This is a genomic window from Bradyrhizobium sp. 956_D2_N1_4 (assembly GCF_052076025.1).
Taxonomy (GTDB): domain Bacteria; phylum Pseudomonadota; class Alphaproteobacteria; order Rhizobiales; family Xanthobacteraceae; genus Bradyrhizobium; species Bradyrhizobium barranii.
In genome coordinates this window covers 5845311-6070424 of sequence record NZ_CP197237.1, presented here as the reverse complement: position 1 = coordinate 6070424, position 225114 = coordinate 5845311, and the positions used below count along the sequence as shown (strand labels likewise).

The 225114-nt window shown below is 64.5% G+C and carries 213 protein-coding genes, 1 pseudogene and 1 riboswitch (2 of these 215 running past the window's edge); of the genes and pseudogenes, 102 read left to right on the top strand and 112 right to left on the bottom strand.

Features of this window, described 5'->3' with window-relative positions:
- The 3 genes in view from AB7535_RS28705 to AB7535_RS28695 are tightly spaced (at most 6 nt apart) and all read right to left on the bottom strand, a layout consistent with a single transcriptional unit that may run on beyond the window.
- Positions 1-66: the 5' end (the start) of a carbohydrate ABC transporter permease gene (locus AB7535_RS28705; RefSeq protein WP_081369148.1), read on the bottom strand. Its footprint begins 762 nt before the window's first position; the window shows 66 of its 828 coding nt (coding positions 1-66); it begins with the start codon at positions 64-66; the stop codon falls past the left edge of the window.
- On the bottom strand, positions 63-911 hold the full coding sequence (locus tag AB7535_RS28700) for a carbohydrate ABC transporter permease (protein WP_085405270.1): 849 nt from the start codon (positions 909-911) through the stop codon (positions 63-65). The genes AB7535_RS28705 and AB7535_RS28700 overlap by 4 nt, the downstream gene beginning before the upstream one ends.
- 6 nt (positions 912-917) lie before the next feature.
- Positions 918-2258, bottom strand: coding sequence for an ABC transporter substrate-binding protein (locus tag AB7535_RS28695; protein WP_063981357.1), 1341 nt, complete (start codon positions 2256-2258; stop codon positions 918-920).
- Between the two features lie 77 nt (positions 2259-2335).
- Here AB7535_RS28695 and AB7535_RS28690 point away from each other — a divergent pair, with 77 nt between their 5' ends.
- Positions 2336-3391 (top strand): LacI family DNA-binding transcriptional regulator, encoded by a 1056-nt coding sequence (locus AB7535_RS28690; protein ID WP_354097168.1) that lies wholly within the window; start codon positions 2336-2338, stop codon positions 3389-3391.
- 36 nt (positions 3392-3427) lie between these two features.
- Complete coding sequence (locus tag AB7535_RS28685) at positions 3428-5578, top strand: ADP-ribosylglycohydrolase family protein (RefSeq protein WP_231143314.1); 2151 nt, start codon at positions 3428-3430, stop codon at positions 5576-5578.
- Positions 5579-5584: 6 nt separating this feature from the next.
- Here the strand turns inward: AB7535_RS28685 and AB7535_RS28680 are convergent, their stop codons facing one another.
- The 3 genes from AB7535_RS28680 to AB7535_RS28670 are packed head-to-tail and all read right to left on the bottom strand — an operon-like array spanning position 5585 to position 9354.
- Complete coding sequence (locus AB7535_RS28680; RefSeq protein ID WP_085405267.1) at positions 5585-6379, bottom strand: IclR family transcriptional regulator; 795 nt, start codon at positions 6377-6379, stop codon at positions 5585-5587.
- Between the two features lie 19 nt (positions 6380-6398).
- Complete coding sequence (locus AB7535_RS28675) at positions 6399-8132, bottom strand: FAD-dependent oxidoreductase (RefSeq protein WP_231143313.1); 1734 nt, start codon at positions 8130-8132, stop codon at positions 6399-6401.
- Between the two features lie 7 nt (positions 8133-8139).
- The gene (locus AB7535_RS28670) at positions 8140-9354 is read right to left on the bottom strand and encodes an ABC transporter substrate-binding protein (protein ID WP_231143312.1); all 1215 of its coding nucleotides are present in this window, start codon (positions 9352-9354) and stop codon (positions 8140-8142) included.
- 371 nt (positions 9355-9725) lie between these two features.
- Between AB7535_RS28670 and AB7535_RS28665 the strand changes: the two genes are divergently transcribed.
- Positions 9726-11027 carry an MFS transporter gene (locus tag AB7535_RS28665; RefSeq protein ID WP_166102576.1) on the top strand — a complete coding sequence of 434 codons (1302 nt, stop codon included), beginning with the start codon at positions 9726-9728 and terminating at the stop codon, positions 11025-11027.
- A 6-nt stretch (positions 11028-11033) separates the two neighbouring features.
- Here the strand turns inward: AB7535_RS28665 and AB7535_RS28660 are convergent, their stop codons facing one another.
- Together AB7535_RS28660 and AB7535_RS28655 are read right to left on the bottom strand one after the other, a co-directional pair.
- Complete coding sequence (locus AB7535_RS28660; RefSeq protein ID WP_231143311.1) at positions 11034-12572, bottom strand: hypothetical protein; 1539 nt, start codon at positions 12570-12572, stop codon at positions 11034-11036.
- On the bottom strand, positions 12569-13537 hold the full coding sequence (locus AB7535_RS28655) for a LysR family transcriptional regulator (protein WP_166102573.1): 969 nt from the start codon (positions 13535-13537) through the stop codon (positions 12569-12571). Before AB7535_RS28655 ends, AB7535_RS28660 begins: the two co-directional genes overlap by 4 nt.
- 125 nt (positions 13538-13662) lie before the next feature.
- Between AB7535_RS28655 and AB7535_RS28650 the strand changes: the two genes are divergently transcribed.
- The 10 genes from AB7535_RS28650 to AB7535_RS28605 all read left to right on the top strand — a co-directional run bounded on the left by AB7535_RS28650 (position 13663) and on the right by AB7535_RS28605 (position 23901).
- Positions 13663-14991, top strand: a complete 1329-nt coding sequence (locus AB7535_RS28650; protein WP_231143310.1) for a cation:dicarboxylate symporter family transporter — start codon at positions 13663-13665, stop codon at positions 14989-14991.
- 18 nt (positions 14992-15009) lie between these two features.
- Positions 15010-16044 carry a PdxA family dehydrogenase gene (locus tag AB7535_RS28645; RefSeq protein ID WP_063981367.1) on the top strand — a complete coding sequence of 345 codons (1035 nt, stop codon included), beginning with the start codon at positions 15010-15012 and terminating at the stop codon, positions 16042-16044.
- Entirely contained in the window at positions 16034-17488 is a 1455-nt protein-coding gene (locus AB7535_RS28640; protein ID WP_231143309.1) for an MmgE/PrpD family protein, read from the top strand. Before AB7535_RS28645 ends, AB7535_RS28640 begins: the two co-directional genes overlap by 11 nt.
- A 17-nt stretch (positions 17489-17505) precedes the next feature.
- On the top strand, positions 17506-18942 hold the full coding sequence (locus tag AB7535_RS28635) for an MmgE/PrpD family protein (RefSeq protein ID WP_231143308.1): 1437 nt from the start codon (positions 17506-17508) through the stop codon (positions 18940-18942).
- A gap of 40 nt (positions 18943-18982) precedes the next feature.
- A complete protein-coding gene (locus tag AB7535_RS28630) occupies positions 18983-19954 on the top strand; it encodes a Bug family tripartite tricarboxylate transporter substrate binding protein (protein ID WP_231143307.1) in 972 nt (323 codons plus the stop codon).
- 17 nt (positions 19955-19971) lie between these two features.
- Positions 19972-20760: an SDR family NAD(P)-dependent oxidoreductase gene (locus tag AB7535_RS28625; protein ID WP_231143306.1), complete on the top strand. Its 789-nt coding sequence runs from the start codon at positions 19972-19974 to the stop codon at positions 20758-20760.
- On the top strand, positions 20760-21578 hold the full coding sequence (locus tag AB7535_RS28620; protein ID WP_439037391.1) for an alpha/beta fold hydrolase: 819 nt from the start codon (positions 20760-20762) through the stop codon (positions 21576-21578). The genes AB7535_RS28625 and AB7535_RS28620 overlap by 1 nt, the downstream gene beginning before the upstream one ends.
- Positions 21579-21666: 88 nt before the next feature.
- Positions 21667-22458 (top strand): fumarylacetoacetate hydrolase family protein, encoded by a 792-nt coding sequence (locus AB7535_RS28615; RefSeq protein ID WP_231143305.1) that lies wholly within the window; start codon positions 21667-21669, stop codon positions 22456-22458.
- Positions 22459-22540: 82 nt separating this feature from the next.
- Complete coding sequence (locus AB7535_RS28610; protein ID WP_231143304.1) at positions 22541-23332, top strand: transporter substrate-binding domain-containing protein; 792 nt, start codon at positions 22541-22543, stop codon at positions 23330-23332.
- Positions 23333-23484: 152 nt separating this feature from the next.
- On the top strand, positions 23485-23901 hold the full coding sequence (locus AB7535_RS28605) for a hypothetical protein (protein ID WP_084794986.1): 417 nt from the start codon (positions 23485-23487) through the stop codon (positions 23899-23901).
- A 10-nt stretch (positions 23902-23911) separates the two neighbouring features.
- On the opposite strand, the gene AB7535_RS28600 is transcribed toward AB7535_RS28605, so the two are convergent.
- From AB7535_RS28600 to AB7535_RS28585, 4 genes are read right to left on the bottom strand one after another with little or no spacing between them, the layout of a single operon-like run.
- Complete coding sequence (locus tag AB7535_RS28600) at positions 23912-24655, bottom strand: IclR family transcriptional regulator (RefSeq protein ID WP_231143303.1); 744 nt, start codon at positions 24653-24655, stop codon at positions 23912-23914.
- 17 nt (positions 24656-24672) lie between these two features.
- Entirely contained in the window at positions 24673-25524 is an 852-nt protein-coding gene (locus AB7535_RS28595) for an HpcH/HpaI aldolase/citrate lyase family protein (protein ID WP_231143302.1), read from the bottom strand.
- Positions 25524-25976, bottom strand: a complete 453-nt coding sequence (locus AB7535_RS28590; protein ID WP_008134771.1) for a MaoC family dehydratase — start codon at positions 25974-25976, stop codon at positions 25524-25526. The genes AB7535_RS28595 and AB7535_RS28590 overlap by 1 nt, the downstream gene beginning before the upstream one ends.
- Positions 25977-26021: 45 nt before the next feature.
- A complete protein-coding gene (locus tag AB7535_RS28585) occupies positions 26022-27224 on the bottom strand; it encodes a CaiB/BaiF CoA transferase family protein (RefSeq protein ID WP_231143301.1) in 1203 nt (400 codons plus the stop codon).
- A gap of 225 nt (positions 27225-27449) precedes the next feature.
- Between AB7535_RS28585 and AB7535_RS28580 the strand changes: the two genes are divergently transcribed.
- From AB7535_RS28580 to AB7535_RS28560, 5 genes are read left to right on the top strand one after another with little or no spacing between them, the layout of a single operon-like run.
- Positions 27450-28484, top strand: a complete 1035-nt coding sequence (locus AB7535_RS28580) for a TRAP transporter substrate-binding protein (protein WP_231143300.1) — start codon at positions 27450-27452, stop codon at positions 28482-28484.
- Between the two features lie 40 nt (positions 28485-28524).
- Entirely contained in the window at positions 28525-29079 is a 555-nt protein-coding gene (locus AB7535_RS28575; protein WP_231143299.1) for a TRAP transporter small permease, read from the top strand.
- 12 nt (positions 29080-29091) lie between these two features.
- A complete protein-coding gene (locus tag AB7535_RS28570; RefSeq protein WP_038941832.1) occupies positions 29092-30381 on the top strand; it encodes a TRAP transporter large permease in 1290 nt (429 codons plus the stop codon).
- A gap of 36 nt (positions 30382-30417) precedes the next feature.
- Complete coding sequence (locus AB7535_RS28565) at positions 30418-31584, top strand: acyl-CoA dehydrogenase family protein (protein WP_071910096.1); 1167 nt, start codon at positions 30418-30420, stop codon at positions 31582-31584.
- A gap of 31 nt (positions 31585-31615) precedes the next feature.
- Complete coding sequence (locus AB7535_RS28560) at positions 31616-32848, top strand: acetyl-CoA hydrolase/transferase family protein (protein ID WP_231143298.1); 1233 nt, start codon at positions 31616-31618, stop codon at positions 32846-32848.
- A 23-nt stretch (positions 32849-32871) separates the two neighbouring features.
- Here the strand turns inward: AB7535_RS28560 and AB7535_RS28555 are convergent, their stop codons facing one another.
- The 5 genes from AB7535_RS28555 to AB7535_RS28535 all read right to left on the bottom strand — a co-directional run bounded on the left by AB7535_RS28555 (position 32872) and on the right by AB7535_RS28535 (position 36097).
- Positions 32872-34443: an AMP-binding protein gene (locus AB7535_RS28555; RefSeq protein ID WP_231143297.1), complete on the bottom strand. Its 1572-nt coding sequence runs from the start codon at positions 34441-34443 to the stop codon at positions 32872-32874.
- Between the two features lie 33 nt (positions 34444-34476).
- The gene (gene upp / locus AB7535_RS28550; protein ID WP_085405247.1) at positions 34477-35112 is read right to left on the bottom strand and encodes a uracil phosphoribosyltransferase; all 636 of its coding nucleotides are present in this window, start codon (positions 35110-35112) and stop codon (positions 34477-34479) included.
- 158 nt (positions 35113-35270) lie between these two features.
- Positions 35271-35399 (bottom strand): hypothetical protein, encoded by a 129-nt coding sequence (locus AB7535_RS28545; RefSeq protein ID WP_256478590.1) that lies wholly within the window; start codon positions 35397-35399, stop codon positions 35271-35273.
- A gap of 90 nt (positions 35400-35489) precedes the next feature.
- Complete coding sequence (locus tag AB7535_RS28540) at positions 35490-35888, bottom strand: hypothetical protein (protein WP_166102521.1); 399 nt, start codon at positions 35886-35888, stop codon at positions 35490-35492.
- A gap of 17 nt (positions 35889-35905) precedes the next feature.
- Positions 35906-36097 (bottom strand): hypothetical protein, encoded by a 192-nt coding sequence (locus AB7535_RS28535; protein WP_231143296.1) that lies wholly within the window; start codon positions 36095-36097, stop codon positions 35906-35908.
- A gap of 201 nt (positions 36098-36298) precedes the next feature.
- On the opposite strand from AB7535_RS28535, the gene AB7535_RS28530 reads away from it, so the two are divergent.
- A complete protein-coding gene (locus tag AB7535_RS28530; RefSeq protein ID WP_231143295.1) occupies positions 36299-36592 on the top strand; it encodes a hypothetical protein in 294 nt (97 codons plus the stop codon).
- Between the two features lie 36 nt (positions 36593-36628).
- Here the strand turns inward: AB7535_RS28530 and dapA are convergent, their stop codons facing one another.
- From dapA to AB7535_RS28510, 4 genes are all read right to left on the bottom strand, one after another.
- Complete coding sequence (gene dapA, locus AB7535_RS28525) at positions 36629-37546, bottom strand: 4-hydroxy-tetrahydrodipicolinate synthase (RefSeq protein WP_231143294.1); 918 nt, start codon at positions 37544-37546, stop codon at positions 36629-36631.
- Between the two features lie 18 nt (positions 37547-37564).
- Positions 37565-37819 carry a hypothetical protein gene (locus tag AB7535_RS28520; protein WP_063981387.1) on the bottom strand — a complete coding sequence of 85 codons (255 nt, stop codon included), beginning with the start codon at positions 37817-37819 and terminating at the stop codon, positions 37565-37567.
- Positions 37820-37952: 133 nt separating this feature from the next.
- Entirely contained in the window at positions 37953-38231 is a 279-nt protein-coding gene (locus AB7535_RS28515) for a hypothetical protein (protein ID WP_081369150.1), read from the bottom strand.
- A 20-nt stretch (positions 38232-38251) separates the two neighbouring features.
- Positions 38252-38719 carry a hypothetical protein gene (locus tag AB7535_RS28510; protein ID WP_231143293.1) on the bottom strand — a complete coding sequence of 156 codons (468 nt, stop codon included), beginning with the start codon at positions 38717-38719 and terminating at the stop codon, positions 38252-38254.
- A gap of 380 nt (positions 38720-39099) precedes the next feature.
- Here AB7535_RS28510 and AB7535_RS28505 point away from each other — a divergent pair, with 380 nt between their 5' ends.
- From AB7535_RS28505 to AB7535_RS28475, 7 genes are all read left to right on the top strand, one after another.
- The gene (locus AB7535_RS28505; protein ID WP_231143292.1) at positions 39100-39324 is read left to right on the top strand and encodes a hypothetical protein; all 225 of its coding nucleotides are present in this window, start codon (positions 39100-39102) and stop codon (positions 39322-39324) included.
- Between the two features lie 11 nt (positions 39325-39335).
- On the top strand, positions 39336-39425 hold the full coding sequence (locus AB7535_RS28500; protein ID WP_041953522.1) for a K(+)-transporting ATPase subunit F: 90 nt from the start codon (positions 39336-39338) through the stop codon (positions 39423-39425).
- A gap of 112 nt (positions 39426-39537) precedes the next feature.
- Complete coding sequence (gene kdpA / locus AB7535_RS28495; RefSeq protein WP_063981390.1) at positions 39538-41241, top strand: potassium-transporting ATPase subunit KdpA; 1704 nt, start codon at positions 39538-39540, stop codon at positions 41239-41241.
- Between the two features lie 18 nt (positions 41242-41259).
- Positions 41260-43374: a potassium-transporting ATPase subunit KdpB gene (kdpB, locus tag AB7535_RS28490; RefSeq protein WP_231143291.1), complete on the top strand. Its 2115-nt coding sequence runs from the start codon at positions 41260-41262 to the stop codon at positions 43372-43374.
- Between the two features lie 57 nt (positions 43375-43431).
- Positions 43432-44037: a K(+)-transporting ATPase subunit C gene (locus AB7535_RS28485; RefSeq protein ID WP_231143290.1), complete on the top strand. Its 606-nt coding sequence runs from the start codon at positions 43432-43434 to the stop codon at positions 44035-44037.
- A gap of 40 nt (positions 44038-44077) precedes the next feature.
- Positions 44078-46801, top strand: coding sequence for a sensor histidine kinase (locus tag AB7535_RS28480; protein ID WP_085405238.1), 2724 nt, complete (start codon positions 44078-44080; stop codon positions 46799-46801).
- Positions 46798-47487, top strand: a complete 690-nt coding sequence (locus AB7535_RS28475) for a response regulator (protein WP_028147071.1) — start codon at positions 46798-46800, stop codon at positions 47485-47487. Before AB7535_RS28480 ends, AB7535_RS28475 begins: the two co-directional genes overlap by 4 nt.
- 224 nt (positions 47488-47711) lie before the next feature.
- Here the strand turns inward: AB7535_RS28475 and ku are convergent, their stop codons facing one another.
- On the bottom strand, positions 47712-48596 hold the full coding sequence (ku, locus tag AB7535_RS28470; RefSeq protein ID WP_231143289.1) for a non-homologous end joining protein Ku: 885 nt from the start codon (positions 48594-48596) through the stop codon (positions 47712-47714).
- Between the two features lie 117 nt (positions 48597-48713).
- Between ku and ligD the strand changes: the two genes are divergently transcribed.
- Positions 48714-51383 carry a DNA ligase D gene (gene ligD / locus AB7535_RS28465; protein WP_354097177.1) on the top strand — a complete coding sequence of 890 codons (2670 nt, stop codon included), beginning with the start codon at positions 48714-48716 and terminating at the stop codon, positions 51381-51383.
- 106 nt (positions 51384-51489) lie between these two features.
- Here ligD and AB7535_RS28460 read toward each other — a convergent pair whose 3' ends face one another.
- On the bottom strand, positions 51490-51654 hold the full coding sequence (locus AB7535_RS28460; RefSeq protein ID WP_007595743.1) for a DUF3309 family protein: 165 nt from the start codon (positions 51652-51654) through the stop codon (positions 51490-51492).
- 182 nt (positions 51655-51836) lie between these two features.
- On the opposite strand from AB7535_RS28460, the gene AB7535_RS28455 reads away from it, so the two are divergent.
- Entirely contained in the window at positions 51837-52154 is a 318-nt protein-coding gene (locus AB7535_RS28455; protein ID WP_085405235.1) for a polyhydroxyalkanoic acid system family protein, read from the top strand.
- A 3-nt stretch (positions 52155-52157) separates the two neighbouring features.
- Here the strand turns inward: AB7535_RS28455 and treY are convergent, their stop codons facing one another.
- From treY to AB7535_RS28425, 6 genes are read right to left on the bottom strand one after another with little or no spacing between them, the layout of a single operon-like run.
- Positions 52158-54944 carry a malto-oligosyltrehalose synthase gene (treY, locus tag AB7535_RS28450; RefSeq protein ID WP_231143286.1) on the bottom strand — a complete coding sequence of 929 codons (2787 nt, stop codon included), beginning with the start codon at positions 54942-54944 and terminating at the stop codon, positions 52158-52160.
- 1 nt (position 54945) lies between these two features.
- Complete coding sequence (gene treZ / locus AB7535_RS28445) at positions 54946-56700, bottom strand: malto-oligosyltrehalose trehalohydrolase (protein ID WP_231143285.1); 1755 nt, start codon at positions 56698-56700, stop codon at positions 54946-54948.
- Positions 56697-58775: a glycogen debranching protein GlgX gene (gene glgX, locus AB7535_RS28440; RefSeq protein ID WP_231143283.1), complete on the bottom strand. Its 2079-nt coding sequence runs from the start codon at positions 58773-58775 to the stop codon at positions 56697-56699. The genes treZ and glgX overlap by 4 nt, the downstream gene beginning before the upstream one ends.
- Before the next feature lie 3 nt (positions 58776-58778).
- Positions 58779-60926: a 1,4-alpha-glucan branching protein GlgB gene (glgB, locus tag AB7535_RS28435; RefSeq protein ID WP_231143282.1), complete on the bottom strand. Its 2148-nt coding sequence runs from the start codon at positions 60924-60926 to the stop codon at positions 58779-58781.
- On the bottom strand, positions 60919-64209 hold the full coding sequence (treS, locus tag AB7535_RS28430; RefSeq protein ID WP_231143281.1) for a maltose alpha-D-glucosyltransferase: 3291 nt from the start codon (positions 64207-64209) through the stop codon (positions 60919-60921). Before treS ends, glgB begins: the two co-directional genes overlap by 8 nt.
- Before the next feature lie 10 nt (positions 64210-64219).
- Positions 64220-66166, bottom strand: a complete 1947-nt coding sequence (locus tag AB7535_RS28425; RefSeq protein ID WP_231143280.1) for a maltotransferase domain-containing protein — start codon at positions 66164-66166, stop codon at positions 64220-64222.
- 204 nt (positions 66167-66370) lie between these two features.
- On the opposite strand from AB7535_RS28425, the gene malQ reads away from it, so the two are divergent.
- Both malQ and AB7535_RS28415 read left to right on the top strand, forming a co-directional pair.
- A complete protein-coding gene (gene malQ / locus AB7535_RS28420; protein ID WP_231143279.1) occupies positions 66371-68332 on the top strand; it encodes a 4-alpha-glucanotransferase in 1962 nt (653 codons plus the stop codon).
- Positions 68333-68362: 30 nt separating this feature from the next.
- A complete protein-coding gene (locus tag AB7535_RS28415) occupies positions 68363-70165 on the top strand; it encodes a glycoside hydrolase family 15 protein (RefSeq protein WP_231143278.1) in 1803 nt (600 codons plus the stop codon).
- A gap of 4 nt (positions 70166-70169) precedes the next feature.
- Here the strand turns inward: AB7535_RS28415 and AB7535_RS28410 are convergent, their stop codons facing one another.
- From AB7535_RS28410 to AB7535_RS28385, 6 genes are read right to left on the bottom strand one after another with little or no spacing between them, the layout of a single operon-like run.
- Positions 70170-70982, bottom strand: a complete 813-nt coding sequence (locus AB7535_RS28410; RefSeq protein WP_231143277.1) for an HAD family hydrolase — start codon at positions 70980-70982, stop codon at positions 70170-70172.
- A gap of 25 nt (positions 70983-71007) precedes the next feature.
- Entirely contained in the window at positions 71008-71538 is a 531-nt protein-coding gene (locus AB7535_RS28405; protein WP_014492792.1) for a gluconokinase, read from the bottom strand.
- Entirely contained in the window at positions 71525-72274 is a 750-nt protein-coding gene (gene pgl / locus AB7535_RS28400; protein WP_085405225.1) for a 6-phosphogluconolactonase, read from the bottom strand. The genes AB7535_RS28405 and pgl overlap by 14 nt, the downstream gene beginning before the upstream one ends.
- Entirely contained in the window at positions 72274-73785 is a 1512-nt protein-coding gene (gene zwf, locus AB7535_RS28395) for a glucose-6-phosphate dehydrogenase (RefSeq protein WP_085405224.1), read from the bottom strand. Before zwf ends, pgl begins: the two co-directional genes overlap by 1 nt.
- 40 nt (positions 73786-73825) lie before the next feature.
- Positions 73826-74824, bottom strand: a complete 999-nt coding sequence (gene gnd, locus AB7535_RS28390; protein ID WP_231143276.1) for a phosphogluconate dehydrogenase (NAD(+)-dependent, decarboxylating) — start codon at positions 74822-74824, stop codon at positions 73826-73828.
- A 12-nt stretch (positions 74825-74836) separates the two neighbouring features.
- On the bottom strand, positions 74837-77686 hold the full coding sequence (locus AB7535_RS28385) for a bifunctional transaldolase/phosoglucose isomerase (RefSeq protein WP_231143275.1): 2850 nt from the start codon (positions 77684-77686) through the stop codon (positions 74837-74839).
- A gap of 303 nt (positions 77687-77989) precedes the next feature.
- Here AB7535_RS28385 and AB7535_RS28380 point away from each other — a divergent pair, with 303 nt between their 5' ends.
- From AB7535_RS28380 to AB7535_RS28365, 4 genes are all read left to right on the top strand, one after another.
- A complete protein-coding gene (locus AB7535_RS28380; RefSeq protein WP_166343992.1) occupies positions 77990-78652 on the top strand; it encodes an STM3941 family protein in 663 nt (220 codons plus the stop codon).
- 299 nt (positions 78653-78951) lie between these two features.
- Positions 78952-80895 (top strand): PrkA family serine protein kinase, encoded by a 1944-nt coding sequence (locus AB7535_RS28375; RefSeq protein WP_063981411.1) that lies wholly within the window; start codon positions 78952-78954, stop codon positions 80893-80895.
- Between the two features lie 22 nt (positions 80896-80917).
- The gene (locus AB7535_RS28370) at positions 80918-82201 is read left to right on the top strand and encodes a YeaH/YhbH family protein (protein ID WP_425364256.1); all 1284 of its coding nucleotides are present in this window, start codon (positions 80918-80920) and stop codon (positions 82199-82201) included.
- A complete protein-coding gene (locus tag AB7535_RS28365) occupies positions 82198-83733 on the top strand; it encodes a SpoVR family protein (RefSeq protein ID WP_231143274.1) in 1536 nt (511 codons plus the stop codon). The genes AB7535_RS28370 and AB7535_RS28365 overlap by 4 nt, the downstream gene beginning before the upstream one ends.
- A gap of 230 nt (positions 83734-83963) precedes the next feature.
- On the opposite strand, the gene AB7535_RS28360 is transcribed toward AB7535_RS28365, so the two are convergent.
- From AB7535_RS28360 to AB7535_RS28340, 5 genes are all read right to left on the bottom strand, one after another.
- Complete coding sequence (locus tag AB7535_RS28360; RefSeq protein WP_231143273.1) at positions 83964-84404, bottom strand: DUF1801 domain-containing protein; 441 nt, start codon at positions 84402-84404, stop codon at positions 83964-83966.
- Positions 84405-84406: 2 nt separating this feature from the next.
- Positions 84407-84625, bottom strand: a complete 219-nt coding sequence (locus AB7535_RS28355) for a hypothetical protein (protein WP_028156239.1) — start codon at positions 84623-84625, stop codon at positions 84407-84409.
- A 44-nt stretch (positions 84626-84669) separates the two neighbouring features.
- Positions 84670-85101, bottom strand: a complete 432-nt coding sequence (locus AB7535_RS28350) for an SRPBCC family protein (protein WP_231143272.1) — start codon at positions 85099-85101, stop codon at positions 84670-84672.
- Positions 85098-85421: an ArsR/SmtB family transcription factor gene (locus AB7535_RS28345; protein WP_028147048.1), complete on the bottom strand. Its 324-nt coding sequence runs from the start codon at positions 85419-85421 to the stop codon at positions 85098-85100. Before AB7535_RS28345 ends, AB7535_RS28350 begins: the two co-directional genes overlap by 4 nt.
- Positions 85422-85507: 86 nt before the next feature.
- Positions 85508-85942 (bottom strand): DsrE family protein, encoded by a 435-nt coding sequence (locus AB7535_RS28340; protein WP_354102340.1) that lies wholly within the window; start codon positions 85940-85942, stop codon positions 85508-85510.
- A gap of 226 nt (positions 85943-86168) precedes the next feature.
- Between AB7535_RS28340 and AB7535_RS28335 the strand changes: the two genes are divergently transcribed.
- From AB7535_RS28335 to AB7535_RS28325, 3 genes are all read left to right on the top strand, one after another.
- Complete coding sequence (locus tag AB7535_RS28335; protein ID WP_071910161.1) at positions 86169-86753, top strand: STM3941 family protein; 585 nt, start codon at positions 86169-86171, stop codon at positions 86751-86753.
- 262 nt (positions 86754-87015) lie between these two features.
- Positions 87016-88632 carry an SUMF1/EgtB/PvdO family nonheme iron enzyme gene (locus tag AB7535_RS28330; protein WP_231143271.1) on the top strand — a complete coding sequence of 539 codons (1617 nt, stop codon included), beginning with the start codon at positions 87016-87018 and terminating at the stop codon, positions 88630-88632.
- Between the two features lie 17 nt (positions 88633-88649).
- Complete coding sequence (locus AB7535_RS28325) at positions 88650-89096, top strand: DUF4399 domain-containing protein (protein WP_231143270.1); 447 nt, start codon at positions 88650-88652, stop codon at positions 89094-89096.
- Here AB7535_RS28325 and AB7535_RS28320 read toward each other — a convergent pair whose 3' ends face one another.
- The 10 genes from AB7535_RS28320 to pqqA all read right to left on the bottom strand — a co-directional run bounded on the left by AB7535_RS28320 (position 89097) and on the right by pqqA (position 99222).
- The gene (locus AB7535_RS28320) at positions 89097-90152 is read right to left on the bottom strand and encodes a 2-oxoacid:ferredoxin oxidoreductase subunit beta (protein ID WP_231143269.1); all 1056 of its coding nucleotides are present in this window, start codon (positions 90150-90152) and stop codon (positions 89097-89099) included.
- Positions 90149-91996: a 2-oxoacid:acceptor oxidoreductase subunit alpha gene (locus AB7535_RS28315; RefSeq protein WP_071910167.1), complete on the bottom strand. Its 1848-nt coding sequence runs from the start codon at positions 91994-91996 to the stop codon at positions 90149-90151. Before AB7535_RS28315 ends, AB7535_RS28320 begins: the two co-directional genes overlap by 4 nt.
- Positions 91966-93765, bottom strand: coding sequence for an FAD-dependent oxidoreductase (locus AB7535_RS28310; protein ID WP_085405212.1), 1800 nt, complete (start codon positions 93763-93765; stop codon positions 91966-91968). Before AB7535_RS28310 ends, AB7535_RS28315 begins: the two co-directional genes overlap by 31 nt.
- 235 nt (positions 93766-94000) lie before the next feature.
- Positions 94001-94678, bottom strand: coding sequence for a DUF4286 family protein (locus AB7535_RS28305; protein WP_231143268.1), 678 nt, complete (start codon positions 94676-94678; stop codon positions 94001-94003).
- 143 nt (positions 94679-94821) lie between these two features.
- A complete protein-coding gene (gene pip / locus AB7535_RS28300; RefSeq protein WP_231143267.1) occupies positions 94822-95808 on the bottom strand; it encodes a prolyl aminopeptidase in 987 nt (328 codons plus the stop codon).
- Positions 95798-96991 carry a pyrroloquinoline quinone biosynthesis protein PqqE gene (pqqE, locus tag AB7535_RS28295; RefSeq protein ID WP_231143266.1) on the bottom strand — a complete coding sequence of 398 codons (1194 nt, stop codon included), beginning with the start codon at positions 96989-96991 and terminating at the stop codon, positions 95798-95800. Before pqqE ends, pip begins: the two co-directional genes overlap by 11 nt.
- Positions 96988-97299 (bottom strand): pyrroloquinoline quinone biosynthesis peptide chaperone PqqD, encoded by a 312-nt coding sequence (gene pqqD / locus AB7535_RS28290; RefSeq protein ID WP_231143265.1) that lies wholly within the window; start codon positions 97297-97299, stop codon positions 96988-96990. The genes pqqE and pqqD overlap by 4 nt, the downstream gene beginning before the upstream one ends.
- Positions 97300-97311: 12 nt before the next feature.
- A complete protein-coding gene (pqqC, locus tag AB7535_RS28285) occupies positions 97312-98067 on the bottom strand; it encodes a pyrroloquinoline-quinone synthase PqqC (protein WP_425364316.1) in 756 nt (251 codons plus the stop codon).
- 20 nt (positions 98068-98087) lie between these two features.
- A complete protein-coding gene (gene pqqB / locus AB7535_RS28280) occupies positions 98088-99017 on the bottom strand; it encodes a pyrroloquinoline quinone biosynthesis protein PqqB (RefSeq protein ID WP_354102317.1) in 930 nt (309 codons plus the stop codon).
- Positions 99018-99141: 124 nt separating this feature from the next.
- A complete protein-coding gene (gene pqqA / locus AB7535_RS28275; RefSeq protein WP_007595659.1) occupies positions 99142-99222 on the bottom strand; it encodes a pyrroloquinoline quinone precursor peptide PqqA in 81 nt (26 codons plus the stop codon).
- Positions 99223-99470: 248 nt separating this feature from the next.
- Between pqqA and AB7535_RS28270 the strand changes: the two genes are divergently transcribed.
- The 5 genes from AB7535_RS28270 (at position 99471) to tarD (ending at position 103381) form a co-directional block, all read left to right on the top strand.
- Positions 99471-99728, top strand: a complete 258-nt coding sequence (locus AB7535_RS28270) for a DUF6894 family protein (protein ID WP_063981427.1) — start codon at positions 99471-99473, stop codon at positions 99726-99728.
- A gap of 211 nt (positions 99729-99939) precedes the next feature.
- Positions 99940-101340 (top strand): amidase family protein, encoded by a 1401-nt coding sequence (locus tag AB7535_RS28265; RefSeq protein ID WP_231143262.1) that lies wholly within the window; start codon positions 99940-99942, stop codon positions 101338-101340.
- Positions 101341-101342: 2 nt separating this feature from the next.
- Positions 101343-101819 carry a glutathione peroxidase gene (locus tag AB7535_RS28260; RefSeq protein WP_085405205.1) on the top strand — a complete coding sequence of 159 codons (477 nt, stop codon included), beginning with the start codon at positions 101343-101345 and terminating at the stop codon, positions 101817-101819.
- On the top strand, positions 101816-102073 hold the full coding sequence (locus AB7535_RS28255; protein WP_015684132.1) for a DUF3297 family protein: 258 nt from the start codon (positions 101816-101818) through the stop codon (positions 102071-102073). Before AB7535_RS28260 ends, AB7535_RS28255 begins: the two co-directional genes overlap by 4 nt.
- 138 nt (positions 102074-102211) lie before the next feature.
- On the top strand, positions 102212-103381 hold the full coding sequence (tarD, locus tag AB7535_RS28250; protein ID WP_071910182.1) for a D(-)-tartrate dehydratase: 1170 nt from the start codon (positions 102212-102214) through the stop codon (positions 103379-103381).
- A gap of 123 nt (positions 103382-103504) precedes the next feature.
- On the opposite strand, the gene AB7535_RS28245 is transcribed toward tarD, so the two are convergent.
- The 4 genes from AB7535_RS28245 to AB7535_RS28230 all read right to left on the bottom strand — a co-directional run bounded on the left by AB7535_RS28245 (position 103505) and on the right by AB7535_RS28230 (position 109150).
- Positions 103505-104650, bottom strand: a complete 1146-nt coding sequence (locus AB7535_RS28245) for a DUF418 domain-containing protein (RefSeq protein ID WP_231143261.1) — start codon at positions 104648-104650, stop codon at positions 103505-103507.
- Between the two features lie 189 nt (positions 104651-104839).
- Positions 104840-106288, bottom strand: a complete 1449-nt coding sequence (locus AB7535_RS28240; RefSeq protein WP_231143260.1) for an MmgE/PrpD family protein — start codon at positions 106286-106288, stop codon at positions 104840-104842.
- A 218-nt stretch (positions 106289-106506) separates the two neighbouring features.
- Positions 106507-107859 (bottom strand): malonyl-CoA decarboxylase, encoded by a 1353-nt coding sequence (locus AB7535_RS28235; RefSeq protein WP_231143259.1) that lies wholly within the window; start codon positions 107857-107859, stop codon positions 106507-106509.
- Between the two features lie 493 nt (positions 107860-108352).
- Positions 108353-109150: an AraC family transcriptional regulator gene (locus AB7535_RS28230; RefSeq protein ID WP_231143258.1), complete on the bottom strand. Its 798-nt coding sequence runs from the start codon at positions 109148-109150 to the stop codon at positions 108353-108355.
- Positions 109151-109210: 60 nt separating this feature from the next.
- Here AB7535_RS28230 and AB7535_RS28225 point away from each other — a divergent pair, with 60 nt between their 5' ends.
- Positions 109211-110383, top strand: coding sequence for an MFS transporter (locus AB7535_RS28225; RefSeq protein ID WP_085405199.1), 1173 nt, complete (start codon positions 109211-109213; stop codon positions 110381-110383).
- 280 nt (positions 110384-110663) lie between these two features.
- On the opposite strand, the gene AB7535_RS28220 is transcribed toward AB7535_RS28225, so the two are convergent.
- Complete coding sequence (locus AB7535_RS28220) at positions 110664-113822, bottom strand: efflux RND transporter permease subunit (RefSeq protein ID WP_231143257.1); 3159 nt, start codon at positions 113820-113822, stop codon at positions 110664-110666.
- 13 nt (positions 113823-113835) lie between these two features.
- Positions 113836-115029 carry an efflux RND transporter periplasmic adaptor subunit gene (locus AB7535_RS28215; protein WP_231143256.1) on the bottom strand — a complete coding sequence of 398 codons (1194 nt, stop codon included), beginning with the start codon at positions 115027-115029 and terminating at the stop codon, positions 113836-113838.
- A 240-nt stretch (positions 115030-115269) separates the two neighbouring features.
- Here AB7535_RS28215 and AB7535_RS28210 point away from each other — a divergent pair, with 240 nt between their 5' ends.
- Entirely contained in the window at positions 115270-116061 is a 792-nt protein-coding gene (locus AB7535_RS28210; protein ID WP_231143255.1) for an ABC transporter substrate-binding protein, read from the top strand.
- A 13-nt stretch (positions 116062-116074) separates the two neighbouring features.
- Entirely contained in the window at positions 116075-116593 is a 519-nt protein-coding gene (locus tag AB7535_RS28205) for a GNAT family N-acetyltransferase (protein ID WP_354102319.1), read from the top strand.
- Positions 116594-116631: 38 nt separating this feature from the next.
- On the opposite strand, the gene AB7535_RS28200 is transcribed toward AB7535_RS28205, so the two are convergent.
- On the bottom strand, positions 116632-117807 hold the full coding sequence (locus tag AB7535_RS28200) for a YncE family protein (RefSeq protein ID WP_439037390.1): 1176 nt from the start codon (positions 117805-117807) through the stop codon (positions 116632-116634).
- A gap of 269 nt (positions 117808-118076) precedes the next feature.
- On the opposite strand from AB7535_RS28200, the gene AB7535_RS28195 reads away from it, so the two are divergent.
- Together AB7535_RS28195 and AB7535_RS28190 are read left to right on the top strand one after the other, a co-directional pair.
- Complete coding sequence (locus AB7535_RS28195) at positions 118077-119816, top strand: phospholipase C (RefSeq protein WP_166102303.1); 1740 nt, start codon at positions 118077-118079, stop codon at positions 119814-119816.
- A gap of 16 nt (positions 119817-119832) precedes the next feature.
- A complete protein-coding gene (locus tag AB7535_RS28190) occupies positions 119833-121176 on the top strand; it encodes a cytochrome-c peroxidase (RefSeq protein ID WP_231143252.1) in 1344 nt (447 codons plus the stop codon).
- A gap of 113 nt (positions 121177-121289) precedes the next feature.
- Here the strand turns inward: AB7535_RS28190 and AB7535_RS28185 are convergent, their stop codons facing one another.
- From AB7535_RS28185 to AB7535_RS28170, 4 genes are all read right to left on the bottom strand, one after another.
- Entirely contained in the window at positions 121290-122072 is a 783-nt protein-coding gene (locus tag AB7535_RS28185) for a hypothetical protein (RefSeq protein WP_063981441.1), read from the bottom strand.
- A gap of 319 nt (positions 122073-122391) precedes the next feature.
- Positions 122392-123465, bottom strand: coding sequence for a hypothetical protein (locus tag AB7535_RS28180; RefSeq protein WP_231143251.1), 1074 nt, complete (start codon positions 123463-123465; stop codon positions 122392-122394).
- A gap of 102 nt (positions 123466-123567) precedes the next feature.
- Positions 123568-125076 carry a flavin-containing monooxygenase gene (locus AB7535_RS28175; protein WP_436855803.1) on the bottom strand — a complete coding sequence of 503 codons (1509 nt, stop codon included), beginning with the start codon at positions 125074-125076 and terminating at the stop codon, positions 123568-123570.
- 89 nt (positions 125077-125165) lie between these two features.
- Positions 125166-125615 carry a cupin domain-containing protein gene (locus AB7535_RS28170; RefSeq protein WP_063981444.1) on the bottom strand — a complete coding sequence of 150 codons (450 nt, stop codon included), beginning with the start codon at positions 125613-125615 and terminating at the stop codon, positions 125166-125168.
- Positions 125616-125801: 186 nt separating this feature from the next.
- Between AB7535_RS28170 and AB7535_RS28165 the strand changes: the two genes are divergently transcribed.
- Complete coding sequence (locus AB7535_RS28165) at positions 125802-126827, top strand: AraC family transcriptional regulator (protein WP_231143249.1); 1026 nt, start codon at positions 125802-125804, stop codon at positions 126825-126827.
- Positions 126828-126838: 11 nt separating this feature from the next.
- On the opposite strand, the gene AB7535_RS28160 is transcribed toward AB7535_RS28165, so the two are convergent.
- Positions 126839-128695, bottom strand: a complete 1857-nt coding sequence (locus AB7535_RS28160; RefSeq protein ID WP_231143248.1) for an ATP-binding protein — start codon at positions 128693-128695, stop codon at positions 126839-126841.
- A gap of 135 nt (positions 128696-128830) precedes the next feature.
- Positions 128831-129463 carry a cupin domain-containing protein gene (locus AB7535_RS28155; protein WP_231143247.1) on the bottom strand — a complete coding sequence of 211 codons (633 nt, stop codon included), beginning with the start codon at positions 129461-129463 and terminating at the stop codon, positions 128831-128833.
- 202 nt (positions 129464-129665) lie between these two features.
- Here AB7535_RS28155 and AB7535_RS28150 point away from each other — a divergent pair, with 202 nt between their 5' ends.
- The 10 genes from AB7535_RS28150 (at position 129666) to AB7535_RS28105 (ending at position 143566) form a co-directional block, all read left to right on the top strand.
- Complete coding sequence (locus AB7535_RS28150; RefSeq protein WP_231143246.1) at positions 129666-131357, top strand: peptide ABC transporter substrate-binding protein; 1692 nt, start codon at positions 129666-129668, stop codon at positions 131355-131357.
- 27 nt (positions 131358-131384) lie between these two features.
- Positions 131385-132335: an ABC transporter permease gene (locus AB7535_RS28145; RefSeq protein WP_166102277.1), complete on the top strand. Its 951-nt coding sequence runs from the start codon at positions 131385-131387 to the stop codon at positions 132333-132335.
- Positions 132336-132337: 2 nt separating this feature from the next.
- The gene (locus AB7535_RS28140) at positions 132338-133213 is read left to right on the top strand and encodes an ABC transporter permease (protein WP_231143245.1); all 876 of its coding nucleotides are present in this window, start codon (positions 132338-132340) and stop codon (positions 133211-133213) included.
- 55 nt (positions 133214-133268) lie between these two features.
- Entirely contained in the window at positions 133269-134597 is a 1329-nt protein-coding gene (locus tag AB7535_RS28135; RefSeq protein WP_439037389.1) for an NAD(P)/FAD-dependent oxidoreductase, read from the top strand.
- Positions 134598-134610: 13 nt separating this feature from the next.
- On the top strand, positions 134611-135537 hold the full coding sequence (locus AB7535_RS28130; protein WP_354102321.1) for a 2-hydroxyacid dehydrogenase: 927 nt from the start codon (positions 134611-134613) through the stop codon (positions 135535-135537).
- Positions 135538-135546: 9 nt separating this feature from the next.
- Positions 135547-137415, top strand: a complete 1869-nt coding sequence (locus tag AB7535_RS28125) for an ABC transporter ATP-binding protein (RefSeq protein ID WP_094184520.1) — start codon at positions 135547-135549, stop codon at positions 137413-137415.
- Between the two features lie 272 nt (positions 137416-137687).
- Positions 137688-138611, top strand: coding sequence for a helix-turn-helix domain-containing protein (locus AB7535_RS28120; protein WP_085405181.1), 924 nt, complete (start codon positions 137688-137690; stop codon positions 138609-138611).
- Between the two features lie 160 nt (positions 138612-138771).
- Positions 138772-139209 (top strand): hypothetical protein, encoded by a 438-nt coding sequence (locus AB7535_RS28115; protein ID WP_244623163.1) that lies wholly within the window; start codon positions 138772-138774, stop codon positions 139207-139209.
- A gap of 197 nt (positions 139210-139406) precedes the next feature.
- Entirely contained in the window at positions 139407-139922 is a 516-nt protein-coding gene (locus tag AB7535_RS28110) for a hypothetical protein (RefSeq protein WP_063981455.1), read from the top strand.
- Between the two features lie 314 nt (positions 139923-140236).
- A complete protein-coding gene (locus tag AB7535_RS28105; RefSeq protein ID WP_085405180.1) occupies positions 140237-143566 on the top strand; it encodes an adenylate/guanylate cyclase domain-containing protein in 3330 nt (1109 codons plus the stop codon).
- A 42-nt stretch (positions 143567-143608) separates the two neighbouring features.
- Here AB7535_RS28105 and AB7535_RS28100 read toward each other — a convergent pair whose 3' ends face one another.
- On the bottom strand, positions 143609-144832 hold the full coding sequence (locus AB7535_RS28100) for a polyhydroxyalkanoate depolymerase (protein ID WP_094184518.1): 1224 nt from the start codon (positions 144830-144832) through the stop codon (positions 143609-143611).
- Positions 144833-145001: 169 nt separating this feature from the next.
- On the opposite strand from AB7535_RS28100, the gene AB7535_RS28095 reads away from it, so the two are divergent.
- Positions 145002-145658 (top strand): glutathione S-transferase family protein, encoded by a 657-nt coding sequence (locus AB7535_RS28095; protein ID WP_085405179.1) that lies wholly within the window; start codon positions 145002-145004, stop codon positions 145656-145658.
- 280 nt (positions 145659-145938) lie between these two features.
- On the opposite strand, the gene AB7535_RS28090 is transcribed toward AB7535_RS28095, so the two are convergent.
- Positions 145939-146163 (bottom strand): hypothetical protein, encoded by a 225-nt coding sequence (locus AB7535_RS28090; RefSeq protein ID WP_041953164.1) that lies wholly within the window; start codon positions 146161-146163, stop codon positions 145939-145941.
- Positions 146164-146348: 185 nt separating this feature from the next.
- On the opposite strand from AB7535_RS28090, the gene AB7535_RS28085 reads away from it, so the two are divergent.
- Entirely contained in the window at positions 146349-146705 is a 357-nt protein-coding gene (locus AB7535_RS28085) for a hypothetical protein (protein WP_085405178.1), read from the top strand.
- A gap of 9 nt (positions 146706-146714) precedes the next feature.
- On the opposite strand, the gene AB7535_RS28080 is transcribed toward AB7535_RS28085, so the two are convergent.
- A complete protein-coding gene (locus AB7535_RS28080) occupies positions 146715-147818 on the bottom strand; it encodes a mandelate racemase/muconate lactonizing enzyme family protein (RefSeq protein WP_085405177.1) in 1104 nt (367 codons plus the stop codon).
- 170 nt (positions 147819-147988) lie between these two features.
- On the opposite strand from AB7535_RS28080, the gene AB7535_RS28075 reads away from it, so the two are divergent.
- The 5 genes from AB7535_RS28075 (at position 147989) to AB7535_RS28055 (ending at position 155497) form a co-directional block, all read left to right on the top strand.
- Positions 147989-148834 (top strand): AraC family transcriptional regulator, encoded by an 846-nt coding sequence (locus tag AB7535_RS28075; RefSeq protein ID WP_085405176.1) that lies wholly within the window; start codon positions 147989-147991, stop codon positions 148832-148834.
- Positions 148835-149074: 240 nt separating this feature from the next.
- Entirely contained in the window at positions 149075-150001 is a 927-nt protein-coding gene (locus AB7535_RS28070) for an SMP-30/gluconolactonase/LRE family protein (protein WP_085405175.1), read from the top strand.
- 157 nt (positions 150002-150158) lie between these two features.
- Positions 150159-150752 (top strand): GNAT family N-acetyltransferase, encoded by a 594-nt coding sequence (locus AB7535_RS28065; protein ID WP_028147003.1) that lies wholly within the window; start codon positions 150159-150161, stop codon positions 150750-150752.
- Positions 150753-150766: 14 nt separating this feature from the next.
- Positions 150767-152413 (top strand): GMC family oxidoreductase, encoded by a 1647-nt coding sequence (locus tag AB7535_RS28060; protein WP_085405174.1) that lies wholly within the window; start codon positions 150767-150769, stop codon positions 152411-152413.
- A gap of 993 nt (positions 152414-153406) precedes the next feature.
- Positions 153407-155497, top strand: a complete 2091-nt coding sequence (locus AB7535_RS28055) for a hypothetical protein (protein WP_135214820.1) — start codon at positions 153407-153409, stop codon at positions 155495-155497.
- Positions 155498-155563: 66 nt separating this feature from the next.
- Here the strand turns inward: AB7535_RS28055 and AB7535_RS28050 are convergent, their stop codons facing one another.
- Together AB7535_RS28050 and AB7535_RS28045 are read right to left on the bottom strand one after the other, a co-directional pair.
- Positions 155564-156406: an AAA family ATPase gene (locus AB7535_RS28050; protein WP_085405171.1), complete on the bottom strand. Its 843-nt coding sequence runs from the start codon at positions 156404-156406 to the stop codon at positions 155564-155566.
- A gap of 92 nt (positions 156407-156498) precedes the next feature.
- A complete protein-coding gene (locus AB7535_RS28045; RefSeq protein WP_028152331.1) occupies positions 156499-156744 on the bottom strand; it encodes a GlsB/YeaQ/YmgE family stress response membrane protein in 246 nt (81 codons plus the stop codon).
- A gap of 123 nt (positions 156745-156867) precedes the next feature.
- Between AB7535_RS28045 and AB7535_RS28040 the strand changes: the two genes are divergently transcribed.
- From AB7535_RS28040 to sseA, 3 genes are all read left to right on the top strand, one after another.
- On the top strand, positions 156868-158043 hold the full coding sequence (locus AB7535_RS28040; protein ID WP_028156289.1) for a vWA domain-containing protein: 1176 nt from the start codon (positions 156868-156870) through the stop codon (positions 158041-158043).
- A gap of 56 nt (positions 158044-158099) precedes the next feature.
- Positions 158100-158513 (top strand): rhodanese-like domain-containing protein, encoded by a 414-nt coding sequence (locus tag AB7535_RS28035; RefSeq protein WP_085405170.1) that lies wholly within the window; start codon positions 158100-158102, stop codon positions 158511-158513.
- A 186-nt stretch (positions 158514-158699) separates the two neighbouring features.
- Positions 158700-159554, top strand: coding sequence for a 3-mercaptopyruvate sulfurtransferase (gene sseA, locus AB7535_RS28030; protein WP_085405169.1), 855 nt, complete (start codon positions 158700-158702; stop codon positions 159552-159554).
- Positions 159555-159556: 2 nt separating this feature from the next.
- Here the strand turns inward: sseA and AB7535_RS28025 are convergent, their stop codons facing one another.
- Positions 159557-160327, bottom strand: a complete 771-nt coding sequence (locus AB7535_RS28025) for a hypothetical protein (RefSeq protein ID WP_085405168.1) — start codon at positions 160325-160327, stop codon at positions 159557-159559.
- A gap of 362 nt (positions 160328-160689) precedes the next feature.
- On the opposite strand from AB7535_RS28025, the gene AB7535_RS28020 reads away from it, so the two are divergent.
- Positions 160690-161886 carry a L,D-transpeptidase family protein gene (locus tag AB7535_RS28020; RefSeq protein ID WP_071917197.1) on the top strand — a complete coding sequence of 399 codons (1197 nt, stop codon included), beginning with the start codon at positions 160690-160692 and terminating at the stop codon, positions 161884-161886.
- Between the two features lie 57 nt (positions 161887-161943).
- Here AB7535_RS28020 and AB7535_RS28015 read toward each other — a convergent pair whose 3' ends face one another.
- Positions 161944-162906: a D-2-hydroxyacid dehydrogenase family protein gene (locus AB7535_RS28015; protein ID WP_085405167.1), complete on the bottom strand. Its 963-nt coding sequence runs from the start codon at positions 162904-162906 to the stop codon at positions 161944-161946.
- Positions 162907-163051: 145 nt separating this feature from the next.
- Positions 163052-163267 (bottom strand): hypothetical protein, encoded by a 216-nt coding sequence (locus tag AB7535_RS28010; RefSeq protein WP_085405166.1) that lies wholly within the window; start codon positions 163265-163267, stop codon positions 163052-163054.
- A 236-nt stretch (positions 163268-163503) separates the two neighbouring features.
- On the opposite strand from AB7535_RS28010, the gene ettA reads away from it, so the two are divergent.
- Positions 163504-165153 (top strand): energy-dependent translational throttle protein EttA, encoded by a 1650-nt coding sequence (gene ettA / locus AB7535_RS28005; RefSeq protein ID WP_085405165.1) that lies wholly within the window; start codon positions 163504-163506, stop codon positions 165151-165153.
- Positions 165154-165160: 7 nt separating this feature from the next.
- Complete coding sequence (locus AB7535_RS28000; RefSeq protein WP_085405164.1) at positions 165161-166387, top strand: lytic murein transglycosylase; 1227 nt, start codon at positions 165161-165163, stop codon at positions 166385-166387.
- Between the two features lie 99 nt (positions 166388-166486).
- Here AB7535_RS28000 and AB7535_RS27995 read toward each other — a convergent pair whose 3' ends face one another.
- Positions 166487-166768, bottom strand: a complete 282-nt coding sequence (locus AB7535_RS27995; protein WP_071910256.1) for a hypothetical protein — start codon at positions 166766-166768, stop codon at positions 166487-166489.
- A 211-nt stretch (positions 166769-166979) separates the two neighbouring features.
- Complete coding sequence (locus tag AB7535_RS27990; RefSeq protein WP_063981473.1) at positions 166980-167306, bottom strand: hypothetical protein; 327 nt, start codon at positions 167304-167306, stop codon at positions 166980-166982.
- Between the two features lie 134 nt (positions 167307-167440).
- Here AB7535_RS27990 and AB7535_RS27985 point away from each other — a divergent pair, with 134 nt between their 5' ends.
- From AB7535_RS27985 to bfr, 3 genes are all read left to right on the top strand, one after another.
- Entirely contained in the window at positions 167441-167737 is a 297-nt protein-coding gene (locus AB7535_RS27985) for a hypothetical protein (protein ID WP_085405318.1), read from the top strand.
- Positions 167738-167898: 161 nt separating this feature from the next.
- A complete protein-coding gene (locus tag AB7535_RS27980) occupies positions 167899-168171 on the top strand; it encodes a (2Fe-2S)-binding protein (RefSeq protein WP_063981474.1) in 273 nt (90 codons plus the stop codon).
- Positions 168172-168302: 131 nt separating this feature from the next.
- Positions 168303-168791, top strand: a complete 489-nt coding sequence (bfr, locus tag AB7535_RS27975) for a bacterioferritin (protein WP_014492874.1) — start codon at positions 168303-168305, stop codon at positions 168789-168791.
- A gap of 172 nt (positions 168792-168963) precedes the next feature.
- On the opposite strand, the gene AB7535_RS27970 is transcribed toward bfr, so the two are convergent.
- Positions 168964-169566 carry a pyridoxamine 5'-phosphate oxidase family protein gene (locus tag AB7535_RS27970; protein ID WP_028156299.1) on the bottom strand — a complete coding sequence of 201 codons (603 nt, stop codon included), beginning with the start codon at positions 169564-169566 and terminating at the stop codon, positions 168964-168966.
- 170 nt (positions 169567-169736) lie between these two features.
- Here AB7535_RS27970 and AB7535_RS27965 point away from each other — a divergent pair, with 170 nt between their 5' ends.
- Positions 169737-171161 carry a S8 family peptidase gene (locus AB7535_RS27965; protein ID WP_439037388.1) on the top strand — a complete coding sequence of 475 codons (1425 nt, stop codon included), beginning with the start codon at positions 169737-169739 and terminating at the stop codon, positions 171159-171161.
- Between the two features lie 45 nt (positions 171162-171206).
- The gene (locus AB7535_RS27960; protein WP_085405162.1) at positions 171207-171449 is read left to right on the top strand and encodes a hypothetical protein; all 243 of its coding nucleotides are present in this window, start codon (positions 171207-171209) and stop codon (positions 171447-171449) included.
- 5 nt (positions 171450-171454) lie between these two features.
- Here the strand turns inward: AB7535_RS27960 and AB7535_RS27955 are convergent, their stop codons facing one another.
- The 3 genes from AB7535_RS27955 to AB7535_RS27945 all read right to left on the bottom strand — a co-directional run bounded on the left by AB7535_RS27955 (position 171455) and on the right by AB7535_RS27945 (position 173427).
- A complete protein-coding gene (locus AB7535_RS27955) occupies positions 171455-171808 on the bottom strand; it encodes a hypothetical protein (protein ID WP_028152315.1) in 354 nt (117 codons plus the stop codon).
- A 197-nt stretch (positions 171809-172005) separates the two neighbouring features.
- Positions 172006-172347 carry an MmcQ/YjbR family DNA-binding protein gene (locus tag AB7535_RS27950; protein WP_085405161.1) on the bottom strand — a complete coding sequence of 114 codons (342 nt, stop codon included), beginning with the start codon at positions 172345-172347 and terminating at the stop codon, positions 172006-172008.
- A gap of 18 nt (positions 172348-172365) precedes the next feature.
- The gene (locus AB7535_RS27945; RefSeq protein ID WP_085405160.1) at positions 172366-173427 is read right to left on the bottom strand and encodes an alpha/beta fold hydrolase; all 1062 of its coding nucleotides are present in this window, start codon (positions 173425-173427) and stop codon (positions 172366-172368) included.
- A gap of 242 nt (positions 173428-173669) precedes the next feature.
- On the opposite strand from AB7535_RS27945, the gene AB7535_RS27940 reads away from it, so the two are divergent.
- Positions 173670-173936, top strand: a complete 267-nt coding sequence (locus AB7535_RS27940) for a DUF2277 domain-containing protein (RefSeq protein WP_085405159.1) — start codon at positions 173670-173672, stop codon at positions 173934-173936.
- Positions 173937-174031: 95 nt separating this feature from the next.
- Positions 174032-174271, top strand: a complete 240-nt coding sequence (locus tag AB7535_RS27935) for a hypothetical protein (RefSeq protein ID WP_028152311.1) — start codon at positions 174032-174034, stop codon at positions 174269-174271.
- On the opposite strand, the gene AB7535_RS27930 is transcribed toward AB7535_RS27935, so the two are convergent.
- The 3 genes from AB7535_RS27930 to AB7535_RS27920 all read right to left on the bottom strand — a co-directional run bounded on the left by AB7535_RS27930 (position 174268) and on the right by AB7535_RS27920 (position 176100).
- Positions 174268-174771 carry a collagen-like triple helix repeat-containing protein gene (locus tag AB7535_RS27930; RefSeq protein ID WP_085405158.1) on the bottom strand — a complete coding sequence of 168 codons (504 nt, stop codon included), beginning with the start codon at positions 174769-174771 and terminating at the stop codon, positions 174268-174270. The genes AB7535_RS27935 and AB7535_RS27930 overlap by 4 nt on opposite strands.
- 108 nt (positions 174772-174879) lie before the next feature.
- Complete coding sequence (locus AB7535_RS27925; protein WP_071910270.1) at positions 174880-175128, bottom strand: helix-turn-helix domain-containing protein; 249 nt, start codon at positions 175126-175128, stop codon at positions 174880-174882.
- A 204-nt stretch (positions 175129-175332) separates the two neighbouring features.
- The gene (locus AB7535_RS27920) at positions 175333-176100 is read right to left on the bottom strand and encodes an SDR family NAD(P)-dependent oxidoreductase (RefSeq protein WP_085405157.1); all 768 of its coding nucleotides are present in this window, start codon (positions 176098-176100) and stop codon (positions 175333-175335) included.
- Positions 176101-176211: 111 nt separating this feature from the next.
- Between AB7535_RS27920 and AB7535_RS27915 the strand changes: the two genes are divergently transcribed.
- Positions 176212-176697 (top strand): molecular chaperone DnaJ, encoded by a 486-nt coding sequence (locus AB7535_RS27915; RefSeq protein ID WP_085405156.1) that lies wholly within the window; start codon positions 176212-176214, stop codon positions 176695-176697.
- A 106-nt stretch (positions 176698-176803) separates the two neighbouring features.
- Here the strand turns inward: AB7535_RS27915 and AB7535_RS27910 are convergent, their stop codons facing one another.
- The 3 genes from AB7535_RS27910 to AB7535_RS27900 form a co-directional block, all read right to left on the bottom strand.
- Entirely contained in the window at positions 176804-177055 is a 252-nt protein-coding gene (locus AB7535_RS27910) for a hypothetical protein (protein WP_085405155.1), read from the bottom strand.
- A gap of 239 nt (positions 177056-177294) precedes the next feature.
- Positions 177295-177555 carry a hypothetical protein gene (locus AB7535_RS27905; RefSeq protein WP_085405154.1) on the bottom strand — a complete coding sequence of 87 codons (261 nt, stop codon included), beginning with the start codon at positions 177553-177555 and terminating at the stop codon, positions 177295-177297.
- Between the two features lie 197 nt (positions 177556-177752).
- Positions 177753-178136, bottom strand: coding sequence for a RidA family protein (locus tag AB7535_RS27900; RefSeq protein ID WP_085405153.1), 384 nt, complete (start codon positions 178134-178136; stop codon positions 177753-177755).
- A 529-nt stretch (positions 178137-178665) separates the two neighbouring features.
- Between AB7535_RS27900 and AB7535_RS27895 the strand changes: the two genes are divergently transcribed.
- Positions 178666-179100: a hypothetical protein gene (locus AB7535_RS27895; RefSeq protein ID WP_085405152.1), complete on the top strand. Its 435-nt coding sequence runs from the start codon at positions 178666-178668 to the stop codon at positions 179098-179100.
- A gap of 110 nt (positions 179101-179210) precedes the next feature.
- Here the strand turns inward: AB7535_RS27895 and AB7535_RS27890 are convergent, their stop codons facing one another.
- The 3 genes from AB7535_RS27890 to AB7535_RS27880 all read right to left on the bottom strand — a co-directional run bounded on the left by AB7535_RS27890 (position 179211) and on the right by AB7535_RS27880 (position 181143).
- A complete protein-coding gene (locus tag AB7535_RS27890) occupies positions 179211-179903 on the bottom strand; it encodes a glutathione S-transferase family protein (RefSeq protein ID WP_085405151.1) in 693 nt (230 codons plus the stop codon).
- A gap of 11 nt (positions 179904-179914) precedes the next feature.
- A complete protein-coding gene (locus AB7535_RS27885) occupies positions 179915-180307 on the bottom strand; it encodes a hypothetical protein (protein ID WP_085405150.1) in 393 nt (130 codons plus the stop codon).
- Positions 180308-180492: 185 nt separating this feature from the next.
- The gene (locus tag AB7535_RS27880; protein ID WP_085405149.1) at positions 180493-181143 is read right to left on the bottom strand and encodes a glutathione S-transferase family protein; all 651 of its coding nucleotides are present in this window, start codon (positions 181141-181143) and stop codon (positions 180493-180495) included.
- 166 nt (positions 181144-181309) lie between these two features.
- On the opposite strand from AB7535_RS27880, the gene AB7535_RS27875 reads away from it, so the two are divergent.
- Both AB7535_RS27875 and AB7535_RS27870 read left to right on the top strand, forming a co-directional pair.
- Positions 181310-181747 carry a VOC family protein gene (locus tag AB7535_RS27875; protein WP_085405148.1) on the top strand — a complete coding sequence of 146 codons (438 nt, stop codon included), beginning with the start codon at positions 181310-181312 and terminating at the stop codon, positions 181745-181747.
- A 182-nt stretch (positions 181748-181929) separates the two neighbouring features.
- The gene (locus AB7535_RS27870) at positions 181930-182658 is read left to right on the top strand and encodes an SDR family oxidoreductase (protein ID WP_085405317.1); all 729 of its coding nucleotides are present in this window, start codon (positions 181930-181932) and stop codon (positions 182656-182658) included.
- A gap of 116 nt (positions 182659-182774) precedes the next feature.
- Here the strand turns inward: AB7535_RS27870 and AB7535_RS27865 are convergent, their stop codons facing one another.
- Positions 182775-183344 (bottom strand): mismatch-specific DNA-glycosylase, encoded by a 570-nt coding sequence (locus tag AB7535_RS27865; protein WP_094184514.1) that lies wholly within the window; start codon positions 183342-183344, stop codon positions 182775-182777.
- 82 nt (positions 183345-183426) lie between these two features.
- Between AB7535_RS27865 and AB7535_RS27860 the strand changes: the two genes are divergently transcribed.
- Together AB7535_RS27860 and AB7535_RS27855 are read left to right on the top strand one after the other, a co-directional pair.
- Complete coding sequence (locus AB7535_RS27860) at positions 183427-183645, top strand: HTH-like domain-containing protein (protein WP_085405147.1); 219 nt, start codon at positions 183427-183429, stop codon at positions 183643-183645.
- A 132-nt stretch (positions 183646-183777) separates the two neighbouring features.
- On the top strand, positions 183778-184269 hold the full coding sequence (locus tag AB7535_RS27855; RefSeq protein ID WP_135214818.1) for a hypothetical protein: 492 nt from the start codon (positions 183778-183780) through the stop codon (positions 184267-184269).
- Between the two features lie 138 nt (positions 184270-184407).
- Here the strand turns inward: AB7535_RS27855 and thiC are convergent, their stop codons facing one another.
- The 6 genes from thiC to AB7535_RS27825 form a co-directional block, all read right to left on the bottom strand.
- Positions 184408-186306, bottom strand: a complete 1899-nt coding sequence (gene thiC / locus AB7535_RS27850; RefSeq protein WP_085405145.1) for a phosphomethylpyrimidine synthase ThiC — start codon at positions 186304-186306, stop codon at positions 184408-184410.
- A gap of 24 nt (positions 186307-186330) precedes the next feature.
- Complete coding sequence (locus AB7535_RS27845; RefSeq protein WP_085405144.1) at positions 186331-186939, bottom strand: thiamine phosphate synthase; 609 nt, start codon at positions 186937-186939, stop codon at positions 186331-186333.
- Positions 186926-187708, bottom strand: coding sequence for a thiazole synthase (locus tag AB7535_RS27840; RefSeq protein WP_085405143.1), 783 nt, complete (start codon positions 187706-187708; stop codon positions 186926-186928). Before AB7535_RS27840 ends, AB7535_RS27845 begins: the two co-directional genes overlap by 14 nt.
- A 172-nt stretch (positions 187709-187880) precedes the next feature.
- Positions 187881-188078, bottom strand: coding sequence for a sulfur carrier protein ThiS (thiS, locus tag AB7535_RS27835; RefSeq protein ID WP_028153774.1), 198 nt, complete (start codon positions 188076-188078; stop codon positions 187881-187883).
- A complete protein-coding gene (locus AB7535_RS27830; RefSeq protein ID WP_085405142.1) occupies positions 188069-189079 on the bottom strand; it encodes an FAD-dependent oxidoreductase in 1011 nt (336 codons plus the stop codon). The genes thiS and AB7535_RS27830 overlap by 10 nt, the downstream gene beginning before the upstream one ends.
- Positions 189067-189195: riboswitch (TPP riboswitch) on the bottom strand. (Overlaps the previous gene by 13 nt.)
- A 156-nt stretch (positions 189196-189351) precedes the next feature.
- Complete coding sequence (locus tag AB7535_RS27825; RefSeq protein ID WP_085405141.1) at positions 189352-189888, bottom strand: lytic transglycosylase domain-containing protein; 537 nt, start codon at positions 189886-189888, stop codon at positions 189352-189354.
- A gap of 224 nt (positions 189889-190112) precedes the next feature.
- On the opposite strand from AB7535_RS27825, the gene AB7535_RS27820 reads away from it, so the two are divergent.
- Complete coding sequence (locus AB7535_RS27820; RefSeq protein ID WP_028153771.1) at positions 190113-190313, top strand: hypothetical protein; 201 nt, start codon at positions 190113-190115, stop codon at positions 190311-190313.
- Between the two features lie 8 nt (positions 190314-190321).
- Here the strand turns inward: AB7535_RS27820 and AB7535_RS27815 are convergent, their stop codons facing one another.
- On the bottom strand, positions 190322-191650 hold the full coding sequence (locus AB7535_RS27815) for an ATP-binding protein (RefSeq protein ID WP_085405140.1): 1329 nt from the start codon (positions 191648-191650) through the stop codon (positions 190322-190324).
- Between the two features lie 13 nt (positions 191651-191663).
- Positions 191664-192428, bottom strand: a complete 765-nt coding sequence (locus tag AB7535_RS27810) for a response regulator (RefSeq protein ID WP_085405139.1) — start codon at positions 192426-192428, stop codon at positions 191664-191666.
- A 180-nt stretch (positions 192429-192608) separates the two neighbouring features.
- On the opposite strand from AB7535_RS27810, the gene AB7535_RS27805 reads away from it, so the two are divergent.
- The gene (locus AB7535_RS27805) at positions 192609-193187 is read left to right on the top strand and encodes a hypothetical protein (RefSeq protein ID WP_085405138.1); all 579 of its coding nucleotides are present in this window, start codon (positions 192609-192611) and stop codon (positions 193185-193187) included.
- Between the two features lie 237 nt (positions 193188-193424).
- A complete protein-coding gene (locus AB7535_RS27800) occupies positions 193425-193961 on the top strand; it encodes a PRC-barrel domain-containing protein (protein ID WP_135214816.1) in 537 nt (178 codons plus the stop codon).
- 108 nt (positions 193962-194069) lie between these two features.
- Here the strand turns inward: AB7535_RS27800 and AB7535_RS27795 are convergent, their stop codons facing one another.
- Positions 194070-195281 (bottom strand): ABC transporter substrate-binding protein, encoded by a 1212-nt coding sequence (locus tag AB7535_RS27795; protein WP_085405136.1) that lies wholly within the window; start codon positions 195279-195281, stop codon positions 194070-194072.
- Positions 195282-195786: 505 nt separating this feature from the next.
- On the opposite strand from AB7535_RS27795, the gene AB7535_RS27790 reads away from it, so the two are divergent.
- On the top strand, positions 195787-196929 hold the full coding sequence (locus tag AB7535_RS27790; RefSeq protein WP_354077944.1) for a hypothetical protein: 1143 nt from the start codon (positions 195787-195789) through the stop codon (positions 196927-196929).
- A 281-nt stretch (positions 196930-197210) separates the two neighbouring features.
- Here AB7535_RS27790 and AB7535_RS27785 read toward each other — a convergent pair whose 3' ends face one another.
- The 7 genes from AB7535_RS27785 to AB7535_RS27755 all read right to left on the bottom strand — a co-directional run bounded on the left by AB7535_RS27785 (position 197211) and on the right by AB7535_RS27755 (position 205309).
- Positions 197211-198041: an ABC transporter permease gene (locus AB7535_RS27785; RefSeq protein WP_085405134.1), complete on the bottom strand. Its 831-nt coding sequence runs from the start codon at positions 198039-198041 to the stop codon at positions 197211-197213.
- Complete coding sequence (locus AB7535_RS27780) at positions 198038-199300, bottom strand: ABC transporter permease (RefSeq protein ID WP_085405133.1); 1263 nt, start codon at positions 199298-199300, stop codon at positions 198038-198040. The genes AB7535_RS27785 and AB7535_RS27780 overlap by 4 nt, the downstream gene beginning before the upstream one ends.
- Positions 199301-199346: 46 nt before the next feature.
- The gene (locus AB7535_RS27775) at positions 199347-200405 is read right to left on the bottom strand and encodes an ABC transporter substrate-binding protein (protein WP_071910318.1); all 1059 of its coding nucleotides are present in this window, start codon (positions 200403-200405) and stop codon (positions 199347-199349) included.
- A gap of 56 nt (positions 200406-200461) precedes the next feature.
- Positions 200462-201586 carry an ABC transporter ATP-binding protein gene (locus tag AB7535_RS27770; protein ID WP_085405132.1) on the bottom strand — a complete coding sequence of 375 codons (1125 nt, stop codon included), beginning with the start codon at positions 201584-201586 and terminating at the stop codon, positions 200462-200464.
- Positions 201587-201715: 129 nt separating this feature from the next.
- Positions 201716-203284: a DUF4403 family protein gene (locus AB7535_RS27765; protein WP_085405131.1), complete on the bottom strand. Its 1569-nt coding sequence runs from the start codon at positions 203282-203284 to the stop codon at positions 201716-201718.
- Between the two features lie 137 nt (positions 203285-203421).
- Positions 203422-204060, bottom strand: coding sequence for a Vgb family protein (locus AB7535_RS27760; protein WP_085405315.1), 639 nt, complete (start codon positions 204058-204060; stop codon positions 203422-203424).
- Between the two features lie 28 nt (positions 204061-204088).
- A complete protein-coding gene (locus AB7535_RS27755; protein ID WP_085405130.1) occupies positions 204089-205309 on the bottom strand; it encodes a helix-turn-helix domain-containing protein in 1221 nt (406 codons plus the stop codon).
- A 150-nt stretch (positions 205310-205459) separates the two neighbouring features.
- Between AB7535_RS27755 and AB7535_RS27750 the strand changes: the two genes are divergently transcribed.
- Together AB7535_RS27750 and AB7535_RS27745 are read left to right on the top strand one after the other, a co-directional pair.
- On the top strand, positions 205460-206254 hold the full coding sequence (locus AB7535_RS27750) for a DUF899 domain-containing protein (RefSeq protein WP_085405129.1): 795 nt from the start codon (positions 205460-205462) through the stop codon (positions 206252-206254).
- Complete coding sequence (locus AB7535_RS27745) at positions 206247-206543, top strand: hypothetical protein (RefSeq protein ID WP_085405128.1); 297 nt, start codon at positions 206247-206249, stop codon at positions 206541-206543. Before AB7535_RS27750 ends, AB7535_RS27745 begins: the two co-directional genes overlap by 8 nt.
- Here AB7535_RS27745 and AB7535_RS27740 read toward each other — a convergent pair.
- Together AB7535_RS27740 and AB7535_RS27735 are read right to left on the bottom strand one after the other, a co-directional pair.
- Positions 206537-207034 carry a GNAT family N-acetyltransferase gene (locus AB7535_RS27740; protein ID WP_085405127.1) on the bottom strand — a complete coding sequence of 166 codons (498 nt, stop codon included), beginning with the start codon at positions 207032-207034 and terminating at the stop codon, positions 206537-206539. The two genes, AB7535_RS27745 and AB7535_RS27740, sit on opposite strands and share 7 nt — an antisense overlap.
- A 2-nt stretch (positions 207035-207036) precedes the next feature.
- Entirely contained in the window at positions 207037-207516 is a 480-nt protein-coding gene (locus tag AB7535_RS27735) for an Lrp/AsnC family transcriptional regulator (RefSeq protein WP_085405314.1), read from the bottom strand.
- Positions 207517-207648: 132 nt separating this feature from the next.
- On the opposite strand from AB7535_RS27735, the pseudogene AB7535_RS27730 reads away from it, so the two are divergent.
- Positions 207649-208044 (top strand): annotated as a pseudogene (locus AB7535_RS27730) (nuclear transport factor 2 family protein).
- 13 nt (positions 208045-208057) lie between these two features.
- Here AB7535_RS27730 and AB7535_RS27725 read toward each other — a convergent pair.
- Positions 208058-208477 carry a c-type cytochrome gene (locus AB7535_RS27725; RefSeq protein ID WP_085405126.1) on the bottom strand — a complete coding sequence of 140 codons (420 nt, stop codon included), beginning with the start codon at positions 208475-208477 and terminating at the stop codon, positions 208058-208060.
- A gap of 110 nt (positions 208478-208587) precedes the next feature.
- Positions 208588-209295: a L,D-transpeptidase gene (locus tag AB7535_RS27720; protein ID WP_439037387.1), complete on the bottom strand. Its 708-nt coding sequence runs from the start codon at positions 209293-209295 to the stop codon at positions 208588-208590.
- 275 nt (positions 209296-209570) lie between these two features.
- On the opposite strand from AB7535_RS27720, the gene AB7535_RS27715 reads away from it, so the two are divergent.
- From AB7535_RS27715 to AB7535_RS27705, 3 genes are all read left to right on the top strand, one after another.
- Complete coding sequence (locus AB7535_RS27715; RefSeq protein ID WP_085405124.1) at positions 209571-210623, top strand: glycosyltransferase family 4 protein; 1053 nt, start codon at positions 209571-209573, stop codon at positions 210621-210623.
- Between the two features lie 35 nt (positions 210624-210658).
- Entirely contained in the window at positions 210659-211348 is a 690-nt protein-coding gene (locus tag AB7535_RS27710) for a class I SAM-dependent methyltransferase (protein ID WP_063981512.1), read from the top strand.
- Positions 211349-211501: 153 nt separating this feature from the next.
- Positions 211502-212161: a hypothetical protein gene (locus AB7535_RS27705; protein WP_085405123.1), complete on the top strand. Its 660-nt coding sequence runs from the start codon at positions 211502-211504 to the stop codon at positions 212159-212161.
- 376 nt (positions 212162-212537) lie between these two features.
- Here AB7535_RS27705 and AB7535_RS27700 read toward each other — a convergent pair whose 3' ends face one another.
- On the bottom strand, positions 212538-214202 hold the full coding sequence (locus AB7535_RS27700; RefSeq protein ID WP_085405122.1) for an aminotransferase class III-fold pyridoxal phosphate-dependent enzyme: 1665 nt from the start codon (positions 214200-214202) through the stop codon (positions 212538-212540).
- 35 nt (positions 214203-214237) lie between these two features.
- Between AB7535_RS27700 and asd the strand changes: the two genes are divergently transcribed.
- Positions 214238-215101 carry an archaetidylserine decarboxylase gene (asd, locus tag AB7535_RS27695; protein ID WP_028153179.1) on the top strand — a complete coding sequence of 288 codons (864 nt, stop codon included), beginning with the start codon at positions 214238-214240 and terminating at the stop codon, positions 215099-215101.
- 67 nt (positions 215102-215168) lie between these two features.
- Positions 215169-215732 carry an NUDIX hydrolase gene (locus AB7535_RS27690; protein ID WP_085405121.1) on the top strand — a complete coding sequence of 188 codons (564 nt, stop codon included), beginning with the start codon at positions 215169-215171 and terminating at the stop codon, positions 215730-215732.
- Between the two features lie 301 nt (positions 215733-216033).
- On the opposite strand, the gene AB7535_RS27685 is transcribed toward AB7535_RS27690, so the two are convergent.
- Positions 216034-217497, bottom strand: coding sequence for a FecR domain-containing protein (locus tag AB7535_RS27685; RefSeq protein WP_167767975.1), 1464 nt, complete (start codon positions 217495-217497; stop codon positions 216034-216036).
- A gap of 314 nt (positions 217498-217811) precedes the next feature.
- Complete coding sequence (locus AB7535_RS27680; RefSeq protein ID WP_085399258.1) at positions 217812-218588, bottom strand: DUF2147 domain-containing protein; 777 nt, start codon at positions 218586-218588, stop codon at positions 217812-217814.
- A gap of 190 nt (positions 218589-218778) precedes the next feature.
- Between AB7535_RS27680 and AB7535_RS27675 the strand changes: the two genes are divergently transcribed.
- The 4 genes from AB7535_RS27675 (at position 218779) to AB7535_RS27660 (ending at position 222257) form a co-directional block, all read left to right on the top strand.
- The gene (locus AB7535_RS27675) at positions 218779-219639 is read left to right on the top strand and encodes a DUF2147 domain-containing protein (RefSeq protein WP_085399259.1); all 861 of its coding nucleotides are present in this window, start codon (positions 218779-218781) and stop codon (positions 219637-219639) included.
- Between the two features lie 149 nt (positions 219640-219788).
- A complete protein-coding gene (locus tag AB7535_RS27670; RefSeq protein WP_085399260.1) occupies positions 219789-220121 on the top strand; it encodes a hypothetical protein in 333 nt (110 codons plus the stop codon).
- Positions 220122-220462: 341 nt separating this feature from the next.
- Complete coding sequence (locus AB7535_RS27665; RefSeq protein WP_135214108.1) at positions 220463-221668, top strand: extensin-like domain-containing protein; 1206 nt, start codon at positions 220463-220465, stop codon at positions 221666-221668.
- A 1-nt stretch (position 221669) separates the two neighbouring features.
- Positions 221670-222257, top strand: a complete 588-nt coding sequence (locus tag AB7535_RS27660) for a histidine phosphatase family protein (protein WP_085399262.1) — start codon at positions 221670-221672, stop codon at positions 222255-222257.
- Between the two features lie 18 nt (positions 222258-222275).
- Here the strand turns inward: AB7535_RS27660 and AB7535_RS27655 are convergent, their stop codons facing one another.
- A complete protein-coding gene (locus AB7535_RS27655) occupies positions 222276-222617 on the bottom strand; it encodes a DUF6665 family protein (RefSeq protein ID WP_085399263.1) in 342 nt (113 codons plus the stop codon).
- Between the two features lie 54 nt (positions 222618-222671).
- Positions 222672-223307 (bottom strand): TetR/AcrR family transcriptional regulator, encoded by a 636-nt coding sequence (locus AB7535_RS27650; protein WP_085399264.1) that lies wholly within the window; start codon positions 223305-223307, stop codon positions 222672-222674.
- Positions 223308-223507: 200 nt separating this feature from the next.
- Here AB7535_RS27650 and AB7535_RS27645 point away from each other — a divergent pair, with 200 nt between their 5' ends.
- Together AB7535_RS27645 and AB7535_RS27640 are read left to right on the top strand one after the other, a co-directional pair.
- On the top strand, positions 223508-224818 hold the full coding sequence (locus AB7535_RS27645) for an HlyD family secretion protein (protein WP_085399265.1): 1311 nt from the start codon (positions 223508-223510) through the stop codon (positions 224816-224818).
- Between the two features lie 29 nt (positions 224819-224847).
- Positions 224848-225114, top strand: partial view of a DHA2 family efflux MFS transporter permease subunit gene (locus tag AB7535_RS27640; RefSeq protein WP_085399266.1) — the beginning only. 1317 nt of this gene lie beyond the right edge of the window; the window shows 267 of its 1584 coding nt (coding positions 1-267); it begins with the start codon at positions 224848-224850; its stop codon lies off the right edge, out of view.

Here is a 225114-nt window from a genome sequence, read left to right as displayed (position 1 = left end):
CGAGCTGAACGATGCGATGCCGATCAGCCCGAGGCTGAATGTCCTGCTCCAGCGATCCCCGATCATGTCGATTGCGCGTCGTCGGTGATCTGGAGCCAGAGATAGACGGCGGTGGCACACAGGCCGAACAGGCTCATGACGCAGGCGGCGGCTGCAGCCTGGCCGACGTCGCCTTCGAAGAAGGCGTGGCGGTAGGCAAATGTCGCGAGCACCTCGCTGCCATAGGCGGGGCCGCCGCGGGTGACGATGAAGATGAATTCGAAGACCTGGAACGACCAGATCACGGTCAGAATCAGCATCAAGGTCAGGGTCGGGCGGATGCCCGGGATCAGAACGTAGCGGAACAAAGCAAAGAAGCCGGCTCCGTCGAGCCGCGCGGCTTCGATCTGGTCGATGCTGATCTGCCGCATCGCCGACAGGAACACGACCGCGAGAAAGCCCCACCAGTGCCAGATGTCGACCGCGGCGACAGCATAGAGCGAGCGGTCGGGATCGGCGAGGGGATCGGAGATCGAAAAGCCGTGCTCGTTCAACCAGGCGACGACGCCGGTCGCGGGGCTGAAGATCATGCCCTGAAAGATGCGGCCCGTGACTGCGACGGCGATGATGCGCGGCAGGAAGATGATGGACTGGACCACGATGCGCGCCTTCGGCGCCATCAGCAGCGCCGCTGCCATCACGAGCGCGAGGCAGACCGGCACGGTCAGGAAGATCGCCGTCCAGATGAAGTTATTTGTCAGCGCCGACCAGAACACGGGATCGGCGAACATGTTCTGGAAGTTGGCCAGTCCCGCCCACGCCGGCTTTCCGACACCGTCCCACATGAAGAACGCCGCCGTGAATGTCAGCACGGCGGGAACCAGGATGATGCAGACGTTAATCAGGAGCGCTGGAAGCGCGAAGAGCCACATCGTGCGTCAGGCCGTCCGCGGCGGCAGCGGCGGCACCTTGCCTTCCTTTGCTTCCTGGCTGAAGAGCGTCTGCATCCGCGTGAGGTAAGCGTCCGGCGTGATCTTGTTGAGCCAGACCTGCTCGATGCCTTCGATCAGATAGGAGTTGGTGGCGCCGGGCCAGAACGTCCAGGTGGTGAAGCCGTACTGCCCCTTGCTGAACGCTTCGTGCAGATTCGCGATCGTCTTCTCGAATAGGGGATAGCCGATGCCCTGGAGCATGTCCGGCGGCAGGTCCTTCACCGGGAGTGCCCATTTGCCGGGCCAGTCGCGGTTCATGGTCTCGTAGAACTTGCGCGTCAGCATGAACTCGAACACTGCGGCTGCGCCTTCCGCATTCTGCGAGTTCTTGGCGATCGACAGCGTCGCGCCGCAGGCGAGATGTACCAGTGATCCCGTGAAGGCCGAGCCGAGGGTCGGCGTCGGCATGACGTCCATCACGGTATCGGGCTTCGACATGCCGTAGGATTTGGTGCCGAACGACCAGGTGCCGCTGAACGCCATCGCCGCCTTGGCGTTGACGACCTGGAGGAAGCTCTGCTCGATGGTCAGCGAGAAATAGTTCTTGCCGAAATAGCCCTTGTTGTACCACGCCTTTGACAGTTCGACCGCCTCGACGAACGGCGGCGCGGTCCAGGGCAGTTCGCCGGCAAGTGCCTTGCGCACGTTGTCGGGGCCAGCGACGTTGTTGAAGAACACCGTCATCAGCCACTCGTTCACGCCCTTCCAGTCGGCATTGCCGGCGCCGAAGGGGATGATGCCTTTGGCGAGCGCTGCGTCTGCGATCGCCTCCATCTCCTGCCGGTTGGTCGGCTGCTTCCAGCCGTTCTGCTTGAACAGCTCCTTGTTATAGAACAGGTGCATCGACTCGTAGTCGCGCGGCAGCGCGTAGAGCTTGCCGCCGTAGACGCTGGTGTTGAGCAGCGGCGCCAGGAAGCGATCCTTCCACTTGTACTTCTCGGCGAAATCGTCGAGCGGCAGCACCTGGCCGGCATTCGCGATCGCGGTGAGATAGGCGGGACCCGCTGTCTGCACGATGTCCGGGCCGTTACCGGCGACGAGTGCGACCTTCAGGAGGTTGTTGACGGCGGCGCCCTTCACCTCGAGCTGGAGCAGATATTTGTCCTGCGAGGCGTTGAACGCCTCGACCAAATCGTTGCGCAGCGCGGCCTGGCCGTCCGAATTCGCCTGGCCGAACCAGAACGTCACGACCTTGCGCCCGTCCTCGGCGCGAACGTCGCGCGGCAAGCTAACGGCAAGCGCGGCAGCGGGGATGGCGGCAACAAGCTGGCGTCGGGTCATGGTCATGGCGATGAACCTCGGTTTCCTCAGGTCATTGGCGGTGATTGTTGATTTTCCTTTAGTAATACGTATAACTAAGCCAAATGGCGACGTCAACAACGAGGACGAAGCGGGGGAAGGGGCGCGACAAGCAGGCGCCAGCCCGCCCCACGCAGAAGGATATCGCGCTCGCGGCCGGTGTTTCGCAGGCCGCGGTGTCGCTTGTCCTGAACAAGACGGAGACGCCGTCCGTTCCGCCTGCGACGCGCACGCGCATTCTTCAGGTCGCACAGGAGCTGGGTTACCAGCCGAACCATCCGGCGCGGATGCTGCGCAGCGCGCGGACCATGACGTTTGCCTGTGTCATTCCAGATATCACCAATCCGTTTTATCCAGGCCTCGTCCGGGGATTGCAGACGGTCGCGGCGCCGGCTGGCTATGACGTCCTGATCTTCGACACCGACGGGCGGCCGGAAGGCGAGGCGCGCGCCATCGACTGGCTCCTCCAGGGGCGCGCCGACGGCGTCGTCGCAACGTTCTTTCATCTGCGGGCGCCCCAGCTCGCCGTGCTCGCGCGTAAGGGCATCCCGCTGGTGCGGCTGGAGAGCCAGCACAAGCCGGACGGACCGCTCGCGATCGACAGCGTCTATATCGACAATGCCGAAGCGGCCGCGGAAATGACGCGGCTTCTGATCGCGCGCGGGCACCGGCGCATCGCGATGATCCAGGCCGAGTTCGGCCCGAGCCAGCGGCGCGCGCAGGGTTACGGCGCGGTGATGCGGGAAGCGGGACTTGCGCCAGATTTCATTACCGATAGCGCTTATTCCGAGGAATCCGGCGCGCGTGCGATGAAGCGGCTGCTCGAAAGAAAGGGCGATCGCCCGACCGCCGTGTTCGGCGCGAGCGACGTGCTGGCGCTCGGTGCGATGGAGGCGGCGCGTGCAGCCGGGCTCTCGATCCCCAGCGACATTGCAATCGCCGGCTTCGACGATATCCCGGTCGCAAAGCTGCTCGGGCTCACCACGGTGCGGCAACCGGAGTTCGATCTCGGCGCGCTTGCGGCAGAGACGCTGGTCAAGCGGTTGCAACCGGGCGGGCTCGCGGCGCCGGGCCGGAGCCATGAATTGAAATTCGAGATCATGAAGCGCTCGTCGGTCTGACCCGCGAGCCAAGCAATTGGATATGGGAGTGAACTCGTGACAGCTATTCCTCATGATTACGCGGAGCGGGTCTATGCCGGCGTGCTTGGCAAGCTCATCGGTGTCTACCTCGGCCGGCCCTTCGAGGGCTGGACCTATGAGCGCATCATGAAGGAGCTCGGGCCGATCAACTACTATGTCAACGAGCGTCGTGACGTCGCGTTGCGATCCCATCATCTCGTCGTTACCGACGACGACGTCTCTGGCACTTTTGCGTTTCCCCGCGCGCTTGCCGACAATGGCTATCCGAAGCGTCTCACCTCGAAGCAGATCGGGCAAGCCTGGCTGAACTACATCGTCGAGGAGCGCGCCATCCTGTGGTGGGGTGGCATCGGCAATTCCACCGAGCACACCGCCTATCTGCGGCTGAAGTCCGGTATCCCGGCGCCGCAGAGCGGCTCGATCGAGCTGAACGGCACGACCGTAGCCGAGCAGATCGGTGCGCAAATCTTCATCGACGGCTGGGCGATGGTGAGCCCGGGTAATCCGGAGCAGGCCGCTTATCTGGCCGAGCAGGCCGGGCGCGTGAGCCATGATGGTGAATCCGTGCATGCCGCAAGACTGCTCGCGGCGATGGAGGCGCTGGCCTTCGTCGAGCACGACGTGCAGAAGCTGATCGATGTCGGGCTCGGCTTCGTGCCGAAGGACGCGCTGATCCGGCGCGTCGTCAACGACGTCCGGGAATGGCACGCCGGCGACAACGGCAACGACTGGGAACGGACCCGTGCGCTGATCGCCGAACGTTACGGCTACGACAAATTCCTCGGCAATTGCCATGTCGTGCCCAACCACGCGTTGATCATCCTGGCGACGCTCTACGGCGGGAACAGCTTTCAGGAGGCGATGCGCATCGCAAACACGGCCGGCTGGGATACCGACTGCAACGCCGGCAATGTCGGCTGCCTGTTCGGCATCCGCACCGGACTTGCCGGCCTCGACGCCGGGCCGGACTTCCGCACCCCCATCGCCGACCGCATGTACATCTCGACGGCCGATGGTGGCGCTGCGATCTCCGACGCCGTGATCGAGACGCAGTCGCTGGTCGCGGCCGGGCTTGCGCTCGCCGGTGTGCCGGCGCTGGCGGTTGCCAAGGACGGCGCGCGCTTCAACTTCAACTTTCCGGGTAGCCTGCAGGGCTTCCACGTGAAGGGCGGCTCGCCCGCACGGCTCCATGAGGTCGAGCTCAGCAATGTCGCCGGCCACAGCCGCACTGGGGAGCGGAGTCTGGCGATCGACTTCCGCCGTCTGGCGCCCGGACGCGTGGCACGCGTTGCGAGCCCCACCTTCTTCGACAAGGAGGTGTTTACGATGCCGACCTACCAGCTTGTGGCCTGTCCGACGCTGTATTCGGGGCAACGGGTGGAGTGCCGGATTGAATCGGAAGCGGATAGCGGCACCGTGGCGGTGCGACTGTTTTCCAGCGTCTATGACGAGCACGACGAGCTGATCCAGATCTACGGCGATGCGCAGGAACTGACCGGCGGCTGTCACGCCGTGCTGAGCTGGGAGGTGCCGGAGACCCATGCCTATCCGATCTTCGAGATCGGGGTGGAGATCGAAACGCGCGATCCGCTCGGCGTCGATGGCACGCTCTATCTCGACTATCTGACCTGGGGTGGCGCGCCTGACACCGTGCTGAAGCGGCCGGACAACAATCTGAGCACGATGTGGAAGCACGCCTGGGTCAACAATGTCAGCCAGTTCCAGACCCGCTGGGAGGGCCTGCGCGTTACCAATGGCGACGGGCTCGGCTTCATCGCGCAAGGTACGCGCGACTGGAAGGATTATCGCGTAACGTCCGAGATCATGCCGCTGCTGGCGAACGCCTGGGGCCTCGCGGCGCGGGTGCAGGGACGCGAGCGCTATTACGCGCTGATGTTCGACCGTGCCGAGGGCGGCCGCGTCCGTTTGGTCAAGCGCGTGCATGACGAACTCGTGCTCGCCAGCGAACGCTTCGACTGGCAGCTCGACCGGAGATATCGGATTGAGCTGCGCGTGGCCGGAAGCGACATCGAAGCCCATGTCGATGGTAAAAAACTCTTCAGCGTTCAGGACACGGGCGATCTCCCATTGACCAGCGGCGCCGTCGCGCTCGTCGTCGACAGCGGATCGATCTCCGCGGAGGAGGTGCGCGTGTCGCCGGCCTAACAGGCCTCACTCCGCCGCGATGGTCATCCCGTAGCCGAGCCGCTTCGAAATGCCGCCGGCGCAGTCGCGCAGGGCATGGGCGATCGGGCTGTCCCAGCGCGCATCAAACGTGCCTTCCGGCCCCATCGCGGTGATGACCAGTGCGACATGGCCGGAATGGTCGAACACCGGCGCCGAGAATGCATTGACGCCGGGCAGGGGATCGCCGAGCGCGCGGGCGAGGCCGTGCTTGCGAACCTCCGTGAGCATCTCGGCGACCTTCGCGCCCTTCACCGCCCGCTTCGGATTGTAGCCGACGCCATGACGGTCGAGGCCGCTTTCGAGCGCGGCGTTGATGGTCTTCTCCGGCAGGAACGCTGCAAAGGCGCGGCCGGTCGCGGTTTCGAGCAGCGCCATCACCGAACCGGCACGCATCACGATGTGAACGGGCTGACCGGGCTCCTCCAGCTGCACCACGGTCGGACCGTGCGTGCCCCAGACCGCGAGCGAGACGGCATGGCCGATCTGGCTCGCGAGGCCTGCGATCTTCGGACGCGCGATCCGCACGCCGGAGAGACGGCGCAGGCTGATCAGGCCGAGCTCCAGCGCCAGCGCGCCGATCTCGTAGCGGCCGGTAGTCTCGTCCTGCTCGATCAGCCCGATGCGGGAGAAGCTGGCGAGATAGGGATGCGCCTTGGCCGGCGTCATGCCGGCCTCGCGCGCGAGATCGCGCAGCATCATCGGTTCGCCGCATCTCGCGAGCGCGCGAAGCAATTCTCCGCCGACCTCGATCGACTGGATGCCGCGGCTTTCTCTCTTCATGCGTCTCCTGGCGCGTGGCTTACGCCGCGTTGCGCTTGGCGGCGCTGTCGGCGAGATGACGGCCGGCAATGTAGCCGAAGGTCAGCGCCGGCCCAAGCGTGATGCCGGCACCGGGATAATTGCCGCCCATGATGCTCGCCATGTCGTTGCCCGCGGCATAGAGCCCGGGAATCACCCGGCCTTCGGCGTCCAGCGCCCGCGCGTTCTCGTCGGTGACGATGCCGGCATAGGTGCCGAGATCTCCGATCACCATCTTGATGGCGTAGAACGGGCCGTTCTTGATCGGTGCGATGCAGGGATTTGGACCGTGCATGGCGTCGCCCTGGTAGCGGTTATAGGCTTTTGAACCTTTGCCGAAGGCGGCGTCGTGCCCTTGCGGCGCAGTCGCATTGAACTGCCTGACCGTCTCGGTGAACGCCGTCGCGTCGATGCCGGTCTTCGCCGCCAGCGCCTCCAGCGTGTCGCCGCGCATGAGATAGCCGGTATCGAGGTGATGACCGAGCGGCATCGGGAACGGCGGCACACAGCCGAGGCCGTATTTGCGCAGCGTCGGGTGATCGCAGACGAGGTATGCGGCGATCTCCTCGCCGGGCTTTGCGGCCTTGATCATGGCCTGGACGAAGTCGTGATAGGAATTGCCCTCATTGGCAAAGCGCTTGCCGTCCCGCATCACCGCGATTACGCCGGGTTTGGCACGGTCGATGAAATGCGGCATCACGCCGCTCGAACCATCCTTGCGTTTGGTCACCGACACCGGCACCCAGGCCGCCGCGTTCGGTAGGCGATCCTCGACATGTCCGCCGGCGCTTTCGGCAAGGCGCAGGCCGTCGCCGGTGTTGCCGGCCGGTCCCGGCGAATAATGCTCATGGCCGGTCGGTGCGTGTGGAAACATCTTCTTGCGGCGTTCGACGTCATGCGGGAAGCCGCCGCAGGCGAGCACGACGCCCTGTCGCGCGCGGACGCGCACCTCGCGGCCTTCGCGCGAAACGACGGCGCCAGTCACAGTGCCGTTCTCGACCGTCAGCTCGCGCACGGGCGAGGACAGCCACATCGGAATCTTCAGGTCCTGCGCGGATTTCGCGAGGCGCCCGGCAAGCGCGTTGCCGTTGGTCAAGGTCATGCCGCGGCCATAGCGCAGCACGTCCATCAGGTGCCGTGACAGGCGCTTGGCGACGTATACCGCCGAGGTCAGCGACTTCGTCACGCGCATGAAATGGATGATCTCCTTGCCGGAGCCTAGCATCATGCCGAACACGGTGAGCTCGGGAAGCGGCATGCCCAGCGTCTTGATCTGGTCGCCGAGCTCGCGGCCGTCGAACGGGCGCGTCACCATGGAGCGGCCGCCCTGCGCGCCGCCCGGCGCTTCGGCGTGATAGTCGGGAAACACCAGTGGCATGTCGAAGCGCAGCGCGGTCCTGGTGGTGAAGAAATCGACCGCCTCGGGACCCGCACTCAGGAATGCATCGACCCGCGCGGCATCGAAGTTGTTGCCGGCTTCGTGCCGCAAGTAGGTGCGGGCCTGCTCCGGCGCCTCCTCGATGCCGTAGGCCTTCGCCAGCGAGGTGCCGGGGATCCAGAGCCAGCCGCCGGAGCGGGCGGTGGTGCCGCCGAAGCGCGGCTCCTTCTCGACGATCAGCACGTCGAGGCCGCGATAACCCGCGGTGATCGCGGCCGACATGCCGGAGGCCCCCGATCCGGCCACGAGCACATCGCACTCGTAAGTCTCAATTGCGTTGCGCTCGTTGCCGGTCATGCGGGCCTCATTTCTTCAGCAGCGGACATTTGGATTCGGAGACCGGGCGGAAGGCGTCCTCGCCCTTCACGGTCTTGACGATCTGCAGATAGTCCCACGGCTCCTTGGACTGCTCGGGCGATTTCACCTTGGCGAGATACATGTCGCGGATGACGCGGCCGTCCTCGCGCAATTTGCCGCCATGGACGAAGGTATCCTCGATCGGCAGCTCGCGCATCTTGGCCATCACCTTGGCGGGGTCGTCGGTGCCGGCGGCCTTGATGCCCTTCAGATAATGCAGCACCGAACCGTAGACGCCGGTCTGGATCATGGTCGGCATCACCTTGGTGCGCTCGTAGAATTTCTTCGACCAGGCGCGGGTCGCCTCGTCCATGTTCCAGTAGGACGCCGTTGTCATGTAGGTGCCCTGCGCGGCCTTCAGGCCGACCGCATGCACGTCGGTGTCGAACATCAGGAGACCGACCAGCTTCTGGCCGCCCTGCACCAGGCCGAACTCGCCGGACTGCTTGATGGCGTTGTCGGTGTCCTGGCCGGCATTGGCGAACGCCACCACGTCGGCCTTCGAACTCTGCGCCTGGAGCGCAAAGGAGGAGAAGTCGGCTGTGTTGGTCGGATGCTTCACGCCGCCGAGCACCTTGCCGCCCATCTCGTTGATGAACCGCGTGGCGTCCTTTTCGAGCTGCTGGCCGAAGGCATAGTCCGCGGTGATGAAGTACCAGGACTTGCCGCCTTCCTTGATCACGGCGGAGGCCGTCACCTTGGAGAGCGCGTAGGTATCGTAGGTGAAGTGCACGGTGTTCGGGCTGCACAGCTCGTCGGTCAGCGAGCTCGCCCCGGGGCCGGAGAGCAGCGCGATCTTGTTGCGTTCGCGCACCATGTTGTGCACGGCGATCGCGATGCCGGAGTTGGGGATGTCGACGACGGCGTCGACCTTGCCGTTGTCGAACCAGCCGCGCACGATCTGCACGCCGACATCGGTCTTCATCTGGTGGTCGGCGCTGATGATCTCGATCGGCTTGCCGAGCACGGTCGGCCCGAACTCCTCGACCGCCATCTTGGCCGCCTCGACCGACCCCGGCCCGCTGTTGTCACGGCCCCAGCTCGACAGATCCGTCAGCACGCCGATCCGCACCGCGTCATCGGAGACTTGCGCGCTCGCCGCCGTGGTCATGGCAGCCGAAGTCATGGCCGCGAGCAAGGTGCAGGCCAAAAGCCCTCTCATCGTCGATCCCTCTCTTATTGGCCGCTTGGCGCGGCTGGTTATTCTGGGGGATAAATTAGATATTGACGAATGAGTTTGTCAATGGCGAATAAGAGGGGTCAATGAGTTCCATGGTCGCCCGGGAGACATTGCCGGAGGCGTGCGCGCAACTGCCGCCACACCCGTCATTGCGAGCGCAGCGAAGCAATCCAGACTTTCTCCGCGGAGGCAGCCTGGATTGCTTCGTCGCAAGAGCTCCTCGCAATGACGGAGTGCGGGAGCAGCGACGCGCAAAATCTCGCATTGTAATCCCGCACAGAGATCACACCTCCGCAGGTTGCAACCGCCATCGCGATTGGCCATGATGCCGTCAGGAATCTTTGGGGCAGGGCATGACGGCAGCAACGGGGGTCTCCGCGGCCGCGGAGAGATCGACGACGGCGCATGTGGTGTGGGCAAGCGCGCTCGGCACCGCGATCGAGTGGTACGATTTCCTGATCTACGGCACGGCAGCTGCGCTGGTCTTCAACAAGCTGTTCTTTCCGAGCTTCGATCCCTTCGTCGGAACGCTGGTGGCGTTCTCGACCTATGCGGTCGGCTTCGTGGCGCGACCGATCGGCGGTGCCATCATCGGGCACTACGGCGACCGGCTTGGGCGCAAGACCATGCTGGTCGCGACCATGATCGCGATGGGGCTCGGCACCTTCCTGATCGGCTGCCTGCCGACTTACAGCCAGATCGGCGTCTGGGCGCCGATCCTGCTCATCATCCTGCGCTTCGTCCAGGGCATCGGGCTCGGGGGCGAATGGAGCGGCGCGGTCGTGATGGTGATCGAGCACGCCGGTGATCGGCGCGGCTTCTACGGCAGCCTGGTTCAGATCGGCTTTCCCGTCGGCGTCGCCGCCTCGACCGGTATCTTCGCCCTGATGACGCAACTGCCCGAGGCGGACTTTTTGAGCTGGGGTTGGCGCGTGCCGTTCCTGATCAGCATCCTGCTCGTCGGCGTCGGCTTCATCGTGCGGCTCAAGCTCGCGGAAACGCCGCATTTCAAGGAAGTCGTCGAGCGCAAGGAAGTGCTGGCGCAGCCGGTGCTGGAGGTGCTGCGCCGCGACTGGCGCAGCTTTCTGCTCGCGATCGGCATCACGGTGTCGGAGGTCGGGCTCGCCTATCTCCTCACCGTCTTCACCGTGGTCTATGCGACGACGAAACTCGGCCTGCCTCGCCAGGTGATCCTGAACGCGGTGGTCTATGCCGCGCTCGTCGAGTTCGCGACGCTGCCGCTCGCCGGCTGGCTCTCCGATATCTTCGGCCGCAGGGCGCTGTATCTCGCCGGCGGGGTGTTCTCGGTGGCGCTGGCGTTTCCGCTGTTCTGGTTCCTCGACACCAGGGAGCCGGCGCTGATCACGTTCGCGCTCGTCGTCACGATGACGCTGACGCACGCGCTGCTGTTCGGGCCGAAGGCGGCGTTCATGCCGGAACTGTTCCGCACCCAGGTGCGCTACAGCGGCGCCTCGCTGGGCGCCAATGTCGCGGCGGCGCTGAGCGGCGGCTTCTCGCCGCTGATCGCAACGGCGCTGCTCGCATGGGCCGGCGCCTACTGGCCGGTGTCGGTCTACATCATTGCGCTCTCGATCATCACGATCATCGCGACGCTGATGGCGCCGGAGACAGCGCGCGACGCACTGAAGTCGTAAGCGCGGTCACCGGCAGGCGGGGTTTGCTGCGTCCGGAAACGCCAGGAAGGTGACGGTCGCCGGCACCAGCCGGATCGCTCCCGCAGGTGTTGCGCGCGGCTCAAGTCGGGGCAGTTCGTCATCGGCACTCAGCGCGAGCGTCTTGCCGTTCAGCTGAACTGTCGCGTCTTGCAGCCGCCTCGCATGTATCGTGTAACGCTCGGCGGGGTGTGCCAGCGTCAGGGTCGATGATGCGTGCCGCGACGCGTTGATTGCGAGCACGGACACGGCGCCCTGCATGCCCGGATGGCAATGCGCGTAGAGATGGAGATCTGGCGCGGCGACCGGGTTCGCGTCGAGCACAGTCGTTCCCATCAGCCGATGCCAGAGCAGCGCAGCCCAGTAGCTCGGCCGCGGTCGAAACGTTCCCTCGTCGAGCAGGCCGTAGTCGCTGGCGGCCAGCGTGTTGTGCATCACCACCTGGACGCCGGCCCTTGCGAGGCGTCCGTGCTGGTCGAGATAGCGGAAGGTGTCGAGAAAGGTCTTGTCCGATGGATTGCCGCCGCAGGCGGCGTTTGCCGTCTCCGTCAGCCAGATCGGCTTGGCCGGCTCGAATGCGTCGCGCAGGGCGCGGTAGGTCGCGAACGTCGCGTCGGTGCGTGCCAGCCAGTCCGAGGAGAGCGCCTGCGCCGGATCGTCGCGGCCGCCGCAGCGCGGCGAGAGCGTGTTGTAGTGATGATAGGAGAAGCGATCGATGCCGGGGGCGGATGCGGCGAGCAGATCGCGCGTGGTGATGCCCGACCCGGATGGCGACGGCGCGTCGCCGGTTGAACCCGGACCGACGATCAGCGTCTCGGGCGCCGCGCGTTGCATCCATTCGCGAAAGATCCTGAAGTCCCGGCCATAAGCGGCCGCATCATATCCCGGCGGTGCACCGTTCGTCGCCGCAAGCGTTGGCTCGTTCATGAATTCCACCGCCGCGATGTGGCCACCCAGCGAACGCGTCGTGTCGATCAGGCGCTGCGCCTGATCGGTCTTCCACGCGCCATCCGCATCGCGGCTGCCCGGACTGATCGCGAAGGAGGTGACGATCTCCGCGTCGACGGCGCGGGCAAAGTCGATGACGTCGCGCCATCGGTTGCGGCTGAGCACGTCATTGAATCCCGGCGGGGGCTTGGCCGGTGCACGGTCCGTGTCGGCAAAGAACGTCGCATTGGCCCAGGTGCCGCTCACGCGCAGATAGGCCGGCGCCAAAGCGGCGGCGAGCTTGTGCAGCCGCGCATTGGCAAGATCGATCGGCGGCCTCTCGCCGTAACGATCCCGCTCATCGAGCGCGCGCATCGTTCGCGGATAAGGCTTCCAGAACCGGCCGCCGGTCACCTCCACCATCTCGATATTGTAGGATTGAAAGCGCGCATCGATCGTGCCGATCGCCTTCAGTTCCGCGGGCGCGACGGATGCGTCGCCGGCGCGCGCCGCGTCTAACGTTGTGGCAGCGAGCAGGCTCATCAGCAGCATCTGCGGCCGAAGCAGCCCGAAGGCCGACTTGATCCGCGACACGGTCATCTGGTCCGCGGCGCAGCGGCGATGGATTTCCCTCCTGGCCGGCCCTTGCGCACCGAATTCCAGAAATTCTCGGCCGCCCGGGTCATGCGGGCCCGCGTGCGGAACAGCGAGACGCTGATCGGAATGTCCCAATCCGCGCCGCCGGCGCGCAACAGGCGGCCGCTGTCGAGATCGGCGCGGACGAGGCTCATCGGAGCCCACGTCACGCCGCGCCCTTCGCGCGCCATGTCGACCAGCAGCATGACCGGCGCGGCGAAGCCGGGCGCCAGCCACGCCGTCGAATCCTTCGCGGCCAGGAACGAGGTGACGAGCCGCCCCACGCCCGAGCCGGGGTGATAGGCGAGATAGGGCAGCGGCGCGCCCGATGCGCCGGGCAGGGCGTAACGAGGCTGTGCCTTTTTGCTGCTGCGTCCACCGCGGCCCGGTTTTGCGGCCGGCGCGCTGATCGGGATCAGCACGTCGGTCGCGAGATCGACGCGCTGGAAGCGGTCCATGTCGAGCCGGCTCACCAGCGTCGGATGGTAGTGCGCCAGCATGAAATGCGCCTGCGCATCCAGAAGTAGCTTCTCGCAGCCGGCGAAATTCGAAGCGACGAGCTGAACGGCCGAGTCGGCCCGCGCGCTGTCGGAGTTGCGAATCCATTCCGGAAAGAAGGTCTGCGACAGTGAATGCGTGGCAGCGAAGGTGATGGTCTCGGCCTTCAGCCGCGCCATTTCGAGCGCTTCCTCGCGTCCGACCAGGACCCGGCGCAGCACGTCCTCCGCGACGGGGCGGAAACTCTCGCCGGCCGGCGTCAGCGTGATCGTGTGGGTCGAACGTTCGAACAGCGGCGTGCCCAGCCACTCCTCGAGCGACCTGATGCGGCGGCTCAGCGCCGGCTGGGTCACATGCCGTCGCTGGGCGGCGCGCGAGAACCCGCCTTCCTCGGCGATGGCAAGGAAATCCTCCAGCCAGACCAGGTCCATGATGCGGTTTTGTCCTCAAATCATACCGATACGGCATTAGCGCCTGACACGCCGCTGGTCCAATGTAAACGGCATCGCATGACAAGAACAAGGCGCGGCGCGACGATGCCGTTGGAGGAAGCAAATTGCAGATCGCCGCAACGCCGCTGTCTGAGCCCATATCGACTGAGCCGATGTCGCGCCCGGTTTCTGAACGCCGCCGCAAGCCGCTCTGGCGCGAGCAATATGTCCTGGTCGTCGCCGGCGCCGCGCTCGGCGCACTGTTCGGCTTCCTGCTTCCGACCGTCGCCGTCGACTTCAAGCCGCTCGGCGATGCCTTCATCTCGCTGATCAAGATGACGATCGCGCCGCTGATCTTCCTGGTGGTGGTCACCGGCATCGCGCAGGTCGGCGACATGAAGGCGGTCGGCCGCATCGGGCTCAAGGCCTTCGCCTATTTCGAGGCGGTGACGACGATCTGCCTGTTGATCAGTTTTGTGGTGGTGCGCTGGGTGCAGCCCGGCGCGGGCGTGGCGCATGCCACGGCGCAGCAGGCGGAGACCGTCGCGCGCTATTCGCAGGCCCATGTCGGGTCGCTGTCAGCTTACATCCAGCACATGATCCCGGAGAGTTTTGTCGGCGCGTTCGCGACCGGCGACGTGCTCCAGGTTCTCGTGCTCGCGCTTCTGTGCGGTATCGGCTTGCTGCTGCTCGGCGAAAAGGCAGCGCCGCTGCGGACGGGCCTTGAGCGGATCACCGAACTCGTGTTCAGCGTCGTCCACGTCGTGGTGGCGCTGGCGCCGATCGGAGCGTTCGGCGCCATGGCCTTCACGGTGGCGAAGTTCGGCGCCGCCACGCTCTATGCGCTGGCGCTATTGGTCGGCACCGCCTGGGCGATGATGGCGTTCTTCATCTTCGTCATTCTCAACGTGATCTGCCGTCTCGCCGGTATCCGCCTGATGGACCTGTTGCGCCTCTTGCGCAACGAGCTGCTCGTCGTGCTCGGCACCTCCTCGTCGGAGACTGCCATCCCCGGCATGATGGAGAAGCTGCCGAGGGCGGGTGTGGGGCGGGCAGTCGCTGGCCTCGTCATTCCCTCCGGCTATTCCTTCAATCTCGATGGTGTCGCGCTGACGCTGCCGCTCTCCACGATGTTCGTCGCCCAGGTCTACGGCATCGAATTGTCGGCCGGCCAGCAATTGAGCCTGTTCGTGGTGATGCTGTTCACCAGCAAAGGCGCCGCGGGCGTTACCGGCGGCGCTTTCGCCGCACTCGCCGCGACGGTGATCGCCGCGGGGTTGCCGGCGGAGGGACTGGCGCTGCTGCTCGGCATCGACCGCTTCATGTCGCTGGCGCGCGCCATCACCAACACCATCGGCAATGCCGTCGCCGCCGTCGTGGTCGCGAAATGGGATGGGGAATTCAACCGCGAGGACTGGGCTCAGTCCGCCGCTCAAATCCAAGCAGTGAAGTAAGGACTCAAGGTTTCTATCATGGCTACCAGCACCAAAGAACTGCCCGTCATCGCGCTCACCCCCGGCGATTGCACTGGCATCGGCCCCGAACAGGTCGCGCGCATTCTGTCCGATGACCGGCTCGCGGATGCGGCCCGTCTCGTCGTCGTCGGCGATGCCCGCGTGCTCGAGATGGGCATGGCGCATGCCGGCGTGAAGCTGAAGGTCGAGCGGATTGCCTCGCCCAAGGCGGCCAACTGGGGCCGCGGCGCCGTGCAGCTCGTCGACCTCGGCAACACCGATCCCGGCAAATTCCCGATCGGCAAGGCCAGCGCGGAATCGGGCCGGCTGACCGGCGAGACGCTGTCGCGTGCGATCGATTTCGCCAAGGCGGGCGAGGTCGACGCGATCACGTTTGCGCCGCTCAACAAGCGCGCGATGTTCGACGGCGGATGGAAGTTCCCCGACGAGCACAAGATGTTCGCAAGCCTGCTCGGGCATAAGACCTATTTCTCCGAGATGAACGTGCTCGACGGGCAATGGATGTCGCGCGTGACCGGGCATCAGTCGCTGCGCGAGGCGCTCGACGGCATCAATCCGGCGAGCATCACCGACTCGATCGAACTGGTCGACCGCATGATGCGCAAGGCCGGCGTCGCCAAGCCGCGCATCGCGGTCGCCGCCCTCAATCCGCATGCCGGCGAGAATGGCCTGTTCGGCCGCGACGAGATCGAGATGATCCGCCCGACGGTCGAGGCCGCCGCGAAGACCGGCATCGCCTGCACCGGGCCTTATCCCGCCGACACCGTCTATATCCGCGCCTTCGCCGGCGAATTCGACAGCGTAGTCGCGATGTATCACGACCAGGGCCAGATCGCGACCAAGCTGCGCGGCTTCAACCGCGGCGTCACCGTCACCGCGGGTCTCGAGACCGTCTTCACCACGCCATCGCATGGCACCGCGTTCGACATCGTCGGCACGGGCGTCGCCAAGACCGGCGCGCTCGAAAGCGCGGTCCGCCTTGCAGCGCAACTGGTATCGATCAAGGTCAAGGAGGCTGCCCATGCAAACTGATCGCAGGACCCTGCTCCAGGCGGCGGCCGCGCTGCCGCTCGCAACCGTCGGCGCCAACGCGGCATTCGCGCAGGCACCCACCGCAGCTCCCGCAGCAGCGCCACCCAAGGAGGTGACGCGTGCGCTGGCGCATTATCTCGTGACCGCGAGTTATGACGACCTGCCGGCCAATGTGCGCAAGGAAGGCGTGCGCACGCTGCTGAACTGGGTCGGCGTCGCCATCGGCGGCTCGCATCACGAGACGGTCGATATCGCGGTCTCCGCGCTCGGTCCGTTCTCCGGGCTGCAGCAGGCCTCGCTGTTCGGGCGGCGTGAGCGGTTCGACATCATGAACGCGGCCTTCATCAACGGTGTGTCGAGCCATATCTTCGACTATGACGACACCCACCTGAAGACGATCATCCATCCTGCCGGCCCGGTGGCCTCGGCCATTCTCGCGCTGTCGGAAATGCAGCCGGTATCGGGCAAGGATTTCCTGAACGCGCTGGTGCTCGGCGTCGAGACCGAGTGCCGGATCGGCAACTCGGTCTATCCGAACCATTACGATGTCGGCTGGCACATCACCGGCACCGCCGGTGTGTTCGGCTCGGCCGCGGCCGTCGGCAAGCTGTTGAAGCTGAACGAGCAGCAGATGACATGGGCGCTCGGCCTTGCCGCCTCGCAGCCGGTGGGCCTGCGCGAATCCTTCGGCTCGATGAACAAGAGCTTCAATCCAGGCCGTGCCGCATCAAGCGGCATTTTCGCGGCGATCCTGGCCTCGAAGAATTTCACCTCGTCCGATGCCATGATCGAGGCCAAGCGCGGCTGGGCCAACACGATCAGCACCAAGCAGGACTACAACGAGATCCTAGGCGACCTCGGCAAACGCTATGAGGCCGCGCTCAATACCTACAAGCCATTCGCCTGCGGCATCGTCATGCACCCGGCGATCGACGCCGCGATCCAGCTCCGCAACGAGAGCAAGGTGACTGCGGACCAGATCGAGCGCGTCGACCTCAAGGTCCATCCGCTGGTGCTGGAACTCACCGGCAAGAAGACGCCGAAGGCGGGCCTCGAAGGCAAGTTCAGCATCTATCACGCGGTCGCGGTCGCCATCGTCGAGGGCGCCGGCGGTGAGAAGCAGTTCAGTGACCGGGCCGTGACCGATCCGACCGTCGTCGCGCTGCGCGGCAAGGTGAATCCGGTGATCACACCCGGCATCAAGCCGGAGCAGGTCGATCTCACCATCGTGCTCAAGGACGGCCGCAAGCTCAACCGCTACATCGAGCATGCGATCGGCAGCGTCGAGGTGCCGATGACGGACAAGCAGCTCGAAACCAAATTCTCGGACCTTGCAGAGGGTATCATCCCTGCTGCGACGATCCGGCGCGTGATGGACGCCTGCTGGAATGTCGAGAACCTGCCGAACGCGGCGGAGATCGCAAGGATGTCGGTCGCAACCTGACCGCGGAGGAGAACAGCATGCCGTCACGCCGCCGTTTCCTGCAGTCCGCCGGTTCGGTTGCCGCCTTGGTCGCCACCGGCGGCCGTGCGGCTCTCGCGGCGAGCCCAGGTGTCACCGAGCGTCTCGCCCGCTACATGGTCGCCGCGCGCGACCAGGAGCTGCCGGAGCAGGTGCTGCGTGAATGCAAGCACCGCATTCTCGATACGCTCGGCGCGATGGTTTCGGGCTCGCGAATGAAGCCGGGCGAAATGGCGCTGAAATATGTGCGCACCCTCGGCGGCGATGCCCAGGCGTCCGTCGTCGGCTCGGATTTCCGGACCACGGCCGTTAACGCGGCGTTGGCGAACGCGATGTGTGCGCATGCCGACGAGACCGACGATTTCGAGCCCGTCACCAAGGCGCACCCGGGCTGCTCAGTGGTGCCGACCGCACTTGCTATTGGCGAGCGCGAGCATCGCAGCGGACAGGATTTCATTCGCGCCGTTACGCTCGGCTACGACCTGACCTGCCGGCTGCTGATGGCGCTGGGCCCGGATCTCGTGCGCGGCTCGCATCGGAGCGCGGAGGGAACGTCGTCGACATTTGGCGCGCTCGGCGCCGCCGCATCGCTGGCTCAGCTCGACGAGAAGGGGACGCGCTACGCGATCTCCTATTCGTCGCAGCAGGTGTCCGGCCTCTGGAGCTGGGTCAAGGACAAGGACCATATCGAGAAGGCCTTCGACTTCGCCGGCATGGGCGCACGCAACGGCGTGATGGCCGTCGACATGGTGAAGAATGGCTTAACAGGCGTCGACGACGTGCTCGACGGCACGCATAATCTCTTCATTGCACTGTCGAGCGATCCGAAGCCGGAAGAGATGGTGAAAGAGCTTGGCAGTCGCTTCTACGTCACGGAGACCGCAATCAAGACCTTCTCGGTCGGCTATCCCATCCAGTCGCCGCTGGATGCGATGCTGACGCTGCGCAAGCAGCACAGCCTCACGCCAGATAATGTGCGTAGCATCCTGGTCAAGCTGCCGACCGATGCGATGGGAATTGTGGGCGAGAGCGCGATGCCAGACGTCAACTGCCAGCATCTCGTGGCTGTCGCGCTGGTCAAGGGCGCCGTGTCGTTCAACGACAGTCACGACGTCGCGTTGATGCACGACCCCAAGATCCTCGAACAGCGCGCCAAGGTGACGCTGGCTGGCGACAAGGCGCTGATGGACCCGGCAGCGCCGCGCGGCGCTGTCGTCGAAGTGACATTGACCGATGGCAAGAAGGTCGAGCACTTCACGAAATATCCGCCGGGCACCAAGGAGAATCCGCTGAGCACGGAAGCAGTGGCGGCCAAGACGCGGGATCTGATTGCACCGGTATTGGGCAGTGACAGGGCCGAGAAGCTGATCGACCAGATCGGCAATCTCGAACGGCTTGACGACGTCGGCAAGTTGAGGCCATTGCTGACGGCGTGATGAATCAATCAACAACAAGACAAACATCAAGGAAGTGCCCATGCGCGGGGTTATGCGACGCACCTTTCTGACCGCCAGTGCGGCCGTTCTGTTCTCCGGCTTCGCGGTAGCGCAGGATTATCCCTCCCGACCCGTCAAGATCATCGTGCCGTTCCCGGCCGGCGGGTCCAACGACATCATCGCCCGCATCGTCGCGCAGAAGCTGACTGAACGGAACGGCCAGACCTTCCTCGTTGAGAACCGTGGCGGCGCCGGCGGCAATATCGGGGCTGAGACGGTGGCGAGCGCCGAGCCCGATGGCTACACCCTGCTGCTGACCGCGCCGCCTCCGCTGACGATCAACGGTTCGCTCTACAAGAAGCTGCCGTTCGATCCCGCCAAGGCGTTTGCTCCGATCGCGCTGATTGCCTCGGTCCCGATCGTGCTGGTCGTCAACCCGTCGGTGCAGGCGAAGAATGTCGGCGAGCTGATCGCGCTCGCCAAGGCCAAGCCCGGCTCGCTGAATTTCGGCTCGTCCGGCATCGGCTCGACCAACCACCTCGCCGGCGAGCTGCTCAAGAGCATGGCCGGTGTGGACATCGTCCATGTGCCCTATCGCGGCGCCGCGCCGGCGATGAACGATCTGCTCGCGGGCCAGATCCCCTTCATGTTCGACAACATGCCGGCAGTGTTGCCGCAGGTGCAAGGCAAGGCCATCAATGCGATCGCGGTCGCGGGCGCCAAGCGTGCGGAAGCACTGCCCGACGTGCCGACCGTGGCCGACACCATTCCCGGCTTCGAGGCTTCGTCCTGGTTTGGGCTGGTGGCGCCGGCCAAGACGCCTGCGCCCGCGCTCGCCAAGCTGAGCGGCGAGCTCGAGACCATTCTGAAGATGCCGGATGTCAAGAAGCGGCTCGCTGAACTCGGGGCCGAGCCCGGCACCGTTTTCGGCGACGCATTCGGTCAATTCATGACGGACGAAACCGCAAAATGGGGCAAGCTCGTCAAGGCCTCCGGCGCCACGGTTGATTAGCGAGTTGGGGTAGCGTCATGGATCTGAACCTGGGCGGCAAGGTTGCCGTCGTGACCGGCGGCAGCATCGGCATCGGCCGTGCCATTGCCGCCGAACTCGCGCGCGAGCAGGCGCATGTCGTCATCGTCGCGCGCGACGCGGAGCGCCTTGCCACGTCCGCGCAGGAGATGTCGCGGGATACGGGCCGGCGCGTGATCGCCTGTGCCGGCGACATGACCAAGCCCGACGACATAGCCCGTGCAATGACCACCGCGCGCGAGGCCTTCGGCCGCATCGATATCCTCGTCAACAACGCCGGCGCCTCGCCGATGGGCCGGATCGCGGAGACGCCCGACGCGACCTGGGCCAAGTCGATCGAGCTGAAGCTGCTCGGCTACATGCGCTGTGCACGCAATGTCCTGCCTGAAATGCGCGACCGCCGCTGGGGCCGCGTCATCAACATCATCGGCCGCAGCGGCCACCAGCCGCGCGCGGCCTATATGGCCGGCGGCGCGGTCAATGCCGCGCTGCTGAACTTCACGCTGGCGCTTGCCGAGGAATGCGCGCCGGACAATGTGCTGGTCACCGGCGTCAATCCCGGACCGGTGCAGACCGATCGTTGGGACAGCCTCATCTCTCAAGGTGCGGCGATCGCGGGCCAGGATCAGGGCGCGACCAATGCTGCGGCGATCGCCTCGGTTCCGCTCGGCCGCGTCGGGCAGCCGCATGAAGTGTCCGGCATCGTCGCGTTCCTCTGTTCAGACCGCGCATCCTTCATTACTGGTACCTGCATCAATGTCGATGGCGGTGGAACGAGGTGTATCTGATGGGTAGCGAACTGCGGAAGATCGGTGTCGGAGAGGATTGCGAGCTTGCGGTTCGCATCGACGACTATCTGCTGCCGTGGGACATCAAGCCGCCGGTCGTGATGCTGCACGGGCTCGCCGAGAGCGGCGAGGCGTTCCGGCGCTGGGTGCCGTATTTCGCCACGCATCATCTGGTGGTGCGGCCTGACCTGCGCGGCTACGGCGATTCGACGCCGATGCAGGGCACCTATGCCTATCGTTTCGCCGGTCTCGGCGACGACATCATCCGGATGCTGGACGCGCTGAAGCTCGATCGCGTTTTCGTGGTTGGCGGCAAGATCGGCGGCACGCTGGCGATGCACCTGACCGCAAAACACCCGGATCGCGTGATCGCAGTCGCCGCGGTCGGTGCGCCGGCCTCGCTCACCTCGTTCAACGAGCGTGCGCCGACCTGGCGCAAGCAGATCCGCGAGCAGGGCGTCGAGCCCTGGGTGCGCGAGACCACCGCAGGCCGTCTCGGCTCGTCGCTACCCCCGGCAGCGCTCGACTGGTGGATCAAGCTGATGTCGAAGACCAAGGCTTCGACGCTGGAGGCATTCCTCCAGATGGTGCCGACCGTCGACGTCACCGACGAACTTCCGTCCATCAAGCGTCCGACGCTGGTGATCACCACGACCGGCTCCGGTCTTGGCGACGTCGCCTCCGTGAAGGCGTGGCAGGAAACGATTCCGGGCTCGAAGCTGGAAGTGCTGCCGGGCGATTCCTATCACGTCGCCGCGACTGACCCGGACGCATGCGCGCAAAAAGTTCGCGCGTTCTTCGATCGCGTCGCGACTTAAGACGTACAGGGCGGGCCATTGGCCCGCCCTGCATTTGGCTCTAAGACTACCGTTCGACAAGAAACGGCAAATATCAGGGAGTGAAGCCATGACAAAAACCACGCGACGCAGCGTGCTCACGGCCGCAGCCGCGATGACGGCGGCGGGCCTCACTGAGGTGACGTCGGCTGCGGCGCAGGTCGCACCCAAGCCGATCTTCCCGGTGCCGATGGTTTCGATCCCGATCGTCGGCGAAACGAGTGTGTTCCAGGTCCGCCGCATCTACTGCATCGGCCGCAACTATGCCGCGCACGCGATCGAGCGGGGCTCGGATCCGAACCGCGAGCCGCCGTTCTTCTTCCAGAAGCCGACGGATGCTATCCAGAACGTTGCGGTGGGCGAGGTCGCCGACCATCCCTATCCGTCGCTGACCAAGAACTATCACCACGAGGTCGAGCTGGTTGCCGCGCTGAAGTCCGGTGGCACCAACATCCCGGCCGAGAAGGCGCTCGACCATGTCTATGGTTACGCGCTCGGCCTCGACATGACCCGGCGCGATCTCCAGAACGGCATGGCCGCGGAGAAGAAGCCCTGGGAGATCGGCAAGAGCTTTGACCATGCCGCGGTGATCGGCCCTATCCACCCCGTGAGCAAAACCGGCCATTTCGAGAAGGGCGCGATTTCGCTCGCGATCAACGGCACAGTGAAACAGAACTCGGATCTCAGCAAGATGATCTGGAGCGTTGCGGAGCAGATCGCAAAGCTCTCCGAAGCGTTCGAGCTGAAGGCCGGCGACATCATCTATTCCGGCACGCCGGAGAATGTCGGCCCAGTGGTGAAGGGCGACGTGCTCTTGTGCAAGCTCGAGGGCCTGCCGGATATGTCGATCAAGATCGCGTAGTTCTTTACCTCTCCCCGTAAGAACGGGGCGAGGGAGCGCTCCGTCAGCTTGTCGACGGATTGTCCAATCTTGGAGGCGCTAAATGTTGCGGCGTGGTCTGATTGCTGCGTTGGGCTTGGTCTTCATCATGACCTCCATTCCCAGCTTGAAAGCCGAAGGCCCCGTCGACATCGCGCCGACGGGAGCGCTCCGCGTGGCGGTGGCCGTCGGCCCGGCCGCGTCGGCGTTCTGGACGACGCGCGATCCTTCCACCGGAAAGCCGCGCGGCGTCACCGTCGAGCTCGCCAGGGCCGCCGCTGACAAGCTGCACGTTCCGCTCCAGCTCATCGAATATCGGAGCTCCGACGAGATTGCCGCGGCCAGCAGCAAGGACGTCTGGGATCTCTCTTTCATGCCGGCGGACGTCAAGCGCGAGGCGTTCGTGGACCAGGGTCCGGCTTACGTCGCCTATATGAGTGGCTATCTCATCCGCGCCGGATCGGACATCCGCTCGGTTGCGGATGTCGATCGCGCCGGCATGCGGGTCGGCTGTATCGAAGGGACATCGACGTCACGCACGGTCGAGAAATCCTTGAAACAGGCGAAGCTGACAAAGTTCGTGAAGCCGGAAGAGGCGGCCGAATTGATCGGCAAGGGGCAGCTCGATGCTCTGGCGATGGGCATGGGAGCTCTGGAAGACCTTTCGCGAAAGCTGCCCGGAACCAAGGTGCTGGACGAAGTGATCCAGTCGACCGGCGTGGTCGTGGTCGTTCCCAAGGGCAAGGCCGTGGCGAAGACCTGGGCGGCGCGCTTCCTGGATGAAGCCAAGGTAGACGGCACCGTGCGTCGTGCGCTCGATGGTAATGGATTTACCAGCGACAAGATCGCGCCGTAGTTGCGCCGAACTGCGTCCGCTGGAACCGCGAGTGGCGGCGGGGGTCTTTGAATTGCCGGAGTTCCATCGGCCATTGCCCCGTGTTGGGCAACGAACAAACCTCGTGCGGCCATATTTGAGTAAGAGTGATCTCCCGAGAGGGAGGCGCTCCGATGAAGAAAGTTTTGATCACTGCGGTCGTGCTGCTGGCTGGCGTGCCTGCGAGCGCCGTTGCGCAGGAGCGCGCTGGTGCTGCGGCGATAGGCGCCGTGTCCGGGGCCGTCGTGCTCGGTCCGGTCGGTGCGGTCGCGGGTGCAGTGATTGGCTATACCGCCGGTCCTTCAATCGCGAGGTCATGGGGCGTGAGAGGTTCGCGGTCGGCAAGACACCAGCAGCCGCCACGCCGCGAGGCGTACCGCGCAGCCGCGACCGGCGCTCCGCCGCGCGCGCGTGAGGCGATGAATGCCAACGGCCAGATCAGAGCTGCCAGCAATCCGCCGGCTCAAGCCACGCCCCCGGTGCAGCCAGTTCAAGCTGCGCCGGCTCCGCCGGCGGAGACTTCGACCCCGCCCGTTCAGGGACTCGAATGAGGCTCCGGCTTTAGGCCGCGGTCGTCTTCGGCCGCAGCCGGTCGACGGTCCGTGCGATCAGCGCGGCCACCTCCGGCACCTTCGGACCAATGCGAAATTCCGGCCCTGCAACGACGACCGAGAGCCTGCGGTCGCCGATCGGCAGCGGGATCGCGGCGCCCGCGAGGTCGCGGCTGTAATCGGCGAAGCTCTGGCAATAGCCGCGCGCGATCGAATTGCGCAGCTCGAGCTCGACGGCCTCGATGCTGATCGGCGTCGACGGGCCGTATTGCTTGAACTCGATCTTGCGATAGACGGAGTCGCGCTCTTCCTGTGAATATTGCAGCAGCAGCGCGCGGCCACTGGCGGTGGCGTGGATCGGCACGCGGTGGCCGATGGTCGCGAAATAGCGGATCGCGGCCTGGGATTCGACGACGTCGATGAACACCGCCATCGCGCCGGCCGGCGCCACGATGGATGCCGTCTCGCCGGTCTCCGCCGAGAGATCGGCGATCAGCGTATGCGTCCACGGCGGCAGCGGCTCGACCTCGGAGATCATTCGCGCCATCGCCAGCCAGCGCGGTGTCGGATAGAAGCCGGCGCGCGGCCGCGGCTCATAGAGATAGCCCTTCTCGGACAGCGTCGCGAGAAGGTTGAAGGTCGACGAGCGCGGCCAGCCGAAATGATCGGCGATCTCGGCAAGCGTCGCCGGCTTCCTCGTTTGCGCGAAGAATTCCATGATCTCCAGGACGTTTGCGGCTTGGCGAACGATCATGGTGGCGGCGTTCCGATCTAGGTCTGGCCGAGGATCTTCTTCGCGGCGCGAAGATGCGGCTTGTCGATCATCTGGCCGTCGAGCCGCAGCGTGCCGGAGTTCGGATTGCTCGCGAATGCGGCGATCACCTTTTCCGCCCAGGTGCGCTCAGCCTCGGTCGGCTCGAATGCCGCGTTGACGACGTCGACATGTTTCGGATGGATCAGCGCCTTCGCCGAAAAGCCGTCGCGCCGGGCCGCCCGCGTTTCCTGCTCGAGGCCGGCGAGGTTGTCGATGTCGGTATAGACGGTGTCGATCGGCGCGACCTCGGCTGCGGCCGCCGCCATCAGGCAGAGATCGCGCGCGAGGCGATAGGGGCTGTGGAATACGCCACCCGACGCCTTCTCGGTCGCGCCGAGCGAGGCCGAGAGATCTTCCGCGCCCCACATCAGGCCGGCGAGGCGAGGGGAGCAGCCCTTGTAGCTGCCGAGCCCAAAGATCGAGCCGGCGGTTTCGGTCGCGACGCAAACGATGCGGGTCGCGCCGACGGTGATGCCGGCCGCGGCTTCCAAGGCTTCAAGCCAGGCTGCAACCTGGCGCACGTCATCGCCGCCTTGCGATTTCGGCAGCACGATGCCATGGGGCTTGCCCGGCATCACCGCGGCGAGATCGGTGAGCGTCAAGCCGGTGTCGAGCGCGTTGACGCGGACGTAGAGCTGATGCGGGCCGGGGCGGCCCTTCAGCATCGCGAGCGTCAGCCCGCGCGCTTCTGGCTTCTTCTCCGTGACAACGGAATCCTCGAGGTCGATGATCAGCGCGTCGGCCTTGCCTAAGCTCGCCTTCTCGAATTTGCGCGGGGAATCCCCCGGCACGAACAGCATCGAACGCATCAGACCGGCCTCTTGTGCATCATCGCCATGCGGCGGCATTTGCCGACGATCTCGTCGTTCTGGTTCAAGGCGTGATGCTCGAACTCGACGATACCCGCTCTCGGGCGCGATTTGGATTCCCTCAACGAAAGCACCTTCGTCGTCGCCCGCAAGGTGTCGCCATGGAAGACCGGTTTTGGGAACGTGACGTCGGTCATGCCGAGATTGGCAACGGTGGTCCCCATGGTCGTATCATAGACCGTCATGCCGATCATGATGCCGAGGGTGTAAAGGCTGTTGAAAATGCGCTGGCCGAACTCGGTCTTTTCAGCGAAATGGGCGTCGATATGCAGCGGCTGCGGGTTGAGCGTCAGCAGGCTGAACATGGTGTTGTCCATCTCCGTGACGGTCCGGGTCAGCGGATGCCTGAACTCCTGGCCCACGGAAAACTCTTCGAAATAAAGTCCGGCCATCGCGGTCTCCCTCCCGTATCGCTGCGATTCTGGCCAGCGCTGCCCTTAGGGCGGCGCGGCCAGGTGAACTGCTTCTTGCTCTGCGAGTTGTTCGATTTCCTCGGTCGAGAAGCCGGCCTCGCGCAAAATGTCGCGGCCATGCTGGCCGAGCGTCGGTGCGGGGCCGGCGGCTTCCGGCTGGGTCACGCTCCAGGTGGAGGGCACGCGCATCTGGCGGATCCGGCCTTCCACGGGATGATCCACCGTCCTGAAGAAGTCGATCGCGTTGAGATGCGGATCTTCGAGGATCGTCTCCAGCGTATGCATCGGCATCACCGGAATGTCGGCGCGCTCGAGCAGCTCGCGCCATTCTGCGGTGGTGCGCGTGAGGAAGATGTGGCCGATCTCCTCATAGATCTCGTCGATGTGTTTTGTGCGCGCGGCGTGGTTGGCGAAGCGCGGCTGATCGAGGAAATGCGGCTGTCCGATCGCCTCGAAGAAGCTGCGCCAGTGCTTGTCGTTGTAGATGAGGACGCAGAGATAGCCGTCGCTGGTCTTGTAGGGCTTTCGATAGCGCGACAGCAGACGGGCATAGCCGCCATGGTCGAGCGGCGGATCGTAGGTCAGTCCGCCCAGATGATCGACCAGCACGAACTCCGTCATCGATTCGAACATCGGCACGTCGATGCGTTGGCCAACGCCGGTGCGGCTCTGATGCATCAGCCCGCCCATGATCGCATTGACCAACATCAGGCCGACGATGCGGTCGGCGATGGTGACGGGGACGTAGCGCGGCGTGCCGTCGCCGGCCGCCGCAAGCAGCGTCGGAATCGTGGCGGCGCCCTGGATCAGATCGTCGTAGGCGGGCTTTGCGGCATAGGGCCCGGACTGGCCGTAGCCGAACGCACCGACATAGAGGAGGGCGGGATTGATCTCGCGAAGTGTCTCGTAGTCGAGGCCGAGCCGGGCCATCGCCTGCGGGCGCACATTGTAGACGAGCGCGTTGGCGTGCTTCGCCAGCCGCAGCAAGGTGTCGCGGCCTTCCGTTTTCTTCAGGTCGAGCACGATGCTGCGCTTGCCGCGATTGGCATTGAGGAACATCCCGCCCATGCCGGGCGTGCGGCCGGGACCGATCTGGCGAACGATGTCGCCCTCGGGGCTTTCGACCTTGATGACGTCGGCGCCCATGTCCGCCAGCACCTGGGTGCCGTAGGGGCCCATCAGCACCGAGGTCAGGTCGAGAATGGTGAAGCCGGCGAGCGGTCCCATGAGGCCTCGTTCGATAAGTTCATATACGTGGAGTTAGAGTTCATAAAATGCCCATGTCAATTCGACGGCTCCGGTCCGCGGTGCATAGCTCTATGCATAGTTCATATACTTGACAGATAAATTCACCTATATGTACATTTTCAAGCAAGAAATAGAGCGAGGGCCGGGCGGCGCCGCAGCAATTCGCTGCCGCGTTCGGCGTGGGGACGCGTCAAGGAGAACGACATGAAGAAGAATATGGTCAGGGCCGTCGCAGTGCTCGCTCTCTCGCTGCCGGTCTCGACAATGTCGGCGCAGGCGCAGGCGCTGGAGCTGAAGGTCGCCGATAGTTTCCCCGCCGGTCACTATCTCGTCCGCCTGATGCTCAAGCCCTGGATGGACGACGTCACCAAGCGTACCAACGGCGCAGTGACCTTCACCTATTATCCGAACCAGCAGATCGGCAAGGCCGCCGACATGCTGCGTCTGACGCAGTCCGGCGTGGTCGACATCGGCTACATCGGACCGTCCTATGTCTCCGACAAGATGCCGCTCTCGGAAGTCGCGCAATTGCCGGGCGCGTTCGCAACCAGCTGCCAGGGCACGCTAGCCTATTGGAAGACCGCGCGTGAAGGCATTCTCGCCAAGCAGGAATACGCGCCGAACAAGATCAAGCTGCTGCTCGCCGTAGTGCTGCCGCCCTACCAGGTGTGGACCGTCAAGTCGAAGGTGGAAACCACCAAGGACATGCAGGGCCTGAAGCTGCGCACCACGGGTGGCGCGCAGGACCTGACGCTGCGTGCACTGAACGCCGTGCCGGTGCGCATGGCTGCGCCCGATGCCTATGAGTCGCTGTCGCGCGGCACGATGGACGGGCTGCTGTTCCCGCTCGACAGCGTCGTCTCCTACGGCCTCGACAAGCTGGTCAAGCACGCCACCGAAGGCGTCAGCTTCGGCAGCTTCATCGTCGCCTATTCCATCAACCAGTCGGTCTGGGACAAGCTGCCCGACGACGTGAAGAAGGCGATGAACGAGGCTTCGGAGGCGATTACGCCGCAAGCCTGCGCCGGCGTCGAAAAGGAAGGCGAAGTCACCAAGAAGCAAATGCAGGACGAAGGCATCAAATTCGATCCGCTGCCGGAGGCGACGCGCACCGAGATCAAGGACAAGCTCAAGGGCGTCGGCAAGGAGTGGGCGAGTGGGCTCGACAGCCGCGGCAAGCAGGCGTCCGCCGCGCTGAAGGAGTTCGACGATCTGCTCGCCGCGGGCGGCGCCAAGTAGAGCGCCAGGTAGTCCGACATCCAACAGGGAGGCGCGAAAGGTGATCAAACGGGCGGGAGATCTACTCGGCGCGCTGGAGCGCGCGCTGACGGTGATCGCGGTGGTCTTCATGTTCGTGATCATGCTGCTGGTCGTGACCGACGTGTTCATGCGTTACGCGCTGAACAGTCCGTTCTCCTTCACCTATGATCTGATCGGGCTCTATCTCCTCGCCGGTGTGTTCTTCTTCACGCTGTCGGACGCCTTGCGCGAGCATGTCCATGTCGGCGTCGACATCCTCCTGTCGCGCTTCTCGCTGACCGGGCGGCGGTTGTCCGAGATCGTCACCGCGCTCGCCGGCTTGTTCGTGTTCATCCTGATCTGCAAGGTCGGGTTCGAGCGCGCGCTGGAGAATTACGAGCAGCACGACGTGCTCTCCGGCGCGATCCCCTGGCCGACCTGGATCTCGGCTGCGCTGGTGCCGTTCGGCTGCGGCGTGCTGGTGTTGCGGCTCGCGCTCCAGCTGGTCGGCAATGTGCTGAGCCTCGTCAGCGGCCGCGACCTCTATCCGCTGCCGCCGGTGACCGGTGTCGGCGAAGCACGCGGCTTCGAGTAACGGGCGATATCCATGACACCTTTCATCGTTCTCGCCCTGCTGTTCGGCCTGCTCGCGCTCGGCACGCCCGTCGGCTTCGCCATGGCCTTTTCCGGCTCGGTCGGCCTCGTGATGGTCGGCGGATGGGGCACGCTGCTCGGCATCCTGCAGACAGCGCCGCTCTCGACCGTCTCGGCCTACGAGCTGATCACCATTCCGATGTTTCTCTTGATGGCAGACCTCGTGCTGCTGTCGGGTGTCGCAGACGATCTGTTCAAGACCGCCTCGGCCTGGGTCGGCCGCATTCCCGGCGGCCTCGGCATGGCGACGGCGCTCGCTGGGGCAGGCTTCGGTGCGATCTGCGGCACCTCGACCGCCTCGGCCGCGACGTTGTCCTCGACCAGCCTGCCCGCGATGATCCGCCAGGGCTACGAGCCGAAGATGGCGGCGGGGGTCGTTGCGATCTCAGGCACGCTGTCGATGCTGCTGCCGACCAGCGTTGCGCTCGTTATCTTCGGCCTGCTGGCGGAGGTAAACATCGGCAAGCTCCTGATCAGCGGCATCATCCCGGCAATCCTGGTGACGTTCACCATCATGGCCACGATCTACTTCCTGGTCTGGCAGGATCCATCGCGCGCACCGGCCGCGAAGTCGGTACCGTGGCGCGAGAAGTTTGCGCTGCTGTGGCAGGTCTCGCCGATGGTGGTGCTGTTCTCGATCGTGACGGGCACGATCTATCTCGGCGTCGCGACGCCGACGGAAGCCTCCGCCTTCGGCGCGTTCGGCGCTTTCCTGCTCGCCATCGTCAAGGGCAAGATCACGCCGTCCTCGCTCTATGCGACGCTGCTGCGCGCCTGCCACGGCACCTGCATGATCATCATGATCCTGGTCGGTGCCTCGATCTTCGGCTATTTCTTCACGCTCACCCATGTCACGCAGGACCTCGTCGCCTGGATCGGCAGCCTGCCCGCCTCGCGCTGGGTGATCATCACGTTGATCCTGTGCGGCTACATCGTGCTCGGCTCGTTCATGGACCAGATCGCGATCCTGGTGCTGACCGTGCCGATCGTGCTGCCGCTGATCAAGACGCTCGGCTTCGATCCGATCTGGTTCGGCGTCATCAAGATCGTCACCGCCGAGGTCGGCATGATCACGCCGCCGGTCGGGCTCAACTGCTTCATCGTTGCCCGCTATGCCAAGCGGCCGGTGGCGGAAGTGTTCCACGGCACATTCCCGCATTTCATCGCGCACCTGATCGCAATCGCGATTCTGGTGGCATTTCCGTCCATCATTCTCTGGCTGCCCTCGCAGATGGGGCGCTAGGACCGGAGCCCGGCTCCCAATAAGGAGATCAAGAATATGGATTTCGCGCTCACCGATCAGCAGGAAGCCATTCGCGCCGCCGTCGCAAAAGTTTGCGAGGACTTTCCCGACGCCTATTGGCTGAAGAAGGACCACGACGGCGGCTTTCCCCATGACTTCCACAAGGCGATGGCCGATGCCGGCTGGCTCGGCATCTGCGTGCCGGAGGAATATGGCGGCTCCGGGCTCGGCATCACCGAAGCCGCGATCATGATGCGCGCCATCGCGGAATCCGGCGCCGGCATGTCCGGCGCCTCCGCGGTGCACATCAACGTCTTCGGGCTCAACCCCGTCGTGGTGTTCGGCACCGAAGAGCAGCGCAAGCGCATGCTGCCGCCGATGGTCGAGGGCCGCGAGAAGGCGTGCTTCGCCGTCACCGAGCCCAACACCGGGCTCAACACTACCCAGCTCAAGACGCGTGCTGTGGCCAAGAACGACCGCTACATCGTCAACGGCCAAAAAGTGTGGATCTCCACCGCGCAGGTCGCGCACAAGATCCTGCTGCTGGCGCGCACCACGCCGCTGGAGGACGTGCGCTCGCCGACCCACGGCCTCAGCCTGTTCTATACCGATTTCGATCGCAAGAAGATCAAGGTCCACGAGATCGAGAAGATGGGTCGCAAGATCGTCGATTCCAACGAGCTGTTCTTCGAGGATTTCGAGATCCCGATGGAGGACCGCATCGGCGAAGAGGGCAAGGGCTTTCAGTATATCCTCGAAGGCATGAACCCCGAGCGTATCCTGATCGCCGCCGAAGCCGTCGGCCTCGGCAAGCTCGCGCTGTCGCGCGCGACCGAATACGCCAAGACGCGCGTGGTGTTCAACCGGCCGATCGGCAAGAACCAGGGCATCCAGCATCCGCTCGCGGTGAACTGGGTCGAGCTCGAGGCAGCCTGGCTGATGGTGATGCAGGCAGCCTGGCAATACGACAAGGGCTTGCCTTGCGGCGCTGGCGCCAACGCCGCGAAGTATTTTGCAGGCGAAGCCGGCTACCACGCCTGCGAGCAAGCGGTGATGACCCATGGCGGCTTCGGCTACGCCAAGGAGTTCCACGTCGAGCGTTATCTGCGCGAGGTCCTGATCCCGCGCATCGCGCCGGTCAGCCCGCAGCTCGCGCTCAGCTTCATTGCGGAAAAGGTGCTCGGACTGGCGAAGTCTTACTAGTCTTCGCGCGAATCGCTGAGCGGGGACGCCAATGGACCTCGACTTCTCCGGCCTGATCCGGGAGAGCGACCGTGTCGTGTGCGGGCAGGCAACGGCTGAGCCGGTCACCCTGACCGAAGCGCTGGTCACGCAAGCCGGGCATCTGCCGGCGTTCCGCATGATGGTCGGTCCAATATTCTCCGACACCTTTTCCGCGGCGTGCGCGCCCAACATCTCGTTCCAGAGCTATGGTGTGATCGGCAATGCGCGGCGGCTCGCGAAAGCGGGACGGCTCGACGTGATCCCGAGCAACTACAGCGCCTTCTGCGCCGATTTCGCCTCACGGCGCCACCGTGCGGATGTGGTGCTGGTGCAACTCGCCGAGTCCGGCGATGGTCGATTGAGCGCAAGCCTCTCCAACGATTATGTCATCGATGCCGCACGGGGCGCGCGCATCGTCATCGCCGAGATCAATCCGGATGCGCCTTGGACGTTTGGCGCGGAATGGCCTGCGGACGCGCCGATCCATCTGCGGGTCGCCGCTCGCCGTCCGCCCGTCGAACTGCCGCCGGCGCCACTTGATGACGTCTCACGGAAAATCGCGTCACATGCGGCGAGCCTGATCGCCGACGGCAGTACGCTTCAGTTCGGCGTCGGCCGGATTCCGGATGCGATCCTGTCTTCGCTGTCGCATGCGCGCAATCTCGGCATCCATTCCGGCCTGATCAATGACGCCGTCGTCGACCTGATCGAGCGCGGCGCGGTGACGAATGCGGAGAAGGGAATCGATGCCGGGATCACGGTGACGAACCAGGTGATCGGCACGAAGCGGCTCTATCGCTTCGTGCACGAAAACAAGGCTGTTTCGGTGCGGCTGACGTCATATACGCACGGCCAGAACGTGCTGGCGCGAATCAACCGGCTGGTCGCGATCAACTCGGCGCTCCAGGTCGGGCTCGACGGCAGCGTCAATTCCGAGACGCTGAACGGCGTCGCGATCGGCGCCATCGGCGGGCAGCTCGATTTCGTGCGCGGTGCCAATGCATCGCCCGGGGGCAGGGCGATCATCGCGCTGCCGGCGACGGCGTCCGACGGGACCAGCCGCATTGTCGCCAATGTGGAGACCGTGACGACGCCGCGCGCCGATGTCGATGCCATCGTGACCGAATGGGGCGTTGCGGAGCTGCGCGGTTGCGGACTTGCCGAGCGTGCGCGCCGCATGATCGCGATCGCGGCGCCCGGGCACCGCGATGCGCTGTCGGCACAACTTCGCGCCGCGCACTAGCGAGCCATCTGAAAGAGGCCGGCCTATTCGGCGGCAATCCGTTCCATCGCCATGGCGCGAAGCCGGGCGCGCTGGATTTTCACACCGTTGGCGCTGTCGGTGACGGGGAAAGCGTCGACGATATAGATTCGTGCCGGCACCTTGTAGCCGGCGAGCCGCTCGCGCAGGCGCGCCACCAGCATCTCCTGCTGCTGCGGCTCCTCGGCCGGAATCACAAAGGCGACGCAGCGCGCCTGACCTTTGAGATCGACCGCGACAACCTGGGCGTCGGCAACCCCCGTGCAGGCTTTGAGCTCGTCCTCGATCTCGCCGGGCGCAACCAGGAAGCCGCCGAGCCGCATCGCATCGCCCGCGCGGGTCTCGTAGACGAAAGCGCCGTCGCCGCGCAGGCGGCCGATATCGCCGGTGCGGAAGAAGCCGTCAGTGGTGATCGCATCGCGCGTCGCATCCGGGTTGTTGAAATAGCCAAGGAAGCACGAGGGCGCGCTGATCTCGATCTCGCCGGAGACGCCTTGCGCCGCCAGCTCCCCGGTCTCGGTATCGCGCACGCGCACCTTCGCGTCGGGAGACATCGGCCAGCCGCCGCCTTCGATGCGATCGGCGAAGGCATCACCGGGGCGGGCGATCGAGAACAGCGCCTGCACCTCGCTCGAACCGTAGAGGCCGAACAGCGGCATGCCGCGCGCCTCGGCCTCCGCGGCGAGCTCGCGCCAGCCGGGCTGGAACGCGGCGAAGCCGCAGACTTCGAGATGTGGGAATGGCCGTGGTGTGTCGGCGAGCGCGAGGATGCGGCGGAACATCTCGTCGGAGCCGAAGGCGTGCGTGATCTTGTGTTCGCCAAGGACCTTCGACGCTGATGCCGCCTCGAAAGCATCGAGCACATGGATGGTCGCGCCGGCTGCGATGAAGCCGAGCAGGCTGGTCATGCCAAAGGTGCCGCAGAACGGCAGCATGGCCAGCAGCGAATGGCGCTGTGGCGAGAGTTTCAGCGCCTTGGCGACGGAGGCGGCGTGCGTGGCGAGCGTCCGCTGCGAATGCGCGACGAGCTTCGGCCCCTTGGTCGTGCCCGATGTCGTGTAGAGTAGCACCGGCAAATCGACCTCGTCCCGCGTCGGCGGCGCTGGCGGATAGGATGTCTCGAACGCATCGAAGCGCACACAGGGCCAGTGTGCGGGGATCGCATCCCCGCCGACCACCGCGAGCCTTTGCAGCGCGGGCACTTCGTCCCTGGTGACCTCGGCGAGGATGGCGGCGAAATCGATCGAGCGGAACGCGGCCTCGACCACCATCAGCCTGGCGCCGGACACCTTGAGCAGATGGCCGACTTCCGCGCTGCGGTAGCGGGTATTGACCGAGGCGACGATCGCACCGCAGCGGGCGGCGGCGAACAGCAGTGCGATCCATTCGACCCGGTTGACCAGCCAGACCGCGACCACGTCGCCCTGGCCGATGCCTTGCGCGGCAAGCCATGCGGCGGTCTGCTCGACCTTCCCGGAGAATTCCGCGCGCGAGACCGGCCTGCCGTCAAACACGAAGGCGGGCTCGGCACCTTCGGCACCGATCAGCGATTGAAGCGAAAATTGGTTGACGCTCATGGCAACCGGACTAACCCGATCGCGCAGACCTGTCTACTTGGTGCCGAACATCCGGTCGCCGGCATCGCCCAGGCCCGGCACGATGTAGCCGTGGTCGTTGAGCCGCTCGTCGATCGCGGCGGTCCAGATCGGCACGTCGGGATGCTCGCTCTGGAACTGCGCGATGCCTTCGGGCGCGGCCAGAAGGCAGACGAAGCGGATGTCGCGGGCGCCGCGCGCCTTGAGCAGGGAGGCGCCGGCGCAGGCCGAGTTGCCGGTCGCCAGCATCGGGTCCATCAGGATCACGGTGCGGTCGGACAGGTCCTGCGGCGCCTTGAAGTAATATTCCACGGCCTGCAATGTCTCGGGGTCGCGGTAGAGCCCGATATGGGCGATGCGCGCCGAGGGCATCAGCGCCAGCATGCCGTCGAGGAAGCCGACGCCGGCGCGCAGGATCGGCGCCAGCGTGAGCTTCTTGCCGGCGATCTTCGGTGCCCGCATCGGCGAGATCGGCGTCTCGATCTCCACCAGCTCCAAAGGCAGATCGCGCGTCACCTCGTAGCCGAGCAGCATCCCGATCTCGTTCAGGATCTCGCGAAAACTCTTGGTCGAGCGGTCCTTCTCCCGCATGAGGGAGAGCTTGTGCTGGACCAGGGGGTGGGCGACGACGTTGACGCTGCTTGTGCTCATGAAACCGATCTACACGGTTCCGTGAAATTGCGCCAGATCGGCCAGATCTTTTCGCGGGGATACGCGGCCTCAGGCGGGCATCGCGACGGCGCCGCGCACCCGGCTGCTCGCCTCGTAGGCAGCCATGGTCAATTCACGGTCCATCGATGTGCCGGGTTCTAAACTCCCAGCCCGCGTGCCACGAGCGTGATCACGATTGTCAGGACCGCGCCCCAGATCAGGCTCAGCGTCATGGTCAGGATCGTTGTAGTGACCGCCTGCTCCAGATTTCCCTTGAGGAGCTGCATGCTACTTGTCCGTGGCAGGCGCGACGCCGATGCGCAGGCCGAGCAGCAATGCCCCCATCACCGCAACCAGGATGGCGATCTTGAGCTCGATCATATCCGCAGCCTTGTCGCCGCGCGGGCCAGGAGCCGCCTCGCACCCTCCGCCAGCGCAATCAGCGGATTGCCGCGGTTCTCGATATCGAGCTCGAAGGTCTCGGCGGGAAACACCAGCGCGCATCTTGCGAGGCCACTCTGCCGGTTGGCGAAATCGACCGCGGAGCTCTTGAACAGGAAGAGACCGCCGACGCGTCCATGCGCCTCACGCGCGACCCAGAGGCCGGCGCCGTTGCGCCCGATGAAGAACGCGGGGATGGCGGTGCTTATGACATCCGGGTCGATCGGTCCAAGGCACGCCGCGGACGCGGCCATTGTCGGTCGCTCGGGCTGGCGACGCGTGGCTTGAAGGGCGATCGCGGTCATGGCGGCTTCTTCACACATCTGCAAGGTCATGATGGTCTCCCATGCCGTCAGGCGTGGAGATGCCAGACATAGATCGCGGTCTTCAGCGCGATCAGCGCTGCGAGCACGCTGCCCATCGAGAGCAGGGTCAGCGCGCTGAGCGCGATGCGCTTGAGCTGCGCCTTGCGCTCCGGCGAGATCCGTGCGGGGCGTTCGGCCCATCCAAGGGAGCGATCAACGCCATGTGTCAGCATCGACATGTCTGCATTCCTTCGTCAGCGTGGCGGTGGCCGAGGCCGCCGCAATCTGCCTCGTATGATGTCCATCGTTGCGTAGGATTGCGAGATGAGCGCCGAGGCACCAGTATAGGAATGCTATAAGGATGCCGACCGTCGCGCCGGCAGTCCTCTGAAGAGACCGGGGTTCCGCTTCGGCCGGGCCTGAGACGGCGCAGGATCCGAATGCGTCATCCCGATCGCTGCGGCAAAGGCGTTCCGCAGCCGCGGTTCCTCGATCTGCTTGCAGAAGCATTCCAGCGTCGCTTCCACACTCTGCCGCTGCCCGCTGATGGCCGCACAGAGTTGCGAGCTGGTCCGCCGAAAGAAGTGGAGGGAGTCCCTGGCGCCGCCGCCCAGATGATCGAGCTCCGCCGCGAGCGCGGCGACATTAAGCCTGTCGGACTCATCGAGCGTCACCGCAAATCGCAGCAGCGCGAGCTGCCAGGCGCGGAGCAGCCTGTGAGGCCTTTCGATTGATTGCCGCATGGGAATACCCGGATGCCGTGCGACGCCTCAGGCGCCGACGCGGTCGATCAGCTCCTCGTCGGCGATCGCGGCGAATGCGCGTACCACTTCCCTCTGCGCGGCTGCGTCCAGCGGAACGATCGGAAGCCTTGTGGCGGACGACATCAGGCCAAGCACGCCGAGTGCACATTTGAGTGCGGCCGGGCTCTCCTTCCCGAGGCAGGCGATCAAGGGGATCAGGCGCCTGTGCAGGTAGCGGGCGGATTGCAGCCGGCCCTGCCTGACATGCGAAAAAATCGTGCGGCAGAGATCCGGCGCGACGTTGGCAACCTCCGAGATCGCGCCATCGCCGCCGTCCGCGATGAAGCCGAAGGCGGTGCTGTCGTCGCCGGATAGACAGCGGAATCCGGCAGGCAGGCGGCGGGACAGGCGCATCGGACGGGTGATGTCGCCACTCGCATCGCGCAAGCCGACGAACTGGCGCGATTCGACGAGACGCAGAAGCGTCTCGTCGGCGAGCGGCCGCAGCGTGCGGGAGGGTACGTCGTGCAGGATCACGGGCAGGCCGATCGCGCCGGCAATGGCGCGGAAGTGCGCGAGCATTCCGTCCTGCATCGGCTTGTTGTAGGCGGGCACCACCGACATCACGGCATCGGCGCCGGCAGCTTCCGCGCGCCGCGCGAGTTCGATGGCGTGGCTCGTTGAATTCGACACAGCGCCGGCGATGATCCGCACGCGGCCACGCGCGACATCGACCGCGGTGCGAATGATCAGCGCCTGCTCGGCCGGCGAGAGCGTCGGTGCCTCGCCGGCGGTCTCACACACCACCAGTGCGGGTACGCCGGCTGCGATCTGACGCTCGCAGAGCGCAGCGAACGCCTTCAGGTCGATCGCATCGGCCGAATCGAACGGCGTCGGCAGGTCCGGTATGAACCCGGTGAACCAGGCGGAGGGTGGGATGAACATGGTTTTTTGCCGAGGAGCTCAGGCGGCGCGCTTGGGCGCGGCGGCATCGGGCCTGCTGCCCATGTCGAGCTCGATCTCGCGCGGCAGCTCGATGATGGTCTCGGGGTGCTGTCCGTTTTCGAACAGCGCATATTTGATGGCCTGGGCGCGGTTGACGAAGAGGCCACCGTAGAGGCCGTTCTGCTGCTGGGCGACCCACTGTCCCCTGTGGTTGCGGCCGATGAAGACGATGGTCGAGGGAGAGCTGCACGAGGGAGGTTCGACGAGTTTCACTTTCGTATTCCTTCCGATTGAAGCGGGCGACGGGTGCGTTTCCCGCGACCACCCGATCAATATCTTTTCAAGCGAATATGATTTCGAGTGAGGCTGCGCGACGATCTCATAGGAAGGTCATAAAGCCCGATGTTCAGGCCAGCTCGTTGACGACCTGAACCAGCGCGAACAGGGCGCCGAAGGCAACGCCCTCGTCCCAATGATTGAGGACGGCACCGAACAGCGGCTCGCGCCTGACGAGGCCGGCGAGGGCGCACAGGATGATCGACATCCAGAGCAGGGCGGAGAGGCTGCGTGCAAAGCCGACGCTGCCGAAGGCTGCAAAGGCGACGAGCAGTGCGATGCGGACGGCAAAGCGCGCGATCAACCGCGTCGGGCTGAGGCCCCGCGACATGTCTGAAGATTGCGGCAAGGCGCGAACCTCCGCTTGGCTTAGCTGAAATTCTCGCAGGCGACCGGCTGATAGAGCGGGTCCGGGGCGGGGCGCACGGTGGGAACGCTCGGCCGCGATACCTCCACGGCCAATGCCTGTACCTCGATGAAGGCCGACAGCAATGCCAGTGCGAGATCGGCATGCCGGGCTTCGACAGCGGCGTCGAGCCAGTCCGGCAATTCGCGCTCGCGCGACAGCGCGCAATGCCACTCGCCCTCGTCATAGGCGATGCGGCGGACCTGCCACAGCGGCAGCTCGAGCTCGATCAGCGCCAGCGCGGCGTCGGTCCAGGCCTCGGCATCGACCAGGCGCGTGATATGCGCACTGCGCTCGCTCCGCCCGCGCGACGGGAAGCGCCGGCAGGCCTGATCGATGATGTCGAGCATCAGCGGACGCGTCATTGCCGGTGCCGCGCGAAGCTGCTGGTTGAGGGAAGGTGGGGCAAGGCGTCGGAGAACGGCGGTCATGTCAGGCCTCCTGGAATTGGCGTCGGTCAGTCGGCCGGCCTCTCCAAGATGGCTGGAAGCGCATTTGAAAACGAGATGGGGACGGGACGGGAGATATAAGGATATCATAAGTGCACGGAATCTTCCGGATAAGAGCGACAGATCCCCGGCCGCCGTCGCCGCCGAAGGTCGAGGCTTATAGAAGCAGGGCTTTTTGAAAAGACCCTCGCCATGGCCTGCCTTAACAACGGTAGTGAAAGCAACGGTGGCTTGTGTCGCTGCGCTGCCTGCTCGGAACGGCCGCCCGGAATACAGTGTCGGCGCCACATGGCGGACAGCCACGACGCGTCGGCACTTATGGAATTCATATAACTTCGCCATAGGCCTCATCTCGAAAACCTATGCCGGTGGTGGCACTTCAACACGGTCAAAAGTCCCGGCTGGTGCCGTGGAAATGCTTTGCATTTCCTTCGTTCCACGCGCTCGCCGGACGCCGGAGAAACGGTTGCGTCCGACATAAAGCCGCAACGAGGAGCATTCCCATGATGGACATTCTGATGCTGGCGCTGGGCTTTGGCTTCTTCGCGCTCGCGATCGGCTACACCTACGCCTGCGAACGGCTGTGAGGGAGCGGACCATGACCTTCGATTATTCGCTCGCCGCCGTCGTCTCGCTCGGTCTCCTGTTCTACCTCACTTACGCGCTGCTGCGGCCCGAGCGGTTCTGACCCGTGCTGCTGCTTCTCGAATTGCTGCTCGCGGACGCCGCGCTCGTCGCGTGCCTGCTTGCCCTGATCCTGCCGCTCCTGCGCAGGTCAAACGTCCTAAAGGGTTGATTCCATGACCATGATCGGTTGGCTCCAGATCATTCTCTTTTGCGCGATTATCGTCGCGCTGACGAAACCGCTCGGCGGGTACATGACGGCTGTGTTCAACGGCGAGCGGACGTTCCTGTCGCCGGTGCTGCGGCCGATCGAGGCCGGCATCTACTGGTTTTCCGGCGTCGAAGAGAGGCGCGAGCAGCATTGGCTGACCTACACGGTCTCGATGCTGCTGTTCCATGTCGGCGGCTTCCTCATCATCTACGGCGTGATGCGGCTTCAGGCGGTGTTGCCCTTCAACCCGGCCGGACAGGGTGCGGTCGCCCAGGATCTCTCCTTCAACACCGCGATTTCCTTCATCACCAACACCAACTGGCAGAATTACGGCGGCGAGAGCACGGTATCCTATCTCGTGCAGATGCTCGGCCTGACGCACCAGAATTTCCTGTCGGCGGCGACCGGCATCGCGCTCGCGGTGGCCATGATCCGCGGATTCTCGCGCGCCTCGATGCGCACGGTCGGTAATTTCTGGGTCGACGTCACCCGCACGACACTTTACGTGCTGCTGCCGATCTGCGTCGTCTACACGCTGTTCCTGGTCTGGCAGGGCATGCCGCAGACGCTCGGTGCTTACGTCGAGGCCACGACGCTCGAAGGCGCCAAGCAGACCATCGCGGTCGGCCCGGTGGCCTCGCAGGTCGCGATCAAGATGCTCGGCACCAATGGCGGCGGCTTCTTCAATGCTAACGCTGCGCACCCCTTCGAGAACCCGACGGCGCTGTCGAACTTCGTGCAGATGCTCTCGATCTTCCTGATCGGCGCGGCCATGACCAATGTGTTCGGCCGCATGGTCGGCAACCAGCGCCAGGGCTGGGCGATCTTCGCGGTGATGGGCGTGCTGTTCATCGCCGGTGTCTCCATCACCTACTGGGCGGAAGCCAACGGCACCTCGATGATGCATGCGCTCGGCCTGACCGGCGGCAACATGGAGGGCAAGGAAGTCCGCTTCGGCATCGTCGCATCCTCGCTGTTCGCCGTGGTGACCACGGCCGCCTCGTGCGGCGCGGTCAACGCCATGCATGACAGCTTCACCGCGCTCGGCGGCATGATCCCGCTGATCAACATGCAGCTCGGCGAAGTCATCATCGGCGGCGTCGGCGCCGGCCTCTATGGCATGCTGTTGTTCGTCGTGCTCGCGATCTTCGTCGCCGGCCTGATGGTCGGGCGCACACCGGAATATGTCGGCAAGAAGATCGAGGCGCGCGAAGTCAAGATGGCGATGCTCGCGATCCTGGTGCTGCCGCTGATGTATCTCGGCTGGACCGCGGTCGGCGTGGTCTATCCGGCGGCGGTCGCCTCCATGGCGAATGCCGGCCCGCATGGCTTCACCGAGGTGCTCTACGCCTTCACCTCGGCGACCGGCAACAACGGCTCGGCCTTCGCGGGCCTCACCGGCAATACGTTGTTCTACAACCTCACGCTCGCATCCGCGATGTTCGTCGGCCGGTTCTTCATGATCGTTCCGGCGATGGCGATTGCGGGCTCGCTGGCCGCCAAGAAGTCGATCCCGCCGTCGGCGGGCACGTTCCCGACCACGGGTGGGCTGTTCGTCGGCCTCGTCGTGGGCGTGATCCTGATCATCGGCGGCCTGACCTTCTTCCCGGCACTCGCGCTCGGCCCGATCGTCGAGCAACTCGCGATGAACGCCGGCAACGTCTTCTGATTGTTTGGAGTGACCTCCATGGATACGATGAAACTGCAAAAACGTGCCCCGATGTCGGCAATGCTCGATCCCAAGATCGTTCTGCCTGCGATCAGCGCGTCCTTCACCAAGCTCGACCCGCGGCTGATGATCAAGAACCCCGTGATGTTCGTGGTCGAGATCGTGGCCGCGCTCACCACGGTGATCTTTCTGCGCGACCTCGTCACCGGCGGCGAGAATCTCGGCTTCACCTTCCAGATCATCCTCTGGCTCTGGTTCACGGTGCTGTTCGCCAATTTCGCCGAAGCGGTGGCCGAAGGCCGCGGCAAGGCACAGGCGGAATCTCTGCGCAAGACCCGCACCGAGAGCCAGGCCAAGCTCCTGAGCGGCGCGGGCCAGGCCTTCACGCTGGTGCCGGGCACCAGCCTGAAGGTCGGCGATATCGTGCTGGTCGAGGCCGGTGACGTCATCCCCTCCGACGGCGAGGTGATCGAGGGCGTGGCCTCCGTCAACGAGGCCGCCATCACCGGCGAGTCCGCGCCCGTGATCCGCGAGTCCGGCGGCGACCGGTCGGCAGTGACCGGCGGCACGCAGGTGCAGTCCGACTGGATCCGCGTCCGCATCACGGCCGCGCAAGGCTCGACCTTCATCGACCGCATGATCAAGCTGGTCGAGGGCGCCGAGCGGCAGAAGACGCCGAACGAGATCGCGCTCAACATCCTGCTCGCCGGCCTCACCATCATCTTCGTGTTCGCCACCGTCACCATTCCGAGCTATGCGGCTTATGCCGGCGGCTCGATCTCGGTGGTCGTGCTGGTCGCACTGTTCGTGACGCTGATCCCGACCACGATCGGCGCGCTGCTGTCGGCGATCGGTATCGCCGGCATGGACCGCCTGGTCCGCTTCAACGTGCTGGCGATGTCCGGCCGCGCGGTCGAGGCTGCCGGTGACGTCGACACGCTGCTGCTCGACAAGACCGGTACGATCACGCTCGGCAACCGTCAGGCGACCGCCTTCCGCCCGGTGCGCGGCGTCACCGAGCAGGAGCTCGCCGATGCGGCGCAGCTCGCCTCGCTCGCCGACGAGACGCCGGAAGGCCGCTCCATCGTCGTGCTGGCGAAGGAGAAGTATTCCATTCGCAGCCGGGACATGGCCGAGCTTGGCGCCACCTTCATTCCGTTCACGGCACAAACCCGCATGAGCGGTGTCGATGCCGGCGGCTCGTCGGTGCGCAAGGGCGCGGTCGATGCCATGCTCAACTATGTCGGCGGCGGTGCGCCGCTGGCCGTTGCCTCGGGCAACACCGCGCGCGCCATCCAGCCTGCGGTGCTTTCCGACGTCGGTCGAGAAGTCCAGACCATTGCCGATGAGATCTCGAAAGCGGGCGGAACGCCGCTTGCGGTCGCCAAGGACGGCAAGCTGCTCGGCGTCATCCAGCTCAAGGACATCGTCAAGGGCGGCATCCGCGAGCGCTTCGCAGAACTGCGCCGCATGGGCATCCGCACCATCATGATCACCGGCGACAACCCGATGACGGCCGCTGCGATCGCGGCGGAGGCGGGCGTCGATGACTTCCTCGCGCAGGCAACGCCCGAGGACAAGCTGAAGCTGATCCGCGACGAGCAGGCCAAGGGCAAGCTGGTCGCCATGTGCGGCGACGGCACCAACGACGCGCCCGCGCTCGCCCAGGCCGACGTCGGCGTCGCCATGAACACCGGCACCCAGGCCGCCCGCGAGGCCGGCAACATGGTCGACCTCGATTCCAACCCGACCAAGCTGATCGAGGTGGTCGAGATCGGCAAGCAGCTGCTGATGACGCGCGGCGCGCTGACCACGTTCTCGATCGCCAACGACGTCGCAAAGTATTTTGCGATCATCCCGGCGATGTTCCTGGCGTTCTACCCGCAGCTCAACGTGCTCAACGTCATGAACCTGTCGAGCCCGCAGAGCGCCATCCTGTCAGCGATCATCTTCAACGCGCTGGTCATCATCGCGCTGATCCCGCTGGCGCTGAAGGGCGTGGCCTATCGCGCGGTCGGTGCCGGCGCATTGCTGAGGCGCAACCTCCTGATCTACGGCCTCGGCGGCATCGTGATTCCCTTCATCGGCATCAAGGCGATCGACCTCGTCGTCACCGCCTTGCATCTGGCTTGATCGTCGCCGCGGGGCGCACCGCGCCCCGCGCAGTGACGAAAGATTTGGAGACCTAACATGCTCAGAGAAATTCGCCCCGCCATCGTCCTGCTGCTGGTGCTCACCGCCATCACCGGCCTGGCCTATCCGCTCGCAATGACCGCTGTTGCCGGTGCGATCTTCCCCTCACAGGCGCAGGGCAGCCTGATCGAGCGGGACGGCAAGGTGATCGGCTCCGCCCTGATCGGGCAGGAGTTCAAGGAGGACAAATATTTCCACGGCCGCCTCTCGGCGACTTTGGCGCCGGACCCGAATGATTCGACCAAGACGGTGTCGGCGCCCTACAACGCGGCCAACTCGGGCGGCTCCAACCTTGGCCCGACCAGCAAGGCGCTGGCCGACCGGCTCAAGGAGGATGTGGACAAGTTGAAGGCTGAAAATCCGAACGCCGCCGTGCCGGTCGACCTGGTCACCACCTCGGCCAGCGGCCTCGACCCGGACATCTCGCCGGAAGCGGCTGAATTTCAGGTGCCGCGGGTGGCGAAGGCGCGGAATCTGCCGGACGCTCAGGTCAAGCAGCTCGTGGCCTCCAACACCCAGGGCCGTTTGCTCGGCCTGATTGGCGAACCGCGGGTTAACGTTCTGGCACTGAACCTCGCGCTCGATCGCGCCACCGCGAAGTAGCGGTCTAGGCTGGGGGCGGGCGGATGATTATATTGGCCTGATGGTCCGAGAGCGCCGCGATCCCGAACAACGTCCGTCCCCTGAGGCGCTCCTTGAAGCCGCGCGTCGGGAGGAGAGCGCGAGCGGCAAGCTGAAGATCTTCGTCGGCGCCGCCCCCGGCGTCGGCAAGACCTACGAGATGCTGCAAAGCGCCCATGCCAGGCGCAAGGCGGGCATCGACGTGGTGGTCGGCTTTGTCGAGACCCATGGCCGCGCCGAGACCGAGGCGCTGGTGCGCGGGCTCGAGGTGGTGCCGCGCAAGAGGTTCGATTACCGCGGCCAGAGCGTCGAGGAGATGGACCTCGATGCCGTGATCGAGCGCCGCCCTCGGATCGCGCTGGTTGACGAGCTCGCTCATACCAATGCCGCCGGCAGCCGCCATCCCAAGCGCTATCTCGACGTCGAGGAGCTGCTGTCCCACGGCATCGACGTCTACACCGCCGTCAACATCCAGCATATCGAGAGCCTGAACGACGTCGTCGCCCAGATCACCCATGTGCGGGTGCGCGAGACCGTGCCGGACTCGGTCTTCGACCGCGCCGATGCGATCGAGCTGATCGACCTCACGCCCGACGATTTGATCCAGCGGCTGCGGGAGGGCAAGGTCTATGTGCCCAAGCAGGCCGAGCGGGCGCTGGAGCACTATTTCTCGCCGGGCAATCTGACCGCGCTGCGTGAGCTGGCGCTGCGGCGTACGGCCGAGCGGGTCGACGAGCAGCTTCTCAATCACATGCAGGCGAATGCCATCGCCGGCCCCTGGGCCGCGGGCGAGCGCATCCTCGTCTGCATCAGCGAGGATCCGCGCGCGGCGGGGCTCGTGCGCTACACCAAGCGGCTGGCCGACCGGCTGCATGCGCAATTCACCGCAATCTCGATCGAGACCCGGCGGTCGCTCCAGCTTTCGGACGAGGAGCGCGACCGTCTCGCCGATACGCTGCGGCTTGCCGAATCGCTCGGCGGTGAAGCGCTGACCATTCCCGCTGTCGGCCGCCGCATCGCCGACGACGTCATCAACTTCGCGCAAGGCAACAACGTCACCCAGATCGTGATCGGGAAATCGACGCGCTCGCGGTGGTTCGAACTGACGCGCGGCTCCGTCGTGCATGATCTCGTGCGCAGTTCCGGCAATATCAGCGTTCACGTCATTCCCGGCGATGAGCTCGCGGCCGAGCCGGCGCCGAAGACGGCGGTCCAGACGGCGGCACGGGCAGAGGCGTTTGATGCTCGTCCCTATTTGAAGGCGCTCGGGATCACCGCGCTCGGCCTTGCCGCAGCGGTGGCCATCAAGCCGTATTTCGGCATCGAAAACGTCGACCTGATGTTCCTGACCGCGGTTGTCGCCGTGGCTGTTCGCTATGGGTTGTGGCCGTCGCTCCTTGCGAGCGTCGCGGCGTCGCTGGCGTACAACTTCTTCTTCCTGCCGCCGGTCTACACTTTCACGATTACCGACCCGACCAATGTCGCGGCGTTCTTCTTTTTCATGTTGATCGCGTTCGTGGTATCGAATGTCGCCGGGCGGGTGCGCACGCAGGCGGACACCGCGCTCGGCCGCATCCGCACGACCGAGCAGCTCTATGCGTTCAGCCGCAAGCTCACGGGCACCGGCACGCTCGACGACGTGCTCTGGGCAACTGCCTATCAAACCGCGCTGATGCTGAAGGTTCGCGTGGTCCTGCTGCTGCCGGAGGAGGGGCTGCTCACGGTGAAGTCCGGCTATCCGCCCGAGGACCAGATCGACCAGGCCGATCTCGCCGCAGCCAATTGGGCCTGGAGCAATGATCGTCCCGCCGGCCGCGGCTCGGATACGCTTCCCGGCGCCAAGCGGCTGTTCCTGCCGATGCGCACCGGGCGTGGTCCGATCGGCGTCATCGGTATCGACAATGATCGCACCGGTCCGCTGCTGACCCCCGACCAGCGCCGGCTGCTCGATGCACTCGTCGACCAGGGCGCACTGGCAATCGAGCGCGTGCTGCTGGTCGAGGACGTGGATCGCGTCAAGCGCACCGTCGAATCCGAGCGGTTGCGCTCTGCGCTGCTGACCTCGATCTCGCACGATCTCAAGACGCCGCTCGCCTCCGTGCTCGGCGCGGCCTCGACCATGCGCGATCTCGCCGGTGCCTTGTCCGACACCGAGAAGCGCGATCTGCTCGCCACCGTGATCGACGAGTCCGAGCGCCTCAACCGCTTCATCGCCAATCTGCTCGACATGACAAAGCTCGAATCCGGCGCCATCGTGCCCAACGCGGCACTGCACGATCTCGGCGAGATCGTCGGCAGCGCGCTGCGGCGTGCGAGCAAGATATTGACGGCGCACAAGGTGGAACTGGTGCTGGCGGCCGATCTGCCGATGCTTCAGCTCGATGCCGTGCTGTTCGAACAAGTGCTGTTCAATCTGCTCGACAATGCCGCGAAATATTCGCTGCCCGATACAACGATCTCGATCCGCAGCCGGCGCGAGGGAAATCATGTCGTGTTAGAGATCGCCGACCAGGGTGGCGGCATTCCGCCTGACGAGCTCGAGAGCGTGTTCGACAAGTTCTATCGCGTGCAGAAGGGCGACCATGTCCGTCCCGGCACCGGGCTGGGGCTCGCCATCTCCCGCGGCTTCGTCGAGGCGATGCAGGGCACGATCTCGGCCGCCAACCGCGGCGACCGCAGCGGCGCGATCCTCACCATCCGGCTGCCCGTTCCGGCTCGGACCCACGCATTGGATACAGCCGCATGAGCGCCGCCCCGATCAAGGTTCTGGTCATCGACGACGAGCCGCCAATCCGAAAATTGCTGCGGATGGGACTCTCGACGCAAGGCTACGAGATCCTGGAAGCGTCGAACGGAAAGACCGCGCTCGAGAAGCTCGCGGAAGAACCCGCTCTGATCATTCTCGATCTCGGCCTGCCCGACATCCAGGGCCACGAATTGCTGCGCACCATCCGCGGCCGCAACGAGGGCGTGCCGATCGTGGTGCTGTCGAGCCGCGGCGACGAGGCCGGCAAGGTGCAGGCGCTCGATCTCGGCGCCGACGATTATCTGACAAAGCCGTTCGGCATGGACGAGCTGTTGGCGCGCCTGCGCGCGGCGCTGCGGCACCAGCTCCAGGTCAAGGGCGAGCGTCCGGTGTTCCGCACCGGCGATCTCTCCGTCGATCTCGTGCGTCGCATCGTCAAGGTCGGCGAGCGCGAGATAAAGCTGTCACCGAAGGAGTACGATCTCTTGCGCGTGCTGGTGCAGCACGCCGGCAAGGTGCTGACCCATCGTTTCTTGCTCAAGGAGCTCTGGGACGAGCTTACCGACGCGCAATATCTGCGCGTCTATGTCCGCCAGCTCCGCCAGAAGATCGAAGCCGATCCCGAACGCCCGCAATATGTGCTGACGGAGACGGGGATCGGGTACCGGCTGAAGGCGGGGGATTAGCTTTCGACGTCAAACGGCCCGTCATGGCCGGGCTTGACCCGGCCATCCATGCCTTGACGTGCGGCACGAAGAACGTGGATACCCGGGACAAGCCCGGGCATGACGGCAGAGGTTGTGGCGCGAGCCTGCATCCACATCGTCATTGCGAGCGCAGCGAAGCAATCCAGAGTCCTTCCGCGGAAAGATCCTGGATTGCTTCGCTGCGCTCGCAATGACGGAGGCAATCAGCCCGCCTTCCTGTGCCGGGCCGTCGACCGCTGGGTCTTCCTCGTCGCTCTTTGCTTTCCCGTCGCGCGGCGTGCGCTGGGTTTGGCCGCCGTCTTCTTCCCGCCGCGTCCCTTCAGGCTCTGCTTCAGCGCGTCCATCAGGCTGACGACGTTGCTCGGGCGCTCCTCGCGCTCCGGCAGCTCGATTGTCTTGCCGCTGGCCTTGCGCTTCACCAGCGCCTTCAGCGCGGTCTCGTACTCATCCTTGAACTTGCTCGGGTCGAAATGTGCGGCCTTGGTCTGCAGGATGTGGCCGGCGAGCTCGACCATGTCCTTGGTGATCTTGGGGCTCTTGATGCCGTCGAAGAACTGGTCCTCGTCGCGCAGCTCATAGGGGAAGCGCAACGTGGTACCGAGCAGGCCCTTGCCGAGCGGTTCGATCGCGATGATGTGCTCGCGGTTGGTGAGCACGATCTTGGCGAGCGCCACGCGGTCCTGGTCCTTCATGGCGTCGCGGATCACGGCGAAGGCATCGACCGCAGCCTTGCCGTCGGGCGCGATATAATAGGGATGATTGAGATAGCGCTGGTCGATCTCCTCGCTCGGCACGAAACTCTCGATGTCGATGGTGTGGTTGCTTTCGATCTGGACCGCCTCGAGCTCCTCCGGCTCGATCTCTACATATTTGCCCTTGCGCAGTTCGTAGCCGCGTCCCTTCTGGCCGCTCTCGACCACGTCACCGGTCTCGGAGTCCACCATCTGCTGCTTGAGCCGGTTTCCGGTCTCGCGGTTGATCATGTGAAACCGCGTCTTCTCGGCCGCGGTGGTCGCCGGATAAAGCGCGACCGGGCAACTGACCAGCGAGAGCTTTAACGTTCCCTTCCAATAGGCGCGCGGGGCCATTCCGTTCTCCAGCGTTTCAAGGCATTTTGGAACCCCAACAGCCCCATCGGGTTTTGGTTCCGGGTGGGACTTCCGCCGTGATAGGCTTCAACGCCGAAAGAGAATGCGGGACCGGTCGTGCTGCGAAAACTCTCCACCTACCGACAGAAACGCGATTTCGAGAAGACACCGGAGCCGTCGGGCAAGACCGCGGTGGCGCCATCGGCGCAGCGGCGCTTCGTGATCCAGAAGCACGATGCGACGCGACTGCACTATGATCTGCGGCTCGAGTTCGACGGCGTGTTCAAGTCGTGGGCGGTGACCAAGGGACCCTCGCTCGATCCGCATGACAAGCGGCTCGCGGTCGAAGTCGAGGACCATCCGCTCGACTATGGCGATTTCGAAGGCACGATTCCGGAAGGGCAGTATGGCGGCGGCACGGTCATGCTCTGGGACCGCGGCACCTGGGAGTCCGAGGATCCCGAGCGCGGCTTCCAGAAGGGTGACCTCAAGTTCACGCTCCACGGCGACAAGCTGCATGGAAGCTGGGTGCTGGTGCGGATGAGGCATGACCGCATCGGCGGCAAGCGCACCAACTGGCTCCTGATCAAGCATCGCGACGAATATGCCAGCGAGAGCGACGACATTCTCGGCGAGGACAAGTCGGTGGCCTCCGGCCGCGCGATGGCGCAGATCGCTGATGGCAAGGGTCGCGCGCCAAAGCCGTTCATGCTGGCGAAGGGTGCCAAGGCCAAGGCCGATGCGGTCTGGCAGTCCAATCGTGCCGAGGAGCCGAAAGGGCGCACCGTCAGGCCGGCGCCCGGCGCGGCGTTGAAGCGCGGGAAGGAGGCGGCAAAGAAGAAAGCCACGATCGCGACAAACGCGAAAAAAGTCTCGGAGATGCCGGACTTCGTCGCGCCGCAGCTCTGTACCCCGGTCGAGCGGCCGCCGGCGGCCGATGGCTGGTGCCACGAGATCAAGTTCGACGGCTATCGCGTCCAGCTCCGCGTCGAGGACGGCGAGGCGACGCTGAAGACGCGCAAGGGCCTCGACTGGACCGACAAGTTCGCAGCCATCGCGAAGGAGGCGGGCGAGCTTCCCGACGCCATGATTGACGGCGAGATCGTCGCGCTGGATCACAACGGCGCGCCGAATTTCTCCTCGCTCCAGGCCGCGCTGTCGGACGGCAAGACCGAGGACCTGATCTTCTTTGCCTTCGATCTCCTGTTCGCCGAGGGGCTCGATTGCCGGCGCCTGCCACTCGGCGAGCGCAAGGACCGCCTCAGGCAAGTTCTGGACGCAGGCAAGAAGAAATCGAGCCAAATCCGCTATGTCGAGCATTTCGAGAGCAGCGGCGATGCCGTGCTGCAATCGGCCTGCAAGCTCGAGCTCGAAGGTGTGGTGTCGAAGAAGCTCGATGCGCCTTACCGGTCGGGACGAACGGAAAGCTGGACCAAGGCCAAATGCCGCGCCGGCCATGAGGTCGTGATCGGCGGCTGGAAGACCACCAACGGCAAATTCCGCTCGCTGATGGCCGGCGTGCACCGCGGCGATCATCTTGCCTTCGTCGGCATGGTCGGCACCGGCTTCGGCGCGGACACGGTCAAGCGCATCATGCCGTCCTTGAAAGCCATGGAGGCCAGGCAAAGCCCCTTCGGCGGCAAGAACGCGCCGAAAAAGACGCGCGACGTGCACTGGCTGAAGCCGGAGCTCGTCGCCGAGATCGAGTTCGCCGGGTTCACCGCCGACGGCAATATCCGCCAGGCCGCCTTCAAGGGCCTGCGGCAGGACAAGCCGGCTGAGGAGGTCGAGGCGGAAACACCCGCTGATACCGAACTCGCAAAGCCCTCGGCCAGGAAGCGGGCCGTGCCGAAGGCAGGCAAGCGGAAGGATGCCGGCACGGCCGAGGTGATGGGTGTCGTCATCTCAAAGCCCGACAAGGAGCTGTGGCCGGATGGCGGCGACGGCGCGGGCGTGACGAAGCTCGATCTCGCGCGCTATTTCGAGGCCGTCGGCGCCTGGATGATCGAGCACATCAAGGGCCGGCCCTGTTCGATCCTGCGCGCGCCTGATGGCATCGGCGGCGAAAAATTCTTCCAGCGCCATGCCATGCAGGGCACGTCGAACCTGCTGGAGCTCGCAAAGGTCTCGGGCGATCGCAAGCCGTACCTGCAGATCGATCGCGTCGAGGGGCTCGCCGCGGTCGCGCAGATCGGCGGCGTCGAGCTGCATCCCTGGAATTGTGCCCCGGACGCCTACGATACGCCGGGCCGGCTGGTGTTCGATCTCGATCCCGCGCCGGACGTCAAATTCGCCGATGTCGTGGACGCCGCCAAGGAGATGCGGCAGCGCCTCACCGACGTCGGCATGGAGAGCTTTTGCAAGACCACCGGCGGCAAGGGCCTGCACGTGGTGGTGCCGCTGCTCCACGGCGCGCGCGACAAGGTGAGCTGGAAGGAGGCCAAGGCGTTCGCGCAAGGCGTTTGCCAGTGGATGGCCGACGACGATCCCGAGCGCTATCTGCTCAACATGTCGAAGAAGCTGCGCAATGGAAAGATCTTCCTGGATTATTTGCGCAACGATCGCCTGTCGACGGCGGTGGCGCCGCTGTCGCCCCGTGCGCGCGATGGCGCGACCGTGTCGATGCCTGTGACATGGGCGCAGGTGAAGGGCGATCTCGATCCGAAGCGGTACACGGTGCGGACGGTACCGGGTCTGCTGGCGCGCTCGAAAGTCTGGGATGGCTATGACGGGGCGGCTTCGTCAATAAAGACCGCGATGAAGAAGCTCGCGGAGAAGAAGAAGTAGGGTGGGCAAAGCGAAGCGTGCCCACCATCTTTCTTATTGCGGCGAAGAGGTGGGCACGGCGCGTTGCGCCTTTGCCCACCCTACGAGGCCGCTACAGCTCCTTGCGCTAGATCCGTCCGAGCAACAGCAGGATCAGCAGGATGACGATGACGAGCCCGAGGCCGCCGCCGCCATAATAGCCGGTGCCGTAGAACGGGCCGCCGCCGATACCGCTGAAGCCGCCGAGCAGCGCGATGACCAAAATGATCAGAATGATCGTACCGATAGACATGCTAGTCTCCTCCAGCCCTTTGTTGAAAGGGTCGTTTGCACCTGTCCCGTGGTGCGAGGGCAACTTGCCGCAGGTTCTATAGTTCCCACGATGAAACACGGCGAACGGGGCCAACTTGCATGGAACCTTTGCTAGTCCAGGCGGCATGACTATGTGAGGATCAGTCACCACAGGGCAGCGCCATGTCAGCACCGCTTGTCGTCTCCATTCCGCATCGTCTCGGCCGCGAGGAAGCCGTGCGCCGGCTCAAGACCGGGCTCGGCCGCGCCGCCGCCAGCATTCCCGTGATGCAGGTCGAGGAAGAGCGCTGGAACGGCGACAGCATGAATTTTCGCATCCGCGCGCTCGGGCAGATCGCGAGCGGTCAGGTCGATGTCGCAGACGACCACGTCAAGGTTGAGGTTGTGTTGCCGTGGCTGTTGCAGCGCTTCGCCGAGATGGCGCAGGCGACCATCCGCAAGCGCGGGCAGCTGCTGCTGACCAAGGACGGGGGCAAGTAGCCGTCAGCTACGAGCGCGCTGTTGCCTGGGTCTCGCCGTGCTGGCGGCACGTGCTTCGATGACCGCAGCGGGAATATCCCGGAAGGCTTGCGCGAGCGGCAATTGATTGCCGGCAAGGTCCGGCCCGGTGTAGCCGGTGATGTCGATCGTCGCGTCAACGCCCTCGAACGCGGGCCATTGTCGGCCCTCTTGCGTGAACGGCGCAAACTGGCGCCCGACCACGACGATCGCAGCCGTGCGGCCGTGTCGGCGGACAAAGGCAATGACGTGGTCTGCGTGCGCGCCCCGGACCTGCAGCGGCTGATATTCGCCCTGCGCGAACACATCGGCGAGTTCGTTGCGCAGTTTGAGCAGGTGCCGCGTCCAGGCCAGCTTGAGCTGGCCGTTCGGCCAGGTCTTGGTCAGCCCGCGCCAGTCCGGCGCTTCCAGTGACGTCAGCGCCGTCTGCCGCGCGGCAAAGTCCACCGGGCGGCGGTTGTCGGGATCGACCAGCGACAGGTCCCAGTATTCGGTGCCCTGGTAGAAGTCCGGCACGCCGGGCAGCGTCGCCTTGAGCGTGAGCTGGCTCAGCGAATTCAAGGCGCCGAGCAGCGCGACGCGGCGTGCCAGGATTTGCAGCGCGTCCGGGAACTCGCTGGATTGTACTGGATCGAGGATCTTCCCGATGAAGCTCGCGACGCCGTTCTCATAGGCCTCGTGCGGGTTGAGCCAGCTGGTCTCCTCCTTGCCCTCGCGCGCGGCCTTGAGCGCATAGGCCTGGATGCGCTCGACGAAGCCAGCATCGGCCGTCTCCCCAAGCGGCCAGGCGCCGAGCAGGGTCTGGTAGAGCATGTATTCGAACGTCGCCGACGGGGCGCGCAGATTGCCGTCGAGCGCGAGATGCGGCGCGTTCAGGACTTTCCAGCGCGCCACCGCACTGGTCCATTCGCCGGGAATTTCGCTGAGCGCCGCGATCCGCGCGCGCGCGTCCTCGCCGCGCTTGGTGTCGTGGGTCGCGGTCGCCGTCATCCCTTGCGGCCATTCGTTGGCACGCGCGCGCATGGCCTCATGGAAGGCAGGTACCGTGAGGCCGTTGCTCGCGGGGTCGCCGCCGACCTCGTTCAAGGCGAGCAGCCGGTGGGATTGATAGAACGCGGTGTCCTCCAGCGACTTCGCCATCATCGGTCCCGTGAACTGCTGCACCTTCAGCGCGAAGCGGCGCACCCGCGGGGCGCTGTGCGGGGGACGGCCGGGTTTGAGCAGGTCCATGGTCAGCGCGTCGCGCAGGAAGTCGAAGATGCCTTCATCCGCAGCGAACCATTCCGCGCGGGCCCGTTCGATGGTGTCGTCGATCAGCTTGCGGTCGAGCGCGGTCGGGCCGCTATGCGTCAAATAGGTGCGATAGACCGGGAAGTGCAGCACGTACAATTCGAGCGCCTGCCGCAGGCTGTCGGCGGAGAAGTCGCGGGTCGAGTAATGTCCGTTGGCGATCCGCGCGAGCAGGCGAGTCAGCACGGTGAATTCGCTGGTCAGCAGCGTCTCCAGCACGCGCCGCTTGGCGTCCTTGACGTAAGGCGCCAGCTGTGGCGCGCGGTTGCTGATCTGCCGCCAGGTCTCGTTCAGCGCCTGCAGCCCTTTCGCGTCGACCAGAACCTGAGTGATGACATTCATCCACTCATAGCCCGTGGTGCCCTGAACGCCGGCAAAACGCGGCAGGCGCTCGTGCTCGCACAGGATCTTTTCGATCACGGTATAGAACGGTTTGGTGTTGCCTTGCGCGTCGCGCACCAGCCGGCGCAGCCGCTGGCAATATTGTGCGGGATCGCGCAGGCCGTCGATGTGATCGAGGCGGATGCCTTGCAGCTTGCCGTCGGCAATGAGCTGCTTCACCAGCCGGTGCGTGGCGGCGAACGTGCTCGCGTCCTCGACCCGCAGGCCCGCAAGCCCGTTGACGTCGAAGAAGCGGCGATAGTTGATGTCGCTGGAGGCGAGCCGCCAGTGCCCGAGCTTGTAGTGCTGGCGCTCCAGCAGATGATGCAGCGCCAGCGTCTGCGCCGGACGATCCTTGGCGGAACGATAGGTGGCGAGACCGCGTTCGATGATGTCAGCGCTGCCTGCGATCTCCTTGAGCTCCGCCTTGAAGCCGGGCGCTTCCCTGCGGTTGGGGCGACGCAGCCCGGTGTAGCGGGCCGCGAGCGCGAGCAGGCGCTTGCCGGCCTCGGTCTCGGCGGCGTCGGCTTCCTTCACGATCACGCGCAGCATTTCGCCATAGCGTTCCGGCGCGATCGGCAGGCGATGCTCGAAATACCAGGCGGAAAAACTGCCTTCATCGGCATCGTAGCGCAGCTCGATGTCGCCGCGCTCCAGCGCCTCACCGTAGGGCGAGCCGAGGATCGGCAGCAGCACGCCGCCGCGGGCACGATAGGCCAGTTGATCCCAGTCGATGTCGAAGGAAACCGCATGCGGCGAGGCCTGGCCCCATTCCAGCACGTCCAGCCACCAGGGATTGTCGGCAAAGTGCACGCCGACATGGTTTGGTACGAAGTCGATGATAAGGCCGAGGTCGTGCTGCGTGAGGGCGTCGCTCAGCCGGGCAAAGCCGGCCTCGCCGCCGAGCTCGGGATTGAACTGACTGTGGTCGACGGTGTCGTAGCCGTGGGTCGAGCCCTTGCGCGCCTTCATCACCGGCGAGGCGTAGAGATGCGTGATCCCGAGTGCCTTGAGGTAAGGCACGACCGCGGCGGCCTTGTCGAAGTCGAAATCCGCGGTGAGCTGAAGCCGATAGGTCGCCAGAGGAATGGCAGGAGGCATGCTAACCTCCGAGATGCCAGATCACCGACCAGGGTGGGAGCCGATCGCCGCTGACAGAGCCCCAGATCGGCGTGTCTGTCGCGTCGCTGGGACGTGCGATGTCCTTGTCCGAGAGATTGGTGGTCAGGAGCAGCCTCGCGCCGTCGCCCATGCGCCAATGCGCGGTGAGCAGGCCGCTATCGGCCGTCTCGGCATCGCCGAACCTCGCACCCTTCAGCCGCGGTGCGATCTCCTTGTGACGGAGCGCGAGCAGCTCCCGCACCAGCGCCAGCCGCGCATCCTGCTCCGGCGTGTGGCCGGTCCAATCCAGCACGGCCGATTGCAGCGTTTTGGGATCGAGTGGATCGGGGACCTCGTCGCCGTATTTCTCGTAGGCCCAGGCATATTCCTGCTTGCGCCCCTTGCGCACGGCATCGGCAAGGCCACCCTGGAAATCGCAGAAGAACGGGAAGGGCACCGTGGAGCCCCATTCCTCGCCCTGAAACAGCATCGGCACCATCGGCGCGAGCAGGGTGACCGCGAGCGCGGCTTCGATCTGCCGCGGCGATGCCAGGCTCTCGAGCCGATCACCGAACGGGCGATTGCCGATCTGGTCGTGGTTTTGCAGGAAGTTGACGAAGGTCGCCGGCGGCAGCTCGCCGCTCGCCTCGCCGCGCGGCTTCTTGCCCCAGAACTCCGAGATCTCGCCCTGGTAGACGAAGCCCGAGGTGAGCGCGCGCGCAAGATCCATGCTTGGCGTCTGGTAGTCGGCGTAATAGCCCGCGAGCTCGCCGGTCAGCATCACGTGCCAGACGTGGTGATAGTCGTCGTTCCACTGCGCGCGATATTTGCCGTTGGGCGGATCTTGCCCGGCATCGAGCAGGCTGGCGCGATTGTCGCCGTTCTCCAGCACGAGATGGATGTGCCGTCCCGTGGCCTTGGCGAGCTCGCCGGCGGCGACACTGAGGTCCTGCAACATCGACTGCTCGCCCGGGATCGCCATGACGTGATTGGCGGCATCCAGTCTCAGGCCGTCGAAGCGGTAGTCGGTGAGCCAGGACAGCGCGTTCTCGACCGCGAAGGCCCGGACCTGCGGCACGCGATAATCGATCGCGCTGCCCCAGGGCGTATGCGCATCGGTGAAGAAGGCCGGCGCATAGCGGCCGAGATAATTCCCCTCGGGGCCGAAATGATTGTAGACGACGTCGAGGAACACCATCAGTCCGCGCAGATGCGCCTCGTCGATCAGTGTCTTCAGGTCCTCGGGCCGGCCATAGGCGCTGTCGGGCGCGTACCAGAGCACGCCGTCATAGCCCCAGCCGCGGCGGCCGGCGAAATCGGCCAGCGGCATCAATTCCAGCGCGGTGATTCCGGTCGCAACGAGATGATCGAGCTTGTCGATCATGGCGCGGTAGGTGCCCTCAGGCGTGAAGGTGCCGACATGGGTCTCGATCAGTACCGTCTCTTCCCAGGGACGTCCGCGCCAATCGCGCGCGCGCCACGCGAAGGCATCATGATCGACGACTTCGCTCGGTCCAAAAACGTCGTCCGGCTGGAACGCGGATGCGGGATCGGGTACGTCGATCTCGTCGTCGATCCTGAACTGGTAGGGACTGCCGACGGGCAGGCCGGCAATCTCGGCGACATACCAGCCATCCTGCCGGCGCTGCATCGCGTGCCTTCTGTCGAGCAGGAGATCGACTCGGCGAGCGCCGGGCGCCCACAGCCGGAACGACACGCCGTCCTTGGTCGGCCTCGCCCCGAACGATGGTCTCATAGCGCCCCCGCGAAGGCGAGCACGGAGCGCGGCGGCGCCTTGCTGTCGCTTCCGGGCTGCAAATCAACACTGTTCGGTCTGGCATCGGTGGTGTTCAGGATCTGCTGCCAGCTTTTGTACTCGGCCATTTTGGGCAATTTGAATGCGATCTCTTCGGGGGCGGCGTTCAGTACGATAAAGATCGCGGCGCTCCCCGGTTCCATCGGCCCCATCACATAGGAGAGGAACCGCCCTTCCGGGAATTTCCAGTCGTTCTCCGTCATCTCGTCGCCGGCGGGCGTCAGCCACAGCGCGCCGTAGGAAACGCCGTCCTTGGGCCGGCCGTCGAGCCAGCGATGGCTGCGAAGCTGCGCGAACCGGCGGCGGATCTCCGCGAGCCCGGCGACGAAATCGACCATGTCGTCGCCGTCCTTGCCGAGATTGTCCCAGCCGACCCAGCCGACCTCGTTGTCCTGGCAATAGGCGTTGTTGTTGCCGGACTGCGAATTGCCGACCTCGTCGCCTGCCAGGATCAGCGGAACGCCCTGCGCCAGCATCAGGCAGGCCAGCACGTTCTTGCGAAGCTGCCGCCGCAGCCCGAGAATCTCGGGATCGTCGGTCGGACCCTCGACACCGCAATTGTTGCTGTGGTTGTCGCTGGAGCCGTCGCGATTGTCCTCGCCATTGGCCTCGTTGTGCTTCTCGTTGTAGCTGAAGAGGTCGGCGAGCGTGAAGCCGTCATGCACCGTGATGTGGTTGATGCCGGCGCGCGGTCGCCGTCCGTCATGGTTGAACAGGTCGGATGAGGCTGTCATGCGGCTGGAGATGTCGCCAATCAGGCTGCCTTCGCCGCTCCAGTAGCGGCGCATGGCGCTGCGATACCGATCGTTCCACTCCGACCATTGGGAAGGGAATGCGCCGACCTGGTAGCCGCCGAGCCCGAGATCCCAGGGTTCGGCGACGAGCTTCACCGCCGCCAGCACCGGGTCCTGCCGGATCGCCGTCAGGAACGAGCTGCCGCGATCATAGCCGTTCGGTCCGCGCGCGAGCGTGGTGGCGAGGTCGAAGCGGAAGCCGTCGACATGGCAGACCTCGACCCAGTAGCGCAGCGAATCCATCACCATCTGGAGCACGCGCGGATGGGTGAGGTTCACCGACGAGCCGCAGCCGGTGAAGTCGTCGTAATAGCGCGGGTTCTCGCGGTTCAGCCAGTAATAGGAGGCATTGTCGATGCCGCGGTAGCACAGGGTCGGACCGAGGTGATTGCCTTCGGCCGTGTGGTTGTAGACGACGTCGAGCATCACCTCGATGCCGGCATCGTGCAGGCGCGCGACCGTGGTGCGGAAGGAATCGAGCGCATTGTCCTGGGCGTAGCGCGGTTCGGGCGCAAAGAAGGACAGCGTGTTGTAGCCCCAGTAGTTGACGAGCTTCTTCTCGACCAGAATGCGGTCGTCGATGAAGCTGTGGATCGGAAGCAGCTCGACGGTGGTGACGCCGAGCGTTTTCAAATGCTCGATCATCGCCGGCGACGACAGGCCGCCATAGGTGCCGCGCAAATTCGGCGGCACGTCGTCGCGCTTCTGCGTCAGACCCTTGACGTGGGCCTCGTAGATGATGGTGTCTTCCCAGGGGATGTTGGGCCGGATCTCGCGACGGCCCCAGTTGAAGGTCTCGTCGACGACGACCGCCTTGGGCATGCCGCGCGCGTTGTCGCGCCGGTCGAAGGAGAGGTCCTCGCGCGGCGAACCGGTGCGATAGGCGAAATGGGCATCGCTCCAGACCAGCCGCCCGGCGAGCCGTTTGGCGTAGGGGTCGAGCAGCAGCTTGTTGGCGTTGAAGCGGTGGCCGTGCTCGGGCTCGTAGGGGCCGTGCACGCGATAGCCGTAGAGCTGGCCCGGCGAGATGTCATTGAGATAGCCGTGCCAGACGTCCTCGGTCCGCTCGGGCAGCTCGACACGCTCGAGTTCGCGCCTTCCTTGCGTGTCGAACAGGCACAGCTCGACCTTCTGCGCATTGGCGGAGAACAACGCGAAATTGGTGCCGCGTCCGTCCCAGCTTGCGCCAAGGCGTGCGGGCGATCCAGCAGTCAGGCGCATCGGTCAGCTTTCCGGAACGAGAAAGATCGCGGCGAGCGGCGGAATGGTGAGGCGAAGCTCGGGCACCTTGCCGCCAGCGGCATGAACCTCGCCGATGTTTCCGACATTGGTGCCGCCGTAATGGGCGGAGTCCGAATTGAACACCTCTTTCCACTTGCCGGCGAAGGGCACGGGGACGCGATAGTTGCGATAGACGTTGGGCGAGAAGTTGATGATCACGAGACACCGTGCGTGCTCGTCGAATCCCTTGCGCAGCCAGGCGAACACGTTGCGGTTGGCGTCATCCGTGATCAGCCATTCGAATCCGCCCTGTTCGCAATCCATCTGGTGCAGCGCCGGCACCGCGCGATAGAGCCGGTTGAGGTCGCGGATCAGCGCCTGGATGCCGGAATGGTACTTGTATTCGAGCAGGTGCCAGTCGAGCGACTGGTCGTGATTCCATTCGCGGCTTTGCGCGATCTCCGCGCCCATGAACAGTAGCTTCTTGCCGGGGTGGCCGAACATGAAGCTGTAATAGGCGCGCAAATTCGCAAAGCGCTGCCATTCGTCGCCGGGCATGCGGCCAAGGATCGAACGTTTGCCGTGCACGACCTCGTCATGCGACAGCGGCAGGATGAAGTTCTCCGAGAAGGCGTAGTGCAGGCCGAACAGGATATCGCCGTGATGATGCTTGCGGTGGATCGGATCCTTGCTGATGTAGTTCAGCGTGTCGTGCATCCAGCCCATGTTCCACTTGTAGCCGAAGCCGAGCCCGCCGAATTCGACCGGGCGCGAGACCTGCGGCCACGCGGTGGATTCCTCGGCCGCCGTGGTCACCTGCGGGAAGCGCGCGTACAATTCGGTGTTGAAGCGGCGCAGGAACGCGATCGCTTCGATGTTCTCGCGGCCGCCATACTGGTTCGGAATCCAGGCGCCCGGCGGGCGGCTGTAGTCGAGATAGAGCATGGAGGCGACCGCATCGACGCGCAGGCCGTCGATCGCGTAACGCTCGAGCCAGAACAGCGCATTCGACACCAGGAAGTTCGTCACTTCGGTGCGGCCGTAATTGTAGATCAGCGTGCCCCAGTCGAGGTGGCGGCCCTGGAGCGGATTGGCATGCTCGTAGAGCGAGGTGCCGTCAAAGCTGCCGAGCCCGTGCGGATCGTCGGGGAAATGGCCGGGCACCCAGTCGAGCAGCACGCCGACGCCCTCGCGATGGCAGGCGTCGACCAGCGCGGCAAAATCCTCAGGCCCGCCGAAGCGGCTGGTCGGCGCATAGAGGCCGGTCGGCTGATAGCCCCAGGAGCCGTCGAATGGATGCTCGCTGACGGGCAGGAATTCGAGATGGGTAAAGCCCATGTCGCGGGCATAGGCCGGCAGCTGCTCGGCCAGCTCGCGATAGGTGAGCCATTCGCCGCCGTTCTTGCGCCGCCAGGAGCCGAGATGGACCTCGTAGATCGACATCGGCGCCGAGAGCGCGTTGATGCCATCCGGCGCCGGGCGCGGGCGTGCGAGATGTGCCTCGTCGAACACGATGGAAGCCGTCTTCGGCCGCACCTCGCTCGCAAAGGCCATGGGATCGGACTTCAGCGGCACCTGATGGCCGTGCGGCCCGATGATATCGAACTTGTAGTGGTCGCCGGCCTTGGCGTGCGGGATGAACAGCTCCCAATAACCGGCACCGCGGACCCGCATCGGATGGCGCCGCGCGTCCCAGAAATTGAAATCGCCGACCACGGATACGCGCCGCGCATTCGGCGCCAGCACGACGAAGCCGATGCCGTCGATGCCTTCGAGCCGCATCGGATGCGCGCCGAGCTTGTCGTAGAGGCGCTGATGGGTGCCTTCGCCGAGCAGATAGAGATCGAAATCGGTCAGGATCGGCGGGAAGCGATAGGCGTCCTCGAACTCGACGATGTTGTCGCCGAACCTGGCGCGGAGCTGATAGCGCTTCGAGCCGTTCGGCAGGGCGCCGATGAACAAGCCCGAATCGTGGACGCGATCGAGCTTCGCCACCTCGCCATGTTCACCCACCGCTTCGACATTGGTGGCCTCGGGGAGGAACGCGCGCACCACGCTCTTGCCGCCCTCGGGATGCATCCCGAGATAATGGAAGGGGTCGGAGTGGCGGCCCTCGATGATCGCGTAGGCCTCGGCTGGCAGTTTAGGCATGGGCTTCGCTCTCATTGGACAGAATGCGAAGCAGTCCGGTCAGCGGCGCACGGAGCTCCTCAGGCCGGTGGGACAGCTCGTACTCTACTTCGTCGAAGGCTTGATCAAGCAGGAAAAACCTTAACAGGCCGTCCGCGGATTGCCGATCTTCCGGCCACAGCCGGCGATCGGTCATGGCTTCGCGGTAAGCGTTAAGGAATGTCGCGGCGGCGCGTTCGCGCCATTCGCCGAGTGCGGCCGCGAGCCGGTCCTGCTCGTCGGATGCGCCCGTCAGCGCGCGGCTGAGTGCTGTGTTAACCGAAAGCTCAATCGAACGGATCAGGCCGGCGACGTCGCGTGCGGCCGGTGCCTTGCGCCGCTTGTCGGCCAGCGGCAGACGCGGATCGCCGTCGAAGTCGATGATGAAGATATCGTCCTTCACGATCAGGATTTGCCCGAGGCGGAAGTCGCCATGATGACGGATGTTCAACCCGCCGATGTCGGATGGCAAGAGTGCATAGAGGTGGTCGGGCAGGGTCGTGCGCACCGCGACGAGCTGGTCGATCAGAGGCCGGTCGGCCTCGCGCAGGCCGTCGCGGCTGTCGGCCAGCCGTTCGAAGATCCGCTCGGCCCGTGCTTTGAGCCCGGATGCCCAGCGCTCGACCTGTGCGGGGCCGATCGGCTCCGGCGCGAGATCATCGGGCCTTGCGGCGGCGAGAGCCACATGCAGCTCGGCGAGCCGCCGGCCGATCTGCGCCATGAAGTGCAGGTAAGGCGCCTGCTCCTGGGTCTCTCGAGGCGCTTCGCTCATCGGCGCCAACCGCTGCTCGTCGATATAGCGGTCGAGATAACCCGTAGTGACGGCCCAGCCGTCGCCCTGGTTTTCGACATAGGCGTGCAGCACGCCGACCGCGCTGCTTCGATCGCCTTCGACCAGCTCGACGCTGCCGAGCAGCGCCGGCGTATTGGCAAAGTGCGCGACGTCGGTGAGGTAGGAGCCAATCTCGATCTCGGGATTGATGCCGCCTTCGAGCTGGCGATAGATCTTGGCGACGTACTGGTTGTCGACCAGCGCCGTGCTGTTCGACTGCTCGATGGCGCGGATGCGTTCGGGCTCCTTGATGATGTAATCGGCGAATCGGCTGGTCGCCTTGAACTCCAGACGCAGATTGTTCTCTTCCACCACCAGGTTCTGCGACAGATTGCGCAGGAACAGGCCGATGAAGATCTGCTCGGTCGCAACGTCGAGCAAGGTACCTTCGCGCGCGCCCTGACGCACGGCGGCGAGCGCCTTCGGGTTGAAGCGTTCGCGGTCGAAGCGCACCCATTCGATCTGCATCGGCAGCACGTAGCGCGCCGTGGCATCCTGTTGCGGGGTTTCGAAGACCGCGATCCAGGGCCTGTTGTCGCCGATGTCGCAGAACGGCACCGCCGAGGTCAGCGTCGGCTTGATCTGCTTGGGATCTTGCTCGGGATACCAGCGCGTGCGCGACAAGAAGCCTGGCAGCACCTCATGCTCGAACACGCCGCGCTCGCGCGCCAGCGACACCCAGGTCGAATTGACCGGCACCACCAGCGTCTCGAACTCAGGCACCGCGCGCGGCGTCACCGGCTCGGACTTGTTGCGCTCGGTGAGCTGGAACCAGTAGAAGCCGTAAGGCCCCAGCGTGATCATGTAGGGCACCTCGCCGATCGGCGGAAAACGCGTGCGTCCGAGCATCTCCTGCGGAATGCGGTCCTTCCACGGCGACAGGTCGAGCTCGGTCGCCTGGGCTGCGCGCGAGAGGTTGGCGACGCACAGGATCACCTCGTCGTTGTACTGCCGGACATAGGCCAGCACGGCGCGGTTGGCCGGGCGGATGAAGGTCATGGTGCCGCGGCCGAAGGCGAGGGTCGATTTGCGCACCGAGATCAGGCGCTTGGTAGCGCTGAGCAGCGAGGACAGGCTGCGCGACTGCGCCTCCACGTTCACCGACTCGTAGCCGTAGACGGGGTCCATGATCAGTGGCGCGTAGAGACGGGCGGGATCGCAGCGGGAAAAGCCGCCATTGCGGTCCGGGCTCCACTGCATCGGCGTGCGCACGCCGTTGCGGTCGCCGAGATAGATGTTGTCGCCCATGCCGATCTCGTCGCCGTAATAGATGATCGGCGTGCCGGGAAAGGACAGCAGCAGCGAGTTCATCAGCTCGATCTTGCGGCGGTCATTGTCCATCAGCGGCGCCAGCCGCCGGCGGATGCCGACATTGATGCGCGCGCGAGGATCGTTGGCGTAGGTGGTCCAGAGATAGTCGCGCTCGACGTCGGTGACCATCTCCAGCGTCAGCTCGTCATGGTTGCGCAGGAACAGCGCCCATTGGCAGCTTGCGGGAATGTCCGGCGTCTGGCGCAAGATGTCGGTGATCGGAAAGCGGTCTTCCTGCGCGATCGCCATGTAGATGCGTGGCATCAGCGGGAAGTGGTAGGCCATGTGGCACTCGTCGCCGCGGCCGAAATATTCCTGCACGTCCTCCGGCCATTGATTGGCCTCGGCCAGCAGCAGCTTGCCCTTGGAGTAGGAGTCCAGTTCCTGGCGCAGGCGCTTGATGATCGCATGCGTCTCCGGAAGGTTCTCGTTGTTGGTGCCGTCGCGTTCGCAGAGATAGGGGATGGCGTCGAGGCGGAATCCGTCGACGCCGGCATCCAGCCAGCGCTTCATCACCTGGATCAGGGCGCTGACCACGCGCGGATTGTCGAAATTGAGGTCCGGCTGGTGCGAGAAGAAGCGGTGCCAGTAGAACGCCCCGGCCTCGTGGTCCCAGGTCCAGTTCGACTTCTCGGTGTCGGTGAAGATGATCCGCGTGCCCTGGTATTTCTGGTCGGTGTCGCTCCAGACATACCAGTTGCGGGCGCTCGAGCCCGGATGGCTGCGGCGCGCGCGCTTGAACCATTTGTGCTGGTCGGAGGTGTGATTGACGACGAGCTCGGTGATGACGCGCAGGCCGCGCTTCTGCGCTTCCTGGATGAAGCGCTTGAAGTCCTTCATCGTCCCGAAATCGGGATTGACCGAACCGTAGTCGGCGATGTCGTAGCCGTCGTCGCGTCCTGGCGATGGATAGAACGGCAACAGCCACAGCGCGGTGACGCCGAGCTCCTGGAGATAGGGCAGCTTCTCGGTCAGTCCGGCGAAATCGCCGATGCCGTCATGGTTGCTGTCGGCAAACGCCTTGACGTGGAGCTGGTAGATGATGGCGTCCTTGTACCAGAGTTCATCCACGATCTCGGCTGCCTCGGCTTTTTGGGTGTCGACGGAAGACAAAACATTCATGGCGTGATCCTTACGCCAGGCAGCGGAACAGCAGCGCCGGGTCGCGGTCGGGATCGATATATAATCTGATCCCGCCCCATTCGATGCGGGACAGTTCGCCTGTGATGAGATTTTCGAGTGCGGTGACGTGGCGGCGTGCGCCGCCGGCGTCGATGGTGAGGTCGCCCAGCGGCAACCAGACTTCGCGGACATGGCGCGAGAGGGCGATGACCGCGACGACGGTGTTGGCTGGATCGGCCGCCTCCTTGGCAAAGGCGATCGTCTCGCCGTCCTCGACGCCGAGGAAGCGCAGATTCTCCGTTTGCTGAAGCGCGGCGTTATCGTTGCGGATGCGATTGAGCGCGGCGATGTAGGTCTTGATGTTGCCGGGCCGGTCCCAGTCGCGCGGCTTGATCTGGTACTTCTCGGAATCAAGATATTCTTCGCGGCCGGGAATCGCGTCATGCTCCAGCAGCTCGAAGGCGCTGTAGATGCCGTAATTGCCGGACAGCGTCGCGGCCAGCGCGACCCGCGACTTGAACGCCCAGGGCTCACCGCCCTGGAGATGATAGGGCAGCAGGTCGGGCGTGCTCACGAACAGGTTCGCCCGATAGAAATCGCGCTCGGGATGGCGCGTCAGCTCGCCCAGATATTGCTCCAGCTCCCATTTCGCCGTGCGCCAGGGGAAATAGCTGAAGGACTGTGCAAAGCCGAGCTTGGCGAGGCCCTGCATCAGCTTTGGCCGCGCAAAGGTCTTGGAGAACAGGATCACCTCGGGATGGCGGCGGCGGATGTCGCTGATCAGCCACTCCCAGAACGGAAGCGGCGCGGTGTCGTGATTGTCGATGGCGAAGATGGTGACGCCGTGGTCGATCCAGAACAGCATGGCATCGCGAAACGCGTTCCACAGCCCGGCCCTGTCGACGGAGGCGAAATCGGGGATGACGATGTCCGAATAGGGATCATCCGCCGTCCGCACCGAGCGGTCCGGACGCCATTTGAACCATTCCGGATGCTGCCTCAGCCAGGGATGGTCCGGCGAGCATTGCACGGCGAAGTCGAGCGCGAGCTCGAGGCCGTATTCGAGACAGGTCGCGACCAGCGCGCGGAAATCCTCGATCGTGCCGAGCTCGGGATGCAGTGCATCGTGCCCGCCCTCGGTCGTGCCGATCGCATAGGGCGAGCCGGGATCGCCTTCGGTCGCCACCGGCGCATTGTTGCGGCCCTTGCGGCGGGTGCGGCCAATGGGGTGGATGGGCGTGAAGTAGAGCACGTCAAAGCCCATCGCGGCGATGTCGGGCACGCGCGCGATGCAGTCACGCAGCGTGCCATGCCGGCCGGGACTCTGGCTCTGGCTGCGCGGCATCATCTGATACCAGGCGCCGAAGCGCGCTTTGTCGCGGTCGACGATCAGCGGGAAGTTCTGCGAGCGGGTCAGGTCGGGCCGCGACTGGCTCTCGGCCATGGCCGCGCCGAGATCGGCTGCAAGCAGCGAGCCGACGTCGCCGGTCTGAAGATAATCCTCGCATTGCTTGACGATGACCGCCGCGGCGTCCTGCCGGGCGCCATGTGCCTTGGTCAGGAGGCCGGCGCCCTCGATCGCATCGAGGTTGACGTCCGCACCGGCGCGCCGCTTGCGCTCGACCCCGTGCGACCAGGTGGCGAACTCGTCGGTCCACGCTTCGATCGCATAGACATATTGGCCGGGTTCGACGGGGGTGAACGCGCCGGACCAGCGGTCATTGCCGTGATGGATCATCGGCTCGCTCCGCCATTCCCGGTCCTGTTCTCCTCGCCAGATCAGCGCGGCACCGATCACCGCGTGGCCGCCGCGATAAATGTCCGCCCAGACGTCGACCCGTTCGCCCGCAATCCGCTTCACGGCGAAACGGCCGCTGTCGATCGAGGGATAGATATCTTCGATGAGGAAAGCGCCGCCGGCTGCGGCACTCTCGACAGTTTGAATTGTCTTGTTCACGGTGATGCCATTGACAAGAAAGCAGGAGCCCGTTTCCCTTGTCGGGAACCTACGCTTGATACCAATATAGAAAGCCGCTTGTGTGTCATTGGTTCCCTTGGGAACGGCAGGCACGGTCTGCGAGTTAGCCCTGACTAACCTCTTCCACGACCTCGTTAAATTCCCTGCCCCCGGCCGGATGACGGCCTGCAAGCTGCGTGCCGAATGGATCTTTTAGCTCAAGCCCGGATCAAGGGCGTTCAGTCCGAATTCGTCGATGCCCTCGGAAAGCTGCGGGTCACCGATCCCGTGGCCCTCAAATCCATCCTCGAGGCCCTGCCGGAGAAGCGGGTTTACCGCTTCGTCGGCGGGCCCGTGGTGGTGCGCGCCCTGGGACATCCGCGCACCGAATTGACGACAATCGGCGCGCCGCCGCTGCAATGGACATTGCGCGCAAACGGCAATGTGATCGCGCAAGGCGAGACCCACGAGCCCGTGATCGCCTGGCCCGCCGGCCTGCCGCTCGGTTATCACCGGTTGACGCTGACCGATGCCAAGGGTGTTGCGGAAGAGGTGCCGATGATCGTGGCGCCCGAACGCGCCTTCGGCGGCGATTTCGCCCGAGGCTGGTTGCTCGCCGTGCAGCTCTACAGCGTCCGCTCGGACCGCAATTGGGGCATCGGCGATTTCACCGACCTCGCCGATCTCGTTCGGCTCGCCAGGCAGCTCGGCGCCGATGGCGTCGGGCTCAATCCGCTGCATGTCCTGTTCGACAACCACCCCGCCGATTGCAGCCCCTATTCGCCGAACAGCCGGCTGTTTCTCAACCCGCTCTATATCGACGTCGAGGCGATCCCGGAATTTGCCGCCGACCTCGTCCCCGACGCGGCTGCGACCTCCGCGCGGCTGCGCGAAGGCGACCGCGTGCCCTATGCGGACATGGCGGCGCTGAAATGGCTCGGCCTGCGCGCCGCCTACAACAGTTTCGTGACGAGCGCGAGCGAGGCGCGCCGCAAGGAATTCGACGCCTTCCGCGCGGACCGCGCGCCGCTGTTGTCCCGCTTTGCCTGCTTCGAGGTGCTGCGGCATCGCTTCTCCGGGCCTTGGTGGGAGTGGCCGCAAGAGTGGCAGCAGCCGGATGAAGCCAAATGCGCCGAGCTCCGCAACGGTCCCGACAAGCGCGAGGTCGAGTTCGTCGAATTCGTGCAATGGACGGCCGATAGCCAATTGCAGGCCGCCAAGGAATTGGCCGGCCAGCTCGGCATGCGCGTCGGGCTCTATCTCGACGTCGCCGTCGGCGTGCAGTCCAACGGCTTCGACGCCTGGAACGAGCAGATGGCGATTTCGCGCCATCTCGCCGTCGGCGCGCCGCCCGACGTGCTCAACACTGTCGGGCAGGATTGGGGCCTTGCCGGCTTCAATGCCGGTGGTCTGGAGGCGCAATCCTTCGTGCCGTTCGCCGACATGCTGGCCGCCTCGATGCGCCATGCCGGCGCGATCCGGCTCGATCACGTGCTGGGGTTGAAGCGGCTGTATCTGGTGCCGCGCGGCTTCAAGCCGGACAACGGCGCCTATGTGCAGATGCCGTTCGAGGCGCTGCTCGGCGCCGTGGTGCGCGAGAGCGCGGCGCACAAATGCATCGTGATCGGCGAGGACCTCGGCACCGTGCCGGAAGGTTTCCGCGAGACCATGCAGGATTTCGGCATCTGGTCCTACCTCGTCATGATGTTCGAGCGGGACGATGCCGGCCGCTTCCGCAATGCCGACCATTACCGGCCCAATGCGCTGGTCACGCTGAACACGCATGATCTGTGCACCTATGCCGGCTGGCGCTCCTTCGGCGATCTCAAGATGAAGCGCTCGCTCGGGCTCGACCCCGGCGAGAACGACCAGGCGCGCTGGGATGCGCTCGGCAGGCTCGACGAGATCCTGCGCCAGAACGGCATCAACGCCAACGATCTCTATTCGGTGCTCGCCTTCCTGTCGCGGACGCCGTCGCGTCTGCTGGCGGTGTCGCTGGAGGATCTGCTCGGCGTGATTGACCAGCCCAACATTCCCGGTACGATCGACGAGCATCCGAACTGGCGCCAGCGCCTGCCGGTGGCGCTCGACAAGATCGCCGCCAAGGTCGATGTTACGGCCTTGAAGGCGGCGACGCGGGAACGCTCGTTGACCGGCGGGAGTTGAAACGGCGGATTTTCCGGGGCTCGTGACACATTGGCTCAGAGGATCGAGGACTATGCGCTGATCGGCGATTGCGAGACCGCAGCGCTGGTCGGGCGCGACGGCTCGATCGACTGGCTGTGCTGGCCGGCCTTTGATTCCGATGCCTGCTTTGCCGCGATCCTCGGCACGCACAAGAACGGCCGCTGGCTGATTGCGCCGGGCGAGAACACGACCTCCATCTCGCGCCGCTACCTCGGCAACACCCTCATCCTCGAAACGCGCTTCGAGACCGGGAGCGGCACCGTTGCGCTGATCGACTTCATGCCGCCGCGCGGCAAGGCCTCCGACATCGTGCGGCTGGTCCGCGGCCTCACGGGCACGGTGAAGATGCGGATGGAGCTTGTCATCCGCTTCGGCTTCGGCGTCGACATTCCCTGGGTGCGACGCATCGACCATTCGCTGCTGGCGATCGCCGGCCAGGACATGACGGTGCTGCGCACCCCGGTGGAGACCCGCGGCGAGGATCTCACCACGGTCTCCGACTTCGACGTGAAGGCGGGTGAGACCGTGCCGTTCGTGCTGACCTACGGCCCCTCGCATCTCGATCCGCCCGCGCCGATCGATCCGGAGATCGCCTTCCAGGAGACCGAGAAATTCTGGAACGAATGGTGCAGCCGCTGCACCCGCGACGGTGATTATCACGATCTGATCGTACGCTCGCTGATCACGCTGAAGGCGCTGACCTTCGGCCCGACCGGCGGCATCGTCGCGGCGCCCACCACCTCGTTGCCGGAAAAGCTCGGCGGCGCCAGGAATTGGGATTACCGCTTCTGCTGGTTGCGCGATGCGACCTTCACGCTGCTGGCGCTGATGAACTCGGGTTACACCGAGGAAGCGTTGGCCTGGCACAATTGGCTGCTGCGCGCGGCGGCAGGCTCGCCGGCGGACATGCAGATCATGTACGGCATCTGGGGCCAGCGGCGTCTGCTGGAATGGGAAGCGGGCTGGCTCGACGGTTATGAGGGCGCCCAACCGGTGCGCGTCGGCAACGCCGCGCATGCGCAGCTCCAGCTCGACGTCTACGGCGAACTGATCGACGCCTTCCACCAGTCGCGCATGGCGAAGCTGAAGCTCGACGACGAGACGACCTGGGCGCTGGAATGCGCCGTGCTCAACCATCTCGCCGAGGTCTGGGACCATCCCGACAACGGCATCTGGGAGCTGCGTGGACAGCCCAGGCACTACGTGTTCTCCAAGGTCATGACCTGGGTCGCCTTCGACCGCGGCATCAAGAGCGCCGAGACCTTTGGCTTCAAGGCGCCGCTCCTGCATTGGCGTGCCCTGCGCGAAGCCATTCATCGCGATGTCTGCAACAAGGGATTTGACGCGGAGGAGAATGCCTTCGTCGACTTCTATGGTTCAAAGCTGCTCGATGCCAGCGTGCTGCTGCTGCCGGCCGTCGGCTTCCTGCCACCATCGGACCCGCGCATTCGGGGCACCATCGCCGCCGTCGAGAAACACATGATGCGCGACGGTTTTGTGCTGCGCCACGATCCCCGCGAAGTGTCCGAGGAGACGCAGCCGATCGAGGGCGCGTTCCTGGCGTGCAGCCTGTGGCTGGCCGATGCGCATGTGCTGGCGGGTGATCTCGACAAGGCGCAAGCCTTGCTCGATCGCGTGGTCGGCATCGCGAACGATGTCGGCCTCTTGGCCGAAGAATATGATTCAGGCGCCCGGCGCCAGACCGGCAATTTCCCGCAGGCCTTGACCCACATCGCGCTGATCAACACCGCGCACAATCTCTCGGCCGCGAGGCAGGAGAGCGAGAAGCCGGCGGTTCAGCGGTCGAAGTAGTGACTCAGCCCGCCCCGTTCCGCTTCAAAATCACCTCCATCGCCTCCGCAAAGCCGTCCTGCTCATTGGTCGCGGTGACGTGGGTGGCCTGGTCCTTGACGCTGTCGGTGGCATTGCCCATGGCGATCGAGGTGCCGCTGACGCGGAACATCGCAAGGTCGTTCTGCATGTCGCCGATGGTGGCGACCGCGTCGGTGGAAATACCAAGGCGCTTGGCCATGGCCTGCACGAAGGTGCCCTTGTCGAAGCCGGGCGGCGTGATGTCGAGATAATAGGTCTGCGAGCGCACTGCAGTGGCCGCGCTGCCGAGCGCCTCCTGCATCGCTTTCTCGCAACGCTCCAGGCCGGCGGCATCGGCGCTGGCGCCGACGATCTTGCAGGCGCTCGCAAGGTACGGCGAAAAATCCGTTACGATGGTGGGATCGGAGCGGATCGTGTGCTGCTCGTGCGCGACGTATTTACCATCAGGGTTGTCGATCAGCCATTTGTCGGTGGTGAAGAGCCAGATGTCGGCGCCGAACTCCCGGAGGATCTGCAAGGACCGTTCGGCGGCGCTCGCCGGGATCAGGTGCTGCTCGACCGGATGCATCTCGGGATCGACGATCGAGGAGCCGTTGAACGGGCCGATCGGCAGCCAGAGCGCCAGCGGCTCGACCAGGAACCGCATGCCGATCGCGGGGCGGCTGGAGGTGATGGTGAAGCCGATGCCGGCCTTGTGCAGCCGCTGGACCGCGGACCGCGCGCGCTCCGTCAGCGTCTTGTCCTTGGTCAGCAGCGTGCCGTCGACGTCGGAGACGACCAGTGAGATTTTCGTCATGGCAGGACCTCAGGGTTTCTCGGCCTCAGCGTTTCGCCCCGCTCAGCTTCAATTGCCGTACCACGCCGTCCACGATCGCCTCGACGGATTCGTCGATCGAGACGGTGACGACGTGCTCGCCGGCCTCTGGCGGCTCCAGGGTCGTGAATTGGCTCGTCAGCAGTTCGGGCGGCATGAAATGGCCCTTGCGTTGCGCGAGGCGGGCGGCGATCAGCTCCCTGGTGCCCCTCAGGAAGACGAAGCGGACGTCGTCGCGTCCACGCAGTAGCACGTCGCGATAGGTGTGCTTCAGCGCCGAGCAGGCGATGATGACATGCTCGCCCTTGTCGCAAACCCGCGCGATCTCGTCGGCGATGGCGTTGAGCCAGGGCCAGCGGTCCTCGTCGGTGAGGGGATGGCCGGCCCGCATCTTCTCGACATTGCTGGCGGGGTGAAAGCTGTCGCCGTCCTCGAAACGCCAGCCGAGCCGCTGCCCGAGCGCCTCCGCAACCGTACTCTTGCCTGAACCCGACACGCCCATCACGATCAACGCACAAGGTGCTTCAACGCCCGCCACGAATTCCCTCCGGAAGCGCGGCCTGGTCGACCAGCCAGACGGTCTCACCATTCGAGCGCGCGCGTACAGCCGGCAGAGTCTCGCCATTGAGCAGGCGCGTCAAGATCGGCTGCTTGTCGTGCCCGGCAATCTCGAACAGCATTTCGCGGCAGGAGGCCAAGGCGGGCAGGGTCAGCGAGACCCGTGGCACGAACGGCGCGACATTGGCCTTGGGGACGCCGACCACCCAGCGTGTGGTCTCCTCGATCGCGGGGTAGCCGGGGAAGAGCGAGGCGGTGTGGCCGTCCGGGCCCGCGCCCATCAGGACCATGTCGAACAGCGGCCGTGCCGGATCGAGGCTTTTGGCGCCGTAGAAGGACTGAAGCTCGCGCGCATAGGCCTCGGCACCCGCTTCGGGGCTTTCAGCCGTGGTGGGGATCGGGTGAATATGCCCGGACGGCGCATTGCGGTCGAGAAAGGTCGCGCGCGCGACTGCCATGTTGTTGAGGGGATCGCTCGAAGGCACGAAACGCTCGTCGCCGATGAACCAGTGCACGCGGTCCCACGGGATCTTGCCGCGATACGCGTCGCTGCCGAGCAATTGATAGAGCTTTTTCGGGCTGGAGCCGCCGGTGAGGCAGATCGCGATCCGCCCGGGATTGGCTGATATCCGCGCCATCACCCGTTCGGCTGCGGCCTGCGCCAGCGCCTCGGCGTCGGCCTCGACGATCAGCTTCGGCTGGTCGGCCGCTTCCATCACGTAAACTTCCGCCAGCTTCGCCCGTCGCGCCGGAGCAACTCATCGGCGCAGGCGGGGCCGTCGCTGCCGGCGGAGTAGGTCTCGATGCCGTTGGTGCCTTCACTTTTCCAGGCGTCCAGGAACGGCTGCACCGCCTGCCATCCGGCCTCGATGCCGTCGGCGCGCTGGAACAGGATGTTGTCGCCGATCATGCAGTCGTAGATCAGAGTCTCGTAGCCGGTCGAGGGATCGGCGCGGAAATAGTCGCCGTACTTGAACTTCATCTCGACGCCGTCGATGGTGATGCTCGGCCCCGGGATCTTGGCGTTGAACTGCAGCTCGATGGTTTCGGTCGGCGCGATGCCGATGGTGAGGAAGTTCTGCGACAGGCGGTCGACATCCGTGCCTGAGAACATCGACAGCGGCGCCTGCTTGAACTTGATCGCCACTTCCGTGCGCTTGTGGCCGAGCGCCTTGCCGGTGCGCAGATAGAACGGCACGCCGGCCCAGCGCCAATTGTCGATCATCAGCTTCAGCGCGACGAACGTCTCGGTGGTGCTGCCGGGCTTGACGTCCTCGGTCTTGCGATAGTCCGTGATCTCGTCGTCGCCGATGCGGCCGGCGAGATATTGCGCGCGCACCGAATTCTTCAGCGCCTCTTCCCGGGTCGGCTCCTGGATCGACGTCAGCACGTCGGCCTTTTCGGAGCGCACGGAATGCGCATCGAACCGCGCCGGCGGCTCCATCGCGACCAGCGACATCAGCTGGAACAGATGGTTCGGCACCATGTCGCGCAGTGCGCCGGTGGCATCGTAGAAGCCGCCGCGATGGCCGACGCCGAGCTTCTCCTCCACGGTGATCTGGATGTGGTCGATATGGTTGCGATTCCAGATCGGCTCGAACATGCCGTTGGCAAAGCGCAGCACCAGGATGTTCTGCACCGTCTCCTTGCCGAGATAATGATCGATCCGGTAGATCTGGTGCTCGTCCATGATCTTCAAGAGCTCGGCATTCAGCGCCTTGGCTGACGCGAGATCGGTGCCGAACGGCTTTTCGATTACGAGCCGACGCCAGGCGCCGTTCTCCTTCATCATGCCGGTGCGGCCGAGCTCGCGCGCAGTCGGCGCGAACGCGGCGGGCGGCGTTGCCAGATAGAACAGTCGGTTACCGCCGGTGTCCTGCGCGCATTCCAGCGAATCCAGATGCGCGCGCAAGCGGTCGAAGGACGGGGGATCCTTCGGATCGGCCTCGACGAAGGTCACGCATTCCAGCAGCTTCCGGGCGATGTCGTCGTCCACGGGACGGGTTGCGAACTGGCGCAGCCCCTTCAACAGGCTGTCGCGCAGCTCGTCATCCGACTGGCGGTTGCGGGCCACACCGACGACGCAGAACTTCTCCGGCAACAGGTGCTCGGCGGCCAGATTGTACAGCGACGGCATCACCAGCCGATGGGTGAGGTCACCGGTCGCGCCAAAGATGACGAAGGCGCAATTTTCGGGCTTGCGCTTGGCCTGCGGGTCTTTTGTCACGAATGATCGGCCTTCGCTCTGTTACTTGTTACTTCGGCTCTTATTTGGGTTTCGAAGCGCCCGGCTGCTTCGGCTCCTTGTGGCCGCCGAAACCCGCGCGCATTGCGGAGAGAATTTTTTCGGCGAAGGTGTGTTCCTTGCGGGAACGGAAACGTGTGTAGAGGGCCGCGGTCAAGACTTCGGCCGGCACGGCCTCGTCGATCGCCGCATTCACGGTCCAGCGGCCTTCGCCGGAATCCTCGACGAAGCCGGAATATTCCGCAAGCGCAGGGCTGTCGGCGAGCGCCGTCGAGGTGAGGTCGAGCAGCCAGGACGGGATCACGCTGCCGCGCCGCCACACCTCCGCGATATCGGCAAGGTCGAAATCATAGCGATGATCCGCCGGCAAGGCCTCGATGTTGGCATTCTTGAGAATGTCGAAACCTTCGGCATAGGCCTGCATCAGGCCGTATTCGATGCCGTTGTGGATCATCTTGACGAAATGGCCGGCGCCCACGGGACCTGCATGGATGTAGCCCTGCTCGATGCGGGGATCGCGCCCCTCACGTCCCTCCGTGCGCGGAATGTCGCCGGCGCCGGGCGCGAGCGCGGCGAAGATCGGATCGAGCCGGTCGACCACCTGCTTCTCGCCGCCGATCATCATGCAATAGCCGCGGTCGAGCCCCCAGACGCCGCCTGAGGTGCCGACATCGACATAATGGATGCCGCGCTCCTTCAGCGCCTTGCCGCGGCGGACGTCATCCTGCCAGAACGTGTTGCCGCCGTCGATGATGACGTCGCCGGCTTGCATCACGCCCGAGATCGTGTCGATCGTCGTCTCGGTGATGTGGCCGGCCGGCAGCATCACCCAGGCCGCGCGCGGCCGCTCCAGTTTGGCGACGAACTCTTCCAGCGTCGCCGAGCCCTGTGCGCCGTCTGCGGCGAGACCCGCGACGGCCTTGGCGTCCTTGTCGTAGACCACGGTCGTATGACCGTGGCGCATCAGGCGGCGAACGATGTTGCCGCCCATCCGGCCGAGGCCGATCATGCCGAGTTGCATCGAGAGATTCCCTTAGTTCAGCGCATCGTTAAGCGCCGCGTTGAGCGCCGCGAGACCTTTCTTGAGCCCGCCCTTGAGGTGGACCCGGAGCGCGCGCCGGCCGCGCTCGGTGAGCACGTCGAAGTCGCCGCGCGCCTGCGCGGCCTTGATCACGCCGAAGCTCGCCTTCTGGCCCGGCACCGACAAGTCCTTGGCATCGTCGGCCGTGATCTGGAGAAACACGCCGCTGTCGGGCCCGCCCTTGTAGGCCTGCCCGGTCGAATGCAGGAAGCGCGGTCCGAACTCGGCGCAGGTCGCGACGTGACGCTTCTCGCGCACTTCGAGACGCATCGTCTGGAGTGCGTCGATCGTCGCCTTGTCGCGCGCGATGTAGCCGAGCAGGGCGACATAGTCGCCATGGCCCGAGCGGGAGAGATGCGCTTTCAGCCACGAGGTGAGGTCGCCGTTGGCGCCGGCGGCGCGCAGCGCCGTGGCGTTGGCCTCGTCGGTGTAGAGATCGGCCTCGTCGGTGCTGACCACCGGCTGTTCGGCCGGCAATGCACCGGTCTTCTCGAACGACGCGGTGAGCTCGCGGGTCTTGATCTTGGCCGCTTCCACGTCCGGCTGGTCGAACGGGTTGATGCCGAGGATGCTGCCCGCGACCGCCGTCGCCATCTCGAAGCGGAAGAACTCCTGACCGAGATGGTCGATCGATTTCATCACGATGCGCACGACGGGATGGCCGGCGGCTTCGACCGCGGCAAGCTTGGAGTCATGCGCGGCGTCCGCTTCGCCTTCGGTGCGAATGTCGATGAAGAAGCGGTCGTTGCCGTAGAGCGCGGGCTCGCCGAGTGGTTCGCCGGCGATCGGGATCAGGCCCTTGCCTTCCTTGCCGGTCGATTCCGCGATCAGCTGTTCGGCCCAGGCGCCGAAATCGGCGATCTTCTTCGACGACAGGATCGTCACCTTGTCGCGGCCTTCGAGGCCGGCGAGGCCCATGGCAAGGCCGAGCTGGACGCCCGGGTTCTCACCTGGCGGCACGTCGGGTCCGCAGGAGCGGGCCATGGAGAGCGCGTGTTTGATCAGCGTCTTGACGTCGATGCCCGCGGTCGCCGCCGGCACCAGGCCGAACGGCGAGAGCACCGAATAGCGGCCGCCGATCGAGGGTTCGCCATGGAAGATGCGGGCGTAGTTGAGGCTCTTCGCCGCCTTCTCCAGCGACGAGCCGGGATCGGTCACCGCAATGAAGCGGTGGCCGGTCTTCACTTTCGGCCCGACCGCCTGTGCGACGCGTTCGTGGAAATAATCCTTCATCGCGTTCGGCTCGGTGGTCCCGCCGGATTTGCTGGACACGATGAACACGGTGTTGGCGATGTCGATCCTGGCCTCCATTGCCCGGACCTGTGCCGGATCGGTGGAATCCAGCACGTGCAATTTCGGGAAGCCGGACTTCCGCGTAAAAGTCTCGGCCAGCACCTCGGGGCCAAGGCTCGATCCGCCCATGCCGAGCACGACGGCATCGGAGAACTTTTGGCCCTTCACGCGGCTCGCATAGTCCTCATAGTCGGCGACGTCGGCCTTCGCCGCGCTGTCGAGCCAGCCGAGCCATTTGTCCTCGTCGGTGCCGGTCCAGACCGATTTGTCGCGCTGCCACAGCCTGCGGATCTTTGCCGAGGCGCGCCATTCCTCGGTGCTCTTGGCCACCGCCTTGCCGAGGCCGTCGCCGAGCGAGAGAAGCTGGTGGTCGATCGCAGGCCCGAGCACGGTCGCCCGCTTGTGGGCGACGGCGCCATAGAGCTTGTCGGCGGCATCGGCGAACTGCTTGACGCCGTCCTTGACGAGTTCCTCGGTGATCGCCTCGAGCGAGACGCCGGAGCGCTCCAGTTCTTCCAGCACGCGGCGGGCGTCGTCGACGTTCTCTTCAAGGCTGTCGCGCGGCTTGCCGTGGTCGCGGAACGCGTCGAGCGTCGCCGGCGGCACGGTATTGATGGTGTCGGGACCGATCAGCTCCTCGACATAGAGGACGTCGCTGTAGTCCTTGTTCTTGGTGCCGGTGGAGGCCCACAGCATCCGCTGCGGCTTGGCGCCCTTGGCGGCGAGCTTGTCCCAGCGCGGGCCGGAAAACAGGCGCTTGTAATCCTGGTAGGCGACCTTGGCGTTGGCGATCGCGACCTTGCCCTTCAGCGCGGCGAGCCGCTCCTTCTCGGATGGATCGTTGGCGCGGGCGATCCTCTCGTCGAGCTGCTTGTCGACGACCGAGTCGATGCGGCTGACGAAGAAGCTCGCGACGCTCGCCACGTGCGACGGGTCGCCGCCGCCGGCGACGTATTTTTCCAGACCGGCGAGATAGGCCTCGGCGACCTGGAGGTAGACGTCCCTGGCGAACAACAGCGTGATGTTGATGCTGATGCCGTCGCCGATCAGCGTCTCGATCGCCGGCAGGCCCTCCGGCGTCGCCGGCACCTTCACCATCAGGTTCTTGCGGTCGACATCCTTCCAGAGCCGCCGCGCCTCGGCGACCGTGCCGGCGGTGTCCATCGCCAGATAGGGCGAAACTTCCAGGCTGACATAGCCGTCGCCGGCCCTCAGGCGGTCATAGACCGGGCGGAGCACGTCCGCGGCGTTTTGGATGTCCTCGATCGCGACGGCCTCGAACAGGTCGGCCACAGTCCGGTCGCCGCGCTTCAGCGCCTTGCCGATCGGGGCGTCATACTCGTCCGAACTGCCGATCGCCTTCTCGAAGATCGATGGGTTGGAGGTGACGCCCTTGACGCCGTCGGTGTCGATCAGCCGCTTCAGGTCGCCCTTGGCGATGAAGCCACGGGCCAGGAAGTCCAGCCAAACGGCTTGTCCGTGCTTTTCCAGTTCTTTGACGGGATTCATGATGTTTATTTATCTCCAAGCCTGCGGGCGAGGGGTTTCCGCGCCGGTCCTGACGCGCTATCCTCTAGCCTACATGCTCCCGGGAGGGAACCAATCAAGGGGATAGGCGTCTTACCCTCCAGTGTAACTCCGTCGCGATCATGGCGATCCAGGCGGAAGTAGCCGTGTTGCGTAAAAAGTCGTCGGCCGGAGCAGTGGCCAGGGGCTCGTTACCAACGTAGCCGCTTCGTCTCGTCAGCCCAGTCTGCGTGGAGTGTCATCAGCGGATTACGGTCCGCCTGATAGATCGTCGCTCGGCCGCGAATGGCCATGCTGGGGAAAAGCATGCACGCACATCATGACCGCCTGACGCTCGCTGTTGCCGACAGCCCGCAATCGGTCGCGCCGGCCGCATGCATCGATGCGACCCACGATCTCGAAATCAGCCCGTGTACGACCCAGCTGCGGCTGCTGGTCGCGGCGGGCTTCGCGATGACCCTGTTCAGTGCGACCCTTGCCTTCGACTGGTGGGACGGTCTGGGCGACTACGATACGACGGTCGGCTATGCCGGCGTCGTGCTGTTCGGCCTGGTGACCGGCCGGCTGATCTGGCTGCTGCCCGCCGAGCGGGGACCGGTGGTGATCGTCACCCCCTATGGCATCCGCGACCTCCGCATCGGCAACGAATTTCTGCTGTGGGACTCGATTGCGGAGGTTTCGACTGAGGAAGGCCGCGGCCACAAGGCGATCGTGCTGACGCTGACGCCGGCCTTGCAGCGGCAGCTCTGCACCATGAGCACCTTGGCGCACCGTGCGGAGAACGAACGGCAGAATGAACGGATTGTCATCCGCTCCGAGGGTTTGGCGACCGATTTTGATACACTGCTGCGCGCTTGCCGCGATTGTCATGCTGCGAGCGCTGCGCGCACCGCATTGCAGCAGGAAGATGAACGCGGTACGCAAGGCTTCGCCGTACAAGCGTCATAAGATTGCCGCTCGCAGATCGCTCCATGTTGCAGTGCCGGATGGGCTCATCCCCGGTAATGCCCGGATGTTGCGACCAAGTGACATTTTCTGGAAATGAGCGAAGATAGATACAGATTCGCACAAATTACAGGCATGTGCCTGTTCGTAACTCAACGAGTGCCTACGTTGTGCGTTGCGTCGTGTTGGCACCAGGGTGTCCAATGATCGTCATGTGCTCACGCTGATTCGAAATGGCCTGAGGAACGGTCCGGTAACTGCTTTCGTTTCAGCTTGTGGCGGAACTCACGCGGAGAGGGATCATGTATAACGATTCTCTATTCAATGCTTTCGCTAAGTCGTTCGAGGCGAGAAGCCAACACGACATGTCGATGGCGGAATATCTGGAATCGTGTCGAAGCGATCCCATGAAATACGCGAACGCGGCCGAGCGACTGCTAGCAGCGATCGGTGAGCCTCAGACGATTGACACGGCCAAGGACCCACGCCTTGGCCGTATTTTTTTGAACCGCACCATCCGGACCTATCCGGCCTTCGCCGGCTTCTACGGCATGGAAGAAACCATCGAGCGCATCGTCGGTTTCTTCCGTCACGCGGCGCAGGGCCTGGAGGAGCGCAAGCAGATCCTCTATCTGCTCGGCCCGGTCGGCGGCGGCAAATCCTCGCTCGCCGAGCGCTTGAAGTCGCTGATGGAAGTGCAGCCGATCTACGTGCTCAAAGCCGGCGATGAATTGAGCCCGGTGTTTGAAAGCCCGCTCAGCCTGTTTGATCCCGATCATCTCGGACCGATGCTGGAAGAGAAGTACGGCATTCCGCGCCGTCGCCTCACCGGCCTGATGAGCCCGTGGTGCTACAAGCGGCTGGAAGCCTTCGGCGGTGACATTTCTCAGTTCAGAGTCGCAAAAATCCAGCCGTCGCGGCTGCGCCAGATCGCGGTCTCCAAGACCGAGCCTGGTGACGAGAACAACCAGGACATCTCGTCGCTGGTCGGCAAGGTCGATATCCGCAAGCTCGAGACCTACGCGCAGAACGATCCCGACGCCTACAGCTATTCGGGCGGCCTCAATCGCGCCAACCAGGGCATCCTTGAATTCGTCGAGATGTTCAAGGCGCCGATCAAGATGCTGCACCCGCTGCTCACCGCAACGCAGGAGGGCAACTACATCGGCACCGAGAATATCGGCGCGATCCCCTTCACCGGCGTGATCCTCGCGCACTCGAACGAAGCCGAGTGGTCGAGCTTCAAGGCCAACAAGAACAACGAGGCCTTCATCGACCGCATCTGCGTGATCAAGGTGCCGTACTGCCTCCGGGCTACCGAAGAGCAGAAGATCTACGAAAAGCTGATCCAGGGCTCGGAGCTGGCGGCCGCGCCGTGCGCACCCTCGACCCTGGAGACGTTGGCGCGGTTCTCGGTGATGTCGCGCCTGCGCAAGCACGAGAACTCCACGTTGTTCGGCAAGATGCGGGTCTATGACGGAGAGAGCCTGAAGGAATCCGATCCGAAGGCACGGAGCGTCCAGGAATATCGCGATGCCGCCGGCGTCGACGAAGGCATGGACGGCGTCTCCACCCGATTTGCCTTCAAGATCCTGGCTGCGACCTTCAACCACGATCCGCAGGAAGTCGCAGCCGACGCCGTGCATCTGATGTACGCGCTGGAGCAGTCGATCCGCCGCGAGCAGCTCCCGGAGGAAGTCGAGAAGCGCTATCTCGAATTCATCAAGGCGGACCTGGCGCCGCGCTACGCCGAGTTCATCGGCAACGAGATCCAGAAGGCCTATCTCGAATCCTACTCGGATTACGGCCAGAATCTGTTCGACCGCTACGTCGACTACGCCGATGCCTGGATCGAGGATCAGGACTTCAAGGATGCCGACACCGGCCAGCTGCTCGATCGCGAGCTTTTGAACCAGGAACTGACCAAAATCGAGAAGCCGGCGGGTATCGCCAACCCGAAGGACTTCCGCAACGAGGTGGTCAAATTCTCGTTACGGTCGCGGGCCCAGAACGGCGGCAAGAATCCGACCTGGATTTCCTACGAGAAGATTCGCGACGTGATCGAAAAGCGGATATTCTCGCAGGTCGAGGACCTGCTTCCGGTCATCTCCTTCGGGTCGAAGAAGGACGGCGAGACGGAGAAGAAGCACGGCGAGTTCGTCGCACGCATGGTGGAGCGCGGCTACACCGAGCGTCAGGTTCGCCGGCTCGTCGAATGGTACATGCGTGTGAAGCAGGCCGGTTGAGGCGGATGGAGCGGATGGAAAAGTGCCCATTCACATTATTGACAGGCGCCTGAATCCAGGCGGCAAGAGTCTTGAGAACCGGCAGCGGTTCTTGCGTCGGGCCAAATCCCTGGTGCAGGGCGCCGTCAAGAAGACCTCGCAGGAACGCGACATCAAGGACGTCCTGGAGGGTGGTGAGGTCACGATACCGCTCGACGGCATGCACGAGCCGCGTTTCCGCCGTGAAGGCGGAACGCGCGACATGGTGTTGCCCGGGAACAAGAAGTTCATCGAGGGCGATTACCTCCAGCGATCCGGCCAGGGCAGCGCCAAGGATTCCGGTCCCGGCGAAGGCGACAGCGAGGACGCGTTCCGCTTCGTCCTCTCCCGCGACGAGTTCGTGGATCTGTTCCTCGACGACCTCGAGCTGCCGGATCTTGCCAAGCGCAAGATCGCGCAGACCGAGAGCGAGGGCATCCAGCGCGCCGGCTACACCACGTCCGGCTCGCCCGCCAACATCTCGGTCAGCCGGACGGTGAAGCTCGCGCTGGCGCGCCGCATCGCGCTCAAGCGTCCCCGCAAGGAGGAGATCGAGGAGCTGGAAGCCGCGATCGCGGCATGCACCGACGAGGACGAGCGTGTGCTGCTGCTCGCCGAGCTCGAAAGGCTGAAGGCGAGAACCAAGCGCATTCCCTTCGTCGATCCGCTCGATATCCGCTACCGCCGCTACGAGAAGGTGCCGCGGCCGGTGGCGCAGGCGGTGATGTTCTGCCTGATGGACGTCTCCGGCTCGATGTCCGAGCACATGAAGGATCTCGCCAAGCGCTTCTACATGCTGCTCTACGTGTTCCTGAAGCGGCGCTACAAGCATGTCGAGATCGTCTTCATCCGCCACACCGACCGCGCCGAGGAGGTGGACGAGCAGACCTTCTTCTACGGTCCGGCCTCGGGCGGCACGCTGGTCTCCAGCGCGCTCCACGCCATGCACGAGATCGTGCGCGAGCGCTTCAACCCGTCGGACTGGAACATCTACGCCGCGCAAGCCTCCGACGGCGACAATTCCTATTCCGACGGCGAGCTCACGGGCATGCTGCTGACCGACAAGATCCTGCCGGTCTGCCAGTTCTTTGCCTATCTCGAGGTCGGGGAGTCCGGCGGCAGCGCCTTCGATCTCTCCGACTCCTCGCTCTGGACCCTCTACGACCGCCTGCGCAACAGCGGCGCACCGCTCTCGATGCGCAAGGTCAGCGAGCGCAGCGAGATCTTCCCGGTGTTCCACGATCTGTTCCAGCGCCGCGAAACTTCCCAGGAGAAAGCCGCTCCATGACGGAACGCTTGTTCGAAGGCGCCGATTGGGATTTCCGCACGTTGCAGCGCATCACCGATGCCTGCGAGGAGGTGGCGACGAAGGATCTCGGGCTCGACGTCTATCCGAACCAGATCGAGGTCATCACCGCCGAGCAGATGCTGGATGCCTACTCGTCCGTCGGCATGCCGCTGTTCTACAAGCACTGGTCGTTCGGCAAGCACTTCGCGTTCCACGAGGCCTCGTATCGCAAGGGCCTGATGGGGCTTGCCTATGAGATCGTGATCAACTCCTCGCCCTGCATCTCCTATCTGATGGAGGAGAACACGGCGACGATGCAGACGCTGGTGATCGCCCACGCCGCCTTCGGCCACAACCACTTCTTCAAGAACAACTATCTGTTCAAGCAGTGGACCGACGCCGACGGCATTCTGGACTATCTCGACTTTGCCAAGAACTACGTGATGACCTGCGAGGAGCGCTACGGCCGCGTCGAGGTCGAGCGCACCCTGGATGCCGCGCATGCGCTGATGTCGCATGGCATCGACCGCTATCCCGGCAAGAAGAAGCTGGATCTGCGCGCCGAGGAAAAGCGGGCGGGGCGCCGCCGTCAGCACGAGGAGGAGGTCTTCAACGACCTCTGGCGCACCGTGCCGAAGGGGGCGTCGAAGACCCGCTCCGCGCTCAGCATCGAACGCCGCCGCAAGCTGCTCGGCCTGCCGCAGGAAAACCTGCTCTACTTCCTGGAGAAGAGCGCGCCGCGGCTGGCGCCCTGGCAGCGCGAGCTTTTGCGCATCGTCCGCCACATCGCGCAATATTTCTATCCGCAGAGCCAGACCAAGGTGATGAACGAGGGGACCGCGACCTACGTCCACTATCGCATCATGACCAAGCTGCATCAGCAGGGCCGCATCTCCGACGGCAACTTCCTCGAATTCCTGCAGTCGCACACCAACGTGGTGTTCCAGCCCGAATTCGACGATCCGCGCTTCTCCGGCTTCAATCCCTATGCGCTCGGTTTTGCCGTGATGCAGGACATCGAGCGCATCGTCACCAGGCCGGAGGACGAGGACCGCGAGTGGTTCCCCGACATTGCCGGCAAGAACGACGTGATGGGCGTGCTGCGGGACGTCTGGGCCAACTACCGTGACGAAAGCTTCATCGCGCAGTTCCTGAGCCCGAAGCTGATGCGGCACTTCCGCATGTTCCACCTGCACGACGATCCCGAGGAGCGCGCCGGCATCCGGGTCGATGCCATCCACGACGATCGCGGCTTCCGCCGGGTGCGGCGCGAGCTGGCGCGGCAGCATGATGTCGGCTTCATCGACGCCAATATCGAAGTGGTCGACGTCGATCTCTCCGGCGACCGCCGGCTGATCCTGCATCACCACGTCATCAAGGGCTCGCAGCTCAACGAGACCGACGCCAAGCGCGTGCTCCAGCACCTCGCCGATCTCTGGACTTACGACGTCTCGCTGATCGAGGTCGATGCCAACGACAAGGTCCTGCGCGAATATGTCGTAAGCCCGCGCCCGATCCCGGCGGCGGCCTGAGGCCGCTGGCAGCTGCTAGAACATCGACGTTGCGGTAGCTCGCCCTCGGCCCATCCTTCGAGACGCCCGCCTTTGGCGGGCCCTCAGGATGAGGACGGAGTGTGCGGGAGCTATGTCGACAGACAGCGCTTCTGCTTAGCCTCATCCTGAGGAGACCGCGGAGCGGTCGTCTCGAAGGACGAGGCGCTTGCTCTGGCCGTCACCAAGAATTTGCATCGACTTGACGTGGTCTAAGTCGATCGCTTCTTCGCCGGCTTCTTCTTGGACGCATTCAACTCCACCGCTGCACGAATGAGCGCCTTCAACGCCTTCTCGTTGATTTTTTCGCCTTCGCGAATGTCGATCGCGCGGCGCACGTTTCCCTCGAGGCTGGAATTGAACAGGCCGGCCGGGTCGTCGAGCGCCGCGCCCCTGGCAAAAGTCAGCTTCACGACGGCCTTGTAGGTCTCGCCGGTGCAGATGATGCCGTCGTGCTCCCACACGGGAACGCCGCGCCATTTCCATTCCTCGACGACGTCAGGATCGGCCTGCTTGATCAGGCCGCGGATGCGCCCCAGCATCTCGCCGCGCCAGTCGCCGAGTTCCTTGATCCTGCCGTCGATCATCCTGGAGGGCGAAGCGCCATCCGTCTTGGTCGCGCTGCTTGTCTTCGCGGTCACGGCCTTCTTCATGATCACGCCTCTTGCCGCGCGCCGCTGCGACGGCCGACATAGGGCAGCGCGAACATGTAGAGCCCGGTCGCGAGCAACGGAATCAGCGGGACGAATGCCAGCAGCCCGATCCACGTGGCCTGGATTTGCAGCGTCAGGGCAACAATGTTCGCGATGACGGCGAGCGTGAAAGCGATGGACAGCCAGCGATGGATCTGCCGAACCCACATATTCCCGGTCAATGAAACCTCCTCTTGAGATGATCGAATAAAGGCCGGCGACGGACCTAGTCAGCCCGCGCCAGCACCTCGTCCAGCTTGGCGAAAAACTGCTTCCAGCCGGCATGCGCGCCGCCATAGGCCTGCTTCTGCGTCGGGCTGAAGCCCGCCTGCTCGACGCGCAAATGCGTGCCCGCGTTCGTCGGCGTCAGCGTGAAGGTCACCACGCTTTTCAGATCGAACGCCGCGTCCTCATGCGAGAAATTCCAGGTATAGGCGAGCGTGCGCTGCGGCTCGATGGTGAGGACCTCGCAGTCCAGCACGCCGCCCCATTCGCCGCGAAGATTGAAGCGATGACCGACGGCCGGCTTGAAGTCGTTCTTCATCAGCCATTCCTCGATCAGATGCGGCTGCGTCAGCGCGCGCCAGATCCGCTCGGCCGGGAAGGAAAATTCGCGCTCGATCACCACGGAGCGCATCTCGGCGGCAGCTTCGGTCATTGGTCCATCCTCTTCAGGAGATCGTCGAGAGCATCGAGCCGGTTCTGCCAGAAGCCGGCCATCTGGCCGGTCCAGTCGATCAGCGGATTGAGCGCGCCGGGCTGCGCGCTGTAATGGGTCTGGCGTCCTGCATGGCGGTCGCGCACCAGCCCGGCCTGCTTCAGCGCGCCGAGATGTTTTGAGACTGCCGGCTGGGAAACGCCTGATGTCGCGGTCAGTGCCCCGACCGTCTGCTCGCCCTCCCGGCACAGCCGCTCGAAGATCGCCCTCCGGGTCGGATCGGCGAGCGTCCTGAACAGAAGATCGTGCGCGGCGGACATGTGAAATCCATAACCCATAAGTTATGGATTAACTCATAACCCCACGGTTATGGATAAGTCAAGCCGAGAAAAGAAGACTTCAGCGCCTAGGGCCGCAAGTAGAGATAACCCTGCGACTGGAGCTCGGCCAAACGGACCACGCCGCCCTTCTCCGCGCTGACGAAGCCCGGCAGCAAACCCGTCAGCGTGACGTTCTGCGCCTTCATGGTGTTGGCGCACGCCGCGAGCTCGATACCGCCCCTGGAGAAATCGCCGACGCGCTTGCCGACGTCGGGGTTGGCCTGTGCCCGGTGAAACGCCTTCAGCGCCGGCCCGTGAATCACCAGCGCGATTGTGACGTGTTGGGGACCGCCGACGCGGTCAATGTGGTTCTGGATGTTGCCGAGCACGAAATTGACCTTCTCGGCATCGCTGAGGTGATAGACGACCTTGAGCTTGTTGCCCGTGCCGGCTTCCGTCGCGGCCTTCGCGCTGGAGCCGCCAAGCGCCGCGCCCAGGGCCGAGACGGCGCTCCACAAGATGCTCCGGCGGTTTTCATGATCGCACCGGGCGCGTGAACCATTGACGGCCGCATCGGAGGGGGGTGAGAGCCGACTGGCGGTTAGTCGCAAGCCGAACGCCGCGTGTTCAAGTGCCGATGCCTTGCATTCCCGTGGGCAGCCTCGCGCAAGGTTCCAGTCCTAATAACTCGGGAGAAGGGGCGTTCGTAAACCCAGGGTTGCTGCAAAAGGCTGGTGGCGGTCGAACATGTCCGTAGGTCAGAACTTGCCCAACATTACGATCGGCTATTCCCGGGGACGGCTGCTGGTGTTTTTCGGCGCCGGTCTGCTGCTGACGCTGCTCTGCGCTGCGCTCGCATTCATGTGGCAGCAAGGCAAGAACATCACCACGTTCGAGGTCGCCGCCTGCTATGTCGGTGCGGTGTTTTTCGGCCTCGCCACCTTCAGGATGCTCTGGAGGTTGATCTCGGCCAGGTCGCCGGTCGTCTTCATCAGCCGTGTCGGCATTCGCGACCTCAGGCTCGCCGACGAGACCATCGCCTGGAGCTCCGTGCGGAAGATACAGATCTGGGAGCAGCGCCTGCAGAAGTTCGTGGTGCTCAAGCTCGATCCTCTTGTCGCCGGGCGATTCTCCGGAGGCTTCCTGAGGCGTGCCTTGTCGCTGATGAACAAGACGCTTGGCGCTGACAGCGTGATCGTCAATGCGGGCGGCCTGACCATGGACGTCAAGACATTGCTCGAGACCTGCAAGCAATATTGGGGTGCCGGACGACCGGCCCCTTCGGACCACTCCGTACCGGAGCCTGAACCGGCGCCCGAGGCTGTCAGCTGAAGCGGGCGAGGAATCGCCAGCATCGGGTAAGATGCCGCGCATCGCAGCGGCGGTTGAAGCAGGCATAGGCTGCGCTGCTGGGTGGTCGCGCGAGCCTTAGTCCGCTGTCGGTCCGCGAAGGTTCAATCCTTGCCGCGATTCCGCCCGGGAACTCGGCGCCGCTGATTTCTGCGAGATTGTCGCGGATCATCAATGTGATAGTCTTCACAGACAGCTGAAATTCGATGTCGTAAGCTCACCCGCGTTTGTGGAGTTCCCCGCAATGGGCGAGATTCGTAACTTCAGATCCGGAAATCATGACGAGCCGCCTCCACACGGCTCGATGCCGCGTCGTCTCGCCGCAATCATCGTCGGTGACATCGCTTCCTACAGCCGCTTGATGCAGGCCGACGAGGAAGGCACGCATGTTCGCGTCAAGCGGATCGAGCGGGATCTCATCGAGCCCAGCATCGTCGAACACCATGGAACGTTGGTGAAGACGACGGGAGACGGCTTCATCGCGATCTTCGACAGTCCCGTCGAGGCCGTTCGCTGCAGCATCGTCATCCAGCAGAATCTCGTCGGGCGCAACGCTTCGCTTCCGAAGGACTCCCGGATCGAATATCGGATTGGCGTCAATCTCGGTGATGTGATCGTAGAGCCGGACGATGTCTACGGCGACGGCGTCAACATCGCCACGCGCATCGAGGGTATCGCCGAGCCCGGTCAGGTCTATATCTCGGGCGCGATCTACGAGCAGATCAAACACAAGGTGGTGTGCGGCTATGAGTCGCTCGGCGACCGCAAGGTCAAGAACATCACCGATCCGGTGCGTGTCTATCGCGTGCTGCCGGACGCAGATGCGGTCGGGAGGACGCGAGGCCGGCGCGAGAATACACTGATCTTCCTTCTGGGCATCACGCTCCTCGTGATCGCTTCCGGTGTGTTGTGGTATCTGCTGGCGCAGCCGTCGGGCAGGGTGAACCAGCAGGCCGCCGCGCCGACTGCTGCTCCGGTCGCATCGCCGAGCCCGCAACCTGCACCGCGAGAAGCCGCGACACAAACGCCGCAGCCGTCTCCTTCATTGGCGGCATCGTCTCCATCGCCCGCTCCGGCGCCAAGTGCTCCGGCGCCAAGTGCTCCGGCGCCAAGTGCTTCCGCGCCAAGTGCTTCCGCGCCAAGTGCTTCGACGTCGAGTCCAGCGCCAAGCCCATCGGCCACGTCGCTCCGCGAACCCGAGATGATCGCCATTCGCGGCGGCAGCTTCGCGATGGGAAGCAATGACGATCCGACCGAACGTCCCGTCCACCAGGTCACGGTCAAGCCGTTCTCGATCGGAAAGTATCCGGTGACCGTGCGGGAATGGAACGAATGCGCGGCTGCAAAGGCGTGCGGCTTCACTGCCATCGGCAAGGACGATGCGCCGATCACCAATGTGAGCTGGACCGACGCGCAGCAATATGCGGCCTGGCTCGCGCGGACCACGAAGAAGTCGTATCGGCTTCCGAGCGAGGCCGAATGGGAATACGCGGCGCGCGGCGGGACGCAGACGAAATATTGGTGGGGCGACAAGCTCCAGCCGGGCATGGCGGGATGCAAGGATTGCGGTGACCTCGCGGCCGAGCAGCCGGCGAAGGTCGGCAGCTTCAAGCCGAATCCGTTCGGCCTCCACGACATGGGTGGCGGTGTCGATCAGTGGGTCGAGGACTGCTGGCGCAGGACCTATCAGGGCGCACCCGGTGACGGCTCGGCATGGACCGGCGGGGACTGCTCGTCGCATGTCCTGCGCTCGGGTTCATGGAAGAACGATTCGAGATATGTGAGGCCGTCCAACCGCGATGGCTACGATACCAATGTTCGTTATCCGACGCATGGATTCCGCGTTGCTCTAAGTCCTTAAGTGGTGGAGTCATTTCGATGCAGATCATTCGTTGCGCCGCCCTGGCGGCGGCGCTTGCATTGCTGCCGGGCGTCGCCTATCCGCAGAGCAAGACCGCTCCCAAGGATGCCAAGCTTTATTTCATCACCCCGCGTGACGGGCAGAAGGTTCGCGGTGGGTTCTGGGTCCGGTTCGGCTTGCGCAACATGGGCGTGACGCACGCCGGCGATGAGTACCAGAACGCCGGCCATCATCATTTGCTGGTCGACGTCAACGATCCCATCGATCCCAAGGAGCCAATCCCGCAGGACAAGTCGCATCTGCACTTTGGGGCGGGGCAGACCGAAACCCTGCTCGAACTTCCCCCCGGGACGCACACGCTGCAACTGGTGCTGGGCGATGCGAAGCACTATCCGTTCGAGCCGCCTGTCGTATCGGAGAAGATCACCATACGTGTCAGGCAGCCGCTCGAGCGGGGGAGATGATCACCGCAGGCTGGCGTTGAACTTGTCCAGCGCCGCCGAGCCCGGGCACAGCGTGTCCACTTCCAGCGTATTGAGCGGCGTCTCGACCGTGTTGAGATGCGCGTGCAGGTCTTCCGCATCGGGATCGACGTAGAGCAGACCGGTGACGATCTGGCCCTTGGCGGCGTGCTTCTGGAGGAAGGTCTGGGCGCCGAGGCGGTCGTGCGGGTCGTAATCCGCGTCGATCTTGCGCAGCGCGATCTTGCTGCCGTCGTGCTGCTCGACCACCTGCACCGTTCCCGGCGCGTAATCGACGGCGATGGGATCGCGGCCGACCAGCACGTCGAGCCGGTTCACGGCGTCATTGTGCTCGCGCACATAGTCGAAGCTTTTGGTCGAGCCGGCGTGATTGTTGAAGGCGATGCAGGGGCTGATGACGTCGATGAAGGACGCGCCCTTGTGACGGATCGCGGCGGCGATCAGCGGCACCAGCTGGGTCTTGTCGCCGGAGAACGAGCGCGCGACGAAGGTGGCCCCTAGCTGCAGCGCAATCGCGACGAGGTCGATCGCGTTGTCGGTATTGGTCACACCTTTCTTGGACTTCGAGCCGCGGTCGGCGGTCGCCGAGAACTGGCCCTTGGTCAGGCCGTAGACGCCGTTATTCTCGACGATATAGGTCATGTTGACGCCGCGCCGGATCGAATGCGCGAACTGGCCGAAGCCGATCGAGGCGGAATCGCCGTCGCCGGAGACGCCGAGATAGATCAGATCACGGTTGGCGAGGTTGGCGCCTGTGAGCACGCTGGGCATGCGGCCGTGCACGGAGTTGAAGCCGTGCGAATTGCCCAGAAAGTAGTCCGGGGTCTTCGAGGAGCAGCCGATGCCGGAGATCTTCGCAACCCGGTGCGGTTCGATCGAGAGCTCGTAGCAGGCTTCGATGATCGAGGCCGTGATCGAGTCATGGCCGCAGCCGGCGCACAGGGTCGAGATCTTGCCCTCGTAGTCGCGGTGCGTGTAGCCGAGCTCGTTCTTCTTCAGGCCCGGATGATGGAACTTCGGCTTGGCAATATAGGTCATGACACGGCCTTGCGGAGCGGGGTCACCTTGAGGTGATCCTGGTGGTCGCCAATGGCTTTTGCGATGTAGCGGGCGGTGATCGGGGTGCCGTCATAATGCACGATCGGTACGAGGCGCACCGGGTCGATGCCGTTCTCGTTGACGATGAGCTGGCGGAGCTGGGCGTCGCGGTTCTGTTCGACCACGTAGACGAAGTCGTGCTCGGCGAGGAAGCTCGCCACGCTCGAGTGGAACGGGAAGGCGCGGATGCGCAGGCGGTCGAGCTGATGTCCGCGCGCCTCCAGCAGGCCGATCGCCTCGTCCATCGCCGGCGAGGTCGAGCCGAAATAGATCACGCCATATTTGGTCGGCCGTTCCGCGTTGGCCTGGAGCGGGCGCGGGACCAGGTCCTGCGCGGTCTCGAACTTGCGCACCAGGCGCTGCATGTTGTCGGCATAGACCGAGCCTTCCTCGGAGTAACGCGCATAGCGGTCGCGCGAGGTGCCGCGGGTGAAATAGGAGCCCTTGGTCGGGTGCGTGCCGGGATAGGTGCGGTAGGGAATGCCGTCCCCGTCGACGTCGAGATAGCGGCCGAAGTCGCGGCCTTCCTCCAGCATCTCCGTGGTCATCACTTTGCCGCGGTCATACTGTTTCGCGTCGTCCCATTTCAGCGGGCGGCAAAGACGGTGGTTCATCCCGATGTCGAGGTCGAGCATCAGGAAGATCGTGGTCTGGAGCCGTTCGGCAAGATCGAATGCGGCCGCCGCGAACTCGAAGGCCTCAGCCGGATCTTCCGGGAACAGCAGCACGTGCTTGGTGTCGCCATGCGAAGCATAGGCGCAGGCGATGATGTCGCATTGCTGGGTGCGGGTCGGCATGCCGGTCGAGGGACCGGCGCGCTGGATGTTCATGATCACGGCCGGGATCTCCGCGAAATAGGAGAGGCCGATGAACTCGGTCATCAAGGAGATGCCGGGCCCGGAGGTTGCGGTGAAGGCACGGGCGCCGTTCCAGGAGGCGCCAATGACGATACCGATTGAAGCCAGCTCGTCCTCGCCCTGCACGATGGCGTATTTCGCCTTGCCCGTTTCAGGATCATGCCGGTACTTCTTGCAGTGGGCGGTGAAGGCCTCCGCCACCGACGAGGACGGCGTGATCGGATACCAGGCGCACACGGTGGCGCCGCCATAGACCGCGCCGAGCGCGGCGGCGCTGTTGCCTTCGATGAAGATGCGGTCGCCGACTTTGTCGGTTTTCTTCACCCGCAGCCCGATCGGGCATTTCAAATTCTGCAGCGCCCAGTCGCGGCCGAGATGCAGCGCATGGACGTTGGAGGAGAGCAGCTTCTCCTTGCCCTTGTACTGCTCGCCGATCAGCTGCTCGATCAGCTTCGGGTCCATGTCGAGCAGCGCCGAGAGGCTGCCCAGATAGATGATGTTCTTGAACAGCTGGCGCTGGCGCGGATCGGTGTAGGTCGAGTTGGTGATCGCGGTGAGCGGCACGCCGATCACGGTGATGTCGTCGCGGAATTTGGTCGACGGCATCGGCTTGGTGGAATCGTAGAACAGATAGCCGCCGGGCTCGATGCCGGCGATGTCCTTGTCCCAGGTCTGCGGGTTCATCGCCACCATCATGTCGACGCCGCCACGGGCGCCGAGATGGCCGTCTTCCGTCACCCGCACCTCGTACCAGGTCGGCAGGCCCTGGATGTTGGAGGGGAAGATGTTGCGGGGGGAGACCGGAACGCCGTGACGCAGGATCGCGCGCGCGAACATCTCGTTGGCGCTGGCCGAGCCCGAGCCGTTGACGTTGGCGAAGCGGACGACGAAGTCGTTTACGCTGCTGAGCGGCTTTTTGTCGGACATGTCGAACCTGCGTAAGTCATCTCGATGAAATATTTCTGCATGTCCCAGGCTCCGGTGGGACAACGCTCGGCGCACAGCCCGCAATGCAGGCAGACGTCCTCGTCCTTAACCATCACGCGCCCGGTCTTGAGATCAGAGGACACGTAGAGGTCCTGGTCCGGATGCGGCGAGGGCGCCTTCAGGCGCTGGCGTAGGTCGCTTTCCTCGCCATTATCAGTGAAGGTGATGCAGTCCATCGGGCAGATGTCGACGCAGGCGTCGCACTCGATGCAGAGCGAGGTCGAGAACACGGTCTGGACGTCGCAGTTCAGGCAGCGCTCGGCTTCGCCCAGCGCCAGCTTGACGTCGTAGCCGAGCTCGACCTCGGTTCGGATGTCCTTCAGCGCAATCACCTTGTCGCGATGCGGAACCTTGAAGCGCTTGTCGTTGGAGATGTCGTTGTCATAGCTCCATTCGTGGATGCCCATCTTCTGCGAGGAGATTTGCACCTCCGGCAGCGGCCGTTCGGTGATGTCATCGCCCGAGAGCATCTTGTGGATCGACAGCGCGGCGTCGTGGCCCTGCGCCACGGCCCAGATGATGTTCTTCGGGCCGAACGCGGCGTCACCACCGAAGAACACTTTCGGATTGGTCGAGACGAAGGTCTTCGGATCGACCTTGGGCATGTGCCATTTGTCGAACTCGATGCCGCAATCCTGCTCGATCCAGGGAAAGGCGTTTTCCTGGCCGACCGCGACCAGCACGTCGTCGCAGGGAATGGTCTGATCGGGGTCGCCCGAAGGCACCAGATTGCGGCGGCCTTTGGCGTCATATTCGGCTTTGACGTGCTGGAAGGTGACGCCGATGAGCTTGCCGGCGACATGCTTGAATGCCACCGGCACCATGTAGTTGAGGATCGGGATGTCCTCGTGGATCGCGTCTTCCTTCTCCCAGGGCGAGGCCTTCATCTCCTCGAAGCCGGAGCGCACAATGACTTTCACGTCTGCGCCGCCGAGGCGGCGCGCGGTGCGGCAGCAATCCATCGCGGTGTTGCCGCCGCCGAGCACGATCACGCGCTTGCCGATCTTGTCGATGTGGCCGAACGACACCGAGGACAGCCAGTCGATGCCGATATGGATGTTGGCGGCAGCTTCTTTCCGGCCGGGAACATCGAGCTCGCGTCCGCGCGGTGCGCCGGAGCCGACGAAGATCGCGTCATATTTCTCCGCGAGCAGCGCCTTCATGCTCTCGATGCGATGACCGCCTTTGAACTCGACGCCGAGACCCAGGATGTAGCCGGTCTCCTCGTCGATGACCGAATTGGGCAGGCGGAATTTCGGGATCTGCGTGCGCATCATACCGCCGGCTTCGGGATCGCCGTCGAACACGGTGCAGTGATAGCCGAGCGGAGCAAGATCGCGCGCCACCGTCAGCGAGGCGGGGCCACCGCCGACGAACGCAACGCGCTTGCCGTTCTTCGGCGCGGGGCGCGGCAGGCGCTGCCTGATGTCGTCCTTGAAGTCGGCGGCGACGCGCTTGAGGCGGCAGATCGCCACCGGCGTTTCCTCGACGCGTCCGCGACGGCACGCCGGCTCGCATGGACGATCGCAGGTGCGTCCCAGAATTCCTGGGAACACGTTCGATTTCCAATTGATCATGTAGGCGTCGCTGTAGCGGCCTTGTGCGATCAGTCGGATGTATTCGGGAACCGGGGTGTGTGCAGGACAGGCCCACTGGCAATCGACCACTTTGTGAAAGTAGTCGGGGGCCGCGATGTCGGTCGGTTTCATTCCTACCCTGTCCGCACAGGCCCAAAGACCCGGCGGCCTTTTCTTGAGCTTGGCGAACGCTAATGCGCGTCGATCTGGTTTATGAATGACGTCATTGGGTTAGCTTATTAGAACCGTTCCGAAGTACAACGGCAAATTTACGCGATCACCTGCTTTCATAGGTGCTGCGCGCGCTCAGCATTAACGGCCGCGCGCAAGATGCGTGCGGTGCAATATGTTGCGTTGCGGATGGCCACTAGCCGGGCGCGATATCGCTCTTCGCGAGATCCCACATCAGGCTGTAAGTGCCGACGGAAACGGGAAGCGGGAAGGGCGATGCGGCGGGGCCGGTGAACCGTTCGGCAATGACGGCGGAGACCGCGCCGACATGCGTGCCGTCGATCAGCACGAACCAGTCGCGCGCGCCCTCATTGCGCACCGCTGGAATGTCGGCCGTCGCGCCCGACAATTCCGGCTCGCTTTCGAGCAGATGCATCGAGATGATGCCCTCGCGCTCCCCGGGCGTCAGCTTTTCGTGCAGTGCATCACGCCATGTCCCGGCATTGTCGGCGCTCGGCCGCAGCCGCACCAGCCCGAGTGCTGCGCCGCGACCGGTGCCCTTGCTGATGGTGATGCGCGCGACCACGCGCAGCATGTTCTTGAAATGCGTCATGGTCCGCCGCGACCATTCGGTCTGGTTGGCGAGGCGGGCCCGGTAGGCGGGACTGTCGAGCACGTCGAGCGTCGCGGTCGAGTACAGCGAGAGATATTTGGGGTTGGCGGCATGCGCGACATAGCGCCGCGCCTCCAGGAAACCCTCGATCGCGACGCGCTCTTCCAGATGCTCGCGATCGTACCAGCGGTTGAAATCGGCCTCATCTGGAACGTCGATGTTCATCGACGTCAGCAGCATGCCTTGCCCGGCGAGCGGCATTGTTCTTGTCCTTCCCATTCAGACCCTCATGGCGAGGAGCCACGAAGTGGCGTCGCGAACCATGAAGGCCCCACTGCTAGATCCGGGCCTTATCCTTCCAGACGCGCTCCTTTTGGAGCGCTCCTCAGGATGAGGAGATCGATCTAGCGCGCGGCTTTCGACGCGAGATCGGCGATCGACTTCATGACCGCGTCCCGCACGCCGGCATCATAGAGCGAATGTCCGGCTTCTTCCACGATCCGAATCTCGGAACCCGGCCAAACTTTCGCAAGCCGCTCGGATGTCTCAGGAGGGCACAACAGATCGTAGCGGCCCTGCACGATGATGCCGGGAATGCCAGCGAGCTTGCCGGCGTTCCGCAGCAGCTGGTCGTCCGTCATGAAGCTGTCGTGGACGAAATAATGCGCCTCCATGAATGGCGTCGCAGGCAGCGTGCGCCACACGTTCAGCGATGCGAGGTCCAGCCGCGTCTTGGCCGCCTTGTGCTCAGACAAGACGCGCTCGGTGTCGTGCCAGGCCCGCGCGGCGGGACCATGCACGGCCGGATCGGTATCGAGGATGCGGCGCCAATAGGCGTCCACCGGGTGTGCGCGCTCATCGACCGGCAGCACGCTGAGAAAATCCTCGTAGAGCGCCGGATAGAATTGTGACAGGCGCGATGTGAAGGCGGTTTCGACCTCGGCACGGGTGCCCAGGAAGGTTGCGCGCAGCGCAATGCCGGAGACGCGCTCGGGATGGGCCTGCGCATAAGCCAATGCCAGCGTCGCGCCCCAGGAGCCGCCGACCACCATCCAGCGGTCGAAGCCGAATTTCTCGCGGATCTTCTCCATGTCCGCGATCAGATGCGCCGTCGTGTTGTTTTCGCGCGATCCCTTCGGACGGCTGCGGCCGCAGCCGCGCTGGTCGAACAGCACCGCGCAGAAGCGTTCGGGATCGAACAGCTTGCGATGGTCGGGTTGGCAGCCGCTGCCGGGGCCGCCATGCAGGTAGATCGCAGGGATGCCATCGGCGCGGCCGACGCTCTCGACATAGAGCTCGTGGCCGTCGCCGACATCGAGCATGTCGGAGGTCAGCGGCGCAAAGGGATCGGCACGTTTGGCGGATGCGGCCGCGTCGGCGTCAGGCATCATTCCCGGATTCCAGAGTGCCGCCGGCGAAATTGCGATAGAGGAAGCGGTTGGTCTCGCCCTCGGCCTCGCGCTCGGCCTGCTTGAAGATGGTCTCGTGCAGCGGCGACAGCGCGCAGGCCGGATCGGTGTTGGCGGCGTCGCCCGTCAGCGCAAAGGCCTGGCAGCGGCAGCCGCCGAAATCGATCTCGCGGAATTCGCAGGACTTGCACGGCTCCTTCATCCAGCCGGTGCCGCGATAGCGGTTGAAGGCGTCAGAATTCTGCCAGATCCAGGCGATCGAATGGTTGGAGCGCACGGATTCGAACTCGAGCCCGGTGATGCTCTCGGCGGCGTGGCAGGGCAGCACCTTGCCGGCCGGCGAGATGTTGAAGAACTGCCGGCCCCAGCCGCCCATGCATTTCTTCGGCCGCAGCGCGTAATAATCGGGAACGACGTAGTCGATGGCGAGCGTGCCCTTCAGCCGCTCGCGCGCCTCCTCGACGATGCGGGTGCATTCGTCGAGCTGCGCCACGGTCGGCATCAGCGCGGCGCGGTTCTTCAGCGCCCAGCCGTAATACTGGACATTGGCGACCTCGAGCCGGTCGGCGTCGAGGTCAACAGACATCTGGATGATGTCGGGGAGCTGGTGCAAATTCTGCCGGTGCATCACCGCGTTCACGGTGAGCGGCAGATCGAGCTCGCGGGTCCATTTCGCGACTTCGAGCTTCTTGCGATGCCCGTTCTTGTAGCCGGCGACGCGGTCGGCGATGCCTTCCTCGACACCCTGGAAGCTGATCTGCACATGGCAGAGGCCGGCGTCCGCGAGCGCGCTGAGCCGCTCGCGCGTCAGCAGCACGGCCGAGGTGATCAGATTGGTGTAGAGGCCGACGTCGCTCGCATGCTTGACCAGCTCGACGAGGTCCTTCCGCGCGGTCGGCTCGCCGCCGGAGAAATGCACCTGGAGCACGCCGATCTCGGCGAGCTCGCTCAAGACCTTCTTCCACTCCTCGGTGGTCAGCTCCTTGCCGGAGCGGTCGAGCTCGACGGGATTGGAGCAATAGGGGCATTGTAGCGGGCAGCGATGCGTGATCTCGAGCAATACGGCGAGCGGAATGCCAAACGCCTCCGCCGTCGAGCGTTGCTTCTCCAGCACCGCGAGGCTGTCGCTGATGTCGGCCGGAAGATTGCCGAGCAGGTCGCTCATGACGTCTTCTCCCGGGCCTCGGTGAGGAAGCCCTTGTCGGCGAGATCCTGCAGCATGACGATGACGTCGGCCAGAATCGCCTCGCGCGGCGCGGCGTATTTCGCCGCCAGCAGGTCGGCGACGTCGCCGACATTGCGCTCGCCATCGCAGAGCTGCAAGACCTCGACCGCGATCTCGTCGGGCGCCAGCACCCGTTCCGGCGCCAGGATCACCCAGACCTTGCGCGTCTCGTCATATTTCAGCTTGGCATGCCGCGGCAGCACCGGGCGGCTTGCCTCGCTGACGCTGATGTTCCGCGGCCCGGCCATTGCGCTTGTCCCTCAGCTCGCTTTGGGCACGAACGCGCCCGGCGGAATGTGGCCCTCGACATAGGCGTGCTGGAGTGCGTCCAGCTGCACCCACAGCACGTTGGTCTTGAAGATCAGCGCGTTGCACACCTGCGCGCGCTGCTCGGGCGTCGTGGCGTGCGCCTTGACGTAGTCTAGCGCAAAGCCGGCGTCGCGCGGCGCCTGCGCCAGCCGCCGCTTGAAGTAGCTCATGATGTCGGGGTTGACGAAATCGTAGTGCTCCAGCATGCCGGAGATGCGCTCCTCGTGAAGGTTCGGCGCGAACAATTCGGTGAGTGAGGAGGCGATCGCCTCCAGCGGGCTCTTCTCGCGGCAGTAATGGACATAGGCTTCGACCGCGAAGCGCGTCGCCGGCAAGATGCCTTCGGTCGATTCCACATAGGCCGTGTCGAGACCGAGGCCTTCGGTCAGCTTCAGCCAGCGCTCGATGCCGCCCTCGGAGCCGACGTCGCCGTCATGGTCCTCGATGCGGTGGCGCCATTCCAGCCGCGTGGCGCGGTCGCGGAAGCGCGAGATCACCACGGCGTCCTTGATCGGGATCGTGCTCTGGTAATAGTAGCGGTTCAGCGCCCAGGCCTGCACCTGGCCCTTGTTGAGCTTGCCGCCGTGCAGCAGCTTATGGAACGGATGCAGGCTGTGATAGCGCGTCGCCCCGATATGGCGCAGCGTCGCCTCAAGCTCCTCGGCCGAGTTGAGCCTGATGTCCTTGCCAACAGAGAGCGCAGTCATTCCAGTCAGTGACGCGGCATTCACAGCACGATCTCCGTTCCGTCGGCGGGTATCCGCCAGCCCGCGGCCTCGAGCGCTTTACGCTCCGGCGTATCGGGCAGCAGCGCCGGATTCGAGTTATTGATATGCAGAAACATCTTCCTGTCGAGAGTGAGGTCGGCGAGGCGCGCGATCGCGCCATCGTGACCGGACATCGCGACATGGCCCATGCTCTTGCCGGTCTTCTGGCCGAGCCCGGCCTTGATCATCTCGTCATCCTGCCAGACCGTGCCGTCAAAGAACACCAGTGCGGCGCCGTCGATCTCGGCCTTGAGCGCGTCGGTCACCTCGGCGCAGGCGGCGATGAAGTAGAAGCACTTGCCGGTTGATTTGTCCGTGATCTTGAGCCCCAGCGTATCGCCATCGCCGGTCTCGCCGCCGGGATGCGCCTTGCCTTCCAGATACCAGGCCGACTTGCCGGGCACCGCGAAGGGCAGCACCTCAAGTCCTGAGCGCGCGCCATCAGGCAGCCGCGGCTCGAACGGCTCGTGGATGGAAATCGGCTGGCGCTGTACGTTCTTCTCGTTCAGGACGTTGAAGATGCTGTTGCTCTTCAGGATCGCCAGCACCTTCTGATGCGCATAGACCGTGAAGGGCGAGCCCTCGCGCATCGACAGCAGACCCGCGACCGCATCCACCTCGCTGTTGGTCAGGATCACGCCTGCAACAGGCGTATGGCGCAGCGCGCCGGCCTTGGGATGCAGCTGCGGCGTGGCGTTCAATTGCTGGCGAAGATCGGGGGAGGCGTTGATCAGGAACCAGTGCTCGCCGTCGCCACTGAACGCGACCGAGGCCTGGGTTCTCTGAAGCTCATGGCCGTTTTCACGGGCCGCCCGGCAGCCCTCGCACCCGCAATTCCATTGCGGGACTCCGCCGCCGGCCCCGGCGCCCAGGACGACGACGCGAAGCATAATACGTCTCCTGGAGGGAACGTCGCGAGGTGGATCTCAGGCCGACACGGATGCCGACAAAGTTCGTGTCTTCCGGAAACCGATCGTCACCGAAAGATCCACCTGCGCAGAAACCACCAACCGCTTACTTGCGGGTGGCGCTCACATACATGTTGATTTCCATGCCACAGGGCACTTCGACGATCTTCGGGGCTTTCCAAGCCATTTTGGCTCTCCATTTTCACGAATTCGGACGTATCCGCCCAACGGTTAAAGTAATGCGAGCGGAAAACTTCGCTAGTGAAATCTTCCCGAGAAAGCCATGTTGCGCCGCGAAAATGATGGTGGAACATCACTTCCCGTGATGCTGCCTTGCGCGTGGCGCATTCGGTCGCGAACCCTGTCCTGATAAAGCAGTTGTGAGTGCAGTGCAGCTTTCAATCCGGTACAGGCCTCCCAATTTGGACCCTCGTGATGCCCAGATACTTCTTCAACACCCGCATCGGCGACGAATTGATCGTGGATCCCGACGGAGAGGACCTGCGTAACCCCGATCGCGCCTGGGAGGTCGCCCGCCAGATGATCCTGGAGGTGGTGAAGTCGGAGGGCGCCCAGCCGGCGCTCATGGAGGCCGTCATCGAGGTGACCGACGACGACGGGGAGATCGTGCTCGAATTCCCCTTCACCGAGGCCCTGCTGGACATCCCGGATCAGTCCGCGACCAGGCATTGAGGCCCCAGCTCTCCCCGGTCATTGCGAGGAGCCCTTGCGACGAAGCAATCCAGACTGTCTCCGCGGCGGGATTCTGGATTGCTTCGCTGCGCTCGCAATGACGGAGAATGAGGCGCCACCCCGACGCCAAACCCGCTCTTCCTCCCCGCGAAATCCGCATGGCTTTGCCGCGTTCCCGGCGCTAAAAGACGCCGGTTAAACGGAGCAAGCCATGCAAGATCTCTGGCGCCTGTCGGCCGCCGACCTCGCCACCCTCGTCAAATCCAAAAAGGTCTCCGCCAGGGAGGCGGCCAAGGCCGGTCTGGCCCGCCTGGACGCCGTCAATCCCCAGCTCAACGCGGTGATCGACCACCGGCCGGAGGACGTGCTCAAGCAGGCTGATGCCGTCGATGCCGCCATCGCCAGGGGAGACGATCCCGGTGTGCTCGCCGGCGTGCCCGTCACCATCAAGGCCAATGTCGACCAGGAAGGCTTTGCCACCACCAACGGCCTGAAACTCCAGCGCGACCTGATCGCGCGCGAGGACAATCCGGTGGTCGCCAATTTCCGCAAAGCGGGCGCCATCCTGCTTGGCCGCACCAATTGCCCGGCCTTCTCCTATCGCTGGTTCACCACCAATCTGGTCCATGGCGACACCAAGAACCCCCGCGACGCCTCCCTGACCCCGGGCGGCTCGTCCGGCGGCGCCGGCTCGGCGGTCGCGGCCGGCATTGGCCATATCGCCCACGGCACCGATATCGCCGGCTCGATCCGCTATCCCGCCTATGCCTGCGGCGTGCACGGCCTGCGCCCGACGCTCGGCCGCATCCCCGCCTTCAACCCGGCGCTGCCGGAGCGTCCCATCGGGCCGCAGATCATGGCCGTCTCGGGCCCGCTGGCGCGCACGGTCAACGATCTCAGGATCTCGCTCGAAGCCATGTCGGCCCGCGACATCCGCGACCCCTGGTTCGTGCCGGCGCCGCTGGAGGGCCCCGCGCGGCCGAAGCGCGCCGCGCTCTGCCTCAATCCGGACGGGCTTGCGACCAAACCGGAGGTGAAGGCGGCCGTGACTGACGCCGGCAAGCGGCTGGAGCGCGCCGGCTGGACTGTCGAGGTCATCGAGAACACGCCGCCGATGCGCGAGGCGGTCGCGTGGCAGAGGAAACTCTGGCTTGGCGACGGCTATGAGGCGCAGCTGGAGATGGCTGAGCGCGAAGGCGATCCCGGTGCGCTGGCCTGCCTGCGCGGCAATCGCGTCAAGGTCACGCCGATGGACCAGGCGGACTACGCCAAGGCGCTCACGCGCCGCGCCGCACTGACCCGCGACTGGATGCTGTTCTTCGAGAAATATGCCGTCGTGCTCACGCCGGTTTCCGGCGAGTTGCCGTTCCCGGATCATCTCGACCGCAAGGACAACGAATCCTTCGAGCGCGTCTGGGAGGCGCAGATGCCGCAAATCGCGACCCCGTTCATGGGACTGCCGGGCCTCGTGGTCTCCACCGGTCTCGTCGGCAAGGCGCCGGTCGGCGTGCACATCGTGTCCGGCCGCTATCGCGAAGATCTATGTCTGCTCGCAGGCGAAGCGATCGAGGCGGGCGGCGTGCCGCCGTCGCCGATCGACCCCGTGGGTTAGCGATGTCTGTGATCTACGATTTCAAGGCCAACTCGCTTCTCGGCGAGGAGGTGCCCATGCGCCGTTTCGAAGGGCAGGTGCTCTTGATCGTCAACACCGCGAGCAAATGCGGCTTCACGCCGCAATATCGCGGGCTGGAGGATCTCTATCGCGACCTCTCGCCGCGCGGCTTCTCGGTGCTCGGCTTTCCCTGCAACCAATTCGGCGCGCAGGAGCCGGGGCCGGCGAGCGAGATCCAGGCCTTCTGCTCCACCAACTACGACGTCACCTTTCCCCTGTTCGAGAAGATCGACGTCAACGGCGCCCATGCGCACCCTCTGTATGACTACCTGAAACGCCAGCAATCCGGCCTGCTGGGCGCCTCCATCAAATGGAATTTCACCAAGTTCCTCGTGGACCGTGCCGGCAAGGTGATCGCGCGCTACGCGCCGACCGCACGGCCGGAAGGACTGCGAAATCAAATCGAGACCCTGTTATGAGCGAGACAATCATGAGCGACGAATTTCCGGACCGCCTGTCGGTCGACCCGAACAGCCCCTATTACAACGCGGATATTCTCTCGCGCGACGTCGGCATCCGCTTCAAAGGTGTCGAGAAGACCAATGTCGAGGAGTACTGCATCAGCGAAGGCTGGGTCCGCGTCACCGCCGGCAACGCCAAGGACCGCCACGGCAATCCGCTGACGATCAAGGTGCATGGTCCGGTCGAGCCGTATTTCAGAGATAAGAAGTAAGCGCGCGCATACTCTGTCCTCGTCATTGCGAGGAGCGCAGCGACGAAGCAATCCAGGGTCTTTCCGCGGTGACAGTCTGGATTGCTTCGCTCCGCTCGCAATGACGAACGTTTCTCACCGTTAGCGAAAGCCAACCCCATGTCCGTCCGCATCGTTGACGTCCGCGAGATCACGAAGCCGATCTCTTCGCCGATCCGCAACGCCTATATCGACTTCACCAAGATGACGACGAGCCTCGTCGCCGTCGTCACTGACGTCGTCCGCGACGGCAAGCGCGTCGTCGGCTACGGCTTCAATTCCAACGGCCGCTACGGGCAGGGCGGCCTGATCCGCGAGCGCTTTGCCTCGCGCATCCTGGAGGCCGATCCGAAGTCGCTGCTGAATGCGGCCGGTGACAATCTCGACCCCGACAAGGTCTGGGGCGCGATGATGACCAACGAGAAGCCGGGCGGCCATGGCGAGCGCTCGGTCGCGGTCGGCACCATCGACATGGCGGTGTGGGACGCCGTGGCGAAGATCGCAGGCAAGCCGCTGTTCCGGCTGCTCGCCGAACGGCACGGCGTCAAAGCCAATCCGCGCGTGTTCGTCTACGCCGCCGGCGGCTACTACTATCCCGGCAAGGATCTCTCGATGTTGCGCGGCGAGATGCGCGGCTATCTGGATCGCGGCTACAACGTCGTGAAGATGAAGATCGGCGGCGCGTCGATCGAAGACGACCGCACCCGCATCGAGGCGGTGCTGAAGGAGATCGGCAAGGACGCGCAGCTCGCGGTCGATGCCAACGGCCGCTTCGATCTCGAGACCGGCATCGCCTACGCAAAAATGCTGCGGGACTATCCGCTGTTCTGGTACGAGGAGGTCGGCGATCCCCTCGACTATGCGTTGCAGGCCGCGCTCGCTGAATTCTATCCCGGCCCGATGGCGACAGGCGAAAACCTGTTCAGCCACCAGGACGCGCGCAACCTGATCCGCTATGGCGGCATGCGTCCGGATCGCGACTGGCTGCAATTCGACTGCGCGCTGTCCTATGGCCTCTGCGAATACCAGCGCACGCTGGAGGTCCTGAAAACCTACGGCTGGTCGCCGAGCCGCTGCATCCCCCACGGCGGCCACCAGATGTCCCTCAACATCGCCGCCGGCCTTGGCCTCGGCGGCAACGAGAGCTATCCCGACCTGTTCCAACCCTACGGCGGCTTCCCGGATGGTGTGCGCGTCGAGAACGGCCACATCACCATGCCCGACCTGCCGGGCATCGGCTTCGAAGGCAAGTCCGATCTCTACAAGGAAATGAAGGCGCTGGCGGAGTAGCCCGACTGTTGCAACACATTCCGTCTTTGCGAGCGCAGCGAAGCAATCCAGAATCTTTCCGCGGAGGCAGTCTGGATTGCTTCGTCGCAAGTGCTCCTCGCAATGACGGCGGAGGGACCTTGGTCACTGCACGCCCTCCACCCGTGACAACAACATCGGCTGCAGTGCACCATACATCAGCGTGCGCCAGAGCCATTCGATCGGGCCGTATCGGTAGTGGCGCAGCCACCATGCGCTGAACAGCACCTGTCCGACGTAGACGGCGATGCCGATAGCGAGGGCCTGGGTGATGCCGAGCCGTCCGAACAGGCCAAGGCCGTAGCCGTAGAAGATCCAGCCGAAGATGAGCGATTGCGCGACGTAGTTGGTGAATGCCATCCGGCCGAGCGGCGCGGCCCAGCCGAGCAGCCTCTTGCCGCGTCCGAAACTGGCGATGAAGAGGATGGCGGCACCATAGCCCAGCGCCAGCAGGATGTTGCCGAGCGGCTCGATGCCGACGTAAAGCAAGGCCGCGCCGAGACAGATAGCCGGAAGCGCGATGACGAGCAGGCCGCGGGCATTTTGCAGAATGCCGCTCCGCCAGGCCAGCGCTCCGACGAGAAACAGCCCGATCGTGCGCAAGAAGACGAACGCGTGCAGGGACGCGATGAGAGGAATTTCGCGGAGACGAAACGCCAGCACGTCGAGGAAGCCGCCCGTCGCATAGATGCGATTTGCATCGATGACGTCCCGCCAGATCGCGGTCCTGCCGGGAAACAACCCCGCGGGCGGAAAGGCCTGCATGGCCAGATACAGCGCGAGAGACGCCAGCGCGGCGAGCGTCAGCAACCAGCGCGGGCCAAACAGGAACGGCAGCACGATGAATCCCGCCAGTGCATATTCGGTGAGGATATCGCCGTTCCAGATCAGGCACAAATGAGTGACGCCGAACACCAGCAGCACAGCGAGCCGCCGCAGGAGCAGGAAAGTGCGGCGCTCGCTGTTCGCGAGCCGGTCGAATTGAATGGCAAGGCCTGCGCCGAACAGCAGCGAGAACAGCGCAAACGCCTTGAGCTCCACGGCCTGCGTCAGGATCGTTTCGACGGCACGATCAACCGGCGAAGCAAGCGTCCTGGCACCAAGAAACTGCTCGAAGATCGAAATGCGAAATTCCATGACCACGTTGATGGCCATGACGCCGAACAGGGCAATGCCCCGCAGCACGTCGATGGCGTCGATCCGGTCCGAGGGGCTTATTGGCCGAGGAGATGCGGCACCATCGGATGTCATGGAAGAATTCCAATTGTAGCTCGACGACGCGTGGCGCGGGGCGAGATGCCTGCCACACGCTCCGTCATTGCGAGCGCAGCGAAGCAATCCAGAATCTCTCTGTGGAGGCAGTCTGGATTGTTTCTTCGCAAGAGCTCCTCGCAATGACGATGTGGCGAAAGTCTGCCATCCCTTACGAAATTTCGCTCCTCACACGCGTTGCAGCAGCGGCCGCAAGCTGCGGATGTTGGTCACAGCCTCAATCTCATACACCGACTTGATCAACCGCTCGGCCTTCTCGCCGCCGACCACTGGGGCAATCAGATCGCGCGCCTTGTCGATGACCTCGTCGCGCGTCATCGGGTTGCGCGGCGTGCCGCGCACGGCGGTGACGCGTTCGGAGAGGCGGCTTCCATCAGTGAGCTCGATCCCGACGACGGCGACGCGCACCGGCAATAGTTTGGCCAGCTCCTCGTCGCGCACCAAATTCACCTTGGCGCGCTCCTTCAAAACCGCCGCGTCCTGCATGCGCGGCTTGTCGTGCGCGGCGTGGAACGAGGCGGTCTTGTCGAGCAGCATCACGGCGACCATGTGCTGGAGACAGATGTCGGGGATGTCGCGGTTGTCCACGACCTCGGCGACCGACGGCGCAAGACGTACGGTGACGCGCTTGACCTCTCCGGCCTCGAACGCCTGCTTGCTGCGGATGGCGTAGACCGCATCGAGCGGTCCCTGGATCGGTGAACCCACCGTCCATTTCTTGATGTCGGTGCCTGCGATCTCGTAACGCTCGCCAAGCTTCTCCACGAGTTTGCCGGTCGCAGCCTTCGGCGCATAGGCCAGGAAGTAATTGTCTGGCCCTGAGAACACGTCGTCGACGCCGTTCCAGTCCGAACGCACCAGCAGCGCCGCCGTCACGCCGTTGCGGGCCGGCATGCCGGCGAACACAAACCCTTTCTCGATATGGTCGACGTCGCGCCGCCACACGATGAAGCCGGAGGATTGCTGCGCGGCATAGTCGAGCACCCAGCGCATCCGGCGCGCGTCGAAGCCGGCGACGCTAGCCGCCGCAGCGGAAGCGCAGAACGTGCCGGAAATGCTGTGCGTGCTCAGCACGCTTTCATAGCTGAAATCGGCCCCGCCCATCGCCATCACCACGCGCGTGCCGACGTCATAGCCGAGCGTCACCGCACGCAGAAAATGGGCGCCGTCGATTCCGAGGTGTTCGCCGAGCGCAAGTGCCGCGGGCACAGTCGAACTGCCGGGATGCGAGCGCGACGGGCTGTGCGAATCGTCGGTCTCGTCGGCATGCGCCATGACGCCGTTGGCAAGCGCAGCCTCGACTGGCGACGCGGTGAGCGATGTGCCGGCGATGGTCGATGTCCCCTGCGCAGCATTGGCGCGAATGTAGCGCTGCGCCGCCTGACCGGGCGGCAGCTCCGAGCCTGAGATCATCGACGCCAGCGTGTCGAGGATGTGGTGCTTTGCTTGTTCGACGACTTCGGGCGGCAGCGCGCGGGTTTTCGCAGCGCTCATGTAGTCGCACAGCGCCGTCATTTCTGGTCCGGAGCCAGATCCCTCCGCGAAACTGCGTGCGGGCGAAAGCGAGAGGCTGGTTGCCGCCGCTGCGGTCAGGCCGAGAAAGTCGCGTCGTTTCATGGTGTCCCGTCTTTGGTGCAGGAACTGATGAAACGTCTAGCGCTTAGGACAGCCGCGTGTCTAGTAGCCGATGCTGGCGCCAGAAGCACCCGGGGTGCCACCACATCCTCCGTCATTGCGAGCGCAGCGAAGCAATCCAGTCTCTCTCCGCGGAGACAATCTGGATTGCTTCGTCGCAAGAGCTCCTCGCAATGACGATGTGGCGCGAGCCTGCGCGCTTAAGACAGCCGCATATCCAGCAGCCTGCGCCCCTCGCCCTTCAGCAGCTTCTTCACCGCGCTCGACGCCACGACCTCGCCGTCATTGGCGTAGGCTTCGTGGTTCTTCTCGATGTCGTCGAGGCGGTAGAGGTAGTTGACCATCACGCCGGCGGACTCGCGTGCGCCTTTCGGCGAGAGGTCGCCGAGCCAGTTGATGCGCTCGAGCCGTGCGCCGTTGCCGAGGTGGAAGCGGGCGACGGAATCGATCAGCTTGCCCTTCGGCGTGCGCGCCTTCAGGAAGTAATAGGCCGCGAGCGGCTCGATCACGGTGCGGAGCAGCGTCGTCGTCTCGGGGTTCTCGAACCATTTGGGATCGTCGAGGCGCTTCAGCACCTCGCGGTCCTCGTCCGAGAGCGGCAGGTCCTTGTCCTGCTTCACCCATTGCATGAAGCCCGGCACCGGCGACAGCGTCACGAAGGTGTCGAGTTTTGGCGTCTCGCGGCGCAGCTCTTCGACCACCTGCTTGATCAGGAAGCTGCCGAAGGAGATGCCGCCAAGCCCGCGCTGGGTGTTGGAGATCGAATAGAACACCGCGGTGCGCGCGCGCTCGATCGGCAGATGCTGGCGATCGACCGCCAGCAGCGGCGCGATCGCACCGGGGATCGTCTCGGTCAGCGCCACCTCGACGAAGATCAGCGGCTCGTCGACCATGGCGGGATGGAAGAAGGCGTAGCAACGCCGGTCGACCGGGTCGATGCGGCGGCGCAGATCGTCCCAGTCGCTGATCTCGTGCACGGCTTCGTAACGAATGATCTTTTCGAGGATGTTGGCCGGGGTCGACCAGTCAATCCGGCGCAGCACGAGAAACCCCCTGTTGAACCACGACGAGAGAAGGTGCGAGACGTCGCGATCGAGCGCGGCGAGATCGGTGTGCCCGTTCATCATGCCGAGCAGATCGGCGCGCATGTTGACGAGATCGCCGGTGCCGCCCGGCGCGCGGTTGAGGCGTCGGATCAGCTCCTGCCGGCGCGGCTCGGAGGCGAAGTGCAGCGAGCTCGCGTCTTCGTCACTGGGCTTGGCGCGCCATTTTTCGATCGCCTTGGACAGGCGTTCGCGATCGGGGCCGAAATCGCGCACCAGGGCTGCGAAGAAGGCGCGGCGTCCTGCCGCATCCAACTCCTGGTAGATGTCGAGCACCTCACGCGCCATGGCAGTGCCCGAAGCTTCGCCCCGGCCGGACAGCAGCGCACCGCAGAGCTCGATCAGCCCGTCGGCATCGTGCTTGGCGTCGGCGGAGTCCCCGCGGCGCAGCAGCGTGCGGCCGCGATCGGAGATGGTGGCGAGCAGGTCTGAGAAGAAGGCGTTGGCCATCTGGTCGTTTCGATTCCGGTTTGTGCGCTGCGGAAGCTTACACGGGATTTAGGCGGAAGCCGATCACAATCAAGCAGCGGAATTTTGTATCTTTCGTGGTGCCATGCGCCACCAGGAAAGCTGTCATGCCCCGCGAGGGCGAGGGTGCCACCAAAGCTGTCATGCCCCGGCTTGACCGGGGCATCCAGTACGCCGGGACCTATCGGTTCACTCGCTGCCGTAGGGTGGGCAAAGGCGCACTTGCGCCGTGCCCACCATGTCTCGACAGCTGCGAAAGAATTGGTGGGCACGCTTCGCTTTGCCCACCCTACGGCCTTGTCATGCCCCGGCTTGACCGGGGCATCCAGTACGCCGCGGCCTCTCGGCTCAATCACGGCCGTCTCTGGAATACTGGGTCGCCCGGTCCCGGCTTCGCTAAGAGCTTCGCCGGGCTCTTCGGTGTTGGGCCGGCGAAGCTTCAGCGAAGACGGCAAGCCGGGCGACGACACCGTGACTATTTCCCCGCAAACTCAGTCGGCGTCCGCCCAGTCACCTGACGGAACGCTGCCGAAAACGCCGGCACGCTGGCATAGCCGAGCTGGGTGGCGAGCTGCTTTACCGACACGTTGGGGTCGGTCGACAGCCGCTGGATCGCTGCCGCAACCCTTGCCCGCTGGCACCAGCTCTTGAAGCTCAGTTGCGTCTCGGTCGAAAACAGCCGCGACAACGTACGCGCGGAGGTTCCGACCTCGCGCGCCAGCGTGTCGATGTCGTGCAGGCCGGTGGGATCGTCGAGCACGATCATCGCGGCGCGCCGGCAGCGCGGCTCATGCGGCAGCGGCACGAAGGTCGCGGAATCCTCGGCCTGGTGCAATTCCAGCATCACCAGGCGGACCAGCAGCTCGGTCCGCTCCTCGGTGTTGCGCGCGTCGAACAGCCCCAGGATCGCCTGGTTCAGCAGCGGCGATACCCGCACCACGAATTCCTTGGTGAGCCCCTCATAGCGTTGCTCGCGCTTGAGCCAGGGCAGGTCGAAATACAGCGTGCGCATCTCGATGTCGGCGAGCAGGTCGAGGGCATGCTCGAGCCCGGCCGGCACCCAGACGGCGCGGTCCGGCGGCACCAGCCAGCGCCCCGCGGGCGTCGTCACCTGCATCGTCCCCCTGGCCGCGTAGATGAGCTGTGACTCGCGGTGCATATGCGGATCGATCCGCATGCCCTTGGGATAGTCGCGTGCAACCAGGTGCACGCCCGCGGGCGAGAGATGGTTGCTCCGGACCTCCCGGAGGATTGGCGTTTCCAAGACATTCATTGGCGGCATCCCGTCATGGGTCCGACATATAACTCATTTCGGAGCAAGAGAGGATTCGGAATGAACAGCCCCAGCCGGGTGATCAGTTTCGTCAACGCAGGCCATTTCATCGACCATTATGCGATGCTGATTTTCGCCGCCGCCGTAATCATCATGGGGCCGGCGCTCGGCATGGCCTATTCGGAACTTCTGCCCTATGCGACGCCGGGCTTCGTCGCCTTCGGCGCGGGCTCGCTGCTCACCGGCTGGCTCGGGGACCGCTGGAGCCGCCGCCACATGATGCTGATCTTCTTCGTCGGCATCGGTGCTTCCATGATCTCGGTCGGCTTCGTGCAGACCCCGGCACAGCTTGGCGCGGCGCTGTTCGCGATCGGCATTTTTGCTTCGATCTATCACCCCGTCGGCACCGCGATGATCGTGTCCTATGCCGACCGGCTCGGCCGCGAGATGGGGATCAACGGCGTCTGGGGCAATCTCGGCGTTGCGTCGTCCGCGCTGGTTACCGGCGTGATCGGCCAGTATCTCGGCTGGCGTTTTGCCTTCATCGTGCCCGGTGTCGTCACCATCCTGATCGGCATCGCCTTTGCGATGATGGTCGTGCACGAGGACCGCAAGGGCTCGAAGCAGGCGGCAGCTCAAGCGCGCGTGGCGAAGAAAGACATGTGGCGCGTGATCCTGTCGCTGCTGATCGTGGTCATCGCGATCTCGACCACGTTCAATGCGGTCACCGTCGCGCTGCCAAAACTGTTCGCGGAACGGCTTGCGGACCTGACGAAAAGCCCGGCGCTGCTCGGCGTCATCGCCGCCTGCGTCTACGTGTTCGGCGCGATGACCCAGTACACGATCGGCCGGTTGCTCGACCGCTACTCGCTGAAGACGGTGGCGCTGCCGCTGTCCTTTATGCTGGCGCCGTTCCTTTATCTCGCCGCGAGCCTGTCCAATCTGCCGCTGATCCTGGTCTCGATCGGCATCGTCATGGGTGCGTTCGGGCAGGTCACGGTGAACGATGCCATGGTCGGCAAATACACCAGCGAGGAATGGCGCTCGCGCGCCTATGCGGTGCGCTATTTCATCGGCTTCACCGCCGCGGGCGCCTCCGTCGGCCTGGTCGCCTGGCTCTACGAACAGGGCGGCTTCGTCACCATGCTGCACGCCTTCGCCGCGCTCTGCCTTCTCGCGATCGCCGCCGCCATCATCCTGCCGCGCGAGATCAGGACGCCGGCGGCGGCGTGAGGCCGGGGCTCTCTCCGCTCGTCATTGCGAGGAGCGTAGCGACGAAGCAATCCAGACTGCCTCCGCGGAGGGACTCTGGATTGCTTCGCTGCGCTCGCAATGACGGGTGATGAGGAGGGAGGTCGCCCATATCCCCATCATGCCATTCTGCCGGTGTTTTGCCCGACGTGTCAAAGCACCGGAACGCTCAAAAAAGCCCAATGCCATCAACGCCGTTCTACTGTGCATGGGGTTGTTTTCGACTTTTTTGTTTGTCGGCAGCCCGCCCTCCGCGGAAAAACTACGGCTTCACCTCGGCCACCGTCTTTGCCTTCGGCGCCTTCTTCGACGCACGCCAGTTCTCGAAGCGCTGCACCACCACGAAGAAGGCCGGCACGAACAGCACCGCAAGGCAGGTCGAGGCCAGCATGCCCGAGAACACGGTGATGCCGATCGACTTGCGGGCGCTGGCGCCGGCGCCGGTCGCGATCACCAGCGGCACCACGCCGAGGATGAAGGCGAACGACGTCATCAGGATCGGCCGGAAGCGGGCGCGCGCCGCCTCGATCGCGGATTCCAGCACCGGCTTGCCGTCGCGACCGTGCAGCTCGAGCCCGACCTCGACGATCAGGATCGCGTTCTTGGCCGACAGCGCGATCAGCAGGATCAGGCCGATCTGGCAATAGAGGTTGTTGTCGATCTTCAAGGCGTTGAGGACCAGCATGGGTCCGATCAGCGATAGCGGCACCGCGAGGATCACCGAGATCGGCGCGTACCAGCTCTCGTACTGGCCGGCGAGCACGAGATAGACCAGCAGCATGGCAAGGCCAAACACCCAGTAGATCTGGTTCGAGACGGCCTTCTCCTGGTAGGACATCGCGGTCCACTCATAGCCCGTGCCCGGCGGCAGCGTCTTGTCCGCGATCTCCTCCATCAGCTGCAGCGACTGGCCGGACGAGTAGCCCTGCGCCGGCAGGCCGACGATGGTCGAGGAAGGGTAGAGGTTGTAGAGGCTGATCAGCGACGGGCCGGTGGCCGGCGTGATCGTGGCGACGGTGCCGATCGGGATCATGTCGCCGTTCGAGTTGCGTACCTGCATGTTGGCGATGTCGCGCTCGGTGACGCGGAATGCCGGATCGGCCTGGGTATAGACCTGGAACACGCGTCCGAACTTGTTGAACTGGTTGACGTAGGACGAGCCGAGATAGGTCGACAGCGCCGCGAACACCTGATCGGTGGTGACGTGCAGCGTCTGGGTCTTGATGCGGTCGATCTCGACGTTGAACTGCGGCACCGACGAGCGGAACGAGGACGATACGCGCTGCAGCGCGCTCTGGCTCTGGGCGTTGGAAACCATCGCGCCGGTGATGGCCTGGAGCTTTGCAAAATCGCTGTTGCCGTCGCGCAGTTCGATCTGCATCGAGAAGCCGGCCGCGTTGCCGATGCCCTGGATCGGCGGCGGAGGCAGCACCAGGGTGCGCGCCTCCATGATGGTCGCGAGCTTGTCATTCAGCCCGTAGACCAGCGAACGCAGATCCTCGCCGGGCCCTTTGCGCGCCGACCAGTCCTTCAGGATGATGTAGGCGACGCCGGCATTGGCGAGGCTGGCGCTGTTGTCGAGCGCGGAGATGCCGGCGATGGTGATGACCTGCTGGACACCAGGCGTGTCCTTGATCAGCTCGCTCGCTCTGTCGAGCACCGTCTGGGTCCGCTCGAGCGCGGCGCCGTCGGGCAGTTGCACGGCCGCGATCAGATAGCCCTGGTCCTCGATCGGCAGGAAGCCGGTCGGCACCCGCGACAGGCCGTAGCCGCCGATCCCGATCAGCACCAGTGCGAATGCGACCGAGATCGTGCTGTTCCTGCACAGCACACCGATGAGGCGCGTGTAGCCCCGCTCGACACGGTCATAGACGGCGTTGAAGCCGCGGTAGAAGAAATTGCGCTGCTCCGGCGGCACCGTGGGCCGCAGCCAGAGCGCGCATTGCGTCGGCTTCAGCGTGGCCGCGTTGATGGCGGATAGCAGCGCGGTCGCCGCGATCACCAGCGCGAATTGCGAATAGATGCGCCCGGTGAGGCCGGCGAGGAACGAGGCCGGCAGGAACACCGAGATCAGCACCAGGGTGATGCCGACGATCGGCGCGAACAGCTGGTCCATCGCCCTGATCGCGGCGTCGTGGCCGTTCATGCCCTGCTCGATGTTGTGCGCGGCGCCTTCGACCACGACGATGGCGTCGTCGACGACGATGCCGATCGCGAGCACGATCGCGAACAGCGTCGACATGTTGATGGTGAAGCCGAGCGCCGCCATCGCCGCGAACGCGCCGATGATGGTGACGGGCACGGTGGTCGCCGGCACCAGCATCGCGCGCCAGTCCTGCAAGAAGACCAGGATCACGACCAGCACCAGCAGGCCGGCCTCGATCAGCGTCATGTAGACCTCGTGCACCGAGGCCTCGACGAATTTGGTGGTGTCGAACGGCGTGTCGTACTTGATGCCTTCGGGGAATCGCTTTGCAAGCTCCGCCATCTTCTTCTCGACGGCCTGCTCGACCTGGAGCGCGTTGGCGCCCGGCGACTGGAACACGCCGATGCCGGTGGCCGGCTGATTGTTCAGCGAGAAGATCTGGCTGTAGGTCTGCGCGCCCAATTCGACCCAGCCGACGTCGCGCACGCGCGTGACGTCGCCGCTGGTGCCGGTCTTGACGATGATGTTCTCGAACTGTGTGGTGTCGTCGAGCCTTCCGTTGACGTTGAGCGTATACTGGAACGCCTGGCCCGGCGGCGTCGGCGGCGCGCCGACCTGGCCGGCGGAGACCTGCTGGCTCTGCTGCTGGATAGCGTTGATGACGTCCTGCGGCACCAGTCCACGGACTTGCAGCTTGTTCGGATCGAGCCACACCCGCATCGAATATTGGCCGGCGCCGAACACGGTGACGTTGCCGACGCCGGGCAGGCGCGAGAGCTCGTCGCGGATGTTGATGGTGGCGTAGTTGCTCAGATAAAGGCTGTCGAACGTCCTGTCCGGCGAGGTCAGCGTCACGAACAGCAGGATCGAGGTCGATTTTTTTTGGACGGTGACGCCCTGGTTCTGCACGGAGGTCGGCAGCTGCGACAGCGCGCTGGAGACGCGGTTCTGCACCAGCACCTGCGCGAAGTTGAGGTCGGTGCCGATCTTGAAGGTCACGGTCAGCGTATAGGTGCCGTCGGAGCCGCTGTAGGACTGCATGTAGAGCATGTCCTCGACGCCGTTGACCTGCTGCTCGATCGGCAGCGCGACGGTGTCGATCACGGTCTTGGCGCTGGCGCCGGGATAGCGCGTGGTGACCTGCACCGTCGGCGGCACCACATCGGGATATTGCGCGACCGCGAGGTTGAACAGCGCGACGCCGCCGATCAGGATCATCAGAAGCGCGATGACGTTCGAGAGGACCGGCCGCTCGATGAAGAATTTCGAGATCATGGCTGACGACCCCTCACTTGGCCGACGCCTGCGGCTGGTCGATCTTCGTCGGTTGCGGATCGATCTTCTGGCCCGGGATCACGCGCAGTAGCCCCGCGATCACCACGCGGTCGTCCGGCTTCAGCCCGTTTTCGATCACGCGCAGGCCGTTGTCGACCTGACCGATCTGCACCTTGCGCTGCTCGACAATGTTGTCGCTATTGACCACCAGGAGATAGCGGCCGCCCTGGTCGCTGCCGAGCGCTGTGTCGGGCACGAGGAGGGCGTTCTTGTCCTGGTCGAAGGGCACCCGGACCCGGACGAAATAGCCGGGCAGCAGCGCTCGCTTGCCGTTGGGCAAGACGCCGCGTACCGCGAGCGTGCCCGTTGATGTATTGAGGGTCGGCGAGACGTAGTCGAGGTGGCCTTCATGCGGATAGCCGGTCTCGGTCTGGAGGCCCACCTGGATCGGCAACTGTTTGAGGTCGGCCACGGTCAGCCCGCGACGGGCCGCTTCGGCGCGGATGCGAAGGACGTCCTGCTCACTGACCGTGAAGTTCACCCAGATCGGATCCAGCGCGACGATGGTTGCGAGCTGGGTCGGGGAGGAGACGCCGACGAGCTCGCCGATCGAGACCAGGTGCGCGCTGACGATGCCGTCGAACGGCGCGCTCACCTTGGTGTAGCTGTAATTGACCTCGGCGAGCCTCGTATTGACCTGGGCCTGCTGGAGACTGGCCTGGGCGTTGTCGCGGGTGGATGTCGAGGTGTCGAGAGTCGCCTGCGAGACAGCCTGGCGCTGCACGAGGTCGACCTGCCGCTTGAAATCGGCCTCGGCCTGCTTGAGCGTGGCCTGCGCACCGACCTCGGCCGCCTGCGCCTGCTCGAGCTTGAGCTTGTAGGTCTCAGGCTCGATTAAGAAAAGCTGGGTGCCCTGCTTGACGAAGCTGCCGTCCTGATAGTCGATCGATTGCAGGAAGCCCTGCACGCGCGCCACCAGATCGACGCTCTTGACCGGCGCGGTGTTGCCGGTGGCTTCGACATAGCGCGTCACGGCCCGCTGTACCGGCGTGGCGACGTCCACCTTCGGCGGCGGCGGCGCCACGAACGTGTTCTTGTCCTCGCAGCCGGCGAGCGCCACCACGGCCGCCGCGGCAACGAGTGCCCGCCCGACATGTCTCCACGCTCCGTTCCGTTGTGCGAGATCAGCGGGATTCGCGCAGGTCATTCGGTGGCCCCCGATTATTGTCTGTCGGTGTGGCAGGCTACCAACAAATGCCCGGCCGTGGAACACCATAGCCATGGCGGTCACCAGCCTTGCACTGCAAATGGCGCAGTGGCCTTTGACACGTTTGTCATGGCAAACCGCTTTTCATCGGGTGCATGATCGACCAGAATTGTGTCAAAGGCCGAGTGACGGAAACGAAACGGTCGGCAAGCAGAGAAGAAAAGGTGAGGAGAACATGACATGCCCACGTCCCTCCAGGCGGCCCTTGCCGGCCTCGTTTTCGCAGCGGCAGTCGCCATGCCCGCGCTAGCCGATGGCCTGAAGGACGAGATCGCGCCGACCGGCAAGCTGCGGGTCGCGATCGCGATCAGCCCGGCGGGTGGCGCGTTCTGGTCGACCAAGACCGAAGCCGGCTATGCCGGCGTGCCGGTCGACCTCGGCAAGGAGATGGCGGCCCAGCTCGGCGTGCCCGTCGAATATGTCGTGCACCAGAATTCCGGGCAGATCACCGACGCGGCGTCGGAGGGGACCTGGGACGTCACTTGGCTGCCAAAAGATCCCGAGCGCGAGACCAAGATGATGTTCGGCCCGATCTACGAGGTCGCGGATGCCACCTACATCGTCGAGCCCGGCTCAGCCATCACCAGCTTCGCCAGCCTCGACCAGCCCGGCATCAAGGTCGCGGCCGTCAACGCCACCACGACCATGCGCGGGGCGATCGCGCACCTGAAGAATGCGAAAGTCACGGGCTATCAGACCTATGACGAGATCTTCGGCCTCCTGAAGAGCGGCGAGATCGACGCCTTCGCACTGTCGCGCGACCAGCTCAACAAGATGGCGCAGAAGATCCCGGGCACGAAGGTGCTGGACGAGACCTTCAAGAAAACGGTGACGGCCGTGGCCGTCCCGCTCGGTCATCCCCAGGCGCTGGCGTTCGTCACCAAGTTCATGAACGAGGCCACGACGAACGGCACCTTGCGCAAGGCCTATGACAACAACGGTCTGAAGGACACGCCGATCCGGACTGATTAGCGGCGCCGGCTCCATGGCAAGCGAGATTCAGATCCGCGCTTTCTTGCTGGCCGATGCGGCCGCCGTGCGCGAGCTGTTCATCCAGGTCAATCGTCTGTTGGCGCCGGCGCATTTGGCGGAGGCGTTTGAAGGATACATCACCCGCTCCCTCGCGGAGGAGATAGATCGTCTCGCCGATTATTATTCGGATCGGAGCGGCGGTTTCTGGGTCGCCGTCGATGACGATGAAATCGTCGGCATGTTTGGACTGGAGGCCTCTGGCGAACAGGCGATGGAGTTACGGCGCATGTACGTTGCTCCCGGCGCGCGGCGTCGGGGTATCGCGCGAAAGATGCTGGCGTTTGCGGAAGAGGAGTGCCGCCGCCGCAATCGGCTGCAATTGCAGCTGAGTACGTCCGAGATTCAGCAGGACGCGCTGGCGCTGTATCGAAACGCGGGATACGAAAATGTGCGCGAAGAGATCGCCGATGCCGCCAGCAACAAGACGCTAGGTGGTGGCATTCGTCGCTACCATTTCACCAAGCGGCTCTGACGGCATCTCGGGGCGCTTCGCCCGTTATTTGGGCTGACTCACGGCTCCGCGGTGCGAATGCCTGCGGGGCTCACCTGCAGCTTGAGCGTCGACGTCCTGGTCAGCGCCTTGCCGTCGAACGAGAATGCGATCAGCTCGTTCTCGACCATGCACTGCGCCACGACATGTTTTGAGTCCTTTGACCACACCATGCCCTGGCACCAATGGCCGATCTTGGCCTCCGCCACCGGCGTGAGGTCGGTGCCCGAGATCTTGTAGACTTTGAGCAGGCCGAAATCGTTGAAGAAGGGCGAGGCCGATGGCTTGTTCGAGCCGTTCATGACGGTGACGGCGACATGGCTGCCGTCCGGCGACATCTTCACGGCCTCAGGTGTCTGTCCAACGGTAACCGTCGTGACGACGCGGATCGGCTTGGCGGTCATGTCGATCAGACTGATCGTGTCACTGTCGCCGCTGCTGGCACCGACATTGCCGACGACGGCCACCGCGCTGCCGGTGAGGTCGATGTCGTAGGGGCGAATGCCGGCGGATAGGTCGCGCTTGGTGTATTCGACCTTGGTCCCGTCCACGCTCAGAAGCGAGATCTTGCTGTCGCCGTCGCGGGTGACCAGCGCGGTGGCTCCGTCGCGGGAGAACACTACATGGCTGGGGCCGGACTTGGCATCGCCGAGTTGAATCTTCCCGCCTGCGGTCACCGTATTGCCGCTGATCGCGAAGACCGAGACGGTGCCTTCGCTGCGGTTGGCAACCAGCGCCAGCGTGCCGGCACGGTTGATCGAGACGCCGGCGGCGCCTGGGCCGGCCTGCAATGTCGCGAGCACCTTTGGCGGGGTGGATTTGAGGTCGATCACCGAGAGCTTGTCGTCGGGGACCGTCTTGGTCGTATCCGCGGGATCGAGCTTCATCGCACCCGTGACCAGCGCAAGCGAGCCGTCCGGCGCAATCGCGACGCTCGGCGGCGGCCCGACTACGCTGGCGGGTGCCGGCACCTCGCCCAAAAGCTTCAGCGCGCCATCGGTGAGATCGATGACGCTGACCGTGTCCGGCAACGGCTGCTTGCGCACCACGGCATTGCCGTTCTCCAGCATCATCTTGCCGTCATCGGCGGTGACGACGATCTCGGCATGAGCGGCGAAATTTGCAAAGCCGGCTAAGGACGTTGCGACCAGAGCCGACGCGACATCGCGCGTGCGCCTGTGAACAGCGGCTTTCATGTTTCCCCCTGAGACTTTGTTCTTGTCCGGCAAAGCTAAATGCAACCCGGTGCACCACGCAACAACCTGCCCGTGATCATTTTTGTCTTCGCCCTTGGAATAAAACGGCAAGACGCGCTTCGGCACGGCCGAAGCGGGTGGCTGCATAAAAAATGATGCCTCGACCACTGCGCAAAGTGTCTCGTGCGTCAAACTGACACGGCTCTGTCACTCGCGATGTTTAGAACATTTCTGATCGTAAACATCCTCATTTCCGGGGCGTCAAAAAAATGAAATCGAGACTACTGACGACGGCTGCGATTGTCGCGGCCGCGAGCGCGCTCGCGTGCACTCTTCCCGTCCTTGCGGACGACTTCGGCCGTGACCGCGATCACGGGCATGATCAAGGTCGCGACAACGATCACGACCGTGATCATCACCGTCATCCGCATGACATCCACACCGAGACGCCGATCAAGCATCTCGTGATCATCTTCAACGAGAACCGCTCGTTCGATCATTACTTCGCGACCTATCCGAACGCGGCCAATCCGTCGGGCTCGATCCCCTTCGTGCCGAAGCCGCATACGCCGAAGGTCAACAATCTCGCCAACGCGCATTTGCTGGTGAACAATCCGAACAACAGCGCGGCCAACGGCACCGGCGCGACGGATCCGTTCCGCCTCGACCGCACCCAGGCCAACACGCGCTCGCAGAACCACTCCTACACGCCCGAGCAGCAGGCCGTGGACAACGGCAAGGAAGACCTGTTTCCGAAATTCACCGGCCGCGGCACCGCCGGCGGCGCCGGTGCGTTCGGCACCAACGGTCAGGTCATGGGCTATTTCGACGGCAACACCACCACCGCCTTCTGGAATTACGCCCAGCACTTCGCCATGAGCGACAATGCCTGGACCGACACTTTCGGTCCGTCGACGCAGGGCGCGCTCGCGGTGATTTCCGGCCAGACCAATGGCGCGCAGAACATCGTCGGCACCTCGGCGTCGATCGCCGACGGCCAGGGCGGCCTGACGCTGATCGGCGACACCGACCCGGCCTACGATTCCTGCTCGAGCACGAGCAGCACCGTGCTGATGACAGGCAAGAACATCGGCGACTTGCTCAACGACGAGCGCATCAGCTGGGGCAGCTTCATGGGCGGCTTTGACCTGACGCTCAAGAATGCCAACGGCACCACCGGCTGCGCGCGCACCACGTTCTCCAGCAACGTGAACGGCACGATCGTGGACTACAGCCCGCACCACGCCTGGTTCCAGTACTACAAGTCGACCGCCAACCCGACCCATGCGCGGCCGAGTTCGGTCGATGCGATCGGCCACACCTACGAGAAGGGCGGCAAGACCGTCGATCCGGCCAACCACGCCTACGACCTCGAGGACTTCTACGCCGCCGTGAAGGCCGGCAATTTCCCGGCCGTCTCCTACATCAAGATGTCGGCCTACCAGGACGGTCACGCCGGCAACTCCGATCCGCTCGACGAGCAGGTCGGCAACGTCGAGCTGATCAACTTCCTCCAGAAGCAGCCGGAGTGGCGCGAAACCGCGGTCATCATCACCTATGACGACTCCGACGGCTGGTACGACCACCAGTACGTTGCGCCGAAGACCGCCTCTTACGATCCGACCGCCGATCAGGTCAACGGTCCGGGCCTGTGCGGCCTCGGCCCGCAGAAGCAGCCGGCACCGAAGGGTCTCTCCGGCAAGCCGGTGAACGGCCGCTGCGGTCCGGGCACGCGCATTCCGTTCATCGTGGTCTCGCCCTACGCCAGGACCAACCATGTGAGCAGCACCTACATCTCGCAGGCGTCCGTGGTGCGGTTCATCGAGGACAACTGGCTGCGCGGCCAGCGTATCGGTGGCGGCTCGTTCGACGCCAGCTCCGGCTCGATCATGGACCTGTTCGACTTCGATCAGGATCACAGCCATGACTACCGGACCGACGCGCTGTTCCTTGATCCGACCTCCGGCACGGCGATCACCAGCCCGCCGGACGAGCACCACCACCACTAGTCCAACGGGACGCTTGATGAACAGCCGCACCATGTGGCTCCTCGGCGCCGGCCTGCTTTGTCTGGCCGGCGCTGTCTTTGCGGCCGGGACGCAAGGACTTGCGGAGACGAGCCAGCTCGGCGCGAACCCGAATCCGGTTCGCCTCATGCGCCCGCCCGTCGCGCCATTGTCCGCGATGGCGCAGCTCGGCAAGGAGATCTTCTACGACGCGTCGCTGTCGTCGTCCGGCGCGCTGTCCTGCGCGTCCTGCCACAGCCCGGATCACGCCTACGGCCCGCCCAACGACGGACCGGTGATGCTCGGCGGCGCCGCCCTGTCGCGGCAAGGCGCACGCGCGGTGCCGTCGCTGACCTATCTCGATCGCCATCCCAATTTCAGCATCGGCCCCGACAAGGGCGACGACGACAACGTCATCGATCTCGCGCAGATGGCTGCAATCGGCCAGCAGGCCGCGCGTACGACGAAGACCGCCGGCGGCAGCGGCGCATCGGCGAACATCGTGCCGCAGGGCGGCCTGTTCTGGGACGGCCGCGCCGACACGCTCCAGGACCAGGCGTTGTTCCCGCTGCTCGACCCTAACGAGATGGACGGCGGCAGTGCCGAGATCGTCGCGGACAAGCTGCGCCGTGCGCCTTACGCCAATCGCTTCGTCGAGCTGTTCGGCGCCGGCGTGCTCAGAAATCAGCGACTCCTGATCGCGGAGGCGATGTTCGCGGTTGCGCGCTATCAGGTGGAGGAAGTCAGCTTCCATCCCTACACCAGCAAGTACGACTACTGGCTCGAGGGCAAGGCGCGGCTGTCCGAAAGCGAGCTGCGCGGCCTGCAGATGTTCAACGACCCTGACAAGGCCAATTGCGCCGGCTGTCACACCTCGGCGCCGACCCGCGACGGCCTGCCGCCGCTGTTCACCGACCACCAATACGAGGCGCTCGGCGCGCCGCGCAATGCCGCGCTCGCCGGCAACCGCGATCCCAACCATTTCGATCTCGGCGTCTGCGGCCCGCAGCGCACCGACATTCCCGAGCAGACGCAATATTGCGGCATGTTCCTGACGCCGACGCTGCGCAACACGGCGACGCGTCACGCCTTCTTCCATAACGGCGTTTTCAGTACCCTCGAGCAGGTCCTGGATTTCTACAATTTTCGCGACACCAATCCGGAAAAGGTTTTTCCGCGCGGCGCCGACGGCGCGATGCGGAAATACGACGACCTGCCGCAAAAATATCATGTCAATGTCGACGTCACCGATCCGCCCTTCGATCGCCACCCCGGCGACAAGCCGGCAATGACGGAGCAGGACGAAGCCGACATCATCGCGTTTCTGAAGACACTGACGGACGGCTACAAGGCGGAGAATTAGAGTGCCGACGAATTAGAGTGTCGACGCATGATTCCGGGATGCGGATGCGGCGAAAAAGTCAGTCATCGCCTGCATGAACACTCCTGCCGCCGTGTCGGATCGCGTGGCCGTATTCAAAAGAACTCAAGCGAAGGAAAGTGATTGACCAGTCTGTCCCAGAGCGAGGATGGCGGCCGTGGCTGCCTTTTGGCATCCTGGAGGGACAGGCACCGCGGTGCCAGTCTCATTCCATAATAGAGGTTCGCTCCAGAGAGGCTCTGACCGCCCTGTATGCTGACAGTCGGATCGAAATTATTCCTTATCAAGTCCGTCGTTTGCTCCACGGAGCCCGCCGCTGAATTGTCATAGGCCGCGACGTATTTCGTCGACGCCTTGAGAACCCGCTGTCCCTGGCAAACGTATTCCCCGTTTTCCAGATAACGTTTCACTTCCCGATCGCAGGACTCGCGGCGGAACAGCTCCTCCGCGATGATTGATAGATCTTCAAGTGAGATTTCCAACACTTGAACGTCATCAAGCTCGAGCTTTACAGCTTCTGCCAATTTTGCATCGGTATGTGACTGAATCGAACGCACGACTTTTGAGTCGAGCGAATACTGTGTCTTTCGTAGCTCCGAAGTGACCTGGGTCGCTGAAGATGAAGTACGAGTGACGCCGACCAGCCGATCCGGCGAGACTTCGCACAGCATGTCGTAATCCTGGCCGTTCGGAGAGACATGATAGATGGAGCCTGGAGCGCGCAGGAGGACCGGTGGCGTTATCGGGTGAAAGCCGATAGCGGTGATTGCTTCGTTGAGCTTATTTGGGGGCGTGCGTAGATGTATCGCGGCCACGGATGCCAGTGGTGCGATGCTCACGATCGCGACTAATGCCCCCCACTTGACCAATGGGCGCATTGGAATTCTCCGCCGATTATCCGCAACAATAGTGTCCGCAGGGGCGCGCGCACGCGTTGGCCGAATCTGCAGGAACAGTCGTCGTGAGTGCGGCGAGAGTGAAGACAAAAAGCAGTGCTGCGAACTTCATGGCCTGTCCTCCTATGGATTGACAGATGTTCGCTCGGCTTGACGTCCGGAAACCCGCAACGCTTTGGCGCCGGGACGCGAGACATCTCCTTGCAAAACTACGCCCGGCATGGGGTCGCTGATATGAACTAGCTCACACTCTATCTATAATTGTGCTGAGTCTCGCGGGGCGTCGCCCTTCTGTATGTCCTCAGCGCCCCTTGATCTCCGAATATTTCGCCATCGCGCGCTCGAACTTCCGGTTGAACAGCCACATCGCGCCGAGGATCTCCCGGAAGCTGGCCGAGTTGCGCGCCCGGTCGGCCTGTCCAAACGCGAAGATGCTGTTGTTGCGCAGGTGCTTCATAATCGTTGGACTGGACACCCTGTAATTCAGGAGATCGCCGGACTTGAGCGCGGACCGCGTCGGGGTGGGAACGATCTGGATCAGTTCGAACAACTTCATCTGGTCGATCGGATCGGGAAGCGTCTTCACGATTCCCGGGATCTCCCGAAACACCTCCGCGTGCGCGTTCATCAGGCCGTCGCGCACGTTGGTCCAGTGGTTGAAGCGATAGTCCGTGCCGCGGGCGCGTGCCTCTTCCTTGTCGTCGCGCGCGACCAGCTCGGGGTTGGCCGCCGCGATGTCGCCCTTGATGGCCTCCCATTTCCTGCGGCCGTTGCGGTCCTCGGACGGGCCGGTCTGGAAGCTGCCCATATAGGTGTTCGAACGCCCGTTGCGGACATTCTGCTTGCCGTTGGTCTCGGCGAAGAACAGCCCGAGGCTGATCCGGCCCGCAGCTTCGGCGTGAGCTGGTGCAAGCCCCTTGGCCCGCGCGATCGCTGTGGCGAGATCGACGACGTCCTTGAACGGCGTCGCCGAGTTCTGCGCGCCCGCGGGCGGCGCCTCCATGACGTCGAACAGCTTTGAATATTCGTCGATCAGCGGCTCGATGTCGGCGTCGAAATAGGCCGGTGGTATCTCGAACTTGTTGGGCTTGCCGATTCGCGACGGCATGGCGTCGGTGAGATCCTTGTAGCTGCTGATGACCGCGACGCGCGCCAGATAGAGCGCCTGTCCCGGCAGGTTCGGCAGCGGCTCCTTCGCCTCGATCTGTCGGCGCCGCTCGGCAAGGATGGATTTGAAATCGCCGAGCGCGCGATCGTAGGTGGCGAGCGCCTCCGATTGCTTCGCGCTAAGCGTTTGTGCCTGGCCGACTGTGAACGTCGTGAGGATCAGCCCAAGCACCGCCAGGGCTATGGCGGCGTGACATCGTCGTCCCATGGCCGGTTCCCATGTGCCGGAGATTCGTCGGTCACGGGATCGTAAACATCAAACGCGCGGACTGGCGAGTTGCAAATCCCGCTCAGCCCAGGTTCTCCGACCTTATGCTGTGGCCCGGTAGTCCGGCGCCGTCGTCAGGAACTTCGCATAGGCATCCGCATCCGGCGGCTGGAAGTGTCCGGCAAGCCCGCCGCGCTTCTGGTTCTTGGCGCCGATATCGGCCATGAGCTCGTCGAAATGGCGGTAGTGATAGGGCGCGACGCAGAGGCCGCCATAGACGCCGGCAGCCGGCCGTTCGACGCGCTTGAAGTGCAGCATCATCTCGACATTGTCGCGCATCGCTTGCGCCGTCGGCTGGTTCGCGAGCTGTCCGTCGGCATAGCGAACCAGCCAGTTCGCCGCGAGGTCGGCACAGAGCACGGTGCAGAACGACGAGTTGAAGCCGACGAAGCCCATCTCCGGCAGATCAGGGTTGGCGATCAGGCGGTAGAGCCGGTATTGCCCGTCCGCATCGACAAGTTTCTGCCGATAGGCCTCGGGCAGGAACGGCACGCCGAGCTTGTAGCCGATCGCGAGCACGGCGACGTCGGCGGCGACGCGCTCGCCGCCGCTCATCACGATGCGGTCGCCTTCGTAGTGATCGAAGCTGCCGAACACCGCCTTGATGCGGCCGTCGGCGACCATCGGGTAGAAGTCCGGCGTTGCGATCGGCACCGAGCAGTTGACGCCGTCCTCGATCCGCTCCTTCGGCACCATCTTGCAGCGGTTCAGCTTGAGCTGCGCCTTCAGCAGGCTCTCCAGCCCGCGCCAGTTCGCCCAGATCAGCGGCGCGGCGATGCGGTGCGCGAGCCGTGCCATGGAGCTCGCGCCCCAGCCCGGAAACATCTCCTCCTGCGCGCGGATGTAGAGGATGCGCTTGAAGTTCACGAGCCCGCCGATGAAATAGGGGATGCGCCATACCGGCTCGCGCATCACGATGGTAACCTCGCGGGCGCCTGATTTCACCGCGTTCACCGCGATGTCGGTCGCGGACTTCGAGCCGCCGAGCACGACGACGCGCCGCCCTTTCGCGAGCGTCGGATCGCTGTATGTCGACGAATGCAGGATCTGGCCGCCCTGCGCCAGAAAGCCGTCCTCGCCCGGGCAATTCAGCTCGCGCGGCTCGTTGAACTGCCCGGTGCAGACCGCGACGAAGTCGAAATCTTCATTCGTCGTGCCGTCCTTGTTCGACAGCGCGAGCGTCCAGCCCGGTTTGCCGTCGGCGCGCCGCGCCATGCCTGCGACTTCAGTGTTCAGGCGCAGCATTTGGTCGAGACCGAAGCCCTTCGCATAATCGGCGAGATAGGCATGGACCTGCGGCCCGGTCGGCCATTCCGGATAGGTGTCCGGCATGGCGCGATCGGTGTAGCGGTAGAGCTCCTTCGGGCTCTGGGTCTGCACGTCAGGATAGGAGCGCGCCGGCTCCCAGACGCCGCCGAGATCGGCACTGCGCTCGACGATGGTGACGCGGTGGCCGTGGCTGGAAAACGCCTTTGCGGCGGCGAGGCCGGAGACGCCGGCGCCGATCACGCAGACATGCTTGGGACTGACCATGGGATTCCTCGCAATCAAGGTGTTTCGGGCGCAAGCGACCACGCTCGGCCGCGATGCGCGCCCGGCGGACCTGCAGGCAGATGAAACTGGACGAGAAGGCTGGCCGCCTAATCGTTGGCCTCGGGCGGCAGGAAGTCGACCTCGTGCAGCGCCGAGATGCGCACGACTTCGGCGGGGTCCGTCAGATTGTGGAGCTGGTTGAACAGCGCCTCCAGCTTCTGCATCGGCGAGACCCAGAACAGCGCGCGGCACGGCTTGTCGGACTTGTTGAAATAGCCGTGCGGGATGCCGCGCGGCATGCGCACGAGATCCCCGGCATGGGCCTTGACCCATTGGCCGTCGAGCTTGAGGTCGAGCGTGCCTTCCTGCACCAGGATGAACTCGTCCTGGGTCGGATGGATGTGCACGGGCACGAACTGGCCGGGCTCGCTGTTGGTCTCGAACGCGAAGGTGGAATCTGTGACGGCCTTGGGAAAATAGACCTGGCCAAGGATATTCCAGCTCTTTCCGCCATAGCCCGTGCCAACAGCGGTTATGCCCTTTTCGAGTGCAGTCATGGCTCACTCCTCATGGATTCCGGCGAGGATGGAGCTTCGGCCCGTCGACGGTCGCTGTCTATCCGCTAAACGAATCCGGATGCGGCTGTTGCCATGCAGCACGACGATTTTGCGACGCGGCTCTTTTCGCGTCCCGGGAACTATTATAGGCTTAAAGCAACTCCGTGACCCGAGGCGTGGTCGACGATGTCCGCAGCCGAGCTGGAAATGAGCACGCGGCGGTCCGAAGCCGAACGGCTTGCGGACTTCGCCCGCGTCACCACGGACGATGTCGACGAAGCGGCAGAGCAGATCGGACGCATCTTCTGCCCGCACGATCTCAAGCCGGTACGGCCGCGCGGACCGGGGTTCTCAGCCCGGCACAATTGCGCGGCGTTCGACGGCTTCTCCATCAACTATGTCGCCTATGGCGGGTCGGTGAGCATCGATCCCGGCTGCCTCGAGCGCTTCTTCCTGGTACAGGTCCCGCTCACCGGCACCGCCCGCATTCGTGCCGGCGTCAGCGAAATCGATGCTGCGCCGGGCCGGACGGCGTCGCTGCTGTCGCCGACCATCCCGACCCGGATGACGTGGAGCGACTGTGCGCAGGCGATCCTGCTGCTCGACCGTCGCTTGGTCGAGCAACGCGCTGCGTCGCTGTCGGGCAGGGCGGCCGGCCCAGTCGAGTTTGATGCCGCGATCGACCTGGACGCACCGGCGGGGCAGGCCTTTCGGACCAGCCTTGCCGAGCTGATGCTGCTCGCCGAGCGTCTCGGGCCGTCCGGCAGGCTTTCACCGGTCGCAATGGCCGATTGGCGCGAGGTGCTGCTCGATCATCTCCTCAATGGCCAGCGCCATGGCCTGTCGGATGCCATCAGGAGGTTCTCGGGGCAAGCCGAGCGACTGCCGCGTGCACTCCGCGCCGCGCGGGACCATCTTGCGGAAAATGCCGGTGAGCCGCTCGACCTCGCGCAGCTCGCCTGCGCGTCCGGGATCGGCGTCCGCGCGCTCCAGCTCGGCTTCCGCCGCCACTTCGGCGTGTCGATCTCGGAGATGCTGCTCGACATGCGCCTCGCTGCTCTGCACGCCCGGCTCGCGCAGGCTTCGCCAGATGTCTCCATCACCGAGATCGCCTTCGATCTCGGCTTCACCCATCTCGGCCGCATGGCGGGTGCCTACCGCGAAAAATTCGGCGAGACGCCGTCGGCAACGCTGCGGCGAAGGATGAGCTAGGCGGCAGACATCTATTTTCGCGATCGCGTCGTGCCGCTGTCTTCAGCCGCCTGCCTGCGCAAAAAGCCCTCGACATCCGCCTGCACCGAGTACGGCGTCGGGATCGGATCGCCCGCTGCGTCGACGGCGGTGTCGAGGGAGCGGCGCAGCATGCGCGCGAGCTCGGCCTTTCGGTACGGCTTTGCCAGCAGCGGCGAGCCCATGGTGGCGCGTCCCTGCGCGTGCAGCGAATCGTAGGCATAACCCGACGTGAACAGCACCCGCAGCGAGGGCCGCGCGGCCACCATCTGTTCGGCGAGTTCGCGTCCGTTGACGCCGCCGGCCATCACGATGTCGGTGAAGAGCAGATCGAACGGCGTGCCTTCGGCCACGATGGCGAGCGCTTCGGTCGCGTTGGCGGCGGAGATGACCTTGTAGCCGAGGCTTTCGAGCTGGACGGTGACATATTGGCGGACGTCGCGATCGTCCTCGACGCAAAGGATGGTTTCCGTGCCGCCCACGACCTTGCGCTCGTCATAGCCGGCGGGACGGAGCGTGCTGGTCTCGGCCTTCGGCAGGTAGATCGTGAAAATCGTGCCGCGGCCTTCTTCAGACGTGACCTTGATGCCGCCGCCGGACTGCTTGACGAAGCCGAACACCATGCTGAGACCGAGCCCGGTGCCCTTGCCGACATCCTTGGTCGAGAAGAACGGATCGAAGATGCGTTCGAGAATGGCTTGCGGAATACCCGTGCCGGTATCGGCGATCTCGATCTCGACATAGTCGCCGGCATAGCCGGCGCCCACCGCGACGGCCTCGCGCACGCCGAACACCACGTTGCGTGTCGTCAGCGTGAGCTTGCCGCCATCCAGCATCGCGTCGCGGGCGTTGATCGCGAGGTTGAGCAGCGCCGCGCTCAGTTGGCCGCGGTCGGCGAAAGCCAGCCAGACTTTGCGGTCAAGCCTGGACACGATCTCGATCTTCTTGTCGAAGGTCGCCAGCAGCAGCTTTGCGACCTCTTCGAGCAGCTCGTTGACGTCGATCTCGGCCGGCTGGAGCGCCTGCTTGCGGGCAAAGGACAACAGGCTCGACGTCAGCGCGGCGCCGCGATCGGCCGCTTCGCTGATCAGCTTGGTGATGGTCGCAAGCGGCGGGTTGTCCTTCACGGCGTCGGCGAGGATCTCGATCGTGCCCGTGATCACGGTGAGCATGTTGTTGAATTCGTGCGCGATGCCGCCGGTGAGCTGGCCGACCGCCTCCATCTTCTGGGCCTGGATCAGCTGCTCCTCGGCCGCGCGCTTCTGGGTGACGTCCTTGACGAAATTGTTGATGATGGTGCGCCCGCCGAGCTGGAGCGCCGTGCTCGACGCCTCGATCAGGATCTGGTCGCCGTTCCGGTGCAGCAGCGTCGCTTCGAACCGGATGCCGATCGGCGTATCCGACAGTTCCGGCAAAAGCCGCATCATGCGTTGCCTGAAGCCGTCGCGGAGCGGCTCGGCGATGAGGAGGTTGACGACGTCGGCGCCGAGCGCCTCCTTGCGGGTCCATCCGGTCAGGGCCTCGGCCTGGACACTCCACTCCAGGACGATGCCGTTCGCATCGGTCTGAACGAAGGCGTCGAGCGCGGTCTTGATGACGGCCTGGGTCATCTGTGCGGCGGCCTGGGCCTGCTCGGCCAGTTGCGCGGCAGCGCGTTTGTCCTGCGCCGTTTCGATCGTGCGCGTGCACAGGCGTGCGAGCAGGACCGCGACGGCGCCGCTTGCCAGCAAAGCGACGACCTGGGCAAAGCCGAACCCAGTCCCGGTCGCGGCATAGGAGGCGAGGAGGGCCGCGGCGGTCACGGCGACCTGCGCGGCCATCGCGAGTGTCAGAAGCGGTCTGAGTTTCATGGTCTCACACCAGCGACGTCAATCGCGGGACCCTCGCGTTCGCGCTGTAGATTGCTCCGGCTTCACGTCAGCTACAGACTCTGCGGGCCTGCGTCGAGGGGCAATTTCCGGTGGGGCGCCGGCGTTCGCCGCGCTTCAACCTGCCGGCGAATCGGTCCGGCGCAGCGTCGTGACCCAGATCACACGTGCGGCCTGCTGGGTCGGGTTGTCGAACATGTGCGGCACGATGCTCGGAAAGCGGAAACTGTCGCCGGCCTCGAGCAGATGAGCCTGGTTGTCGAGCCACAGCCGCAGGCTGCCGGACAGGATGTACCCGGCCTTCTCGCCGGTGTGCTGCAAGAAGTCGGTGCCGGACGAGGCGCCGGGGTTGAGCGTCAGCTCGTAGAGTTCGAGCTGGCCCTCGTCTGCCGGCGTCAGCGCTTCCTTGACGACGCCGCTGGCGGTGAGCCGCAACAGGCGCCGGCTGTTCTTGCGCACGATGTAGCGCTGCACGTCGGCGGGATCGGTGGTCTCGAAGAAATAGGAGATAGGCACGTCGAGCGCGATGCTGAGCAGGCGCAGCGTCCGTATTGACGGCATGGCACGCGCGCGTTCGAGCTGGCTGATCATGCCGTTGGAGAGCCCGGTCTTGGTGGCGACGTCCTGGATCGAGAGGCCGGCGCGCTGCCGCAGCAGCCGCACGGTTTCGCCGAGCCGCTGGTCGACCGCATCGTCGGCCTCGATCGCCGGGGCGTCCTTCGGGCCGTTGGTATCGCCGCGACCATCCATGTCGCTCTCCCATGCATTGCCTCGCCGCCGGAATGGCCGGCGGCGTGAAAAGGTCGCGCATCCTAGCAATGTGATTGACAGCTGTATTTAGTCATGATGAACTTTTGACTGAAAAATTTAGAAGCACTAAAGCCCACTCCTGTCCCTTGCCGGGTCTCGGGGGCGCGGGAGACGGTGCCGTGTGCGGGAACGGAGACTGGTCATGGCAGACAGCACCGGCAAGTTCGGCGTTGGCGGACTGCATCATCTCGGCATTCCGAATCGCCGACAATTCTTCCAGCTCGGCGCGGGCGCCGCGGCGGGATGGACCCTTGCAGGCAACGCCTTTGCGCAGACCGAACGCCCGACCAATCCGCCGGACAAGCCGCGCGGGCAGGTGATCGCGGCGCTGTCGCAGGAGCCGACCGTCTTCCATCCGCTGATGCCGGGGATCGAGGTCGATCAGGGCATCTGGTGGCAGGTGTTCTCGCCGCTCTGGTTCATCGAACCCGACGGCAAGTTCGTCCCTGATCTCGCGCGCGAAGTCCCGACCGTCGAGAACGGCGGCCTGTCGGCCGACGGCCTGACCTGGAAGATCAAGCTGCGTAGCGACGTGAAATGGCACGACGGCACGCCGTTCACGGCCGAGGACGTGAAGTTCTCGCTGGACCTGATCAACAATCCCGAATTCCGCGTCCGCAACCGCGTCGGCCACAACCTCGTCAAGGACATCAAGGTCGTCGCGCCCGACGAGATCCATTGGCGGATGGAAGCTCCCTATTCGCCCTACATGTCGATCCTGTCGCTCACCTTCATCGTGCCGAAGCACATCCTGGAGAAGCTGTCGGATCCGAATGCCTCGCCGTTCCACAATGCGCCTGTCGGCACCGGGCCGTTCCGCTGGGGCGAGCGCGTGCCCGGCGACCACATTCAATTGAATGCCCACGCCGGCTATTACGGCAAGGGACCTTACGTCGAACGCGTGGTCTTCAAGTACATTCCCGATCTGACCGTCCTCTACACCCAGTTCCGCACGGGGCAGGTCGACTACACCGGCCTGCAAGGCATCTTGCCGAACTTCGTGCAGGAGGCGAAGACGCTGAAGGCGCGCAAGATCTTCGTCTCCGCGACGTCGTCGGTGGAGCACGTCGCGCCCAACCTCGAATTCGGCCCCTTCGCCGATCGCGCGGTGCGCGAGGCGCTTTACCTTGCCATCAACAAGCAGGCGATCATCGATGCGCTGAACTACGGCCTGCCGACGCAGACCGAGAGCTTCGTGCCGCAACAGGCCTGGTCGTTCCAGCAGGGCCTGCCGCAGCACAAATACGATCCGGCCAAGGCCAACGCGCTGCTCGACGCGGCCGGATGGACCCGCGGCTCCGGCGGCATCCGCGAGAAGGGTGGGGTCAAGCTCGAATTCACCAACTCGACGACGTCGGGCAATGCGGTGCGCGAGCAGACCCAGCAGCTCCTGATCCAGGACTGGCGCGCGATCGGCGCAGCGATGCGCGTCAACAACATGCCCGCCGCCGTGATCTGGGGCGATTTCTGGCAGCAGTCGAAGTTCAATTCGGTGCTGGTGTCCGTGAACTTCATGCTCGGCAGCGACCCCGACGTGACGCCGCGCTTCGGCTCCGGCGCTATCCCTGCCAAGGGCGGCCGTGGCTTCAACACCTATCAGTACAACAGCGCCGAGGCCGATCGTCTCCTTGCCGAGGGCGCCAAGCAGTTCGATCTCGCCCAGCGCAAGACGACCTATGGCGATCTGCAAAAGCTGATCCGCAACGACCTCGCCATCCTGCCGCTGTTCCAGGGTTTTATCGCCGAGGGCGTGAAGGAGGGGCTGCAAGGCTTCCGTCCCAACATCAACACCTCCATCAACTGCTGGAACATCCGCGAATGGTATTGGGCCTGATGCCTCAGGCTCGCTGGATCGCCTGAGATGGCCCGTTACGTCGTCAACCGCCTGGCGCAGGCGATCATGCTGTTGGTGATCGTCTCCGCGATCGGGTTTGCCATCCTGCATCTGGCCCCCGGCGGTCCGCTGTCGCAATACGCGGCGTCCGCGCAGATGACGCAGGAGGATCTCGACCGCGTCACCAGGCAGCTCGGCCTCGATCGTCCGTTGCCGATCCAGTATCTCGATTGGTTCGGCCGCATGCTGAAAGGCGATTGGGGCAAGTCCTACCGCGACGGCGAGGCGGTGCTGTCTGTGATCTCCTCCCATCTCGGCGCCACGCTGGAGCTGATGGCGACGGCGACCATCATCGCGGTTTTGCTCGGCTGCTGGATCGGCGTGCTGGGCGCGCTGCGCCGCTATTCGCTGTTCGATACATTGGCGACCGTCGGCGCCATGATCGCGCTGTCGATCCCGACCTTCTGGTTCGGCCTCGTCACCATCTACGTGTTCTCGGTGAAGCTCGGCTGGCTGCCGGCCGGCAATCGCCAAACCGTCGGCGATGGCTCCTTCCTCGACCTGCTGCATCATCTGATTGCGCCGGCGCTGGTGCTGGCGCTGGTCGAGACCGCGATGTGGGGCCGCTTCATGCGCTCCTCCATGCTCGAGGTGATCAACCAGGACTACATCCGCACCGCGCGCGCCAAGGGCATGCCGGAATGGCGCATCCTCACCGTGCACGCGCTGCGCAACGCCCTGCTGCCGATGATCACGGTGGCCGGCCTCCAGTTTCCGACGCTGCTCGGCGGTGCGCTGGTCGCCGAGACCGTGTTCACCTGGCCCGGCATGGGCCGGCTGTTCCTGGATTCCATCGGTTACCGCGACTATCCCGTGGTGATGGGCATCCTGATGTTCTCGGCGACCATGGTGCTGATCGGCTCGCTGCTCGCCGACATCCTCTACGCCGTCGTCGATCCGCGCATCCGGGTGGGCTAGGAATGACGGCTGCGACCCTCTCGACCGCTCAGCTCGCGCCCGGCCAGGCCGCATGGCGGCGCTTCCGCCGGCACCGGCTTGCGCTTGCGGGTGCTGTCATCATTCTGGTTCTCGTCCTCGGCTCGGCGTTCGGTCCCTATCTGCTGCCGTTCGACGACACCTATATCGACATCATGAAGCGGTTCGCGCCGCCCTTGTCGGGTGCGCATATCCTCGGCACCGACGAACTTGGCCGCGACGTGCTGGCGCGACTGATGATGGGCGGACGCGTCTCGCTCACGATCGGCATCGTCGCGATGGTGATCGCGATGGCGGTCGGAATCGCCGTCGGTGCCTTCGCCGGCTTCTATGGCGGCGTGGTCGGCGCGGTCCTGATGCGGCTGGTCGACGCCGTGCTGTGCTTTCCGACGATCTTCCTGCTGCTCGCGCTGGCGGCGCTCACCGAGCCCGGTCTCGCCACCACGACCGTGCTGATCGCTGCCACAGCGTGGATGGCCGTGGCGCGCGTCGTCGAAGCGCAAGTGCGTTCGCTGCGCGAGCGCGAATTCGCGGTTGCCGCGCTCGCCTTCGGCTCGTCGAATCTGCGGATCATGTTTCGCGAGCTCGTGCCCAACGCGATCGCGCCGATCGTGGTCGCGGCGACGCTGAACGTCGCCAAGGCGATCCTGCTCGAATCCTATGTCAGCTATCTCGGCTACGGCATCCAGCCGCCGGCCGCGAGCTGGGGCAACATGCTCAACAACGCGCAGATCTATCTCACCAGCGCGCCGTGGCTTGCGATCGCGCCGGGCGTCGCCATCACGCTCGCGGTGACGAGCTTCAATTTCCTCGGCGACGGCCTGCGCGACGCGCTCGACCCGCGAATGAACATCCCATGATGAGCCCGCCCCCGAGCCGACTTGCTTCGATCGAACTGAATAGCTGGAGTGTCCCATGTCCCCGCCGCTCACCCGTATAAACAGCGACGAACGCCTGCCGGCGCAGGTGGACGTCGTCGTCATCGGCGGCGGCGTCATCGGCGTGTCCGCGGCCTACCATCTGGCGAAGAAGGGTCTCTCCGTTGCCCTCGTCGAGAAAGGCCATGTCGGCGGCGAGCAGTCGAGCCGCAATTGGGGCTGGTGCCGCCAGCAGGGCCGCGCCCGTGAGGAGATCCCGCTGGCCAGCGAGGCGCTCCGGCTATGGGAGGACATGCAGAACGATTCCGGTGTCGATGCCGGCTTCCGCCGCACCGGCGTGCTGTTCCTGACCAAAAGCAAGGACGAGCTAGCCAGTTGGGAGCGATGGGCCGCTACCGCGCGCGAGATGCAGGTTCACTCGACCGTCCTGACGCCGGCGGAAGTCGCCGAGCGCCTGCCCGGCAATTCCGAGAAATGGGTCGGCGGCCTGCACACGCCGAGCGACGGGCGCGCCGAGCCGTCGATGGCCGTGCCAGCGCTCGCCACCGCCGCGCGCAAGCATGGCGTGACCATCCATCAGGGCTGCGCTGCACGCGGGCTGGAAACGCAGGGCGGACGGGTCAGCGCCGTCGTCACCGAGAAGGGCACCATTCGCACCCAGTCCGTGCTGCTGTCGGGCGGCGCGTGGTCGTCGCTGTTCTGCCGCCGTCATGGCATCGAGCTGCCGATCGGTCTCGTCAACGCCACCGCATGCCGAACCACGCCGGGACCGGAGATCACGTCCGGCGCGCTCGGCACCGACTTCTACTGTATCCGTCGCCGCCTCGACGGCGGCTTTACATTGGCGCTGCGCGGCCGCGGCACGGTCGAACTGTCGCCAGACCTGTTCCGCTACGCGCGCACCTTCTGGCCGACCTACCTGCATCGCAAGAACGGGCTGAAACTGTCGTTCGGCAAGTCGTTCTTCGACCAGATCGTGCGCGGCACGAGCTGGAGCTTCGACAAGCCGTCGCCGTTCGAGACCGAGCGGGTGCGCGATCCGGCACCCGACATGTCGCTGGTCAACGCGGCGCTGGCTTCGCTGATCAAGTCGAATCCCGAATTGAAGGACATCGAGATCGCAGAAGCCTGGGGCGGCACGATCGACTGCACGCCGGACACCATTCCCGTGATCTCGCCGGTCGATGCCTTGCCCGGCTTCTTCCTCGCGACCGGCTTCTCCGGCCACGGCTTTGGCATCGGTCCTGCGGCCGGCAAGCTCGCCGCCGACATCGTGACCGGCGCGACGCCGCTGGTCGATCCCGCGGCCTACAGCCACAAGCGCATGATCGACGGCCGGCATCTCGCGCCGGTCAGCCCGTTCTGAGAGTGCTGGCGGCATGACGGTTCTTTACAAGGCCAACATGGTTCGCGGCGCCGAATGGGCGCGCTTCTTCGCCGAGCGCGCGCCCGATGTGCCGTTCCGGCTCTGGCCCGACATCGGCGATCCCGCAGAGGTGCGCTACCTGGTGGCGTGGGTACCGCCTGATAACATCGCGACGGCCTTTCCCAATCTCGAGCTGGTCTTTTCGGTCGGTGCTGGCGTGGATCAGTTCGATGCCACAAAACTTCCACCGCACATACCGCTCGTCCGCATGCTGGAGCCCGGCATCGCCGAGACCATGGTGGAATACGTCACCATGGCCGTGCTCGCGCTGCATCGCGATCTCCTGCACTTCGTCAGCCAGCAGAGGGAACAGGTCTGGCGCGAGATCCGGATCACGCCGGCCAAACGTCGTCGTGTCGGCGTGATGGGGCTGGGCCAGCTCGGCCAGGCCGTGCTCGACCGGCTCAAGGCGTTCGACTTCCCGCTTCTCGGCTGGAATCGTTCGCCGCGCGAGATTGAAGGCGTCGCCTGTTACGCCGGTACGGACACCTTGCCGGAGTTTCTCGCGCAGGCCGACATCCTCGTCTGCCTGCTGCCGCTGACAGACGAGACTCGCGGCATCCTCGATGCCGATCTGTTCGCGCGCCTGCCGCGCGGAGCAGGGCTCGTCAATGTCGGGCGTGGCCCGCATCTCGTCCAAGCCGACTTTCTCGCGGCGCTCGACAGCGGCGCGCTGTCCGGTGCGGTGCTCGACGTCGCCGATCCCGAACCGCTGCCGGCGGGCCATCCGTTCTGGAGCCACCCGCGCATTCTGCTGACGCCGCACAATGCCAGCATGACGACGCCTGATACGGCCGTCGATTTCGTGCTCGACGTCATCGCGCGCCATCGCCGCGGCGAAGATCTGCCGGGGCGCGTCGATCGTAGTCGCGGCTATTAGGGCAATCGCATGAGCACCGGCGCAAGCAGGCCTGATCCAATCGTTGCCGAAGCGCAGGCGCCCGTGTTGTCGGTCGCGGGCCTGACCACGTCCTTTCTGCGCGAGCGGCAATGGATTCCCGTCGTCCGCGACGTGTCGTTCGATATCGCGGCCAAGGAAACCGTGGCGATCGTCGGCGAGTCCGGTTCGGGCAAGAGCGTCACCGCGCTTTCCATCATGCGGCTCATTCCGAAGGAGAGCGGCCGGGTCGAGGGGCGCGTCACGCTCGCGGGCCGCGATCTGCTGACGCTGTCCGAAGCGAGCATGACGGATGTCCGTGGCAACGATGTCGCCATGATCTTTCAGGAGCCGATGACGAGCCTCAATCCAGTGCTCACCATCGGCTTCCAGATCGCCGAGGCGCTGATCCAGCATCGCGGCCTGTCGCGCGCGGCGGCGGAGGCCGAGACCATCCGTCTGCTCGATCGTGTCCGCATTCCCGCGGCGGCATCACGCTTCCACGAGCATCCGCATCGTTTCTCCGGTGGCATGCGCCAGCGCGTGATGATCGCGATGGCGCTCGCCTGCAAGCCGAAGCTGCTGATCGCCGACGAGCCGACCACGGCACTCGACGTCACCATCCAGGCGCAGATCCTGGAGCTTCTGAAGGAGCTCCAGCAGGAGGAGGGGATGTCGATCCTCTTCATCACCCACGACATGGGCGTGGTCGCCGAGATCGCGGACCGTACCGTGGTGATGTATGGCGGGCAGGCCGTCGAGACCGATGCGACCGCGCGCATCTTCGCAGCACCCTCGCACCCCTACACAAGCGCGCTGCTCGCGGCTGTGCCGCGTCTCGGCTCGATGGGCGGGCGGACGCGGCCGATGCGGTTTCCGATCGTCGACAAGGTGACGGGCACCTCGGACGAGCCGACGGAGACACCTGAGACGGTCTCAACCGCCGAGCGGCCGCTGCTCGAAGTCTCCAACCTCACCACGCGCTTTCCGATCCGCTCCGGCTTGTTCGGCAAGGTTTCGGGCCGCGTCCACGCGGTCGAGAACATCTCCTTCACCCTGCGTGCCGGCGAGACGCTGGCGCTGGTCGGCGAATCCGGTTGCGGCAAGTCCACGACAGGCCGCTCCATCCTCAAGCTGACGGAGCCGGACAGCGGCACCGTCCTGGTCGACGGCCAGGACGTCCTCGCCATGAACGCCCGGACCTTGCGCGACTTCCGCAAGCAGATGCAGATCGTATTCCAGGATCCGTTCGCGAGTCTCAATCCGCGCATGTCGGTGGGGACGGCGATCGCAGCGCCGCTGCTCGCCAACGGGCTCGCCACGGCATCGCAGGCGCGCGACAAGGTCGCCGACCTCCTCGTGCGCGTCGGCCTGACCGCCGACATGGCCGCGCGCTTTCCGCACGAATTCTCCGGCGGCCAGCGCCAGCGCATCTGCATTGCGCGCGCGCTCGCGCTCGGGCCGAAGCTGATCGTTGCGGACGAAGCGGTCTCCGCCCTCGACGTCTCGGTCAAGGCGCAGGTCGTCAACCTGATGCTCGACCTCCAGGCCAGCATGGGCCTTGCCTATCTCTTCATTTCCCACGACATCGCGGTGGTCGAGCGCATGAGCCATCGCGTCGCCGTGATGTATCTCGGCGAGATCGTCGAGACCGGCCCGCGCGCAGCCTTGTTCGGCAATCCGCAGCATCCCTACACGAAGAAGCTGATGGCCGCGGTCCCGGTGCCCGATCCATCGCGCCGCGGCACGAAGCGCGAGACCTCGAACGACGAGATCAGAAGCCCGGTGCGCGCACCGGATTATCAGCCGCCAGTCCGGCAGTATCGCGAAGTTTCGCCCGGCCACGTCGTCCAGGTCTGGGGCGAGGAATGGTCGGCCTAGCGCGCGAAGGCGCTCAGCGGATGCTTTCGAGAACGCACGATAAAATCGCGCCATGATCTGCCGCACACGTTAACGGTGTTGTCCTTCGCGATGCCAAGCCTGTGAAATCGTGCTGAAATCACAATGAATTCACCTCGTCGCGGCGGAGTGCGACCGGCTGCCACAATCTATATGCTAATCCGGCGAAGCTGGACCGTCTGCCGTCGATCTCCGATAATGCATCGACTCGGAAAGGCCGTCGCAGACGTGCCTTTCACGGATGGAATATTGAAATGACACAAGCAGGCGTCTACGGGCAGAGGCTCGGGCGGGGCCTTCACGTGAAGGAAGCTCCGGTTCTGATCACGCGCTCGCTGCGCAGCGCGGAGCTCGCGGTCACCGAAGTCCGCAATGACAAGCCGACGTCCGAACTTTCCGGCTCGTTGCCGGCTGAAGATGCTTACCTTGTCAGCCTGAAGCTCCGCGACTATCCCGCTTGCGAATGTTGGGAGGAAGGCCGCTACGTCACCAGGGAGGATATTCGTGCGGGCGCGACCTATCTGTACGACCTCAAGCGCGACCCGCGCTATGTGATCGACAAGCCGTTTCACTCGCTCTTCTTCTATTTGCCGCGCTCGGCCCTTCACGACATGGCGAGGCAACCCGGCGCGCCGCGCATTGGCGAGCTCAATTACGAGCCCGGTGTGGGGCATGACGACGGGGTCATCCGTCATATCGGCGCCAGCTTGCAGGAAGCACTGCGTCGGCCTGACGAGACCAACCAGCTTTTCGTCGATCACATGATGCTCGCGCTCACCGCCCACGTCGCCCAGACCTATGGCGGGCTGAAGCCTGTCGCTGAGCCTAACCGCGGCGGGCTCGCGCCATGGCAGGTGAAGCGCGCGTGCGACCGGCTCGACTCCGATCTCTCAGGCAAGGTCGCGCTGGAGCAGATCGCGACCGAACTCGGCCTCTCGGTCAGCCACTTTTCACGCGCATTCCGGATCTCCACCGGCCTGCCGCCGCATCAATGGCTGCTGCGCCAGCGCGTGAAGGCGGCCACGCAGCTGATGACGGTCCGCAACCTGCCGTTGTCCGAGATTGCGATCTCGGCCGGATTTGCCAATCAAAGCCATTTCACGCGGGTGTTCACCCAGATGGTTGGCGTCAGTCCGGGCGCATGGCGCCGCGAAACCCATGGCGGGCGGGACGAGTAGAGCGTTTTCGCGTCAAAATCAGAATCCAAATCAGTGCCGCTTCGCCAGCGAGATCGCGCGCTTCGTGCCCGTGAATTCGTGAGGCGCTGCGCTTCAGGGCAAGCATCCCGGCCATTCCTTCAGCAGGCGGCGACATCGCGCGAGGGAGGACGAAGCCAGGGTGAAGTCCGCCGATTTCCTGCACGAGGATTTCGCGCGGCGCATCCCAGCCGGCGATATCCACCTCAACGGGATGGCCCTGCTCGACCGTCCCGGCGATCGCACCATGGACGCGACCAGCGATGGCCGGACGAGGACAATCGCGACAATCTCGCCGACGGCATCGGCCATCCGCCTGACGAGATTTTTGCGGCGCGCCGCGGCCTACACGGCGCGAATCGATCTGGCGTGGCGCAACGCGGGACAGCTTGCGAACTCACGGCGCCTGTCAGTTCGCGCTTCTGCGCTCCCGCGTATGCAACGATGCAAACTTAGTCCTCCTGAGATCGTGACTGGATGGAGCGACAGGGAACAGGAGTATGTGAACAGTCTCATAGTCCATCACTCTCTTTTCGAGCTAACTCTCCCCCAAGAAATTGCTGCACCCGGAGCTGACTGACAGACACGGGTGAGATGCAATGCCTGCGAAGCCGCGAGCTCGCAGCTTTGGACTGGCTCTCGTCTTGGTTACGAGCAAGCCAGCCCCATCACTCAGCCACATCTTTTGGAAATTGGAATCAAGGGCATCGCGAAGCGCGTCCACGCAGCTTCTAATCGGGGTCGGCCGGTAGGCTGCTACTTATTGAGGAGCCCCCAATGAAGATAGGCAACGCAGTTTTCAGCGCATTTTCCCTAACGAGGTACGCCGGTAATCTTGGGATCGCCCGTTCCAGTCTTATCAAGTCGGCCCATCTCCTCGAAAGAATTGGGCTAGCAGCCGTTGGGGCCTCTTGCGGCCTCTATGTGGGTGCGACCCTGTTGCGTCAGAAAGGCGGGCTTTTTGAAAGCGGCTGGATCGTGCTGCTAACAATGCTCTACGGAGCTCTCAGCTATTATGTTGGAATTGATTTGTCCCGGTCTGTCGCTCGGAGGTCGATTTCGAGCACCTCGGAAGAATACAACGGCTCTGAGGTTGCTGAGATCATGAGTGCGGCCGGTACGTTCGGCGCGGCGATTGCAGCAACTCTGTCCGTCAGCATCCTTGTCCTTGATCAAAGCCTACCCAATGCGCTGATAGCGTTTCTCGCCGGCTGTTGGGTCGTTGGGTCTTCGCTTCAAGTTGCGGCGGGAACGATGGCGCGCAACTACGTAGTGCCCAAGGACGAAGAATGAAGACAATTGTGCTCACGGAAAAACGTCTGCTTGGCGTCGTGATGTGGGCACCAGTGCCAGTGCTGACGTCAGGTCTGAAGGCGAGTGGTTGACGGCTCATCGCAACTTCTGTCGTTCAACGCTGCGTGCAGACGATTTTTAGTAGCGCGACCGTTTGCATCGAGCAATGTCCTTGCTTGGAAGCGGCATCGGTACTGAGCAACCTAAGTTATCGCGCAACAAACAAGACGTGCCATCATGGTGGCGTTGGGATATTGTCCCCGCGCCGTGGTCCAAAATTCTGCTAACCGCCAACCGCACGATCGGTGGAGCCAATGCAGATTGCGGAGTGGCTCGAGAAGCTGGGGCTTGGACAATACGCAGAGCGTTTTGTCCAAAATGGGATCGACATGGGCGTCCTTCCCGAACTGATGGCCGAGGACTTCGATAAGCTCGGAGTCCTGCTTGGCCATCGCCGCAAAATGCTGCGTGCCATTGCCGACCTCGATCCAGCCGCGTTGATCGCATCGCCGGCTCCTCCTCACGACGCCGAGCGGCGTCACCTGACCGTTATGTTTTGCGACCTGGTCGGCTCGACTGCGCTCTCCGCGCGTCTCGATCCCGAGGATATGTGGGAAGTGATCCGGGCCTACCGCGCCGCTTGTGCGGGCGTCATCGCTGCTTATGACGGCAGGATCGCCAGGTTCGTCGGTGACGGAATACTGGTCTATTTCGGCTATCCCCGCGCCCACGAGGACGATGCGGAGCGCGCAGTGCGCGCGGGCCTCGACACCATCGCTGCGGTCGGGCGACTGAGGACGGGCGCGACCGAACGGGTTGAACTGCGGATCGCAATCGCGACCGGGCTTGTGGTGATCGGCGACCTCATCAGCGGCGATGCGTCGGAGGAGCACGCAACGGTCGGCGATACACCAAACCTTGCTGCCAGGCTTCAGAGCCTGGCCGAACCGGGAGTGGTCGTCGTCGCCTCGTCGACGCGCCGGCTGCTTGGCGATCTCTTCACTTTTCGCAATCTCGGCCGCCGCGAGGTCAAGGGGATAGCCGAACCCATCGCGGTCTGGGCGGTCGAGGGGGCGGCCGCATCGGAAAGTCGCTTCGAGGCGGTCCGCGCAGCGCGTTCGATCGGCTTTGTCGGTCGCAAGGAGGAGATCGAATTCACGCTCTCGCGCCAGCGGTTGGCATGGCAGGGGCAGGGCCAGATGGTGTTGATCTCCGGCGAAGCAGGCATCGGCAAGTCGCGCATTGTCGCAACGCTGTCCGAAAACCCCGCGTTGGGGGCGCATCGCCGGGTGCGATATCAGTGTTCGCCCTACCACACCAACAGCGCGCTTCATCCCTTTGTCGCGCAGCTGGAGCGCGCAGCCGGTATCCGCTCGCACGACACGCCGGGGCAAAAGCTCGACAAGCTTGAGGCAATGCTGGCGCTTGGAACGCAACAGGTCGCCCGGGCGACACCGCTCATTGCGGCTCTCCTTTCGATTCCAACCGGCGACCATTATCCGCCGCTTGGTTTGAGCCCGGCGCAGCAGCGGCGACAGACATTTGCCTCGCTTCTCGATCAGCTCGAGGGGTTGGCGCGAGAGCAGCCCCTGCTGGTTATCTGCGAGGATATGCATTGGGCCGATGCCACGACACTTGAACTGTTCGATCTCGGGGTCGACCGGATCAGGGGACTGCCGATACTCATGCTCATGACAGCCCGACCAGAGTTCGAGCCCTCCTGGTCGGGCCTCGCCAACGTCAGCCTGTTGCGGCTCGACCGGCTCGACCGGCAGGACACGCGTGCGCTGGTCGAGCAGGTGACCGTTGGCCGCCAGCTGCCGCGCGAGATGATGGAGCAGATCATCGACAAGACGGACGGCATCCCGCTATTCGTTGAGGAACTGACCAAGATGGTGCTGGAGTCCGGACTGCTCGTCGAAGATTCCGGACGCTACCGCCTCGATAGTCCGCTCCCGCCGCTCGCTATTCCCGCGACGCTGCAGGATTCGCTGATGGCGCGGCTCGACCGGCTGGCGCCCGTCAAGGAGGTGGCGCAGATAGGCGCCGCCATCGGCCGCGACTTTTCATACGCGCTGCTAAGATATGTGACGGGACGCGATGATCTGACGTTGAGCGCTGCGCTGGGGCAACTCGAAGAGGCGGAACTGCTGGTGCGTCGCGGGACACCGCCCGACGCAAACTATAGCTTCAGGCACGCTCTCGTTCAGGAAGCGGCCTATGAAGGCCTGCTCAAGAGCAAACGGCAGATGCTTCACAAGCGCATCGGCGATGTCCTGCGCGAGAAGTTTCCAGTCGTTGCCGAGACTGAGCCGGAAGTTCTGGCACACCACTTCACCGAGGCGGGGCTGAGCGAGATCGCCCTCGAATGGTGGCGCAAGGCGGGCCAGCAAGCACTGAAGCGCTCGGCCTATTCCGAGGCGATCGCGCATCTCGGCAAGGCGATTGCGTCCGCCGACGAGGTGCCGGATGATCCCCGCCGGATGATGAGCAGGCTGCATCTTCAAATCGAGTATGGCCGTGCATTGCGAGGCAGCCTCGGCCATAGCGCTCCCGAAACGGTAGCCGCATGGACGCGTGCCCGACAGTTCGCTGCCGACATCAATGATCCCGTTGAACTCGCGCCGGTCCATTCGGGTCTCTTCAATGCTTGCCTGACACACGGCGAACTCGCTCCGATGCTGGAGCTGGCGGATGCCATCAGGAGCGCCGCTGACCGACGACCGGACTCACCGGTGGCCGCTGTCGTTGCACATTGGACGGGCGGGGTTACCTGCTGGTTCGGCGGTGATTACTTGAACGCGAGGATGCATCTCGAGCAGGCACTCGAGATCTATGGTGCCGAGCCGGATCCCGCGACGTTCAGGGCTTCGGCACTGGATCTCCCGTTCGTGATCATGAGGTTTCTTGCCCTGGTGCTTTGGCCGCTTGGCAAGATCGCGCGCGCACGCCGCCTCGCCGCCGAAGCGGTGAGTGCTTCGGGAGAAAAACGGGCGCTGTCCCAGGCCAACGCGCTGGTTCATCGCGCCGTGTTCGACGGACTATGCGGAGGCGTGTTGCAGCAAACGGAGACGATCTTGGCGCTCGGTCTCGCGCGCGACCACACGATGCCGTTGTATGTGGCCGCCGGCACCTATCTGAATGGCCTCGCCAAGTGGCGTGCAGGCGACCAAATGACCGGACTGACGGAAATGCGTCGCGGCTGGACTTTGCTGCACGAGAATGACTGCTATCTCTGTGAGCCGTTTTGGGGGATGCACGTCGCCTTGGCGAACGCAGCGTCGGGCCAACTCGAAACCGGGCTGGAAATCTTGAGCGAATTGATCGCGTGGACCGGGCAATCCGGCCAGCATTGGCTTGATGCCGAGCTGCATCGCGCCCGCGGCGAGCTTTTGTCGCGTCTTGATCCTTCGGACGAAGCCAGTGCCGAAGCTTCCCTCAACCGAGCGCTTGAGATCGCACGACACCAGCAGACGAAGACTTTCGAGCTGCGCAGCGCCCTTGGACTTGCTCGCCTGCACAAGAGAAATGGCCGAGCAGGCGGGGTATCCGAAATGCTCGCTCCCGTGCTGGCCGAATTCGATGTGGAGCGAAATCTTTCTGAAGTCGTGGAAGCGAAAGAGCTGCTGGAGCAAGTGCATTAGGCACGTGCCGTTTTCCCCCAGTCGATGGGCGGGGAATGACAGTCAGGAATTCACGTGCACGAAATCCCGCAGCAGCGGATAGATCTCGTTATTCCACCGCTTGCCCGAGAACACGCCGTAGTGGCCGACGCCGGCCTGCATGTGGTGGACGCGGCGATAGGCGCGCACACCGGTGCAGAGGTCTTGCGCGGCGAGCGTCTGGCCGATCGAGCAGATGTCGTCCTTCTCGCCTTCGACCGTCATCAGTCCCATGCGGCTGACGGCCTTGGTGTTCACGGGACGGCCACGGTGCATCAACTTGCCTTGCGGCAACAGGTGCTCCTGGAACACGTCACGCACGGTCTCGATGTAGAACTCGGCCGGCAGGTCCATCACGGCGAAATATTCGTCGTAGAAGGTCTTGATGCTGGCGGCCTTCTCCTTCTCGCCCTTGGCGATATGGTTGGCGAGATCCATGTGCTGCTTGATATGGCGCTCGAGATTCATCGAGACGAACGCCGTGAGCTGGACGAAGCCGGGATAGACCTTGCGGAGCGCGCCGCGGCATTGCACCGGCACGTAGTTGATCAGGTTCTGCTCGAACCAGTCGATCGGCCTGCTCTTGGCGAACTCGTTGACCCTGGTCGGCTGGATGCGCGTGTCGATCGGACCCGCCATCAGCGTCAGCGTCGCAGGCCGCGAGGGGTGGTTGCCCTCGCACATGACCGCGGCGGCCGCCAGGGCCGAGACCGAGGGCTGGCAGATCGCGACCATGTGCGGACGCGGGCCCAATTGGCCGAGGAAGTCGATGAGATGATCGGTGTAGTCGTCGAGCCCGAAGCGGCCTTCGCGGCGTGGAATGTCGCGCGGATTGTGCCAGTCGGTGATGTAGACGTCGTGATCCTGCAGCAGCGTTTTCACGGTGCCGCGCAGCAGCGTGGCGAAATGGCCCGACATCGGCGCCACCAGCAGCATGCGCGGCTGCTCCGGCACGCCGTCCTTCCTGAAGTGCAGCAGCGAGCCGAACGGCGTCGCGTAGGCGACCTCCTCGGTGACGCCGACCTCGCGGTTGCCCACCATCACGCTGTCGATGCCGTAGGCCGGACGGTGATAGGTGAGGGTGGAGCGCGAGATCAGCTCCAGCGCGGCCGAGAGCCGGCCGACGACCTGATCCGATAGGCCCTGCGGCACCAGATGGAGGAATCTGAGCGCGGACGAAGCTCCCGCCCGCCACGGCGCGGTGAGGTCCATATGGTTCTGAAAGGCCTGATAATACATCGACATCATACTGAAACGCCCACCTTCCCGTGCTGTCATGCAATATCGAAGCCAAACGGGAGCCCTGCCGCCCTCAAAACTGGCACATCGCTTGCTCCTCTTTTTGCGGGAAGCACAGGTCATGAGCACTCCCGCGGGCCGGGCGGCGTGCAAGTCACAGGCGTAGGGAATGGGCCATATGGCGAAGGCGACACTGACCATCAGCAGCAAGAACTATTCGTCCTGGTCGCTGCGCGGCTGGCTGCTGACGAAATTTTCCGGGCTCGATTTCGAGGAGATCGTCACCGCGCCGGACGACGCGTCGGCACGCGCCGAAATCCTGCTGCTGTCGTCGTCGATCCTGGTGCCATGCCTGCGCCACGACGGCGCCGTGGTCTGGGATACGCTGGCGATCGCCGAATATCTCAACGAGGCGATGCCGGAAGCCGGTCTATTGCCTGATGACCGCGTCCAGCGGGCGCATTGCCGCTCGATCTGCGGCGAAATCCATTCCGGCTTCACAACGTTGCGCGCTTCGCTGCCGGTCAATCTGAAGGGGCACTTCCCCGGCTTCAAGATCTGGTCGCGCGCGCAGGCCGATATCGACCGCGTCTGTTCCATCTGGCGCGACTGCCTGGAGAAATCAGGCGGACCCTTCCTGTTCGGCGCGAGGCGCACCATGGCGGATGCGATGTATGCCCCCGTGGTGACGCGCTTCGTGACCTATGACGTCAAGCTCGAGCCGCTGCTGAAGGCCTATGCCGATACCATCATGGCCATGCCCGAGATGAAGGAATGGATCGCGGCGGCCAAGGATGAGCCGGCCGAGATCGAGGAGCTCGAGGTCGAATATTAGGCAGGCCTGGCGCCCGCCTGCCTGTTTTGGGAGCGAGACCAGGGCTGCCGCAGCCGGCTGCCATGTCTTTGAAGCCGTTAACTTTTAGCACCCGCAGCCGGCTCGGGCCGGCCCACGTGCTGCGCAGATATTGTATACGCGTGCGGGCTTGTTGCGACATCTAGCCGTGAACAGCTGCGTACACGGCGTTCCGGCTGATTCGGACGTGATTCGTTCGGGCCGCGTTCCGTTCGTTAAGGCAGAGCGCGGCCCCGTTGCATTTTGAGACAGACGCCGCTCGTTAGGCGAAGCCCGAGTGCTTGGCGCGCGGCACGCGCCAGCCGATCACAGTGGCTTCCACCGGGACGCCGGCCGCGTCGTTCTGCCAGCGGCCCTCGACATAGCGGCAGGCGAACGGCAGTTGATACGTTCCGCTGTGGTCCTCGCACAGCACCTCCACCGGCAGGCCAGGTGGCGGTTCGCCGGCGCCATCGAATTCCGCCAGACGTCTATCGCGCGTTGCCATTCCAAAAATCTCCCCTAATCAAAGTCGCGGAAAGAGCGCCCACTTTCTTCCGCGCACGGTTCACTGCTCCCCGTCCAAGGGAACAAGCCAAGCTCAACGCGAGAATGCGGTACGAGTGTGGTAGCCTCCGGCGTCGGCGAGCAAAAAGCGCACATTGCCGTGATTGATTTGGACGAGGAACCTGCATGTCGCTTCGAAGTGCCGGCGTTTGTTTCGCGATGTTGTTGCTCGCCACGCTGGCGATTGCGCCGGTCCGCGCGCAAGACGTGCCCGGCATCGAGATCTGTACCGTCGAGAAGACCATGGAGCGGCGCACGAGCTGCCTGCAGAGCAACGTCGACTTCCTGCAGAAGACGATCACCAAGCTGACGCTCGATCATCAGCAGAAGCTCGATGCCGCCAACCGCCAGATCGACGCGCTGAAGACGACTGTGGCCGGCCTGCAGAAGACGCTGGGCGATCTCCAGGCTGCACAGGTGAAGATCGCGGACGATCTGAAGAAGAAGCAGGACGCGCCGCCACCGAAGGATGCGGCGAAATAGGCGTCGCCGTCACGCCACGCGGTAGCGCTCCATCACGCCGCGATCGGGCTCATAGCCGAGCCCGGGTCCCGAGGGCACCGCGACGTGGCCGGTGGTATCGACATCGGCGCGGCCGCCCCACAGACACGCTTCGCGTTTCAGATAGAACATCTCGACCAACCCGTCGTCACGCGTCGCCAGCAGGTGCAATGTCGCCAGCAGGCCCGGACCGAAATACGGGGAGTGCGGAACGATCTTGACGCCGAGCTGATCGGCGAGTGCGGCGACCTTCAAAAATTCCGTGATGCCGCCGACCTTGGTCACCGACGGCTGGGCGTGGCTCACCGCGCCTGCATTCATCATCTGGCGGAATTGATACTCCGTGCAGGCGTTCTCGCCGGCGGCGACGCCGAGCCCGCCCTTGCGGCGGACCTCGGCGAGCGTGGTAAAATCCTCCGGCGGCCAGACCGGCTCTTCCAGAAACATCGGCTGCGCGTCCTCGCACGCCTTCGCGAATGCGATCGCCTGCTCGCCTGTGAGCGGGCAGTTCATGTCGACCATCAGCGGGATGCCGGGCCCAATGGCCTCGCGCGCGGCAAACACCGCCGGCGTCGTGGTCTCGTGCAGCTTGATGGCGCCATAGCCGAGCGCGAGCGCCTTCTTGCATTCGCCCGTGATGTTCTCAGGCGAGCCGATCCGCAGCAGGCTCGCATAGGCGGGGATGTTCGAGCGCTTGCTTGCTCCGAGCAGGCGATGCAGCGGCGCGCCCTCGATCTTCGCAGCCAGGTCCCACAGCGCGATGTCGAGCCCTGATATCGCGAACATGGTGATGCCGTAGCGGCCGAACAGATGCAGGTTGCGCTGGATCTGTTCCATCACCGCGGGAATGCCGGCGGCATCGGGAACCTTCAGCCCGCGGGCCTGCGGCGCGATCATCTCCTCGACGGCGCTTCGCGTGGTGCGGGGGGAGACATAGGCAAAGGCATCGCCCCAGCCGGTCAGTCCGGCATCGGTCGTGACCTCGACCAGCACCATGTCGAGCGCGGAGATTGCGGACGCGCCCTGGCGAAAGCTCGCGACACCGGCGTCATAGGGGATGCGGATATGGTGCGCCCGCACATCGGTGATTTCCATGACGCGGTTCCTCTTTCTGGTGAGCGGTTGCGATGAGTGTAGCTGCGAATGCCGGGGCGTTGCCAGTGGCTATTCCGGAACTATTCTCATGCAAGGACAGCAATGCCGATCAAGCGAGGCGGTGGCCGTCAGCGCATCATCGCCAGGCTTCGAACGAGGGCCCTTGACGCATGAACCCAGCCCAGCGCGCGCTCTGGTATATCGAGAGCCATCTGGCCGAGCCGATGACGCTCGACGAGATTGCTGCGATATCTGGCGTGTCGCGGTTCCACATCGTGCGGGCGTTTGCCGCAGCCACCGGACTTCCTGTGATGCGCTACGTGCGCGCGCGGCGGTTGACGGAAGCGGCGCGCAGTCTTGCGAACGGCGCGCCGGACATCCTGTCGCTGGCGCTGGAGGCGGATTACGGCTCGCACGAAGCGTTCACCCGCGCGTTCCGCGACCAGTTTGGCACCACACCCGAAGCGGTGCGGGCGGCAACGCGCCTCGACAAACTCAAGCTTCAGGAGCCGATCCTCATGGACTCCACCATGCTCGACCACCTCGTCCCGCCGCGTTTCGAAACCGCGAAGGCCTTCCTCGTCGCCGGCCCCGCCGAGCGCATCTCCTGCGACAACGGCGCCGCCATTCCGGGGCTGTGGCACCGCTTCCATCAGGAGGTCGCCGACGTTCCCGCGCGCGTCGGCCAGGGAAAATCTCAAGTCGCCTATGGCGTCTGCTGCAACGGCGATGATTCCGGCAATTTCGACTACATCGCCGGCGTCGAGGTCGCCGATTTCTCCGACCTGCCGCGCCGCTTCGGTCGCATCCGCATTCCCGAGCAGCGCTACGCGGTGTTCACCCACACCGAGCACGTCGCCTCGATCCGCCGCACCGTCAACACGATCTGGAATCAGTGGCTGCCGGCGTCCGGCCTGAAGGCCGCGGATGCGCCGAACTTCGAGCGCTATGACGAGAAATTCGATCCCGCGACCGGCAATGGCGGCTTCGAGATTTGGATACCAGTGCGGGAGTAAGCACGATCCGGACCCGAAGGGCCGCGTTCGCGCAAAGTGCGCAGCGGTTTTCCGAAGAGATCATGCTCAAGCAAGACCTAAAGCGCGATATGTCATCGCGCTTTACGTTGCAACGCTGGCATACCATCCCGCTTGCTTGGCAAGCCCCGGCGACTTTGTCATAACCGCAGGCAAATCTTGCGTGTGGGGCCCGTGCCGGACATCCCGTGCAAGCCATAACAAGCAGCCGGGAGGGTCCCCATGTCCAACGTTCGCATTCTCGCCACCGACCTCGAATTTCCCGAAGGGCCGGTGGTGATGCCGGACGGCTCGGTCGTGCTGGTGGAAATTCGCGGCCAGCGCCTGACCCGAATCCATCCCGACGGCCGCAAGGAGGTCGTCGCCAAGGTGCCGGGCGGCCCGAACGGCGCAGCCCTCGGCCCCGACGGCAAGATCTACATCTGCAACAATGGCGGCTTCTCCTGGATTCCGACCGGCAAGATGATCATGCCCGGCCCGCAGCCGGACAGCTATCTCGGTGGCTCGATCCAGCGCGTCGATCTGCAATCGGGCAAGGTCGAGACCGTCGTGACCAAATGCGGCGAGCACGATCTGCGCGGGCCGAACGACCTCGTCTTCGACAAGCATGGCGGCCTCTGGTTCTCCGATCTCGGCAAGCGCCGCGCCCGCGAGATGGATGTCGGCGGCATGTATTATCTCAAGCCCGGCATGACCGAGATCGTCGAGGTCGTGCATGGCGTGCTGCCGGCCAACGGCATCGGCCTGTCGCCGGACGAGAACACCGTCTACATCGCGGAGACCCCGACGGGGCGGCTCTGGGCCTATGAGCTGTCCGCGCCCGGCACGCTTAAGCCGCGCGAGGTGATCTACCGTGGCGAGCGCGGCAAGCCGATCTGCGGCCTCGGCGGCTACCAGATGTTCGACTCGCTCGCGGTGGAGGCGAACGGCAATGTCTGCGTCGCCACCCTGGTCTCCGGCTGCATCTCGGTGATCGCGCCTGACGGGACCCTGGTCGAGCAGGTCCCGACCGGCGATCGCGTCACCACCAACATCGCCTTCGGCGGTCCCGAGCTCAAGACCGCCTACATCACGCTCTCAGGCAAGGGCGAACTGATCGCCATGGACTGGCCGCGCTGCGGTTTGCCGTTGAACTTTCTGAATAAGTGAATGTATCTGAGCAGCCGTGCCGATGCGTCGGTCGTCATTCCGGGATGCGTGCGCCAGCACGCAGGCCCGGAATCCATAACCCCGAGCGGTGATTATGGATTCCGGGCTCGCGACGTCGTCGCGCCTCGGAAGGACGGCAGTCATTATGGAGAGAGAAATGCCCTGGCCTGATCCCGTCACCCTGCGTGGGCAGCACGCCCGTCTCGAGCCGCTGTCGAAAGAGCATCGCGAGGGGCTGGTGGAGGCCGTGAAGGACGGCGAGCTCTACACGATCTGGTACACCGCGATCCCGACGCCGGAGAACGTGGCCAAGGAGATCGACCGCCGCTTGGGCCTCCAGGCCGCAGGCTCGATGCTGCCGTTCACCGTGTTCGATGCCGGCGGCAAGATCGTCGGCCAGACCACCTATATGAACATCGATGCCGCCAACCGCCGCGTCGAGATCGGCTCGACCTGGTATGCGAAGAGCGCGCAGCGCGGGCCGCTCAACACGCAGTGCAAGATTCTGCTGCTGACCCACGCCTTCGAGACGCTGAACTGCATCGCGGTCGAATTCCGCACGCATTTCTTCAACCACCAGAGCCGCCGCGCCATCGAGCGCCTGGGCGCCAAGCAGGACGGCATTCTGCGCAGCCACCAGGTCACGCCGAACGGCACGCTGCGGGACACCGTGGTTTACAGCATCACCGCCGCCGAATGGCCGACGGTGCGGACGCATTTGAACTATCAACTCAACGACAAGCCGCGCTGAGCGGCCGAGGCACCATGGACAGATTCGATTATGTGATCGTCGGCGCGGGCTCCGCCGGCTGCGTACTGACCAGCCGGCTCAGCGAAGATCCGAACGTGAGCGTCTGCGTGCTCGAGGCGGGCCCGAGCGACTGGCATCCCTACATCCATCTGCCGGCGGGCTTCATCAAGACCTTCCACATGAAGAGCATCAACTGGGCCTACCAGCAGGAGCCGGGGCCCTACACCGGCGGGCGCAGCATCTATGCGCCGCGCGGCAAGACGCTCGGCGGCTCGTCCTCGATCAACGGCCACATCTACAATCGCGGCCAGCGGATGGATTTCGACACCTGGGCGCAGATGGGCAATCGCGGCTGGGGTTATGCCGACGTGCTGCCTTACTTCAAGCGGCTGGAAAAGCGGGTCGGCGAGGGCGAGGACACCTATCGCGGCCGCGACGGCAACCTCACCGTCACCACCATGGACTGGCGCGATCCGCTCTGCGAGGCCTTCATGGAAGGCGCGGTCTCGCTCGGCATTCCCCGCAACCCCGATTACAACGGCGCTAAGCAGGAAGGCGTCTCCTACTGCCAGCGCACCATCGACAAGGGCCTGCGCGTCTCCGGCTCGACCGCGTTCCTCAAGCCCGCGATGAAGCGCCCGAACGTGCATGTGCACACCCACGCGCACGCGACCGAGATCATTTTTGAAGGCAAGCGCGCCGTCGGCGTGCGCTACAGCAAGGGCGGCCGCGGCGGCACGCCGGTCGAAGTGCGCGCCAACAAGGAAGTGATCCTGTCCGGCGGCACCTATAATTCGCCGCAGCTGCTTCAGCTCTCCGGAATCGGCTCACCCGATCTGCTCGGCGCGCAAGGGATCGCGGTGCGCCATGCGCTGCCGGTCGGCGAAGGTCTGCAGGATCATTACGCCCCGCGCACCGTAGCGCGCGTGAAGGACATCAAGACCATCAACGAGCTCCGCCGCGGCTTCTCGTTGTGGATCGAGGCTCTGAAATGGGCGACCGCGCGCCGCGGCCTGCTCTCGCTGTCGCCGACCATGGTCTATTGCTTCTGGCACTCCGGCGAGAGCGCGGACTCGTCCGACTTGCAACTCACCTTCACGCCGGCGAGCTACAAGGAAGGCGTGCAGGGCCAGCTCGAGGACGAGCCCGGCATGACGGTGGCGTCCTGGCAGCAGCGCCCGGAGAGCCGCGGCTATGTCCGCATCCGCTCCAACGATCCGTTCGCGCCGCCGATCATCCAGACCAACTATCTCGACGCCGAGCTCGACCGCCGCGTCATCGTCGGCGGCATGAAGCTCGCGCGCAGGCTTTTGAAGAGTGCGCCGCTGTCGCCCTATTACGCCTACGAGGATTTCCCCGGCCCCAACATCAACACCGACGACGAATTCCTCGCCGCCGCCACCGAACGCGGCACCACCACTTTCCACCCCGGCTGCACCTGCCGCATGGGCCCGGCGGACAGCACGTGGGCGGTGGTCGACGACCAGCTCCGCGTCCACGGGTTGGAGGGCCTCCGCGTCATCGACGCCTCCGTGATGCCGCGCATGATCTCGGCGAATCTCAACGCCTCCACCATGATGATCGCGGATCGTGCCTCGGACCTGATCCGCGGCAAGCAGCCGATAGAAGCCGCGCGGATTCCGGACGCCGCAGTGGCGTAGGGTGGCGTAGGAAGGTCTCATGCCCCGGACGCTGCGCAGCGCTCCCGGCGATGCGAAGCATCGTCCGATGCGGTGCACTGCAGAGCCGGGGCCCATGTGACCGAGAGCGCGATCGTACGCGTGGGTCCCGGCTCTGCGCAGCAGCGTTGCACGCTGCAGCGCGTCCGGGACACCGAGAGCGTTGCATGTCGCGGTGGTTTAGCCCGTCGGGCAAAACACCCCGTCACCCGTCAATCCCTTCCCACAAAAATATTCCACTTTACCGAAATTCGGAATTGCGGCATAGATCGAAACAGCCCGGTCCGAGGAAGAGGGGCGGTTCGCGAGTCGTTCGAAACGCGGGCCGGGTTGCGGTGGACGCGGCAGCGTCGGGCGCGAGAGGCTAAGGGCAGGGCGGATTGCTCTCCGTGAGCCCTGAGGCTTCGTGCGGACGAGCGGCGCTGTGTGCGTACGGCAAAATCGTGTGGTCCTGGCCGTCGTTGCTACGGTCAAGCTCTTGCGGATGCGGCATTTGCGTCAACCGGCGCGGTGTCGGCGACTTTCGCAGGGGTGAGGGAGGCCAGAACGAACTCGGCTCCCGGGAGAGCACGGCATACGCCGTCCGACCACTGCGCAGGGAAGGCCGTGTGTTTGGCTTCACCTGTATGCCGCTGTGCAGTTCTTCTGCGTGTGCTTTCGCACAGCGGACCGTGGGTGCCAGCCGGCACCCGGCCTTCCCTGCGCCCTCTTTCCTGGAGGGCGTAACGGAGACAGCAAAGCTCGGGCGAAATGCGCCGCGAGGATGCTGCGGCGCGTCTGCGCTCGCAATGACGATGTGGAGAGTGTGCGCTTTCCCTCTTTCCTCGAGCGCGGGCTCCTCGGGACATTCACCCTTAAATTGCGGGATGCGCCTTGACGTAGTAGAAACAGCAGATGCGCTTCATCTCAATACTCTGCCTCTTGATTCTCACGATCTCTCCCTGCTTTGCCCAGTCTCCCCGGGCTTCCGCAGAGGTGACGACCCTGATCAGCCAGGGGCCTCTGCTCGCGGTGCTCGATCATGACAATTCATCCGCGCTTTCGCTGGTGACCCTGTTCAGGAAAATTCACGCCGCGCAAAAGCTGCCGCAGCCGGCGGTCGCGGACGGCCCGACGCGGGCGAGCGATTTGTCTCAATTCAGTGGGACCTACGCGCAGTTTGCTGCCGTGATGTCCGCCGACATCACGCGTATCACAGCGGGACTCGGCATCGATTGGGAAAAGGAGATCCTGAAAACCTACGACCCGAAGTCGGCCAAAACGGACGCTGGCAAGACGCTGCGGCTGAATGGCAATGTTGCGCGCGTGTTTAACGAGAGATGGCTCGGTTCCAGCGACGGATTGTTCCTCCTGTCGGGCGTAGTCAATCGGATGGACCGCCGCGATTTCAATTCCGCGCATTGCGGCGAATTGCGTTTCATCTACCGGCTCGGCTACGAAGTGAGGATGAACGGCAAGACTTACGCGTCGCGCATGCCGTTCACCGTGAACATGGTGTTCAGTTACGCGGATGACGGCAGGAATTGCCAGAACGTCGCCTCGCTCTGGCGCGTCGCCGGGATCGATACTGACGATCCGGCAGTGGTTGCCCAACGCCTGCTGCAGGGGCCGCTGGATTTTTCGCGACTAATCTTCAAGCAGATGGAGATCAATGCGCAGGTGGTGCGCTTCCCATCAGACCTCGAAAACATGGAGAACCGCAAATTCGCCGGACAGGCGATCTACTGGATGCGGATCTTCGCGCTGAGGGATGGCAAGTTTCAGCCGACACGGCTGGAAAATACGCCCGATGTGCAGGCAATCCTGAAGGATCCCGCCAAACAGAAGCAGTTGCAGGACTATCTCGCAGGCCACATCGCCGAGATCGACAACGGCACCTTCAGGATACCGGAGAGCCTGGAGGCCGATATCGCGCTGAGTTTTTCCACTGCCGGCAGCGCGCGCATGGCCAATCGTCCCTTCGATCTCGCAATCGGCAGCGAGCAGGCGGCACGGATCGTCGCGGCGGCGGGTGTCCCCGGGAGGTCACCAAAATTCGTGCAATCCGGCGCGGGTCTGCTCGAACGCCTGAACACGTCGTCCTGCATGGGCTGCCATCAATCATCCTCGACCGCCGGATTCCATTTTCTCGGCGTGGACCGGTTCGATTTCGGCCGCGACGCGGACGCCATCAGAAACGCCCTTGACGGTAACGAGTTGCAATTGCCGTTCTCGCCCCATGTCTACGCGGAACTTGTTCGCCGCAAGGACTATGTCGAGCGGGTTTCGCTCGGTCAGGCGCCGAACAGTTTTCGCCCGCATCCTTCGGCGCCCCCGGCGGCCTGGGAGAGCGGAAATCCGGCCTATGTTGTCGCCGGCGACAACATGCCGTGCCCTTTGAATGCGGATCTGGCGCAGGCCGCGAAATGGAGCTGCAATGCCACGCGTAACCTCACTTGTCAGGCGTTGGTGACGAACGCTGCGACTTCCTCCAATCTCGGCCAATGCGTGGCCGCGGCACAGAATGTCGCCGCCGGTTTGAGCTGCCGCTCAAACGTCATCGAGGACTCCACAGCGAAGACCGCCGCCAACAACCCGCTCGGCTTCAACCTGCGCGCGTTCAGCGACCGCGTCAGCAAGGAAGAACTCGTCTACAAGCTGTCGGAAGGAAAATTGAGCGGCTACGGCTACAACTGCCGTCCAACGAAGATCGGCGTGCCGCTGGGCCGCGTCACGCGTCCCTGCAAGCCCGAGGAGGCGTCGCTGGCGGTGATCCGGCCGGGCAGCGTGCCCGAGGAAATCTGCGCGATCGTCGGAGGCAAGGGCTTTGAGCAGATGGCCAAGGGATATTTCGACAGCGGCATTTTCGCCGCTGGCGTCGGCCGCGGCCTCCTGAACACATGCTCGCCGTCGCGGTTTTGCCGCGAGGACTATATTTGCCAGCAGATGCCGGATTTTGTCTCGAGTGTAAGGTTCAACGTCAGTGCCCCGGCGTTGAATAACTTGAGAAGCCGAAAGATCGGGTTCTGTACCCCAACCTATTTCGTTTATCAGCTCCGCCTTGACGGTCATCCGAATCCGAGATGACGCGGGGAAGCGCGGCCCAGAGTAGCGGTAGGAATTGCGGTCAGGTTGTCTCTGCGCGCTTGCAGATCAAACCTCCCTCCGGCTCAAAAACGCCAGCCGCTCGAACAGGTGCACGTCCTGCTCGTTCTTGAGCAGCGCGCCGTGCAGCGGCGGGATCAGCTTGCGCGGGTCGCGTTCGCGCAGTTGCTCGACGCTCATGTCCTCGTTGAGCAGCAGCTTGAGCCAGTCGAGCAGCTCGGAGGTTGAGGGCTTCTTCTTCAGACCTGGCACCTCGCGCACCTCGAAGAAGATGCGCAGCGCTTCCTCGACCAGGCGCTTCTTGATGCCGGGGAAATGGACGTCGACGATGCGGCCCATCGTGTCGGCGTCGGGAAACTTGATGTAGTGGAAGAAGCAGCGGCGCAGGAAGGCGTCCGGCAGCTCCTTCTCGTTGTTGGAGGTGATCATCATGATCGGGCGCTGCTTCGCCTTGATCGTCTCGCCGGTCTCGTAGACATGGAATTCCATGCGGTCGAGCTCGAGCAGCAGGTCGTTCGGGAATTCGATGTCGGCCTTGTCGATCTCGTCGATCAGGAGCACCGGGCGCTGCTCGGCGGTGAAGGCGTCCCACAGCTTGCCGCGCTTGATGTAGTTCTTGATGTCGGAGACACGGGCATCGCCGAGCTGGCTGTCGCGCAGGCGCGACACCGCATCGTATTCATAGAGGCCCTGCTGCGCCTTGGTGGTGGACTTGATGTGCCAGGTCAAAAGCGGCGCGTTCAGCGCCTTCGCCACTTCCTCCGCCAGCACGGTCTTGCCGGTGCCGGGCTCGCCCTTGATGAGCAGCGGCCGCTCCAGCACGATTGAGGCATTGACGGCGACCTTGAGATCGTCGGTCGCAACATAGTCCTTGGTGCCGGTAAATTTCATCGCGCGTCCTTGTTGGTCGTCGGCCGGGCATCGCCCTGGTCCAACAAACGGAACGGCCGCTCATGGCGGCCGTTCCTGGTTCGGTCAGGCTTTCAGACCCGTTTTATCAGCGAAAGGATGACGAGCACAATCACCGCGCCGATGGTGGCGTCCACGATCGCGCCGATCGTGCCGGTGGCCAGCGCAATATGCAGTTGCGGCAGCACCCAGCTCGCCACCAGCGCGCCGATGATGCCGACCACCATGTTGCCGATCAGCCCAAATCCCGCCCCATGGACAATCTTGCCGGCAAGCCAGCCGGCGATCGCGCCAATGATGAGCGCCGCGAGAATTCCCATTGCAAACGTCCCCAAAACAACCCCGTGAGACGGTCAATTCTAGAGCAAAAAGCCGACCGGTCCAGCGTCCCGCGCCGGGCTGCGCCCCTTGACGTTCGCCCCCCGACGGGCAATCTGTCACCCATGTTCCTGCAATTCTTCACTTCTCTGCGCGATGCGCAGGTCCCCGTGACGCTGCGCGAATACCTCACGCTGATGGAGGCGCTCGACGCTGATCTGTCGGACTACTCGGTCGAGAATTTCTACTATCTGTCGCGCACCTCGCTGGTGAAGGACGAGCGTAACCTCGACAAGTTCGACCGCGTCTTCGGCACGGTGTTCAAGGGGCTGGAAAGCCTGCTCGACGCCATGGAGAAGGCGGAGATCCCCGAGGAGTGGCTGAAGAAGCTCGCCGAGAAATACCTCAGCGAGGAGGAGAAAAAGCAGATCGAGGCCATGGGCTGGGACAAGCTCATGGAGACGCTGAAGAAGCGCCTCGAGGAGCAGAAGGGCCGGCACCAGGGCGGCTCGAAGTGGATTGGCACTGCCGGCACCTCGCCGTTCGGCGCCCACGGCTACAATCCCGAAGGCGTCCGCATCGGCCAGGAGAAGAACCGCAACAACCGTGCCGTGAAGGTGTGGGACAAGCGCGAGTTCAAGGATCTCGACGGCAATGTCGAGCTCGGCATCCGCAACATCAAGGTGGCGCTGCGGCGCCTGCGCAAGTTCGCGCGCACCGGCGCGCCTGACGAACTCGATCTCGACACCACCATCCGCGAGACTGCCAATCACGGCTATCTCGACGTCCACATGCGGCCCGAGCGGCGCAATGCGGTGAAGCTGCTGGTGTTCTTCGACATCGGCGGCTCGATGGATTCGCATATCGAGCAGGTCGAGGAGCTGTTCTCGGCGGCGAAGAGCGAGTTCAAGCACATGGAGTATTTCTACTTCCACAATTGCCTCTATGAGGGCGTGTGGAAGCAGAACAAGCGCCGCTTCACCGACCGCACGCCGACCTGGGACGTGCTGCACAAATACCCGCACGACTACAAGGTCGTGTTCGTCGGCGACGCATCGATGTCGCCTTACGAGATCATGGTGCCGGGCGGCTCGGTCGAGCATGTCAACGAGGAGCCGGGCTCGGTCTGGCTCGACCGCATCATCCGCACCTATCCGCATACGGTGTGGCTCAATCCGGTGCAGCAGAAGCACTGGGACTATTCGGAATCGACCACCATCATCAAACGCATCTTTGCCAACCGCATGTACCCGATCACGATCGAGGGTCTTGAGGGTGCGATGAAGGAATTGACGCACTAGCTGCACGCGCCGTCAGTCCGGACGGCCGCGCAGAGGCCGACAAGAGGGAGAACCACATGCCCCAGACCATCACCCGCGGCATCAAGGCGCTGATCGACGAGGCCAATGCCGAGATCGAGACGCTCAACGCCAAGGAGGCCATCGAGATCTCCAAGAACGGTGACGTCGTCATCGTCGACATCCGCGACCCCCGTGAGATCGAGCGCGACGGTCGCATCCCCGGCGCGTTCGCCTGCACCCGCGGCATGCTCGAATTCTGGATCGATCCGCAGAGCCCCTATGCGAAGCCGATCTTCCAGCAGGACAAGAAATTCGTCTTCCATTGCGCCGGCGGCATGCGCTCCGCGCTCGCGGCGAAGACCGCCAAGGACATGGGCCTGAAGCCCGTCGCCCACATCGCCGGCGGCTATGCCGCCTGGCGCGATGCCGGCGGTCCGGTGGAGCAGTGGGAGCCGAAGAAGAAGGGGTGAGAAGTGCTGCGCTGTCGCGCCAATCTCCGCTGTCATTCCCCGCGAAAGCGGGGAATCCAGTACGCCGCAGCTTCTCGACTCAATCACAACCGCCTCTGGAATACTGGATCGCCCGGTCAAGCCGGGCGATGACAGCGGAGTTTGATGCGCATTGCTTCAACTTCGGAATGACAAGAAAGACCTCGCATGACCGCCACCGACCCCCTCGTCTCCACCGAATGGCTCGCCGCCCACATTGACGACGCCAACGTCAAGATCCTCGACGCCAGCTTCAAGCTGCCGGGCGTGCTGCCGCTGCCGAAGGACGACTATCTCGCCGCGCATCTGCCGGGCGCCGTGTTCTTCGACGTCGACGCGGTGTCGGATCATTCAAACCCGCTGCCGCACATGTATCCGAGCGCCGAGCAGTTCGGCCGTGACGCGGGCAATCTCGGCATCTCCAATGCCGACACCGTCGTGCTCTACGATGCCGGCGGCTGGGTCGCTGCTCCCCGCGCCTGGTGGATGTTCCTGGCCTTCGGCCACAGCAATGTGCGCATCCTCAATGGCGGGCTGAAGAAGTGGCGCGCCGAGGGGCGTCCGGTCGAGAGCGGCGAGGTGAGGCCGAAGCCCGCGACGTTTAGGGCGAGCTACGATTCAAAACGCGTACGCAGCATGCAGCAGCTGATCGCCAACGTCGAAAGCAGCAAGGAGCAGGTGATCGACGCACGCGCCGCCGACCGCTTCGAGGGCCGCGCGCCCGAGCCGCGCGCGGGCATCCGCTCCGGCCACATCCCGGGCGCGCGCAACGTGCCCTACAATCAGCTGTTCGATGCCGCGACCGGCACCATGAAGCCGCTCGACGATCTCCGCGCTGCCTTCGCGAACGCCGGCGTCAAGCTCGATGCGCCGATCGTGACGAGCTGCGGATCGGGCGTGTCCGCCGGCGTGTTGACGCTCGCACTCTATCGCCTCGGCATCACCGACACCGCGCTCTATGACGGCTCGTGGTCGGAATGGGGCCAGGCCGGCGGCCCGCCGGTCGCGACCGGGCCGGCGTAGCCTTACTGGCGCGTGCGCGTGGCCGTTGTCGCCAGCATCTGCTGCTGGCCGAACAGATCATAGCTCTGCCGCAACTGCTGGGGCGGAGGACGCTGCACCATGCGGTGCCGCTTCTTCGCCTTCGCCTGGCGCTTGGCCGCCTTGCTGTCCGGGGCGCTGCTGTCCGTCTTCGCGTCTCCCTTGGCCTTCGCCGGCGCATCCTTCAAGGCCGGCGCCGCCGGATCGTTCAGCGCGGCCACCTTGGCCGGGGCAATGTCGGGCGCCGGGGAGGCAAGGCCCTCACCGGGATCAGCCGGCGCCGGTTCGCTGGCGGTCACGGCAGGCGTGGCCTCGGGGATCGATGCCGTGGTGTCGGCCCGGGTGAGTGTGTCGGCAGGAGCCGGCGCGATGGCTTCCGTCGTGGCCTCGGCCTGCACCGGCTCGGCGACCGGAGGCGCGGCCTCAGGGACCTGCGGCGGCACGTCGGGCTCGGTCGTCAGGGCGGCCACCTGTTCGGGCTCGTTCGCCGGCAAGCCGATGGTCGGCACCCGGTCGCGCAGCGATGGCGTGGGCTCGGCGGCCGCCTCAGGCTCGGCGCGGAGCGCCGCGAGCACCGGCTGGGCCGGCTCGGAAACCTGCGCAAACACCTTCTCCTGTGGGCCGTTCCGCCAGGAGGGGTTGCTGACATACTGCTCGTGGGTGGCCCGCAGCAGCGCGGCGACACCTAGGCCGAACACCAGGATGGAGGTTGACAGCAGGATCGCGGCAAACAGGAAGCGAAAGCCGGGAAGCATCGGACGGGTTACGAATTTCCGCCCCGGCGGGTGGCGGCCGGGACCCAAGAGCCATCTGAACGCGGTGACGGTACTGATTGCCGTTCGCCAGGGACAGAAGCTCAGAGCGGAGGCGAATCAGGCTGATTCGAACATATCGCAACGCCTCCGCGCCGTTCCCTTAAATTCGGGGCCGGAGACTCCGGCAATCTGCGGCCCGATGCGATTTCCGCCCCCTGATGCAACGAGGCAACTGTGTGTGCCTGCATCACAAATCGCTAACTCAGGCACAAATCAGCCTGTAATGTCTTGAATGTGCCGCTATCTTCGGTCATCTGGCCGTTAACGGTCCGGATGGGCTCGGGGACTATACAAGAGCGATGATGATCAAACATTTTCTGACGATATGCGCTGCCGCAACAGTCGCTGCGGCGGGAACCTCGCTCGCACAGGCTCAGAGCTATCCGGTCCAGCAGGCGCCGAGCTATGGCGCTCCGGCCGAATATCGCCCCGGCGACCGCACGCCGAATTTCGACTCGCTGGACGATGAAGACGACGCGATGCCGCAGGCGTCGCTGCCGCCGCCTGGTCCGGCCGACGATCCGCGATACGGCCGCCCGGCTGGCCCTCCGCCGGTCTATTCCGCCGCCCCGCCGCAGGGGCCGGTGATGTCGCCCGATGATCCGCGCTATGGCCGTCCGGCTGGCGCTCCGCCGGTCTATTCGGCGGCGCCGCCGCAGGGCCCCGTGATGTCGCCCGACGATCCCCGCTATGGCCGCCCCGCCGGCCCGCCCGCGGTGATCTATGCCGATCGCCCGGGTCAGGCACCCGGCAGGGACGGCCTGCGTCCGCCGGAGGCCGTCGGTGGTCCCGCCGCGACCGGAACGGTTCAGTCCGGCCAGCCGCCCGTGGGCAACGATGGCCGGCCGATGGCGATCGCTTCGCTGCCGCCCGAGGAGCAGCCCGACGCTGCTCCCGCGCAGTTGTCGCCGAACCTGCGCCGCCAGGAAGTCTCGCTGGCGACCAAGGAGCCGGCTGGAACGCTCATCGTCGATACCCCGAACACCTACCTCTATTACGTGCTCGGAGGCGGCCGTGCGATCCGCTACGGCGTCCGCGTCGGCCGCGACGGCTTCACCTGGACCGGCGTGCAGAAGATCACCCGCAAGGCCGAGTGGCCGGATTGGCATCCGCCAACCGAGATGATCGAGCGTCAGCCCTATCTGCCGCGCTTCATGGCCGGCGGCCCCGGCAATCCGCTCGGCGCACGCGCGATGTATCTCGGCTCGACCGTCTACCGCATCCACGGCACCAACCAGCCTTCGACCATCGGCAAGTTCGTGTCGTCGGGCTGCATCGGCATGCTGAACGAGGACGTCTCCGACCTGTTCGACCGCGTCAAAGTCGGCACCCGCGTGGTGGTGATGCCGGGTGGCCCGCCGCCAGGAACGGCGACCGCCTCCGCTGCGCCGACGTCGGGCGCTGCCGGTCCGGCTCCGATGGCTGCCCAGGCTGGCCCCGTCCCAGGCACCCAGCCGACGGTGGTGCCGCCGCTGCCCGCGCCGGTCACCGTGCGCTAAGCGCTACGAGACAATTCAGATCAGTGAAGGGCGTGCCGTCGGCACGCCCTTTTCGTTTCAGGCCAGCTTGCGCGGCAGCTCGCGACCCCCGGTGAAGGCGTCGATCGCCTCGACCATCTGCCCGTAATGGATGCGCAAGCCGTCCTCGGTGGCGTAGCCGAGATGCGGCGTCAGCACGAGATTGTCGAGCTTGCGGAAGGGATGGTCGACCGGCAGCGGCTCGACCGAGAATACGTCGATGCCGGCGCCCGCGATCTTCCGCTGCTGCAAGGCCTCGAGCAGCGCCTGCTCGTCCACGATCGGACCGCGCGCGGTGTTGACGAGGAAGGCCGTCGGCTTCATCCGCGCGAGATCGGCAGCCCCGACCAGTCCGCGCGAACGATCGCTCAGCACCACATGGATGGTGATGATATCGGCCTTGGCGAACAGCTCCTCCTTGGTGGCGTAGCCGACGCCGGCCGCCGCGCATTTCTCCGGCGTGAGGTTCGGGCTCCAGGCGATCACGTTCATGCCGAATGCTTTCGCGATGCCCGCCATCTTGCTGCCGAGCTTGCCGAGCCCGACGACGCCGAGCGTCAGTCCCTCGATCTCGACACCGGCAAAGCTCTGCCAGGGCTCGCCGGCATGCATGCGCGCGTTCTCGCGGCCGATGCCGCGGGTCAGTTCGAGGATCAGGCCCATGGTCAGCGGCGCGGTCGGATCGCGGGAGTATTGCGTGCCGCCGATGGCAACGCCTTGCGCCTTCGCAGCCTCCATGTCGATCGAGGCGTTGCGCATGCCGGAGGTCAAAAGCAGCTTCAGCTTCGGCAGCGACGCGAACAGGCTCTTGGGGAACGCCGTGCGCTCGCGCATCGCGCAGATGATCTCGAAATCGGCCAGCGCGCTCGCCGCGGCCTGCTCCGAGGCAAAGGGATGGCTGAACACGGTGACGTCGACGCGATCGGACAGTTTTTGCCAGTCGGCGACGTCGAGGGCGAGGTTGAAATAGTCGTCGAGAATTGCACAGCGCAGCCGCGTCATCAGCTTTCATCCATGGCGAGAGGTGACGGCGCCAGGCGGGGAGCGCCATCGTCGGAACCTGGCCATGGTTGCGCGCAATCACGCCTGCGCGCAAGCAGCTGACGTGTTCAAAAATCCGATAGGAGATCCGATAGGGGGGAAGGGTTCAGAGGTCGCGTTGCTTGAGGCGGAACGGCGTATCAATGCCGTGCTTGGCGCGCCAGGCGGGACCGGGACCACGCATGTAGTGCAGCTCGGGGCGGTAAGGGTTGAAAGCGGTAGCGAAGAAACGCTTCCAGAAGCCCTTGATCTCCGTGACGAGTCCGGAAGCGCTACCGGCTCGTGCCGGAACGGCGATGGAATTGGTCTCGATCAGAGCCATGATGTGGCCTCGCTGTTCTCCCCGTCGCTTCTGCCGCGGGTGGCGTCTTTTTCGGCGCCATGACGAGCTTTGGCCCACTTTATTAAAAAATGGTTTCAATTGTCCGGATCGGCGGCCGGATGGTGTCCATCCCGTATTCAACCGTGGTGAACGGAGGGAAAACATTGCCCTTTGGGGGCGGGATCGTTACATCGGCGGCAAGCAAATTTCCTCAAATCGAAGGTTTCACGGGACCGATGGCGCGCCAGTTCATCTATTTCATGCAGGGCCTGACCAAGAGCTACCCGACCCGGAAGGTGCTCGATAACATTCATCTGTCGTTCTACCCGGACGCCAAGATCGGCGTGCTCGGCGTCAACGGCTCGGGCAAGTCGACGCTGCTCAAGATCATGGCTGGCCTCGACAAGGAGTATAACGGCGAGGCCTGGGTCGCCCAGGGCGCCCGCGTCGGCTATCTCGAGCAGGAACCGCATCTCGATCCGGCGCTCTCCGTGCGCGAGAACGTCATGCTGGGTGTCGCCAAGCAGAAGGCCATTCTCGATCGCTACAACGAGCTGGCGATGAACTATTCGGAAGAAACCGCCGACGAGATGACCAAGCTGCAGGACGAGATCGAGGCCCAGGGCCTCTGGGATCTCGACAGCAAGGTCGACCAGGCGATGGACGCGCTGCGCTGTCCGCCCGACGATGCCGATGTGACGAAACTCTCCGGCGGTGAGCGCCGCCGCGTCGCGCTGTGCAAACTGCTGCTCGATCAGCCGGAATTGTTGCTGCTCGACGAACCGACCAACCATCTCGACGCCGAGTCCGTGTCGTGGCTGGAAGGTCATCTGCGCAACTATCCCGGCGCGATCCTGATCGTCACCCACGACCGCTACTTCCTCGACAACGTCACGAGCTGGATTCTCGAGCTCGACCGCGGCAAGGGAATTCCCTACGAGGGCAACTACTCGTCCTGGCTGGTGCAGAAGCAGAAGCGGCTCGAGCAGGAAGGCCGTGAAGACGCTGCGCATCAGAAGACGATCGCCCGCGAGCAGGAATGGGTCGCGTCCTCGCCGAAGGCGCGTCAGGCCAAATCCAAGGCGCGCTACCAGCGCTACGAGGATCTGCTCAAGCAGGCGAGCGAGAAGCAGACCCAGACCGCGCAGATCATCATCCCAGTTGCCGAGCGGCTCGGCGCCAACGTCGTCGATTTCGAAACGCTCAGCAAAGGCTATGGCGATCGCCTGCTGATCGACGATCTTACCTTCAAGCTGCCGCCTGGCGGCATCGTCGGCGTGATCGGCGCCAACGGCGCGGGCAAGACCACGCTGTTCAGGATGATCACCAAGCAGGAAACGCCGGACAAGGGCACCATCACGGTCGGCGAGACCGTGCATCTCGGTTATGTCGACCAGTCGCGCGACGCGCTCGACGGCAACAAGAACGTGTGGGAGGAGATTTCCGGCGGCAACGAGCTGATCCTGCTCGGCAAGAAGGAAGTGAACTCGCGCGGCTATTGCTCGTCGTTCAACTTCAAGGGCGCCGACCAGCAGAAGAAGGTCGGCGCGCTCTCCGGCGGTGAGCGCAACCGCGTGCATCTCGCCAAGATGCTGAAGTCCGGCGCCAACGTGCTGCTGCTCGACGAACCGACCAACGATCTCGACGTCGATACGCTGCGCGCGCTCGAAGAGGCACTGGAAGATTTCGCCGGCTGCGCCGTCATCATCAGCCATGACCGATGGTTCCTCGACCGCATCGCAACCCACATCCTGGCCTTCGAAGGCGAGAGCCACGTCGAATGGTTCGAAGGCAACTTCCAGGACTACGAGAAGGACAAGATGCGCCGTCTCGGCCAGGACAGCATCATTCCGCACCGCGTGAAGTACAAGAAGCTGACGCGGTGATTTCGGCATGATGCGGCGGGCGCTCATAGCTGCGGTGATCGCTATCATCTGCGGCCTGTCGCCCGCCCGCGCCGCCGATGCCGCCTTCACGCAGTTCATCGCCTCGCTCTGGCCGGAGGCGCAGGCCGCCGGCGTGTCGCGCGCGACATTCGATGAGCAGACGCGCGGGCTCGAGCCTGATTACAAGCTGCCCGATTTGATCCTGCCCGGACGGCCCGCGACCGGCGCACCGTCGCAGGCCGAGTTCGTGCAGGTGCCGGCCGACTACGTCAAGGAAGCCTCGATCGCGCGGCTTGCGGGCGAGGGGCAGCGGCTGCTGCAAAAATATCGTCCGGCGCTGAGCGAGATCGAGAAGAAATCCGGCGTGCCGGCCACCATCATGCTCGCGATCTGGGGCCGCGAGACCGATTACGGCCGCTACACGCTGCCTTACGATCTCGTGCGCGTGCTGGCGACGCAGGCCTATGTCGGGCGACGCAAGGACACCTATCGGAACGAGTTCATCCTGTCGCTGAAGATCCTCGGCGAGGGCGTGGTGACGCGCAAGGACATGCGCTCGTCCTGGGCGGGTGCCACCGGGCTCACGCAATTCCTGCCGTCCGAATATTACAAGCACGGTGTCGACTTCGACGGCGACGGCCGCATCGACATCTGGCATTCGGTGCCGGATGCGCTGGCCTCGGCCGCGCAGCAGCTCGTCAACAAGGGCTGGCAGAGCGGCGTGCGCTGGGCTTACGAGGTGCAGGCGCCGGCCAAGGTCGATTGCACCAGCGGCGTGCCCGAGGTGACGAAGCCGATCGGCCAGTGGCTGCGCGAAGGTTTTGTGCCGGTGCGTGGCGAGAAGCTGAGCGCTGCCGAGCAGGCGCAGCCGGCCTCGCTGCTGCAGCCGGAAGGCATTTACGGCCCATCGTTCCTGACGACGAAGAACTACTTCGTCATCAAGGAGTACAATTTCTCCGACCTCTACGTGCTGTTCGTCGGCCATCTCGGCGACCGCATGACGAGCCCGCTGCCGTTCGCGACACAATGGGTGGCCTCCAAGCAGTTGCGCACCAAGGACGTCGAGACCATGCAGCGCGGGCTCACGCGCGTTGGGCTCTACAAGGACAAGATCGACGGCAAGGCCGGGATGCAGACGCGCGCGGCGCTCGGCGCCTACCAGAAGTCGGCAGGCCTCAAGGTCGATTGCTGGCCGAGCGAAGAGGTGCTGCGCTCGATCCAGGCGGCGCGGTAGCGGCCTTAACTCTTCGCCAAAGAAAAAGCCCGGCCGAGGTGCTCGGCCGGGCTTCGATCGCGGCGCGGATGCGCCATGCGATCGGATCTTGCGATCAGATCAGTAGCAAACGCGAACCGGGCGGACGACCCAGCCGTAACCGTCCCAATAGCGCTGGCGCTGCCAGTAGCAGGGCGCGGGCGGCGGGGGCTCGGCAATGTAGACCGGTCCGCCATAGGCGGGACGGCTCGACGCGATGGCGCCGCCGACGATGGCGCCACCGATCAGGCCGGCTGCGATGCCGGCGCCGACGCCGTCATGGGCCTTCGCGGACGGAGTGGCGGTCACCAGCGAACCGGCGATCGTCGCAACCGTGAGGGCGGCAACAAAAGTCTTCTTCATGCTCTTGGCTCTCCTGGGAGATGGACGTCCCTTGTTAGGAGCGCCCGGGTTTCAAAGGTTCACGCACACTCTGATGAAATCGACCGTGCAGCTAGGAAGCGCGCAATTGGTCAATCCACGGTAAACGCGCACGGAGCTGTGACGAGAAAAAGCGGTCTTTTTCAGGCCCGGAGATGAACGGCGCGTCCGTAGTGAACCGGTTCAGCGCGCCTCAGCCACAGACTCTGACGCGGCGGGTGCGCCAGGCGTAGCCATCCCAGAAGCGCTGCCTCTGCCAGACGCAGCCGTCACCGTAGTAGTCGTCCGCGACATAGCCGGGACCCGGCGCGTAGTAGCGGGGCGGGTAGTAGCCGGGGCCATAGGAGTAGCCCGGACCGGGTCCGTAATAATACGGAGAAGCCAGCGCGCCGCCGACAATGGCGCCACCGATGATCCCGGCGGCCACGCCGGCGGCGACACCACGCTGAGCGTGGGCCGGTGTCCCGGCCGTGAGGGCCAGGGTGGCGACGGCGGCGACCGTCAGTAAGAACTTCTTCATTGGCGTGACCTTTCGCACAAACAGGCGGGAACTCTTTGGGGGTAAAGTTCCATACTTCGTTTGAATGATCAATGAACGGCACCTTCGCCGAGGACGACCAATTAATGGATCGCAGGTCCGCGAGGGAGACGACGATGGGCAACGCGATGATGAATACTTTGATCGCTGCCGGGGTCATTTTCGCGATTGGCTATGGCTGGTTCGCCCATCTCCAGAACCGCGGCCGGCGCTCGCGCGCGGGTGCTGGTAGTGACGGAGGGAGTAGCGGCGACGGCTATTCAGCGGCCAGCGACGGCTTCTCGCTGGGGAGCTGGTTTTCCAGCGACAGCTCGGGGAGCTCGAGCGACAGCTGTTCCAGCAGCGATAGCGGTAGCAGTGGCGGGGATTGCGGAGGTGGCGGCGATGGTGGTGGAGGCGGTGGCGGTGACTAGGTCCGCCAAGATCTTGATCCAGTGCAACTCCCTATTTTAGAGCCGTTCTAGGCTGTTTCCGGGCTAGTTTGGAATAGCTTCAAATACCGGTTTTTCCCTTTGCATCCGGACGGCCCCTTAAATATCGATGATGACGCATCACCGAAGGGCCTGCCGCTTCCATGATCGTTTGTTCCTGTAACGTGCTGAGCGATGACGACATCCGCGCCGCGGTCGCCGAGTCCGACGACGCCGTACGTCATGCCAAGCAGGTCTATGGATGCCTCGGCTGTAGCGCCGAATGCGGCCGCTGCGCCCGTACCATCAAGACCATCATCGACGAAACTCTTGGCCCCTGCGCCAAGTCCTGCTGCTCGGGCTGCCCGCACAGCCACACCGTGGCCGCCAATGACGAGACGGCGGAACTCCCCCGGTTCGCCCTCGCGGCCTGCTGAAAACTTCCGCAATTTCGGCTGAGCTTTTCCCCGGCTGCGTCCCCGTGGCCGGTTGCTCTCGTCCTTAAACTGATTTAGAAGCGTTCTAAAGTCGGTTAGGGCCGATTTGGACGCAAGATTTGGAGTGCATCATGCAGGGCGACGCAAAAGTCATCGACTATCTCAACAAGGCGCTGCGCCACGAGCTGACTGCAATCAACCAATACTGGCTGCACTACCGCTTCCTCGACAATTGGGGCCTGCGGGACATGGCCAAGGTCTGGCGCAAGGAGTCCATCGAGGAGATGGAGCACGCCGACAAGCTCACCGAGCGGATTCTGTTCTTCGACGGCTTCCCGAACATGCAGGTGCTCGACCCCCTGCGCATCGGCCAGAACGTCAAGGAGATCATCGAGTGCGATCTCGCCGCCGAGATGAGCGCGCGGGCGCTCTACCAGGAGGCCGCCGGCTATTGCAACGGCGCCAAGGACTACGTCACCCGTGACCTGTTCGAGAAGCTGATGAGCGACGAGGAACACCATATCGATTTCCTCGAAACCCAGCTCGACCTGATCGGCCGCATCGGCCTCGAACTCTACACGCAGAAGCACGTCGGCGGGCTCGAGGGCGAGGGCCACTAAGCTCCGGCACCGGCTCTCTCCTTCGTCATGGCCGGGCTTGTCCCGGCCATCCACGTTTGGCCGCGCGACGAAGACGTGGATGCCCGGGCCTTCGCCTCGCCGAAGCGACTTCGGCCGCGCAGGCGGGTCTAGCCCGGGCATGACGGTTCTTTCGAGCGGCGAACGCTCTCACCTACAACTGCGTCTTGTAGCGCTCTTCCACGATCTCCTGGCTCTCCGGCTCCCCCAGGCCCGTCTGGTCGTGAATGACCTGGCCGATGCTGGGCATCACCGAGCGCTGCACCTTCTCCGGTGACCACAGCTTCGAGCGCATCAGCGCCTTGCCGCAGTGGAAATAGACTTCGCTGACCGCGACGTTCAGGACCGCGCGCGGCGGCTTGCCGAATTCCACCATCGATGCGAGCAGGTCCGGATCGGCCGAGAGCGTGCCGCGTCCGCCGACACGCAGCGTCTCGTCGATGCCGGGGACGAAGAACAGCAGATGCACGAAGCCCGAGCCTTCGACGACGTTGCGAAAACTGTCGATCCGGTTGTTGCCGGCACGGTCAGGCATCAGCACCTGGTTGGGGCCGGCGACATGGACGAAGCCAACCCCTCCGCCGCGCGGCGATGCATCGACGCTGCCGTCGACGCCTGACGTAGCGAGCACGCAGAACGGCGACATCTCGATGAATTTCTTCGCATGCGCATCGATCGCGGGACGCGCCTTTGCGATCACGCGCGGGCTCGGCTTGGCATAGATGGTGGCGAGGTCTTCGGCGCAGAGATCGGTCACGAAGGTCTCCCTGATTGAGGGGCACAGGATAGCATTCTCCGGCTCGACCGCTATCCCCGAAATAGCAGGTGCGGCCCGGTGTAGCCACGGCATGACGCAGGTGGCGTAGACCAGAAATTTCGCTTATAACGGGTGTCGTACTTTGTTGCTTTTCAAGCGAGGAATTCGTCATGGCCCCAACGCAGGCAATGCGGGTCGCGGGCGATCGGCCACGCCGTCGCAAGCATGTCCCGGGACAATTGATCGTTCGGTTGAAGCCGGCCGCTGCCCGGCAGATCGCGGCAGCCTCGCTTCAGGCGACAACGTCACGCGCGCTGATGGCTGCGATGCCCGATGACGTCAGAGGTCCGATCGATTTCCTGCGCGACAATTTCGGGCTTCAGTCGATGAAGCCGCTGTTCGTGGTCGGCGACGATGAGGCGCCCGCGCAGCCCCAGGCGATGGCTTTGGCCGCGGTCCATCGCTCGATAGCACGCTCCGCAACGGCGCCGCCGCGGGAGGCTCTGGCCGGATTTCAGATCGTGCAGTTGAAGGACGGGAAGGTCGATGCAGGCATCCTGAAGCGCCTGCGCGCCTCCAGGGCGGTGGATCTGGTCGAACCCGTTCCCAACCGGTGGCTCAGTGCCGCCGCCGATCCCATGAAGATCCGGCAGTGGGGCCTTCGCGCCATCAGATGGTTCGATCGACCGCGGCCAGGTGCGGGGCGGGTTCATGTCGCTGTGCTCGATAGCGGCGTCGACGCCGGACATCCCGATCTCGTGGACGCGATCGAGGACTACAGGCACGACGGCAACGGACCGCGTGATTTTCTCGGTCATGGCACCCATGTCAGCGGCACGATCGCGGCCGTGGTCAATAACTCGGTCGGTATCGCAGGCCTGGCCAATTGCCGGTTGCACTGCTGGAAGGTGTTCGACGATCCCAAGCGCGCATGCGACGACGAGAATTTCAACTTCGATTTCTACAGCAAGGCGCTTGCGGCCGCGCTCGATTCCAACATCAAGGTCATCAACCTCAGCATTGGCGGCGAGGACCATTCAAAGACGGAAGCGACGGCCTTCGCCGAACTGATCGAGGCCGGTGTCATCATCTCCACCGCGATGGGGAACGAGTACGAGGACGGCAATCCGAAGGAATACCCGGCGGGCTACCCGGACACGATCGGAGTCGGCGCCGTCGACGAGTCCCATCGGCGCGCCTCGTTCTCCAATTCGGGGAAGCATATCAAGCTGGTGGCGCCGGGCGTCAACATCCTGTCGACGGTGCCCCGGGTGAAGGCAAGCTTCGCCGACCATACCAGCTACGATTCCTGGCCCGGGACATCGATGGCAACACCGCATGTGACGGGCGCCGCCGCGCTCGTCTACATCAACAAGCCGAAATCCAGGGCGTCCGGGCTTGCGGTCGCCAGGCGCCTGATCGCGACAGCGATCAAATTGCCGGCGATGCGAGGCAAGGATTTTACGCCGGAATACGGCGCCGGCCTGCTGGATGTTGCCGCTGCACTCGGCCGCGCGAAAGCGGCCAAGAAATCGGGCAGGAAAACTGCCAAGAAAACTGCAAAGGCGAAGCCGGCGCGAAAGAGGCAAAAATAGATTCTGCGACCTTGAATGGGTGCGGCGAACGGCTAGCTTCTGAGCATGTCCGTGCAATTCAAATTCCACGACCATGTCGATCAGCGCCGGCGGCGCAAGATCATCAAGACCCTAGGCGATGCCGGCTACGCCGCCGAGAGCCTGTTTCCGGGACAGAAGCGGCAAAACCTGGCCGCGATCTTCACCGTCGCCGAGGCCGACGCCAAATCCGTTCGTGCCGCGCTCGACGATTTCGGCGATGACATCGAATATGTCGAGGCCTCGCCCAGGCGAGACCTCAAGGCCTGAGCGGCCTACACCGCATCGGCCGGCACGAAGCAACTGATGATGATCGCGCCGCGATGGTGGACGTACCACACCACGGCCTGGCCGACCGGATTGCCGCGATCGCGGATGATGGCGCGCTCGGGCACCTCCATCCACTGTCCCTCGATCGGTACCCAATAGGTGCCGCCTCGCACATCGTAGTCGGTGCGATGGCCGTCGGAGATGTCGCAGCAGGGCACGCCGTTCGGCGCGATCACGCTCTTGAACCAGGCGCGGATGTCGGGCGGCACGTGGTCGTATTGGCCGTTGTCGAACGCGAACGCGGCGCTCGTCTGCGCCATCGTCGCGGCCAACCAAACGCACAGCGCGAGCCTGTGCATGCGAACTCCTCCCTGCGTCGCGCGCCGACTGCGCGCGATCGCGTCGCGTTCGATTCGTATCGTTGATGCGATTAAGCCCGAGCTGTCAGCGCAATGCATGCTCAAATAATATGCGGCGCGAGAGGCGCCGCATATGATGCGTTGCGGTATGGGCGGCCAGCCAGGCGCACAGTGCGAACCTGCACGTACGGTCCTTCCTATCGCGTCTCAAGCGATGCAAGCAGCGACTTAGGCGCGACATTGCGCCATGCCATCTCGAGTGCGCTCCGCAACGTGACCTGATCGATCTTCGCCAGCTTCACATTCGTGCTGCCGCTCCTGCCCCAGGCGCCGGGGACCGGACGAAACATCTCCGGTTCCGCGTCGATAAGCACGGCCTGCTGGTCGGGAGTGAGCTTCACCATGCCCCATTTTTCATCGGGATAGCCCAGCGTCGCGAACACGCGCTTGCCGACACGAAAGTCGGCATGGCCGTGATGTGCGCCCTCGATGACGCCGGGAAGCGCCAGCGCAGCCTTGCGAAAGCGAGCGTTCGACATGCGGTCTTGCTGCTCGGCTCACATCGTCCGCTGCGGCGCGGTTTGCAGCAATTGCCTGACCTGCTCGACGTAGAATTTCGCGTTGCCGGTGGTGCCGTGGCCGCGCGTCTCGGTGCTCGCGGGGATCAGATACAGCTTGCCGTTCTTGACCCGCTTCATTGCCGCGTCCGTGATCCCGGTCTCCGGTGGGTTGCGCTCGTCGTCGGCGGAGTTGATCAGCAGCAGCGTCGCCTCGATCTGCTCGAGCTTGTCGCCGGCATTGTAGTCTTGCGAGGAGCCCCACTGGTAGAGGAAGTCGTTGGCATCCGCCGTGATCAGTGTCGCCAGCCGTTCGTCGACGATCTTGTCGGCCTTGGCCGCGGTCGGCGCCTGCTGCTGATAGGCCAGAGTGCCGCCGATGCTGGCGATGCCGTAGGCGGTGATGGCGTATTTCATCATGCGCGGCTGGCTGGTGTAGTTGCCGCCGTTGTAGTCGGGATCGTTGCTGATGGTGTCGAGCATAATCCGCCGCATCATCCAGTTGCGTGAGGCCATCTCGGTCGGCTGCGAGGCCATCGGCACCAGCGCGTCCATCTCCTGCGGATATTTCTCGCCCCACAGCCAGGTCTGCATGCCGCCCATCGAATTGCCGATCACGAGCCGCAGATGTTTGACGCCGAGGCCTTCCTTCACGAGGCGATGCTGCGCCTCGACCATGTCGTCGTAATTGTATTTCGGGAAGCTCGTCTTCATGCCGTCGGACGGTTTTGACGATTTGCCGTGGCCGATCGCGTCGGGGATGATGATGTAATATTTGGACGCATCGAGCGGCTGTCCCGCACCGAACAGCTCGCCGGCGAAGGCGGGCGACAGCATGCTCGCGCCCGAGCCGCCGGTGCCGTGCAGCACCAGCACGGGCTGGCCAGAGGGCTCGCCGACAGTGGTGTAGTGCAGCTTCAATTCCGGCATGGTCTCGCCGGTGTGCAACTTGAAGTCCTTGGCGATCCAGTCGCCTTGCTTCGGCGCTGGATAATCGGCGGCCATAACCGGCGTTGCGATGGACAGCAGGATGGCCGCTAGCGCCGCGCAAGACGTTTTCATGTTTCTCTCCCCATGCGGCTCATGGTCGGCCGCGTTGGACGCGATCTTATCAGCTGGTCACGGAGGATCGAGACCGGACCCATCATCGCCCCCCGAAAAACATTCCCCGATGGTGCGGCGCGCAAGGGGAATAATTGCGGATCAGATATGGCTGGTCCTGCCTATGACACGGCTGCGCCCGGGATGTAGGATTTCGGCCTCGCCAATCGTCCTCAGGGGAACACCGCTACGGGAGAGCCTGCATGTGCCGCAACATCAAGACGCTGTTCAACTTCGAGCCGCCCGCGACGGAGGACGAGATCCACGCCAGCGCGCTCCAGTTCGTGCGCAAGCTTTCCGGTTTCAACAAGCCGTCTCAGGCCAATGAAGAGGCCTTCGAGCTTGCGGTCGCGGAAGTGTCGGCGACTGCGCGAAAGCTCCTGACCTCACTGCATACCCATGCGCCGGCGCGCGACCGTGAGATCGAGGCGGAGAAGGCCAAGGAGCGTTCGCGGCTGCGGTTCGGTTAGGCGGTCCTGCGTCCATTCCGTGATCTGGCTCACGGTGAGAGCGGCCTCAAATTGCGATGACGTCCGCCGGGGTTTTGACAGCCCGGAGCACGACCATGAGCCGCCCCCTTATTCCTCTCAGAGCAGGTGCCGTCACCTTCACCGTGCTGTGGACCGCATGGATGATGTGGTGGAGCGGCTCCTACAGCAGCGTCAACCTTGTCATCCTGACGCTGCTCGGCACGCTGGTCGGCTATCTCTGGTACCGCGCCATGCGCTGGCAGTTCGAGCGCATGGGCATGCTGCCGCGCAAGGATGAGTCCTCCGGGGCGTCGAAGCAACTTCCGCCCGGCTAGTCCTTGTGGCCGTGCTTCTTCTTTTTCTTCTTCTTCCGGTGATCGTCGCCTTCGCCTTCGCCTTCGCCGTCGTCGGCCTCGTCATCGACGATCGCCTCTTCAACCTCGTGCACGGCGGCTTCCAGCGCCTCGCGTTCGGCAGCTTCACGCTCGCGCTGACGGCGGCGCTCGTCCCAGGCGTCGAAGAGTTGATCGAGCCACGGCAGCACCTGCTCGATCGACGGCAGCTGGCCGGGCGGTCCGGGCTCGCCGCGAGGGCCTTGCGGCCCCTGCGGCCCGGCCGCGCCCCGAGCACCGGCTTCGCCGGGCTTGCCCGGCAGGCCGGCCTTGCCTTGCGCTCCGGCCTTTCCGGCCGCCCCGGGCTTGCCTTGCGGTCCCGGCTTGCCGCGCTGGCCGTCTGGGCCGCGCCGGCCGGGATGCCCCTGCGGCCCTGGCCGTCCGGGTTCGCCCTGCCGTCCGCGCGGACCTTGCGGTCCCTGCCGTTTCTGTTCGTCTGCCACGCCGCTGCTCCCTTGACCGGAAGCAAGCTACTTAGCGGCGTTTGACGACAGCAGCAATTCCGCCGACGCCTTGCGCCGGGCTTGATCAACACCAATCGTGCCCGCGTGCTAGTCGTGATACGCGGGCACGTCGATGCCGGACGCTGCATAGATCCTGATCTTGTTGCGCAACGTGCGCACCGACAGGCCGAGCACGCGCGATGCGCGCGTGCGGTTGCCGTCGCAGCGTGCGAGCGTCTGGAGCACGAGCTCGCGCTCGACCTCGTCGACGGTCGCGCCGATCAGCAGCGGAACGATTTGGTTAGGGGCAAGAAATTGCGCGCCCGGATCGGACGCAGCGACATGAACAGTGGTCATCAACACACCTCCCGATCAACGCCCGCTTCCATCTTTGGAAGCGATCGAGAACCAACGGCCCCCTAGCCGTAGATCTACGGTGGGCGGGTTTGGTTAACGAGTGGTTAATCGCGGACGATCGCACCAATTGACCTTGGGATTGCCGCGAAGGTGCCGCGATTGGCACGGGATGCATAGCGATGCGGGCCGATTTTGCGCGCCCGCTCACACCGTCCGGTACCCGCCGTCCACCATCACGATCGTCCCCGTGACATAGGCCGACAGATCCGACGCCAGGAAGATCGCGGGGCCCACGATGTCCTCGGGCTTGCCGGTGCGCGCCAGCGGGGTGTGATCGACGAAGGCCTGCACCAGCGCCGGATTGGTCGCGCGCACGTTGGCGTTGATGTTGGTCTCGATGAAGCCCGGCCCGATCGCATTGACGCGCACGCCTTCCTTGCCGAGCTCGGCCGCGAGCGCCTTGGTGAAGCCGAGCACGCCGTGCTTCGAGGTCGTATACGCCGCCGAGCTCGGCGTGCGCAGATGCACGAAGGACTGGATCGAGCCGATATTGACGATGCGGCCCCTGGCGGCCCGCAGCGGCGCGAGGAACGCCTGCGTCACGTTGAAGACGCCGTTGAGGTTGAGCGAGATGATGTCGTTCCAGTCCTTCGCCACCGTCTCCGTGTCCGCGGTGAAGGCGTTGCGTCGGGTGATGCCGGCATTGTTGACGAGGATCGAGACCTGCCCGACCTTGTCGGCGACCTGCCTGGCGAGCGCAAAACAGTCGTCACGCTTGGTGACATCGAGCGCAAAGCTCTCGGCCTTGCCGCCGGCCTTGCGGATCTCCTGCGCGGCCTCCGCGACCGTGTCGGCGTTGACGTCGAGCAGCACCACTCGCGCGCCCTCGCGGGCGTAGCCGGCCGCGATCGCCCGGCCGATGCCGGATCCGGCGCCCGTGACGACGGCGATATGGTTTGCGAGCAATGCCATGACAATTTCCCCCTGGATTCGTTTCGAAGTTTCATGAAAGGCTAACTCGAAATTAAGGGGTCGGAAACGGCCGCCTTGGCATACTGATCTTCATTGCTAAACGTTGCGCGCATGATGGGACGGCTTGAATCCTGGAAACTCGCTCTCGAACGCCTGCGGTCGGCGCAGCCGGCCGGCTGGGCCGAGGCGGGCCGGCTCGTCGCCGAGATCGTGCGCATGAGCACGGATGCCACGCTGCGCCAGGCGGCCGAGCAGGCGCTTCCGGTGCTGCGCCAGGCCGTGGACAATGACGATCACAGCGTCACGCTGGCGGCCCAGCGCCGCATCGGCGTGATCCTCGAGGTCGTCCATGATCTCACCGCGCCACGCTTCGGCCGCCGCAACGCCATGCCGAAGAAGCTCTCGAGCGAAGATCGTGCCCGCAGGATGCTCGGCCTGCCGCTTGCCGTGCAGCTCACCTGCGACGACATCAACCAGGCCTACCGTCGCGCCGCCAAGGGCAAGCATCCCGACCAGGGCGGAAGCGCGCAAGCCTTCATCGACCTCGCCGCTGCGCGCGACATCCTGATCCATCCCGGCGCGCACAAGGACGCGTGAGGGCGCGCTGTCGCTGCGCCTCGTCGGTCCGCTCTGTGCAGGCAAAAAAAGAGCGGGCAAGAACGCGTCGCGCCCTTGCCCGCTCGTCGATCCGCCGATCGAAATCTTACCAGGTGCAGTGACCGCTCTTCAACGCGTGATCCTTCAGCACGAGTGCGTCGACGAAGGTCGGCACGGTCGTGCTGACGCGGGCGTAGTCGGAGGGCCACGGCGCGGTCGGGATGCTCTCGTCCCAGATCTGGCAGAAGCCGGTGTCCTGCCAGCGGATCAGGTGATAGCTGGCTTCGGCAGGGCTCGCGGCGACGAAGGCAGTGACGGCAAGACCGGCAGCAGCGCACAGCACGGAAATACGACGCATGATCAGCTCCTCAAATGAAAGATGTGATGCGCCTCCCGACAATGACGGGGAGGCATGGTGTGGGGCGCTTTTGGGGATGCGCCCCGGACAAGTTGTGAGTAGCTCCGCCGGCCGATCAGGTTCAAAGCGTGCGCGCAGGAAATGCGTCATTTGAGCCGGAAAACCAGCGCGCGCCTGCAAAGGAAAAGGGCGGGTCGCTCGCGCGGCCCGCCCTCAAAATCAAATTGGTCGCGTGACGCTCAGAGCGTGCAGCGGCGCTCCGAACGCAGCTTGATCTGGAGATCCGAAGCCGCGGTGAAGGTCGGGACCGGCTTGCTGACGACCTTGTAGGTCGACGCGCCCCACTGGAACGGCTTGTACTTCAGGTCCTCGTTCCAGACCTGGCAGATGCCGGTGTTGTCCCAGCGGATCACGTAATAGCCGACCGCCGCCGACGCCGGCACGGCAAACACGGAGGTGGCGATGCCGGCAACGGCACAGAGGGCGAGAACGCGACGCATGAAAAATCTCCTTGTGGGGATGTGGGACCCGAAAATCCGTGCGGTAAAAGCAGGTCCTTGGCAAGCCGAGGGGCGGCCGTTTCACGGATATGTCAGAGGGAGCCGTGCACTTGGTTCGGCCGAGTGCCCGACAAGACACATACGCCAAGACTCATACGCCAAGACACATGCGCCAAGACACATACGCTAAGCGTGGCTCACTTCGCCAGTGATGCAATTGCCTCGATCTCGATCAGCATTTTCGGGTCGGGCAGGGCCTGCACGACGCAGGTGGTGCGCGCCGGGTAGGGCGGCGGGCCGAACGCGCCGGCATAGAGTGCGTTCATCGCGGCGACGTCGGAAGCGCGCGTGAGCAGCACGTTGACCTTGACGAGATCGCGGACCGTCGCGCCGGCCTCGTCCAGCACGCGCTTGATGTTGACGGCGACGTTGGCGAACTGCGCCTCGAAACCGTCCGGCAGCGCGCCATTGCCGTCGAAGCCGGGAATGCCGGAGACGAACAGGAGATCGCCGACACGCGTGGCAAAGGACAGCGGCGGCGCCTTGACGTGCGGCGGGGGTGCGAAATGCTGGATCGACATGGGATCACCTCGGATGGAACGGTCGCGTCGCCCACACGAGCGTAGCGACATGCGGGGGAGTTGCAATCGGCATTGGGGAAGGCTGGTAAAACAAAAACGCGAAAACAACCCCATGCACCGTAGAAATCGTGAGCGTTTCAAATTCGGTATAGCCGAACAATTCGCTTGCTCCGTCGGGCAAAACAGGGGCAGAATGGCATCATGGCGGTGGTGCCGGTAGGCGGCCTCAAACTCCGCCGTCATGCCCCGCGACCCGGCTACGCCAAGGCTTCGCCGGGGCTGAGGTCCAGGGGCGCCGAAGCTTTAGCGTAGGCGGCAGGCGGGGCATCCAGTACGCCTCGGCTTCTTCGCATCTCATTGCCGTCTCGGCGTACTGGATCGCCCGGTCGAGCCGGGCGATGACAGTTGAATGCGCTGCTGCGGCAGACGCCTCACGGCTGCTCCATCATGTTGCCGCCGCGATCCATCGGATACATTCGCTGCGTCTGATTCGAATCCTCCCTTGAAAAATAGCCCCCGGAGACGCCCCATGAAGCTCGCTACCACCTTCCGCGCCGCGCTGGTCGCCATTGCCGCTCTGGCCGGCCTTTCGACCTCGGCGCTGGCCGACGGCGGCACCGTGGTGCTGACGATCTACAAGGCGGGCTGGATCATCGGCGGTTCGGGCGGCTCGGGCGTGCTGAACTTCCGCGGTCGCTCGTATGGGCTCTCGACCGGCGGGCTCGACTACGGCCTCGTGTTCGGCGGCTCCAAGACCGTGCTGCGTGGCCGCGTCTCCAACATCAACCGTCCTTCCGACGTCGCCGGCGTCTATGGCGCGGCCGGTGCCGGTCTTGCCGTCGGCCGTGGCGCTCGCGCCATCGTGCTGACCAACCAGAAGGGCGCGGTGCTGGAGCTGTCGGGCTACCAGACCGGCCTGATGGCGAATGCGGATCTGAGCGGGCTCGCGATCACGATGCGGTAAGGCGCGAGGCGTAGGGTGGGCAAAGCGAAGCGTGCCCACCATTCGTACCGCAAATGCGGATGCATGGTGGGCACGGCGCGCAAGGAGCGCGCCTTTGCCCACCCTACGAACTACGAACTCACCGCCGCATGAATCCGCTCGCAATGCGCGACGAGATTGGCGTGCGCATCGACGAAGGCCTTCAGCGGCGTCGGGATCGGAAAATAATAGATGTTGGCGATGAAGCCGTAGATGCCGGCATCACAGCTGGTCGGCGCTGCGCCGTGGACGAAGCCTGCCGTAGGCACGATCTCGGCCAGCACTTGCAGATCGGCAAGCCCCCGCGCGTAGGCCTGTTCGGGCGTGTAGCGGCCGATGCCCTGGTAATAATAGCGCTGCGCGTTGTAGGCCTTGGCTTTCTCGAATCCGGCCGCGTCGATCTGCGGATGCTGCGCGATGAAGGCGTCGCGGAATGCCGGATAGAACCGATCGTCCTTCCAGCGCGAATACGACATCACCCAGTAGAGATCGTCCAGCATGCGGGTGACGAGATGATTGGTCCGCCGTGCGTCCGGCGACAGCGCGGCATCGATGCTCAGACGATATTTGGCGATCGCATGCGCAATGATTGTCTCGCTGTCGCCGATGGTCTCGCCGTCGTCGACGACGTAAGGCAGCTGCCCGCGCGGCGCGGCAGAGGCATCGAAGACGTGCTCGTGCACGAACGGCACGCCTGCTAGCTTCAGGAACGCGTAGACCTTGAGGCCGTAGCCGTTGTTGTCGGCGACGCCGAACAGTTCCGGATAGGAATAGAGGGTCAGCATGGTCGCTCCCTTCAGCGCGATGGCACCTTGGCGTGTTGCTCCGTCGTGGCCGCTTGCGCGGCCTTGCTGGCGCGGATCATCAGGAACGCGCCGGAAGAGCCCTGCAGCTGCCAGCGCCCGTCGATTTCGGTCGCCTCGGCGTTCACCGTGCCTTCGTAATGGACCGTGTCGTAGCCGTGGCCGGGCGGCTCGTAGTGTTTGACGAACGAGACCGCGTTGCCGGAGCGCTGACCCGCGATCGAGGCGTTGTGGGTGCGCAGCGGGCATCGCGGGTTCGAGCAGGGCTCGGTCACGCTTCCGCTGAGCGCGCCGCCGGTTTCGACCAGAGTTGCGGTGAAGGTGACCATTCCGGTGCCCGGTTGAATGTAGCTGCCATCCCAGACGCCGGAGAGATCGTCGCTCATGGCGGTGCCTTCCTGCGGGCCGGTTGATATCAGGCTCTTCCACCTCAAGTCGTATCGCCGGAGCGACGGGCTGGCAACTGTCCTTGCGCATTGTGCGCAGCGTCATTCGATCGGAGGACGCCCGGCGTCGCCCGTTCGACGTATTAATTCGGGGTGATGTACCGCTTCAGTGAGAGGCGCGGCCTCTATCTGCTGGTCGATGCGGCGGTGAACACCGCCAGTTGCGCATCGAACGCCCGCCGGAATGCAGGCCGCGCTTCGCCGCGGGCGACATAGGCCGAGAGGTCGGGATATTCCTCCAGCAGGCGAGATGCATTCAACCGGCGCAGCACCGTCACCATCATGAGATCGCCGGCGCTGAACGCGCCGTCGAGCCACTCGGCCTCGCCGAGGCGACGCGACAATTCGCCGAGCCTGATACGGACCCGATCCTTCAGGACCGGCAGCCGCTCCTCGTACCAGCCCTTGTCGCGCTCGAACAGCATCGTCATCCCGAACTCGACGATCGGCGGCTCCAGCGTGTTGAGCGCGGCAAACATCCATGCGATCGCGCGGCTCCTCGCATTCGCATCCTTTGGCAACAATCCATCATGGCGTTCGGCGATATGGAGCACGATCGCGCCGGACTCGAACAAGGCGAGATCGCCGTCCTCATAGGTCGGAATCTGCCCGAACGGATGCAGCGCAAGATGGGCGGGGTCCTTCATCGCCGCGAACGACACGAGGCGGACGTCGCAGGGCAGGCCCACTTCCTCGAGCGCCCAGCGAACGCGCATGTCGCGCGCCTGCCCCTTGCCGCGGTCGGGTGAGTTTTCGAAGGCTGTGATGGTGGGCATCTGGCGGCTCCGGGGTGATCGGCGTTGCATTCAAAGGACGAACGGCCGGCTCGGGTTCCGACAGGGGCGCCGTAAAAAGTCCGGCGCCCGTGTCGGAACACCGTTCCGCCGCTCGTCCTTGCAGCGATGGTCGCGCGTCCGGTCCAAGACGAAAGGATACAATTTCATGACGTCAATCACGCCGTTCCTCTGGTTCGCCAACAACGTCCAGGAAGCCGTCGCCTTCTACAAAGCGGTGTTCCCCAACGCAAAAGTCGAGACCGTCAGCGACCTCATGGCGGTGTTCGAACTCGAAGGCCAGCGCTTCCACGCGCTCAACGGCGGGCCGCAATACCGCTTCACCGAGGCGGTCTCGTTCTTCATCAGCGTGGAGACGCAGGCCGAGGTCGACTACTTCTGGAGCCGCCTCACTGCCGACGGTGGCGAGGAATCCCGATGCGGATGGCTCAAGGACAAATTTGGACTGTCCTGGCAGGTGATCCCGTCGGCGCTCGGCCGCTACCTCGGCGATCCCGACCGTACCAGAGCGAACCGCGTCATGCAGGCGATGATGGAGATGCGGAAGATCATCATCGCGGACCTCGATAGGGCGTATGCGGGGTGACGGTGCCGTAGGGTGGGCAAAGGCGCGCTCTTCGCGCGCCGTGCCCACCGTTCTTCCGGATTTGTTGAGAGATGGTGGGCACGGCGCAAGAGCGCCTTTGCCCACCCTACGAAGCCAACCATCCGCATCGCCAATTCGCCTTGCATCGCTATACTGACGACCATCAGCAGGATGGTGATCCCATGGGAAACGAATTGGAAGGCAAGGTTGCTGCCGTGACCGGGGCCGCGTCGGGCATCGGGTTGGCGAGCACTGAAGCAATGCTGGCCGCGGGCGCGCGCGTGGTGATGGTCGACCGCGACGAGGCCGCGCTGAAGGCGCTCAGCAACAGGCATGGCGACGCCGTGATCCCGCTGGTCGTCGACCTCCTGGATCCCAGGGACTGCGCATCGTTGCTGCCGCGCGTCCTGGAGAAGGCAGGCCAGCTCGACATCCTGCATGCGAATGCTGGCACCTATGTCGGCGGCGATCTGGTCGATGCCGACACTATGGCCATCGACCGGATGCTGAACCTGAATGTCAACGTCGTGATGAAGAACGTGCACGACGTGCTGCCGCACATGATCGCGCGCCGGAGCGGCGACATCATCGTCACGAGCTCGCTGGCGGCGCATTTTCCGACGCCCTGGGAGCCGGTCTATGCGTCGTCCAAATGGGCGATCAACTGCTTCGTCCAGACGGTGCGGCGCCAGGTCTTCAAGCACGGCATTCGCGTCGGCTCGATCTCGCCCGGCCCGGTCGTCACCTCATTGCTCGCGGACTGGCCGCCGGAGAAGCTGAAGGAAGCCAGGGAAACGGGTAGCCTGCTGGAGGCCAGTGACGTGGCTGAGGTCGTGATGTTCATGCTGACACGGCCGCGCGGCATGACCATTCGCGACGTGGTCATGCTGCCGACCAATTTCGATCTTTAGGGCGGCAACGGGTGTTCTAACTCCTCATGGTGAGGAGGCGCGAAGCGCCGTCTCGAACCATGCAGGCCCGGATGTCGCCTGCGGCCATCCTTCGAGACGACCGCTGCGCGGTCTCCTCAGGATGAGGTCTGTGGGGGTTGAGCGTCCAACGCAGCGATCCACGCCGCAAGCTCCCGCCAAGGCTCCAGCGTCCAGTGACCGGACGCAGCGCCGGACGGCGAGGGCAGCACGAACACGTCGGGGAGCTTCTCCTCGCGCGGCTGCCGCCCCAGCGCGATCCCACTCGACGGCCTGCCGTAAAACAAGCTCGCGGCCTTCTTGCTCGTGAACGCAATCGTCCGCGGCCGATATGTTTCGATCTTGGCCCTGAAGCCGGGCACGTCGATCGTTTCAGTCGCGATCTGATGATCCATCCCGGCGCCCGACTTGGAGAGATCGGTGAAGCCGATCCCGAGTTCGAGCAGCATGGCGAACTCGCCCGGCTGATACCGCCGCGGCGTGATGCCGGCTTCATGGATCGCGCGCCAGAACCGGTTGCCGGGATGGGCGTAGTAGTGTCCGACCGCGGCCGAGCGCGTGCTGGCGGCGGTGCCGACGAAGACGAGGCGGAGGTTGGGGCGGAGCTGATCGGGGAGGCGGTGGGGGATTTCAGGCAAGTCGACAGCTTCTAGGTTTGCCAGTTGCATAAGAAAGCTCAGCCGGTCACAAATGCGTCCATTCAACCCGTGACACCAACAAGCGCACTAAAAGATTAAGAGGGAGCTCTCCGTGATCGTTCAAGAGTTGGCGGATCAGTTGCGCCAAGACTATGACACCGCCGAAGAAGGCAAGAAAGTGATAGCTATTCATCTGTTCGGCATTCGGTGGGCGAGTCAACTCGAAGGAATATCTTGTAAGGAGGTCGCTATCAGAGCTGGCATCCACGAATCGTACGGAACCGAAATTCGAAAGGGAGTTAACCTAGCCGAGTACGTCTCCATTCGATGAGTCTTCGATACCGAATTCTTAGCTTGAGCTGTTGTAGCCCGCATGAGCGGAGCGATATGCGGGAAAGCAAAGACCCCGGATATCGCTGCGCTCATCCGGGCTGCGCTTGCTAACTCGACTGGAGTGCTTAACGTGATTGATCCCGAAAATTGGCTCGCAAATCGTGCTCTTGGCTACGCTCAACTGAATGAGCGAGAACGGGCTGCCATTGCGCACTTTTCTCTTCTATGGGGCCTGTTTGAGTTACAGGTAATGAACGCGCGGGCAAACGCTGTGGGTCTTGTTAGGAAAGTAGAGGATTGGGATTCGACGAGAGGACTCCAGCGCGATCCATTTGAAGGTGCGTTTCACTATTTCAGGTCTCGCTATTTCTTGAATGGAACCTTCGGTGATCTCTTCGAAGGACTAAGATTTGGACGGAGCGATTGCCGGAAGTTGGTCGAGGAGGCTCTGAGCCAAGAACAGCCAACTCCGAAGGACATGATTGCGGCGTTATTGTTGATCACGTATCGGCTGAGGAATAATTTATTCCACGGCGAAAAGTGGGCCTACGGAATTCGGGATCAACGCCAAAATTTCGAGAATGCCAATCAAGTTCTAATGCGGGCGCTGGAGTTGAGCTAGCGGACGCTAAGGCTAGCCGTTCCGCGAAGGCGCTCGGTCAAAGAGCGATGGTAGGAGGCTCTAGTTACAAGATAGTCTCATAATGAGAGGGGCCGGACTTTCACCCGGCCCCTGAGTTCGATGGAGTAGGGATATCCTTCACAGCACCCGATTGCTCTCCTTCACCTTCTCCGCATCCAGATACACGCTTGAGCCCATCTCCTTGAACTTCGCGCTCATCTTCGCCATGCCGTCCTCGGCGGTGCCGCTCATCGACATGCCCACGCTGTTCGGGTCGTTCAGCGTCGCCGCATAGTCCCGCACGTCCTGGGTGATCTTCATCGAGCAGAATTTTGGTCCGCACATCGAGCAGAAATGCGCGACCTTGTGGGCTTCCTTCGGCAGGGTCTCGTCGTGGAAGTTCTTGGCGGTGTCGGGGTCGAGGCCGAGGTTGAACTGGTCGCTCCAGCGGAAGTCGAAACGGGCGCGGGAGAGCGCGTCGTCGCGGAGCTGGGCGGCCGGGTGGCCCTTGGCGAGGTCGGAGGCGTGCGCAGCGATCTTGTAGGTGATGACGCCGACCTTGACGTCGTTGCGATCAGGCAGGCCGAGATGCTCCTTCGGCGTGACGTAGCAGAGCATGGCGCAGCCGAACCAGCCGATCATGGCGGCGCCAATGCCCGAGGTGATGTGGTCGTAGCCCGGCGCGATGTCGGTGGTCAGCGGTCCAAGCGTGTAGAACGGCGCCTCGCCGCACTCCTTGAGCTGCTTGTCCATGTTGATCTTGATCTTGTGCATCGGCACGTGGCCGGGGCCCTCGATCATGACCTGACAGCCCTTGTCCCACGCGATCTTGGTCAGTTCACCGAGCGTCTCGAGTTCGGCGAACTGCGCGCGGTCGTTGGCATCCGCGATCGAGCCGGGGCGCAGGCCGTCGCCGAGCGAGAACGAGACGTCATACTTGCGCATGAGGTCGCAGATCTCGTCGAAATGGGTGTAGAGGAAGCTCTCCTTGTGATGCGCCAGGCACCACTTCGCCATGATCGAGCCGCCGCGGCTGACGATGCCGGTGACGCGGTTGGCGGTGAGGTGGATATAGGACAGGCGCACGCCGGCGTGGATGGTGAAGTAGTCGACGCCCTGCTCGCACTGCTCGATCAGCGTGTCCTTGTAGAGCTCCCAGGTCAGTTTGACGGGATCGCCTTCGCACTTCTCCAGCGCCTGGTAAATCGGCACGGTGCCGATCGGGATCGGCGCGTTGCGCAGAATCCATTCCCGGGTGGTGTGGATGTTGCGGCCGGTGGAGAGGTCCATCACGGTGTCGGCGCCCCAGCGGATCGCCCACACCATCTTGTCGACTTCCTCTTCCACCGACGACGTCACGGCGGAGTTGCCAATATTGGCGTTGATCTTGGTGAGGAAGTTGCGGCCGATGATCATCGGCTCCAACTCAGCGTGGTTGATGTTGCAGGGGATGATGGCGCGGCCGCGCGCGATCTCGGAGCGGACGAATTCCGGGGTGATGAAGGCAGGGACTTCGGCGCCAAAGCTTTCGCCGTCGGCCAGCGCTGCCTCCGCGCGATCGAGCTGTTTTTTGCGGCCGAGGTTTTCGCGCTCGGCGACGTAGATCATTTCCTTGGTGATGATGCCGGCGCGGGCGAATTCGAGCTGGGTGATCTTGTGGCCGTCGAGGCCGCGCAGCGGCTTGTGGTGCGCGGTGAAGGCCTTTGCGGCATGCGAGGCGCCGACGTTGCCATTGTCCTCCGGCTTGATATCGCGGCCCTGATACTCCTCGACGCCGCCTCGCTCCTTGACCCAGGCGAGACGGTTGCGCGACAGGCCGGCGTTGACGTCGATGGTAACGGTCGGGTCGGTGTAGGGGCCCGAGGTGTCGTAGACCGGCAGGTTGGGCTCGCCGGCGCCCTCGGAGAGGATGATCTCGCGCAACGGCACGCGGATGTCGGGCGCAGCGTCCGGAGACGCGAAGATTTTTCGCGACGAGGGCAGCGGGCCGGTGGTGACGGCGGGAACGGTCTTGTCGGGGTTGGAGCGGATGTTCATGGGATCCTCCGTTGTATCTCTCGTTCAGGCGGCTTTGGCGGAATCGCCAAGCCATTGTTTGACTCGCGCGTCCGGGTCGGCGTTTTGGGTGACGTCGCTGACGACGGCGATGGAATCTGCGCCGGCGGCAAAGATCTCCGCGGCGTGCTCGAACTTGATGCCGCCGATCGCGACCAGCGGGATGCTGCCGATCCGCTTCTTCCATTCCGTGATCTTCGGAATGCCCTGCGGTTCGAAGCGCATCGATTTGAGCGTGGTGAAGAAGATCGGACCGAGCGCGACGTAGTCGGGCTCTGCGGCACGCGCGGTCTCTAGCTCCGCGTCGTCATGGGTGGAGATGCCGAGCGACAGGCCGGCCTCGCGGATGGCCTTGAGGTCCGCTTCCGCCAGGTCTTCCTGACCGAGGTGCAGATATTTTGCGCCGGCGACGACGGCCGCGCGCCAATAGTCGTTCACGACCAGCTTGGCCTGCGTGTCCTTCGTGATCGCCAGCGCATCGGTGACGATCTGGAGCGCGTCGGCATCGTTGAGGTCTTTCGCGCGCAGCTGGATGGTGCCGACGCCGAGCTTGGTCAGGCGTTCGACCCATTTGAGGCTGTCGACGACGGGATAGAAGCGATCAGGATACGGCATGCCAGAATGGTGTCCCAACGACAGGGGTGGAGGGGGAAGCGAAGTCGCGGGCGTTCATCAGCCCGGCTTCGTAGGCGGTGCGGCCGGCATCACAGCCGAGACGGAAGGCATTGGCCATCGCGACGGGATCGGCGGCTTTAGCGATGGCGGTGTTGAGCAGCACGGCGTCGTAGCCGAGTTCGAGCGCCTCGGCCGCATGCGACGGCGCGCCGATGCCGGCATCGACCACCAGCGTGATATCAGGCAGGCGCTCGCGCAGCAGTTTCAGCGCGTCGCGGTTGGTGATGCCGCGGGCCGAGCCGATCGGCGCGGCCCAGGGCATGACGACCTTGCAGCCGACATCGACCAGGCGGTTCGCGACCGAGAGATCCTCGGTGCAATAGGGGAACACCTCAAAGCCGTCCTTGATCAGGATGGTGGCGGCTTCGACCAGGCCGACGACGTCGGGCTGCAGCGTGTCGTTGTCGGCGATCACTTCCAGCTTGATCCAGGATGTGCCGAACAATTCGCGCGCGAGTTTTGCGGTGGTCACGGCTTCGCGCACGCTGCGGCAGCCGGCGGTGTTCGGCAGCACGCTGACGTCGAGCTCGCGGATCAGATTCCAGAATGCGTCCCCGGTCTTGCCGCCGGCGGCTTCGCGGCGCAGCGATACCGTGACGATGTTCGAGCCGGAGGCACGGATCGCCGCCTGCATGATCGCAGGCGAGGGATACAGCGCGCTGCCGATCAGGAGGCGGGAGGGGAAGGATTTGCCGTAGAAGGTCACCATGTCCGAGGTGTCTCCTCAAGTTCAACTGTCGTCCCCGCGAAGGCGGGGACCCATACCGCGTGATTTCTCTTGGGGCACGTGGGGAGAGACCGGCCGCCATAACCGCTCCCTGTGGTTATGGGTCCCCGCCTTCGCGGGGACGACAAGTGGAGAGAGCGTGCCATCATCTCCCTCACCCTCCCTGCCGCGGCGTGATGATCTCGATCTCGTCGCCGGCCTTGAGGTGGGTCTCGGCCCAGCGGCTTTTCGGCACGACGTCGTAATTGAGCGCGATCGCGAAATGGGTGCCCTCGTAGTCGAGCTCGGCCAGCAGCGCGTCGACGCTTGCGGAATTCACCTCGCGCTGCTCGCCGTTGACGATCACGCGCATTGCATCACCTCATTGTCGATCTGGCCGCGCTGGACGTATTGCAGCGTCAGCTCGGCGAGCGCCGGTGCGATCAGGAAGCCGTGGCGGTAGAGCCCGTTAACGCTGATCTGGCCGCCACGAATGCCGATGCGCGGCAGATTGTCGGGGAAAGCGGGGCGCAAGCCCGAGCCGAATTCGACGATGCGGGCCTCGCCGAAAGCAGGATGCACGGCATAGGCCGCACCCAGCAGCTCCAGCGCGGAGCGCACGCTGACGCCGGTGTCCTCGGCCTCGATCGAGGTCGCGCCCAGCATGAACAGATTGTCCTCGCGCGGGATCACGTAGAGCGGCCAGCGCGGATGGATCAGCCGCACCGGGCGCGCCAGCCGCACCTCGCCGGTCTCGATCAAAATCATCTCGCCCTTGACGCCGCGCAACTCCGGCTGCTCGTCGCGCGCGCCGAGGCCGCGGCAGTCGATCACGATACCGTCGAGGTCTTTGGCGGAGACGTCGCTGGAGAACTTGATGATGCCGCCGGCGGCGCGGATGCGCTCGTGCAGCTTCGGCAGCACGCGGCGCGGCTCGACATGGCCCTCGGTCGGGAAGAACAGCGCGTCGCGGAAGCGGCCCTCCAGCGACGGCTCGAGCTCGGCAAGGCTGGTCGCATCTAGCCGGCGGTGGCCTTCGGTCATCCGCGCAAAGCGCTCGAAATCGTTGCGCTCGCGCGGGTGGGCGACGACGAGCGAGCCATTGAAGGGGGTGTCCGGCAGCTCGCGCCGCCAGATGTCCAGGGAGCGCTGGCCGAGCCTGGAGATGATGGGTTCGGCGACCTCCGCCTCGCACCAGGGCGCGAGCATCCCGCCGGCCCAATGGCTGGTGGAATCGGTCATCGCGGCGTCACCGCGCTCGTGTAGCGTCACGGCATGGCCGGCCTGCGCGAACAAAAGCGCCTGCCAGGCACCTGCAATGCCTGCGCCGATGATGGATACCGGGGAATCCGGTCGCTTGGTGGTCTGCAACATCCCTGTCCCTTCGCCGGCATGACCCGGATCAGGTTCAAAGGGTCACCGCGGTCCTGGGCCTTCTGACCCATTTAGCGGTATCTCAGCTCCTCCTCGGAGCACCCCTCGGAACGGCTCTAATGTATGCCAGCGGGACGGGGTGGTCAACGCGCTAGCCACAGGGCTGACATTCCGGCGCGGTCCGCCGGACCGAACCCCGGGTGCGCAATTGCGCACCGGGGAAGCTCGAGATTCCGGGCTCGATGCTTCGCATCGCCCCGGAATGACGGTGGCTAGTGGTTGGGAACCTGCGCCCGCGCATTGCTGACGCGCTGGGCCAGCTTCTTATGCGGCGCCGTCCCGAGCATCGGCTGCGGATTGCCGTTCGGCTCGAGCCAGGTGTCGCCCATATTGGCGACCTGCATGGCCTCCTGACGCTGCCGCTTTGCAACGTAGTAATAGCCGCCCGCGAAATAACGCACGGCTCGGGCGTGGTCGCCGTTGGCGGCGCGATAGGCGCCGGCGAGGTATTTGACGGCGTAGGTGAGGTTGGTGTTGGGATCGCGCAGGCCGGCGGCGTCGCCGGTGTAGCCGACCCCGCGGGCGGTCGCGAGCTTGATCTGCATCAGGCCGATGGTGCCGCCGCGACCGATCAGGCCGGGCTGATAGCGGCTCTCGCGCATGATGACGCGATGCACCAGCGCTTCCGGCACGCCGTTGGCGCGGGCATGGGCCGCGACCATCTCGGCATATTCGGCTTCGCCCGCGAATGCGGCCTGGGGCAACATCAGCCCGGCCGCAGCGACCACGGCAATACGCAAAATTTTCATTGAATTATTCCTCGGCAGAACGAACCTGCACCCGTGCGCGTTAGGCCGTGGGAACACGGCGATGATGTGGCGAAACGCCGCCAGCGGCGATTTTCGCGGGGCCGTCGTTTTTACGACTCAAACCCAGGTTAGGATTGCACTTGGCGATGTGCGTTACGCGACAGCAGGTCTGTCTATTCGTGCATTCGCCCAAAAATCGCTATTCAAAATTCGGGAGAACGTCCATGACCCGAGCAGACATCGGCGACATCCCCAAGCAGAACCCCTGTGCGCAATGTGGGGCACCGATCCCGTCTCCGGACTGGATCGAGCCGGGCGAAGGCCGCGTTTCCTATCTCTGGAAATGCCACGCCTGCGGCTACCGCTTTGAGGCGGTGGCGATCTTCGATGAGCACCCGATCGAGCATCCGCCGCTCGCCGCCTGAGGCGTGCCTTACGCCGCCCGCCGCGGCTGCTGCCATACCGGCAACTGCATCCGCACGATCAGCCCGTGCGGCGCGCGGTCGTGCAACGACAATTCGCCGCCATGAGCGATCGCGATGGCGCGCGCGATCGACAGGCCGAGCCCGAAGCCGGTGTGCTCGTCCATGGTGCGCGCGTCGTCGCCGCGCGCGAACGGCTCCAGCATCTCCTGCTTGCGCGCATCCGAGATGCCGGGGCCGTCGTCCTCGACGTCGATGACGAGCCTGGTGCCTGATACGTCGAGGCGGATCGTCACTTCGGCGCCGAAGCGAACCGCGTTCTCGACGAGGTTGGTGACGCCCCGATGCAGCTCGTCGGGCCGCGCGGCGGCCGTAGCCGAAGCGGGGCCGTCATAGTGCACGACATGGCCCATGTCGCCGAACTGGTCGGCGATGACCTGGAGCGTGCTCGCGATGTCGACCAGCGTCACCGCCTCGATCTTGCGGTCGTTGCGCAGCAGCGACAACACGGATTCCAGCATCGAGCGCATCTGGTCGAGATCGATCAGCATGCGCCTTCGGTTGCCCTCGTCCTCGATGAACTCGGCGCGCAGGCGCAGCCGGGTGATCGGCGTTCGCAGGTCGTGGCTGATCGCCGCCAGCATCCGGGTGCGATCCGACATCAGCCGCGCGATCCGCTCATGCATGCGGTTGAGCGCGCGCGCGACCGAGCGGATCTCCTCCGGGCCGCGCTCGGGCAGCGGATCGGCCGCCCCGTCCAGGCTGAAATTCTCGGCGGCCCTGGCAAACGAGGACAGCGGCGCGGCCAGCGCGTAGGCCGCCCACAGGCCGAGCATCGTGACGCTGATCAGCGCGAACAGCAGCGTTATCATCCAGGGGCCGCCCCAGAACCGCGGCGGATGCGGGCCCTGCTCGACGCGGCCTGCGATCACGCTGCCGTCGGGAAGCTCGACCGCGACGCGGTGCACGCCGAAATTCGGGGGCAGCGCGACCACCTTGTACTGATGGCCGAGATGCCGGCGCACGTTGCGCAGATGCGGGCCCTCCCTGTCGTCGGCGACGGAGAAGGTCCCCGGCGCGAGGAGCTCGATGCCGGCCTTCGGAAACGCACGCACGATATTGGCGAGGATGCGCGGCCGCTCGCTCGCATCCGTGCCGTTGAGCAGCAGCGCCGCGTCCGCGAGCTGATGGGCGGCGTCGGGCGGCGGCTCGGCCCGGTCCGGCCGGCTGATCAGAAAGCTGGCGGTGAGGATCAGATGCAGCGCGACGATCGACGCCACCACCAGCGCGGCGATCTGTCCACCGATGCTTTTGAGGTGGAAGAAGCGGAACGGCGTCATGACGACCGCTCCACTAACTGCCCAGGGTCGCCGCGACCGCTTCATTGCCAGCTGCTTCAGTCCCGGCCGCTTCGGTTCTGGGCGTGAACAGATAGCCGCCGGAGCGCACCGTCTTGATGATGGTGGGATCGGCCGGATTGGGCTCGATCTTGCGGCGGATGCGGCTGACCAGCACGTCGATCGAGCGCTCGAACGAGCCGGTGTTGCGCCCTTGCGTGAGGTCGAGCAGGCTGTCGCGCGACAGCACGCGGCCGGGCCGTTCGCAGAACGTCCGCAAAAGATCGAACTCGGCGCTGGTCACCGCGACGCGCGCGCCTTCCGGATTGCGCAATTCGCGCAGGCGCAGATCGATGCGCCAGCCCTCGAAGACGAGCGTGGAGGCGCCCTCGATCGAGCTTGCCGCCTGGGCTGCGGCCTGGCGGCGCAGCACCGCGTTGATGCGTGCGAGCAGCTCGCGCGGGTTGAACGGCTTCGGCAGATAGTCGTCCGCGCCCATCTCGAGGCCGACGATGCGATCGACGTCCTCGCCGCGCGCGGTCAGCATGATGATCGGCGTCTGCGCCTCCGAGCGTACCTTGCGGCACAGGCTCAAGCCGTCCTCGCCGGGCAGCATGACGTCGAGGATGATGAGGTCGACCCTGTGATCGGCCAAGGCACGCGACATCTCCCGACCATCGCTCACGGTGGTGACGTTGCAGGCGTTGTTGCGCAGGTACTTTGCAATCAACGTCCGGGTTTCGCGGTCGTCCTCGACGACCAGGATGTTGGGATTGGCCATGCGCTTTGTTTGTCCAAGATTCGGGCCAAAAGGCGAAGATTTTTGTTTCGGATTGTTTCTGCCTGTCCGGGCGCAACAGCAGGCAATACCCGGGCAGGGAAGCGGCAAGGTCTCGTTAAGGCCGCTAACCATACCGTGGCGGTGTCGCTTACGAAACCCCGCAAAAGCCACGGAGCCATTATGACCTCGATTTCGGCGGCCTCCGCCGGTAACTACCAGTCGCCCCTGCAGCGGCTTCAGCAGCAATTGCAATCGGACGTTTCCGACGGCACGATCTCGTCGTCGGACCAGTCGGCGCTCTCGACGGCGCTGACCGATATCGACACCGCCTTGCAGTCGAGCCGATCCAGCGATCAGTCGAGCGGCACGCGTCCTTCCAAGGACGAGATGAAGTCGAAGATCGACGATCTCATCGCCAACGAAGTGTCGAACGGGACGCTGACCTCGGACCAGGCGGACGAACTGAAGAACGTGTTTCAGTCCGCTTTCGCCAAGGGGCCCGGCGGCGCCGGTGGCCCCGGTGGTCCGGGTGGTGCGGGCGGACCGCCGCCCGGTCCGCCGCCGGATGACAGCTCGTCGGATTCGTCCTCGACGGACTCGACCAGCAGCACGTCGACCAACACGACCACGGCGGACATTCTCCAGCAATTCCTCCAGGCGCTCCAGCAGTCGCAATCGTCGAGCGCGTCCTACGGCGCCAACGGCAGCTCATTCGGCGGTTCGGATTTCTCCGCACTTCTAATCGACTTCAAGAGCTGACCTGAGCGACGCAGGTCGGCGCGTTCCTCGCCGCGATCGTGCTTCACCCAGGGCGCATGATCGTCGGCGGGGAACTGTGCATCAGGAACGTTCCTCATCGAACGTTCCTGAGTGACGCAGGAACTTTCATCGCAGCGCAGCGCCATCATCGCGTGACGAAATTGCCGCAGAAAAGGAACTGCGGATGATCGCCGCTGTTCTCTCCGCATAAGCTTTCTGCTGAAGGAGAGGACAACAATGTTGATGAAATCGATCGCCGCCGGCCTTGCCGGCACCGCACTGCTTGCGACCGTTGCGTTCGCGCAAAACCCGACCGCCACCACCGACAAGGCAGCGCCCGCGGCCACCACCACCACCACCACCACAACGACGACGACTGCGTCGGGCGAGTGGCGTGCCTCGAAGATGTCGGGCCTGAAGATCTACAACGACGCCAACGAGAACATTGGCTCGATCAACGACCTGCTGATGGACAAGAGCGGCAACATCAAGATTGCCGTGATCGGCGTCGGCGGCTTCCTCGGCATGGGCGAGCATCTGGTCGCCGTCCCCTACGAGAAGCTGAAGTTCGTCAACGAGGCCGTCGCCTACACCGGCACGGGCGCGAAGCCTGCGGCGACCACGACCACCGGCGCTGCGACCGGCACCGAGAAGACCACGACGACGACGGCTACGACCGCCTCGTCCACGTCGAAATGGTATCCGGACCACGCCGTGTTCAATGCCAGCAAGGACGAGCTGAAGAACATGCCCGAGTTCAAGTACTCGGAGTAATGCTGCTCACGTGACGGCCGAAACGAAGCGCGCCCGGTTTTCACCGGGCGCGCTGTCGTGTCTTTCGTCTTTCACCTCTCCCCGCAAGCGGGGAGAGGGAGAAGACGTTCAGTGCGTCACCAGCGGGCAGCCACCCTTGTCGAGCGGACGGAAGGCTTCGTCGCCGGGGACGGTGGCGATCAGCTTGTAGAGGTCCCACTCGCCCTTGGACTCCTCCGGCTTCTTCACCTCGAACAGATACATGTCGTGCACCATGCGGCCGTCGATGCGGATCTTGCCGTTCCTGGCGAAGAAGTCGTTGACCGGCGTTTTGCGCATCTGCTCCATCACCTTCGGCGCCTCGTCGGTCTTGATGGCCTCGATCGCCTTCAGATAGTGCATGGTCGCCGAGTAGAGACCGGCCTGGATCATGGTCGGCATATGACCGACCTTCTCGTTGAACCGCTTCGAGAAGGCGCGCGTCTCCTCGTTCATGTCCCAGTAGAACGCGTCGGTGACGATCAGGCCTTGCGTCGCCTTGATGCCGAGCGAATGGGTGTCGGTGATCTCCTGGAGCAGCGCGATCATCTTCTGGCCACCCTGAACGAGACCGAATTCGGCCGCCTGCTTCAGCGCGTTGGTGGTATCGCCGCCGGCATTCGCCAGCGCGACCACCTTGGCCTTGGAGGCCTGGGCCTGCAGCAGGAAGGACGAGAAGTCCGAGGAATTGAGCGGATGGCGGACCTCGCCGAGCACCTTGCCGCCGCTCTCCTTGACCACGTTGGCGGCGTCGCGCTGCAGCGCCATGCCGAAGGCGTAGTCGGCGGTGACGAAGAACCAGGTGTCCTCGCCGCGCTTCACCATCGCCTTGCCGGCGACGTTCGACAGGGCATAGGTGTCGTAGGTCCAGTGCACGGTGTTGGGCGAGCAGGCGACGCCGGTGATGTCCGATGACCCGCCGCCGGAGTTGATGTTGATCTTGTTCTTCTCGCGCGTCAGCGCCGAGATCGGCAGTGCCACCGAGGATGTCGGCACGTCGAAGATCGCGTCGACCTTGTCGTTGTCGTACCAGTTGCGGGCGATGTTGACGCCGACGTCGGGCTTGTTCTGGTGATCGGCGGCGACCACCTGCACCGGCTTGCCCGCGACCTTGGCGCCGTAATCGGCAACCGCCATCTCGACGGCGGCGAGCGAGCCCTTGCCGGTCGCGTCCGCATAGAGGCTCGACATGTCCGTGAGCACGCCGATCTTGACGACATCGTCGGAAATCTGCGCCTGCGCCGCGCCTGACGAGGCGGCGAGAGCGAGGCCGGCCGCAACCGCGGCGATGAGTTTTTGCATATGTCTCTCCCTGTGTGTTGTTGTTGGGGCGTTGTTGCAGGGACAGTTCTAGCGACAATCGGTCGCGGCAGCTAAGCCAAAGATGCGTGAGGGGGTGGAGAAATAAGCAGGGCGCGGCGGTGTTTCCTTCGCCTCTCCCCGCATGCGGGGAGAGGCTGCAGCGCATCGAAGATGCGATGCGGGTGAGGGGGACTCCCTCAAGAAAGGCGAGACGATCGAGCGGCGCCGCGAAGCCGGCGTGTAGCACTACGCGATCGCGCCGGACAAGCAGATGGAGGTGCCGAACGTTGACAAGCATGCGGCGTAGACCAGCCCCCATTTGAACGGCACGTCATCACATCATGCCCCGCTTCGGAAACGAGCGGGTTTCGTTTCGCCCAATCATCGCAGCTCAAGTCTCTCGCCGGAGTTGTGGTCCCTCGGAGAAATGATCATAGTGACGATCCGCAACCCGAACAGCGGGCGGGCCAAAGTTTACCTTTAAACATTTCAGGTGAGGGGCAACATGTTTGATTTCAACGGCAATTCCGTCAACATTGGCAGCATCCCCGTCAATGTTGAAGTCGATGGCGTCCACGTCAGTGTTGAGAGCCTTCTAAAGATCTCGGGAAACTTCAATCCTGTCTCGTTCGCTGCGAGCACAGCTTTCAGTGTCTTTGCGTCGTTGTTCAATGCAGCAAAAGAACGCGCTCTACTCAGACAACAGATTGATCTGCTCAACGATATTCGTGACCGGCTCGACGCTCTAAATCAAACAGCTGCAGCAATCCTGCATGCTTTGAACGCCCTACCTGTGACCATTCAACACATCGTCCGCGACGAACGCCTGAACGATCATTATGCGCTGATCGAGTCAAACATGCAGAAGTTCGTCAGTAATTCTGCCCATCGCGTTTTCCCGCAGGATCTCGAGAAGATCCGGGACGAGTTCTTCGCACTCGCAGAGGCCGAAACGAGGATCAGCAACATTGCCAAGTTTGTTCACTACGTCGAGTTCATGAACTTTATCGATAAAGGCGAATACCAGGATTTCCTGCGCAGCTGCCTCCGCAAACGCATTGTGTTTCTTAATTTGCTCATGGATGATCTGGTCAAGAAATTCGCGACACGCTACTTCACTTTGACCAGCGAGCTCGCAAACAGCTACACCAATTTCACAACCCGTCCGATGGAAGTCGATAACCTCACAAATGAAGGCACCTACTTCAATGGTCTAATGCCCGCTCGCGCCAAGCTGCGCATCGGACAAGGAACAGGCCAATTTGACGATGTGCTGCTTGAGTATACCCCGTTCTCGAACGAAGAGGTGATGCAGCACCTGTCGAGCACGCACCTGACCTATGCGAGCAAACAGAACTTCAGCTTCGACATGCATGCCGCAATGCTTCGCTGCCGCGGTAGCGATAGCGACGATACAGAGTGCCGCACCTACCAAACCAGTTTGGGCGGAGGGTTCCAGGAATATCAGCGGCGCGAGCAACTGATGCGCGCTGCCTACGATGCTTTCAAGCACGCCGTGCCAGAAATAAACGAAGACATCGCCCGCTTCGCCGAGCTTGAACAGTTGAGGAATTCTCTGGAGAAGTGCGCCGCGTTTGACTACGCGGCCAAGCTCCGCGGCGCGAAAGATCATATCCGACGCAACTAGGGCGTGTACTCATAAATCGGGGACGCAGTGAAGTCCGCTATGCCTCTAATCGCGGCGCGAACGCGGACGTCGCAGGACTTCCGCGTTGGGCCGATGAACAGACTTCATTCGCTGCTGTTGGTCCGAAGTCGTTGGCAGGGAACGTCACCAAGGTCTCGCTTGCTCATGGCGTAAATGTTGCGAACAAATCGGTAATGTCGCGATACTCGACATGATAATTCCCATCCTGCCCGTCAACGGCAGGTTGCCCGGGTCCCAAGTCTGAAGGACTGGCACGCCTGTCACGCGCCGCTGCCCTTGAGCCGTTCGTTGCGACGGCGCAGGCCTTCCAGGGTGGCGAGGAGGATGACCGACACTGTGGTCAAAACCACCGCCGCTGCCGTGATGGTCGGACTGATGTTCTCGCGGATGCCGCTGAACATCTCGCGCGGCAGGGTGCGCTGCTCCGGACCTGCCATGAACAGCACGATCACCACCTCGTCGAAGCTGGTCGCGAAGGCGAACAGCGCACCTGACGCCAGGCCGGGCAGGATCAGCGGCAGGATCACGCGGCGGAACGCATAAAGCGGCGAGGCGCCGAGCGAGGCGGCGGCGCGTGCCAGATTGGTGTCGAAGCTTTGCAGCGTCGCGCCGACCGTGATCACCACAAAGGGCGTCGCCAGCGCGGTGTGGGCCAGGATCAGGCCGAGATAACTGCCGGTCAGTCCGATCGGCGCGAAGAAGAAATACAGGCCGACCGCGGTGATGACGCCGGGCACGACGACCGGCGACAGCACGAAAGCCAGCACGAGCGGTTTGAACCGGCTCTTCCACTGCGCCAGCCCCAGCGCGGCCAGCGTGCCAAGCACCATCGACAGCAGGGTTGAGGCGACGCCGATGATCATGCTGTTCTTCAGCGAATTCATCCAGCGCGGCGAATTGATGAAGTCGTCGTACCAGCGCAAGGAGAGGCCCGGCAGCGGATAGGTGAGGTACGAGCCCGAGCTGAAGGACAGCGGCATGATCGCAAGGATCGGCGCGATCAGGAAGATGAACACCAGCGTGGAGATGATGATGGTCGCGGTCCACGCGATGCGCTGGCTGGGCGTGCGGAGGGAAGAATGATCGCTCAATTCTTCATCCCTCCCGTGACTTGCTGTCCCTGCACCAGCTTGCCGTAGACGAGAGCGAGCAGAAGAGTGGCCAGCAGCAGCACCGCACCCAACGCCGAAGCAAGGCCCCAATTGGCCGTCTCGGTCGTGTAGAGCGCGATGAAGTAGCTGATCATCTGATCGGCGGCGCCGCCGACGAGGGCCGGCGTGATGTAGTAGCCGAGCGCCAGGATGAAGACGAGCAGGCTTCCCGCGCCGATGCCGGGCAGGGTCTGAGGCAGGTAGATCCGCAGGAAGGCAGTGGTCGGTGGCGCGCCGAGCGAGGCGGCGGCACGCATGTACGCAGGCGAGATCGCTTTCATGCTGCTGTACAGCGGCAGGATCATGAACGGCAGGAGAACGTGGGTCATGGCCACGCAGACACCGAAGCGGTTGTAGATCAGCCGCAACGGCTCGTCGATGATGCCAAGCCAGTGCAGGCTGTCGTTCACGACGCCCTTGCTCTGCAACAAGACGATCCAGGCGCAGGTGCGGACCAGAAGCGACGTCCAGAACGGCAGCAGGACGAAGATCATCAGCAGGTTCGACCGGCCCGGCGGCAGCGTTGCCAGTAGGTAAGCGACCGGGAAGCCGAGGATCAGGCAGAGTACCGTGACGCTGAAGCTGATGAGGAAGGTGCGGGCGAAGACGTTGCGGTAGATCGCCTGGTCTGATGCGGCCGCGACGATCGCACCATCGACGTTCCGCGTCAGGTCGAGCGCCGCCAGCAGATAGAATCCGGTCACCGGGCCACCGGCATCCTTGATCGTCGTCCAGGTGGCCCGTTCGCGCCAGGCCGGGTTGATCTTGCCCAGTGTCTCCCTGGCGGTGCCGGGCTCCGGCTGCGCCTTCAGATTACGTGCCGTGCTGGTCAGGATCGTACGAAAACCGTTCAGGGCGTAATTGAGCCGCTTGGCCGCGATGGCGATGATGCCGGAAGCGCGCGCCGCCAGGATGTCGCTTGCCAGCGCTGCAAAGGCCTTTTCATCCGGCAGGTCCTTGCCGTCCCAGTCGGCGAGAGCAGCGATGGTTTGCGGCAGAACCTGACGCACCTCGCGGTCATCGACCGCGCGCCACAGCATGCCGGCGATCGGGCCTGCGAAGGTGAAGAGCAGGAAGACGAGAAGCGGCAGCACCAGCGCCAATGCCTTGACCTGACGTGTCCGCTCCGCACGCCTCAATCGGCGCTTGAGCGGCACCTCGGTCAACGCATTGGCGCCGGTCAAGCGCGCATCCGTCATTGGTCGAGCCTTGGATCGAGCCTTGGATCGAATCTTGCGGGGCGCGTTATTTCGCGGCCCATTTGTTGAAGCGCTCGGTCAGGCGGTCGATGTTCTCGAGCCAGAAGCCAACGTTGATCTCGACCGCGTTCTTGATGTTGTCAGGCGCTGTCGGCAGGTCCTTGAGAACGGCGGGCGCGAGCAGGGCGGCTGCGTCCTTGTTCGAGGTGCCATAGGCGATGTTCTGCGACAGTTTTGACTGGTTCTCCGCCTTGCCTGCGAAGTCCAGGAACTTGTAGGCCGCGTCCTTGTTCGGGCTACCCTTCAGGATGACCCAGCTGTCGAGGGTGAAGAGCGCTCCGTCCCATACGATGCCAAAATTCTTCTTGTCGTTCTTGTTCGCGGTGTCGATGCGGCCATTGTAGACCGAGGTCATCGCCACCTCGCCGGAGGCGAGCAATTGCGGCGGCTGGGCGCCGGCCTTCCACCAGACGATGTCGCCCTTGATGGTGTCCAGCTTCTTGAACGCGCGCTCGACGCCCTCGTCGGTCGCCAGCACCTTGTAGACGTCCTTCGGTGCGACGCCGTCGGCCATGAGGGCGATCTCCAGCGTGGTCTTCGGGCCCTGACGCAAGGCGCGCTTGCCCGGAATCTTTTTGGTGTCGAAGAAGTCGGCCCAGCCGTTGGGGGCGTCCTTCAGCTTGTCCTTGTCGTAGCCGAGAACGAAATCGTAGAGGATGGCGCCGACGCCGCAGGGATTGACCGACGGCGGGATATAGGCGGCCTCGCCGCCGATTTTGGAATAATCCATCTTCTCGAACAGGCCTTCCTCGCAGCCGACCGCGAGTTCGTCGCTCTCGACCTGGACGAGGTCCCAGGTGGCGGCACCACCCTGCACCTTGGCGCGCAACACGCCGACGCCGCCGTCCCAGGACTCGTCGTTCATCGCGACGCCGGCTGCTTTCTTGAACGGCTCGAAATAGACCTTCTTCTGGGCATCCTGATAGGCGCCGCCCCACGACACGACGGTGAGGTCACGCGCCTGCGCGACCGTGGCCAGCGCGGCGCTGGCGCTGAACGCCACGGCGAACCCCAGAGCAATCTTGCCAGTCTTGCGCTTCAGCATGGTCCTTGTTCCTTCTTCATCTGCGTTGCGTTGAGCTTGATCGATGCCGGTCCGGATCAGACGGGATCGAGGGCCAGGCAGTCCTCGGGACGGAAGGTGATGAATACGCTTTCACCAGATCTTAGATTGCCATGTCTCAATCCGTCATGCGTCCCCGGCTGAAGCTTGACCATGAACTCCCCGTTGCCGGCGACATCGAGCACGGCAAGCGCGTGGTCGCCGAGATAGATGGTGTTCTGCACCTTGGCCGGCAGTCGGTTCGGTCCCTCGCTGGAGGTGCCGTCCGGGATGATGGCGATCCGCTCCGGCCGCACTGACAGGGAGGTCGACGCGCCCGCGCCCGATACATTGACCGCCCGTGCGGTCACGGCGCCGCCACCAGCCAGCGTGACGCGGCAATATTCCTTCTCGACCGTCTCGACGGTGCCGGACAGCACGTTGTTCTCACCGATGAAGTGAGCGACGAAGCTGTTCACCGGATGCTCATACAGCGCGTCGGGCCGGTCGATCTGCTGCACGATGCCGTCGTTGAACACGGCGATGCGATCCGACATGGTGAGCGCTTCGCTCTGATCGTGGGTGACGTAGACGACGGTGATGCCCATCGTCTCGTGCAGCTGCTTGATTTCCAGTTGCATCTGCTCCCGCAGGCGCTTGTCGAGGGCGCCAAGGGGTTCATCCATCAGTACGAGCTGCGGATTGAAAACCAGCGCGCGGGCCAGCGCCACGCGCTGCTGCTGACCGCCGGACAGCTGCCCGGGCCGCCGGTGCGCCAGGGTTTCCATCTTGATCATGCGCAACGCCGCGTTGACGCGCTCCTGCGCCTCGGCCTTGGCCGTGTTGCGAACGGATAGCGGGAAGGCAATATTCTCCGCGATCGTCAGGTGCGGGAACAAGGCATAGTTCTGGAACACCATGCCGATGTCGCGCTTATGCGGCGGCACGTTCTTGATCGGCCGTTCCGCGAGGTAGATTTCGCCATGGGTTGGAACCTCGAAGCCGGCCAGCATCATCAGCGTTGTCGTCTTGCCCGAGCCCGACGGGCCGAGCAGGGTGACGAACTCACCCTTCCTGATTTCGAGATCGAGGTTCTTCACCACGAGGTGCTCGCCATCGTAGGTCTTCTGAATGCCGGAAAAGCGCACCAGCGCCGGCGCAGGCGTGACCATGCCGGCTTCCATGTTGTCCTCGCGTTGTCCCCTGCAGTGCTGTCAGCACCTCGTTCGAGGTTGCGGGAAACAGCTTAGCATCCTCCGACGAGAATGCCAGCGGCGCAAGCGACGCGCGCGGGTCCGGCGCGTGAAGACGCACTACATCCCCGACAGCTTCGTCACGTAGACGTTCAGCGAGCCGCCGGCTTCCGCGACGATGCGCAGCGTCTTGGAATCGAAGGCGATGTCGGCGAGGGTCAGGCTGTCGATCTTGGCGTCGACCTTGAGGCCATCCTCGCTCTTCTGGTAGTCGGCGATCGCGGCCGCGATCTTCTCGCGCGCATTGGCGGCGATCGGCTTCAGATCGAGCGTCGCTTTCTGCACCAAGGCCTGCTGCATCTGCGGCACCACCGCGCGCGCGGCCGCGCCGAGCAGGCCGAAGGCGGCCTCGGACTCCACCGCGAGCTGGATGTCGGCGAGCCGCAGCGTCTGCTGCGCCTGGTCGAGCATCGGCCGGCCCCAGATGTGTACGGTCGCTTCGGCGCCGAGACCGAGCCAGCTCTTCTTCTCCTTAGCACGCACCAGCAGCGAGATCAGGAGACGATCGCCCGACGGGACCACGTTGACGCCTTTCACGGTGACGTCGACCGGGCCGGAGCCGTCCTCGGGATAGGTGTGGCCGACCATCTGCGCCGCGATCAGCTTGTTGATCTCGGTGAAGGGCACGTCGATCGGCACGCCGATGTTCACGCCGGTGCCGGTCGGCGGCACGATCGAGATCTTGTCGGGGAAGGGACAGTCCGGTTTGGTCGACGTCGAGGTCACGCGCGTCTCGAGCTCGAGACCGAGCAGCAGCGTCACGTTCTGCGCGTCGACGCGCGGCTGCGCCGCGATGGCACGGGTCGGTTTCATCTCGAGCCAGAGCGGCGGCAGCGCGGCCGAGGAGCCCGAGCCCTGCAGCGGGATCGAGCGGCAGGCCTTGGCCCATTGCAGCTTCGCATTGTCGCGCAGCGAGGGATCGTTGCGGATGCGCTCGGAGACGATGTTGATCTGCTCGCCGACATTCTTGTCGATCAGCGGCTTCACCTGCGCCGGCACGTTGACCTTGGCGCCGGAGACGTTGAGGTTGGTGTCGCCGAGATTGACCTGGGCGCCGAGATTTGGCTCGAGATGCCAGTTGGCCGCGAGCTTCGGGCGCGAGGTGACGACCACGTTGCCCTTGATCTCGGCGCTGGCGTTCAAATTCTTGATGTTGACCGCGCCGATCCGTTTCGCTGCGTCGCCGCCGAGCACGCTGCCCAGCGCGTCGCCAAGCGCGCCGGTGGCTTTCGACGACAGCGAGCCCGTCACGTTGAGCTTGCCGTTGAGCGGCGTCGAGATCGTCAGCACGTCCTTGTCGCCGGCAGCCGCCATCGGCCCGCGCACGGCGGACCAGCCGATGTCGGCATTCTCCAGGATCTGCGAGATTGGATTATCGGCCTTGCCGGCGAAATTGCGCGGCGCGGCTTTCTCGGCCTGTTCGCGGATCGCCGATATCGCGATCGCCACCGGCGCCACCACGATCGAGCTCTTCGCGACCGGCGGCAGCGGTGGCAATTGTGCGACCGGCGGCGCAGTCGTCGCCGCGCGCGGCGACAGCCAGTCCATCGCCTTCAGGCTGACGAAAAACGACGCCGCGAGCACCGCCACGGCGATCAGGATAGTCTTCAAGTTCAGCGTCAGTCGCATCAATCCCCCAAGCCGCCCAGGGCCGGAAGTCTACAGGGCAGGCGAGGGGGGCGCTAGAGCGCACCGGTGGGGTGGAATTGGGGCGAACAGATTAACGGTTGCGGCAGCATCGGTGCCGCGCATCCGTCATCGCGCACCTAGCTGCGCCTCGGGCGGCGAACCGCCCTCACATTGCCGCGATCGCCACCGCCGCAAAAGAAGCGGTCGCCGCCGTCGGACTCCAATCCTGACACCATCGTCCCGGCGGGCAGGTCGAGCTGCTCCAGCACCTTGCCGGTCTCGGGATCGATCCGCCGCAAATCGCTTTCCTCGCCCTCCCAGGTGCCATGCCAGAGCTCGCCGTCAACCCAGGTGACGCCGGTCACGAAGCGCTTGCTTTCGATGGTGCGGAGGATCTTTCCCGTCTCCGGATCGACCTGATGGATCTTGCGCTCGCGATACTGACCGACCCACAGCGAGCCCTCCGCCCAGGCCAATCCGGAATCGCCGCCGCCGCCCGGGGCCGGAATCGTGCTGATCACCTTGCCGGTGGCAGCGTCGATCTTCTGGATGCGATCCTCGGCGATCTGGAACAGGTGCCGGCCATCAAACGCCGTCCCCGCATGCGCGGCGACGTCGATGGAGCGTGCGATCCTGCCGTTGGCCGGATCGACCGCATTCAGCTTGTCGCCGGATGCGAACCAGACATGGGTGCCGTCATAGGTGACGCCATGCACGGCCTCGACACCCGCAAAAGGTCCGTACTCCCTGACGATCTCGGCGGCTGAACGCTTCATGTGCTTGATCCCTGTGATGTGATCCAATTTACGCCTTCAGGAGCGGTCCGGGGAGTAACAAGCCTGTCGGGAAACCCGGGACGGGCGGGGTCATCCAGCGCCGTGCCCGGCCGAGTCCGAACGATTGCACCTTGTTCGATCGCGCCAGCTCTTCGAGGGCCCGCTGCACCGTGCGCGCGCTCGTCCCCAGCGCCAGCGCGAGCGCCGAGCTCGACCAGGGCTCGCCGTCGGAGAGGAAGGCGAGCACCGCGGCGTGCTTCTCCTCGACGGGACGTGCCAGCACGAGCACGTCGCGCGTCTTGCGCGGCGCCAGCACGAAGCCTTGCTTCGTCGCGCTGATGTCGGCCAGCGGCTTGAGCTGGGTGCGGAGGCGCCCGATCTCGACGCGCAACCGCGCGCGATGCGATTCATCGGCGTGCTTCGCCCGGAACGCGCCTGATATCAGCGCCTCTCGCGAGACGTCGGCAGGCCATGCCTGCGCCAGGAGGCGGGCGAGCGCGAACAGCACCGGCCGCGTTCCGAGCGATACGACGCGGCCTTGCCTGCGCAGGGCATGATGAAAGGTGTCCACGACGAGCGCCGTCGAGGTCGCCAGTCTCTCGACCTCGCCGAGCAACAACGGGTGTTCGCTGCCGCGCGCGATCAGGCGCGCCGCCGGCGTGTCGAGGATCAGGTTCGCGCTGTCGACCTCGGCCACGAGCGCCGGGATCTTCGCCTGCCGCGCTGCGAGAGCCGCGCGGTTGAGCGCGGCGCGCGCATCTTTCGCTCTCAATCGTCTGATGGCGATGCCGGCGACCACGAGCTCGCGGACGACTTGCGATGCAGGCGGGAGCGGGGAGGGGCTGAGCTCGGCCAGCGTGCGCTCGGCTTCGTCGAGCTGCCCGACGAGGAGGAGGCGGCGCGCCTCGATGTGGCCCGCATGGGCTGCATTGGCGAGATCGCCGTGCTGTTCGAGCGTCGCGCGGGCCGCCGCGAGCGTTTTCACCGGCCAGCTCAGGTCGCGCGAGACGAGCGCGATCTCGGCTTCGGCCACCACGCATCTCGCGCGCGCCACCGCCTCTCTTGGACCGAACGCGCGCGCGGCACTCCGCAGCAGCGTCTTCGCTTTCGCGAGATCGCCGAGCTGCGCCATCGCGATGCCGCGTAGCGCCAGCGACGGTGCATCGTTGCGCAGCGCAACGCGGTTCAGCGCGCCGAGCGGATCGCCGGCCTCTAACGCGCGCGCGGCGGCCGTGATCAGCGAGTCCATTCAAATCCCGCCACACTTGTTACTCCCACCGCGCAACCGCTTGGTGCCAGAAATCGTTGACGACCGACAATGTGCGGCGAGGGTCGAGCGGTTCCGCGTCCGTCATAGCGCGACGCGGAAGGACCGCCCGGACAAGAGGAATGGAGAGCCATGATGACATCAGTAGACAACGCAGGAACTAACGGACAGGCCGCCATGCAAACACCGCCGGTGGTGTCGCCGCAGGACTGGGAGGCCGCCCGTCAGCAACTGCTCGTGAAGGAAAAGACGCATACCCGTGCCCGCGACGCCCTCGCCGCCGAGCGCCGGCGCATGCCGTGGATGGAAATCACCAAAACCTATGCGTTCGAGGGGCCCGGCGGCAAGATCAGTCTGGTGGATCTGTTCCAGGGCCGGCGGCAGCTGATCGTCTACCGGGCCTTCTTCGAGCCGGGCGTGCTCGGCTGGCCCGATCAAGCCTGCCGGGGCTGCTCCATGGTGGCCGACCAGGTCGCCCATGTCTCGCATCTGAACGCCCGCGACACCACGCTCGTGTTCGCCTCGCGCGCGCCCCAGGCCGACATCATCAGGCTGAAGCAGCGGATGGGCTGGACCATGCCCTGGGTCACCGTCACCGACAGTTTCGACGCCGATTTCGGCGTGGACGAATGGCACGGCACCAACGTGTTCTACCGCGACGGCGACCGCATCTTCCGCACCTATTTCGTCAAGAGCCGCGGCGACGAGCAGATGGGCGGCACCTGGAACTATCTCGACATCACGCCGCTCGGCCGGCAGGAGGTCTGGGAGGACTCGCCAAAGGGCTATCCGCAGACGCCAACCTACAAATGGTGGAACTGGCACGACAGCTACGCGGAAGGCGCTGCGCCCGACAAGAAATGGGTGGAGATCTCGACGGCCGGCGAGAAGGCTTTTCGCGAGGAGGCCGCGGAAGGCCGTGACTAGTCCCGCCAACGTGGCCACCGGCGCGAGCCGCGATGGCGTGGTGGCCGCACGCCACCTCGCCAGATGGCTGGCTCTGGCGGCAACGCCGACCTTCGCGATCATGGCCGTGTTGACGGCCGTGCTCGGCGGCCCGGCGGACATGCTGTGTGCCGCCGGGTACGGCTCCGTGCTGAGTGGGATGGTGCCGATGTATCTGCTGATGAGCGCGTTTCATTCGGCGGCCTGGCTGAGGCTGGTTTCGGAGCGGCGGGGCGCCATCCGGCGAGATACGGATGGCGTCAGTCATTGACCGCTGTCGTTGAGGAACAATGCCATCAGGATTTCGTCGTAGTATCGGTCGGCGTGCTTCAGTGCTTTCACCTCACGGCCGTATTCGACAAAGCCGGCAGCGGTGTAGAGGCGGATGGCGGCGGCGTTCTCGCTGACGACGGCCAGCTGAAGCTGTTCAACTTGCCCTGTGGCATGTGCCACGACCGCGTCGACAAGGCGCCGCGCCGCGCCGGATTTTCGCGCATGGGGCCGCACATACATGCCCCAGAGAAGAGCCTTGTGCTCGGTCTTCGCGCCGTCCTGCCGATGGAAGCCGGCAACGCCGACGAGCTCGTGCGCGACGAAGGCGCCGAAAACGTCCGACGCTGCAAGGCGCGCCTCGAACCAGGTGAGGGGCTTTTCCTGCTCGCGTGCGAACGTGCTGCCAAAAGCTTCGGGATGCGTTACGAGCGCTTCCAGCCTGATCGCACGGTAGAGAGCCGCGTCGGCGGGCGTGAGCAGTCTGATCATGGCTATAAGAGATGTGCCAGCGGTAGCGGCGCGCCGGCCTTCAGCGTCTGGATCGCAATGCTGCTGCGAACCTCCCGCACGATGGGCAGGTTGAGCAGCTTGTCGACGAGGAAGCGCTGGTAGTCCTCGAGCTCGGGCACGACGATTTCGAGGAGATAGTCGGCTTCGCCGGAGACGAGGTGGCAGGCAACGACCTCGGGCATCGCCACAACGGTCCGTTCGAAGCCCAGCGCCTGGTCGTTGGCATGGCCGTTGATCTTGACGCCGAGGAAGGCCGAGAAGCCGAGCCCGAGGCGGCCACGCCGCAAGGAGGCCCGGTAGCCGTCGATATAGCCGTCCCGCTCCAGCCGCCGCACTCGTCGCAGGCAGGGTGATGGCGACAATCCGATCTTGTCCGCCAGTTCGATGTTGCTCAGTCGTGCGTTGGCCTGGAGTTCGGTGACGATGCGCCGGTCGATCGCATCTAGTTCGCATTTTGGCATGAACCGCATCCTGTGGGATCGAGAAGGGCGCAATATTGCGCCCGAGCCGCCGAGACTAGCCCAGTTCGCAAGGACATGCCTTGGCTTTCCGTGAGATGGATTGCTCCGACTTTGCTGCTGATGGAGTGAGCCATGACCGAGAGCCCGAACCTTGCGCCTCTGCTGGAGGCCGTCGAACGTTACTTCACGCTGATGTACGACAGCGATGCTTCGCAGTTCGACCGCGTCTTTGCGCCGACTGCGCAACTCCACGGATTTCGCGACGCTGAATTGCGGATCCTGCCCGTTGGCGACTAGAGAGCGATGCTGGCTTCGACCCCGTCGCCCAAATCCAAGAATGCCCCGCGCCTTCAGGAGATATTGCTGATCGATCTGGCGTCGTCAGCGCAGGCACTGGTGAAGGTTCGCGTTCGGATCGATGTGCGCCAGTACGTTGATTATCTGGCGTATCACTGCATCGAGGGCACTTGGCTCATTACCGCGAAATCGTTCCATGTGGAGCGACGGTATGAGCCGACCGGCACGTAGCGCCTCCGCAATCTTATTGCCCGCCCACCGCCTGCAGATACGCGACCACCTTGGCCGCGTCCTCCGCGGAGACGCCGCCATAGGGCTGCATCTTGTTGCCGGACACGACCTCGTCCGGCTTGACCATGAAGCGGGTCAGCTTGTCCGGATCCCAGACGAAGCCGGCGTCCTTCATCGACGGGGAGTAGTTGTAGTTCGGCAGCGAGCCCGCCTTGCGTCCCACGACCTTGTTGAGATTGGGACCGAGGCGATTGTCGCCATCCTTCACCGAGTGGCAGGTGCGACAGGAATTGTTGAAGGCCTGCTGGGCCGCCTCGTCGTTCGCCGGCTGCTGGGCGAGCGACGAGGGCGCAGACAGGAGCAGCGTCAATGCGCCGGCACCTGCGATCGAGCGCAGCCATGGACCTGGCGACATTTGCAGGTGTGATCGCATCCGCGCCTCCGAACAGTGCTTCTCCAGGCGAGGCCGCCCGGAGAGCATGATGCAAACGAAAACGGCCCCGGTGGGTTCCGGGGCCGTTTGCGTCACAATGTCCTGTCGCGTTAGCGCGTCGCGGCGCCGAGGTCCGCGCGGCGTTCGGTCATCGGCAGCACGATCACCTTGGTGCCGACGTTGACGCGGGAGTAGAGGTCGGTGACGTCGTCGTTGGTCAGGCGGATGCAACCGGACGAGACGTGCTTGCCGATCGTGTCGGGGGCGTTAGTGCCGTGGATGCGGTAGATGGTGCCGCCGAGATACATGGCGCGGGCGCCGAGCGGATTGCCGGGGCCGCCGGCCATGTGGCGCGGCAGATAGGGCTGGCGGGCGATCATTTCCGGCGGCGGGGTCCAATCCGGCCACTCGGCCTTCTTGGTCACCGACTGCACGCCGGACCAGGTGAAGCCGTCGCGGCCGACGCCGATGCCGTAGCGAACGGCCTGGCCATTGCCGAGCACGTAATAGAGATAGGTGTTGGGCGTATCGATGATGATGGTGCCCGGCGCCTCGCGCGTCGCGTAGGAAACCGTCTGGCGGCGGAAGCGGGCCGGCATCTCGACCGCGTCCTGATCCTCGGACGGCGCGGCCTGGTAAGGCGTGGCCTGATAGGGCTGGTAAGGCTGCGGCGCGGCCATCGGCGGCAGCGGCTGGAAGAACGGGAAGAGCTGCACGGGCGCAGCCTTGGCCGGACCGGCAAATGCGATTGCGGAGATCGCGATGGCGCCGAGCGCAACGGCGCGCGAATACGTCTTGAACGTGTCCAGATTGATCATTGATCGCCCCTGTTTGATCGGTGTTTCTTGACCACCGCGGCACCGTTTCGGTGCTCCGTTGCCCAAATCACTAACGACAAAACGTTTCGGGAGCTTTGCGCGGAAAACCGAAAACGGTTTCATGGCGGAAAGGATTTGTTTCATGACGGTTTCGTGGCGGCGCGGACCCGTTAACCAACAAAACAGCGGGCCGACACTTCTGTGACGTCACACGCCTGAAATATCCGTGGTTGATGGTCCTAAGCCGAGAATCATCAAACTCTCGGGATTTCCCCATGCGGGTATTAATCGCGACTGACGCCTGGCATCCGCAGGTTAACGGTGTGGTCCGGACGCTGACCTCGCTGGCGAACGCGGCCAAGGCGCTCGACGTCGAGATCGACTTCCTCACCCCGGACGGCTTTCGGTCCTGGCCGCTGCCGACCTATCCGGGCCTGCGCATCGCGCTGCCGAGCGGCAAGGAGATCGCGCGGCGGATCGAGAAGGCGGCGCCGGAAGCCTTGCACATCGCGACCGAGGGGCCGATCGGCTGGGCCGCGCGCGCCTATTGCCGCCGCAACCGCCTTGCCTTCACCACCTCCTACACGACGCGCTTTCCCGAATACGTCTCGGTGCGGACCGGTATCCCTGATGCCGTCGGCTATGCCGTGCTGCGCCACTTCCACGACGCTGCCGCCATGACCATGGTGGCGACGCCTTCGCTGCGGCAGGAGCTCTCCGAACGCGGCTTCAAGCGACTCGGCTTCTGGACACGCGGCGTCAACACCGAGCTGTTCCATCCAGACAGTCCGGCCAAGCTCGACCTGCCGGGTCCGATCTTCATGACCATGGGCCGCGTCGCCGTGGAGAAGAATCTCGAAGCGTTCCTCTCGCTCGACCTGCCCGGCACCAAGGTCGTCGTCGGCGACGGCCCGCAGAAGGCGGCGCTCGAAAAGAAATATCCGGATGCCGTCTTCCTCGGCGAGAAGAAGGGCGCGGATCTGACCGCGCATCTCGCCGCCGCCGATGTCTTCGTCTTCCCGAGCCTGACCGACACGTTCGGTGTGGTGCAACTCGAGGCGCTCGCCTGCGGCACGCCGGTGGCGGCGTTTCCGGTGACGGGCCCCAAGGACGTCATCGCCGATCATCCGATCGGCGCGATCGACCATGATCTGCGTACCGCGTGCCTCCGCGCGCTCACCATGTCGCGCGAGACCTGCCGTAACTTCGCGCTGGAGCGTTCCTGGGAAAACAGCGCGCGGCAGTTCGTCGGAAACCTCACCTCACTTCAGCCCAGCCGCATCCTGCGCGCCTCGCCGGTCATGGCGCGGCGGCCGGTGCGCGGCTGATCTGCAACGTTTGACCCACAGCGAGAACCTCATCGATGGCTAAGATCATGAACCTTGACGGTACCCAGCAGCTCGACCTCACCCGTGGCACGGTTGAGCAGGCCTATGACCGCTGGGCGCCCGTCTACGATCTCGTGTTCGGCGGCGTGTTCGCCAAGGGCCGGCAGGCCGCGATCGCGGCCACCAACAAGATCGGGGGCCGTGTGCTCGAGGTCGGCGTCGGCACCGGCATCTCGCTGCCGCTCTACGCGCCGCATCTGCGCATCTTCGGCACCGACATTTCGGAAGCGATGCTCGACAAGGCGCGCCAGCGCGTCACCGAGGGCAATCTGAAGAATGTCGAGGGCCTCGCGGTGATGGACGCCGAGAAGCTCGAATTCCCCGACAATTCCTTCGACGTCGTGATGGCGCAATATGTCGTCACCGCCGTGCCGAACCCGGAAGTGGCGCTCGACGAATTCGCCCGCGTGCTGCGCCCGGGCGGCGAGCTGATCATCCTCACCCGCGTCAGCGCCGATACCGGCATGCGCCGCTTCATCGAGCAGAAGCTCCAGCCGGTGGTGCGTCCGCTCGGCTTCCGCACCGCCGAGTTCGCCTGGTCGCGTTATGCGAAGTGGCTCTCCGGTGCCAAGGGCATCGAGCTCGCCGAGCGCCGCCTGATTCCGCCGCTCGGCCATTTCTCGCTGGTGCGCTTCCGCAAGGTCGACGTCGCCAAAGCAGCCTAAGTTGGGCTGTGTGAGCGGCGGCTCAAGCCGCCGCTCACGCGTTCGCGTGCGTCATCGCGCCGCTGCACATCGTCACATGACAAAATGATGATGTCACACGGCCTACATCGAATCCCTGTAAATCCTGAACCCGAAAGCATTTTGGGGGAGAGCATGATCAAGAATTATCTCGAGCAGCTGCGGATCCAGCGCTGGGACGACCATCGCTACTATCACCACAGCCGCATCAATCAGAGCCTGCACTTCGTCAGCGCGCTGAGCTTTCTCTTCGCCTATGTCTGGCTGTTCGTCGATCCCATGATCTCGGCGCTGGTCGGCTGGCTGGTGTCGATGACCTCGCGCCAGGCCGGTCACTTCTTCTTCGAGCCGCACGATTACGACCACATCAACCAGGCGACGCACGAGTACAAGGAGGACATCAAGGTCGGCTACAACCTTCAGCGCAAGGTGGTGCTGATGGCGATCTGGGCGCTGTCGCCGCTGGTGCTGGTTGTCGATCCGACGCTGTTCGGCCTGTTCACGCCCTGGGCGAGCGCGACCGATTTCATGCGGCAGGTCGCCAAGATCTGGCTCGTGATCGGCGGCGGTGGTCTGTTGTTCCGCACCGTCCACCTGTTCTTCATCCGCGACATCGAGACCGGCTTGGTCTGGATGACCAAGATCCTGACCGATCCCTTCCACGACCTGATGCTCTATCGTAGCGCGCCGCTCGCTTTGATGCGCGGCGAGCTGATGGATCCCGGCCTGCACCTCAACCCCGAGCACACGCTGGGCCTCATCTCCGAGCCCACGCTCGAAGAGCAGCACGCCTGAGCGCGCTGTTCTCACACAACACTCCGATGTCTGATGGTTGCGTCATGCCCGGCCTCGTGCCGGGCATCCACGTCTTGGGGATACCTTTAAAGTGACTCAGCGGAGCCCAGCGCTCTCTTCACCTCACCCCGCTTGCGGGGAGAGGTCGGATTTGCGCGTAGCGCAAAGCCGGGTGAGGGGGGCTCTCCGCGGGGGGACTGCTAGTGGATCGTTGATCAACTCTCACCGCATGCGCGGAGACTCCCCCTCACCCCGACCCTCTCAGCGCGAGCGTAGCTCGTCGCGGCCCCGCATCCGCCTTCGCCAAGGCTTCGGCGGACAAGGGCGGGGCGAGGGAGAAGGGAGGGCGGTGCTCGGGGTTAAGAGTGGGAAAGCCTCAGCGCCCAAAACGCTTGGCCAGCATCTCTTTCAAAATCTGCCGCTTGATATTCTTGTTGGTGAGCACGCCGTCGTGCCACCAGAAGCCGTCGGCCTTCATCTTCTCGGCCGCGCGGACGAAGCGCTCGGCGACCTCGGTGAAATCGGCGTCGGTGTAGTTCAGGCTGAAGATCAGCCGTCCGGTGCCGACCCAGCTCAGCGACAGGCCTTCGGCGCGCAGGTAATATTGCAGCATCCAGTTGTAGCGGGACGGGGTGGTGTACTTCACCGTCCAGATCGACGAGAAGTTGGCGAACCGCACCGGCAGGTTGGCATCGGTCATCATCTGGTTGAGCTTTTGCGCACGGCCGTTCCAGGTCGTGTCCAGGCCGTCGTAGATGGCACGGAAGTTCGGGCTGGCAAGCCGGCTCAAGAACTCGTCCATCGCCGTCATGACGTAGGGATGCGAGTTGAAGGTGCCGCGGGCGAAGCAGATGTCGGCGGGACGATCGTCGCGGAAGCGGCGCATCAATTCCTTCTTGCCGCAGACGACGCCGACCGGCAGGCCGCCGGCAAGGCTCTTGCCGTAGGTCACCATGTCGGCCTTGACGCCAAAGTACTCCTGGGCGCCGCCGGCGGCGAGACGGAAGCCGACGAAGACCTCGTCGAAGATCAGCGCGATGCCGCGCTCGGTGCAGACTTCGCGCAGCTTCTTCAGCCACTCGGTATACGCCGCGCGGTCAAAGTTTCCGCCGCGGGAGGAATCGACCAGCGAGGAATCGCCGGGCGCGTTGCCGTTCGGATGCAGGCCCTGCAACGGATTGACCAGCACGCAGGCGATGTCCTTGCGCGTGCGCAGCACGTGCAATGTCTTCTCGGACATCTCGGCGAGGGTGTAGGTCTCGTGCGCGGGAATCGGATTGCCGACGCCGGGCTGTACGTCGCCCCACCAGCCGTGATAGGCGCCGGCGAAACGAACGAGATGCGTGCGCTTGGTGTGGTAGCGCGCAAGCCGCACCGCCTGCATGACGGCCTCGGTGCCGGACATGTGGAACGAGACTTCGTCGAGGCCCGAGATCTGGCAGAGCCGCTGCACATTCTCGAGGATGACGGGATGGTAGGGGCCGAGCACGGGGCCGAGTGCATGCGCGCGCTTCTCCGAGCCCTCGATGCACTCCTTGTAGAAGTCGTTGCCGAAGATGTTGACGCCGTAGGACCCGGTGAGGTCGTAAGAGGTGTTGCCGTCGACATCCGTGACGGTGACGCCGCTGGACGATTCCATGAAGGTCGAGGTGCCCAGATGCTCGCGGACGAGGCGCGAGAACTGGAACGGCACGCGGTAGGTTTCGGTGAAGTGCAGGTCGGAGATCTTTTCCGCCGCTTCCTTCGTCATCGCGCGGCCCCTGGGGTAGCGCTCGGCGTAGAGGCCGGCGAGGCGGAAGAAGGCGTCCTTGCGCTGCTTCACCACGTTATCAGGCGCGCCGTCGCAGCCGAAATACTGATCGCCCTCGAACTCGTAGAACGGGAGCAGCTTGGCCACCCGGCGCGACATCTTGGAGTGCCCGGCGAGCGACCGGTGCTTGGCGCGGGAGAGTGCGATGCGCGCCTTGAGCTTCGGGAAGGCGGCGGCAGCGGACGCTGCGGCGGCCACGGAAAATGAGAGAATCGGGAGTGTCGTTTCCATGACAACAAGCGCTAATACTGCGAGCTGACAGATTCATGACAGTCAAAGCCCTCATCGCCTCTTTCACCCAGCAGGAAGACCTCAACTTCCTGTTGACCAACCGCATCCCCCGCGCGGCCCTGACCCGCTTCATGGGCCGGTTCTCCAAGATCGAGAATCCCCTGGTCCGGGACTTCTCGATCGCGCTGTGGAAGCTGTTTTCCGACCTCGATCTGTCGGAGGCGCGCAAGACCCACTTCAAGAGCCTGCACGACTGCTTCACCCGGGAGCTCAAGCCGGGGCTGCGGCCCTTCGATCCAGACCCTTCCATTGTCGCCAGCCCCTCGGACGGCATCGTTGGCGCCCATGGCCGGATCGCCGACACCGAGCTGTTCCAGGTCAAGGGTGCGCCCTATTCGCTGCTCGACCTGCTCGGTGACTCAGCGCTCGTGGATCAGCACCGCAACGGAAGCTTCGTCACGCTGCGGTTGACCTCGAGCATGTATCACCGCTTCCATGCGCCCTATGATGCGCATATCGAACGCGTCACGCTGATCCATGGCGACGTCTGGAACGTCAATCCGATCGCGCTGAAGCGGGTCGAGCGCCTGTTCTGCAAGAACGAGCGCGCGGTGATCCGCACGCATTTGTCGACCGGCGAAGCCGTGACGCTGGTGCCGGTCGCCGCGATCCTGGTCGCGAGCATCCGCCTGCACTTCCTCGACATGGTGCTGAACGCGCAGACTCGCGGCCCGGTCAATTTCCCCTGCGACGTCAACGTGACCAAGGGCGAGGAGCTCGGCTGGTTCGAGCACGGCTCCACCATCATCATCCTGGCGCCCGGTGATTTCAACTTCTGCGACGGCATCGGCGAGGGCACCCGCATTCGCGCAGGTCAAGCGCTGTTGAAGAAGAACTAGCCTTCAATCCGCCGCGTCGGCAGCCTATATCGTCGGCGGGCCGATTGGATCGACACGGAATCTTGTGATGGCGCGGGCGCCGGTGATGGCGGCGGGTGGTATTGTGCTGCGGCGTGGCGCGCCGCCGCTGGTTGCGGTCGTGCGCCAGCGCAAGCGCAACGAATGGGTTTTGCCCAAGGGCAAGCTCGACGACGGCGAGACGCCGAAGGAAGCCGCGCACCGCGAGGTGCTGGAAGAGACCGGCCACGATGTGGCCATCCACGAATTCCTCGGCACGCTCGTCTACCAGTCGGGAGGGCGCTCCAAGGTCGTGCATTTCTGGCGCATGGAGGCCGAGGGCGGTCCCGTTCGCAAGCTGATGAACGACATCAAGGCGGTCGACTGGCTGACGCTGGAGGATGCGCTCGCGCGCCTGTCGCGCGAATATGAGCGCGCGTTCCTGGTGCAGGTCGGTCCGATCGCGCTCGCGGCGGCCGGGCTGGCGTCTACGCCGGTGCCCGAGCCGGCGCCAGCAACCGACGACATCGATGCAGCTTTGCAAACCCTGACACCCGCTGAAGTCGCCTCAGTCGACGAGCTGCGTCATGGCCTGTTGCAGAAGGTGAAGGCCTGGTTGCGCGGCGAAGCGTGAGTTGTCTTTACGCTGCTTTGCTCGCGAGTTTGGAAACATCCGCGAGCTAGCAAGTTTGTGGGAGCCTTAGTTCCCTCCAAGTCGTCATTGCGAGCGCAGCGAAGCAATCCAGAGTCTCTCCGCGGAAAGATTCTGGATTGCTTCGCTTCGCTCGCAATGACGGAGGAGAGGGCCGCGCACTCGACGTCGACCCTCATGGTGAGGAGCGCGCGTCGCGCGTCTCGAACCATGCGGCCCGACTGTGGCCTCGCCCTTCGAGATGCTTGCTTCGCAAGCTCCTCAGGGTGAGGGGAGGCACCGTTCACCGCCGCTCTTTCTTCTCCTTCGGAGCGGGCGCCGGTCTGCGCGGTGCTGCGGGACGTTGCGCGGCGGGGAGGCGCTGCTGGAATCCGCCCTGGCGCTGGATGCCGCCTGGCTGCTGAGCCGCAGGCGGCTGGCCCGGCTGCAATCCGGTGCGCGGCGTTTGCGGCTGCGGCGCCGTGCCCGGCTGTGACGGCACGACTCCGCCGGGCTGCGCCGGGGTCTGTCCGTTTCGCTGTGGCTGCGTCTGCAACGCGCCGCCGGGCTGCGTGCCTTGTCCAGTACGCGGCGCACCTGCCGGCTGTCCCGCACCTTGCTGCTGACCTGGTTGCTGCTGGCCCTGCTGCTGCTGGCCTCGCTGCTGCTGACCCTGGCCCGCGCGCGGCGTACCCGGTTGCACGGCGCCGCCTTGTCCTTGCCGCTGCGGCGACTGCGCGCCCTGGCGGCCCGGCGTGCCCGGCTGCTGCTGGCCCGGACGGTTGTTCTGGCCGGGCTGGCCGTTCGGCCGCTGCGGCTGCTGACCGGGTGCTGTCGCCGGCCGCAATTGCTGCTGCTGCGGTGGCTGGGTCGGCCGCGGAATGCGGCTGATTGCGGTCGGATTGGCACGGCGGAAGTCGCGCTGCTCGGTGACGATCTGCCGGCCCGTGGTCTGCGCCAGATGCACCTGGCTGACGAAGCCGCGGTCGCGCGTGATCTGCTGCGGAGCGATCGTGATCGGCACGGCGGCAAAGCGCATGCCGCCTGTGCCTCCGGCGCCCGGGCGGATCGCAAAACCGCTTGCGGCCTGCGTCAAGGCGCCGAGTCGCGTGCCGCTGGTGCGATCGTTGACCTCGATGTGGCCGACCCGGCCGTCGGCGTCGGGATAGAGCTTGATGTTGACGTTATTCGCAGCACTGGCCGCCGCGCCTTCGGGAACGTCGACGACGCCGGTGGTGCCGCGGATGCCGAGCGTTGCGGTCGGCGTCGCGATCTTCATGTCGCCGGTCTTCGCCACGGCTGCTGCAACGAAGGCAACGGTGCCCTTGCCGATGTCGAAGATCGCCGAATTTTGCTTGCCGCCGTCCTCATAGACGTAATTGTCGATGGTGATCTTCGCGCTGGCGGAGAGGTTGAACGTGGTGGCGTCGTTGAAGGTGATGCCGAGCGAGGAGTTCGACGAGGTCTGCACGACGTCGTTGAGATAGATGTCGTCGCGCACGCGCAGCGGATACGAGTTCCTGTCGCGGACCACGGTCGCGATCCCCGTCACGGTCGCGACGTTGCCGATGGGCTCGACGGCGGCGGGTTGCGCGTCCGTGGCGGGCGCAGGTGAAGCCGACGGCGTCGGGGAGGGGGCGGGCGTTGGCTGCGCCTGGGGCTGGGCCTGCGCAAGCTCGATTGCATCGGATGCGAGCGCCACGCTCGCGCCGGCCAGCGGCAACGCCAGCAACGGAAGCGCAAAGACGAAGCGGCGCCAAGCCACCATTGATGTCACGAGGAAGTCCCGGTGAGAACGCGAGGCGAGATCGGCCGATATCAGCTGGGGTTAGCTGAATGGTGGATGAACATGTGTCGCATGGACGGGGCGAACGTTCAAACGACCTGCGATACGAGCGAATGAGCTCGGCCCTCTCTACTGCGTCATGGCCGGGCTTGTCCTGGCCATCCACGTCTTAACGCGCGTTACCGGGAACGTGGATGCCCGGGCCTTCGCCTCGCCGAAGCGGCTTCGGCCGCGCAGGCGGGACAAGCCCGGGCATGACGATCATTGTGCACCTGTCGAGGATGACATCGTTGATGTCAGCTGACGCGCTTCCAGGTCTGGCCGCCGCAGAACATGCCGCCGAAGGCGCAGCCCTGCACGCGCATCGCATTCGGGCCCTTCATCGCGATCGTGGAGTCGTAGTTGCGGCCGGAGTCGGGATCGTGGATGCGGCCGCTCCACTTCGCGCCGTCGGGCTTCATGTTGATCAGGATGCGCTCGTTGGACTTCATGGCGTAACCGCAGAGATTGGCGCCGCAATGTTCGACGCGGACATTGCCCTTGTTCTCTTCGGTCGCCCAGACGCCGATCGGCGTATTGGCGGCCGACGCCGGCGCGGCGGCCACCGGAGCCGGAGCGGGCGCAATCGCGACCGGTGCAGGCGCGGCAACGGGAGCCGCGGCGGGCGCGGTCTGCGCGGTGTTGTCGTAGCCGGCGGCCGGAGCGGCGGCAACAGTCGGAGCCGCGGGGGTGGCGACAGCAGGCGCGGCCGCCTGCACCGGCACCTGTTGCACGGGCTGCTGCTGCACCGGAGCCGGCGCCGGCTGTGCGGTCGTCGTGGACGGAGCTGGCGTGGTGTCGTCGTCGTCGTCCTTGGAGCCGCCGAGGCCCTTGAGATTGATGTTGTTCAGCTTGATCGGCTTGTCCGACAGGCCCGGCGCAACGATCGTCACGCAGTCGAGCGAGGCGCAGTTGCGCGGCGTCTCGATGCGGATGTGCTGGCCTTCGATCTGGAACGCAATCGAGTTGCCGGCATGCGCGGCGGCGGTCGAAGCGAGGAAGAGCGCGGTGGCGGCGATGGTGAGCTTGTTCATGGCAACCTCTGAAAATTGTGCCGGTCTGAACTGGTGTCGCTGGTGGATGAAGCGTGGTTCGACCCTACGCCGGGCCTGTCCCGACTTCTGTGATGGACGTCACAACGATCCGTGCCGGCTGGGTGAGGCAGCGCACATTCAGCGGCGGGTCGTCCTGCGTAACCTCGTGGCGACACAGAGGGAGGCACCGATGAAGCGGCTTGCGACATCGCTTGGCACATTGATCGCTTTGGTGGCGATGGCGTCTTCAGCGCATGCCGGTGCCTACACCTTCTCGATCGGCGGCCACCGGTTTCATGTCGAGGCGCCGCGGAATTGCCGGTCTGCTTCCTGTGTGTCGGTTTCATCCAATCGCAGCCTCCGGCGGACGATCGATGCCGATACGACACCTGCTCCGCTGCCCGTAGTCGCGCCGTCGCAACCGGCTTGTCCGGCAGCTCCGGTCAGGCCGGCGCCAGCGGCCGTCGTCGTGGCACCACCCGCGCCGCCCGCCCCCGTCATGGCCGCGGCCACATCGCAGCCCGTTGTCTTGCCGCCGCCAAGACTCGAGGCGCCGAGCCCCAATCCGCCGAGAGTTGAGCTGCCGCGCATGGATCCGCCGAAGACGGTCATGCTCGATCCGCCGCGCATGGAGGTGACGGCCGTCGCTCCGAGGCCCGACGAGACTTCATCGATCGCCCAGCGCAGCGATGACGAGCCGGCTTATTCGCCGCTCGGCGAATGGGAGAGCCCAGGCGCGAAGGGCACGGTTCGCGTCGAACGCTGCGGCGCCGCGCTGTGCGGCTATGCGCTGACCGAAGCCTCGAGCCGGGGCGAAAGCGTGCTCGTCAACATGAAGCCGAAAACGCACGATTCCTGGACCGGCAGCATCTACAGCCGTTCCAGCGGCAGCACCTATTATGGGACGATGACGCTGACGGCTTCCGGCAGGCTTCGCGTCGAAGCCTGCGCGCTCGGCCGCTTCTGGTGCTCCGGCAACGACTGGACGCGCGTCGAGGAGCGGCAGCAGAAGGTGATCACGACATCACAGCAGTGGGGGGCAAGGTCGTAGTCTTTCGCGGGCAGGCGTGCTGCTTACCCTCTCCCGCAAGGGGAGAAGGAAAAGAAAGATCCCCTGTCCAATTTGTAATCGTCCCGCACCGAACCTGCATCTCGCTTGCACGCGACCGATGGCTGACGACGCATGCAAGGAGAGCCACCATGAAACGTCTCGGCCTCATCGCCGCGCTGCTGATCGGCAGCGCGGTCCCGGCCCACGCCGACACCGACATCTGGAACAACAGGCTGAAGCAGCAGCGCGGCGACGATGCGCTGCATGTCGACAGCGCGTTCTGCGACGCGCAACTCGGCGCGCCGCAGAACGGCACGGCGACTTCGGCGCAATACAAGCGCTGCATGCGGACGCGGGGCTGGCGCTTCAGTCATACGGTTCGCGAGAAGGACGACGGCTATCCCGATCCTGATAATCCCGGTCTCGTCTGCCACGACTTCAAGATTGGCGGCGTCACGGGATCGTCCTGTTCGAATTTCTGAGCACGGCAATAGGCCCGGCGGCCGGATGATCCGGCGCCGCCGGGCAAGCCCGTGATGCGGTCGGTGATGTCTCTAGATCATGCCGAGCACGATGGCGCCGACAAAGGCCATGGCGAGGCACGCGGTGATAACGCTCAGTCTCCCGGCGAACGTCATAAGGTCGCTCCCGCTGCTGTCCCCCGTGCGAGCGCATCATGGTTAACAGAGAGTCTCTCTCCGAAAAAGTCAGCCTTGCTTCCGCTGCTGCCTGGCGGCGTACGCGCGTGCGTGCCGGTATGGTTAAAGAACACTGAAATCAACACGTTGAAGAGTCTTTAAGTAAATTCACCGAACGTGCGTGCATGACGCGCGGAGTTCGTTTGTATCTCGTCGGCTCCATCGTCCTTGTTTCGCTTGCGGGTTGCGGACGCGGCTTTTTCCAGGCCGAACGCGAACCGTGGCGGGCCGAGGCCGAAGCCGCATGCCTGAAATCGGGCGCGGTGAAAGAGGGGCCGGATCTCGTCCGCATCGAGCCGATCTCGGGCCCCGGCATGTGCGGCGCCGAGTTCCCGTTGAAGGTCGCCGCCATCGGCGAAGCCTCGGGCAGCTATGGCTTTGCCGACGAGGAACTGCGTCCGCCGGGGAGTGTCGGCGGCCAGCCGCGATGGCCGGTGACGCAGCCGCGATCGAACCCTCCGCAGAGCCAGAACTATCCGTCATCCTCCTATCCGCAGCGGTCGAACTATCCCGAGAGCGCGGTGCGCCAGCCCTCCGGCTACGGCAACGCGCCCGGCCCGATGTCGCTGAACGCGCCCGGCGTGGCCCAGCAAGAGGACGAAATCGACCTGCCGCCCGAAGGCACCGACGCCGCGGGCGCCGCACGCTACATGAATGCGCCGAGCTATCCGGCGCGGCCGGCGCCGTACTCGCAGGCGCCCGCGCAGCAACCTTTGCCGCGTCTTGGTCCGGCGCAGGGCAATCCCGTCATCGCCGTCGGCCCCGTCGCGATCAAGCCGACCGCGACGCTCGCCTGTCCGATCGTGTCCGAGCTCGATCGCTGGCTCGCCGACACCGTGCAGCCATCGGCGATGCGCTGGTTCGGCGCCCGCGTCGTCGAGATCAAGCAGATCTCCGCCTATTCCTGCCGCGGCATGAACGGCAACTCGCACGCCCACATTTCCGAGCACGCCTTCGGCAACGCGCTCGACATCGCCGCCTTCGTGCTCGCCGACGGCCGCCGCGTCACCGTGAAGGACGGCTGGCGCGGCATGCCGGAAGAGCAGGGGTTTTTGCGCGACGTGCAGTCGGGCGCGTGCGCGCATTTCACCACGGTGCTGGCGCCGGGCTCGAACGTCTATCACTACGATCATATCCACGTGGATCTGATGCGCCGCGCCAGCCGCCGCCTGATCTGCCAGCCCGCCGCCGTCTCGGGCGACGAGGTCGCCGGCCGCGCCCAGCAGCGCAACCCTTACGCCGGTCGGCGTGATCCCTATGTCACGGGCTCGCTCGGAACGCGCAAGAGCGCGACGCGCAAGCAGGAAGAGGACGAGTACGCCGACGAGTAAGATGCCCGCCGATATCGTCCGCTATCTCACCCATCCGCAGGTGCAAATAGATCCCACGGTGCCCGTGCCGCAATGGGGCCTGAGTTCGGTCGGTCGCGCGCGCACTGAGACCGCGGCGAATGCGGGCTGGCTCGCGAGCACCACGCAGATCGTCTCGAGCGCCGAGCGCAAGGCGATCGAGACCGCGGAGATCATCGCGGGCCGCCTCGGACTCATGATCGAGATCCGCGAGGCCATGCATGAGAACGACCGTTCAGCGACCGGCTTCCTGAAACCGGCCGAGTTCGAGGAGGTCGCCGACCAGTTTTTCGCGCAGCCACATCTCAACGTCCGCGGCTGGGAGCGCGCCGTCGATGCGCAGGCGCGCATCGTGCGCGAGACCGAGGCGGTGCTATCCCGCAATCGCCCGGGCGACGTTCTCTTCGTTGGCCACGGTGCCGTCGGCACGCTGCTGTTCTGTCACCAAGCCGGTCATGCCATCGATCGCGTTCACGATCAGGCGGCCGGCGGCGGCAATTGCTTCGCATTCACCCGGGAGGGGCGCCGCGTCCTGCATGGGTGGCGCAAGATGGAAGAGATCGGGGCCTAGTCCCTGGGTGCCGGACAGTCACTTCGAGGCCGGCTTCGACGGTGCGGGGACCAGCCCCATGCACCGCTGCACCTCGCCCGGAACGTTGTAGGTCCGCATGATATGGCGGCTGTCGCGCAAGCCGGTCGCCTCCCGTTGCACCACGAGCATCCAGAGCGCCTGGCCGGCTTCCATCACCAGCTTGCGCCGCGCCGCTTGCATTGAGGCCGGCACTTCCGAGCGCGCGTGAGCGGCGTCGAATTCGCGCAGGCGCGCAAGACTCTGTTCGAGTGCACTGCCCATCCGTCCAAGCGCTGAGGCCTGTTCCTGGACGATCTCGTAATGGAGGATATCGACAGGCGGGCGAAGATCACGGGACATGGCGCTTAATATAATGCCGCGGCAGCGGGCTGCGCAACGAGTGGCACGCCGCTGCTACTTCGCGCGGTACGCCGCCAGAAACATCCGCGTCGCGCTGTCGACGACCTCGGTCATGCGCTCTTCCGACGGCGCAGGCGCGGCCTGGAAAACGAACGGCAGGAAGAGCGAGGCCTTGCACAGCTCCATGAACTGTGACGCTGCCAGATCGCAATCGTCGATCTTGAGGTCGCCGGAGGCGACATGGATTTTGAGATATTCGGAGAGCCGGTTGATGGTCTTGTCCAGCACGCGCAGATAATAGCGGCGGCCCACGTCAGGCATGCGCTCGGCGATCGCCATCACGGTGCGGATCGCCGAACCGCCGCCGGGCCGGCACAGCAGATGGATATAGGCCTGGCCAAAATCCTTCAGCGTGGTCTCGGCGTCGCGCGCGGGATCGAAATTGAAAACGACCTGGCCGTGCTGGAGCGCCTCCTGCTCGAGGATGGCTTCGAACAGCGCGCATTTGTCGGCGAAGTAGACGTAGAGCGTGCCCTTGGAGACCTGCGCCGCGCGCGCGATCTCGCCCATGCTGGCGCCGTCGAAACCGAGATCCATGAACACCTTGCGGGCTCCGTCCAGGATCTGGCGGCGCTTGGAGCTGTCCTCCTCTTGGACGACGTGGAGATGTTCGCGGCCGGCTACAACCATTGGTTCAGCGTCTCGGAAGGTTTCTGGATCGGGCCCGACCCATGAAACCCAAATAAAGGATTCGGGCCAGTAGGGTCCTGCCCGGGAATATTATCTATGTTGACCGAACCGTTCGGTCAATGATATTTGGAATGGGCGAAAGGGAACCGGCCGCAGGAGGGCCGTCCCTGGTCGCCGCTTTTTTTGTTGGGGAGGCCTTTATGGCCGTATCGAGAGACCAGGCTGCGCGCGTCCTTCGCCAGGAAGCGGTGGAGACGACGCCGGGGCATGCCGGCAGTGAAGCTGCGACCGAGAAATCCGTCGCCCTTGCCGAGCAGTTGCGCTCTCATGTGGCCGAGGAAACCAAGCGCCGCACCAATGAGGCGCCGGAGACGCCCGTGACCGACAAGCCGGCTGCACCCGCTGCCGCCGACGCGCCGAAGCCCGGCAAGCGCAAATTCGTCCTGATGGGTGTTGGCCTCGTGCTGGCGCTCGCGGCCGCGAGCTATGCCGGCTACTACACGCTGGTCGGCCGCTTCTACGTCTCCACCGACGACGCCTATGTCCGCGCCAACAACACCATGCTGGGCGCGCGCGTTGCCGGCCACATCTCTTCGATCCTCGCCGGCGACAACACGACCGTGCGCGCCGGCGACGTCGTCTTCCGCATCGATGACGGCGACTACAAGATCGCGGTCGATGCCGCCGCGACCAGGATCGCGACCCAGCAGGCCACCATCGATCGCATCGGCCGCCAGATTGCAGCGCTCGACAGCCAGGTTGCACAGGCCAAGGCGCAGCTCGTCTCGGCCGAGGCGGGCCTCAAGCGCGCCGATCTCGATTATGAGCGCCAGCAGGCGCTGAGCAGCAAGGGCTTTGCTTCGCGCGCCACGTTCGAAAGCTCGGAAGCCGGACGCGACCAGGGCGCCGCCGCGGTCAAGGCCGCCCAGGCCGCCTACGACGTCGCGGTCAGCAATGTCCACGTCACCAAGGCGCAGCAGGCCGAAGCGCAGGCGCAGCTCGCCGAGCTCAAGACCTCGCTCGCCAAGGCCGAGCGCGATCTCGCCTTCACCGCGGTGCGCGCGCCGGTCGACGGCACGTTCTCGAACCGCCTGGTCAGCGCCGGCGACTTCGTCGCGGTCGGCCAGCGTCTCGGCAACATCGTGCCGCTCGACGACGTCTATATCGACGCCAATTTCAAGGAAACCCAGCTCAAGCGCATCCGTCCCGGCCAGCCGGTGACGATCAAGGTCGATGCCTACGGCATGCGCAAGTTCTCCGGAATCGTCGACAGCATCGCAGCGGGCTCCGGCTCGGTGTTCACGCTGCTGCCGCCCGACAACGCCACCGGCAACTTCACCAAGATCGTGCAGCGCGTGCCGGTCCGCATCCGCGTGCCGAAGTCGGTGGCGAAGCAGAACCTGCTCCGCGCCGGCATGTCGGTCTATGCGACCGTCGATACCAACAAGGGCGCCGCCGACGCCGACAGCGAGATCGATCTCGACGATCCCACCGCGATCCACCCGCAGTAGCCACAAATCGAGCGCTGCGAGGTCAGACCATGGCCAACGCCACCACCGCCTCACCCGCCATGATGGCGAACCCCGACTCGGAGCGCATCGCGCCGAAGCGGCTGTTCGCCTTCATCATCATGGTGTTCGGGATGTTCATGTCGATCCTGGACATCCAGATCGTCTCGGCGTCCCTCAGTGAAATCCAGGCAGGCCTGTCGGCAAGCTCCAGCGAGGTCGCCTGGGTCCAGACCGCCTATCTGATCGCCGAGGTGATCGCGATCCCGCTGTCGGGCTTTTTGTCGCGCGCTTTCGGC

Bases quoted from the DNA above. Each gene is read 5' to 3' on its own strand.
- AB7535_RS28700 (WP_085405270.1), bottom strand. From the start codon at position 911: ATGTGGCTCTTCGCGCTTCCAGCGCTCCTGATTAACGTCTGCATCATC.
- AB7535_RS28695 (WP_063981357.1), bottom strand. From the start codon at position 2,258: ATGACCATGACCCGACGCCAGCTTGTTGCCGCCATCCCCGCTGCCGCG.
- AB7535_RS28690 (WP_354097168.1), top strand. From the start codon at position 2,336: ATGGCGACGTCAACAACGAGGACGAAGCGGGGGAAGGGGCGCGACAAG.
- AB7535_RS28680 (WP_085405267.1), bottom strand. From the start codon at position 6,379: ATGAAGAGAGAAAGCCGCGGCATCCAGTCGATCGAGGTCGGCGGAGAA.
- AB7535_RS28675 (WP_231143313.1), bottom strand. From the start codon at position 8,132: ATGACCGGCAACGAGCGCAACGCAATTGAGACTTACGAGTGCGATGTG.
- AB7535_RS28670 (WP_231143312.1), bottom strand. From the start codon at position 9,354: ATGAGAGGGCTTTTGGCCTGCACCTTGCTCGCGGCCATGACTTCGGCT.
- AB7535_RS28665 (WP_166102576.1), top strand. From the start codon at position 9,726: ATGACGGCAGCAACGGGGGTCTCCGCGGCCGCGGAGAGATCGACGACG.
- AB7535_RS28660 (WP_231143311.1), bottom strand. From the start codon at position 12,572: ATGACCGTGTCGCGGATCAAGTCGGCCTTCGGGCTGCTTCGGCCGCAG.
- AB7535_RS28655 (WP_166102573.1), bottom strand. From the start codon at position 13,537: ATGGACCTGGTCTGGCTGGAGGATTTCCTTGCCATCGCCGAGGAAGGC.
- AB7535_RS28645 (WP_063981367.1), top strand. From the start codon at position 15,010: ATGGCTACCAGCACCAAAGAACTGCCCGTCATCGCGCTCACCCCCGGC.
- AB7535_RS28640 (WP_231143309.1), top strand. From the start codon at position 16,034: ATGCAAACTGATCGCAGGACCCTGCTCCAGGCGGCGGCCGCGCTGCCG.
- AB7535_RS28635 (WP_231143308.1), top strand. From the start codon at position 17,506: ATGCCGTCACGCCGCCGTTTCCTGCAGTCCGCCGGTTCGGTTGCCGCC.
- AB7535_RS28630 (WP_231143307.1), top strand. From the start codon at position 18,983: ATGCGCGGGGTTATGCGACGCACCTTTCTGACCGCCAGTGCGGCCGTT.
- AB7535_RS28625 (WP_231143306.1), top strand. From the start codon at position 19,972: ATGGATCTGAACCTGGGCGGCAAGGTTGCCGTCGTGACCGGCGGCAGC.
- AB7535_RS28620 (WP_439037391.1), top strand. From the start codon at position 20,760: ATGGGTAGCGAACTGCGGAAGATCGGTGTCGGAGAGGATTGCGAGCTT.
- AB7535_RS28615 (WP_231143305.1), top strand. From the start codon at position 21,667: ATGACAAAAACCACGCGACGCAGCGTGCTCACGGCCGCAGCCGCGATG.
- AB7535_RS28610 (WP_231143304.1), top strand. From the start codon at position 22,541: ATGTTGCGGCGTGGTCTGATTGCTGCGTTGGGCTTGGTCTTCATCATG.
- AB7535_RS28605 (WP_084794986.1), top strand. From the start codon at position 23,485: ATGAAGAAAGTTTTGATCACTGCGGTCGTGCTGCTGGCTGGCGTGCCT.
- AB7535_RS28600 (WP_231143303.1), bottom strand. From the start codon at position 24,655: ATGATCGTTCGCCAAGCCGCAAACGTCCTGGAGATCATGGAATTCTTC.
- AB7535_RS28595 (WP_231143302.1), bottom strand. From the start codon at position 25,524: ATGCGTTCGATGCTGTTCGTGCCGGGGGATTCCCCGCGCAAATTCGAG.
- AB7535_RS28590 (WP_008134771.1), bottom strand. From the start codon at position 25,976: ATGGCCGGACTTTATTTCGAAGAGTTTTCCGTGGGCCAGGAGTTCAGG.
- AB7535_RS28585 (WP_231143301.1), bottom strand. From the start codon at position 27,224: ATGGGACCGCTCGCCGGCTTCACCATTCTCGACCTGACCTCGGTGCTG.
- AB7535_RS28580 (WP_231143300.1), top strand. From the start codon at position 27,450: ATGAAGAAGAATATGGTCAGGGCCGTCGCAGTGCTCGCTCTCTCGCTG.
- AB7535_RS28570 (WP_038941832.1), top strand. From the start codon at position 29,092: ATGACACCTTTCATCGTTCTCGCCCTGCTGTTCGGCCTGCTCGCGCTC.
- AB7535_RS28565 (WP_071910096.1), top strand. From the start codon at position 30,418: ATGGATTTCGCGCTCACCGATCAGCAGGAAGCCATTCGCGCCGCCGTC.
- AB7535_RS28560 (WP_231143298.1), top strand. From the start codon at position 31,616: ATGGACCTCGACTTCTCCGGCCTGATCCGGGAGAGCGACCGTGTCGTG.
- AB7535_RS28555 (WP_231143297.1), bottom strand. From the start codon at position 34,443: ATGAGCGTCAACCAATTTTCGCTTCAATCGCTGATCGGTGCCGAAGGT.
- upp (WP_085405247.1), bottom strand. From the start codon at position 35,112: ATGAGCACAAGCAGCGTCAACGTCGTCGCCCACCCCCTGGTCCAGCAC.
- AB7535_RS28545 (WP_256478590.1), bottom strand. From the start codon at position 35,399: ATGCAGCTCCTCAAGGGAAATCTGGAGCAGGCGGTCACTACAACGATC.
- AB7535_RS28540 (WP_166102521.1), bottom strand. From the start codon at position 35,888: ATGACCTTGCAGATGTGTGAAGAAGCCGCCATGACCGCGATCGCCCTT.
- AB7535_RS28535 (WP_231143296.1), bottom strand. From the start codon at position 36,097: ATGTCGATGCTGACACATGGCGTTGATCGCTCCCTTGGATGGGCCGAA.
- AB7535_RS28530 (WP_231143295.1), top strand. From the start codon at position 36,299: ATGCGTCATCCCGATCGCTGCGGCAAAGGCGTTCCGCAGCCGCGGTTC.
- dapA (WP_231143294.1), bottom strand. From the start codon at position 37,546: ATGTTCATCCCACCCTCCGCCTGGTTCACCGGGTTCATACCGGACCTG.
- AB7535_RS28510 (WP_231143293.1), bottom strand. From the start codon at position 38,719: ATGACCGCCGTTCTCCGACGCCTTGCCCCACCTTCCCTCAACCAGCAG.
- AB7535_RS28505 (WP_231143292.1), top strand. From the start codon at position 39,100: ATGCCGGTGGTGGCACTTCAACACGGTCAAAAGTCCCGGCTGGTGCCG.
- AB7535_RS28500 (WP_041953522.1), top strand. From the start codon at position 39,336: ATGACCTTCGATTATTCGCTCGCCGCCGTCGTCTCGCTCGGTCTCCTG.
- kdpA (WP_063981390.1), top strand. From the start codon at position 39,538: ATGACCATGATCGGTTGGCTCCAGATCATTCTCTTTTGCGCGATTATC.
- kdpB (WP_231143291.1), top strand. From the start codon at position 41,260: ATGGATACGATGAAACTGCAAAAACGTGCCCCGATGTCGGCAATGCTC.
- AB7535_RS28485 (WP_231143290.1), top strand. From the start codon at position 43,432: ATGCTCAGAGAAATTCGCCCCGCCATCGTCCTGCTGCTGGTGCTCACC.
- AB7535_RS28480 (WP_085405238.1), top strand. From the start codon at position 44,078: ATGGTCCGAGAGCGCCGCGATCCCGAACAACGTCCGTCCCCTGAGGCG.
- AB7535_RS28475 (WP_028147071.1), top strand. From the start codon at position 46,798: ATGAGCGCCGCCCCGATCAAGGTTCTGGTCATCGACGACGAGCCGCCA.
- ku (WP_231143289.1), bottom strand. From the start codon at position 48,596: ATGGCCCCGCGCGCCTATTGGAAGGGAACGTTAAAGCTCTCGCTGGTC.
- AB7535_RS28460 (WP_007595743.1), bottom strand. From the start codon at position 51,654: ATGTCTATCGGTACGATCATTCTGATCATTTTGGTCATCGCGCTGCTC.
- AB7535_RS28455 (WP_085405235.1), top strand. From the start codon at position 51,837: ATGTCAGCACCGCTTGTCGTCTCCATTCCGCATCGTCTCGGCCGCGAG.
- treY (WP_231143286.1), bottom strand. From the start codon at position 54,944: ATGCCTCCTGCCATTCCTCTGGCGACCTATCGGCTTCAGCTCACCGCG.
- treZ (WP_231143285.1), bottom strand. From the start codon at position 56,700: ATGAGACCATCGTTCGGGGCGAGGCCGACCAAGGACGGCGTGTCGTTC.
- glgX (WP_231143283.1), bottom strand. From the start codon at position 58,775: ATGCGCCTGACTGCTGGATCGCCCGCACGCCTTGGCGCAAGCTGGGAC.
- glgB (WP_231143282.1), bottom strand. From the start codon at position 60,926: ATGCCTAAACTGCCAGCCGAGGCCTACGCGATCATCGAGGGCCGCCAC.
- treS (WP_231143281.1), bottom strand. From the start codon at position 64,209: ATGAATGTTTTGTCTTCCGTCGACACCCAAAAAGCCGAGGCAGCCGAG.
- malQ (WP_231143279.1), top strand. From the start codon at position 66,371: ATGGATCTTTTAGCTCAAGCCCGGATCAAGGGCGTTCAGTCCGAATTC.
- AB7535_RS28410 (WP_231143277.1), bottom strand. From the start codon at position 70,982: ATGACGAAAATCTCACTGGTCGTCTCCGACGTCGACGGCACGCTGCTG.
- pgl (WP_085405225.1), bottom strand. From the start codon at position 72,274: ATGGAAGCGGCCGACCAGCCGAAGCTGATCGTCGAGGCCGACGCCGAG.
- gnd (WP_231143276.1), bottom strand. From the start codon at position 74,824: ATGCAACTCGGCATGATCGGCCTCGGCCGGATGGGCGGCAACATCGTT.
- AB7535_RS28385 (WP_231143275.1), bottom strand. From the start codon at position 77,686: ATGAATCCCGTCAAAGAACTGGAAAAGCACGGACAAGCCGTTTGGCTG.
- AB7535_RS28380 (WP_166343992.1), top strand. From the start codon at position 77,990: ATGGCCATGCTGGGGAAAAGCATGCACGCACATCATGACCGCCTGACG.
- AB7535_RS28375 (WP_063981411.1), top strand. From the start codon at position 78,952: ATGTATAACGATTCTCTATTCAATGCTTTCGCTAAGTCGTTCGAGGCG.
- AB7535_RS28365 (WP_231143274.1), top strand. From the start codon at position 82,198: ATGACGGAACGCTTGTTCGAAGGCGCCGATTGGGATTTCCGCACGTTG.
- AB7535_RS28360 (WP_231143273.1), bottom strand. From the start codon at position 84,404: ATGAAGAAGGCCGTGACCGCGAAGACAAGCAGCGCGACCAAGACGGAT.
- AB7535_RS28350 (WP_231143272.1), bottom strand. From the start codon at position 85,101: ATGACCGAAGCTGCCGCCGAGATGCGCTCCGTGGTGATCGAGCGCGAA.
- AB7535_RS28345 (WP_028147048.1), bottom strand. From the start codon at position 85,421: ATGTCCGCCGCGCACGATCTTCTGTTCAGGACGCTCGCCGATCCGACC.
- AB7535_RS28335 (WP_071910161.1), top strand. From the start codon at position 86,169: ATGTCCGTAGGTCAGAACTTGCCCAACATTACGATCGGCTATTCCCGG.
- AB7535_RS28330 (WP_231143271.1), top strand. From the start codon at position 87,016: ATGGGCGAGATTCGTAACTTCAGATCCGGAAATCATGACGAGCCGCCT.
- AB7535_RS28325 (WP_231143270.1), top strand. From the start codon at position 88,650: ATGCAGATCATTCGTTGCGCCGCCCTGGCGGCGGCGCTTGCATTGCTG.
- AB7535_RS28320 (WP_231143269.1), bottom strand. From the start codon at position 90,152: ATGACCTATATTGCCAAGCCGAAGTTCCATCATCCGGGCCTGAAGAAG.
- AB7535_RS28315 (WP_071910167.1), bottom strand. From the start codon at position 91,996: ATGTCCGACAAAAAGCCGCTCAGCAGCGTAAACGACTTCGTCGTCCGC.
- AB7535_RS28310 (WP_085405212.1), bottom strand. From the start codon at position 93,765: ATGAAACCGACCGACATCGCGGCCCCCGACTACTTTCACAAAGTGGTC.
- AB7535_RS28305 (WP_231143268.1), bottom strand. From the start codon at position 94,678: ATGCCGCTCGCCGGGCAAGGCATGCTGCTGACGTCGATGAACATCGAC.
- pip (WP_231143267.1), bottom strand. From the start codon at position 95,808: ATGATGCCTGACGCCGACGCGGCCGCATCCGCCAAACGTGCCGATCCC.
- pqqE (WP_231143266.1), bottom strand. From the start codon at position 96,991: ATGAGCGACCTGCTCGGCAATCTTCCGGCCGACATCAGCGACAGCCTC.
- pqqD (WP_231143265.1), bottom strand. From the start codon at position 97,299: ATGGCCGGGCCGCGGAACATCAGCGTCAGCGAGGCAAGCCGCCCGGTG.
- pqqC (WP_425364316.1), bottom strand. From the start codon at position 98,067: ATGACTGCGCTCTCTGTTGGCAAGGACATCAGGCTCAACTCGGCCGAG.
- pqqB (WP_354102317.1), bottom strand. From the start codon at position 99,017: ATGCTTCGCGTCGTCGTCCTGGGCGCCGGGGCCGGCGGCGGAGTCCCG.
- pqqA (WP_007595659.1), bottom strand. From the start codon at position 99,222: ATGGCTTGGAAAGCCCCGAAGATCGTCGAAGTGCCCTGTGGCATGGAA.
- AB7535_RS28270 (WP_063981427.1), top strand. From the start codon at position 99,471: ATGCCCAGATACTTCTTCAACACCCGCATCGGCGACGAATTGATCGTG.
- AB7535_RS28265 (WP_231143262.1), top strand. From the start codon at position 99,940: ATGCAAGATCTCTGGCGCCTGTCGGCCGCCGACCTCGCCACCCTCGTC.
- AB7535_RS28260 (WP_085405205.1), top strand. From the start codon at position 101,343: ATGTCTGTGATCTACGATTTCAAGGCCAACTCGCTTCTCGGCGAGGAG.
- AB7535_RS28255 (WP_015684132.1), top strand. From the start codon at position 101,816: ATGAGCGAGACAATCATGAGCGACGAATTTCCGGACCGCCTGTCGGTC.
- tarD (WP_071910182.1), top strand. From the start codon at position 102,212: ATGTCCGTCCGCATCGTTGACGTCCGCGAGATCACGAAGCCGATCTCT.
- AB7535_RS28245 (WP_231143261.1), bottom strand. From the start codon at position 104,650: ATGACATCCGATGGTGCCGCATCTCCTCGGCCAATAAGCCCCTCGGAC.
- AB7535_RS28240 (WP_231143260.1), bottom strand. From the start codon at position 106,288: ATGAAACGACGCGACTTTCTCGGCCTGACCGCAGCGGCGGCAACCAGC.
- AB7535_RS28235 (WP_231143259.1), bottom strand. From the start codon at position 107,859: ATGGCCAACGCCTTCTTCTCAGACCTGCTCGCCACCATCTCCGATCGC.
- AB7535_RS28230 (WP_231143258.1), bottom strand. From the start codon at position 109,150: ATGAATGTCTTGGAAACGCCAATCCTCCGGGAGGTCCGGAGCAACCAT.
- AB7535_RS28225 (WP_085405199.1), top strand. From the start codon at position 109,211: ATGAACAGCCCCAGCCGGGTGATCAGTTTCGTCAACGCAGGCCATTTC.
- AB7535_RS28220 (WP_231143257.1), bottom strand. From the start codon at position 113,822: ATGATCTCGAAATTCTTCATCGAGCGGCCGGTCCTCTCGAACGTCATC.
- AB7535_RS28215 (WP_231143256.1), bottom strand. From the start codon at position 115,029: ATGACCTGCGCGAATCCCGCTGATCTCGCACAACGGAACGGAGCGTGG.
- AB7535_RS28210 (WP_231143255.1), top strand. From the start codon at position 115,270: ATGCCCACGTCCCTCCAGGCGGCCCTTGCCGGCCTCGTTTTCGCAGCG.
- AB7535_RS28205 (WP_354102319.1), top strand. From the start codon at position 116,075: ATGGCAAGCGAGATTCAGATCCGCGCTTTCTTGCTGGCCGATGCGGCC.
- AB7535_RS28200 (WP_439037390.1), bottom strand. From the start codon at position 117,807: ATGAAAGCCGCTGTTCACAGGCGCACGCGCGATGTCGCGTCGGCTCTG.
- AB7535_RS28195 (WP_166102303.1), top strand. From the start codon at position 118,077: ATGAAATCGAGACTACTGACGACGGCTGCGATTGTCGCGGCCGCGAGC.
- AB7535_RS28190 (WP_231143252.1), top strand. From the start codon at position 119,833: ATGAACAGCCGCACCATGTGGCTCCTCGGCGCCGGCCTGCTTTGTCTG.
- AB7535_RS28185 (WP_063981441.1), bottom strand. From the start codon at position 122,072: ATGCGCCCATTGGTCAAGTGGGGGGCATTAGTCGCGATCGTGAGCATC.
- AB7535_RS28180 (WP_231143251.1), bottom strand. From the start codon at position 123,465: ATGGGACGACGATGTCACGCCGCCATAGCCCTGGCGGTGCTTGGGCTG.
- AB7535_RS28170 (WP_063981444.1), bottom strand. From the start codon at position 125,615: ATGACTGCACTCGAAAAGGGCATAACCGCTGTTGGCACGGGCTATGGC.
- AB7535_RS28165 (WP_231143249.1), top strand. From the start codon at position 125,802: ATGTCCGCAGCCGAGCTGGAAATGAGCACGCGGCGGTCCGAAGCCGAA.
- AB7535_RS28160 (WP_231143248.1), bottom strand. From the start codon at position 128,695: ATGAAACTCAGACCGCTTCTGACACTCGCGATGGCCGCGCAGGTCGCC.
- AB7535_RS28155 (WP_231143247.1), bottom strand. From the start codon at position 129,463: ATGGATGGTCGCGGCGATACCAACGGCCCGAAGGACGCCCCGGCGATC.
- AB7535_RS28150 (WP_231143246.1), top strand. From the start codon at position 129,666: ATGGCAGACAGCACCGGCAAGTTCGGCGTTGGCGGACTGCATCATCTC.
- AB7535_RS28145 (WP_166102277.1), top strand. From the start codon at position 131,385: ATGGCCCGTTACGTCGTCAACCGCCTGGCGCAGGCGATCATGCTGTTG.
- AB7535_RS28140 (WP_231143245.1), top strand. From the start codon at position 132,338: ATGACGGCTGCGACCCTCTCGACCGCTCAGCTCGCGCCCGGCCAGGCC.
- AB7535_RS28135 (WP_439037389.1), top strand. From the start codon at position 133,269: ATGTCCCCGCCGCTCACCCGTATAAACAGCGACGAACGCCTGCCGGCG.
- AB7535_RS28130 (WP_354102321.1), top strand. From the start codon at position 134,611: ATGACGGTTCTTTACAAGGCCAACATGGTTCGCGGCGCCGAATGGGCG.
- AB7535_RS28125 (WP_094184520.1), top strand. From the start codon at position 135,547: ATGAGCACCGGCGCAAGCAGGCCTGATCCAATCGTTGCCGAAGCGCAG.
- AB7535_RS28120 (WP_085405181.1), top strand. From the start codon at position 137,688: ATGACACAAGCAGGCGTCTACGGGCAGAGGCTCGGGCGGGGCCTTCAC.
- AB7535_RS28110 (WP_063981455.1), top strand. From the start codon at position 139,407: ATGAAGATAGGCAACGCAGTTTTCAGCGCATTTTCCCTAACGAGGTAC.
- AB7535_RS28105 (WP_085405180.1), top strand. From the start codon at position 140,237: ATGCAGATTGCGGAGTGGCTCGAGAAGCTGGGGCTTGGACAATACGCA.
- AB7535_RS28100 (WP_094184518.1), bottom strand. From the start codon at position 144,832: ATGATGTCGATGTATTATCAGGCCTTTCAGAACCATATGGACCTCACC.
- AB7535_RS28095 (WP_085405179.1), top strand. From the start codon at position 145,002: ATGGCGAAGGCGACACTGACCATCAGCAGCAAGAACTATTCGTCCTGG.
- AB7535_RS28090 (WP_041953164.1), bottom strand. From the start codon at position 146,163: ATGGCAACGCGCGATAGACGTCTGGCGGAATTCGATGGCGCCGGCGAA.
- AB7535_RS28085 (WP_085405178.1), top strand. From the start codon at position 146,349: ATGTCGCTTCGAAGTGCCGGCGTTTGTTTCGCGATGTTGTTGCTCGCC.
- AB7535_RS28080 (WP_085405177.1), bottom strand. From the start codon at position 147,818: ATGGAAATCACCGATGTGCGGGCGCACCATATCCGCATCCCCTATGAC.
- AB7535_RS28075 (WP_085405176.1), top strand. From the start codon at position 147,989: ATGAACCCAGCCCAGCGCGCGCTCTGGTATATCGAGAGCCATCTGGCC.
- AB7535_RS28070 (WP_085405175.1), top strand. From the start codon at position 149,075: ATGTCCAACGTTCGCATTCTCGCCACCGACCTCGAATTTCCCGAAGGG.
- AB7535_RS28065 (WP_028147003.1), top strand. From the start codon at position 150,159: ATGCCCTGGCCTGATCCCGTCACCCTGCGTGGGCAGCACGCCCGTCTC.
- AB7535_RS28060 (WP_085405174.1), top strand. From the start codon at position 150,767: ATGGACAGATTCGATTATGTGATCGTCGGCGCGGGCTCCGCCGGCTGC.
- AB7535_RS28050 (WP_085405171.1), bottom strand. From the start codon at position 156,406: ATGAAATTTACCGGCACCAAGGACTATGTTGCGACCGACGATCTCAAG.
- AB7535_RS28045 (WP_028152331.1), bottom strand. From the start codon at position 156,744: ATGGGAATTCTCGCGGCGCTCATCATTGGCGCGATCGCCGGCTGGCTT.
- AB7535_RS28040 (WP_028156289.1), top strand. From the start codon at position 156,868: ATGTTCCTGCAATTCTTCACTTCTCTGCGCGATGCGCAGGTCCCCGTG.
- AB7535_RS28035 (WP_085405170.1), top strand. From the start codon at position 158,100: ATGCCCCAGACCATCACCCGCGGCATCAAGGCGCTGATCGACGAGGCC.
- sseA (WP_085405169.1), top strand. From the start codon at position 158,700: ATGACCGCCACCGACCCCCTCGTCTCCACCGAATGGCTCGCCGCCCAC.
- AB7535_RS28025 (WP_085405168.1), bottom strand. From the start codon at position 160,327: ATGCTTCCCGGCTTTCGCTTCCTGTTTGCCGCGATCCTGCTGTCAACC.
- AB7535_RS28020 (WP_071917197.1), top strand. From the start codon at position 160,690: ATGATCAAACATTTTCTGACGATATGCGCTGCCGCAACAGTCGCTGCG.
- AB7535_RS28015 (WP_085405167.1), bottom strand. From the start codon at position 162,906: ATGACGCGGCTGCGCTGTGCAATTCTCGACGACTATTTCAACCTCGCC.
- AB7535_RS28010 (WP_085405166.1), bottom strand. From the start codon at position 163,267: ATGGCTCTGATCGAGACCAATTCCATCGCCGTTCCGGCACGAGCCGGT.
- ettA (WP_085405165.1), top strand. From the start codon at position 163,504: ATGGCGCGCCAGTTCATCTATTTCATGCAGGGCCTGACCAAGAGCTAC.
- AB7535_RS28000 (WP_085405164.1), top strand. From the start codon at position 165,161: ATGATGCGGCGGGCGCTCATAGCTGCGGTGATCGCTATCATCTGCGGC.
- AB7535_RS27995 (WP_071910256.1), bottom strand. From the start codon at position 166,768: ATGAAGAAGACTTTTGTTGCCGCCCTCACGGTTGCGACGATCGCCGGT.
- AB7535_RS27990 (WP_063981473.1), bottom strand. From the start codon at position 167,306: ATGAAGAAGTTCTTACTGACGGTCGCCGCCGTCGCCACCCTGGCCCTC.
- AB7535_RS27985 (WP_085405318.1), top strand. From the start codon at position 167,441: ATGGGCAACGCGATGATGAATACTTTGATCGCTGCCGGGGTCATTTTC.
- AB7535_RS27980 (WP_063981474.1), top strand. From the start codon at position 167,899: ATGATCGTTTGTTCCTGTAACGTGCTGAGCGATGACGACATCCGCGCC.
- bfr (WP_014492874.1), top strand. From the start codon at position 168,303: ATGCAGGGCGACGCAAAAGTCATCGACTATCTCAACAAGGCGCTGCGC.
- AB7535_RS27965 (WP_439037388.1), top strand. From the start codon at position 169,737: ATGGCCCCAACGCAGGCAATGCGGGTCGCGGGCGATCGGCCACGCCGT.
- AB7535_RS27960 (WP_085405162.1), top strand. From the start codon at position 171,207: ATGTCCGTGCAATTCAAATTCCACGACCATGTCGATCAGCGCCGGCGG.
- AB7535_RS27955 (WP_028152315.1), bottom strand. From the start codon at position 171,808: ATGCACAGGCTCGCGCTGTGCGTTTGGTTGGCCGCGACGATGGCGCAG.
- AB7535_RS27950 (WP_085405161.1), bottom strand. From the start codon at position 172,347: ATGTCGAACGCTCGCTTTCGCAAGGCTGCGCTGGCGCTTCCCGGCGTC.
- AB7535_RS27945 (WP_085405160.1), bottom strand. From the start codon at position 173,427: ATGAAAACGTCTTGCGCGGCGCTAGCGGCCATCCTGCTGTCCATCGCA.
- AB7535_RS27940 (WP_085405159.1), top strand. From the start codon at position 173,670: ATGTGCCGCAACATCAAGACGCTGTTCAACTTCGAGCCGCCCGCGACG.
- AB7535_RS27935 (WP_028152311.1), top strand. From the start codon at position 174,032: ATGAGCCGCCCCCTTATTCCTCTCAGAGCAGGTGCCGTCACCTTCACC.
- AB7535_RS27925 (WP_071910270.1), bottom strand. From the start codon at position 175,128: ATGACCACTGTTCATGTCGCTGCGTCCGATCCGGGCGCGCAATTTCTT.
- AB7535_RS27920 (WP_085405157.1), bottom strand. From the start codon at position 176,100: ATGGCATTGCTCGCAAACCATATCGCCGTCGTCACGGGCGCCGGATCC.
- AB7535_RS27915 (WP_085405156.1), top strand. From the start codon at position 176,212: ATGATGGGACGGCTTGAATCCTGGAAACTCGCTCTCGAACGCCTGCGG.
- AB7535_RS27910 (WP_085405155.1), bottom strand. From the start codon at position 177,055: ATGCGTCGTATTTCCGTGCTGTGCGCTGCTGCCGGTCTTGCCGTCACT.
- AB7535_RS27905 (WP_085405154.1), bottom strand. From the start codon at position 177,555: ATGCGTCGCGTTCTCGCCCTCTGTGCCGTTGCCGGCATCGCCACCTCC.
- AB7535_RS27900 (WP_085405153.1), bottom strand. From the start codon at position 178,136: ATGTCGATCCAGCATTTCGCACCCCCGCCGCACGTCAAGGCGCCGCCG.
- AB7535_RS27895 (WP_085405152.1), top strand. From the start codon at position 178,666: ATGAAGCTCGCTACCACCTTCCGCGCCGCGCTGGTCGCCATTGCCGCT.
- AB7535_RS27890 (WP_085405151.1), bottom strand. From the start codon at position 179,903: ATGCTGACCCTCTATTCCTATCCGGAACTGTTCGGCGTCGCCGACAAC.
- AB7535_RS27885 (WP_085405150.1), bottom strand. From the start codon at position 180,307: ATGAGCGACGATCTCTCCGGCGTCTGGGATGGCAGCTACATTCAACCG.
- AB7535_RS27880 (WP_085405149.1), bottom strand. From the start codon at position 181,143: ATGCCCACCATCACAGCCTTCGAAAACTCACCCGACCGCGGCAAGGGG.
- AB7535_RS27875 (WP_085405148.1), top strand. From the start codon at position 181,310: ATGACGTCAATCACGCCGTTCCTCTGGTTCGCCAACAACGTCCAGGAA.
- AB7535_RS27870 (WP_085405317.1), top strand. From the start codon at position 181,930: ATGGGAAACGAATTGGAAGGCAAGGTTGCTGCCGTGACCGGGGCCGCG.
- AB7535_RS27865 (WP_094184514.1), bottom strand. From the start codon at position 183,344: ATGCAACTGGCAAACCTAGAAGCTGTCGACTTGCCTGAAATCCCCCAC.
- thiC (WP_085405145.1), bottom strand. From the start codon at position 186,306: ATGAACATCCGCTCCAACCCCGACAAGACCGTTCCCGCCGTCACCACC.
- AB7535_RS27845 (WP_085405144.1), bottom strand. From the start codon at position 186,939: ATGCCGTATCCTGATCGCTTCTATCCCGTCGTCGACAGCCTCAAATGG.
- AB7535_RS27840 (WP_085405143.1), bottom strand. From the start codon at position 187,708: ATGGTGACCTTCTACGGCAAATCCTTCCCCTCCCGCCTCCTGATCGGC.
- thiS (WP_028153774.1), bottom strand. From the start codon at position 188,078: ATGCGCGTGATCGTCAACGGCGAGCAGCGCGAGGTGAATTCCGCAAGC.
- AB7535_RS27830 (WP_085405142.1), bottom strand. From the start codon at position 189,079: ATGTTGCAGACCACCAAGCGACCGGATTCCCCGGTATCCATCATCGGC.
- AB7535_RS27825 (WP_085405141.1), bottom strand. From the start codon at position 189,888: ATGAAAATTTTGCGTATTGCCGTGGTCGCTGCGGCCGGGCTGATGTTG.
- AB7535_RS27820 (WP_028153771.1), top strand. From the start codon at position 190,113: ATGACCCGAGCAGACATCGGCGACATCCCCAAGCAGAACCCCTGTGCG.
- AB7535_RS27815 (WP_085405140.1), bottom strand. From the start codon at position 191,650: ATGACGCCGTTCCGCTTCTTCCACCTCAAAAGCATCGGTGGACAGATC.
- AB7535_RS27810 (WP_085405139.1), bottom strand. From the start codon at position 192,428: ATGGCCAATCCCAACATCCTGGTCGTCGAGGACGACCGCGAAACCCGG.
- AB7535_RS27805 (WP_085405138.1), top strand. From the start codon at position 192,609: ATGACCTCGATTTCGGCGGCCTCCGCCGGTAACTACCAGTCGCCCCTG.
- AB7535_RS27800 (WP_135214816.1), top strand. From the start codon at position 193,425: ATGTTGATGAAATCGATCGCCGCCGGCCTTGCCGGCACCGCACTGCTT.
- AB7535_RS27795 (WP_085405136.1), bottom strand. From the start codon at position 195,281: ATGCAAAAACTCATCGCCGCGGTTGCGGCCGGCCTCGCTCTCGCCGCC.
- AB7535_RS27790 (WP_354077944.1), top strand. From the start codon at position 195,787: ATGTTTGATTTCAACGGCAATTCCGTCAACATTGGCAGCATCCCCGTC.
- AB7535_RS27780 (WP_085405133.1), bottom strand. From the start codon at position 199,300: ATGACGGATGCGCGCTTGACCGGCGCCAATGCGTTGACCGAGGTGCCG.
- AB7535_RS27775 (WP_071910318.1), bottom strand. From the start codon at position 200,405: ATGCTGAAGCGCAAGACTGGCAAGATTGCTCTGGGGTTCGCCGTGGCG.
- AB7535_RS27770 (WP_085405132.1), bottom strand. From the start codon at position 201,586: ATGGAAGCCGGCATGGTCACGCCTGCGCCGGCGCTGGTGCGCTTTTCC.
- AB7535_RS27765 (WP_085405131.1), bottom strand. From the start codon at position 203,284: ATGCGACTGACGCTGAACTTGAAGACTATCCTGATCGCCGTGGCGGTG.
- AB7535_RS27760 (WP_085405315.1), bottom strand. From the start codon at position 204,060: ATGAAGCGTTCAGCCGCCGAGATCGTCAGGGAGTACGGACCTTTTGCG.
- AB7535_RS27755 (WP_085405130.1), bottom strand. From the start codon at position 205,309: ATGGACTCGCTGATCACGGCCGCCGCGCGCGCGTTAGAGGCCGGCGAT.
- AB7535_RS27750 (WP_085405129.1), top strand. From the start codon at position 205,460: ATGATGACATCAGTAGACAACGCAGGAACTAACGGACAGGCCGCCATG.
- AB7535_RS27740 (WP_085405127.1), bottom strand. From the start codon at position 207,034: ATGATCAGACTGCTCACGCCCGCCGACGCGGCTCTCTACCGTGCGATC.
- AB7535_RS27735 (WP_085405314.1), bottom strand. From the start codon at position 207,516: ATGCCAAAATGCGAACTAGATGCGATCGACCGGCGCATCGTCACCGAA.
- AB7535_RS27725 (WP_085405126.1), bottom strand. From the start codon at position 208,477: ATGCGATCACACCTGCAAATGTCGCCAGGTCCATGGCTGCGCTCGATC.
- AB7535_RS27720 (WP_439037387.1), bottom strand. From the start codon at position 209,295: ATGATCAATCTGGACACGTTCAAGACGTATTCGCGCGCCGTTGCGCTC.
- AB7535_RS27715 (WP_085405124.1), top strand. From the start codon at position 209,571: ATGCGGGTATTAATCGCGACTGACGCCTGGCATCCGCAGGTTAACGGT.
- AB7535_RS27710 (WP_063981512.1), top strand. From the start codon at position 210,659: ATGGCTAAGATCATGAACCTTGACGGTACCCAGCAGCTCGACCTCACC.
- AB7535_RS27705 (WP_085405123.1), top strand. From the start codon at position 211,502: ATGATCAAGAATTATCTCGAGCAGCTGCGGATCCAGCGCTGGGACGAC.
- AB7535_RS27700 (WP_085405122.1), bottom strand. From the start codon at position 214,202: ATGGAAACGACACTCCCGATTCTCTCATTTTCCGTGGCCGCCGCAGCG.
- asd (WP_028153179.1), top strand. From the start codon at position 214,238: ATGACAGTCAAAGCCCTCATCGCCTCTTTCACCCAGCAGGAAGACCTC.
- AB7535_RS27690 (WP_085405121.1), top strand. From the start codon at position 215,169: ATGGCGCGGGCGCCGGTGATGGCGGCGGGTGGTATTGTGCTGCGGCGT.
- AB7535_RS27685 (WP_167767975.1), bottom strand. From the start codon at position 217,497: ATGGTGGCTTGGCGCCGCTTCGTCTTTGCGCTTCCGTTGCTGGCGTTG.
- AB7535_RS27680 (WP_085399258.1), bottom strand. From the start codon at position 218,588: ATGAACAAGCTCACCATCGCCGCCACCGCGCTCTTCCTCGCTTCGACC.
- AB7535_RS27675 (WP_085399259.1), top strand. From the start codon at position 218,779: ATGAAGCGGCTTGCGACATCGCTTGGCACATTGATCGCTTTGGTGGCG.
- AB7535_RS27670 (WP_085399260.1), top strand. From the start codon at position 219,789: ATGAAACGTCTCGGCCTCATCGCCGCGCTGCTGATCGGCAGCGCGGTC.
- AB7535_RS27665 (WP_135214108.1), top strand. From the start codon at position 220,463: ATGACGCGCGGAGTTCGTTTGTATCTCGTCGGCTCCATCGTCCTTGTT.
- AB7535_RS27660 (WP_085399262.1), top strand. From the start codon at position 221,670: ATGCCCGCCGATATCGTCCGCTATCTCACCCATCCGCAGGTGCAAATA.
- AB7535_RS27655 (WP_085399263.1), bottom strand. From the start codon at position 222,617: ATGTCCCGTGATCTTCGCCCGCCTGTCGATATCCTCCATTACGAGATC.
- AB7535_RS27650 (WP_085399264.1), bottom strand. From the start codon at position 223,307: ATGGTTGTAGCCGGCCGCGAACATCTCCACGTCGTCCAAGAGGAGGAC.
- AB7535_RS27645 (WP_085399265.1), top strand. From the start codon at position 223,508: ATGGCCGTATCGAGAGACCAGGCTGCGCGCGTCCTTCGCCAGGAAGCG.